This is a genomic window from Rothia mucilaginosa (assembly GCF_901875305.1).
Lineage (GTDB): Bacteria > Actinomycetota > Actinomycetes > Actinomycetales > Micrococcaceae > Rothia.
In genome coordinates this window covers 115,343-346,028 of sequence record NZ_CABFLY010000002.1, presented here as the reverse complement: position 1 = coordinate 346,028, position 230,686 = coordinate 115,343, and the positions used below count along the sequence as shown (strand labels likewise).

Here is a 230,686-nt window from a genome sequence, read left to right as displayed (position 1 = left end):
GGACGCGGCCGTCGTCGGTGACGACGCCGTCCTTCAGAGGTACGTTCAGGTCGGAGCGAACGAGGACGTGGCGGCCTGCGACGCCTTCTTCGAGCAGTTCGGACAGTGCCTTAGCCATGGGATTTCCTCCTGGTTAGGTGGGTTTATATACCGCTTCAATCATACCGAAGAATAGGGATTTTGACAGCCTAAAAAATAAGCTTTTATAAGGTGTTTCTCCGCGGAATGTCGCGGATATTCACACCTTCCATCCCCTATTCTCTTACGGTATTTTTGACTCAAAATGAGCGGTAGAAAATAGTATGTTTATACGTTATTAAGAGTTTTATTCAAGACCTATAAAGGAGTCTTGGTACAGCAAACCCCGACTCCCCCGCTTAATGCGGTGGTGCCGGGGTTCACTATGCGTGTTAGTTACGCTTATGACGCTTAGCTAAGCGCCAAAGCCTGTAAGGCTTAGAGAGAAGCCACAACCTTGTTGGTGAACTTCACGAGGCGTGCAACGTAGCCGTACTCGTTGTCGTACCAAGCGACAACCTTCACCTGGTCGCCGATAACCTTGGTCAGCGGTGCGTCGAAAACGGTGGAGATGGGCTCGCCCTCGATGTCCTTAGACACGATGGGATCCTCGTTGTACTTGATGATGCCCTTCATGGGGCCCTCAGCTGCTGCCTTGACTGCTGCATTGACTTCCTCAACGGTGACCTCGCGCTCAGCGGTGAAGGTCAGGTCGGTGATGGAGCCGGTGATGGTGGGAACGCGGACTGCGAAGCCATCCAGCTTACCCTTCAGCTCGGGCAGAACCAGGCCAACAGCTGCTGCTGCACCGGTGGAGGTGGGGACCATGTTCACGGCTGCTGCGCGTGCACGGCGCAGGTCGCGGTGGGGTGCATCCTGCAGACGCTGGTCAGCAGTGTATGCGTGAATGGTGGTCATCAGACCACGCTTGATGCCGAAAGCGTCGTTCAGAACCTTAGCCATCGGAGCGAGGCAGTTGGTGGTGCAGGAAGCGTTGGAGACGATGTGGTGGTTAGCTGCATCGTACTGGTCGTCGTTCACGCCCATGACGAAGGTGCCGTCGATGTTCTTACCGGGAGCGGAGAGGATAACCTTCTTAGCACCAGCCTCGAGGTGTGCCTTTGCCTTGCTACCTTCGGTGAAGAAACCGGTGGACTCGAGGACTACGTCAACGCCCAGTTCCTTCCAGGGGAGGTTCTGGGGGTCACGCTCGGCGAGAATCTTGATTTCCTTGCCGCCAACAACCAGTGCGCCTTCCTTGACCTCTACCTCTTCGCCAAAACGACCCATGATGGAGTCGTACTTGAGCAGGTGTGCCAGGGTTGCAACATCGGTAAGATCGTTGATTGCGACGATCTCGAAGCCGACGCCCTCGGTCTGAGCTGCGCGGAAGAAGGTGCGGCCGATGCGGCCGAAGCCGTTGATTGCTACGCGTACAGTCACTGAAGTATCTCCTTGTCAGTGCGTTTGGGCGGGGTGCATGATCCGATACTCGCGGTTTGTGGCCTGACCGGATGCATCCGTGCTCTGTAGTGCCCGGTGCGTTCCGCCGTTGTTGGTAACAATCCTACCTTAGTTCGTGTGTGTTTTGGTGTGTTCCATCGAGAAATTTTCGTGAGTTATGCCATAAAAACCGGCAAAAACCCGTTGTTTTCTGTTGGTTTGCGTTGTGTTCGCCCCCAGAAAATGTTGCGATACGGTCACGGCAACATAAACACACACGAAACGCACATTTGTCGAAAACTGTGCCATATCAAGGCAAAATCTGAGGGTAAAAAACACCCTTTCGCCTGCGAATGGCCTTCAAAGAGGCTCCCCGAAGTATCTCGCAGTGCAAATTCTCACGCGAAAACAGACGACCCCAACGTAAGACACACCACAGCCCTAAAACGGATTAAATATGTTCCCGGCATACAGCGTTTGTGTCGTACTTCGTATCGCCCGCGGCGCATCATGCGCGAACACAGCACAGGGTCAACACGGGCACACCGGATAGGCGGCTAGTACACGATGCCTAATAAACAACCAGCGCCACCGCCCCCAAACCCGAATGAGCCGATAACACCGGCGGAAGCGCACTCACCAAAAACTCCGGCGCTGAAGAATCGGTAGCATCATGAACCAGGGAGCTCTCCCCCAGCATCTGCTGAACCTGCTCATACAGCTGCACAGCCTGCGACGCGTTACCCACATGATGCACCGCAACCACCTCACCGCGCGGAGCGGCGACCAGGCTTACAAGGTCGGTGGCAGTAGAGCTTGCAGAGGCAGAGCTGAGCGCCGCCGCATGCTGATGCTCACGGCAGGTCTGCACGGTCACCTCCACCAGACGCTCCAGAGCGCGCGCCGCAGTGCGGGGGCGCTCCACATACGCCAACTTGCCCTCGACGATCGTACCAATCGGCTTGATCTGGAACATCTGACCCACCATCGCCAACGCCGGGGAAACACGGCCACCGCGGCGCAACGCATCCAGGGTCGGGATATAAAAGTAGAGCGTGGACTGCTCGCAGACGGCGTGAATGTAGTCCACCAGCTGCGCGGGGCTGGGATAGTCATGGCTCGGGTACTCAACGCTCGGATTCTCAACGCTCGCGCCTGCAGATGCAGAGTTCAGCGCCTCCAAGGCACGCACCACCGCGTGTCCGTAAGCACCCGCGACCGTGCGGCTATCCACCACGCTCACGCCCGTAGAACCCAGGCGACTCAGGCGCGCACCGGTGCGTGCCGCCTCCACCGTGCCCGAAAGCTCGCCGGAGAGGTGCACAGACACCACGTGCGTAAAGCCGCGCGAGGCCAGCTCGTCATACACATCGGCAAATACGCCAGGAGCCGGGCCGGAAGTGCTCACCGTCTGACCCATCACGTGTGCGAGCATGATGGCTTCGTCCACCTCGGCGGCCCCGAGGCCCTGCAAGCTACGGTCCTCCGCACCGGGCGTGCGAATCGTAACGGGCATGGGCACCACGACAAAGTTCCCGCGAGCGCTCAGCCGCTCCACCAGTTCGGGATGGATGGCGGCGGCACTATCGGTGACCACGGCAATGCGGTTCTCCGTGTTGTTTTCTCGCTCCATATTCCGACCCTTCTTTCGATTCGTTAGTGAATAATTCAACGACGAAGTCTCTCCTAGCGTTTCCTGAACATTATGGCACTCACCACTACAGCAGTACGGCAAAACCCCGCCGCACCTCCGGGTTCGTTCCACAGAACGAACCGAAGCCACAGCGGGGCTTGTACTTTATCTAAGAAGCTTAGATCACGATGTTCACGAGCTTAGGCGCACGCACAATCACCTTGCGGATCTCGCCGTCACCCAGCGCACGCTGCACAGCGGCATCGGCCAGGGCCAGCTCCTGAAGCTCCTGCTCGGAGATGTCCTTAGCAACCTCCAAGCGAGCCTTCACCTTGCCCTTAATCTGGATGATGGCGGTGACGGTGTCGTCCACCAGCAAGGCCGGGTCAACCTCGGGGAAGCCCGCGGTCAGAACCGGGGTGTCGTGACCGAGCACGTGCCACATGTCCTCGGCGGTGTACGGTGCGTACAGCGAGAGCAGGATAGCGATGGTCTCGGCAGCCTTGCGGACGGCCGGGTCAGCCGCGCCGGCACCGGAGTCGATGGCCTTGCGAGTAGCGTTGACAAGCTCCATGGTCTTCGCGACGACCACGTTGAACTTGCCGCCCTCAATCAGGCCCTGCACCTCGTGCACGGTGCGCGCAATCAGCTTCTGCAGCGCTAGGTCGCCGGCGGTTGCATCCACATCGGGTTCGCTGGTGACGTCCTGAGCCACGCGCCAGGCGCGAGCCAGGAACTTCTGCGAGCCGGCGGGAGAAACGTCGGCCCAGTCCACGTCATCCTCGGGCGGGGAAGCGAAAATCATGGTGGTGCGGATAGCGTCCACACCGAACTTGTCGAGCTGCTCACCCAAGTTCACGCCGTTACCCAGCGACTTGGACATTGCCTTGCCGCCGTTGAGCACCTGACCCTGGTTCATGAGGGCCTTGAACGGCTCATCGTGCTGAATCAGACCCAGGTCGCGAACAACCTTGGTGAAGAAGCGTGCGTACAGCAGGTGCAGAATAGCGTGCTCCACACCGCCAACGTACATGTCGACGGCACCCCACTCGCTCATGGCCTGCGGGTCGAAAGGAGCCTGATCGAAGTTCGGGGAAACGTAGCGCAGGAAGTACCAGGAGGAGTCCACGAAGGTGTCCATGGTGTCCGAGTCACGGCGAGCCTGCTTGCCACACTTCGGGCAGGGCACGATAGCCCAGTCATCAGCGGCGGCCAGAGGCGACTGGCCCTTAGGAGCCAGCTGCTCACCGCGCAGGTTATCAGGTAGCAGAACCGGCAGCTGGTCCTCGGGCACGAGCACCTCGCCGCAGTCCTCACAGTGAATCACGGGGATAGGGGTACCCCAGAAACGCTGGCGGGACAGCAACCAGTCACGCAGACGGTAAATGACCTTACCCTCACCGGTGCCAGCAGCCTCAACCAGCTCAATAGCCTTAGCAATCGCCTCAGCCTTCGGCAGACCAGTCAGCTCACCAGAGTTGGCAAGCACACCATCGCCAGCTGCGGCAACACCGCTGGTAGACGGATCCTCAGCACCCTCAACGTCCAGAACCTTCACGATGGGCAGGTCGAACTTCAGAGCGAACTCGAGGTCGCGCTGGTCGTGCGCGGGCACAGCCATAATCGCGCCGGTACCGTAGTCGGCCAGAACGTAGTCGGAGGCCCAGACGGGCAGCTTCGCGCCGGTCAGCGGGTTAATCGCATAGCGGCCGGTGAACACGCCGGTCTTCTCGCGGTCGGAGGACTGGCGGTCAATATCGCTCAGTGCCTTAATGTCTTCACGGTACTGCTCCAGGGCGGCCTTCTGCTCGGGGGCCACAATCTGCTCGGCAAACGCCGCATCCGCAGCAACCACGATGAAGGTTGCACCGTACAGGGTGTCCGGGCGGGTGGTGAACACGGTGAAGGACTCAGCGGCCTGGTCCTCGGTCGCCTCAATCTCGAAGCGCACCTCAGCACCCTCAGAGCGGCCAATCCAGTTGCGCTGCATGAGCAGCACGCGGTCAGGCCACTTGCCCTCCAGCTGCTCCATGTCATCCAGAAGCTGCTGCGCGTAATCGGTGATCTTGAAGTACCACTGGTTCAGCGACTTCTTAGTCACGGTAGTACCGCAACGCTCACACGCACCGTTCACAACCTGCTCGTTCGCGAGCACAGTCTGGTCCCTGGGGCACCAGTTAACCATGGAGTCCTTACGGTACGCCAGGCCCTTCTTGTAGAACTGCTCAAACAGCCACTGAGTCCACTTGTAGTACTCGGGGTCCGAGGTGTGCAGGCGGCGGCTCCAGTCAGCGGCAATAGCGTAACGCTTGAAAGACTCAGCCTGAGTCTCAATGTTCTTGTACGTCCACTCCTTCGGGTGAGTGTCGTTCTTAATAGCTGCGTTCTCAGCGGGCAGGCCGAAGGAGTCCCAGCCAATCGGGTGCAGAACATCGTAGCCGCACTGCTTGAAATAGCGGGCGTTCATGTCACCAATAGCGAATGCCTCCGCGTGACCCATGTGAAGGTCACCGGAGGGGTACGGGAACATATCCAGCACATACTTGCGGCCCTTGGGGGCGTCACCGGTGGGCTGGAAAACCTTCGTTTCGTCCCAGTAGGGGCGCCACTTGGCTTCCATAGCGCGGAAGTCGTACGCATTTTCGTTGCGTTCGGTCTCTACCTGAGCAGACACAGCGATTCCTTAAAGACGGTTGATCAAAACTTAACCCTCCAAGTGTAACGCGAAAGCAGCAACAGGATGGATCCAGGCCCACACTGATTAGTCCGTGGACGAACCGAGGATGCACAAGGGGCCCGGAGTGCACCTCCCTCCAGAGGCTTTTCAGGCTTCTCCCCTAAAATTGGGAGTGGGACTCTGCCCTCCCCGCATCCGACCCGCGAAAGGTACCCATGACCTCCACCGTTACCCCGGACTCCCCCAGCACCTCAGTTCTCGAGGGCGTACCCGGCCCGCTCATCCCCGGCACCGGTCACGAAGCGCGCATCGGCGCGGATGCGCAGGCGGTCACGACCCGCTACTGGCAGTATGGCGAGGGCATGGGCTCCGGTACCTTCCCCGAGGGGTGCTACCCCGTGCTACTCGTGCACGGCTTCCGCGGTGACCACCACGGCCTCGAAATCATTGCGAACTACCTGCTGAAGCTCATCCCGAACGTCAGCATTATCAGCCCCGACCTGCCCGGTTTCGGCCGCTCCGGTGACCTGCCCGAAAGCGCCCCGAGCGAGGACAGCATCGACGCGTACGTGGCGTGGCTGAACGACTTCGTGAAACACGTCAATCCCGCCCGCAAGGATGCACACCCCCTACCGCTGCACCTGGTCGGCCACTCCTTCGGCTCCATCGTCACCAGCGCCTTCGCCGCCGCACACCCGAACTCGCTCGCGCTGCTCTCGCTTATCAACCCGATTAGCGAGCCCGCCCTCGAAGGCAGCCAGCGCGTCGCCTCCCGCCTCGCCTCCCTCTACTACCGCGCCGGCGCGGCGCTACCCGAGAAGATCGGCTACCCACTGCTGCGCTCGCAACTGATTACCCGCCTCTCCAGCGAGGTCATGATGCGTACCAAGGATAGGGCGATGCGCCGCTTCATCAACGGCCAGCACGCCGCCTACTTCGGCTCCTTCGGCTCGCGCCGCGGGGTGCTCAGCGCCTACGAAGCGTCCATTACGCACACCGCCGCCGAATACGCCGCCGCCATCCGAGTGCCGGTGCAGATGCTCGTCGCCGAAGACGACGACCTGGGCACCCCCGAAACGGCCCGTGCCATGTACGCGACGCTCACCTCCCGCAATCTACCCGTCTCTTCGTCCGGCGCCCGTGAGCGCCTGGACATGATCCCCGAAGTCGGGCACCTCATCCACTACGAAACCCCGCACCTGGCCGCGGAACTCATCGCCGATTTCGCCGCCGAACGCTAAGGGAACGAGAAGTAAGGAACCAACATGAAACTCATGGTTGACGCCCGATACACCCGTATCGGCTTCCACGACGGCATCAGCCGCTACACCGCCTCCCTACTGGGCGCGCTCAAAACCCTCATCGACACCGGTGACGAAGCCGCCGCCGACCTCGACCTGACCATGATTATTAGCGACGATCGCCAGCTAGACATGCTGCCCGACCTGCCGCACGTGAAAATCTGCTCGCCCACCGGCCCGCTCGAGCCGACCGCCTCGCTACAGCTGAACAAGTATGCGCCGGACGTGGTGTTCTCCCCCATGCAGACCATCGGCTCCACCGGACGCAAGTTCAAGCTGATCCTCACCCTGCACGATCTGATCTACTACTCGCACCCGACCCCGCCAGGGTTCCTGCCCGCGCCGGTGCGCGTGGGCTGGCGGCTCTTCCACAAGACCTACACCCCGCAGCGCTTCCTGCTCAACCACGGCGACGCGGTCGTGACGGTCTCCGAGTCGACCGCCTCGCTGATTCGTGAGCACGAGCTGACCACCAAGCCGCTGTTCGTGGTGCCCAACGCCCCGCAGCCCGGTAGCGTCGTCTCCCGCCAGACCGCCCTGGAGCGCGCCACCACCCGCGAAGAGCAGCCCGTCAAGCACCTGGTGTACATGGGTTCGTTCATGCCGTACAAGAACGTTGAAACCCTGCTGCTGGCGATGCGTTCCCTTCCGGATTACCGCCTGCACCTGCTGTCGAAGATGCCGCCGCAACGCCTGGTGCAGCTAACCGACGAACGCCTCATCGGTGAGAACGTGGAGGTGCACAACGGCGTGAGCGACGAGGAGTACCAGCAGCTGCTCCGTCGGGCGCACGCCCTGGTGACTGCCTCCCGCGAGGAGGGTTACGGGCTGCCCGTGGTCGAGGCGCAGGCTGCCGGTTGCCCCGCGGTGATTAGTGACATCCCGATTTTCCGTGAGATTGCGCCGCACGCCGTGTTCGCGCCGGTTGACGGTGCCCCGGAGGCACACACCGCCGACTGGGTCAAGGCAATCCGTTCCCTGGAGGACCCCGCCGTTCGCGAGCGCGTGATTATTGACGGCCTGTCGGATGTGCGCCGCTATTCCTGGCGCGACTCGGCACTCAAACTGCTGGAAGTCGTGCGCGGGCTCTAATGCGTGCGCGGTCCCTTGGGCCTGCGAGGCTTATACAACGCGGCGCTAAATGACGGCGTTAGGCACAGGAATGCCGCCGCACTCCCCCGGTTCTTGGGAGGGTGCGGCGGCATTCTCGTATTTGGTTTGTGGTTGCCAAGTGGCGTATGCGGCGTACAGCAAACGATGCACAGCGGCGGTTCGCTACACACTTCCTCCGCGCCGACGCAGGGAACCCGCCCTCGCAGAGCTCGGGCACCCTGAGGGCGCATCCGGAAGGTGCAGCCTCACCGCCCCCAGATGCAGAAACCCGCTATACCGCAGTGAAGCAGCCGGTGCGGGCCTCTTCCCTTGCCACCAGATCGTTAACGTGGGTGTAGGCGTAGAGAATCTTCGCGTCATCCAGCTCAGCAAAACGCGCCAGGTAGCGGCACACCGCACCACGCTGCGCCATCGTCATAGCCGAAAGCAACTCAGGGTCAGGATGGGTGATACCGTTACTACGCGCAGTGACCGATTCACCAAATCCAGGTTCGTAATCATAAGTGGGGCTCATCGTCGAAGGCCTTTCATCAGGGCGCCGCTACAGCGCAAACGCCACGCCGGGCAACACAGCGAATAGGCTCACAGATATAACCGAAAGCCTCTTCACAGTGGTGGTTGTGTACCTCTAAAGTACCCAAGAACTGACCAATGTTCAAGGGTTATCCAAGGTACTTCCCATAACGGACCCATAATGAACACCCCAAGACGTAAACCATGGATAACAAAAATGCTGCCGCACTCGCAAAGAGTGCGACAGCATTCCTAAAAGCTCATTGTGGAGGCTACACCAGGCTTGCACAGATGCCACGCTCGGCATCCCTACGGGCCAGCTCATACGCGTGGCCGTACGCATAGAAAATCTTTGCGTCATCCAGCTCAGCAAAACGCGCCAGGTAGCGGTAAACGGCTCCTCGCTCAGCAACAGTCATATCGGCAAGCAATACGGGGTCCGGGTGCGTGACGCCGTAATTGTGTACAGAAGCAGACCCGCCGCATGCAGGTTCGTATGCGGGGGTGATCATAGTCTGAGTCACCAGTATTCATCTTTCGTTGGTGCGCACGGTTGTGAAGCGTGCGCGAAGTTGAGTGATAGATACCGTCAATATCCTCTCGGTTAGCACCGAAAAAGTATCCACGGTGATGAATATAATACCGTGAATACGGCGACTAAACCAGTTGAAAATACAAAGATTCCACTAGAACCTACCAGGCAAATAATATGCACAATGATGCATTAATTTCTGTGGGTGCGCACCCCCATCCGACACTGTCCTAACCCGCATCGGGCCGAGACGCGCTCAGCTCATCATCAACTCCCCCGACGGCATTCTCCCGCGCCAGAGCGCGATCAATCTTCGCCACCATAAACCGCTGGAACCAACGCTGCGTCACCGGAGACAGCACCACCACAAGTAGCACCTCCACCGCAAACAGAACCGCCAACACAACGAGACCACCCCCGGGCGAATCCACGCGCTCACTCAGGTACCGAGCATCGGCCGCCGCCCGCTCAAACCCTGCAGACTCCAGACCCGACACATCCAAACCAACCTGCTCCGAAACATGCAGAAGCGACGCCGCATTCAACAGCACCACAAATAGCGCAGTCAGCCCCGCATACAGGCTATAGTGCACCGCACGCGCAATCTTCTTAGCACGAGCAAAAGCGCAATTGAACTCCGCCCCAATATCCCTCACGCCCTCCAGCAGGTGCGTGTCAGCCGGTAGAACATGCGGCAATAAACGGTGCGACAGCATGAGAGGAACCGGTGAGCTGGCATCAAAATACTGCATGTGACTACTCACCGAAGGCCCCGGCAGGGTCACGAAGGTAACCTGCACGTCAGTCGGCTGTGTGATATTCGAACGCCCGATGCTATCACCGCGCGCCGCAATCTCACAGTGATCCGCCACGTTCATCTCCTGCAACGAAGGCGCATAGGCGCGCACGAACAGGTGACAGCAGCTACGCACTGACCCGGCAATCACCAGCATCACGACACACCAGAACGCCACACCCAAGGCGGTGGATGCAGGGCCCCTCACCTCACCACTCAGGTAGGCAAGCACCAGCATGAGGGAGGTAAACATCATGAACACCCCGTGCACAAAGAGCGTCGGAATCAGCCATTTAACCAGGGAACGGGTGCCGTAGGCATTCCAAACAGCAGAGCCCGCCCCCGCACCCTGCGCAATGCGACCCCGCCCCTTCACCGCCGAGAGTACAGCGAAAACAACCGTGACCGCACTCAGCGTCAACGGAATCAACATCATATGGCGCAACAGGGAAGCATAGGGGCCGACCAGGAGCAGAGCCTCCTGAACCCAAGCGAACCCAGCTACCACGCCCAAGGTCAGCAGGGTCAGGCGGTTACGGAACCCTCCGGAGCTATCAAGCGGGACGGGAATGTCGTTGCGGTCACTAGCAATGATGCTAATCGGCACCACAGCGTTACCCAGCCCATAGAAGAAACGCAGGGGTTTCTTCCCAGCCTTCGCGCGGCGACGCAACAGCTCATACCCAAGGTACCCACCCTGCGAATGAGCGATAATACCCGGGGCATCGCTACGGGCCGCCAGCAGGTCCAACTGACGATCCAAACGCGCGTAGATGCGCTCCAAATCACGAGACTCGGGGCTGGTCGCCGTCTGAATCAGCTGCGTGGGAATCGCCTTCACCAGCGCCCACAGCTCGCGGGCACGACGAACCAAAACCCAACCCAAAATACCCAGACTGAGCACGGCCACCAGGGCCGTCAACAAACCATAACTCGTGCCCAGGGAGGTGACGAAAGCGTCACGCATCGTCACAACCGTCACCACAGCCAACACCAGCCACCCGGCCACGTTCACAAAACGCACTATCGACCGAAGCAACTGCCCGACACGATCGGTCCAGCAGCGGCCGGGACGCTCATAGTAGAGGCAGAACATGAGGAAAAGCGGCAGCACAGACACCAGCCAGGGCAGGTGATCCTTCAGGGGACGATAGTGCTTCGGGCGCCAAAAACCCTCCTGAAGGAGGATGCTACGACGCACCACCGAACGCTCCGGGCGTTCCGGACGGCTCGAACGCGAAGCGTTGAAGCGCTCCTGCAGGCGTCGCTCCTGAGCACGCAGCCCTTCCGAGATGCGCGCCTGCAACGACGGAGCGCTCGGCTCATCGGCGGTCTCCGGGTCCTCCGGAGTTTCGGAAGCCTTGGGAGATTCGGGCACTCCGAAGGTCTCGGGAGCCTCCGGGATCCGCACATACTCCAGCGTGAGCGCGTAGCTCAGCTCGCGGTGCTCACTACGCGAGGTCACCTCCGCCGAGGGCGGCTGGGTATCACCGTCGGGAATGAGCGTAACGCTCCCCCGGGCCGCCGCCTCAGAATCGCCCACAGTATCAGATCCGGCATCAGCCCCGGTATCGGGTGCGGTCGCGCTCGCCATCGTGGCCAGCGTTTTCAGGCTGTGCGCCATCGGCTTACCGAAGTAGTCCAGGGTCTCACCAAAATTCTGGTATCCGATGCCGTGAATCAGCAGGACCGCAACATCGTGCCGGCGGCCCGTACTGTGCAGGGTGCTCTCAGGGTGCCGGGAGGCATACTCCAACAGGGCCCGCTGCTCATCCGAGGGTAGGGAACTGCCCTTCACTAACTGGCGATCCACGGTGCCCCCTTTCTGCACTGTACCTCTGCGTTTTCTGCATTGCGTCGAGTCGATAAAACTGCAAGATTGCGGGTTTTAAAGCACGTCCAGGCCGTCGCAACGCACCTGAACAGGCCGCTCCCCCACGGTTTTCTTGAGGGCGGCCATTGTGGCGCGCGTGGCGCGCAGCTCGTGCGTCACCTTCTGCGCAATACCGTAGGAGAAGAAGAGCAGAGCACGCCAATCCCCGTGCACCGGGGCTTCCTCCGGATCATTCTCCAGGGTCTCTGACCAGGCGAGATAGCCGTGGTCCAGCGGAACCGGGCCCACCACCCGCAATTGCTCACGCACGGACTCGGGCAGGGCCGAAGAACCCATGAAGATTTCCATAAAGGAGCGCACATTGGCCTCAGCACCAGTCACCGCAGCCGTGCGCACCGCCGGAGGCAGACCCGTCTGGGAACGCTCCTCCAGCTCCTCACGGGCAAACCAGGCCGGATCCCAGCGGATGAGGGCCTGCTCCACGGGCGAGGGCGAGGCGGTCGTCACCACGGCCCCCTCCAACGCGGCCGGACGCACAAGGGCCGCCGCGTTAAGCCAACGACGTAGGGCGGCCTCGGGAGCACGCAGGGAATCGAAGGAGAGCATCTTATCGGCATCCAGAAGCAGAGCCGCCGCGTAACCGCCAAAAGCCACGGGCTCCGCCCCGGGAGTCGCCACGACCAGAGCCGGTTCCGGGCCAACCGTCGCGCGTACATGGTCGCCCGAAGAGGAAATCACCGGAACGTTCGGGAAGGCGCGGCCCAGCTCCTCAGCCGTGCGCACCGCGCCTACCGTCGAGGAACGCCAACGATTAAAACCACATTCGGGGCACCGCCACTGCTGGGCCAGGTGGCCGCACCACCCGCAAGAGGGCACCGAGGAACCGGAAGCCAGCGAAAGCGGGCCGCTGCACACGGTGCATCGGGCGGGCATGCGGCATCGAGCGCACGAGAACGAGGGCACGTAACCGCTGCGAGCTACCTGCACGAGCACCGGGCCGCGAGACAGGGCACGGCGAGCCTGTTCGAAGGCCAGGTGCGGGATGCGCGCCACGGCGGCCAGCGGATCGCGGGCCAGCTCGTACTCCGAGCCGGTCGAGAAGATGCGCGGCGAGTACTCGCGCACGAGTGCGCGAGGGGCCCGCAGGTAGGTGGCCCAGCGTGTGCGTACCAGTCGGGCCGCCTCGCTACTCATCGTGAACCCGGCGAAGAGCGCCGCGGCGTTCTCCGCGGAGGCGCGCAAGAGCAGCACGTCGCGGGCGTGGCAGTAGGGGGCGCGCTGTTCGAGCAGCGACGAGTCGCCGTCGTCCCAGCAGACGACCAGGCCCAGGTTCGCGACCGGGGCGTAGGCGGCTGCGCGGGTTCCGATGACGACGGGCACGCGGCCCAGACGGGCCTTGAGGAATCCGTGGTAGCGCGCGTGCGGGCCCGAGTCGGCGCTCAGGCGCGTGTAGGAGTCGGCGGGGAGCACCCGTGCGAGGGCGCTCTCCAGCAGGTCGAGGCTCTTGGCGGTGGGGACCACGGCGATGGCACCCCGCCCGGAGGTTGCCGCGGTGGCCAGTGCCGCGGCGAGCACATCGGCCCAGGTGTGTTCCAGGTGGCCGGGAAGCATGGTCATGACGGCGCGGCTCGCGACGCCGGCGGCCACGTCCTCGATGAATTCGGGGCCGTTTTCGTAATTGGAGAAGACCGCGGCGGCCTCGGGGGCGCCCTCCAGCGGGGCGGGAGGCTCAAGGGTGAAGGGCGCGGGTGCGCCGGGGGTGGCGAGCCAGACGTAGGAGTCGATCTCAGCACCATTTCCACTGGTCAGAGAGTTTTTAACTGATTCACCCTCAGCCTGAACCTGAGATTCACCACTCTCACCTTCAACCGGAGAGTTACCGACAGATTCCCCCTCACCCGAGGCTTGAGGGCCCATCCCGGCCAGCTCGTAACCCGGCAGGAACGGCGCATACTTCTTATCCAAGGCGGCCACGCGCGGAGGAACCGCCAGACGCAACACGTTCGCCACCGTGGAGGCGTACCGGTCGGCCAGCGCCTCCGCCACGCTGAAAATCTCGGGCGCCACCACCGGCACGCGCGAAAGCACCCCCTTGAGCGGTGCAAGCGAAGACCGCGTCCAATCAGTCGTGGCCGCGCGCTCCTCAATGTAACCGCTCATCTCGTGCCCATTAAACATGACGCGCACGCGGGCACCGGGCACCGCATCCTCGCTCATCTCGGCGGGCACGCGATAGTCAAAGGTGCGATCCACCTGCGGCAGAGTGCTGTCCACGCGCACGCGCGCCACGGGGTTCACCACACCGCTAGCCTGCAACTCGGCGGCCACGCTGACCGGTTCGGCCGTTGCGGGAATCAGGGCATCACGAAGAGCAGGAAATCCCTGCAACAGGTCAAGCTGTTGCAGGGATTCCTGCTGGGTACCCGCGGGTACCGTCGGTTCATCAGAGCGGTTCTGACTCACGCGCTATCGTAATCTCGTTCGCGAAACGTGCCTTAGGAGGAGGACACTGCCGAGCGCAACGCATCCACGCGGTTGAGGCGTTCCCAGGTGAACTCCGGCTCGGTGCGGCCGAAGTGGCCGTGAGCCGCGGTCTTGCGGTAGATGGGGCGGCGCAGGTCCAGCTCGTTAATGATGGCCAGCGGGCGCAGGTCAAAGACCTCGCGCACAGCGCGCTCAATCTTCAGCGGGTCAACCTGCTCAGTGCCGAAGGTCTCGATATACAGGCCAACAGGTGCTGCCTGACCGATAGCGTACGCCACCTGAACCTCAGCGCGGTCGGCAAGACCGGCGCCCACGATGTTCTTGGCGACCCAGCGCATGGCGTAGGCTGCGGAACGGTCCACCTTCGAGGGATCCTTACCGGAGAACGCACCACCACCGTGACGTGCGGAACCACCGTAGGTGTCCACGATAATCTTACGGCCGGTCAGGCCGGCGTCACCGACGGGACCACCCTGCACGAAGCGACCGGCGGGGTTAACGATGAACTTGGTGTTGGAGGAGTCCAGATCCACAGAGCTGAGCACGGGGGTAATCACGTGCTTCTCAATATCAGCGCGCAAATCGGCCAAATCGTAGCTGGCGGTGTGCTGGCTCGAAACAACCACGGTGTCCACGGAGACGGGGTTGTTGTTTGCGTCGTAGCCGAGGGTCACCTGGGTCTTGCCGTCGGGGCGCAGGTCGGTCAGCAGGCCTTCCTTACGCACCTTGGTCAGACGCTCGGAGAGGCGGTGTGCCAGCCAGATGGGAGCGGGCATCAGCACGTTGGTCTCGTTCGATGCGTAGCCGAACATGATGCCCTGGTCACCCGCACCCTGGCGGTCGTAGTCGTCGGCGGCGATGCCCTGACGAACCTCGAGGGACTCATACACGCCGGCGTTAATGTCCGGGGACTGCTCGCCAATAGAGACGGAGACACCGCAGAACTCGCCGTCGAAACCGCGGGTCGAAGAATCGTAGCCGATGTCAAGAATGGTCTCACGGACGATGGAGGGAATCTCGACGTAGCTGGAGGTGGTCACCTCACCGGCGACGTGCACCTGGCCGGTAGTCACCATGGTCTCCACAGCAACGTTCGCTGCGGGATCTTGGGCAATAATGCCGTCCAGGATTGCGTCGGAAATCTGGTCACAAATTTTGTCAGGATGGCCTTCGGTCACCGATTCGCTGGTGAACAGGCGTAGATGGTTAGTACTCACGGTTTCCACTCTACTGGTTGAGGGCGCGCAAAGGTAGCGCGCCCGTAATGATGACGGTTTCCTTCAATTATGACACGTTTATGACAACCGGTTACGGGCCGAATTCGCGGATTCACGCACCGGTCACGTGTAGCCTGCCCCGATGCACAGCCGGTGGGGCTCACCCAATCCACGCACTACGCCAGCGCCGCCAGGATCTTCTGTGCAAGCGCCGGACCAATGCCGGGCACCTGCGTCAGCTCCTCCTCGGTGGCCTGCTTAATCTGCGCCACCGAGCCGAAATGCTTCACGAGTGCGGCGCGCTTCACCTCACCCAGGCCGGGTATCTCGTCCAAGGCGGAGGCGACCATCGCCTTACCTCGCTTGGAGCGGTGGAAGGTGATGGCGAAGCGGTGCGCCTCATCGCGGATGCGTTGCACCAGATACAGCGCCTCCGAGGTGCGCGGGAGCACGACCGGGTAGTCGTCGTCCGGTAGCCACAGTTCCTCCAGACGTTTGGCGATTCCGGCCACGTACACATCGGTAATACCCAAATCGCTCAGGGCGGCGGATGCGGCGGCCACCTGGGGCGGGCCGCCGTCCACGAGCACAAGGTTCGGCGGGTAGGCGAAGGTCTGCGGTTCGGGGGTGGAGGCGTCAATTTCCCCGGAGCGTGTGGGGGCCTCGGCGCGCTCGGCCTGCTGGGCCAGGTGCCTCTTGAAGCGGCGGGTGATGACGTCGTACATGCTGGCGGTATCGTCGCGCGCGGCATCCCCGGTGATGCTGTAGGTGCGGTAGGCCTTCTTGGCGGGCATGCCGTCCTCAAAGACCACCATGGAGGCGACCACGTTCGTGCCCTGCACGTGCGAAATGTCGTAACATTCGATGCGCAGCAGCGGGTCGGGAAGCTCAAGGGCCGTCTGCAACTCCACGAGGGAGGCGCTACGGGTGGTCAAATCACCGGCACGGCGACTCTTGTGCAGGGTGAGGGCCTGGCGGGCATTCTCGGTGACGGTCTTCATGAGTTCGGCCTTGTCGCCGCGTTGCGGAACGGTGATGTCCACGGGCCCGCCGCGCACCTCCGCCAGCCAGGACGCCAGCTGCTCCTTATTCTCGGGCTCCACCGGCACGAGTACGGAGCGCGGAATATCGTAGCTGTTCAGGCTTTCGGCGCCGCTCCCCTTCTGAGCAGCCAGGCTGGCCGCAATATCGCTGTACACGCGGGTGAGTAGCTGCTCGATGAGCTGCGCGTCGGTACTGTCGTCCACCTTTTCCACGATCCAGCCGCGCTGACCTCGGATTCGGCCGCCGCGCACGAAGAACACCTGAACGGATGCCTCGAGGTCGTCCTCGACGTAGGCGAAGAGGTCGGCATCCACGGTCGGACCGAGCACCACGGCGTTCCGTTCGAAGGCCTTGGTGAGGGCCGCAATGTCGTCGCGAAGCACCGCGGCGCGTTCAAAGTCCATCTGGGCGGCGGCTTCCTTCATCTCCTTCGTCAGCCGCTCGATGTATTTCTCGGCACCCCCGCCCATGAAGCGAGTCAGGCCGCGGGCCAGTTCGCGGTGGTCCTCGGCGCTGATTTTGTCCACGCAGGGGGCCGAGCACTTGTCGATGTAGCCGAGCAGGCAGGGGCGTCCGCTGTTCTTGGCGCGCTGGAACACGCCATTCGTACAGGTGCGCACCGGGAAGACGGTCAGCAGGGCATCCAGCGTCTCGCGGATGGCCCACACCTGCGAGTACGGGCCGAAGTAGCGCACGCCCTTACGGCGCTCACCGCGGGTGACCATGGCGCGCGGGTACACGTCGTTGACGGTCACGGCCAGGTACGGGTAGGACTTATCGTCGCGGAAGGCGATGTTGAAGCGCGGCGCATACTCCTTGATCCAGGTGTATTCGAGCTGCAGCGATTCCATCTCGCTGGCTACCACGGTCCATTCGACGCTGGCGGCGGTGTGCACCATCGCGTAGGTCTTGGGTCGCAGCGTCTCGGGCGAGGCGAAGTAGCTGTTGAGGCGGTTGCGCAGGTTCTTGGCCTTGCCCACGTAGATGACGCGCCCGTCAGCGTCACGGAACCGGTAGACGCCCGGGTCGGTGGGAATTTCTCCGGGGGCCGGACGGTAGCTGGAGGGCTCTGCCATGGGTGCTTTCTCCTCGGGCGCGGGCGGATAGACGACAAACCGCGCATCCTGCACCGGCCCCGTGCGTGGGGCTCATGCGTGGATGCGCGGTTAAAGTCTACGCGTAGCTCGCGGGATGAAGGCCTAGCCTGCGTCGCGTGCGGCTGAGGGCGAAACGTTGTATTCGTTCTTTCGCGCCTGGCCGGACAGCTGGGCAATCTCATCCATAATCGTGTCGGTGGTGACTCGGCGCTGCTTGCCGGTCATCTTCTCGCCGGTCTTTTCAAAGTAGAGCGGCTTGCCCACGCGAATCGTAAAGCGGCGCGGGTAAATCATGTTCGAGCCGGGCTTCTGCAGGCGGTCAGTACCAATCAGGCCGACGGGTACGACGGGTGCGCCGGTCATGTGTGCCAGCCAGGCCACGCCAATCTTGCCGCGGTACAGGTAGCCATCGCGGGAGCGGGTGCCTTCGGGGTAAATGCCGAAGACCTTGCCCTCCTGCAGCTTCTCCAGGGCGATATCGAGTGCCTTGAGCGATTCGGAGCGGTCGGCACGGTTGACGGGGATGATGTCCACGGCTTCGAAGAAGGCCTTCATCATCTTGCCGCGGGGGCCGGGGGTGTTCACGTATTCGGCCTTGGCGAGGAATGCCACGCGGCGGGGCATCATAGCGGAAATAATGATGGAGTCCAGGAAGGAGAGATGGTTGGAGGCGACAATCACCGGGCCGGTGGCGGGGAAGTTCTCGAGACCGGTCACACGAGCGCGGAAAACGGTGCGCAGAATTCCGGTGACGGCTTTCTGGGATGCCTGATAAATCTTCATGTGAACTCCTGGAGGCTGTACCGGCGGTGGGCGGGCCGGCGGTGAAATATGTGATGCGGAAGAGCTTCTCCCCCGCGACGCATACCGTATGTACCGTGTTAGGGATGAGGGGACGTTGGCGTCCGTTATCGTTTTCATTATTCCATACCCCGGACCACTGGCACCTCTGTTCTTCCTTGGTTCTTCCAGGGCCAGTCGAACGGGGTTCAAGAGGATTTATGCAACGGGGATTTGTGGTAGGTATATTGGGTATTTCGCGGTTGTGACTCATTTATCCTTATTTAATATATAAACCATAATTTATAAGCTATATCTTCATCTTTACTATGAAATGAGCGTTGATAATGTTTGATTATGGTAAATAACCTACAATAGACGCATTACTGCCTTCCAGAACATGGTCTTTAAACACCCTCAGTGTCATATTGAGACACCTCGTCACCAAAGTTTTATAAATACGCATTTGATATGCAAAAATAGGGTAAGGGTGAGTTGTCGCACCTCCCCTTCCGGACGATTCGCTACCCAGTGAGCCGCCCTCCAGCGGATGTGCGTCGATCCCATCCAAACCGCAAATCCACGCACACTGGAGACATATCACTATGGCTACAAAACCCGTCTCGCGTGCTGAGGCAGCTAAAATTGCCCGCCGCACAGACATGGTCGGTGCCTACGCCGGTAAAGGCTGGGTACAGGCTGTTGCGTTTGTGATGCTCCTGGGCTTCACCATCATGGCAGTCCTCGCGATGCGCACTTACGCACTCTCCATGCCGCTACCCGACAAGATTGTCGGCAACGACGGCAAAACCATCGCAACCCAGGAACAGATCCTGCGCGGTCAGGAACTCTTCCAGGCACGCGGCCTGCAGCAGTACGGTTCCGTCCTCGGCCACGGCGCCTACCTCGGCCCCGACTACACTGCAGAATACCTGCGCCTGACCACCGATGCCGCCGTCAAGGAGTATCGTGAGCAGGGCAAGCAGGATCCCCGCGAACTCGTGAAGAACGAGTGGCGCAAGGAGAACAAGTACAACGAGCAGACCAAGACCCTAACCTGGTCCGCTGGTGAGACCAAGGGCTACCAGCTCATGCTCAAACACTACCGCGACACCCTGATGAAGGGTGACACTTCGCAGGGCTTGTTCCCGAACGCCATCAAGAACGACGAAGAGCTGCACGACCTCGTCGCCTTCTTCGGTTGGACCGCATGGGCCTCGGCAGCAGATCGCCCCGATCAGCCCTACTCCTACACCAACAACTGGCCCTCCGAGCCGAACGTTGACAACAAGCCCACCGCAGACCTCATGGTCTGGTCGGCTCTGTCCCTGATCACCCTCATCGGTGGTACCGGTCTGATGTTCGCCATCTACGGTCGCTGGTCCCGCTCCATCGGTTGGCACGCTGAAGAGGCGCCCGTCCTCGACTTCCGCCAGCCCGATGAAGTGAAGCTGACCCCCTCGCAGAAGGCCGCCGGCCTGCTACTGGCAACCATCCTGGTGCTCTTCCTCCTGCAGGCTCTGGTGGGTGCGCTCACAGAGCACTATCGAGAGGAAATTTCAGGCTTCTTCGGTATCGACATGGGCCAGCTGATGCCCTACACGATTTCGCGAACCTGGCACCTGCAGCTCTCCCTCTTCTGGACCGCAGGCGCGTTCCTGGCGGGCGGTATCTTCATCGCCCCGCTGATTACCCGCCGCGAGCCGAAGAAGCAGGGTCTGCTGACCTACATCCTCATCGGTGCCGTGGTCTTCGTGGTGCTCGGCTCGCTGCTGAACGAATGGTTCTCGCAGAAGGGTCTGGTCCCCACCAACTCCATCTTCTCGCAGCAGTGGGAGTTCCTGGATTTGCCGCGATTCTTCCAGATTCTGCTCACCGCGGGCATGTTCATCTGGATTGTGATCGTCTGGCGAACCCTCTCCTCGCGCCTGAAGGGCTCGAAGAAGACCTCCCTCCCCTGGCTGTTCCTGTTCTCGGGTCTGGCCATCCCCATGTTCTACGCAGTGGGCCTGCTCGCCGGCCAGCGCACTCACGTGTCGGTCGCCGAGTTCTGGCGCTTCTGGGTGGTTCACCTCTGGGTGGAGGACTTCCTCGAACTGTTCACCACCGTGATGGTGGCGTACATCTTCGTGCTGCTCGGCGTGGTCCGCGAGCGCATCGCTATCTCCATCATCATGATGGATGCCGTGCTCTACTCCGTCGGTGGCGTGGTCGGTACCCTGCACCACACCTACTTCGTCGGTACCCCCTCCGAGCAGATGGCATTCGGTGCGTTCTTCTCCGCAGCTGAGGTTATCCCGCTGACCTTCCTGACCGTTGAGGCATGGGGCTTCATGCAGCTGGGTGCTCGCCAGTACTCCAACCGCACCAAGCCCTTCCCGCACCGCTGGGCCGTGATGTTCCTGATCGCCGTGGGCTTCTGGAACTTCCTCGGTGCAGGTGTCTTCGGCTTCCTCATCAACCTGCCGATCGTGTCCTACTTCGAAATCGGTACCGCGCTGACCGCAAACCACGCACACGCCTCCATGATGGGTGTGTACGGTATGCTCGCCATCGCGTTCGCGGTCTTCGGTCTGCGCTACCTGATTCCCGAGAACAAGTGGCCTGAGAAGGGTCTGAAGTTCTCCTTCTGGACCCTGAATATCGGTCTGCTGTGGATGTCCTTCATCTCGCTGCTGCCGCTGGGTATCGCTCAGCTGTACAAGTCCGTTGGTGAAGGCTACTACGAGGCTCGTTCCTTCGCGTTCATCCACGACGGCGCTTCCGCCGTGATGGGTTGGATGCGTATGCCCGGTGACGTCATCTTCCTAATCGGCATCTTCCCGCTGATCAAGCTGGCATGGCTGGGTATCAAGGAGATCTTCTCCAAGAACTCCAAGGAGACCGTCCTCGAGCTGCCCGAGCCCCCGCTGTACGAGGTGGTTGACGACGCTCGCATCGCCGAGTTCGCCGGCGCCAAGGCTGCTGAGGAACTGCCCGAGCAGACCAGCCCCTACCGTAGCGATCGTCGAGGCTAACCATGCCTGAGCAGATTGCTGGAGTATCTATCTTCGTGTGGCTAGCCTGCGTGTACGCACTCGGTCTAGTCGCCGTAGGGTGGTGCTTCGATATTCTCGCTAAGCGCACCAGCCAGCGTGTCGTGGCGGCGCGCACCTTCGGGTTCACCTACCACGAAGAGAACGACGCGTGGCTCTGCCCCGAAGACCAGTGGCTGTGGGCCACGGCCTTCGACTCAGACAACCGCGTCATGCGCTACCGCGCTAAGCCCAGCGTATGCAACACCTGCCCGATCAAGGACAGTTGCACCGTCTCGGCAAACGGCCGCGAGCTCACCCGCGAGGTGGACGAGTGGCCCTACTCCGAGTCGGGACGATTCCACCGCGGCCTGGCCGTGGCGGTCTCCCTGCTGGGCGTAGTGGTCATGATTGGTGCGGCCATCGTGTGGCACTCTCCCCTGGAGCTTCTGGTGGAGGCAGCCGCAGTGGTGGTCACCCTATCGCTGACCTACCCGCTGGCGATTAAGCTCATGCACTCCCCCGCCAACTTCGAGGGCGACCCGAAGCATATTCACGCATCCACCGCCGAAGAGTCGATGAGCGTGAAGATGGATCGCTTCGCAGCGAAGTGGGGTGGCGTCTCGAATGAGCGCAAGCGCCGTACCGAGCAGGCCCGCAAGCAGATGATTGCGGATGCATCCCTGCCGGTTCGCACCTCGGTCATCGACCCGGATCGCCCCGCCTGGAGCGGTACCGGCGCCTCGGTTAAGCGACTGCACAAGACCACGAACGAGGTCCTACAGGAGCAGAACCTGGCCGAAGTTGAGGCCGCCGAGAACTTGGCGAAGAAGTAGCAATGCTGATGGTCCCTCCGTCCCGGCGTTCCCCTGCCGGGGCGGAGGCCCATTGCGCATTACCCCCTGAAGCTTCCCCGCCGGAAGGACCGTCGTAAGCACCCCGCGGTGCCGCTGGCGGACTTTCCGGACACACCCTCCCGTCGAGTCTGTACGAGGCGCAGTCGACGGGTGCACATACCGCCCTCCCGAATGAACCATCCCGAATAGATGTGAAGGAAACCCATGGATCCCGTCACCTTGGCAACAATCCTCATCCCAGTTGCCGTCATTATTCTTTTTATTCTGATTCGTATGTTCCGCGTCATCCCCGAATATGAACGCGGTATCTCCTTCCGCTTCGGTCACTTGCGTTCCGAGCTGAAGCCCGGCCTGAACCTCGTCTTCCCCCTCGTCGACTCCCTGCAGCGCGTTGACATGCGTGTCATCACCCTGACCATTCCCCCGCAGGAAGTCATCACCAAGGACAACGTTCCCGCCCGTGTGAACGCCGTGGTCCTCTTCCGCGTGACCAACGCCAAGAACGCCGTGCTTGAGGTCGAGAACTACCCGATTGCCACCAGCCAGATTGCCCAGACCACCCTGCGTTCCCTGCTGGGTCGCGTTGACCTGGACACCCTGCTCGCACACCGTGAGGATCTGAACGAGGACCTGCGCTCCATCATTGGTTCCCGCACGGAGCACTGGGGTATCCAGGTTGAGCTCGTTGAAATTAAGGACGTTGAGATTCCCGAGGCCATGCAGCGCGCTATGGCTCGTGAGGCTGAGGCCGAGCGTGAGCGCCGCGCAAAGATCATTTCGGCACGCGGTGAGCTTGAGGCTTCGAGCGAGCTGAAGGAAGCATCCGACATTCTGAGCCAGTCCCCCGCCTCCCTGCAGCTGCGTTACCTGCAGACCCTGCTGGAGCTGGGTGCCGACCAGAACTCGACCGTGGTCTTCCCGTTGCCCATGGACGTTATCGGCCCCCTCGTGGGTGCACTCAAGGGTGAGAGCAAGTAAGCCCTCATTCCCCCTTGAGCTGTTCGCGACAGCTCATCGGTAGTACACCCGCTGTATACCGCATAGATATATCCCGTGCAGATGACCGTATCTGCACGGGATATATCTATATAGAGTGTTTGCCGATAGAATCCAACGAGGAAAGCGCCCAGCCCACCACAGGGAAGGCAGATGGGGGTGGTTGCGGCGAACCACACTTTCGGCACATCAGCCACACGTTCTAAAGATGCGGGTGCGGCAGGTGCATCACGCCGGTTCCTACCCGCTAACGTAGCGCTCGGTGAGCCTGATCAAAGAATTCACGCTCATACACGCACGCCGACAGGTACGCCTGCGCCGCACGCACACGCTGGGCCGGTGAGGCCACCTCAAAGGCATGCTCCACCTCCGCGAGGCTACGGGCCACATCCGAGGCGAACTCCTCGCCACCGTAGAGGCTCAGCCAGTCCGCATAGGGGTGACCCTCATGATTCTGCGAGGAGAGCACGGCGCCGACTTCTTCGTAGAGCCAGTAGCAGGGCAAGATAGCGGCGGCACCGACCACATAGTCTTCACCGGCCGTGAAGGCACGCAGAAAATTCGTGTACCCCATCGTGATCGGCGAGGGGCCGCCCAGGCGGGCACGGTTTGCCAACCAGCCCTCGTGAAGCTGTGATTCGGCGGCAATCGCCTCATGCGCACCGGCAGCCCAATGCACCTGCCCCTTAGCGGTATCAGCACGTGCCGAGAGGGTTGCGAGCGCTCGCGAATAGTCGCGCAGGTAGAGGGCGTCCTGGTCCAGGTAGAAGGAGAACAGGTCCTCGTCGAGGGTGCCGTCACCGAGGGCACGTACGAAGGGCAGGTCCAGGATCTGCCGCCAGGTTTCACCACCCGCAGCCCAGAGCGCGGCAGTCCACGGACCGGCGGGCTTTACGACGGCTTCACCGGCGGGGACGGGGCTGGCCGGTAGCAGGCGCTGCGGGCTGGTGCCATCGAGAGTGTTGCCCTCAGAGTCGGTGGTGGCGAGCAGGTGACGCCACGGGTAGGCGGAGGCGGCTGCCTCCAGGCGGCGAGCGCGGGCGGCGTGGTCTACCGGACCGTGTCCCTCTCCGGAGCCGACATGCAACCGGGCACCTGCGGCAATGGATTCGTGGAGCCAGCGGGTGCTCCACTGCAGGGCGCGGTAGGTGTCTTCACTGGTCAGCTGCGGGTCTGCGGCGGGCTCGGCAGTCTTTGCGCGCTTCAGCAGTTCCACGCCCAGACGGGTTGCCAGCGAGGAGGACAGGGAGCATCCGGTACCGTGCGTGTTACGGCTGTCCAGGCGCGGGGTGCGCACGTGCGCGCAGGTGCCGTCCGGGAAGACCGCAGTGTTACCGGCATCATCACCGTGCAGATGGCCGCCCTTGACAATGACGGTGGTTCCGGTTGCCGCCGCCAGGTTCGTTGCCTGCTCGTGCGCCTCCTCAAAGGTCTGGGCAGGCTCCTTTTCGCAGAGCACGGCAAGCTCCGGAATATTCGGGGTAATCACATCCACAAGCGGCACGAGGTCACGCAGCGCCTGCTCAGCTTCTGCACGAAGTAGTCGGTCACCGCTAGAAGCAATCATGACCGGGTCAAGCACGACCACGGGCACGGGGTGTTCACTCAACCAAGTACGAACCGTGCGGATTGTGTCTGCATCCCCGAGCATACCGATTTTCACGGCGTCTACCGTGACGTCATCGAAAACAGCGGCGAGCTGCGCGGTCAGAAATTCCAGAGGCGGGGTGAACACTTCACGAACCCCACAGGTGTTCTGGGCGACCAGTGAGGTGGTCACGCACATACCGTAACCACCGGAAGCGGTAATGGACTTGAGGTCCGCTTGGATGCCAGCACCGCCGGAGGGGTCGGTTCCCGCAATGGAAAGGACCCTCGGCACGTTGGGGGTTCCAGCGGCGGTGTTAGTGGCGGGTGCGCAGGTGTGCGCGGTAGGCTGCTCTGCCTTCATCGATAATCCCTTCGCTAGTTCGAACTAGAGCAGGTTCAATGGGTGATTCTCAGCCTTGAGAAGCATGTACTTCACCGAGTGCGCCTTTCAGAAAATTCTGAGCAGACGCTGGTGAAGGGGCATAGTGTCAAGGCACCCCATATCGCTCTGTCAGCCTATCATGTAGATTCCTGAGTGGGCTGGGTTCTGGCGCACCATACACGCAATCTCTGCGAATTTTTCGTTTTTACTGCGTTTTTACTGCGCTTTATAGCACCCGCCCCAACGCATTATCTCAACACCCATCAGCGCCCCGAAACGCCTTTAAACGAGTAGTGCCCGGCACCGCTTTAGACGGTACCGGGCACTATCTACAGAGCTGCATGCACACGGCATATACACCGGGCGTATTGCCTGGCTTAGGTCAGGGCAAAAATCTCTGCCGGTGAACCCTCCGCAATGATCCTACCCTCGTGCAGCAGGACCGCACGGTCAGCCAGGGAGGCGATACGCGCATCGTGCGAAATAATCAGCACCGCGCGGTTCGCCAGCACGGCACGCAGAGACTCGGTGGCGTCCGCGAGTTCCAGCTGGGTGGTGGACTCGTCCAGAATCACGGCGTGCGGGTCAGCCAGCACGATACGTGCCAGCGCCAGCTGCTGAACCTGGTCGCGGGTCAGAGGCGAATCCGCACCACTGATGACGGTATCCATGCCCTGCGGCAGGTCGCGCCACCAGCGAGCGCCGATAGCGTCCAGTGCCCCGCCCATCTGCTCGACGGTTGCATCCGGCATGACCACCGTAAAGTTATCGGCGAGGGTGCCGAAGAAGACGTGTGCTTCCTGGGTGCAGACCAGCAGGCGCGGGCGTCCATCGGCGGCGGCATCGGTCGGGAAGTCACCGTGACCGACGGGACGACCCATCACGGTGATGGTGCCTTCCAGGGCGGTCAGCGAACCACCAATCAGACGAGCCATGGTGGTCTTACCCGAACCGGAACGGCCCACCAGGGCGAGCGCCTCGCCGCGGCGAATCTTCAGGTTGATGCCTTCCAGAACGAGGGCGTCCGGCGAATAGCCGTAGGAAACGTCGGTGCAGTCAATGGCGTACTCCGGGTTCTTCACGGCCTCGTCCGATACTGCGGCGAATGCTTCGGCGCGGTGCTGTGCACGCGCCTCACGCTGCTTCTTCGCCAAGGAGACCACGCCGAACACACGACCCATGTTCACGAGCATGATGCGCAGGCTGCTGACGTGGTGGTTCAGCATGTCGGCGAGGGTTCGCAGACTGAACACCATGACCGAGGCGGTCGCCACGGCACCCCAGCTGGCCCAGCCGAGAGCCACGCAGGCGGCACCCCAGAGCATGCACAGAATCGTGGGCATCCATGCGTTGATGGCGTCCACAGTGAAGTACAGCTGGCGGATGCGCACCATACCCAGCTGCGCGGCGAACTGGCGCTTGTTTTCACCGGCGAAGGCGTCTTCGCGGGCAGTATGAACGCCCAGCTCACGGATCGTGGAGGTGCCGCGGATGTTCTCGGTCAGCACGCTGTTGAGGTCGCTCACGCGCTCCTGGGCGGTCTGGTTGCGTGCCGCCATGAGCGGCAGCATCTTCGACATGATAAGGGCAAGACCAGCAATCATGGGTAGCATAATCAGGCCCATTGCCGGGCTCACAACCGCTAGCGAGATGGTGGAGATTAGGAAGTACAGCACCACGTAGATTGCACCGAGCAGGTCCTCACTGACGGATTTCGCCGCCGAGGACAGGTCGTCGGTCACACGGGTGAGCAGGTCGCCGCTGCCGGCTTCTTCCACGGTGCGTGCGTCCAGGTCGAGGGTGCCGTCGAGGGTGTCCTGGTTGGCGTCACGGGTGACAAGCGCACCCAGTCGGGCCGCACTGTACGAGGAGACCATGAGGGTTATCGCCTGCACGATGAACGCCGCCAGGATAATCAGAATCGGCTGCCACGGGTAGCTGGAGAACTTGCCCGCCACCACGTCGTCCACGGTGGCACCAATCTGCAGGGGCACCACCGCACCCATGAGGGTGCTGACCATGTAGATGACGAAGGTGTAGAGGGCTCGCCCCTTATGCGCTGCGAGGTAGTTCCACATGCGGCGTGCCACGTAGGCGGGGGTTTCGATGGGGAGCTGCTTTGCCATGCTAGTTCACCTCCTGATTCCGAGTGGTTTCGGTCTGAGCAGTTTCAGACTGAGCGGTTTCCGGGTAGCCGTCGCGTTCCATGCGGCGGGTCGTCTCCGCGGTCGTGGAGACAATGTAGACCTGCTCCAAATCCTGTAGCAGGCCGGGGTAGCCGACGGGCAGGCGGTCGCTACCGACCTGGGTTTCCATCGCATCGTAGATGTAACGCTGGCTGGGTTCGTCCACGGAGTTTAGCGGCTCGGTCAGAATCAGCACCTGCGCGTCCTGTGCGAGTGCGCGGGCGAGCGCCAGACGCTGACGCTGACCACCGGAGAGGTTCGCGCCTTCGCTGGTGATGCGGGCGGCGAAGTAGTCTTCGGGGTTGCGTCCGCCCAGGCGGTAGGCGATTTCGCGGGAGTCGGTAATCTTCAGCAGTTCCTCATCCTTTGCCTGTGCCAGCTCCTCGTCGGGGTTCGGCACGGTGCCCAGGCGCAGGTGCTCCTGCAGGGTTCCGGCGAAAATCATGGGGTTGGGTTCGCTCAGCAGCACGCGGCGGCCGGTTGCGTCCTTGAGGTCCTCTCCCCCGCGTCGCAGGGCGCGGGCGAGTGCCTCGGCGTAGTCTTGCGCGGTGAGGTTGTAGTCGCGCGGGTTGACGTACACGATGCGCGGGTTGCTTGCACCGGCGGGAGCGACGGGTACGGGCACCTCGAGGCTGCTCGCCTCGACTGCCTGTTCGGCGCGTGCCAGCTGCGCCATTTCTTCGTCGGTGCGCGGGCTCTTCAGCACGCCCTGGCGTACACCCGCGTGGCCTTCGAGGCGGGCGACCTTAGCGAGCGCAATCTTGGCGTATCGCCATGCGGTGAGGAAGTTCTGGGTGATCCAGATGGGGCCGCCCATCATCGCAATAATGGAGGCGACGGTCACCAGGGACGCGGCGGGCGTGTCGGAGACCCAGCGGCCGTTTTCGACGTGGCCGGTGAGGGCGAAGCCGATGCCGAGCAGGGTCACGGTACCGCCGAGTAGCGCGCGGATAAGGAACATCCAGCGGTGTGTCTTTTCGTAGCGCATGTAGCTGTCAAAGACTTCGTCGGTGCCGCGGTGGTAGCGTTCACGCATCTGCTTTTCGGCGCCGAGGCCGGCGATAGTGCGCAGACCGGTGGCGATGTCGGAGGCGCGTGAGGAGGCTTCGCCGTCCTTTTCGCGGTATTCGCCGATTTTGGATTCGAGGAAGGTCGAGTACCAGGCGATCACGCTAACCACGATAATCGTGCCGATGAGGGTGACAACCGCGGTGACGGGGTTGATCAGCCAGAGCTGCACGGCACCGAGGGTCGCGACAATCATGGCGTTGACGAATAGCGGCAGTGAGAAGTAGACGTCCGTAATGCGGCGTACGTCTTTGTTCATGACGGTGACCGCTTCGCCGGAGTCTACGCCAGCGCGGGTGCGCCCCATAAGCCGGTTGATGTAGATGCGCCAGTCGCGGCCAAGTTCCGCGCTGAGGGTCATGGAGGTGCCCCAGCCGAAGAACTCATTGATCACGATGAAGGTGATGGCTGCGATGACCACCCAGAACATGGGCCAGGCGTCGGGGGCTTTGCCAGCGATGTGCTGGTTGATGAATTGACCCACCATGACGGGGATAAGAATCGCACCGGTACCCGCGGTGGTTTCACCCACGATGGGGATTGCCCAGCGGTGCCAGGGGTATTTATGTCCTGGTGCGGTGACGCGCAGGGCGAGGCGCTTTTTGAGGGCTTCCTCTTCCGCTTTGCGCTGTTCGCTACTATTCGGTTCCTCGCTGGTGAGGGTATTGTTCTCATCCGGTTTTTCGGTTGTGTAGTCTACTAAATCGAAGTGCGCCTGACTGGTTGAGACGTTGGTGGTGTAGCCGTCTGGGGTGGTCTCCGGGCCGGTGGTATTCTGTGGCACTGCGCGGTCCCTCCTTCTTCTGTGCGAGCCTCGACCGCCAGCAGTAAGCCCTGTGATGGTGCGGACGGGAGGCCCTCTGTGCATGTTTTAGCGCGGTATAGCGTGGGTGTTCAATGTGTGTTTCCCGGAAGCGAGTGCCGGGTGGATGTCGTGCTGCTACATTGCGTTTGTGACGGGCGCGCCAGTTGTTACCGTACTATTCGTTACATCGAGCCTATCAAAGACGGGCCACATTCGTGGGATTTTCGAGCATATGTACGAAAATGTTTTCGAGTATGGTATTCTTATTCTAACATTCGCGGGTTGTTTCAAGGATAAGAGGTTCGAGACCACACCAATATCGAGCCCGTCCAAGGCATAATTGCTCTGACGCAACGCCGCGCTGGGCCACTTCATTCCCGATACACTGGAGTTCCGATGAGTATTTTGAATTTTCTTTCTCCCTCGCTGGGCGAGAACCCCGGTGATTATAATCGACGCGATTTCAAGGGCAATCCCCTCACCCCCGAAGAGATTTACGAGTCCTTCACCGAGTGGATTTCTACCCGCGGCATGACCCTCTACCCCGCCCAGGACGAGGCCGTTCTGAGCATTGCCGCCGGACATAACGTGGTGCTGGCAACCCCGACCGGTTCGGGTAAGTCCACGGTGGCTGTTGCCGCGCATTTTACGGGCCTGGCGACCGGTCAGCGTTCCTATTACACTGCCCCCATTAAGGCGCTGGTATCCGAGAAGTTCTTCGACCTCATCAATATTTTTGGTGCCGAGAACGTGGGCATGATTACCGGCGACTCCGCCATTAATACGGAGGCGCCGATTATCTGCTGTACTGCAGAGATTCTTGCCAACATTGCCCTGCGTGAGGGCAAGGAGGCGGACCTCCGCCAGGTCATCATGGACGAGTTTCACTTCTACTCCGACCCACAACGCGGCTGGGCGTGGCAGCTTCCCCTGTTGGAGCTTCCGCAGGCGCAGTTCCTGCTGATGAGTGCGACCCTGGGCGATACGACTCGCTTCCAGGAGGAGATGACGGCGCTGACCGGCCGCGAGAGCGACCTGGTGGCGCATTCTGAGCGCCCCATTCCACTGCATTTCTACTACTCCACCACCCCGGTTCAGGAGACCGTGCAGGAGCTCGTGCAGACCAAGCAGACCCCGGTCTACATTGTGCACTTCTCGCAGAAGGCGGCGCTGGAGCAGGCGAATGCACTGCTTTCGGTCGCTATCGCCTCCAAGGAAGATAAGGAACGCATCTCCGAGCTCATCGCGAAGTTCCGCTTCGGTCCGGGCTTCGGTAAGGCGCTGAATAAGCTGGTGCGTGCCGGTATCGGTATTCACCACGCGGGCATGCTGCCCAAGTACCGCCGCCTGGTCGAGCAGCTGGCTCAGGAGGGTCTGCTCAAAGTCATTTGCGGTACCGACACCCTGGGTGTGGGCATTAACGTGCCGATTCGTACCGTGCTCATTACGGCGCTGTCGAAGTTCGATGGTGCACGTAGCCGTCGTCTGCGTGCCCGCGAGTTCCACCAGATTGCTGGACGCGCAGGCCGCGCGGGCTTCGATACCGCCGGCACCGTGGTGGTTCAGGCACCCGAGCACGATATTGAGAACGCGCGTCTGCTTGCTAAGGCTCAGGCGAAGTTCGGTGACGACACTAAGCGCATTAACCAGTCGCTGTCCTCCAAGCGCAAGAAGGCACCGGAAGGCTTCGTTGGCTGGTCCGAGAAGACGTTTGACCAGTTGGTGGCCGCCGCACCGGAGCCGCTGACCTCCTCGTTCGACATCACTCACGCGATGCTGCTGAACCTGATGCACCGCCCGGAAAATCCGGTCGTTGCCGCCTACCGCATCATTCAGGAAAACCACGAGAGCCCCGCGCGCCGCCGCGAGCTGCTACGCAAGGCGATTGGCATCTACAAGGAGCTGCTGACCGGCGGCGTGATTGAGCGCACCGAAACCCCCGATGAGCACGGCTCCTACCTGCGCCTGACCGAGGACCTGCAAGATAACTTTGCTCTGAACCAGCCGCTGTCCGCTTTTGCGGTCGCCGCGTTGGAGCTTCTGGACCCCGAATCGCCCAGCTACGCCCTGGATGCGCTCTCCCTCATCGAGGCAACCCTGGATTCGCCGAACCAAGTGCTGTACGCGCAGGAGCGCAAGGCAAAGAACGAGCTATCGGCCCAGCTGAAGGCAGACGGCGTGGAGTACACCGAACGCATGAACGAGCTGGACAAGGTCACCTACCCGCAGCCGCTGGCAGAGCTGATTGAGCAGGCGTACACGACCTACAAGCAGTCCGCCCCGTGGGTGGCCCGTTTTGAGCCGCGCCCCAAGTCGATTGTGCGTGACATGTACGAACGCGCGATGGGCTTCAATGATTTTGTGCAGTTCTACTCGCTGGAACGTGCCGAGGGCGTGCTTCTGCGTTACCTTTCCGACGCGTACAAGGCGATGCGCCACACCATCCCCGATTCTGCCGTGACCGACGAGCTGGACGACATTATCGAGTGGCTCGGCGAGCTGGTACGCCAGACCGACTCCTCCCTGGTGGACGAGTGGGAGAAGCTGGCTGCCGGCGAAGACACCGCCACCATTACCGCCGAGCACGCCTCCTCCATCGAGGAGGAAGAGCCTCCCGCCGTGACGAAGAACCTGCGCGCCTTCCGCGTGATGGTGCGTAACGCCCTCTTCCGCCGCGTGGAGCTCTTCGCCGACGAACGCGACCGCGCCCTGGGTGTCCTGGACGAGTGGTGCGGGTGGGATGCCGACCGCTGGGCGGACGCCATGGACGACTACTTCGACGTCTACGACGATATCTACACGGACGCCGATGCGCGCTCGCCGCGTCTGGTCAGCATGGATGAGGACACCGCCGCACACCCGGGCGTGTGGAAGGTTCAGCAAAGCTTCGCCGACCCCGAAGATCACTTTGACTTCGGTATTCGTGCCGAGGTTGATCTGGCGGCCTCTGATGAGGCGGGGTACCCGGTGCTGAAGATTCTGAGCGTTGGTGAGTTCTAGAAACACACCCGTCAAACCCCTAGAAGTGGGCTAGAATACAAGGTAACTGCCCACACACATCTATTGATTGAAAGAAGGTTCACCGTTGACCGTTTCTTCGCTTCCCAAGGTTGAGTACCGCAAGGGTTCAGTCGTCAAGCACGACGGCTACGAGATTACTGACCACTGGTTCCAGGTTCCCCTGACCCACGGTCTGATTTTCTCCAAGGGCAAGGATGCCGCTCTCTCTTCCCGTTTTGCGGACCAGACCATCACCGTGTTCGTCCGCGAGGTTGTGAGCACTAATGAAACTCTGACCGTTCCGGCAGATAAGCGCCCCTACATTGTGTACCTGCAGGGCGGTCCCGGTTTCGGTTCGCCGAAGACCGGTTCTATTAGCGGCTGGATTGCTGAGCTGGCCAAGACCCACCGCGTGATTCTGCTGGATCAGCGCGGTACGGGCCTGTCTTCCCCGCTGTCTGCTCGCAACATCACCGCTGTGGGTGACCCGCAGGTTCAGGCTGAGTACACTGAGCTGTTCCGTGCGGACTCCATCATCGCTGACGCTGAGGCTGTCCGCGAGGTGCTACTGGCGGACCGTGCCGATAAGCGCTGGTCCACCATCGGCCAGTCCTTCGGTGGCTTCCTGACCCTGTCCTACCTGTCGTTCGCACCTCAGTCCCTGCGCGACTGCCGCATCACTGCGGGTCTGGCACCGATTCGTACCTCCGTGGACAATGTCTACCAGCACACCTTCGACCGCATGAAGGAGCGCGTCGAGGAGTATTACAGCTGGTTCCCTGAGGATGCCGAGCTGGCAACCCGCATCGCTGAGCACCTACGCACTCATAAGGAGTACCTGCCTACCGGTGAGCGCCTGACCGACCACCGTTTCCAGATGGCCGGTCATTTCCTGGGTGGCCGCTGGCGTGAACGTAATCTGCACTACTTCCTGGAGAGTGCTTTTGCTGAGGGTAACGACCACCTGTCCGATCAGTTCCTGACCGCTATGGGTGCTGAGGTGACCTTCCAGGCGAACCCGCTGTACGCCCTGATGCACGAGACTATTTACGCTGACGGCCCCGCTGACGGCGTTCTGCCCGGCATCCCCGGCTACGAGCTGTCTCCCTCCCCTGCACCGACCAACTGGTCTGCTGCTCGCGTGGCGGCGTCCCGCCCCGAGTTCGCACCGGATGCGGAGAAGCTGCTCTTCACCGGCGAGCACATCTTCCCCTGGTACTACGAGGAGGATCCCGCCCTGCGTCCGCTGGCCGAGGTTGCTAACCTGCTGGCCGAGAAGAAGGACTGGGGTCGCCTGTACGACCACGCACAGCTGCACAAGAATGAGGTTCCCGTGGTGGCTGCGGCGTATAACCCGGACGTGTACGTCGACTTTGAGCACTCTATGGAGACCGCCCGCTGGGTCGGCAACACCCACGTGTGGACTTCGAAGACCCACCACCACGACGGCTTCGGTTCTGACTCGATGACCATTCTGGGTCACCTGAAGAACATGCTGGCTGAGGTTCACAACCAGTAAAACTTTCAATATAGCGAAAGCCCCTCACTCCGGTTGATCCGGTGTGAGGGGCTTTAGCGTGGGCGCTTGAGCTGGACCGCGAGCGTCTCGGCGGCTCAGGCGTTACGGCCGCTTGGCGCTACTTCGAGGAGGCATGCGCATCCTGGGCGGTGCGGGCACGCAGCACGAGGGCGTGGTACTCGTCTTCCTTCTCGATCAGCTCAGCACGCAACTTGGCGGGAATGGCGTTGAGCTTCTTGGTTTCCTGCTGCCAGCGGGCGGTGATGTCCGCGCGCTGGGCGACGGGTGCATCCTCGGGCAGTGCCAGGTACTTCTCGGAGAGCGCCTGGACACGCTGGATGGTCTGCAATGCGCGGCCCTTGGGGCTGAGCAGCGAGGCAAGCACGGTGATGACCAGAACGCCCACGATCACCAACAGGGACATCTCGGTGGTAATCTCAACCACGTGCACGGACTCGCCGTGGTTGATGAACGGCAGGTTGTTCTCGTGCATTGCGTGCAGGATGAGCTTCACACCGATGAACGCGAGGATGGTTGCCAGGCCGTAGGATAGGTAGACGAGGCGGTCCAGCAGGCCGTCAATCAGGAAGTACAGTTGGCGCAGACCCATGAGGGAGAACGCGGTCGCCACGAACACGATGTAGACGGACTGGGTGAGGCCGAAAATCGCGGGAATCGAGTCAAGCGCGAAGAGCAGGTCAGAACCGGCGATAGCGACCATGACGAGCATCATGGGGGTCATGACGCGTTTACCGTTTTCGAGGGTGAAGAGCTTGTCGCCGTCGAAGTGGTCGCTGGTCTTCAGGTACTTTTTGGCGAGGCGAACCATGATGTTATCGGCCTCATCGTCGCCGTCGCCTTCAGTGAGTTCGTCCTTGAGCAGGTTACCCGCGGTCATGAGCAGGACCAGACCGAAAATGTAGAACACCCAGGCGAAGGAGTTGATGATGGCGGCGCCAGCGAAGATAAACGCTCCACGGGCGAAGATGGCGAAGATGATGCCGAAGAGCAGGACCTTCTGCTGATTTTCACGGGCAACGCGAAAGGTGCCCATGATGATCATGAAGACGAAGAGGTTATCGACCGAGAGCGCTTCTTCGGTGATGTAACCCGCGTAGAATTCCGTGGCGGCGGAGGGGCCGTTCGTCACGAAAATGTACAGGCCGAACAGCACGGCGATGCTGATGTAAATCGCCGACCAGATGGCGGCTTCCTTGACGGTGGGTTCGTGCGCCTTACGGACGTGGAACACGAAGTCGAAGGCCAGCAGGCCTGCGATGATGAGAATAGTAACCAACCATTGCAACCCGGTAACTTCCATGGGGAGCCTTTCTTGTGGTGTGCGTACAGGACCACAAGTCTCTCCCGCCGTCCTGAATGGAGGTTGGCTCGACTCCCCGGTTAGGCGCCTTCGGCTAACGTGCTGACGATGAGTCGATTGATGGGATACTCCCTTGCTCGGTGAACGATTATACAGCAGGTTAGGGTTTTCACCCAGGAGCCCCCGGAGGGTTTTCCAAGAGCAGCGGGCACGCAAACGCCGCATCCGGTGGGGTGAATCCGTCAGATGCGGCGTTCTGGGCAACGAATACACGCTATCTAGCTGGCGCTGCTATGAGTTGGCCACAGTGAAGCGGCGGCCCACGTGCTTGGGCTCTTCAGCCTCGTCAATCAGGGCGACAGCAAAGTCCTCGGCGCTAATGAACTCACCTGCGGGGGTGTCCAGTGCGGTGTTGTAGGTGCCGGTGCGCTCACCCGGTGCAATTTCGAACGCCGGGGAGAGCATGGTCCAGTTCAGACCCTCGGAGGCGCGGTACTCGTCGAGAATCTGGGCGAATGCGCTCGCCTCGGGCTTGTACTCTTCGGGAAAGCCTTCGCCGTCAACAAAGCGGTTGCCGTTGCCATCCTCGAGGGAGCCAGCGCCGCCAACGACCAGCAGGCGACCGGCAGGTGCTGCCGCGATCAGTGCGCGGTGTGCGTCGATGACGGGCTGTGCGGAGGTGCCGCGACCTGCAGAGACGGCGACGATGGTGACGTCGTGGTTGTTGACGATGTCGACCAGGGCTGCGGTGTCTGCAATGTCGATGCTGTGGGCGGTGGTGCCTTCGGGTGCCTTGCCGGAGCGGGTGTAGGCGTCAACCTGGTGGCCGCGGGAGATTGCTTCTGCTGCGGTGCGTGCGCCGACCATGCCGGTTGCGCCGATGATTGCGATGTTCATGAGGGGTTCCTTTCGGATGGGTTTCTGACGTTTTTTCTTGCGGTTTTTTCTTGCGGCGTTCCGCGTGATAGTTTTATAGTATCTATTAGAAACCGGATACCTCAAGGTAACTATTGGGGGTTTGAGAAAATATTTAAAAATATTTTTCGCACCCCTCACCACCCCCATAAACAGCCCCTCAGCAGATTGAAAAGACAGCAGCTATGACCATCACGCTCACCTCCCCCGCACGCGAAACCGCAACCACGCACGAAACCGCAGCAACCACCCGCACCCCGCAGGACGACCTGCCCGCCAATATTCTCGCCAGCGCCTGCCCCTCCCGCACCGTGATGCGCCACCTCACCGACCGGTGGACCCCGCTCATTGTTGCGGCACTCTCCGAACAGCCGGTCGCCCGCTTCGGCGAACTCAAGGCGATGATTCAGGGTGTCTCCCCCAAGGTCCTCACCCAGACCCTGCGTTCCATGGAACGCGACGGACTGATAGAACGCCGGGTCACCGCATCCGTTCCGCCACGTGTGGACTACGAACTGACCGCACTCGGAACGACCCTCATTGAGCCGATGACCGCCCTGCGCCACTGGGCGCAGGACAATATGCAAGCGGTACTTGAAGCCCGCGAGCGCTACGACGCCGCGCTAGAAAACGGCGACATGTAAAAAGGCACCGCACAGCAAGCCCACATAAAGGTAACCCTCCCCCGTGAACTATTTACGGGGAGGGCTACCTTTATATTTCATTCAGTTAGGAGACCGTGTTGAACTTAGGAGACCATGTAGAAGGTCGGCGGGGTGAAAGCAATCGCGTTCACCTGCTTGTTCGTATCCAACGTACCGTTCTCCCGAATCGTCGGGACGGTAATAACCACCTCGAACTGGTACATGCCTTCCATGAGCTTATTGCCACGCAACGCAAAACGCGCGGAGATGCCGGTCGCCTGATCGTTCACGCTCGACGCAAACGGAATGACCTGGCCCTGAACGGTCTGAGTCTTGCCACTGCGGGTCATGACGGTTGCCTTGCCGGTCGGGTCAGTGGTGAAGATCTGACGGTCAATGATTTCACCCTCGGGCGAGAAGAAGTAAATGTCCATGGACGGGTGCAGGTGCATGGTGCCGGTCGTCGCCTCCAGAGCGGAGACGTTGTAAGTCATCACGAACTCACCGCAGTTCAGGTTGAGGTCACCTTCGGGGCCGTGAGTCGCCTCGTACACGGACATGAGGCGGATCGTTGCGGGGTTCGGGGAGGTTGCGCTCTCCATGGACCACCACGCCTGACCGGTGACCGGCGCAGTCACGGGCTTGTTCTTGGTGCGCGACCGCAGGGCACCGCTGGCGGGGTTGGTAATCATCCAGCCGCCGACCTGGGTGAAGTCCGGGCCGTGTACCGTCTTGCAATCATCAGCCGAAGCAGCGAATGCGGGCACTGTCGTGGAGGCGACAATAGTGGGCACAGCCCAAAGCGCGCCGCGGGTGAGGTTGCGGCGGGTAACAGAACGAGCTCCCGTGGCGTGTGCGTCTGGAGATTGATTCACAGTAGTCACAGATTTTTCTTTATCATTCGGATGCATCACGGTTTTATTTGACACGTAAAACACTTTGCTAGTGTACAGCATGTATCTGCACCCTTAAGAAAACCAATGGTAATGAATTATCTCATCTGAAAAACCGCAGGTCAACGCCCAAAAAGGCAAGTTTAGGCGTGCCCCGCCTCCTTCATCAAACGCAGCTCTTTCTTCAAATCGGCAAGCTCATCACGCAGACGCGCCGCCAACTCAAACTGCAGGTTCTCCGCAGCCAGGCGCATCTGCTCGTTCATCTCCTCGATGAGGTCCAACAGGTCCTCGGCGGGGGCTGCGGCCAGGCCGTCGGCACGAACGCGCGCCTCCGCACGGGCGAGCAGCTCCTCCGACTCGGGGGTGCTCGTGGCAATCTTCGAAGCCGTCGAAGAGCCCGTCTTCGCGCCCGCCTTCACGGTGCGAGCACCCTTCTTACCGCTCTTACGCTGTTGCAGAAGCTCGCGGGTGTCTTCTTCTTCACGGGCGAGCACATCCGTAATATCGGCAATCTTCTTGCGTAGCGGCTGCGGGTCAATGCCGTGCTCACGGTTGTACGCCTGCTGAATTTCGCGGCGGCGGTTCGTCTCATCAATCGCCACGCGCATAGAATCCGTTATCTTATCGGCGTACATGTGCACCTGACCGGACACGTTACGGGCCGCGCGGCCAATCGTCTGAATCAGCGAGGTGGTCGAGCGCAGGAAGCCTTCCTTATCGGCATCCAGAATCGCAACCAGGGACACTTCGGGCAGGTCCAGGCCCTCACGCAACAGGTTAATGCCGACCAGCACGTCGAAGGTGCCCAGGCGTAGCTCACGCAGGAGTTCCACGCGGCGCAGGGTGTCCACGTCGGAGTGCAGGTACTGCACCTTCACGCCGTGCTGCAGCAGGTACTCGGTCAAATCCTCCGCCATGCGCTTGGTGAGGGTCGTGACCAGCACGCGCTCGTCACGTTCCACGCGCACGCGAATCTCCTCAAGCAGATCATCAATCTGACCCTTGGTCGGCTTGACCACAATCTCCGGGTCGACCAGGCCGGTGGGGCGGATAATCTGCTCCACATAACCGTCAGCCTGCGACAGCTCATACTTACCGGGGGTCGCCGAAAGGTAAATCGTCTGACCGATACGCTCCAGGAACTCTTCCCACTTCAGCGGGCGGTTATCCATCGCCGACGGCAGGCGGAAACCGTGCTCCACGAGGGTGCGCTTGCGGGACATATCACCCTCGTACATGGCGCCAATCTGCGGAACCGTCACGTGCGACTCGTCAATAATCAGCAGGAAATCATCCGGGAAATAATCCAGCAGACAGTTCGGGGCGCTACCGGGGGCACGACCGTCAATGTGGCGCGAGTAGTTCTCGATGCCGTTGCAGAAGCCCATCTGCTCCATCATTTCCAGGTCGTAGGTGGTGCGCATGCGCAGACGCTGCGCCTCCAGCAGCTTGCCCTGGGATTCGAGGGTCTGCAGGCGCTCACGCAGCTCATCCTCAATGGAGGTAATAGCCTTCGCCATGCGCTCCGGGCCGGCAACGTAGTGGCTTGCGGGGAAGACGTACATTTCTTCTTCCTCGCGAATTACCTCGCCGGTCAGCGGGTGCAGGGTGTAAATCGCCTCAATCTCATCACCGAAGAACTCAATGCGGATCGCGTTCTCCTCGTACATGGGGATGATTTCGACGGTATCGCCGCGCACACGGAACGTGCCGCGGTGAAAGTCCATGTCGTTACGCGCGTACTGCATCGCCACGAACTGGCGTAGCAGCTCGTCGCGGTCAATCTCCTCACCGCGACGCAGAGTCACCATCTGTTTAATGTACTCCTCGGGCGTGCCCAGGCCGTAAATGCAGGACACGGTCGCGACCACCACCACGTCACGGCGAGTCAGCAGGGAGTTCGTCGCCGAGTGGCGCAGACGCTCCACCTCCTCATTGATGGAGGAGTCCTTCTCAATGAACGTATCGGTCTGCGGCACGTACGCCTCAGGCTGGTAGTAGTCGTAGTACGAGACGAAATACTCCACCGCATTATTCGGCAGCAGCTCGCGCAGCTCATTCGCCAGCTGCGCCGCCAGCGTCTTATTCTGTACAAGCACCAGGGTCGGACGCTGCACCGCCTCAATCAGCCAGGCTGCGGTCGCCGACTTACCGGTACCGGTAGCACCCATCAGCACAATATCCTTCTCACCGTTCTGAACACGCTCGGTGAGCTCGGCGATAGCCTTCGGCTGGTCGCCGGCGGGCTGGAAGGGGCTGACCACCTCAAAGGGGGCGACAATGCGGTTAATTTCGGGTGCGTAACTCATGTATCCATCCTAGGGGAAAGCCGCCCGATGCGCCCTAGGATTGGTCACCCTTTTCTGCTGGCGCAATAGCTCCAGACACGACAGGTAACAAGCCATCACCATGAAAGTGTTCAATCTCATAAAAGACAGATTGCGTAAGCTAAGAGATTCGCAAGCACGTCATATGCACCCTCACGCAAAAAATATTTTCTGCGCAATAATCCTCTAAATCAACGCCTCGTGACGGAAGCTCCCCGCCCCTGCATACATCACTGCGTATAAGCATCCACATCGCTGAAGATAAGCAACTGCGTATAACAACTTATGACGGGCGCTCCGCACCCACACCCTTTGCCTCTTTGATGTGGCTCACATATGTTAAGAGCGCATACACGCGCAACACGGGACCGCAAGAGCACACGGAAGGACTCCATGAGCACGACTACGGAGGTGACCTCCACCAGCGCACCAACCACCAAGAACGAACACCGTCGTTCCTTCTTCGCTTCCTCCTACCCGCTCGTAATACTTATCGCCCTCATCATTCTGCTGGGCGTCGCCTACCTCTCCCTGGTCACCGGCAGGTACCCGCTCGAATTGGACGAGCTCTTCCGCATTCTCGGCAAGAACTGGTTCGGCATGGACCTGAAAGTCTACAAGCCCGCAGAAAACATGCTACTGACCGTACGCATTCCGCGTCTGCTCGCCGCCGGGCTCATCGGTGCCGCCCTCGCCATTGCGGGCGCTACCTTCCAGGCGGTATTCCGTAACCCGTTGGTTTCCCCGTACCTGCTGGGCGTTTCTCAGGGTGCGTCGGTGGGTGCCGCCTCCGCCATTCTGCTGGGTGTGGGCACGAGCATCGCCATACAGGGTTCCGCCCTCGCCGGCGGCCTCGCGGCAGTACTGCTGACCGTGAGCATTCCGCGTCTGTTGAAGAATCAGTCCACGCTCATGCTGGTGCTCTCCGGTGTGATTGTGGGCGGTTTTGGCACCGCCGCGCTGGGTGCGTTGAAGTTCATTGCAAACCCTGAAACTCAGCTGGCGCAGATCGTGTTCTGGCAGATGGGCTCCCTGCAGGACGTACGCGCGGAGGCACTCACCCAGTTTGCGTTGGTGGCGGTGCCCTGCATCCTGCTGCTCTTGGCGATGCGTTGGCGCATCAATATCCTCTCGCTCGGCGACGATGAGGCGCGCACCCTCGGCATTAACCTGACCCGCACCCGCGGTATCACCATTCTGCTGGCAACCCTGGTGACCGCGACCAGCGTGTGTATTGGCGGCCCGATTTCTTGGGTGGGTTTGGTCATTCCGCACCTGTGCCGCCTGCTGGTCGGTAGTGACACGACCAAGCTCATGCCGCTGTCCGTTCTGATGGGTGCTTCGTTCATGATGTTCGTCGATACCCTGGCCCGTAGCCTCACCAGTGCGGAGGTGCCTCTGAGCGTGCTGACCGGCTTCATTGGCACCCCCCTGTACGTGGTACTGCTGCTGTTTGGAAAGGTTCGGGTGAAGTAATGTCGTCTTCCATTCCTGATACTCAGCACAGCCCCGATATTCAGCACAGCGCGGATGCGAACGCAGAGGTTCTGCTGCGCCTGGACGATGCGGGCTTCCGTTACGGTCACCGGGGCGGGCGCATCAATCGCCGCAGCGCCGGTCTGCACCGTTCCGGGAACCGCTCCAGCCGCTGGATTTTCCGCAACGTGAACCTGCAGGTGCGACGCGGTGAGGTCCTCGCCATTCTGGGCCGCAACGGTGTGGGTAAGTCCACCCTGTTGAACTGCCTGATTGGTTTGCATTCGCTCACCGAGGGCACCGTCCGCCTGGGCGGTGAGCCGCTGGATTCTTTGACCGCGACTGAGCGTGCCCGCCGCATCGCCTACCTTCCGCAGATGGAGGGGCGCGGCATCTCCTACACCGTGACCGAGTACCTGCTGATGGGTCGCGCACCCTATATCGGGTTGTTCTCTTCACCCTCGCGCCGTGACCGTGAGCAGGTGCACACCGTGATGGAGGAGCTGGGTCTACTCGACCTGGCGCGCTCCCCGTTGGATCAGTTGTCCGGCGGTCAGCGTCAGCAGGTGGGTATTGCCCGAACCCTGGTGCAAGACGCCCCGCTCATCGTTTTGGACGAGCCGACGAGCGCCCTCGATGTGGCGAATCAGGCGAAGGCTCTGCGGAAGATTCGGCAGCTGCGCGATGCCGGGTACGGGGTCATCTTCACGACCCACAACCCGGATCACGCCCTCATTCTGGATGCGACCGTCGCCCTGCTTAGCGCACACGATATACCCGATACCGCGCCAGACACCGCGCCAGACGCAGCGCCGCAGGTATCTGCGCATGCGCCGGCTCAGCTGTTGACGGGCCGCGCATCCGAGGTACTCACGAGCGATGTTCTTTCTCGCACCTTCGCCACAGATTTGTCGGTGGTGTATTCACCGGAGCTGGGGCGTTCCAGCGTGCACATTACCACTCTCGATTCATAGGTTCCCTCTCACACATTCATAGGAGTTCTCATGGCTTCTTCCCGCCTCACCTCGGCTCTTGCCCTTTCCTCAGCTGCGTTGATGCTGGTGCTCTCCGGTTGCGGCGCAACGAATACCACCTCGTCTTCGTCTGCTTCGGCTTCTTCGTCAGTTAGCGCGTCGGCTTCTTCATCTGCGAGCGCTCAGAACGGCTACAACGGGGCTGCGGCTACCGACCACACCAGCTTCTTCGTGAAGGATAACGGCGACGGCACTAAGGTCATTAAGGATGTTGACGGTCAGGAAGTGACGATTCCTGTCACTCCGGAGCGTGTGGCAAACCTGTGGCATGCGAATAACCAGGTGATTCTTACCCTCGGCGGCGCCCCGAAGCTTAGTGCAACTACTCACTACGTGACGACGATTCCGTGGTTCCGTCAGGTATACCCGGATATTACGAAGGTTCCGGCCCCGATTGCCGCCAATAACGACCTCAATATGGAGGCTCTGCTGGCCACTAAGCCCGATGTGGTGCTGGTGTCGAGCGAGAAGCAGGCTGAGGCTGTGCGCCAGGCGGGACTGACCGCCGTACGTGTGGGTTTTAGCGATATGAACGGCCTGATGCAGACGGTGAATCTGACGGCGGAAGTTCTAGGTACTCAGGGCGCCTATGAGCGTGCCCAGAAGTACAACGCGTACATGCAGAAGAACCTGAAGCTGATTGAGGAACGTCTGAAGGACCTGCCCGATAGCGAGCGCCCGAAGGTGATGCATATCGGTAGCGGCACGAAGGTTCAGAATGTCTCTGGTAGCGGCATCGTGATTGATGAGTGGATTAAGATTGCTGGCGGTCAGAATGTTGCTGCTGATCAGAAAGGCATGAAGGACGTGTCTATGGAGCAGATTACCGCGTACGCTCCTGAAGTGATCATTATTGGCGGTGACGCATCCGCGAAGGGTGTTCAGACGATTAAGTCTGATGCGGCATGGAAGGACATCCCGGCGGTGAAGAACGACAAGGTGATCCGTAACCCGTACGGCACGTTCAACTGGGATCGCTATTCCACTGAGGAAGCCTTGCAGGTGCTGTGGGCTGCGAAGACTCTGCATCCTCAGAAGTTCACCGATATTGACATGGTGAAGGAAACCCAGGAGTTCTACTCCACTTTCTTTGGCTATTCCTTAAGCGCTGATGATGCACAGCGCATCCTCGCCGGTGAGGCTCCCGAAGGCTACACCGCTTAGACCTTGTTCTGGGCGCTTCTCCCCTGCCGGTGGGGACCCTACCGGTGGGGAGATTCTCCTCAGAGTTTCACACATATTTGAAAGATATACGATGACTACTTTTCGTTCTGGTATTGCGCTGACGGCAGCTTTGATGCTGGCGGCGCTGACAGGTTGCGGTGCGGCGAATACCGCTTCCTCCTCTCCGAGTACTTCTGTGTCCTCGAGCGTATCTGCGGCGTCCTCGTCTGTAGCATCCTCTCAGGCGTGGAAGGATCTAGTCTCCGCCACCGGTGTTGAGATTACCTACAATGCGGACGGTTCGCGTGTGCTGACCGATAACAGCGGCCAGAAAGTTGAGCTACCCGCTACCGTTGATCGCATCGCAAACCTGTGGGATGCGAACAACCAGGTGATGCTGTTGCTTGGCTCCTCCGATCATATTGTGGCGACTACCCAGCAGATTTCGAAGATGCCCTGGTTTAAGAAGGTTCAACCGAAGATTACTCAAGCATCCACTCCTGTCTCCGGCACCGATTTGAACGTTGAGGAGTTGCTGAAGGCTAAGCCGGACGTCGTGGTATCCATTGACAAAACTCAGGTTGAAAAGGCGCGAGCTGCGGGCCTGACCACTGTGCAGCTGGGCTTCCAGGATTTCGCGGGTCTGAAGAAGAACGTGGTCATGACCGCGGAGGTGCTCGGTACCGACCAGGCGCGCTCGCAGGCTATCAAGTACATTACCTACCTTGAGAAGAACCTGAAGTTCGTGAGCGAACGCACCGCTTCCTTGAGCGATGACCAGCGTCCGAAGGTGTTGCACATTGCTGGCGGCTCCGACGTGACGAAGGTCGACGGTTCCAATTCAATCATCGGTGAGTGGATGAAGGCTGCCGGCGCGAAGAACTCGATTGACGGCGTGGCCAACTATAAGAACATCTCGCTGGAGCAGATTATCGCCTCTGCGCCGGATGCCATTATCGTCGGCAATTCTGACGCGCAGCAGGGCATTGACGCCATTAAGGCTGACGCTGCGTGGAAGGACGTTCCCGCCGTCAAGAATGACAAGCTGTACCGCAACCCGGTAGGCACTTTCAAGTGGGACCGATACTCCACCGAGGAAGCCCTGCAGCTGCTGTGGGCTGGCAAGACCCTGCATCCCGAGCTGTTTACCGATGTTGACCTGGTCAAGGAGACCCGCGAGTTCTACTCGACCTTCTACGGCTACCAGCTCACCGAAGATGACGCCCAGCGCATCCTAGCTGGGCAGAACCCGGCGTCCTAATCCCCCGGGCTCGTTTTAGATTTCCGGCGGTGGTTTGGGTGGCACGCAAGAGATGCGGTAGAGGTGCCCTATCTCTTGTGAAGGGCGTATCCCTAGCACGCCTACCCCACCCAGGCCGCCACCGGGTTATTCAACTATCCGTTGTACACCACAGAAAGACACACCATGAAGATTACGAAGCTCCACACCGGCATTGCCCTGACCACGTCCCTGCTGTTGGCTGCGCTGACCGGTTGCGGTGCCGCTAACACCGCGTCTTCGTCCTCCTCCGCAGCTGCTTCCTCCTCGGTCTCAGCACCGGCATCGAGCAACTCAGCGCAGAAGCACACCAGCTTCTTCGTGAAGGACAACGGTGACGGCACCAAGGTCATTAAGGACATTGATGGCAAGGAGGTCACCGTCCCGACTCACCCCGAGCGCATCGCTGACCTGTGGCACGCTAACAACCAGATCGTTCTGCTGCTGGGCGGTGCCGACAAGCTGTCCGCTACCACCACCGCTGTGAAGTCCCTCGAGTGGTTTAAGCAGGTTCACCCCGGTATTGACAAGGTCGACGCCCCGGTGAAGGGCACCGACGTGAACATGGAGCAGCTGCTGGCTGACAAGCCTGACGTTGTGCTGGCTTCTTCGAAGGACCAGATTTCCAAGACCTCCGCTGCCGGCATCCCCTCCGTGCACGTTGAGTTCCAGAACTTCGCTGACCTGAAGCGCACCGTTGAGCTGACCGCTGAGGTCATCGGCACCAACGACGCTATCGACCGCGCGAACAAGTACCTGGCTTACCTGGAGAAGAACGAGAACCTGATCAAGGAACGTCTGAAGGACGTCAAGGGGAACCCGAAGGTTCTGCACATCTCCGGCGGTTCCGACCTGACCAAGGTGGATGGCTCCAAGTCCCTGATTGGTGAGTGGATGAAGCTGGCAGGCGCCACCAACTCCCTCGACGGTGTGGAGAACCTGAAGAACGTCTCGGTTGAGCAGATTATTGCCTCGCAGCCGGAGTACATCATCATTGGCGGCGCGGACGCTCAGAAGGGCGTTGACGCGATTAAGGCTGACGCCGCGTGGGCTGACGTTCCCGCAGTAAAGAATGGCAAGATCATTAAGAACCCGGTCGGCACCTTCAACTGGGACCGCTACTCCGCTGAGGAAGCTCTGCAGATTCTGTGGGCCGCTAAGCAGTTCCACCCCGAGCAGTTCAAGGATGTTGATCTGGTCAAGGAGACCCGCGAGTTCTACTCGACCTTCTACGGCTACAACCTGACCGATGATGAGGCGCAGCGCATCATCAACGGCCAGGGCCCCGCAAAGTAGCCCTGCAGCTCGCTAGTTCGCTAGTTTTGTAGCTATCCCCGCCGGCTTTGCCAAGATTCTTCTACCGAGGCTCTTCGTCTAGAGCTCTTGTGGAGCCTCTGGAACCTCAGTCAAGCCGGCGGGGCCTCAAGATTTTCTCTCTTCTTCTCTCTATTAATTCCTGTGTGCGAATACCGCCCGGTATCGCGGCTACGGCCGTGACACCGGGCGGTATTTTGCGCTCTTCAGGTCAGGGGCTGATATGAGGAACCGAGTGGTTAACGAATCTCGACGGTGGCGCCAGCGAGGCTCATCATCGCCCTATTCGTCAGCGGCAGGTAGCCATTCAGAGCGCTCAAAATCAGCTGCATCGTGCGTTCCTCGTCTTCTGCACTCAGGCCCGCGGGAATACCCACTCCCGGAGTGTTGATGCGCTGTTTGTACAGGTCAATCACCGCGCACACGGTGCGGCCGGGGGCGCGCACAACCGGAAGCATGCCGCTGTGGGTGCGGGTCCGCAGACCTCCGGTGGAGGTGACCTCCGCTGCGCGCACATCCGGCAAGATAAAGCGCCCGTCCACGAAGGGGCTCAGGGAATCCATGCCCCAAGGCTCGGGAACATCCAGCGAGGTTGGGAGGGGTTCTCCCGTTTTCGCGGTTACGGCCACGTAGCGTACCTGCCGGTCCATGGCGTTCAGGTAGTCCAGCTCAGCGAACTCCTCGATACGGTAGTTCTCTGAGATTCCGGAAGCATCCACGGTGCGGCTCGTCATCTCCTCGTCATGGAAGCTGGCCACGCACACGCGCGGGGCGCCACGCTCCACTCGAGCCCGGCACCTGTAGTCGTCGTCGAGGAGCCAGAGGGACAGCTCGTAGCCGTCGGGGATATCGCGCACACCGGAAGCAAGTAGAACTTCGCTGCCATTCAGGGAGAAAGGTTCCCACCCGATTGGTTCGAAGGCGTTGAGGGCACCGTTCAGGGCGGGGTTGCAGGAGCCGAGGCTCGGGGACTGTTCGGCGGGGGCAAACGCCTCGGTGGAGGGCATGGAAACGGTCAGGCCGTGCAGGCGACCGGCCATGCAGAGTTCGATGGCCATGAGCAGGTGCCCGGCCCCCTCACGGCTGAGCGCCGGAGCCTGGATGAGGTGAAGCATCCGTGAGTTGTCGAGGCTGAGCTTCTCCCCCACACCGCGGGCGGCATTGGAGTAGCGGTTGTGCAGGCGCACGAGCTCGTCAAGAGGTAGCGTTCGACCCACGGATGCGAAGGCCTCAGCGATAGCCGCCACGTGCTGGGGGAAGAGGCGGCTGAGGCGGCCTAGCTGGCGGGCGAACTCGCCGGGGCGGCGGGTAAGTACGCCCAGGAGGGTGCCAAGGTTCTGCTTGCGGTAAGCGTCGAGGAGTTGCGCGACGGTCGCCGGTTCAAGCTGGGTGGGAGCTCCCGCGGTCTTCTGCTGACGGGTGAGGGTTGCCGCCCTTCCCGTTGCGTTGGCGGGTTCCTCTGGTCCATGGGGGATGATGCCCTGTTGCGCCACACTATCACGACCTCAGATCTTGGATGAGTCTATTAGCACTCCTTTCACCCTATCAACAACGACGGGCAATTACTAGGGTTAGAGTAACTATTAACTAAGGTTAAGCTTTCTTTTGGGTTGCGGTGGCTTATGCGGGTGACTTAGCGGCTAGATTTTTAGAAACAGCCAGATCCTTAGGCCGGAAGGTCCACCCAGCGAGTCTCACCCCAGGTCACGCTCGCCGCGCCCGAGCTGAGGCTCACCACCAGCTCCTCCGCACGCGCCAGCTCCTCCACACGGTCAAACACGCCCACCGAGATGTCCGCGCCCTCCGCGCCGTACTCGGTGCCCAGCACATTCAGACCCGCGGTGCGCATATCGTTCTCCAGGCGACCCGCCTCCGCGTGCGAGCTGGGTACCTGACCCACGCGCAGACGCTCATGCGAGTCGAACTGCGCCGAGTCCAGGGTCTGCACCACCGCATCCGTGTAGGCACGCACCAGGCCACCCGCCCCCAGCTTAATGCCGCCGAAGTAGCGCACGACCACGGCAACCACATCAGACAGGTCAGCGGTGCCGTCCTCACGGGTCTGACGCGCCAGCAACGCCTGCATCATCGGCACACCGGCGGTACCGGCGGGCTCACCGTCATCCGAGGAACGCTGAATATCGCGGTCGGCGCCAATCACGAACGCCGAACACACGTGGCGGGCATCGTGGTAGGTCTTGCGCACCGATTCGATGTAGGCGCGGGCCTCCTCAACGGTGTTCACGCGCTTGATGTGACCGATAAATTCGCTACGCTTAATTTCGAGGAGGCTCTCATAGGGCTCATCGCCGCGCGGCACAAGGTAGCGGTTAGCGCGGGTTTCTTCCTGCATGTATCCTCCTCTAATCAGTACCTATCTATTGTGGCACAGCCCGTCAGGAGCCCCGTCCCATGTCCAAGCAATCCTCACCCGCCTCTTCGGCTAAGCCCGTGCGCCGTTACGCCCTCACCGGCGGTATCGGCAGCGGCAAGAGCACCATCGCCTCCCTTTTCGTGGAGCAGGGTGCGTTCCTGGTGGATGCGGACGCTATCTCCCGCTCCCTCATGGAACCCGGCGAGGAGGTGCTCGCCCGCACGGTCGCCGTGTTCGGTGAGCATCTGCTCGATGAGGACGGCCGCCTCAACCGCCCCGCCCTGGCGCGTATCGTGTTCAATGATGAGCAGGCACGCCTGCGCCTGAACGCGATTGTGCACCCCGCTATTCGTGAGCGTGCCGCGCAACTGGTGGAGCAGGCGCAGTCCGACCCCAGTTTCAGCGGCGTGGTGCTGGAGGATATTCCGCTACTCGTGGAGACCGGTGACCCGTCCGCTTTTGAGGGCGTGGTCGTGGTGCACACTCCCCTGGCGACTCGCCTGCAGCGCCTGGTCTCTTCGCGCGGCATGAGTGAGGAGGATGCGCGCGCCCGCATCGCCGCGCAGGCCACCGACGAGCAGCGTGAGGCGGTCGCCACCTGGATTATCGATAATGGCGGCTCGCTGGAGGAGACCGCCCAGCAGGTGCGCACCGTGTGGCAGCAAATGACCACCGCCTAAAAATCCCTCAACACCCGGCACCCAAAACCTATCCCGGAGCCCAACCTCCCGATAACGCAAAGAACCCCCTCACCTCCCAAACGGGAGATGAGGGGGTTCCCCTGCTCTAGGCACCCCACGCGGGGGTTACCTATCGGCTATTACGCCTGATGAGTGCTCATCTGAGCGGCAGATTAGTTGCCGGTCAGCTTCTTGCGGAGCTCAGCCAGTGCCTCATCCGATGCGAGGGTACCTGCAGATGCGGGCTCCTCGGAGGAGTAGGAGGTCGGTGCGGGCTCAGCTGCTGCGGGAGCTGCTGCTGCAGCCTCTGCGTCAGCCTCGAGAGCCTTAGCAACCTGAACCTTGTGAGCCTCGAAGCGAGCCTGTGCCTCTGCGTACTGTGCTTCCCAAGCCTCGCGCTGTGCGTCGAAGCCTTCCAGCCACTCGTTAGCCTCGGGGTCGAAGCCCTCGGGGTACTTGTAGTTGCCAGCCTCGTCGTACTCTGCGGCCATGCCGTACAGAGCGGGGTCAAACTCGGTAGCGTTGGGGTCAACGCCCTCGTTTGCCTGCTTGAGGGACAGGGAGATGCGGCGGCGGTCCATGTCGATGTCGATGATCTTGACGAAGACCTCTTCACCAACGGAGACGACCTGCTCAGCCAGGTCAACGTGGCGGGTTGCCAGCTCGGAGATGTGGACGAGGCCCTCAATGCCGTCCTCAACGCGCACGAATGCACCGAAGGGAACGAGCTTGGTGACCTTGCCGGGAACAATCTGGCCCAGAGCGTGGGTGCGGGCGAATGCCTGCCACGGGTCTTCCTGGGTTGCCTTGAGCGACAGGGAGACGCGCTCGCGGTCCAGGTCCACCTCGAGAACCTCGACGGTGACGGGCTGGCCAACCTCGACAACCTCGGAGGGGTGGTCGATGTGCTTCCAGGACAGCTCGGAAACGTGAACCAGACCGTCCACGCCACCCAGGTCCACGAATGCACCGAAGTTGACGATGGAGGAGACAACGCCCTCGCGGACCTGACCCTTCTCCAGCTCGTTGAGGAAGGAGGAGCGGACTGCAGACTGGGTCTCTTCCAGGTATGCACGGCGAGACAGAACAACGTTGTTGCGGTTCTTGTCCAGCTCGATAATCTTAGCTTCGAGCTGCTGGCCGATGTAGGGAGCGAGGTCGCGGACACGGCGCATCTCGACGAGGGATGCGGGCAGGAAGCCGCGCAGACCGATGTCGAGGATGAGGCCGCCCTTGACAACCTCGATAACGGTGCCGGTGACGACGCCGTCGTTTTCCTTGATCTTCTCGATGTCGCCCCATGCACGCTCGTACTGTGCGCGCTTCTTGGAGAGGATCAGGCGACCTTCCTTGTCCTCCTTGGTGAGGACGAGTGCCTCAACCTCGGAGCCGAGCTCGACAACCTCGGAGGGGTCAATGTCGTGCTTGATGGACAGCTCGCGGGAGGGGATGACGCCTTCGGTCTTGTAACCGATGTCGAGCAGAACCTCATCGTGGTCGATCTTGACGACCTGGCCGGAGACGAGATCGCCGTCGTTGAAGACCTTGATGGTCTTGTCGACAGCCTCGAGGAATGCCTGCTCGTCGCCGATGTCGTTAATTGCGACCTGAGGGATGTTGGTGCTCATGTAGTGAGGGCTCCAATTGGATTTCTAATAGGTCGACGCCGCCGGTTCGCCGTTCGACTCCCCCGTGCGGAGGCGCCGGCCGGCTCACTTTTTCACTCCGGTACGCACGGCATAGGGCCGCGAACACCATGACTTGGGATGAGGAAACGTCGAGCTGACGGATACTTACAATGTGTACCGCCACCGAAGCGAAGACGCTTCAGCAGGTGCACGGAAGATATAACTCGTTTTTCTGGAAGGTTATTCCCGTAAAACGGGTGCAAAAACCCGTACATTGGTACACGCGATTAACAGTCTACGGGAATCCCGGGCGTGTCGTCAATGGATGCGCGCCCGAGATTACCCACTTATTTGGGGCTTTTGAGATGGGGGTTGCGGGACGGCGTTCGTCCTCGTTCCTCTCAACACGGGAGGGGCGGGGCGCCGCATATTTCCTCCGCGCCTACGCAGGGGCACCCGTCACCCGGACGCTCCGCTTCCTCCTTGCTTCGCTGCGGAGAGCGTCCGGGCTGACACCCTGAGGGCGCATCCGGAAAACGCGGCCGCACCCGCACTGTGCCCCAGCGCGGAAAGGCGGTATCGTCCGAAAGTGACATCAGGGTGCCCGAAGCGAAGCGAGGGCGGGTCCCCTGTAGGAACGAGGACGATAACCGTCTTTCCATGCGGAGCAAAGCTGAGCACCGTCTCTCCAAGCAGAGCCGCGCATCCCGTGCGGAAACCCCGAAGAGGCAGTGAGCCTAGTGGCCCGCCTCCTGCCAGGACTTACCCCAGCCGACCTGCACATCCAGAGGAACGCGCAGGCTGGCGGCACCGCTCATCTCCTCGACGAGCACGCGTTCAGCGGCTTCACGCTCGCCGGCGGCAACCTCAAGGATGATTTCGTCGTGCACCTGCAGCAGCATGCGGGTCTTCAAACCCTCCTCGCGCAGGCGGCGGTGAATGTTGATCATGGCGATCTTGATGATGTCCGCGGCGGTGCCTTGAATCGGGGCGTTGAGAGCGGCACGCTCGGCGGCTTCGCGGCGGGTACGGTTCGGCGAATCCAGGTCGGGCAGCACGCGGCGGCGGCCGAAAATGGTTTCGGTGTAGCCGTCCTGGTGCGCCTGCTTGAGCACGCCGCGCAGGAAGCGACCCACGCGTCCGAAGCGCTTGAAGTAGTTGGTGCGCAGCTCGCCCGCCTCGTCGGAGCTGATGTTCAGCTGCTTGGCCAGGCCGAAGCGGGACAGACCGTACGCCAGGCCGTAGGACATGGCCTTCACTTTGGAGCGCTGCTCGGGGGTGACATCCTCGGGGGCGACGCCGAAGACTTCGGAGCCGACGTAACGGTGCAGGTCCTCCCCCGCTTCGTAGGCCGCGATGAGCTTCTCGTCGGCAGCCAGGTGCACCATGATGCGCATTTCAATCTGCGAGTAGTCGGCGGTGAGCAGACCCTCATACTCCACGCCGTCGATGGGCTCGGGAGCCACGATGAAGGCACCGCGGATGCGGCGGCCCTCCTCTGTACGAATCGGAATATTCTGCAGGTTCGGCGCGGTAGAGGAGAGTCGGCCGGTGGATGCGACACCCTGCTGGAAGGTGGTGTGCACGCGTCCGTCCTCGGTGGCGGCCTTCTGCAGGCCCTCGACGGTCTGGGCGAGCTTGATGTTGTCGCGGTAGGCGATGAGCGCACCCAGGAACGCGGCGCCGTCGGATTCGGGCGAAATCTTGGAGAGCAGCTCGGTGACGGATTCGGCGTCGGTAGAGTAGCCGGACTTAATCTTGCGGGTGTGCGGCAGGGCGAGCTTGTCGAAGAGCACGGTCTGCAGCTGTTTGATGGAGGCGAGGTTCAGCGGCTCCTCGCCATCCTCGGTGACGACCTCCTCGCCAATGATGGCGCGTGCGGCGTCCTGCGCCTGGTTGGCTCGTGCAGAGAAGGTGTCGTGTAGCTCGGTCAGGAGCGCATCGGAGACGGCGATGCCGGCCTGCTCCATGTCGGCAAGCACGTACAGTAGCGGCAGCTCAATCTCTTCGTAGACCTTCAGCTGGCCGTGCTCTTCCATTTCGTAGTGCAGCAGGCGGGCAAGTTCGTGAATAATGCGGCTGACCTGGGTGAAGTAGCGCAGGTTCTCGACCGGTTCGGTTTCGCCGGGCAGGCTGAAGAGGGAGGGTTCTGCCTCGTCTTCTTCGGGCTGGAAGACCAGCTGCGCGTAGGGGTCCTTGGGGATCCACAGGTAGCGTTCGGCGAGGTCTTCCATGCGTTCGGAGAAGAGCTTGCGAGTTGCGGTGGGGATGAAGCCGCACATGTAGGAGGACAGAGCAGGGTCTTCGACGGCGCCGGCGAGTTCGTAACCGTAGGCGCGCAGGAGTTTGCGCTGAACCTTGAGGTCCATGACGATTTTTCGGGCGGCTTCGTCGGAGAGCCAGGCGGCGAGGGCGGCGTCGAGTTCCGGGTCGATACTGCGGGTGTCAATCCAGAGGCTGGTGCTCTTGCTGGTGAGGAGCACGCCGAGCAGTTCGGGGTTTTCTTCGGCGGCGCGGATCTTGGTTTTGGTGACCTTGACGGCGGGTGCGTCGCCGATGGCGGGGCGTGCTACGGGCAGGTTGGTGACCGGGTAGAGGGTCACGGCGCCTTCGAGGCGTTCGGGCACGGGGACGAGTGCACCTTCGGGGGTTTCACCGTAGTTCTCTTCGGCCGCGGCGGCGCAGAAGGCACGGAAGGCGACCGCATCCGTGGCCTCCTGCGGTGCCTCGACGGGGATGGGTGCGTAAACCGGGCCGGCGGGGACCTTCTTGGCAGGGCCCTCCTCCCCCGCCTCTGCGGCGGAACTGGTAGCACCTGCGGAACCGGCGGCGCGCACGATGGGGCCGAGGGTGTCGGCGGCACGCTTGCGGATGGTGCGGAACTCCACCTCGTCGAAGAAGGTGTTGAGTGCATCCAGGTCGGGGGTGAAGGCGGTGTCTTCGAGGGTGACGTCCAGGTCGAGGTCGTTGACGAGCTGGTTGAGGCGACGGTTGCGCACCACGTTATCCACGTTTTCGCGCAGCGCCTCGCCCTTCTTGCCACCAATCTTGTCACGGTTGTCGAGCACGCCCTGCAGGGAGCCGTACTCGCCGAGCCACTTGGCGGCGAAGCCGGGGCCCACACCGGGCACACCGGGCAGGTTATCGGCCTGCTCGCCGGTGAGGGCGGCCAGGTCGGGGTACATGTGCGGGGGCACCTTGGCCTTCTTTTCGATGGCGGCGGGGTCCATGCGCTGAATACCCTTGGAGGGGCCGGTGGTGACCGGGTAGAGCAGGGTGACCTCGTCGGTGACGAGCTGGAAGATATCGCGGTCACCCGAGAGGATAAGGATCTTGTAGCCGGCTTCGGTGCCGCGGCGGGTCAGGGTGGCGACGATGTCGTCGGCCTCGTAGTTTTCGTAGGTGAGCGCGGGGATGTTCAGCGCGCCGAGCATCTTCTTGATGAGGTCAATCTGGCCGTTGAAGGCTTCAGGAATGGCGTTGCGGCCGCCCTTGTATTCGCCGTATTCGGCAGTGCGGAAGGTGCCGCCGGGCAGGTCGAAGGCAACGGCGATGTGGCTGGGCTGGTTGTCTTTGATGATACTCAGCAGGGTGGAGAGGAAGGCGTGCACGGCCTCGGTGTGCTGGCCGTCGCTGCGCACGAAGATGTGCTGGCCGGTCTTTTCGGCCATGGTGTAGATGCCGAAGAAGGAGCGCAGGGCCAGGGAGTGTCCGTCAATGAGCAGGAGGGTGTTATTCGCAGTAGTCACCCCTCTAGTGTATCGATTCCGGTCCCGCGGGTTTCGGCGCGGGTCACCCCCGCCGCACGAGGTGCCGGCGTTGTACCGTATGGCGGACTGCCCGTGTGAGTGGGAAGAGTTTTACCTCATATATAAGTACCGGTGGGGTGTGTTTAGTGAGTTTTTCTCACAAATATTGTGCCCCAAGACACTATGTGAGGTGGATAGTAATACAGTTTCCGGATAATATATAACCTTAATTATCGCCTCCAGCGTAGGAAACCCCCACACCCCGTGCATTCACAGGCAAAACCCTGCCCAGAATTCACACGCACACACGGTGAGGGCACCCTGCGCTCCACACACAACAAACCCTCATTTAGGAACCCATGAAGGTACTCAAAAAAATCCCCTTGATCCTGTGGATTGCAATCGCAATCGGCACGGGTGTGCTCATCGGTCTCTTCACCCCTGGAATGGTTAGCGGCATCAATGACGCCACCGGTGCAGCCATCCCCACCGACCTCATTGTGCAGCTCTTCGTCTCCTTCTCTACCGTGTTCAGCGCCTTCCTGAGCTTCGCGATTCCGCTGATTATTATCGGCTTCATCGTGCCCGGCATCGGTTCCCTCGCGCAGGGTGCTGGCAAGATGCTCGGCATCACCGTGGGCCTGTCGTACCTCTCCAGCATCCTTGCTGGTTTCCTGGCGCTGGCCAGCGCACTGCTGCTCTACCCCATCATCCTGAAGGGCCAGCAGCTCGCCTCCTTCGATAACCCCGAGAATGCACTCTCCAAGGGTTACGTCTCCTTCGAGCTGACCCCGATTATGGGCGTGCTCAGCGCACTAATTCTCTCCTTCATCCTGGGCCTGGGCATCACCGCACTGAAGACCCGTGCGATGCTGAACCTCTTTGAGGACTTCCAGGTCATCGTTGAGAAGATGCTCAGCTACGTGATTATCCCCCTGTTGCCCGTGCACATTTTGGGTGTGTTCGCGAACATGACCCTCGCCGGTCAGGTGGCAAAGATTCTCACGGTCTTCATCTTCGTCTTCCTCATGATTTTTGCTCTGCACTGGATTACCTTGACCCTGCAGTACTCGGTGGCTGGCGCAGTCTCTCACCGCAACCCCTTCAAGATGCTCAAGACCATGCTCCCGGCATACTTCACCGCAATCGGTACCCAGTCTTCGGCTGCGACCATCCCGGTGACCGTGCGTTCGGCAAAGAAGGCTGGCATCTCCCCTCGCGTGGTGGACTTCGCCATCCCGCTGTGCGCGACCATTCACCTCTCCGGCTCCATGATTACCATTACCTCCTGCTCGGTGGCAGTGCTGTTCATGACCGGTCAGCACCCCGACTTTGGCTCACTGATTCCCATGATTCTGGTACTCGGCGTGATGATGGTTGCCGCTCCCGGCGTTCCCGGTGGTGGCGTGATGACCGCAATTGGCCTACTGCAGTCCATGCTCGGTTTTGATGAATCCATGATTGCCCTGATGATTGCTCTGTACCTGGCTCAGGATTCCTTGGGCACCGCGACCAACGTGACCGGTGACGCGACCATCGCAACCCTGACCGAGCACATTTCCAAGGCAAGCGGTACGAACCCCGATAAGGAAATCCGCGACGAGGACATCGAAAAGGCAGAAGCCATCTCCGCCTAATCCTCCCCGCCCATACAGCGTTTTTGGCCCCGTCTCCCCCGTTCGGGAGGCGGGGCTGACGCGTACCCGGAACCTCCCCCGCAGATCAACACACCAAAAACCGAGGAGTACACTGGAAGTCATGACTGAAAACAACACGCAGCACGCACCCGTCCGCGCGGCGGCACCCACCACACTCACCCCCGAGCAAATCAAAGCCCAGCTAATTGAGACCGGCGTTCCCGAGCATCTACACTCTTACTTCCCCCGCGGCATGGGCGAGCTGATCCCCGCCATGGGCATCAAGTTCAAAGAGCTAACCGCCGAACGCGCCGTCGCCACCATGCCGGTTGCCGGCAACACCCAGCCCATTGGGTTGATGCACGGCGGCGCTAATGTAGTCCTGGCAGAGACCCTCGGTTCGCTAGCATCCGGCGTGCACGGCGGCGAAGACCTCGTAGCAGTCGGCGTGGATATCAACGCCACCCACGTGCGCCCGGCAGTCTCCGGCCTGGTCACCGCAACCTGCACCGCAGTTAAGCTGGGACGTACGCTGTGCATCCACTCCATCGACATTGTGGACGAGCGCGGCCGCACCACCTGCACCGCACGCATCACCAACATGCTCATCCCCCGCCCCAAAGCCTAAGCTAAGGTAGAGGGAACTCCCCCAACGAAAGGACGACCATGGCCCGCGAGCGCACCCCCTATTTCAAGCGCTACCCCAAGATTGTGCGTGCCAAGCGCATTATTCTGCCCATCGCCATCGGCGTGATGCTGGTGTGCTTGGTGACCGCCATGAATAACCCGGGATCCTTCTGGTGGCTCGGCGTCATGCTGGGCACAGTTGGTATGCTCTGGGCTGGTTCGCCCACCGCGCGTCCGCTCAACGGCCCGCAGGACTCCGACGACGAACTCAACCGTTACCTGCGCTAAACGGCTTAACCCGCCGCGACGCGCAAACGCAATCCATCATATATAGCGCAAGCGCCCCGACCTCCAGCTTCATTGTGGGGGTCGGGGCGCTTGTTAACGCCTTGCGTGTGTGCCGGCAAATCTTAGTGTTTGCCTCGTCTCTTTAGCCTGTCGTGCGTGTGCTTTCAATCGGGTTTCTCGTCACTTGAGAAGTGCGCAAAAGCACGGGTCAAAGGGGATAACACCCGAGGATATTGACGCGTATTCGTCCTTGGTCGTCTTGCGCGTTGCCATGGCAGTGCACCGAATCGCGTTGTTTTGAGTGGCGAGATGGGAGCCGTTTATGCGGAAAGCTGCTTGATGATGGTATCAGACACCTCGCGCATGGACAGTCGGCGGTCCATGGAGGTCTTCTGAATCCAGCGGAATGCCTCCGGTTCGGTCAGGTTCATCTTGGTGATGAGCAGGGACTTAGCGCGGTCCACCAGCTTGCGGGTTTCGAACTGGTCACGGATGGTGCCCACTTCCTTCTCGAGCGCGCGAATCTGCTCGTAACGGCTCATGGCCACCTCGATGGCCGGAATCAGGTCATTAGGGGTGAAGGGCTTGACGACGTATGCCATGGCACCCGCATCCACTGCGCGGTCCACAAGTTCTTTCTGGCTAAAGGCAGTCAGAAGAACCACGGGGGCTATCTGTTCCCTGGTGATTTCCTCCGCAGCGGTGATGCCGTCCATAATTGGCATCTTAACGTCCATGAGAACCAGGTCGGGGCGGTGCTTCTGAGCGAGCTCAACGGCGGTCTTACCGTTATCAGTCTCGGCAACAACGTCGAAACCCTGGTCCTTCAAAATTTCGACAATGTCGAGGCGAATCAATGCCTCATCCTCTGCCACGACGACGGTGCGAGCCGGAGCCTGCTCCTCCGCCTGGTTCTGAGTGGTCAGCTCTGACATTACTCTATCTCCTTTATTAAATTTCAATCATTTCAAGTCTACAGGAGTAGGCAAAAGTTCATCTACTATCCCACGAGTTCCGTTACATGTTCTGTATGTGCGTAACACAACGCATACATTTTGCACTGAACTGCATATTTTGTTTTATACTTCCAATAGAACCCTCAAGAGACAATCCGCGATTACCCATCCGAAGCCCAAAAGAGCAAGGCCGGAACCTACAACAGTAACCGGCATAAACACCCACTCAAACACCACATGCGGCTCATTTCACGGTGTTCGCAGACCCTCTCATAAGGCCTCGACCTGCAACAATACCCGTCTTTGACAGGTACGCATGTAATAAACCAAATATTTGTCCAGAAAGTCCCTCACCTGCCCCCGGAGGTCGATACACTGGAATGGATATTCTCTTCGACTTCTCCGGCACCCGCATTTGACCGACCATACCCGCATACCCGGAGGGGACACATGTCAATCACCCGACAAACACGAACCCTGTACTCCGACTTCGTCGAATACAAGGAACTCGATCGCGCCACCCTATCATCGATTCACCCCGGAATCCTCGTCATCTTTGACTCCACCGCATTGGCTAGCCTCTACCAATACCCCGCTCGCCTCAGCAACGAAATCATCCGTGCCTTCTCACAGCTACGCGGCCATGCTTTCCTCCCCCACCAGGCACTTAAGGAATTCTGGGCGGCCCTCGACGGTACCTCCCCCGTACCGGCAGCCGCAGATCGTGTGCGCTCCGCCCTCGCATCCTTCAAAGAGACCCTCCCCGAAGAAAACAGCTCCCCCTGGAGTGCTCTACGTTCCGTCACCCACCAGCTGGACCACTCCATCGCCCAGATCATGAGGATTCTCGAACCCACCACCGATACCGGTTCCATTAACGTGGCCCGCCGCGAAGATGACACAATCCTCCCCCGCCTCAACCGCCTCTTCACCGGGCATGTGGGGGCGGCCCCCAGCCCGGAACGTTACAATCAGCAGCTCGCCGAGGCTGTAAAGCAGGGCCACCCGCTTCTGCCCAGCACCAGCTTTGACGCCGATTTTGCGTTGTGGACCCAGTGCCTTGCCGAGGCATCGACCCGCATGAAGGGTACCGACTGCGTTTTCGTGACCGCCGGGGTGCGCGACCTGTGGCTACGCAATAGCGCGGAGGTGCGTGCCGCCTCTGCCAGCGGCACACCGGTGCGTCAGCTCGCTAACCGCCAGCTACTACGCGAGTACGCGCAGGTCACCGACGGCGGTGTGTTCCGTATTTACACGATGGAAGAAATCCTCAAGCTCGCTTCGCACCAGTACGGTGTGACGGTCAGCGACGCCACCTACCATGCGATACGCACCGAAGAACCCGTCGCGGTGTAATCCCCCCCCCCCAACTCTTAACCTCGAGAAGCCACATGTGTTTCGAAAAGCCACATTTTTAGTGGCTTCTCGAAACACATGTGGCTTCTGAGCGTCTACCAGCGGGAGCACCCGGCAGGGTATCTGCCGGGTCAGGCTGTCTGCAAATTCGGGGTGCTTGCAGGGTGTGAAAACCTAGCTCTACTCCCCGCGGTTGGCGCGGTAGAGCTCCGCTGCACGCTCCTCCGAGGATTCGTCATCACCGAGCATCAGGTAGCACAGGTACAGGGTGAAGGCGGCACGGCGGTCATCAGCGAGCGCATCGATTCCTTCGCCGGGCAGGGCGCTAAAGGCGATAACGTCGTGCGCCTGCGGCAGGGCGGCAATCAGGTGCGCGGCGGTTTCGTAGCCGTCCTGGTTGCCGGGCAGGACGACGCTGTGCGGCTCCGAGTTAGCCTCGGTAGCGCTGGCACCTCCTGTTCGACCGGCGGAAAAGTCAGCCTTGAGGACCTCTTCAACACGGCGAACCAGGTCGGCATCGGGCAGGGCGTCACTCTGCGCTGCCGCGGCAAACGCAACGTGGATGCTGTGCAACGTCTCGTGCGGGTGCTCGCCCGCGTAACGTCCGGCGGCGAGAGCATAGCCGGTCAGCAGCTGCGCCTCCGGGGCGGTGAAGGTACCGCGCGCCTTACGCAGAGCGGGTAGCAGAAGCTCAGTGAGGAGCGGGTGCAACGACTCGGGAGCAGTTTCAATAGCCTCCTGCAGGTACTCTTCTGCATCCGCAGTAGGCTCAGCGTTGAGCAGGGTTAGGAATGCTTCTTCGGGGGCATCCCAGAAGCGGGCGATGAGCACGAGGGTTGCAGCGAGCGCGAGGAGCTCGCGATAGTCGCCGGAACGGTCGGCGCCGAAGGTGTCAGCAACAACGCTGGCGAGCATACGTGCGGCGATGTTCTCGAGAACGAACTCGTCGTAGGCGTTGGTGACGGGCCAGTTGGCGGGGTCGGGCAGGTAGGTTTCGTCCAGGTAGCGCAGCACGGGTTCGAGGGGCACGGGCACATCTGCGGCAAGGCCGGGGCAGCACTGCTCAACCCAGCTGTTCACAGTAGCCTCATCGGCGATACCGGTAGCTTCAGCGAGCTGGGCACGCGAGAGACTGTACGGTGCAACGAGTGCGGCGAGGTCGTCGCAGGCGCCGTTGGAACGGTAGGTGGGCTGGTAGTTAGCAGTGGGGAGGGTTCCGGGGAGGGTGGCTGCCATGGTGGCTCCTTCGCTGATTTGTGGGGTGAATTGGGTTGTACGGTGTGCGATGCCCGGGACCGTTTGACGGGTTGGCGCATCTTCTAATTTCAGAATATCCCAGAGCTTCACATCGTGTGCTGCCTGTCGTCATTACCCACCTGCTAACCGCGCATTAACCGCGAGAAGCCACATGTGTTCGCAACACATGTGGCTTCTCGGCGTAAGAGGGAGGAGTTAGAGGCTCAAATCCTCCAGGTGGGCGAATACCTCCCCCACTAGACCCTCAAACTCTTCAGAAGAGTAGCCAAGCTGCGGGCGGAACTTAAGGAGCTTACTGCGGATCTGCACCTTCAACGTAGCCTTGCCGGTGTTATCCGCCGTATCCAGAGACGCAGCTCCAATGACAGAGTCCTTCAGCTGGTGAGCCAACATTACCAGCTCATCTTCCTCCAGATTCTGGCTCAGAACATCAACGGCGCACAGCTCGTCAAAGACCCGTACTTCCTGGGCAGACAGGCCCAGACGAGAGCCACGTTCCCCATCATGCTCCGCCTCAAACGCCAGTGCACGGATAGCCTGCAGTAAATCCTTCAGGTCCTGAGTGCTCTTCTGCTCCAGGGAGTTATAGTGCTTCAGCAGCTCCTCAAGACGCTTCATGAAATACACAACGCGCACCTGCTGCCCCTTCAGGGAGCTCCGAATCTGCATGGTCACCACATCAGCCACGTTCTGCGCCACCAGGGAGGCAACCTCCAAGTCAGAAAGACGCTCGATGGCGTCATCAGTCAGCATGCGCAGGTCGATGATGGTCTCACCTTCGTCATCCGCCGCGATGATGCTGGTTCCGTTGCTTTCCACGGATTCGTTGAAGAGCCGTGCCATCTGACGCTTAATCTCTTCAGGGTTTGCAACGTGGCCGTAAGCGCGGTCCGTCAGGCGGCGGTTCTTCACGCCCTTGTGCACTTCGCGCAGGAATTCGAGTCGCGCAATCATGGCCTGGGTCAGCACCTTAGCGATGTCGGGCGTCTCCCGGACGGGAACGAGCTGACGGTACAGGTCAATCACAGCGCCCAGATTCTTAGAAATCTGAGTCCCTCCGCCCTGGGCTGAGCGTTCTGCATCCTGCTCGTAACCGAGGACCTTATTCTGCAGTCGAATCAATGCATGGGTGTATTCCTGCGGGTGGTCATCGCCGTTGGCGTGGGCTTCAGCCACGGCGTACCAGTCGGTCCCCAGGTATTCGGTGAGCTGAGCGTAGGTATTCTGAAGGGCTTCCAGGAGCTTCAGCGCGCGGGTGGTCGGGTCGAAGTTGACTTCTCCTCGGCCAGTTGCGTACTGACTCAGCGCCTTATGCAGGTTGGTGTGCATGGGCATGAAGCTAACAATCAGGCCGGACTGCTTGTTCTTGTAGGTGCGGTTAATGCGGGCGATGGTCTGCATCAGGTTGTGTTCCTTCTGTACGCGGTCCATGTACATGGTGTGCAGTACAGGCGCGTCGAAGCCGGTGAGCAGGCGGTCGGCCACGATAATGATTTCCAGCGAATCTTTGGGGTCCTTGATGCGGCGCTCCACCTCGCTGGATGTTGCCCTGCTACGGCGGAAGGGGGCGAGTTCTTCAGGGTCGCCGGTGGTACCAGAGATCAGCACCTGCATGCGGCCGGTCTTGATGTCCTGTGCGCCGCCTTCGGGGGCCCAATCGGGGCGCAGCTCCGCAATCTTGTGGTAGAGTCGCACGGCGTGCTCACGGCAGGAGGTGACGACCATAGCCTTGCCGGTCTGGCAGTTCATCTCGTCACGCATGTACTCGCGGCGTTCTTCCCAGTGCTCCACGATGTTCTTGGCGACTTCGCTGAGACGCTCTTCGGAAACCAGCATCTTCATGACCGTGGTCTGTTCGAGCGTGGTCTGTGCGGCGATTTCTGCTTCGAGCAGGTCATAGAGTTCGTCGAAGGACTTGCCTGCCACTTCAGCTTCTTCAGACTTGCTCATCTTGACGTGGCGCAGCTGGTAGAGCAGCGGCACCGTTGCCCCCTCTTCGACGGCGCGGTCGAAGCTGTAGGTGTGGATGTAGTCACCAAAGATGGCTCGGGTGCTCCGGTTTTCCTTGTCGATGGGGGTTCCGGTGAACGCAATGTACTTGGCGTGGGGCAACGCAATGTTGAGGTTGTGCGCGTAACCTTCGAGGGTTTCGAAGTGGGAGCGGTGCGCCTCATCAACCATGACGATAATGTTTGAGCGGTCGGAGAGCTGCGGGAACTTCTCGTCGTTTTCTTCCAGGCCGAACTTCTGCAGGGTCGTGAAGAAGATACCGCCGGCCTGAATGTCGTTGAGGCGGTTCTTGAGTTCGCGGCGCGATTCGAACTGGATGGGCTTCTCGGGGAGCACGCTTTCGGCGCTCTTGAAGGTGGTGTAGAGCTGGCTGTCCAGGTCGGTGCGGTCGGTGACCACGACGATGGTGGGGTTGTGCAGTGCCTTCTCGCGCATGGCGGCGCGGGCGAAGAAGAGCATGGAGTAGGACTTGCCGGATCCCTGGGTGTGCCAGACGACGCCTACCTGTCCCCTGCCGGTGTGGGTCTTCACGGCGCGGTCGAGTGCTTCACGTACGGCGTAAAACTGGTGGGCCTTGGCCAGGATCTTGGCATGGGGCTGGTTGTTGTTGTCCGTGCCGGTACTCACGAAGAGGGTGAAGCGTCGCATCATATCGAGCAGGATGTCGGGGGTTCCAAAGGCCTGTACGATGCGGCTGAGCTGGGTGCTGAAGTGGCCGTGTTCGTCGTCGTAGGTGCCGTTGGGGGTCTCTGCGCCATCGGCGTCGTAGTTCCACTGTGCGGTGTGTGAGAGCGGGGTGCCGATGGTGCCGTAGCGTGCTTCGTCGGGCTGGCCCATGATGGTGACGATGTTGTAGGTAAAGGCCTGCGGGATTTCGCTCTGGTAGGTGACCATCTGGTTGTAGGCTTCGCTGAGCTTCTTGCCCTGGTCCTTGAGCTCAATAATGCCTACGGGCAGGCCGTTGCAGTACATGACGACGTCTAGGCGGTAGGTGCGGCCGTTGAAGATGACGGTCACCTGCTGCGCGGCCAGGTAGGTGTTCTGGTCGGTGTTTTCGGAGATGATCTGCAGGTTGCGGGTGCGCAGGGTGCCGTCGGGGGCCTTCGTTTCGACGGGGATGCCGGCGCGCATCTGGTCGAGCGCATCCTTGTTGTCCTGTACGAGGTTGCCGTTACGGCGACGGGTCAGGGTGGTGTAGGCCTTCTGCAGCTGGTCTTCGGTGGCATCGGGGTTGAGGCGGCGCAGGGCGTCCTTGATCTCACCGGGGATAAGTAGTGATTCGTTGGATTCGCGGCCGTGGCGGAAGGCGCTGTAGGTGGGCAGGATTGAGTTCGGCTTGCGGGTTGCGCGTTCGCGCTCGGTGTAGCTGGTGCCGGGCTGAATGCCGGTGCCGTTGGTCAGTTCCCAGCCGAGGTCGTTGAGCTGGGAGAGGACGGTCAGTTCCCAATCCTTTTCGGCCATTGTTTGTTCCTTTCGGTCTGTGGATGCTCTCTGCGCGCGGCATCCTATGGTGCTTGGGGTGCCGGGCTCCTTCGCGTGGTGAGTTAGTGGTTCGCGGTGTTGCGGTGGGGTGCTCGGCGGTGATGTTTCTAGAATGCCTGATTTTTTGGGTGTGGTGTGTGCGGGGTACTTTACCCCGGGGTAAGCGAAACTTCGTGGTTTGGGTGGTCTGGTTTCGATACCCCGAGGTGGCCTTGTTGGGGTGGGTGAGCGGGGATGGGTTAGTCGGGTAGTTCCATCGGGTAGCCGAGCGGGGTTTCGATCTCGGGTTCCCCGGTGACGGCTAGTCCCAGTGCTTCGGCCTTTACTGCTCGCAGGATCCGGGCTAGTTCTTCTGCTTCTATGTTCTTTCGGGTGACCGCAACGTGCTGGGTGGAGCGGATGTCGAGGCGGTTGTCCATGAGGTCGCGTTCGTAGCGGCTGCGGACGGCCCGTATCTGGTGTAGGGCTTCGGCGAGGGCAGCTTCGGCTGTGTCGAAGGCGTTGAGCTGGTTGGCCAGATAGCGTGCGACCGGGTGGGTGGTGGGCGCATCCCCGTTCCCCTCGGCGGTCGTTTCTTCGGCGGCGGTATTTGCCGCGCCTCGGGGTTCCTCGATGGGTTCGCTGAACCATTCGAGGTCGTTGGTGCGACCGGCGAGCGCGTCGATGTAGGGTAGCGGCTTCTTTTCCCAGCCTTTGAGGTTTGCGGCGGTTTTGCGTTTTTCGGGGGCCATGTGGGTGCTGATGCCGAACGCGGTTCCTTCGGTAAGGCCGCGTAGTAGCGCTTGCAGAAGGTGCGCGAGTAGCTGGGCGCGTTGGCGGTATTCGCGGGTCGTGTGGGCGTTGGATTCGCCGGGTGTGTAGCGGCTGAAGCGCAGTACGGTTAGGCCTTTGTCGATGGCTTCTCCTCCGTGTTCGCTGAGGTAGACGGCGGGGCCTCCGTGGGTCTGGTCGTAGGAGGGGTAGACCACGATGTCGTTGGCCTGGGTGAGGTGAATGGTGTCATTCAGGTTGAAGGAGCGCAGGTAGTGGCCTTCAGCGGGTAGCACTCCGTAGCGGGAGTAGTGGCCGAGGGTGTGGGTGTCGAGAACGCGAATGCGCTGTAGGTTGCCTTCTAGGTCGCCGTAGTGTGCGTCGTGTATCTGACGGCCGGTGATTTTGGTGAGCACTTTTTCGGTGTTTACGAGGTGGGCGATGGTGATGTCGTGTTCTTCGCCGCGCGGGATGGATTGCCGGTCTTCGGGGGTGCGCAGGTGCGGTACGTCTACGTTGAGGGTTCCGGGTAGGGTTTCGAGCAGTGCGGGTAGTTTTCGGGTGAGGCTGGTGAGTAGGCTCAGGCTTTCTACGGGGGTGTTGGTGGAGGCGGGGTTTGTGAATAGTTCGTCGAAGGAGGCGTTTTTGAGTGCGTTGGAGGCTACGATGACGCCGCTGCTGATGTCTTCGGAGGTGATTTCGCCGCGGGTGAGGTAGCCGCAGGCGGTTTCTTGGATTTGTGCGGCTGCGGTGGTGAGTCCGGGCGTTCCGGTGTGTTCGGTCTGCTGGTAGAGCGGCATGTCGTCGAGGGAGCCGAGGTAGACGGATCCTTGGGGTTTTTCACCGGTGTTGAATACGTGTAGGAGGCCTAGGCCGAGGCGGGTTCTGGTGTTGACTTTGAGGTGTTCGGGGCCGAGGTCGATGACGGCGCGCAGGCGCATGCCGTGGTTGAGGGCTTGTATCTCGGAGTTTTCGAGGAAGTTGTCGTGTTGGCTGTTGTTGCGCTGGTCGGCTTTGAGGTGCCGGCCGAAGCCTGCGAGTACGTCTAGGGGTGCGAGGACGGCGAGGTGTTCGCCGGGGCGTAGGGGGTAGCTGATGGTGCCGGTGAGGCTGATGTTTTCGTCGACGGTCATGGCGAGGTTTTCGATGGCGTCCCAGGCGTCGTTTTGTTGTGCGGCGAGGTCGTCGGGGCCGCCAGCGGGGGTGTCGAGGGGCAGGATGAGCAGGTGGTTAGCGGGGGCGTCCGGCAGGGTGGCTTCGGGTTCGGGGATGGCGGTTTCGGGGGTTTCGGCGTGTGCTACGCGGTTGGTGGTGTGGGTCTGTTGTGTGGCCCAGTGTTCGGCGCGGTAGAGGTCGGCGGCTTGCTTTTCGGTGGAGTCTTCGTCGTCTAGGAGTAGGTAGCAGAGGTAGAGGGTGAACGCGTCGCGGCGTTCTGGTGCTAGGGCGCTGGTGGTGCCTTCGGGGGCGCTGAAGGCGATGGCGTGGTGGGCGTGGGGCAGATGGGCGATGAGCTGTGCGGCGGTTTCGTAGCTGCCGTAGCTTCCGTGCAGGATGAGGTTGCGTTGGCTGGGGTGGGTCCATCCGAGGGCGTCGTCGTCGTGGGTGGCGTAGGAGCCGGCGTTGAGAAAGTCTGCGACGTAGCGGGTGAGTTCGGCGTCGGGTAGGGCGTTGGTGCGGTCTGCTGCGGCGAGTGAGGTGTGGATGCTGTTGAGGGTTTCGTGGGGGTGGTTGCCGGCGTAGTATCCGGCGGCGAGGGCGTAGCTGGTGAGGAGGTGTGCCTGGTGGGTGGGGTAGGTTCCGCGGGCGGTGTGCAGGGTGGGCAGGAGCAGGTCGTTGAGGATGTCTCGCATGACGTTGGAGGTTTTCTTGATGGCCTGCTGTAGGTGTTCTTCGGTTTCGTGGCTGGGTTGGGGGTCGAGTAGGGTGAGGAAGGTTTCGTTGGGTCCGTCCCAGTAGCGGGTGAGGAGTATGAGGGTTGCGGTGAGGGTGACGAGTTTGCGGTAGTTGGCTCCGCTGAAGGTGGTGGCGACGGCGCGGGCGAGCATGCGTGCGGTGATGTTTTCGAGGATGTACTGGTCGTAGGGGTGGTTGCCGGGCCATTTTTTGGGGTTGGGCAGGTGCGTTTCGTGTAGGTAGCGCAGGATGGGTTCGAGGGGTACGGGGGTGCCTTGCGGGAGGTTGGGGCAGCACTGTTTGACCCAGGTGTTGATGGTGGGTTTGGTGGCGATGCCGATGGCTTCGGCGAGTTGGATGCGTGAGAGGCTGTAGGGGGCGACGAGCTGGGTGAGGGCCTCGTAGGTGGTGTCGTTGGGCTGGTATGTGGGGTGGTTGGCGGGTGCCATGGTGCTAGCTCCTTTGCTGAGGCGGGGCGTGACATGGGTGATTGTGAGGTAACGGGGTGGGGTGCCCTGCCCGGTGGGTGTGGACCGGCCGGGCAGGGCGGATGCGGTGCTCCCTTAGCGTCTAGCCGATGAGGCGCTTAATGAGAGCGTCGCGGGTTTCAGCGAGCTGAAGGTTCTCTTTTCGGAGAGCTTCAATATATGAAGTAATACTGCGAATCTCGCTCTGATTACTCAGGTCAAGAATCTTCGAATTAAGAATATCTGTGGGGCGAACTCGCTGATGACTGGTGGAGGTTCCAGAAGCCATATCTGCTAGGTTTTGAGATATTCTCTCTTCGCTACAGGCAGCCCAAAGATTCGCGATATCAACATTTTCTTTCGGAGTCAGAACGATGAATTCCGTCGAGGCATAACTCTTGACACCTTCTTCTGGATTAACAAGCCAAATTCTGGGAGTTCCAGGGTTCAATTTAGAAAACAGAACACACGGTTTGTCAATTATAAATTTGTTGCTCTTAATGGAGTTAGCTTCTTCTAATCCAGGAGTTTTCCCTGAGTCATAAGCAGGCAAACTATAGTGGTGAATTACGCCATCCACGTGTTCACGCGGCAACTCTTGATTTTTCTCATGAACCGCTAAATCTTTAATTGCTACTCGCTTTATAGAATCAAATTTCGATATTTTTTTAATCATTGTATGAACATAATCTTCCATGGTCTGAATGAGTCGGGTGTTTGCTTCGATTTTGTCGTCGAGCGAGCCCAAAATCCTGGCAATCCGTTCCTGCTCTTCCAGAGAGGGAAGCACAGCTTCTTGAGACTCAAATGTCACCCTATTTAATCCGGGAACAGCAGAATCTGTGTTCATTTCCGAGAACTTATAAGTTTTAAGCAGGTAATACAAATACTTAATATTTGTCTTATCTGTACCGGCCGTATAGAAAGTTGTATCAATGGGATATGCGGGGCCTTCACTCCACGTAATCGAACCAATAGTCCCCTTGCGGCCAATAATAATATTTTGCCCATCAATAATAGCTTCATTATGGCTATCGATAAGACCAGCGGAACTATATACAGGAATATCACCCGGAATACGTTTAGAAGCCACTAAACTTTTCCCATAAGTCAACGGAGCTATATCCCCCAGCTTGACGATAGTCCACCCAGCCTCACGCTGAGCGTCCGACAGTACAGCCACTACAGTTCACCGCCCTCAAGGTCCAGCGAGGCCAGATGCTCGCGCACCACCGCACCCAAACGCTCCGACTCAGCGAACTGCTCCAACAGCTGCTCACGCAAATCGGCAATACGCGCATCCAGCTCCTGAGCGCTCTCAACCTCAGACACTGCACTGCCCACATAACGGCCCGGAGTCAACACATAATCCTGCCCCCGCACATCCTCAAGCGACGCCGAGAAGCAGAAACCCGCCTCATCCTCATACACGCCAACTGTCGGCTCCTCGCCAGCCTTCACCAGCGAACCGTCCGCATGATACATCGACGGCATACCACGCCACGCACACCACGTATTCGCAATCTTCGCGATATCCTCCTCAGAGAACACACGCTCAGTACGAGACACCATATGACCCATCGAACGAGCATCCATAAACAGAACCTGACCCGAACGGTCCACCGAACCATTCACACCGGCAAACTTATCCTTCGACAGCAACCACACGCACGCCGGGGAACTCGTCGTCGTAAACATATTTGGCGGTAGCACCAGCACCGCAGCCACAGCATCGCCCTCAACCATGGCGCGACGAATACCGCCCTGACCGCCAGTATCAGCAGTCAACGAACCATTCGCCATCACCACAGCAGCCGAACCCTTCACGTCCAGCTTCGACCACACATGCTGCAACCACGCAAAATTAGCGTTATTCTTCGGCGGAGTACCAAACACCCAACGCGGGTCATCCTCAACCCGGTGCCACTCCTTAATATTGAACGGCGGATTCGTCAACACATAATCAAAAAACTTACCGGGGTGCGAATCCTCCACAAACGTATCACCCCAACGGTCACCCACCGAACCATCAATACCGTGAATCGCCAAATTCAGACGCGCCAAACGCCACGTCGCCTGATTACGCTCCTGACCATACGCCAAAACACGCTGCTCGCCCTTACTGCGGCTCTCAAACACACCACCGGCACGATGCACAAAATTATTCGACTGCACAAACATGCCACCCGAACCACAGCACGGATCATACACACAGCCGCTCATCGGCTGAATCATACCCACCAGAGTATTCACCACAGTCGTCGGCGTGTAAAACTCGCCACCCTTCTGACCCTGCGCACGAGCAAACTTACCCAAGAAGTACTCGTACACGAAGCCCAGAACATCCTTCGACGAAGAATGTTCGCCGTCACGCACCGCCGCAAAATTCGCGTTCGACAGCAAGTCAATCACCTGCGCCAAGGTACGCTGCTCCACCTTCTCGCTCGCATACATAGGTTCCAAGGCACCGCGCAACTGCGGGTTCTCCTCCATGATCCTATCCATAGCGTCATCAACCAGCTCACCCACACGGTCACCCTTCGCCTGACGCACCAGGTCAGACCAGCGAGCACCAACCGGCACATAGAACGCATGCTCAGAGTGGTAACGGTAAGGAACCTCCATCTCCTCAGCCAGGATCTCACCCTCCAGGTGCTCATCCTCAACCAGCTTGTGCTTCACCTTCTCCCGCGCCGCCTCAAAAGTGTCACCAATATACTTCAGAAAGATGAGGCCCAGCATGAAGTCACGGTAGCCGCCAGACTCCATAGAACCGCGCAGAATATCCGCAGACTTCCACAGCATCTCCGCCAACTCAGCCGGAGTAGTCGGGGTTTCCGCCCCCTTAGACGCGGGCTTTTTCGCCATATTCGTACCTTTCAATGACACCGGGGGCAACCCCCGAATGTCCTCAATGAGAGTGTCTAACCTTTTCTATTATCCCTGCTGGCCAAAGATGAGACCGCCCGGCCGGTTACATGCCCCCTCCTTTCCCCCTCTACCGCGAAAAGCCACATGTGTTTCGAAAAGCAACATGTTTGGTAGCTTTTCGAAACACATGTGGCTTCTGGAGGCAGCTAAGAAGTGCCCGCCCGCAGGAATTCAAAGAATATATTCCCCCAACCCCGCACCCAGTCCGACAACTTTTCGCTTACCCCGGGGTAAACCAAAAAATCTCAGCAGCCCTAAACCCTCACCCTATCGTGGAGGCATAAGGTCACTGCACGACACCGCACCACCTGCCCCGGTGCAGGCCCACACGGGCCGGGGCAGATTCTTCCAGATAGGAGAAAAATCATGGAGTTTATCACCAAGTACGCACCGATCATCATCCCCCTGCTCACCGCAATCGCAGGATTGGCAACCGCATTGTTCAAGACCCGGGCTGCCCGGGCTGAAGCCAAGAAGGCTGAGGCGGGCACCAGCACCGGGGGTACCACGCAGAAGCTCAGCGTCGGCACCATCAACGGCAATGGCAATCGCGTGCACAATACCCACCAGCAGGTAGGAAACGGTTCCGCGGCCATTAGCGGCGACGGAAACCGCACTACCATCGATAACAGCCAGCACACGCACAACCACGCACCTTCCAAGGATGCGCAGGAAAGCGATGAAGATACCTGGGGCAACATCGCATTTGCTGCTTTTGGTGGTCTTCTTATCGCTGGTGCTTTCATCGTCAGCTGGCCCACCATCAGCTGGACCCTCGCAGCCTGCTGGGTCACCTGTCTCGTACTCGTCGGTTGGCAGGTAAAGTTGCTTAGCGCCAAGAGCACTAACTCCTCCGCACATGCCATTCTGAATGTGCTCTACCCTGCATCCCTGCTGGCGATTGTTGGTAGCACCTGGCTTGCTCTCCTCGGGGCGGGTAAGTACAACATGGCCACCATCTACACCTCCGTCAGCGGACACTACGAGTCTCACCCTCAGGGTGGCATAGTTGTACGTTTCATTGAGGCAGTTACTGCGTCATATGGCGCTGCAGGCTTCACCCTGATTGCGCTTAACCTGCTTACTGTCGTCTTCATGGCTGTGGCTTTGTTCCAGTGCTTCAAGTACTCGGCTAAGGCTCTGAGTGCACTCTACCGCGACATTCTTATTCGCCCCTCTATTCAGGAGGCAAGCATGAGCTTCTTCCTGGCTATTGTGAGCCTGGTAGCATGCCAGCCCGCGCTTGCTGAGCTGATTGTTTCACAGTTCAACAAGTAGCATCCAGTAATTAGATGCCGAACCGTATTCGCTCAACTTATCCACACCCCTCTCGCTGAGAAGCCACATGTGTTCGCAACACATGTGGCTTCTCGGCGGAAAGATAAGGGAATTTAGTCCAGCAGCGCGTCCACGAAAGCTTCCGGGTCAAACGGCGCCAAATCGTCCGGGCCTTCGCCCAGGCCAATGAGCTTGACGGGAACGCCCAGCTCCTCCTGGATGGCCACGACGATACCGCCCTTTGCAGTGCCGTCCAGCTTAGTCAGCACAATACCGGTCACGTCCACGATCTCGCCAAAGACCTTCGCCTGAATCATGCCGTTCTGGCCGGTCGTCGCGTCAATCACCAGAAGCACCTCAGTCACCGGGGCTTCCTTCTCAATCACACGCTTAATCTTGCCGAGCTGATCCATCAGGCCGGCCTTATTCTGCAGGCGACCCGCGGTATCTACCAGCACGGTGTCGACGCCCTCATCCTTACCAGTCTTCACGGCATCAAAGGCAACCGAAGCAGGGTCGGCCCCCTCCTTCTCAGAACGCACGGTTTTCACACCCACGCGGTCACCCCAGGTGGTCAGCTGCTCCGAAGCGGCGGCGCGGAAGGTATCGGCGGCGCCCAGAATCAGGGACTGACCGTCCGCAACCATCACGCGGGCAATCTTACCGACGGTCGTGGTCTTACCCACGCCGTTCACGCCAACGACCAGCACCACGCCGGGGTTGCCGTCGCTACCGGAGGTCTTCAGCTCGCGGTCCATGTCGGGGCCGACAATCTTCACAAGCTCCTCACGGAGCATCTTCTTCACAGCGGCAGGGTTATTCGTACCCTCAATACGCACACGCTTCTGCAGAGCCTCAACCAAACGAGTGGTCGGCTCAGAACCCAGGTCGGCCAGAAGCAGAGTCTCCTCCACCTCATCCCACACATCCTGATCGATGCGGTCACGAGACAGCAGAGAAAGCAGACCCTTACCGAGCATGTTGTTCGAGCGGGCCAGGCGGGCACGCAGACGAACCAGACGACCCGCGGAGGGGTCGGGCATCTCAATTTCAATGGAGCGAGGTGCCGAGCTGTCAGCCTCCGGCACCGACTCGCCGGAGGCAGCGGCCGCCTCCCGACGCAAAGACTGCAGGTTCGCGGTCTTCTTGGGTCGGCGCAGAACCGCGAAGAGCACACCGGCAATCACCAGCACGCCCAGCACAATCGCCCAGATTATCATCATCGTTTCATTCACACTACTAGCTTACCGGCTTGGGAGGTTTCACCGGTCAAGTTGACGCGCATGCCCAGCCCGGCCCGGAGTAGACTGGACACTATTGAAGTTTTCCAGCTGAACGCAACCGGCACCCAGGGGCGGGGCCCCGCGGCTGCATCAGCTCACACACACGAGGATGCGCATGAGGAACCCTGCCACAACACCCCCTGCCTTTGACCCTCGCACGATTAACCCAAACCGCGTGCCGACCGGTCTGAAGGTTCTCATCGTTGCCTCATTCATGATTGCGGTGGGTTTCGGCCTGGTCGCGCCGGTACTACCGAATTACGCGCAGAATTTTAACGCAACAGTCACCATGGCGACGATGGTGGTATCCGCCCTAGCTATTACGCGTCTGCTATTTGCACCGACAGCCGGCCGGATTATTACCCGTTTCGGTGAGCGCCCGGTATACACCATTGGCATGCTGATCGTGTCCCTGACCTCGTTCATGATTGCCTTCGCATGGGATTACTGGGTGCTGCTGACCGCCCGCGCGGTAGCCGGCATTGGTTCGGTCATGTTCACGGTCTCCGCAATGGGTCTGCTGGTGCGCCTCTCCCCTCCCCACATGCGCGGTCGTATTTCCGGCTATTACGCGACAGCGTTCCTGCTGGGTAACCTGCTGGGCCCGGTGATTGCGAGCGCCCTAGCTCCGTTTGGCCTGCGCGCACCGTTCATCGTGTACGGTTTCTCGCTGCTGGCTGCGGGCCTCATCGTGTGGTTCATGATGCCTTCGCAGGCAACCCTGGAGGCCGAGCGTGACGCTATCGCCGAGGCAGCGAGGCTGGCTGAGGGTAAGACCGATGCGGTGCCGTCTGTAGCTACGGGTTCTCCCGCATCCGACTCGGCCGACTCCCCGGTAGACTCCCCCGACTCCCCCGCCGAGGCTGGCACCTCCAACGATGCCGCCCAGCCCGCCTCGTCCGGGGATTCTTCGGGCAAAAGTAACCTGCCGGCGATGGCTGTTCGTGACGCCTGGAAGTTCACGAATTACCGCTCCGCCCTGGTTTCGAACTGGGCGATTGGCTGGTCAGTGTTTGGTGTTCAGTCCTCGATTATCCCCCTGGCCGCGGCGTATTTGGCAACCGGCGGTGACATGTCGAACGCCGTAGCGGGTACCCTGCTGGCCTCGTTGGCGATGGCGACGAACTCGCTGGGTAACGCGCTGACGCAGACGTTCTCGGGCCGCTTCTCGGATCGCTTTGGCCGCCGCGTCATGGCGTTCTCCGGTCTGCTATTGGCTGGTTCGGCAGTGACTTTTATGGGCTTCGCACCGGTAGCCTGGGTGTTTGTCTCGTTGACGGCGTGCCTGGGTATTGGTGCGGCGTTTATGGGCCCGTCGATTCAGGCTGCGGTGTCTGACGTGATTGGTACTCGCCGCAGCGGCGGCCAGGTGTTGGCGGTGTATCAGATGGCTAGCGATTTCGGTATGATTCTGGGCCCGCTGGTGGCCGGCCTCATCGCGGATGCGTGGGGCTTCGTCCCGGCGTTCATGTTGAGCGGTTTGCTGCTGGTGGCGGCAGCCTTCACGTGGGCGCCGTTCCGTAAGGCGCGCTGGCCGAAGGATATCGCGGACGCCGACTATACGGGCCGCTAAAGCTCCCTCTGACACATGAAAAGCCGGTGCCCGGTTCCTGCTATTGACAGGACCGGGCACCGGCTTTTTAGCATTTGATATTTAGGGGACGAGCACAATATGCCTAGTAATGAGCATATTACCCCACAGCACAATCACCCATCCTGCAGACATCAGAACGCTCAGAACCACCAGGGCTGGGCGGTACCATCGGCTCTTCGGCAGGTAGGAAGCAACCAATAGAGAGAGCGGGAACAGCGGCAGCAGAATACGCACGGTGGATGCGATTGGGAGCCAGAAGACGAAGAGGTACCCGGCGTAGCTAGCCGTCCACAACCACATCGCCGGGTGGATGAGAGTTCGGCTCAACTTACTGGAAATCCACCAGTAGAAACCCACTATCAACGCGGCAAAGAGTAGCGCAAGAACAACCTTAGGGACCGCACCCGAGAGATCTCGATAGATTTGGTTTACCCATTGAATGAAGTATTGGTGTCCATCACTAGGCTTACGGTTACTCCATCCCAGCTCCGTTGCGAGATACGCATCGTGACGTCCCGTATAAAGGGCTGCATACAAAGGATGCGCAAATGCGAAAGAGCATACCAACAAGGCACCAAGGAGATGACCGAAGCGTCCACGGAATGCTGCCCAGGCATCGGATAGTGCAGAGTGCGATGCATCCTCGATACGACGGCGACGGTAGTCGTTCACCGTACACCACAGCCACCACAGACCCACGAACGCACCCAGCGGTACACCAACCGGGCGGGAAAGCGCCGCTAGAAGTGCCACAGGCAGAAGCAATACATACCGACCCCGGAGTACACACCATACGCTCAAAGCAAGTAGCAGAGTCGAAAGAGCCTCCGCATAACCGGTTACAAAGATTGGGCTAGCCGGGCTCAACGCGTATACAGCCAAACCCCACAATGCGAGCCGGCTGCGGGATTCATCCCCCACCAACGCACGAGTATCAAAAACACCGCGAGCACGCCAGTTCAGCGAACCAATAAAGAGACGATAAAGCACCACAGCCAGCACAAATCCAGCCAGAAGGCTCACAACCAAGGAAGCGATAGGGAACCTAATGCCGAATATGTTTGATATTCCACCGCCAAGAAGAGGCTGCAGAGGGTAAAAGGCCCAGTTGTTAAAATCGACCGAACCATTGGCACGAATGGGCAACTCATGCGGATACCAGTTGGCGTAGATACGACTGTAGAAGGTGGCATCCCAAACATTCAGATACCCCGGGAAATCTATATCCAGAGGTGTCTCAGGCGTGGGATGACGCCTATGCTGGGCATAAGCTAATGCAAAAAATCCCAAGTGGAAGATACAAGCCACAGCCCAGATGAGCAGGGCAGCAATCCAGGTGCGGCGAGCGGGCAGTAGCTCAGGTCGGTTGGCGCCGGCCTCAGAGGAGGGAGAGTCTCCGCTTCCACTCTTTGTGGAGGTTCGGAGTGCTTCTAGAGTCGGTACAGGACCGGAGAGGAAGCCATAAAAAAAGTTACGTAAGTTGAAGGACGGCACGACCCGTCCATGATGTTCAGCCATGGTGTTCCGTATGTATGAATGAGTGAAATAGTTGGTGTGTTTCGGCACTACTCCCAGACTTTTTAGAGCATGTCATGGGTCACGGACCGGGGGTATGCACTGTACTTTAGGGAAATGTCCCCCATAGAATACCAGCCACTAACCCACCAGGCACGTATAACAAACTCTCCACCTGTAATCTACCCATAGATTTATGTCACAGGGCACCTGGTGGCTTGTTAAAAGACCGCAGAAAAGCCGGTGCCTGCGAGGGAGCAGACACCGGCTTCACAACCAGAGAAAACCTTTATCGGGTCACAGGCACCTTGGAGAATTCGCGCACGGTACCCTCCGGATCGCCGGAGCGAACCAGCGCTTCACCGATGAGAATCGCATCGGCGCCGGCACCCGCGTAGGCGCGCACGTCCTCGATGCCGGCAACACCGGACTCGGCGACCTTGATGACCGAGTTGGGCAGGTGCGCTGCGAGGGATGCGTAGTGTTCGTTGTTGACTTCGAGGGTCTTGAGGTTGCGCACGTTGATGCCGACGATTTTGGCGCCGATGCGCTGGGCGACCTCGATTTCTTCGGGGGTGTGGGTCTCGACGAGGGCGTTCATGCCAAGCGACTCGGTGAGCTCCAGGAACTCGCGCAGGGTCTTCTCGTCGAGGGCCGCAACGATGAGTAGCACCAGGTCAGCGCCGTGTGCGCGGGCCTCCCAAATCTGGTACTCGTCGACGGTGAAGTCCTTGCGCAGCACGGGGATGTTCACCGCGGCGCGCACAGCATCGAGGTCGGCGAGGGAGCCCTTGAAGCGGCGCTGCTCAGTAAGCACAGAGACAGCCGCCGCGCCACCTGCCTCGTAGCGCGTGGCGAGGGTTGCGGGGTCAGGAATCTCACCGAGGGCACCCTTGGAGGGCGATGCACGCTTCACCTCGGAGATAATACGCACGGTCGAGCCGTTGCCTCCGCCGGGCACCTCACCGCGCAGAGCGGCAATCGCGTCGCGGGCGGGTGCGGCGGCGAGGGCGCGCTTCTTCATCTCCTCGAGGGGAACCTGCTGTACGCGGGCGGCAAGGTCTTCGCGGACGCCGACAATGATCTCGTCGAGAACGGTGCTCATGGTGTCTCCTTGGGTTACTGGGCGGCGTTGACGGCTGCGTCTGCGTCCAGGGGTGCCAGGCCGGAGGCGGTCAGCACGGCACGCAGCGGGGCGGCGGACTTGTTGACGGTTTCAAGAGTTTCGGAGTCCGGGTTGGAGTCCATGACGAGGCCCGCACCGGCCTGAACGTAGGCGGTGCCCTCCTTGAGAACGGCGGTGCGGATGGCGATGGCCATGTCCATATTGCCGGCGAAGTCGAAGTAGCCGCACACGCCGCCGTAGACGCCTCGGCGGGTGGGTTCGTATTCGTCGATGAGCTGCATCGCGCGAGGCTTGGGTGCGCCGGAGAGAGTACCGGCGGGGAACGCGACGCGCAGCACGTCGTAGGCGCTGAACTGCGGGTCGAGTTCGGCGCTGACGGCGGAGGAAATGTGCATGATATGGCTGAAACGCTCAATGATCATGAACTGGTCAACCGAGACAGTGCCGGGCTTGGCGATGCGGGAGAGGTCGTTGCGGGCCAGGTCGACGAGCATAAGGTGCTCGGAGCGTTCCTTCTGGTCGGCGAGCAGTTCCTCGGCCAGGGCCACGTCTTCCTCGCGGGTTGCGCCGCGCGGGCGAGAACCGGCAATGGGGTGGGTGTTGGCAATGCCGTTCTTGAGGGTGACGAGCGCCTCCGGGGAAGAACCAACGATGTGGAAGGGCGTGCCGTTGCTGTCTTCGAAGTTGAAGAGGTACATGTACGGCGAGGGGTTGGACTGGCGCAACACACGGTACACGTCGAGGGGGCGGGCGTCGGTCTGCGCCTCGAAGCGGCGGGAAAGCACGAGCTGGAAAACGTCACCGTCGATGATGTTCTTCTTGGAGCGGGCGATGATGTCCTTGAAATCCTGGTCGCTCCAGGTGAGGGTGACATCCTCGCGGACCTTGCGGTTGACCTCGTCCACACCCGAGAGAATGGAGGTGGTGGCCGCGGCGCCGCGCTGCAGTCGCCGGAGCATGCTGTGCAGACGCGCAACGGCATCGTCGTAGGCGCCGTCGACGTTTTCGCTGGTGCCGTTGAAGTTAATGGCGTTGGCGACGAGCAGGACCGTGCCGTCCTGGTTGTCGTGAATGGCCATGTCAGAGACCATGTTGAGCGCGAACTCGGGCAGCTTAACGTCATCGGCGGGCGGGTTGGGCAGGTTCTCCCAGTGGCGGACAACATCCCAGCCGAGGTAGCCGACGAGACCGGAGGTGAGCGGCGGCAGGGTGGGGTCGGGCTCGGTGTAGAGCATCTGCAGGGTCTTGGCGATGGCCTCCACGGGGTCACCGTCGACGGGTGCGCCGGCGGGGGTGCGACCCTGCCAGTGAACAGCACCGTCAACGGTGGTGAGGGTTGAGCGGGAGGACGCACCGATGAATGAGTAGCGTGCCCACGAGGCAGACTCGCCCTCGGAAGAAATCGTGGCTGATTCGAGCAGGAAGGTGCCGTGGGCCGCCTCGACGGGCGCGCCCTGGTCGTCCTGGAGTACGAGGGATCGGTAGATGCCAATGGGGGTGAGCGAGTCGGCGAGGATTTTAATGTGGACGGGAATGACGCGGGTTCCGGCTGCGCGGGCGCGGAATTCTTCGCGCGAGGGGGTGATGGTACCCAAGTCCTGCATTACTGTACTCCTTTGGGGTGGGGTGACGCCGGTGGTGCCGCGATGCGTCGGGGTGGGTGGCGGGTTCTGTGTTCAGTCTACCCGCGGAGGTGTTGATTCGTGTTGGCCCGTGGCGTTGGGGGCCTGTAGCCGGACGGCGGGCGCGGCCCTCGTTGGGCCTGCCGGCTGCGGCAGGGATGATGCGGGCCGGCGCCTCCAAGCCTCAAGGGGCCGGAGGCGCCAATCCGCGAACGCCCTCAAGCCGCCGAGGGCGGCCCCACTACGGGGCGGGTGTGCCGTTAGGCGAGGTTCTTGAGGGTTGCCGCGGTCTGCAGTGCGGCGGCCGTTGCCTCATAGCCCTTGTCCTCGGTGGAGTTCTCCAGGCCAGCACGGTCCAGAGCCTGCTCCTCGTTATCGCAAGTGAGCACGCCGAAGCCGACGGGACGGCCGGTGAGCACGGAAACATCGGTCAGGCCGCTGGTTGCGCCCTGGCAGACGTACTCGAAGTGCGGGGTGCCGCCGCGGATCACGACGCCGAGCGCAACGATGGCATCGAACTTATCGGCGAGGCGGGTTGCGGCGACGGGCAACTCAAAGGTGCCCGGAACGCGCACGAGAGTGGGCTCAAGGCCGGCGTCGCGGGCGGCACGCTGCGCGCCATCAATCAGGCCGTCCATGACTCGGGTGTGCCAGCTGGCCGCAATGATAGCGAGCTTGAAGCCCTTGTAATCTTCGGGGTTGAGGGAGGTGTCTGCTGCGCCGACGCCGCTCATGGTGTTCTCCTTTGGTAGGTTGACTTGAAATAGTGGGGTGTCTGTTTTCCGGGATTCGCCGGGTTGTTAGTCTGCCGAGTTACCGACCGACCGGGTTGCTGGCCCGCTGGCCTGCCGCGTTAGGCACGCTCAAGCAGGTGATGCATTCGCTCACGCTTGGTGTGCAGGTAGTGGGCGTTCTCGACTCGGGCGGGAATCTCATCCGGAATCAGCTCGGTAACGCGCAGACCGAGGCCTTCGAGGGCCTCCTGCTTGGCGGGATTATTGGTGACCAGACGCATTTCGTGCACGCCGAGCTCCTGCAGAATCAGCGCCGCCTGCGAGTAGTCACGCATGTCGCCGTCCAGGCCGAGCGCGAGGTTCGCGTCGAGGGTGTCGAGTCCGGCATCCTGCAGCGCGTAGGCGCGGAGCTTGTTCACCAGGCCGATGCCGCGCCCCTCATGGTTACGCACGTAGACAAGGTACCCGCCGGTGCGGCCAATGATGCGCAGGCCGTTCTCCAGCTGGGGGCCGCAATCACAGCGGAAGGAGCCGAAAATATCGCCAGTCGCACACTCGGAATGGATGCGCACGGCGGGCACTCCCCCGCCCTCGTAGGGCACGGGGTTGCCATCGCGGTCGAGCGCACGGGCGCTGAGGTGCTCGGCGCCATCCGCGAAACGCCAGGCGCGCAGGCCGAACAGGCCGTTCGGGGTCGGTACGGCAACCTCCTCGGTGCTTTCAACCAGTAACGGGCTGGGGTTGGGCACCATGTCGAGGGGGCTGACGCGGTAGTTCTCGGCAAGATGCGCGGCCGTAGCGCGAGACTCAGCGCTCAGGCTCTCGGTGCCCGTCACCTGCGCGGTCACATGCTCGGCCGCGTTCATCGCGCCGCTCATGCGTTCTCCCCGGTCGAGGCATTCTGCGCCACGTACTTGATGAGGTCTTCGATAGAAATCATGGGCAGACCGTGCTCGGTGGCGAAAGCTCGCAGGGCGTCGAAACGCATCATGGAGCCATCGTCATGAACGACCTCGGCAATGACGCCCACGCCGGACAGCCCAGCTGCACGGGAAAGCTCCACAGCGGCTTCGGTGTGGCCGGGACGCTGAGCCACGCCGCCATCCACAGCACGCAACGGGAAGATGTGGCCCGGGCGGGTAATGTCCGCCGGGTTGGAGGAAGCATCGGCAAGAATCTGCACGGTGCGTGCGCGGTCCGCGGCGGAGATACCGGTGCTCACGCCGGAGGCCGCATCGCACGAGACGGTGTAGGCGGTGCCCTTGGGGTCCTCGTTGTTGGTGACCATGGGCGGCAGCTTCATCTCGTCGGCACGCTTGTTGCTCATGGGTGCGCACACCACGCCGGAGGTGTAGCGAATCATGAAGCCCATCAGTTCGGCGGTGGCGTGCTCGGCAGCGAAGATGATGTCACCCTCGTTCTCGCGGTCCTCGTCATCCACTACGACCACGGCGCGGCCGGCAGCGATAGCGTCCACCGCAGTCTGCACGCTGTCCAGAACGCTTGCGGCATCGGCGCGACGCGGCGCAACCTCCTCGGAGGAAGAAGCCTGGGGCGCGCCAGCGAAGGCGGTCAGGCGCTGCACGTATTTGGCGAGCGCATCGGTCTCAAGGTTCACACTGTCGCCAACCTTGAGCGCGCCGAGGTTGGTTGCCTTCAGAGTTTCGGGAATCAGGCCGACCTCGAACCATGCAGGGCTCTCGCCGGGAGCGGAAACCGCGGTGACGGTCAGGGACACACCAGAAACAGCGATGGAGCCCTTCTCTGCGAGCAGGGGTGCCAGCTCGGCGGGCAGGTAGAAACGCAGGGTGCTCCACGCCTCGTGGGGCGTGACGGAGGCGAGGGCGCCGACCGCATCCACGTGACCCTGCACGACGTGTCCGTCGAAGCGGCCGCCGGCGGGCAGGCAACGCTCCAGGTTGACGGTGTCTCCGGGGGTCAGGTCGCCGAGGTTGGTGCGGCGCAGGGTCTCGCCCATGGCGTAGGCGCGGAACTGACCGGGCTGCAGCTGGTCAAGGTCGATGGCGGTCAGGCAGACACCGTTGACGGCGAGCGAGCCGCCGTGCTCGAGGTCGGTGACGATATCGCCGGCGGTGAGGGTCAGGTAGGCTGCGTCGCTGCCCTCGATGGGGGTGATAGATTCTACGGTGCCGAGGGCGCCAATAATTCCGGTAAACATGTGGTTTCCTTTTCTCGCCGTCCGCCGGTTGTCGTCATTGAGGGCGACGGACGGCGATGGTTTGCTCTACGTATAACTATACGTATTTTTCGAATATTCTCAGTAGTCGGATGCGGGACGTGCCAGCATGCGAACCCGGTAGCGTTCGGTGAAGCTACCGAGCCCGCATCGCGGTGCAACAGATGACGGGTCTAAATCCAGTCTCAGCTAGTGCAACCTTGGCTAACCCAGCCGCGGTTCCGGCGCATGGCAGGCATCCAGCTTCGGCAGGGTACGCCGCTCCCCCGGTTCCTGTGCCGTTCCACGAGGTGCCGGCACCAGGTGGGTTGCGGTGTCATTGCCGAGCACGCGCACCGCCGGGAACATGCCCAGGTCGTCCAGTTGCAAGCGCGGCGCCTGAGCGAGAGTGTCCACAAGCAGACGGTACACGGCGCTCTTGCCCTGCCCCATGATCATGGGCGCACGGTACCAGACCATCTCGTCGATGAGGTCTTCACCGGCGAAGAGGCCGACCATGCCGGGGCCGCCCTCAATCATGAGGTGCCGCACCCCGCGGGTGTACAGCTCATCGAGCAGCTCGCGCGGGTCGTGGGTGAAGATCTGCAGGAAGTTCTGCGGGTCTGCCTCCACACCTTCGGGCGGGTTGAGGCCGCGAATCCTGTAGTTCTCGGGAATCTCGGTCTTGCCCATGACCACGCGCAGCGGCTGCTTCTCGAAGCGTTCCCCGTTGGCGTCGCGCGCGTCCAGGGTCGGGTCGTCCATGAGAGTGGTTCGGGTGCCAATCATGACGGCATCGGCGCGGTGGCGAATCAGGTGCCCATCAATGCGCGCGGCAGGACCGGTAATCCACTTGCTCGTGCCGTCAGCCGCCGCAATAAACCCGTCGAGCGTGGAGGCGCTCTTGGCGGTCACGAAGGGTCGGCATTCGGCGGCGGCGATGAACCAGCGCTCATTCAGCAGGTAGGATGCGTTCGCGAACTCCTCCATCGCATGCACGGTGACGCCCCGCGAGCGCAGGTAGGCGGCGCCTCCGGCGGCGTTTTCGGTGTCGTCGCTGTAGGCGTAGTAGAGTTCACTGATGCCCGCCTCGGCGACGGCGTGGGAGCAGGGGCCGGTGCGTCCGGTGTGATTGCAGGGTTCTAGGCTCACGTACATGCGGGCGCCGGTGAGGTCGGTTCCGGCGGCACGGGCGGCGGCGAGCGCGTCTGCTTCGGCGTGCGGGGTGCCTGCGCCTCGGTGGTAGCCCACGTGCAACAGGTGCCCGTGCGCATCGGTGATGACGGCTCCGACGAGCGGGTTCGCCCCGCGGATACCCTGGCGGGCGGCATCGAGGGCCAGGCTCATCGCCTCATCGTGGCTGAGTACCTGATCCGGACCCGGCAGGCTCAGGGTACGGGCGACGGGCACGCCGGCGAGGTGCCCGTACTCGGCGGCGGAGTAGTCCGCATCGTTGTGCGGCAGGTGCATGCTGGGGGCAAGCGTTGCAGGCAGGTAGCCCGTATCTTCGGGAATGTAACGCTCGTGCACGGCGCCGATGCGCTCGGGCAGGGTACCCGCCGGCCCCTGGGCTTCGTGCTGGCGGTTGATGGGGATCATAGCGTTTAGCCTTCCTTCTGCGATGCTACATTCTGCAAAACTACATTCTGCGCAGTGTTGCTCTTGGTTGCGACCTCGCATTCCGCCACGGAGTCCGCGGAGGCTAGGTCCGCCACATCCACGGTCACGTCTGGGAACTGGGTCTGCACGCGAGCCTTCTGCACCTCCAGGTTGCGGGTGCGCCACCAGACGAAGAAGCCGATCAGGGTGAAGCATCCGTAGAACACGTACATGAGGGAGGTCGCGTAATAGCCGGCGCTCCACAGTAGCGGCACACCAACCAGGTCAACGGCCACCCAGATGAGCCAAAATTCAACCCAGCCGCGCGCCATGCCGTAGGTGGCCAGCAGGGAGCCGGTGAAGATCCAGGCGTCGGACCAAACCGGCTCGTAAGAGCCGAGGGCACGAAAGACGGGGGTGAGTAGCAGGGTCCCAGCGACCATCGCGACGACGAGGCCTGCGCGTTCGGTGTTCGTTGCCCACTGCGGAATAACGGCGGCGCCCGCACTTGCGTTACCGCCGGAGGCGCGGGTTGCGCGCCAGCGGTACCAGCCCCAGATGGACACGGCGATGAACATGACCTGGCGGCCGGCCTGGCCGAGCATGGTCACGGGGTGGGGGCTACCGACGAGGGTGCCCAAAAAGACGGTGAGGAGTAGCAGATTGCCGAGGATTCCGACGGGCCATGCCCATACTTTGCGTCGCATGCCGCCCAGCGCCGATGCCAGGCCGAACGCGTTGCCGAGGACTTCGCGCACGAGGAGGGATTGGTCCCCCACGTGGATTTGTGCGTCGAAGAGCCACCGCAGAATGTCCATGATTCTTTCCTCTCGTGTGTGGACGTATTCCGGATGCGCGGGCGCGCATCTGCGGCGGCTCCGGGGAGAGGAACAGAACTCATCGGTTCCGGGCGCATCACGGGGTGGATGCGCCGGTTCCGGTGTGCGGGCAAGGTCTGCGAATCCTTCGGGATGCCACGATGGAACGCCGAATATAGCCTCCACTCGTTGTACCGCCGTGGGACACCGTTGGCGATTCCGCGAGGGGTGGGACTTGCCGTTTTCTGCTCGTGCTACCTTCCATCCAGACTGTACTGTCGGCACCGGATTTTCACCGGTTCGGCCGTCTGCCTGCTCGGGTGCTCGGTGGTTCGCTGCCGTATAAGCCGTATAAATAGCTGGACAGTGAACGCGAGTCGCTCAATGCGGGCGAAACGGTTCGCGGGCTGTGACCGCCGGTTCGGAATTTCACCGACCCCGGAGCACGATGACGCTTTTGATTATGCCACAGCGCGGACGGGGCACATATTTTCTCGCCGCCGGAATAAATTCCGTGACAAAATGACGTTTTTTGACGCTCCGTGACGGTTGACCACGCGTGATTCTGGGCTCATGGGGGAATCGGTGGCGCGGAATTTATCACGATTTAATAACGGCGGAGAGTGTCAAACAGACCAAAGTTTTGGGAGGCTATTTATGCAACCTCTACAGGGTGTTGAACGACTATCAATAACGCAATGACAAGGATTTATAACAATAAGGTTAAATTATTAGTTGAAGGTTTACTTTATGCCTGCTTTAAGGTTATTCTATCTACAGGAGCTCCCATCACCGATCATCCGGTTCCATGCGAGCATAGATTATTTTCGGACTCCTCCGAGCATTTCCTGCAAATCGCTGGCTCCTGCCATTGCGGCCCGCGCTCCGCAGGGGAATGCTTCACCATCGGAGGAGCGACCACTCCGATTCCTATCCGATGGAACCGGTATGGGAGCTTCCTTAAATCTTCCGGACGGGCATCTCGCCCCGAAGGGCATATACTCCCGTTTCTCTGCCAACGCCTACCGTGGTGCGAGACAGGGAACGCGGGAACCTTGCGGGATGGTTAATTCCCGCGCGCTCTGCATTGTCTTGTGGAGTGTGGTGTGTTTGGGTGGCGTATCTGCAGTGCCGGAGCGGATACGCCACCCGTTTTTAACCTGTAAAACCCTGCCCACCCCAAACTCAGGCGAGCTACACACGAATCCCAGCCCCATACCAATCCCATACACCCCAGGCCGAGGCGAGCTAGCCCGAGAAGGTAAACACGTAACAAGCATCTATCTCAACTAATCCGAGGGATAGGCGACCTAGAGGGCGTACCGGACACGCAAAGCGGGGGCTCCGTCCTCAAGGCGCCCCAGCGCCGCAGAGGGGGCACTCCCCCGCGAGCGGCGTCCGGTATGCACTCTCCCCAAACAACTACCCCACGGAACCCAAACCCCGCGAGCGGCGTCCGGTGTACCCTCTTAAACAACTAACCCGCAGAGGGGGGCACTCCCCCCGAGGGCATGAACCGGTATGCTCTCCTCTCACAAACGTATCCAAAACATAACGCTCCCCCATCTACAGACAGTAGATTGAGGGAGCGTTATGTCTATTTGAGGCTAGAACCTGAGGTATTAGTCCTCTACGGAGCGGAATGCTACGACCGCGTTGTGGCCGCCGAAACCGAAGGAGTTCGAGATGGCAACAATCTCACCGGCGGGCAGTTCGCGAGCCTCGGTGACAATATTCAGGTCAATCTGCGGGTCCTTGTTATCAAGGTTGATAGTGCAGGGTGCGATGCGGTGGTGCAGCGCCAGAACGGTCAGCACAGCCTCCAGGGCACCAGCACCACCGAGCAGGTGACCGGTCATCGACTTGGTTGCGGAGACAGCGATGTCCTTGGTGTGCTCACCGAAGGTTTCGTGGATTGCGGTTGCTTCGGGGAGGTCACCGGCGGGAGTGCTGGTCGCGTGGGCATTAATGTGCACCACGGTCTTGGGGTCAATGTTGCCGTCTTCAAGGGCTTCGCGCAGTGCGCGGGTTGCGCCGAGTGCAGCGGGATCGGGCGCAGTGATGTGGTAGGAGTCTGCCGAGACGCCGGTACCGGCGAGCTCTGCGTAGACGCGTGCGCCGCGAGCCTTAGCGTGCTCTTCAGACTCCAGGATGAGGGCAGCCGCACCTTCACCCATGACGAAGCCGTCGCGGTCGACGTCGTAGGGACGGGAAGCCTTCTCGGGCTCGTCGTTGCGAGAGGAGAGCGCCTGCATCTTAGCGAATGCCGCCATGGGCAGCGGGTGAATAGCCGCTTCGGAACCACCGACGATAACTACGTCGGCCTTACCGCTACGAATCATTTCGGCACCAAGCTGCATGGCTTCGGTAGAGGATGCGCATGCAGAAACAACAGTCTGAGCTGCCGCGCGTGCCTTAAGGTTCATGGAAACCGCGGCTGCATTACCGTTGGGCATGAGCATCGGCACGGTCATGGGCAGGACGCGGCGGGGACCCTTTTCACGGAGGGTATCCCAGGCGTCGAGGAGGGTCCACACACCGCCAATGCCGGTACCGAAGGCGACACCGGTACGGAGGGGATCGACTTCTTCAGCAGATTCGGCATCGGGGCCGGAGAAACCTGCATCTTCCCATGCCTCGCGGGCTGCAATGAGGGCAAGCTGTCCCGAGGGGTCGAGGCGCTTAGCTTCGACCTTGGTGAGGCGGCCGGATTCAAGGGGCTCAACGGCAAGCTGGCCGGCGATGTAGACCGGCAGGTCGTATTCCTGAACCCAGGGCTGATCAATCGTGGAGACACCGGAAACGCCCTTGGTGGCGTTTGCCCAGGTGGTGGGGACGTCGCCACCGATGGGGGTGGTTGCGCCGAGGCCGGTCACCAGCACTTTTCGAGACATTGTGGCACTTTCTCTTGGGTGGTTTTGTGGGTGGTTTATCCGGTGGTGTGTGGATAAAAACCTGTGGTCCCCGGGACGCTACGGTGCGCAGGCGCATTCGTAAGAGCCGGGGTATGCAACGGGGGGGGGGTACGATGATGCGGCGCGGACCGGTGAGAGCCCGCGCCGCGTCGGTCGCGTTACAGCTTAGGCTGCGTTTGCGATGAAGTCGACTGCGTCGCCAACGGTCTTGAGGTTCTTAACCTCTTCGTCGGGGATGGTAACTTCGAACTTCTCCTCGGCGTTCACGACGATGGTCATCATCGAGATGGAGTCGATGTCCAGGTCCTCGGTGAAGGACTTGTCCAGCTGAACGTCCTCAACCTCAACGCCGGTCTCTTCGTTAACGATCTCTGCCAGACCTGCGAGGATCTCTTCCTTGTTAGCCATTCAGGGGCTCCTTTTGTTATTTCGATGGTCGTCGCACCCACCAGGTGGGGGTACGCGTGCATTACCGAGTTTATCGTGTATACGCGGTGAACGCATGTGACAACTCGGAGTGTGTGGGGATCCGTGGGGATCCGGCTCGGGGCCGTTACGGAAGAACGACGACCTGAGCTGCGAAGGCAAGACCCGCGCCGAAGCCGATCTGCAGGGCGAATTTGCCGGAAAGTTCCGGGTTCTCCTTGAGCAGTCGGTGGGCTGCCAGCGGCACGGATGCGGCGGAAGTATTGCCGGCATCGACGATGTCGCGCGCAACGGCGACGGTATCGGGAAGCTTGAGGGTCTTGACCATCTGGTCGATGATGCGGGCGTTAGCCTGGTGCGGAATGAGAGCACCGAGCTCGTCGGGAGTGATGCCAGCTTCTTCCAGGGCCTTCTTGGCGACCTTAGCCATCTCCCAGACGGCCCAGCGGAAAACGGAGGGGCCATCCTGACGCAGGGTGGGCCAAATCTTCTCGCCTTCCTGGACGGGGTTGGCAACGAAGTCGCGGTTGCGAATATCGAGAAGGGAGTGGGTCATGCCGACGGTGCCCCAGCGGGATCCATCCGAACCCCAGACGGTGGGGGCAATACCGGGCTCGTCGGAGACGCCGACCACTGCGGCACCCGCGCCGTCGCCGAGCAGGAAGGAGATGGAGCGCTCGGTGTTATCGATGAAGTTCGACAGCTTTTCAACGCCAATCACGAGGACGTTCTTGGCGGTACCGGCACGCACGAGAGCATCCGCCTGGGCGATGCCATAGCAGAAGCCCGCGCAGGCTGCGGAAATATCGTAAGCGGGGCACTTAGAGCCAATAGCATCGGCGACGATGGTAGCCAGGGAGGGAGTTGCGTAAGGGTGCGAAATGGTCGAGATGATGACCGCTTCAATGTCTTCGCCAGCTACACCGGAGGACTGCAACGCGTCCTTTGCAGCACCAATGGCAAGGTCGGTAACGGACTGGTTCTCGCTAGCGCGGTGGCGAGTAATGATGCCGGTGCGCTGGCGAATCCACTCATCGGAAGAGTCAATGGCCTCGACAATGTCATCATTGCGGACGATGACCTCACCGCGGGCGGCACCATAGCCGAGGATGCGGGAGTAACGGTTGATTTCGTACTGCTTGAGGGTAGTCACGTATTCAATCCTTTATACTGTTGCGGCTCGCAGGCTGCGGGCTGCTGTCTATGGGGGTGAAGCTGGGTCGATGCCCGTACTTAGGCTTTGAGGGCGTCGAGGTCCTCGGGAGTGTTGATGGCGGTGCCGGGGACGCCGCGCATGGCACGCTTAGCCAGGCCGACGAGGGTACCGGCGGGGGCCACCTCAATAATGCCAGAGACTTCACGTTCAAGCAGGGTTGCCATGCACAAGTCCCAGCGCACCGGGCTGGTGACCTGCGAGACCAGAGTCTGAACAAACTCTTCACCCGAGGTAACAACGGAGCCGTCACGGTTGGTCAGAAGCAGCGAGCTCGGGTCGGAGACCTTAAGAGAGTCCGCAAATTCCTTAAGCGCGGGAACGGCGGGGGCCATAGCTTCGGTGTGGAATGCACCGGCAACCTTCAGAGGAATTACTCGGGTGCGGGCCGGCGGGTTGGCGGCAAATTCCTCAATGGCGGGGATGGGGCCTGCGGCAACAATCTGCCCGCCGCCATTGGAGTTCGCGGCAACCAGGCCTGCGGCAGCGATGGCTTCTCGAACCGTGTCCTCGACACCGCCGAGGACTGCGGCCATACCGGTCGGAGAGGCGGCGGCAGCCTCCGCCATGCCGTTGGCACGCACGCGCACGAAGCGCATGGCGTCTTCTTCACTAAACACACCAGCGAGGGCGGCAGCAGTGATTTCACCGACGGAGTGTCCGGCGAAGACGAGCTCTTCACCCTCGAGATCCTTGAGGGCAAGGCGACCGGTCACGATACCCGCTGCCACAATGAGGGGCTGAGCGATGGCGGTGTCCTTAATGGTTTCTTCCTCGGCTTCGGTGCCGTAGTGAATCAGGTCGATACCTGCTGCCTCAGAGAGTCGTTCCAGGTGCTCGCGCACCCCTTCAATCTCAAGCCAGGGGCTCAGGAAGCCCTTCTTCTGGGATCCCTGACCGGGGCAAACGAGTGCGCGCATGCGGTGCGACCTTTCTGGTTTTAGTACTCGTACGCGGCGCCGCAACGGGGGCGGCACCCTCAGATAATCTGTTACCTATGCTACCGCGTTCCATCGCTGTGCATAAAGTTTCAGCGTAAGTTGAACGGTGTATAGCTTAGAGCGAACGCAACCCGCCCATATATAGAGACAGCCACGTGCTACTCGACAACGCGCTATTTGGAGCATCCCTCCCCCGCCGATTAAGCCCGCGGGTGCGCGCGGGCGTAGGTTTCGGCCAGGCGTCGCATCGACACGTGCGTATAAATCTGCGTTGTCGCAAGCGATGAGTGCCCCAGTAGCTCCTGCACCGAGCGGATATCGGCCCCACCATCAACCAGGTGGGTCGCTGCAGAATGACGCAGAACGTGCGCGCCAGAGGCCTGTACGTTCTCCACGGTGCGCATCAGACGTGTCAGGTCCTCACGAATCTGACGGCTATTGGCCCGCCCACCGCGAGGCCCAATGAACAGAGCCGTCACCCCGTTCGCACCCTCAGGAATCCACTGCGGGCGCCCCTTCGAAACCCAACGGTTGAGGGCTTTGAGAGCCGGCGTTCCCAGCGGAACCACTCGCTCCTTGTTACCCTTGCCCAGCACACGCACCGTCTTATTCACGCGGTCGATGCTCTGCAGGTCCAGGCCGGTGAGTTCGGAGATACGCATTCCGGAGGCGTAAAGAACCTCAACAACAGCCTCCAGGCGCAGCAGACGAGGGTTCAGGGGATCCTCAGCCCGCTGCCGCTGAACGTTTTCGATGAGCTGGCTCATCTGGTCCCGGCTGAGCACGGGCGGCAGGTGGCTCTCACGCTTGGGGGTGCGCATACCGCGCATAGGGTTGGCCTGCACGAGCTCTTCCTCCTGTGCCCAGGAAAAAAAGGTTCGCAGGGTCGAACCCCGACGGGCCACGGTTGAGCGGGCCGCACGGCGCAGGTGAAGCGAGCCGAACCATTCGCGAATGAGGGAGGCATCGATACTGTCCACATGCCGCACGCCGCGACGAGCCGCATAACCGAAGAACCCCTCCAAGTCGGAGACATAGGATCGGATAGTTTCTTCAGAACGATGCTTCTCGTAACGCAAGTAGCGTTCGAAGCGTTCGATAACCGGGCGGAAAACCTCACCGGAGACGCCCAGGGCCGACTCACTGTTTGCCAATTCACCTGAGGCCTGACCCTCCGGCTCCTCCAGGGGGCGGGTGTAGACAACGGGAAGCGTGGTCGAGGAAGCGTCCCCGCCCGTGCCAGGCTGCACAGGATGCGGTAACTGGTCCATAGCTTCTCCTCTCGACCTTTCGGGCAACTACAGTAATCACCGGTGGACGGGTACCACCGCATGCCTACCAGCGGATTGCGTGGTGTAGCGGATGGCCCTGTGTGCCGGGGCACAACGGCGGAACAAACCGGTTCTCCCCATTCTAAGCGTTGACGTACTCTACAGGCCTACCCGAACCTACACCGCAGGTGGGCAACGTAAGACGCAAACCACAGCATCGAGATGAAGTCCGGGACGGGAGAGCCCCCTCCCTCCGACCATCTTCTCAGGCTCCCATCTTCGGGCGAATCTTACGCCAGCTAGTGCCGCTGCTCTCGGCCAAGCCCAGTCGTTCCAGCTGAGCGAGGTCCATCATGACCTCTCGAGCACCCATCCCCAGAGCACTGGCGATATCGTCCACCCCGCGGTATGAACGCAAACCCAGGTTATCCCACACCCTTCCCTGCCGTTCCGTGAGCTCGTCAAGAACAGTGGAGGCTGCCGACACCTCGGCGTCCCAGTCTCCTGAATGTTCCGCACCAAGCTCGTATCCCGCAGCGGCATCGTACTCCAGCAGGTCGGCGGCTTCCGTCAAAATCTGAGCGAGGCCGTCACGTAGCAGACGGTTCGTACCCACCGAATTGGGTGAGTTAATCTGCCCTGGCACAGCCCAGAGGGGACGACCGATTTCGAGAGCATGGCGTGCGGTGTTCAGCGCCCCGGAGCGCCAACGAGCTTCAACCACAACCGTGTGCCTGGCCAGACCCGCAATGAGCCGATTACGTTCCAAGAACCGCCAACGGGTCGGAGTGTTACCGATACTCACCTCACTCATAATGAGCCCCCGCTCAACAATGCTTCTGAGCGTATCGCCGTTCTGAGCCGGGTAAAGACGATCCAGGCCGCCAGCCATGAACGCAACGGTGGGTAGCTCAGCAATGCTGTGGGTGAGGGCCGCACGGTGTGCCGCAATATCGATACCCATCGCGCCTCCAGAAATCACGAGGTAACCTCGGCGGGCGAGCTCGGCGGTCAAGTGAGTGGTCGCCTCACTACCGTAAATGCTGGGATCTCGCGAACCCACCAGGGCCACACTCGGCAGATTCGCAAGGTTAAGCAGGTGCCTCGAATCCCCCAGACACCACAGACCGTAGGGTTGCGCAGGGCCCAGGTCCCGGAGCTGCCCGGGCCAAAGCGAGTCTGCCGGGGTCACGAGCCAGGCACCGAAGGTAGCAGCCATATGGGCTTCAGAAGCCAAGGTTCGTTCCATACGACGGTTCCAACGCAGGCGGCGAGTTGCGAGTTCAGCGCGGAAGGTATCGCGGTCCATCTGGTGTTCCCCGGGACGATAGTAGTCACACGCGTTCGTCATGGACCGGTTGCTCTTCCGGTCAACGATACCGGTGACCCCTCGCAGAAAATCACCAATCTGAGGGTCTGGTTCACCACACTCCCAAATCTCCGACGGCACCCTTTCGCCGGTGAGCAGGTAATACACCGCGAGGGGCGTTCCCAGGGAAGCGAGCGCCTCAACCACCAGCTCATCAGCAGGCTCTGCGTAGCGCATCAGCTGGGCGGTGCAGCAACGCACGTATTCGCGGCATGCGGCATCAAGCTCTTCGGGGCTGAGGTCAGGATTGAACAGCGGAGGCGGCCCATCGGATTCTTCGTTCGCGGAAACTCCAGCGGGATTCTCAGTCTCAGATTCCTCTTCCCCGGCCTCAGTCTTCTGAGGGTCACCTGTAGCTTCCTCTGCGCTGTGCTCCCCCACGACCGCCGAAGACTCTGTGGCTGTCGAAGGCTCAGTATCCATCGAAGGCTCAGCGTTCATCAAAAGTCCTGTAGCCATCGGCGCGCCGGGGCCTGCTGGTTCTTCTTGCCCGTCCTGCGGATTAGGGAGGTATGCCGGGTTGAGACACGCTGCAAGATACCCCGGCTCGCGCGCGGCACTGTAGGGACTCGGCGAGGGCTCATTCCCGAGGGAAAGAATATGCTGGGATCGCCAGCTAGTTAGGACGCGCAGGTCAAAGTCCGCTTCCAGAGCAAGTTCCCCCTGAACGTATTCCCGTCCCTCCGGCTTCGTTCCGGCCACGGCGTGTGATGCCGCCTCCCGGACGCTATTTCGTTTCGTGCCGCGATGCGCGGCGGCAGAGTATCGATTTGTGGTTGAGGTCATTATCTTTCTCCCCTATCATCATTGATTTCTGCATCTTGGTTTGTGTACATCATGGGTCAGTGCAGCTGCCCCTGTTGGCGCAGGAACAGGGCCACGTCCAGGTGCTCCCGGCTCGGGTAGGCGGCCCCATCCAGGTCGGCCAACGTCCAGGCGATGCGTAGCACCCGGTCGTAGCCGCGCGCCGTCAGGCTCCCCCGGTCAACTGCGGCGTTGAGCTCACCGGTGAGTTTTGCATCCAGACGGAGCGGCCCGCGCAGAATCTTGCCGTTCATCTCTGCGTTTGTCTTCAGACCGTAGGGTTCCAAACGCTCGCGCTGAGCCCCGCGGGCAGCCATCACGCGCTCACGAATCTGTGCCGAGCTCTCATTTACCTGACCTCCTGCAAGCTCCGTGGACGAAACCTTCGGGACCGTCACATTGACATCGATACGATCCACGAGCGGCCCGGAAAGACGCCCGAAGTAGGCGCGCCGTTCCCGGGGTGCACAGGTGCACTCGGTGCCAAGCCCCACGTTCATGCCGCAGGGGCAGGGATTAGCGGCGAGGATGAGCTGAAAGCGCGCCGGGTATGTGGCTGATGCGGTAGAACGGTCCAGGGTTACGACCCCGGATTCGAGGGGTTGGCGCAGGGAGTCAAGGACTGTGCGTTTGAATTCGGGAGCCTCATCGAGGAAGAGCACGCCGCGGTGTGCTTTAGACACGCATCCGGGTCGAGGAATACCGCTACCTCCTCCCAGAATTGCCGGCGCTGAGGCGCTGTGATGCGGGGCCTCAAAGGGAGGCTCACGCACCAGTTCGTTGAGGGCCTCCCCCGCCGAGCAGAGGGAACGGATAGCGGTCACTTCCATTGCCGCATCGTCATCCAGGGGCGGCAGGATGCTCGGCAACCGCTCGGCCAGCATGGTTTTGCCCGAACCGGGAGGGCCGGTGAGGAGCATGTGGTGCCCGCCGGCCGCAGCGATTTCCAGGGCGAAGCGGCCCTGCGCTTGGCCGGCTACGTCGCTCATGTCCGAGGGAATTCCCGCGTTTTTCTTGGGGAGGGCCTTCTCCTCGGGGTTCGGGGCGGGCGGGTAGGTCAGCTTCTGCGTCTGTGCGCCCAAGGCCGCGAACACCTCGGCCAGGCAGCGGAATCCGCTCACCTGCGCACCGGGGATGAGGGCCGCCTCTTCTGCGTTTTCAGCGGGGACGATGACCCGGTGGTGCCCGGCAGCAACCGCGGCTTTCACGGCGGGCAAGATACCCGGAACCGGGCGAATCGCCCCGTCGAGGCCCAGCTCTCCCAGAAACACGCTGTCTCCGCTCGGATGCAGCTTCTTCTCGGCCTGCAGTGCGGCCACCACAATGGCCAAGTCGAAGGCCGATCCGCGCTTAGGCAGGGTCGCCGGAGTCAGGTTGACGGTGAGTCGATGCTGGGTCAGGGTAATTCCGGTGTTCTTGGCGGCAGAACGAACACGTTCTTTGGACTCGTTGAGAGCGGTATCAGGAAGTCCCAGCAGCACGAAACCGGGAAGGCCCTGCGAGATATCGGCCTCAACGTCCACAACGTGTCCACTCAGACCCACGAGAGCTACGGAGTAGGTGCGTGAGAAGCCCATTACGCCACCCCCTTCAGGTGTTCGAAGGTCAAGGTTTCGCAGGTTCCGGTTACCGCAATCGCGTCGATGCGAAAGCGCGCGAAGTCCAGGCTCTCGCGCAGGCGACACCAGAGAATCGCCAGGGCGCGGGTACGGCGTGCCTTGTCGCGGCTGATGGCGGCAAAGGGATGCCCAAAGTCCTCGGTGCTTCGGGTTTTGACTTCGATAAAGACGAGCTCGTCGTCGGGGTCAATCGCGACAATATCGATTTCGCCGCGAATCTGTTCGTGCTCCAGCCCGGCGGGCGGTCGCCAATTACGGTCGACAATGCGGTAGCCGTTCACCTCCAGGATGCGACTGACCACTTCTTCGCCCCAACGGCCGACACTGTGGGCCCGGGGCAGTGCCCGCGGGGCTGCGGCGGGGTTCGTCCGGGCGCGTGCGCCTCGCGCACGTCTGCGGGGCGCATCCGCAGATTCGTTTGTTCGGGGCATCTGTGGCGTGATGCTCTGAGGTTCGGGGGTCACGATTCCCTCCCACGGTAGATGGCTTGGTTGTGCTTCTACTGTGCCCGGGCGAAACGGGCCGAGGGCTCGGAGAGAAAAAACTGTGGATAACCTCGGCCGCATCGCGGTAAGAGAGGTTATCCACAGCTTCTTATTTGAAATTTTAGGGGTATTTTTTCAAAAACCGGTCGACGGGAACGTCATATACACGCCGAATGCCGGAATGCTAGGCGTTAAAATCCGGCATCTCGGGGACCGTAAACTCCTGATTGGGCAGACGCTCCTCCACGTTCACATCACGCACCGAGTAGGCGTGCACTTTCTTCACAAAGCGGTTGGAACGGAACACATCCCACACCCAGACATCGCTCATGAGCACCTCAAAGTAGAGGGTGCCCTCCTGCACGTGCGGGGTCACGTCCACCTGATTTGCCAGGTAGAAGCGTCGGTCGGTTTCCACCGCGTAGCTAAAGAGCGACATGACGTCCTTGTACTCGCGGTACAGCGCCATCTGGGCGTCTGTCTCGTAGTTTTCGAGGTCTTCTGCGCTCATGTTCCTCCTACAGTCGTTCAAGGCTGTGTGTACAGTTCAGGTCTCCCCAGCGGGTATCTCACCAGCATTGCGGGGCACCCCAATCAATACTCGGACCCCTCAGCGGTGCTCCCTCCTCCTAGCGTTCGGGGCTCTTCTCCCCGGATGCACGGGCCCGCTGCGCGGCCGCTATCTGCTCGGCGGTGGCCGGCAGTGACCAGGACAGGCGGTGCATCGGGCTGGGGCCCTGCGCGCTGATTGCCTCGCGGTGGGCGGCCGAGCCGTAGCCCTTGTTCTTTGCCCAGCCATACCCCGGGTGAACCCTATCGAGGGCCACCATCAGCTCGTCTCGCTCAACCTTCGCGACCACCGAGGCCGCTGCGATTGAGGCGCACTTGTAGTCACCCTTGATGACCATGGTCACGGGCATAGCCGCGGGTTCCCCTACCCCTTCCCAGGCTTCGGCCAGCAGGGTATCGTAACGCGCCTGTGCCGGGTCCGGTGCCAGCGCACTGAACAGGTCCTCCTGCGGAGGGGTGATCCAGTCGTGCTTACCATCCAGCAGGGCGGCGTCGGCGCGGTAGCCTCGACGAGCCAGGGAAGCCAGGGCTCGCTGGGCGGCGAGCCGCAGCGATAGGGTCATGCCCAGCGCATCCACGTCCTGCGGGTTCACGTGGCCTACCTCGACGGCACACCAGCGGCGGATCTCGGGGACCATGGATTCGCGGCGCGCGGGCGAGAGGGCCTTGGAGTCAATCAACCCGCCCACTTCGAGAGTGGCATCCGGGGTGAGGATTGCGACGCCTACAGTGACCGGGCCGGCCATGGAGCCGCGGCCCACCTCGTCGATGCCTGCCACCGCGCGTGCCCCTGCTTCGAAGAGCTGCTTCTCATGTTCCAGGTCGGCAGCGGGCTTTGGTGCCCGAGGCTTCGCGGGTTTGGGTTTCTCCGCTTTTGCGGGTTCCTCTGCCTTTGCGCTCACCGTCACGGTGCCTCTCCTACTTTTCGGGGGTCGAGGTCGGGGAAGGAACCGAGGAGAACACGGAGCTCTCGTCGGTGAGCAGACCAAAATGGTTCAGCGGCCAGGCCACCACGAAGACGTTACCCTGAACGTCGTCCTTCGAGATGAAGGCAGTGCCGTCAGAGATGTGGTAGCGAGAATCCGCGGAATTGCTACGGTGGTCACCCATCACGAAGTACTTGCCCTTAGGCACGGTTACCTTAAAGGCCAGCTCGGAGGGCTGGTTACCCGGGTACAGGTACGGCTCGTTAATCTCCACGCCGTTGACCTTGATCTTGCCGTTGCCGTCGCTCTCCACCACGTCACCGGGGGTACCAATAACGCGCTTGACCAGGAAGTTCGAAGAGGTATCGGGCAGAATACCTACGAAGGAGAGGCCTTCCTTAATGGGGTTGGCGCTCTTCTGGGTGGAGGGAATCCAGCCCTGAGAATCCTTGAACACGATGACGTCACCGCGCTTGGGTTCATTGAAGTAGGAACCCGCTACGTTAATGAATACGCGGTCGTTAACCTGCAGGGTCTGCTCCATCGAGCCGGAGGGAATGTAAAAACCACGCAGCAGAAAGGTCTTAATCAGGAACGCAATAATCAGGGCGTAGAGAACCACGGTACCGCCCTCGCGCACCTGAACCCAGGCCCATTCACCCAGGCGGTCCTCTTCACGAGCCTTAGCGAAGGTTAGCTCGGCCTGTTCGGCACGCTTGGCCTTGCGACGCTCCTTGGCGGTCATGGTCGAGGGGTCTTTAGGCTTCTCCTCGCTCTTTTCCTCAGCCTTCTCGGCGGTCTTGTCAGCAGTCTTATCCGCGGTGGATGCTGCACCCTCCGCTTCTTCCTTCGAATCCTCGCTATCCGTTGCTTCAGGCTGAGCGGATGCGCTCGCCGCCTCAACATCGGCGGGTCGAGCTTCGTCTACACGGGGGTTCTCAACCTCTTCGGAGGAGGCCAGCTCGACCTGTTCACGCTTCTTCTCTTCGGCCAGACGTGCGGCGTACTCCTCCATCTCGCGGCGCTCGCGGCGGGATTGGGGCTTATATCCCTCAGGATAGGGGCTGTTGTTCGCAGTCGTCTTATCATCTGCCATGCTGAAGAGCCTTTCGTTTGAGAGATATATAGGCCAACCTGAGTGAGGCGGTACCTAGCTATTGTAACGAGAGCACCAGCACTGCCGCCTCTTTGACTCGTCAAGTGATGTTTCGTTGGGTTCTACAGCACGTCAGCAGAAGGGCAGAGAGTGTGCTCCACAGCTCGTATCTTGCCCGGGGCTTAGGCACCGCATCACTGCATCCCGGGTGCTCACCCGGATACGCAAAAACCGCCCCACATTCCGCACGGGTGCGGATGGGAGCGGCTTGCAGCAGAATTCTGAACCGATAAAGATTAGAACTCGCGCTTCTCGCGGATACGAGCAGCCTTACCGTGGCGGTCGCGCATGTAGTACAGCTTTGCACGACGGACGTCACCGCGGGTCACAACCTCAATCTTCTCGATGGAGGGAGAGTGAACGGGGAAGGTACGCTCAACACCAACGCCGAAGGAAACCTTACGGACGGTGAAGGTCTCGCGAACGCCTGCACCCTGGCGGCCAACGACGAAGCCCTTGAAGACCTGGATACGGTGGGTCTTACCTTCAACGATCTTAACGTGAACGTTCAGGGTGTCACCGGGGCCGAAGGCGGGGACGTCGTCACGGAGGGACTTCTTGTCGAGGAAGTCAAGAGTCTGCATAGTGTAGATCTCCAGAGCCATCTGCCGCAGGTCAAATAGACTCAGATTGCTCTGCCCCACAGCGGGGCAGAAAACCTCATGCTTCGAACAGGATTGGTGCCCGAAGGTGTGCCTCGTTGGTCGCTCTCCCCCCTGCGGCAGGGGCGTGCCCGACGGCAACACAGTTTTTCATTATCCCAAGGCTCTCGCCTTTATGCAAGCATGGGCGACAACTGTTAGAAGGGAACCTCGTCACTTTGGGATAGGCCACCTTGAGGCGGAGGAGCAGTCTGTACTCCCGCAATCTGCAGGCCAGCGCTCTGAGCCGCCGTATTCGGAGTCTCGACATTCTGCGGCACATTCGATACCGCACCCAGCGGCATATTCTGCGGCGTGTCCAGCGGGGTTCCCTCGTGGAACGTGCGCTTCTCCACAGTGCGAGCAAATGAGCTAGTACCGTAACTCAAGTCGTGACCGATACCCTGCGCATCAATCTCCACCGTGGTTCCCTGGGTGCCATCCTCACGATTCCAACGGTTGATGCGCTGGCGCCCGCTGACGACGAGAGGCTGTCCCTTCTGCACCGAGGCAGCAATGTTCTGTGCCAGGCGGCGATAGGCTTTGATGGTGTACCAGTTGGTTGTTCCCTCCTTCCAGGTTCCGGTGGAATCCTGCCAGCGAGGGGTGCTGGCCAGGCGGAAGTTCACGACAGGCACGCCGTTCGGCAGGGCCGCCAAAGTCGGGTTGGACGCGGTAAATCCGCGGATTACGATAGTGTCGCTCACGATATCTCCTATGATTTCTCGGGGCTAAAGCTCGGAGTTAAAGCCCTTGTGTCAGCTCAGCTGAACCGATTGAGGCGCCGCTACTACTCAAGCTTCCGCCTAGTGTTCTGCCCTACCGAGCCGGGCCGGCAGGTTAATCCGGTCGGCTCTTCGGGTAGGTTTTCTTCTACTGTGCCGCGTGCATTGCCTCCGGGTTCCGCCCCTCGCGCATCTGTGGATAATTCGCCGTCGTATCGCGTTACCGTTCTACCTGTGGATGGGATATTTGAATGTTTAGGGTGATTTTTTCAAAAACCGGCGAGAGGAATCGTGATTGGAACGAATTATGACACCGCCACTGCCCCTCGCTCCCCACCCCTCAGAGGCGAACTAATTCACGACAAACGAGTTACCTTTTGTGTCGCAAGCCCTCTATCCTTGATGGAGCGGCGCCCCGCCGCATTGACCGACATTTGACCGACACACCGTGCTACCCCTGGAGTTTCCGTGAGCAAAAAGCCCATGAACAGCAACGACCTGCCCTCGCTGCAGGATCTTCAGCGGATTCAACGCAACCTGCCCAAGCTCCCGGAGTCCATGGACCCGCGGAAGAAGCGCCTCATCTACGGCATGCTGGCCCTGCTGGCCGTCATTCTGCTGGTTGTCGGCATGATCTACGTAAGCAAGCACGGCACGGGTGGTCTCTTTGGGTCGGAGTCTTCGACCTCCACCACCGACGATGATGACGCCAACGTAGCAACCGAGACGCTCTCCGAAGTCAAAAACCCGTACAAGGCTGTTGACCCCGCCACCGCGCTCGCACCGGATCTAGCCACCGCGAAGAGCGAGCTGGCCTCGCTACAGGTGAAGGACCGCGCTTCCAAGACCGGATACTCTCGTGAACAGTTCGGCCCCGCCTGGGATGACGTGGACGGCAACAAGTGCAACACCCGTGACGACATCCTGCGCCGCGACCTGACCAATGTTCGTTTCAAGGTCAAGACTCACGCATGCACCGTCATTACCGGCACCCTGGCAGACCCGTACACCGGTAAGACCATCGAGTTCAAGCGCGGCAAAAAGACCTCTTCGGCTGTGCAGATTGACCATGTGGTGGCTCTTTCGAACGCGTGGCAGACCGGTGCACAGGATCTGACCGCGGAGCAGCGCCGTCAGCTGGCAAATGACCCGGAGAACCTGCTTGCCGCGGATGGCCCGGCCAACCAGCAGAAGTCGGATGCGGACGCCTCCGAATGGTTGCCGAGCAACGCCTCCTACCGCTGCACCTACGTGGCTCGCCAGGTGCATGTGAAGGCCAAGTACAAGCTGTGGGTAACCGCCGACGAGAAGAAGGTTATGGAACGCACACTCAACTCGTGCAAGGAAACGAACCCCGCCAAGAAGTAGCGCAGAGAACCCCGTAGCTTTGCGGTAATAGAAAACCGCCCCGCACCCCCGTTGAAGGGTGCGGGGCGGTTTTCTTGTACGGCGCCCCAGGAGGGAATCGAACCCCCGACCAAGAGATTAGAAGGCTCCTGCTCTATCCTCTGAGCTACTGGGGCCTTCCTCTAGGGTACACGAGTCTGGGCGGTTCCCTGCACGTTTAGATGCATACGGGGACCGTCGGGGCCGGAATGCGCGGGGGAGGTTAGCTCCGCGCGGAGCCGGTCAGCGCCTCGCGCTCTTGCTTCTTTGCCTCGCGGCGGCGAGCGCGGCGGCTCGATGCACCTGGGAACAGCTGCCACCACAGGCGAATCGCGGTGCGGCGCACCTGCGTGGGGCGGAAGCTCACGTACACCATACGGCGGGTTGCCGGGTCAAGGACCATAAGGTACACGATGTAGCCCAGGCAGACCACCGTCGCGATGAGCCGGCCCATGTCCTGGTTGAAATCACGCAGATAGGGCGAAACGTTCAGCTGGTCGCTCACGCCGTACGCCATGAAGAACAGCGTGGTGATGAAGTACCACATGAGCTGGAAGTGCGAGCGCAGGCCGGTCGCGGCAAGCATCGGGATGGCCCAGAGCAGGTACCAGGGCTGAATCATGGGGCTACACAGGAGCATGAACAGGATGGCCAAGCTGGCGTGGCGCACAATGTTGCGGTCGCGTCCAACGAATGCCATCGAGAGTGCGCCAAGCATACCGATACCTTTACTGAGGGTTTCGAGAAGCTGGCGGATAACCTCGAATGCGTCGCCCTGTATGAAGAGGGATGCGGCGCCGATTATCAGGCCGAAGGGGGTGTACCAGATGTACTGGCCGCCGGTCGTGGACAGCGCCTTAATCCAGCCGAATTCGAGGCCGGTAGCCCAGCCCATGACAGCCATCTCGGCAAGTAGGAGCACGCCAGAGAAGGCCCAGAATACGAACTTACGCGGCCAGGAGGCGTTCTTGCCAGCCCAGAGCAGACCTACGAAGGGTAGTACCACGAGAGCAAGGGGCTTGACCGCCACGCCAAGGGCTACAAAGGTCACGCCGAGCGGGCCGCCCCATCGGGTGTTGCGGTAGCGTTTGGCGTAGTAGAGACCGCCAATCATGAACATGGTCATGAGCGAGTCGTTGTGGCCGCTGGCGATGAATGATGCGATAAACAGCGGGTTTGGGCCGATCTGCCAGAGGGCACGAGCCTGGTTAAAACCGTGTGCCTTGGCGAGCTTTGCTACGTAGAAGAGGATGCCGATGACCGCGAGCACGGAGAGCAGGCGGAAGTAGAAGAGGGAGAGGTCGATGTTCTCCCCCGCCAGGCGCACAACCCACTCTTCGAGGGTGAGAGAGACCGGACCGTACGGCGGCGGCGACTCGGCCCACATGGGATCCGCACCGTTCTGCATGAAGTTCGAGATTTCGGAGACTCCGTGCTTGTACGGGTTCAGGCCGTGCGCCATGACCATGCCCTGCCCGTAGTAAGAGAACATGTCACGGCTGTAGATGGTGAGGGCAAAAATCTGCGGAAGAGACCAGCTGATGGTGACGGCAATCATCCACCGCAGGGCGTTGGGTTCATTCCAGTCGCCCATTTTCTGGTAGATGCGTAGCCATTCACGGCACATAATCATGGCGCCGAGGGCCAGCAGAATGATGCCGGTGATGACCCATGTGGCGTCGAATCTGATGGCGCGAATCAGGTCGTAGCGCCAAAAGTTGGAGCTGTCCGAGAGCCAACCGACAGTGTAGGACCCCAGAGTGACCATGATCGAGCCGATGGTGCCAATGACGAGCGTTCGCAGACGGTGGTTATTGACGTAGTCCAGCAGCCGAGGTGAGAGGGGCGCGTCGTGTGCTCTGGCGGAGGCGAGCCGGTGTGTGGGCTCTTTACGTGAGCGCATTACTCCCTTTCTGTATGCGTCGTCTCTTTGGCTCTTATCATACCCGAGCGCCCTGTCGAAGCCCTGCGGATTCGGGTATCAGAGCACGACGTGGACGGCCCTTCGACACGTTCCGCTACGCTTCAAAACGTTCCGACATGCGAAGGAGCAGGCGGGCGCGAATGGGGGTAGAGTTGGAGTGTGAGTATTTCTAGTGAACGTATTGTTTGGATTGACTGCGAGATGACCGGCCTTGACGTGGCTAATGACGCCCTGATTGAGGTGGGTGTTCTGGTCACCGATGCCGACCTCAATGTTTTGGGTTCGGGCGTGGAGTTCGTCATTAAGCCCGGCGACGAGTCCCCCGCGGGTGCGGTGGAGAACATGAATGACTTTGTGCGTTCGATGCACGAGTCCTCGGGTCTGATGGATGACCTCGAGAACGGCGTGTCGATGGATTACGCCCAGGAGCAGGTGCTCCGCTACGTGAAGAAGTATGTCCCCGTGGCGGGCAAGGCGCAGCTGGGCGGCAACTCGGTGGGTATGGATAAGCGCTTCCTGGAGCGTTACATGCCAAAGGTGATGGACCACCTGCACTACCGTGTGATTGATGTGTCCACGATTAAGGAGTTGGCTTCGCGCTGGTATCCCGCCGCTCGCCACAGCGCCCCGGTGAAGACCGGCCACCACCGCGCGCTGGGCGATATTAAGGATTCTATTGACGAGCTGAAGTACTACCGTCGCGCAATTTTTGTGGAGCAGGGCCCGGATTCCGTGGCCGCCGCTAAGATTGCCCGCGAGGTTGAGGCTGAGCGCGCCGAGCTGGAGGCGAAGGCCGCCGAAGCTGCCGAGTCCGAGTAGGAACGGCACCTGATTCGGTGTAGCCGTGCACTGAGGATGCGCATCCTGCGGGCCCGTGAGGATGTCTCGGGGGTGCGCATCCGGTGTGTTTCGAACCCGAATTTGAATTGTAACGAGCATCACTCTATCTCAGCTTGGCAGGGTTCGCGAACTCATGTAAAGTAGTACCCGTTGCACATCGCAAGGGAAACCAAGCGAAGCACATGGTGGTCGTAGCTCAGTTGGCAGAGCGCCTGGTTGTGGTCCAGGAGGTCGCGGGTTCAACCCCCGTCGATCACCCCGATGGAAAGGGTCGTTATGGTTATCCGTAACGACCCTTTCGCTTTGCCCTCGGCTCGTCAGGCCATATGTTGCCTCAGCTATTCCGCATAGAAGCTACTTATTACGCCGACGAACCCTCACACCAAACCTCTAAACCAGTGAGCAGGAACAAGAGCATACTCCGCACCTTCACGCGAAAGGTGCACCCGGCACGTTCCCACTCCACAGTTCCCGTTCAACACAAGCAAAGGATGATTTCCGTGGCTATTCGCCCCATCGTTATTCACGGCAACCCCGTTCTGCACCGCCCCGCGGCACCCGTCACCGAGTTTAATGATGAGCTCAAGGAGCTCGTGGCTGACATGTACGAGACCATGGACGCATCCAACGGTGTGGGCCTGGCGGCACCGCAGATTGGTGTGGGCCTGCGCATCTTCACCTACAAGATGGAGAACGAGGACGGCGTTCCCCCGCGCGGCTGCATCATTAACCCGGTGCTGACCCTGGGTAAGATTTCCACCGCCGACCCGGACCCGTACGAGGAAGAAGAGGGTTGCCTGTCCTTCCCCGGTTACGGCTTCCCCCTCAAGCGCGCCGCGTGGGTCACCGTGAACGGCCTTGACGAGCACGGCAACCCCGTCCACTTCGAGGCGACCGGCTGGTTCGCCCGTTGCATGCAGCACGAAACCGACCACCTGGACGGCAAGCTGTACGTGAACCGTCTGAACAAGAAGTGGGCCGGCAAGATGAAGAAGGTCGTGAAGAAGGAAGGCTGGACCGTCGACGGTAACTCGTGGATGCCGGGCGTGGATCCGGACCCCTTCGGCCACTAATCACGGGCTCTCCCAAAGGCCAGGCAGGCCTCCCGCAAAGCTTTAAAGCGAAGACCGCGAACGCGTTAGAAAATGCGTTCGCGGTCTTCGCTTACCATCTGCGGATGGTGACGTGAAAACGGGTCATCCTATGAGCCGGGTTCTGTCTAAAACGCCGTCCGAAGGGGCGTTTCGAGGCAATCATCTATCTAGAACGTACGTTGCCGCACGTCTCAAGCAGCCTACCCGAATACGCACCCTGAGAATCAGGGTTCGGGCGCACTACCCTACCATGGCGTATTCTGTTTGACCTTGCTCCGAATGGGGTTTACCTAGCCGGGCACGTCACCGCGCCCGCTGGTGGTCTCTTACACCACCCTTTCACCCTTACCGCGGCGAACCGTGGCGGTTTACTTTCTGTGGCACTGGCCTGCGGGTTACCCCGAGTGGATGTTATCCACCATCCCGTGCTGTGGAGCCCGGACTTTCCTCGAAGCATCCGAGTGCCTCGCGATTGCCTAGACGGCCCGTTTCACCCAACCCATTATACGCACACCCCTGGCGGTGGCTATTTTCCGGGTTCGTCTCGCGGGTGTATTAGAAGCTCGCGGGCACGCTAACAGCCTGCCGGGTACACTGGGTAGATGCTAATTCTTCTTCCCCCGTCCGAAGGTAAAACCCCCGCCCCCGCTGGCAATGCGCCGGTTTCTTTTGCCGACCTCTCGTTCCCTGAGCTGACTGCCGAGCGTGAGAGCGTTCTGGAGGAACTGACCGCGGTCAGTTCCGGCCCCGATGCCCTAGCGGAGCTCAAGGTGGGTGCCTCCCTTGAAGCCGAGGTGGAGCGCAACACGCGCCTGCTGACCGAGCCGGCTCAGCCCGCGATTCGCACCTACACGGGCGTGCTGTTTGAGGCGCTGGATTATGCGAGCTTCTCCCCCGCCGAACGCGATGCCGCGCACTGGTCGCTGCTGATTTCTTCGGCGCTGTGGGGTATTCTGCGCCCCGAGGATGCAATCCCCGCCTACCGCCTGTCGATGGGCGTGAAGCTGGGTTCGATTGGTGCATTGGCGAACTTTTGGAAGGGGGCGTTGGGCACCGCACTGGAGGCTACCGCGAAGGACCAGCTGATTCTAGATTGCCGTTCTGCCGCCTACGCGAAGTCGTGGGTGACTCCCCCGTCGCAGACCCTGGCGGTGCGCGTGGAGCGTGTGGCGGCTGACGGCTCCCGCAAGGTGGTCTCGCATATGGCGAAGCATTACCGCGGCCTCTTTGCGCGTTACTTGATTCAGTCGGGTCTGACGGCGCGTCCGTTGGATGGTTCGACGGCCGGTATTGCCGAGTTTCTGGAGGCGGTCAGCGAGGACTGGTCGGTGGAGTGCACTCTACCTACGGCCCGTAAGGCGGGCGTCCTGACTCTCCTCGTGCACGAGGAGCAGTAAATCTCTGTGGGCTTCACATCGTGATTTTCAGCCGGGTGGTGACTTCTTGCCGCTCGGCTGAAAATTTTAATATTAAGAAATTTTTGACCGCAAAAGAGCCGCTCGCTATTACGTTCTTTCCTAATATTCTAGTATTTCCTATCATCGGTACTTTACTAATGCACATTTACGGTGCGCTCATCATCGGATGCGCTACTTTCTTTATGCATTCAATGTGTTTATAGTATTAACTACCCCTCCTGCTGGGGGTCATATTCACTTCGTTTTCTCTCGACTCAGCACTCTCGAGGCCCAGCGCGTCCTGCCCGCCGGTAAGTCTCTTTCAGGCTATATGACCTGATTATGGATTTATCAGCGGTTCTCAATTGTTCAGAAACACATCGATTGGACACGACATGTCTACCTCGTCATCTCGCCGCCTCTTTTTGAAGGGCGCTGCTGCCATTGGTATCGCAGGGGCGCTAGGTACCGGTCAGCTTGCGATGCAGGGTGCACAGGCTGCAACCTTGGATATTCAGAACATCCCCCTGGATTTGCGGGTCAATCAGGCCACGATTGATATTAGTGGTTTTACCCTCTCTTATGAGGTTTCCGGTTTGTCACCGATTTTTGAAAACGGGCTGTACACTCCCTATTTCGAAATCGGTAACTACACCAGGGATAAGGGATTTAAAGTATTTTATTTTATTTCCCTTGAGAAGAATCGTATGGATACCGATAATGTGTACCGCCAGACGGTCATTCTTCCGACGGATATGACAACCGGCCCGGAGGGAAAGTTTGGCATTCGTCTTACTCTGCGTCCTTACAATAAGCAATACACTATTCTGCGCACGATGGTTTCTGACGTTACCGTCAATACCGATTATGCACAGACGCCTTTTATCATTGATTTGAATGATGAAGATCCATATGCATATGACGTGTATACCGTGTGTCAGCAGAAGATGATGCTCATCGATAAGGACCGCCGCATCTACCCCTATCACCTGGCCACGCGCGGCGACCTCATGGATACGCTATACCGCACGGTGGGTTCGCCCAAGGTGTCTCTCCCGGCAGTTTCTCCGTACCCGGATGTTTCGCCACACGATCCCCGCTACTCTGCCTACATCTGGGCTGTGCAGAAGGGCCTGACGAGCGGCTGGTCCGACGGTAAGATGCATCCGGAGGCGGTGGCTCACCGCACGACGATGGCCGCTTTCTTGTATCGTTTCAACGAGGTGTACCCGGTTCATGTTGGAGGGACTCCCCCCACTCCTGTGGTGCCGGCGGATATGCATCCCGGGTCTCCGTTCTTTAGGGAGTCTGTATGGTTGCATACTCGCGCGAACATCGATCCGAATTTTGCGTATAAGAGCGCGAATTTCTTCCCTGATCACGAGGTTACTCGTGCAGAATGGGCGCGCGCACTGATTATGCTGCGTCTGGATATCATGTGCATCAATATGCGCGATTAGGGATGGATTGATTCGGTCCACCATTTTTCTTCGCTAGGTACCGCATATTGCGCGGGTTAACCGCTGAGAACAACAGCTGAAGATAGTGACCTGCAGAAGGGGCGGTGAGAGTTTTTCTTTCACCGCCCCTTTTGTGTGCCTGTTTTCTAGTGCAGGAGCTACTGAGTACCGTTTTTAGTGCTGGTTATGTTTCCAGTTTTGTTTCTCTGTTGTGCAGTCTTTTTGGGGTTTGGGCTTTATATAAAACCGGGGCATAATTTTTGAATTTTTGTCTTATAACTATCATCGGCATGTTTTTTCGTGTTTTCGTTGAATGTCTATGACGCGGGTTGGTAGGCTGAAATTGCACTTCAGCATGCCGCCGCTACGGGTCCTCTGCACTGCGGATTCGGCGCGGGTTCGGTACGGTGGACTGTCACTCATTTATCCTCTCAACTTCTTTTCTCATTCGCCCTCTTTCATGCAGAAAATTCAGATTGGATGATGATGTCCTCCTTCTTTAAGCCTGCTCGTGGCACGCGCCGAAAAGTTGCGGGTGTTTCCCTGTCGTTGGGTTTGTCTCCGTTGCTGGCTTTGACGCCGGTGGCGGCTCAGCCGGCGCCCGCCTCCCCCGCCCAAAACACCCCCGCACAGAACGCTCCCGTGCAGAACAAACCTGCGCAGGGTGATCAGCAGGATGCTTCCCTGCCGGCCCTGCACGTATCCAGCGGCTCCCTCGATATTCTTCACGGTGGTACCGTTCATGTGGAGGGTACCGGGCTGAGCCCCGAGTTCTTGGCGCATCATGAGCTGCGTAGCCTCACGATTGCCCCGAAGGGCTCTTCGACCTACGCTAACCCCTACCAGAAGGTCGATCACCGCGGCCTTATCTTTGACGCCCCGAAACCGGCTGCTGACGGCAGTTTCAGTGCTGACCTGACGGTTCCGGCGAATAGCCTGCCGGCTAACCTGGAGTACGAGGTCATTCTGACCTACCGCCCCGTAGATGAGGCGCACCCCTATGCGTGGAACACTGAGGATCGCGTCCGTACAGCACTGCCGGTGGAGCATAACCTCCCGGAGGCTGTGCTCCCCTCCATCACCTATGATGTTTCGGCTATTTCTGAGGAGCAGATTGCCTCCGGTCAGCCGATTGAGGTGACGCTAACGGGTACCGGTTTTCAGGATGTCAGCTCCATGAGTTTCACCCTGTCCGAGCATGATGAGCAGGGAAAGGTCACGAACTCTAATGTGGCTTCGCTTGGTGAACTGAAGGCACCGGATACGGAAGAGAATCAGCGCATTTTCAAGGGTCTGATTCCTAACGGCTATTTCCAGAAGAAGGTCACTATCCCTGCGGGAGTCCTGAAGTCCGGTAAGGGGTATTCCCTAGGTGTTTCCGGTGTAGAAACCCACGGATGGAATAAGCTGTCGCGTAAGTTCCCCTTCGTTCCTGTGGGCAATCACCCTGCACGCATGGCGTATCAGAATAATTCGTTCAGGAACACCCTGCCGAAGGTTTCTGTTTCTGCACAGGATTTTGATCCCGGTCAGGACCGGGTTTATAAGGTGACTATTTCTAATATTTCCCCCGAGGTGGACCTGGGGTACTACCTTGAGTCTGTGGCGATTTATAACGCCACCTCTGGTGAGATGGCGCCTTTTGCGATGAATAATGTAGCGGACCAATACTATAAGCGTGATGAGCTGGTAACCCGCAATGCTGACGGTACTCTGACCGTGGATGTTGAGTATAAGGTTCACGGCGATTCCAGCGATAGGCCTTCTTCTCGCGGTTCAATGGCTGAAGTGCGTGTGGTGTTCTCAGACTCTGAGTATTCGTACGGTAGCCATAAGTTCACGGTGAGCACTCAGCTTCCGATGGCGCCTCTTGCCGCTGATGCTGTTGATTGGGAGAACCCAGCAAATGTTCAGTTGAAGGTTGATTCGGGGACCCTCAATATTTCTCAAGGCGGCACGGTGTCGGTGACGACTTCCCCGTTGAGCGCCGAGTTCCGTAAGAAGTACACTTTCCACGAGCTGGCTCTGGTGCAGCGCGGATCGGTGTACGTGTATTCGGAGCACAATGTTTATGCACCTCTCGACGAGTACGGCGGGATGCTCAAGGACTTGGAGCCTCAGGTGCGGGAGAACCCGGACGGTAGCCTCACCTACACGTTTGAGGTTCCCCCGCAGTACGTTGAGGCTGCCGACGGTGAGCTCTTCGATGTGGTGATGACGTACTACCCGTCTGATGAAGCTGAGCCGGAACCTTCGAGTAGCTCGAACCGTTTGTATGCCCGCGCCCATATTGATGTGGTTCAGGACGCGCAGCCGACCCGTGGGACTTACACCTTCAGTCGATCCGCTATCGATGACCCGTGGAAGGATACGACGCTGCGGGTTGAGGGACGCCATATCTTCTCGGGGGCTAGGGAGCAGTTTTCTGGAGATTCGGCGGTCATTGCTATCTATGAGGCTGACCCTGCAACGGGAAAGATGGTGGGTAAGCCTGTGTTCACTCAGCAGGTGGACTACACGTACTACGGGGTTAACTACAGGTGGTTCCGCAATAACTATTTCAGCACGGAGCTGAAGATTCCTGCGGGTACGTTGAAGCCGGGCAAGCTCTACTTTATTGGCATGTACGGGAGCGGGTTGCCTTACCCTGATATGGAAGATTCTCCGGGCTCTATGCTAAATGATGTTGTGGAGTTCCTTCCGGTGCATTCTCCTGAGCAGGACTCTGCGGGGCCCACATTGCATCTTGGCTCGGTGAACCTGAGCCCGTACGCGAAGACGAACTCGTTTACGGCGCGCGCTACCGGGCTCTCTGCACCGGGTGAAGGGTCATACCGCCTCTCGGTGCAGCATGTTGATGAGCAGGGGCGTTTGACCGGTCAGACGGTGTTCCAGCAGGCGATCCCGGCTAAGCTCATCAAGGACGGCAGGGTGGAGCTGAACCTGACGATTGCTCAGCAGCTGAGCTATTCGGGTGCGTATCGTCTGGTCTTGGAAAAGGTCACCCCCGGTAAGGATGGTGCCGGCGAGTCGGTGGAGCAGCTTGCTGTCGAGGATATTCCTCTGAAGCTGACTCACAAGGATGAGTTGCAGGCTGCTGAACGCTGGTTTGCTGAGCGTCAGATTCTGCCTGATCCTTCGCCGCAGTCCAGGAATAGCGGTATGACACGCCGCGATGTGACGGTGGCGCTGTACCACCTGGCGGGTTCCCCGAAGGTTAAGCTGCCTGCTTTTAGCCCGTACGCGGATGTGGCAACGAACGACCCGGACTACGCCGCGTACATTTGGGCTCGTCAGAAGGGCATTACGTTCGGCTGGGCGGACGGCAAGTTCCACCCGGAGGCGAAGCTTTCGGCCCCGTCGACGGTGGCGTTTATGTACAGGTACCAGAAGGCGATGAGTCAGGTCACACCGAAGGCACCAACCTCTGCCTCGTTGCCCGGTAACTCGTCACTGCCTGGTAACCAGGATGCGCCCCGGAGTGCTGGCGGCTGGCAACATAAGGTTCGTCAGGGTAGCGCTTTCTGGCGTGAGGCTCAGTGGGCTGTTGATCACCGCATGTGGGGTTACCGCGTTGACGGGGAATACGCCTATGAGGACTTTGATAGTTCTTTCGTTTCCTCGCATGATTTAGCGTTGATGCTGTACCGCTTGGAGCACGGCGGCAGCCACCTCAAGTAGCTCCCGGTCGTGGTGTTAGCCATTTTGGTTGGCTTTCGTCAAATAGGCGACTTTATGACTTGTTTTATTTGCCATTTTTCTCTTGAGTGACTTTGATGTTGCTTTGCCCACCGCATGACGATATTCATCAACTTTACATAGTTGATGTTTTGGTTTTCGTCGATCATGCGGTGGGTTTTTCTCCTCTGTAGAAAATAAAACCCCGCCCACAGCTTAGTTTTTATGCTTATCAGTGCAGGATTTAGGCATATTTTCCACTGCGTGCATATAGTTTTTAAAGTTATACTTTAGCTTAAGGCCAACCCCTTGGCGTGAGACTTTTTCCGAGTCCCCACCCATTCCAATTACGGCAGGTCTTATCTATTTGCTACGGTGTTGATACGCACTTCCATACAATGCGTCACACCGATAAAACTGATTGGATACCTATGTCCTCACTTCCGAGCCACCCGCGTTTCGTGTTCCCCAAAAACATGGTGAAGGGCGGTTGCGCCCTCACTCTTGCCGGCGCGGTACTCTTGCCTCTCTCCCCCGCCATGGCAGCTCCCGCCGCGAATACCCCGGTAGCAACCGGTGCTGTGCAGCAGGGAGAAGCACAGAACACGCAACGTCTGCAGGTTACCTCCGGCACCTTCGATATCCTCAAGGGCGGCACTATCACCATTAACGGATCCGGGTTCTCCCGCAAGTTCGTACACGATAAGTCTTTCCGCCTTTACATCGTGCCCAAGGGCGAGAGCATCGCTTTCCCGCCGCATCACCCGCGTGACTACCCCTACTATACTCAGGACGTGCCGTCTTCTGCTTTTGCTGCGGACGGCACCGTGAAGCTCACTGCGTCGGTGGGCGCCAACTTCTTTGAGGCAACCGGCTCTTCCTTCGATGTGGTGCTTGGTTACCGTGACTCCAACCAGGACGGTTGGATTCCGGCGGGCGAGACTCGCACCGAGCTGAAGGTTGCTTCCGTTCCCACGGTCTCCTCCCCGACTCTGAGCTACAGTGCTTCGACTGTGGATGCCTCAGCAAACACTTCAATCACCGTGAACGGAGCGGGATTCCAGGACATTCCCTATAACGGTAACGAGTCGCTGATTCTAGCCGTGCGCGCCGTTGACCCGGCCACCGGCAAGCCGACCGGCCCCGCTCTGGCTCAGTCCGAGGCAAAGTTCACCTCCTACTCGGCGTTCTTCAGCCAGTACATGGGCTACGTTAACGGCCGCTTCAGCACGAACCTGAACATTCCCGCAGGCACGCTGAAGGCTGGCACCTCTTACGTTGTGCAAACCTTCGAATACACCGTCCCGGAGGATAACGATCAGGCGAATGAGCAGGCTCTGAGCACCCAGGCATTCGTGCCGGTAACTGGCGTAAACGCCGTCCACGCTGATCCCTCGGTTACCTTGAGTACCGATTCGGTGGATCTGGGATCTTCCACTACGGTTCGCGTGAAGGGTTCTCATCTCAACGTTCCGGCAGGTTCTTCGGTTCAGGTTCTCTTCTGCGCAGCAGAGGCTGATGGCAAGCCTACCGGTGAAGCCATCCAGAAGGTTGTGCTCCCCGCCGACCGCGTGTCTCAGGGTGCTTTTGAGGCTGCCCTGTCGATTGACGGAACCCAGCTTGAGTCCGACGGCCACTACGCAATTTTCGTGAACGTGGTATCGGCTAAGGGCGAGAGCGAGCGCATCTCGGCTACCTACCTGAACCTGACCGGCACCTCGCCGCAACAGAAGAACAGTTTTGCCGATGCTCCTTCCACCTATTCCCTACACAAGGCTGTGCAGTGGGCCAATGAGAAGAAGCTCCTGGATCCGCGTGAGAAGACCTGGTTCGGCGCGAACGATAACGCAACCCGCAGTGACCTGGCCGTTGCACTGTACCGTCTGGCGGGTTCGCCGAAGGTTAATCTGCCTGCAACCAGCCCCTACCCGGATGTGAAGACCACTGACCCTAACTACTCCGCCTACATTTGGGCTCGTCAGAAGGGCATTACCTACGGTTGGTCCGATGGTAAGTTCCACGCCGAGGCTGGTGTTTCGAACGCTACCGTGGCCGCTTTCCTGTACCGTTACGACGGCAGGAAGCACGTGACCGTCACTGAGACTCCGTACACGGATGTCGCGGTGGGTTCGGCGTTCTACCGTGAGATTACCTGGGCCAAGCAGCACAAGCTTCAGGTGTTCCCGGGTAGCCAGTACTACCCCTCGACTCTGATGAGTCGCGGTGAGCTGGCTGGATTCTTGATGAACTACGCGGGCCGCTAAGGGTTAGCGCAGGAGCTTTCTTCCGCCGGGCGGATGCGGACGCTACCGAAAGGTGCGTCGCGCATCCGCCCGGCGAGCGTTTACGGAGGCGTTCTGGTTGCCCTGTGTTTCTTCGCTGTTTTATGTGCAAACCGTTCGGGGATAGAGCAACAATATTCCCCCTTGTCCACAGCCTTTTAGCGGGGTGAATTCGCATTTTGGGTTCTGTGGTTTATGCTTAGGTTTAAGCATATTCGTACGTATATTCTCCTTTTCCGGCGCGGAATATACGATAGCGTGCTACAAGAAACACACCGACACACCAACCACATCGAGGATTTATGTCCCGCAACGCGAAGCGTTCCGTCACGTCTCATTCTTCAACGAATCACCATCACTCCGCGCAGATTCCTAGCCCCGTTGCTTCTGCTGAGGCCTCGGTTGAACCGCGGAAAGAGTCCACTTCCCGACGCCGACGCGTCGAGTTGGGTGTGGGTGCGGTAATCCTGGCGGGTGTGCTGTATCTACCTTTCTCTCCTCTTCTCTCGATGGCCGATCCCTCGCAGGCGAATACGCCGGCTGCTGATGCGGCCGCTTCGGTATCGGCTAGCCTTCGTGCGTCTGCGGACAGCAGTCCCTCGCAGAGTGTCTCTTCTCCCGCAACGAAGTTGCACCGCCCGGTCGTTGCTTCTCCCGATTACCAGCCTGTCTTCGAGGATGTTCCGGAGGGCTCAGCCTACTACGATGGCGTGCGCTGGGCCGTACGCGCCAAAGTGATGGATCCCGACTCCGAAACTCTCTTTGGAGCGGATGCCGTGGTAACGCGAGGTGAGTTGATTCGTATCTTCTACCGTCTTGCAGGATCGCCGTCTGTGATTCGTCCGGAGCACTCCCCCTACGAGGATGTGAGCGAATCCGACCCGAACTACGACGCCTACCTGTGGGCGCGCGATCAGCAGATTACGAGCGGTTGGAAGGACGGTAAGTTCCACCCGGAGGCGCCCCTGTCAAATGCCTCGACCGTTGCCCTGCTACACCGTGCTGATGGCTCTTCGAAGATTCAGCTGACGGGCACTTCACCGTTTAGCGATGTGACTTCCTTGACCCCTTTCTATCGCCAGATTGTGTGGGCATCTCGCCGCGGCGTGTCGACGGTATCTGAGGGGGAGGCTTTCGCTCCGACGGAGCACACGTCAAAGGCACGCGTGGCGATGGTGCTGTACCTGTACTTCCGCACGCTGTAACCGGCGGCTCCCGGGGTCTTAGAGATTAAAATAATGGGAAACATTCAACCTAACATTGAGCGGGTCTGAGATTTCCAGTTGAGGGTTTGATAGGGTGAAGTTATTCCCGAAACCGACGGGGATAACCAACCAACCCATCGCACCCGTGCCCCTGGACGCGGGGGTGCCTCACCGTTTTCGGTGCGGTGTTCCGCGATGTTGCGCGCCGCCTCCAGCGGTACCGCATACCGCGGTGCGAGACACGACAGAACCGATAGGGATAATGATGTCTTCTCTTCCGAACTCTAAGACCCCCTCTTCTTTTGCCCGCGCAGCACAAGGATGCGGTGCGCTGGTTCTTGCCGGTGCCATGGTGCTTCCTATGAGTCCGGCACTAGCTCATAACGTGGTTGCGGATGCCCCCGCCGCCGTTGCTTCCGGCTCCCTGCCAGCTGACCCCGCTCCGAAGGTCAAGGGTCATCAGAAGGCCGAGCCGAAGCCGGATCCCAAGCCGGTGGAGCAGACCACCACTTTTGAGGTATCCGTTCCTAACGGTTACAAGTACGATGGCGTGAATACTTTCCTCGTCACGACCGAGGGCGGTACCGTTCACGTGAAGGGTTCGGGCTACACCAAGGAGTGGCGTGCCCAGCACGGCACCGTGGCGTTGTACATTGCACCCGCAAACTATGCACCCTCCGGCTACAGGATTCCGACCTCGGATATGCTGCGTTTTGTAGAGGGTAAGGACTTCACCATTGCCGATGACGGCACTTTTGAGGCTGATCTGAAGGTTAAGGCGTACAAGCTTGCCGCCTACTACTTCATTGACGACGACATTTTCCACGACCCGACCGGCGGCACGAAGTACGACGTCCGCTACGAGATTCATGTGGTTGCTGAGCAGAAGGGTCAGAAACCGCTGACAGCTGAGGAACTGTGGACCAGCAAGAACGTGGTTCACACTCAGGTGCTGAACACTCTGGGCGAGAAGCCGGAGCCGTTCGCACCGCGCCTGAGATACGACGCTGTGGCTGATTCTGCAAAGGCACAGGTGTTGGACGTTGGCGCTCAGGGGTTCAACGGCAATATCGATTCTGTCAAGGGCGTTCAGTTCGTGGTTCGTGAGAAGGGCTCGAACACCCCGGTTCTGGCCACCAGCGACATTATCGAGTTTAATCACCCCACCCAGGCTTGGGCCTACCGTGACGGCAACCTGAACGGTACCGTGAATCTTCCGGCAAACACCCTGAATGCTTCGAAGAAGTACGTGATTGAGGTCTGGGCTAACGACGGCTACAGCGAGAACGGCGAGCTGCTCGCGCCAGTCGTGGGCAAGTCCACCGAGGGTCGCGGCACCCTGCTCGCATGGCAGGACCTAGATCTGAACGGCACTAACGGCTACAAGGATGCAAACCTGCCCACGGCTCAGGACAACGACAAGAAGCCTGACCCGGCACCTCAGCCGACCCCCAAGCCCGAGCCGAAGCCGCAGCCGACCCCCAAGCCCGATCAGAGCCAGCTTCAGCAGGCCACCCGAGGTGAGCTTACGGCCGCCCTGTACGTGCAGGCGGGCACCCCCGAGGTGAAGCTCCCCAAGACCTCCCCGTGGCCGGATGTGAAGACCACCGACCCGAACTTCCCGGCCTACGTGTGGGCTCGCCAGAAGGGCATCACTTTCGGCTGGTCGGACGGCAAGTTCCACGCCGAGGCTGGCGTTTCGAACGCAACCGTTGCGGCCTTCACCTACCGCGCGGCGGGTTCGCCTGCGGTAACGGGCACCTCCTCCTACAAGGATGTGACCCCCGGTTCGGCGTTCTACCGTGAGATTCTGTGGGCTCAGCAGAACAAGGTGGTGTTGAACGCCAGCGGCGTTTTCGATGCTCAGCATATGGTGACCCGCGCTGAACTAGCCACCCTGATTGCGGCTTACCAGGCTCGCTAATCTGGATTCGTTGACCGGGATTATCGAAGCAAATCGGATAGGTTAGTCTCTCTTCCCCCCCCCCGTTTGCTCCGGTCAGCCCCGGCCATCGTAAGCCCTATCCCAGGGAGCCCTACTCCAAGAGCCCGGCCCGCGCCCCATTCAAAGTGATGGGGTGCGGGCCGGGCTTTGGCATACTGTGAGAATCCGCGCGGATTCTTATAAAGTTCCCGTCCTAAAAAGTTCTCGTCCTAAAGCTCCCACGCAGGGGCCGCGGCGGTGCTTGCCGAGCGCGCATCCTGCCCGGGTTGCACGCCGGTGGGAACCGTAAAGTCCCACGGGTCGGTGTTGAGCGCGGACAGCTTCGTTTCAATACTGTAGCCGCGTTCGGCCAGTAGCTTGCGCAGGCGATCTGCGGCCGAACGCAACCACAGCGATTCGCTGGCCGGGTGGGAGCAATCAATCAGCGCGATGTTGCTGCCGTCAACGCGAGCGGTCTCACGGAACTCGCTAGCCGGATGATGGCGCAGGTCGGCGGTAATGTACACCTGCGCGTCGGTGGCGCGTACCGCATCGAAGAGGGAGTCACCGGCACCGCCGCAGAGGGCAACCCGGCGAATCGGCTGGTCAGCACGGCCCGCGATGCGCAGCCCACCGGCGGTGGGAGGCAGAGCCGTAGCGAGGCGCTCGGCAAGCTCCTTCAGGGTCAGTTCTTCGGGCAGAGTGCCGATGCGGCCGGTGCCCACCGTATGTTCCTGCCCGTCGAGCACCTGGGTCTGCACCTCGGTGAGCGGTTCGCGGTCAATGAGGCCGATGGCGTCGCAGAGCGCCTCGTTCACGCCTTCAACGGCGGCATCGGCGTTAGTGTGGGCGCCGAGCAGGCCGCATCCGCCCTCGATGAGGGTGTGCAGAACGTTGCCCTTGTAGGTGCTGTCGGGGATAAATTTTGCGCCGCGTAGCAGCAGCGGGTGGTGGGTGATGAGTAGCTGCGCGCCTTCGGCTACGGCTTCTTCAGCGGTGGCGGTGAGGGCGTCTACTGCGAAGAGGACGGTGCGCACGGGGGCGGTAGCGCGGCCCGCAACGAGACCGGAGGCGTCCCAGCCGGCGGCAAGCTGGGGTGGGAAGAGCGTGTGGAAGGCGTCGACGACATCTGCGAGGGTAGGGGTTGCGAGTTTTTCAGTCATGCTTCCATTGTGACAGGTGGCGCGGCAGGGCAGGTGGCGGTTTACGCCAAAGCCTGCGGTAGCGCAGGAATATTGTGCGGCCCTGCGGTGTTCTTTAGGTAGTGTGGTTTTCGAAGTGTTAGTTCGAGGCCCAATATTCGAGGAGGAATCATGACTGATGTTGTTCTTGCCGGCGGCTGTTTCTGGTGTTTGGACGCCGTCTACCGCCAGTTCCGCGGCATTGAGGCCAGCGTGTGTGGCTACACGGGCGGCGATACTCCCGACCCCGATTATCGTTCGGTGTGTTCGGGTGCGACCGGGCATCAGGAGGCGCTGAAGCTCAGCTTTGACCCGCAGGTCATTGACCTGGATACGGTGCTGGATATTTTCTTCACGAGCCATGACCCGACCAGCTGGGATCGTCAGGGTGCGGATACCGGTTCGCAGTACCGTTCGGTGCTTTTCTACGCGGATGAGCAGCAGCGTGAGGCGTTTGAGCATGCGGTGGCGCGTGCTCAGCAGCTGTACTCCTCCCCCATTGTTACGCAGATTAAGCCCCTGGGTGTGTTCTATGAGGCTGAGGAGTATCACCAGAACTACTACGCATTGAATCCGGCGCAGGGTTATTGTGCGTTTGTGGTGAGCCCCAAGGTGGCCAAGGCTCGCCGCGCGTTCTCGCATCTGCTCCGTTAGATTAATTTTGTGACGGGTGATGGATAGGATGAGCGCGTAGCCCGGGTATGATGTTTGTAGTAGCTCACTCAGCTCTGATGAACTCTACCGAAAGGCTATGATGAACAGCCCTTCCCCTATTTCTTCCGTTGTAACCCGCCGTGCCGCTCTTCTGGCTGCCGGCGCTGGTGCCGCTGTGACCCTGAGCGCCTGTGCTCAGTCCGTGCATCCGTTGTCGAAGTCTTCCGATTCGGCTTCCGAATCCGCTTCGGCAAGTGCTTCCGCTTCTTCCAGTGCCTCGGCTTCTTCCAGCGCTTCTGCTTCGGCCTCTTCAGATAAGTCCTACAAGGGTCCCCTGAAGTTCGACAACTACGAGAAGAACGGCACCTACGTTCCCGCTACCGAGACCGAGAAGGCTAAGAACGTTCCGAAGCCGCTTCCCCCGGCGCATATGAATGATCGGAGTCCGGAGGGAATCTACGAGTTTACGGGCTTCTGGTTGGCTTCTATCAACTACCTGATGCTCACCGGTGATCCTGAGCCGCTGAAGAAGGCTGATTCTGCCGATGTGTACGTGAAGCAGTTTGATGAGTACGTTCAGCTATACCAGGACTACGATGGTTGGACTTACGGTGCCGATACTCTGATGGAGATGAGCATCCTGGAGGATTTGCCCCGTCAGGACTCTAAGAATCCCAACCAGTATACGTGGAAGGCGAACCTCACCTTCAGCCAGGATTTGAAGGCTCACGTAGACGGTAGTGCCCCTCACCAGGTCGCTAAGAGCAAGGGTGGCCGGACGTATATTGGTGTGGAGTATAAGAATGGCGTCTGGGTGATGCTCACCGGCGACGAGAACGACGCTTCCCCATCGGCTTCTTCGGTATCGGCCTAGTATTCTTTTTCCCCTCCCGCGCACTATTGATAGCGTGCGGGAGGGGTTTTATGTTTTCAGGCTAACGTCTTTAAGTACTCGCCCGAGAGTGTATTCGATTCATGACGTGCGGTGAAGGGGCCGTTAGGGAGGGCGGGTATGATTGGAGCGGTGACTCACTCAACTTCCGATAATCCACGAATTTGAAAGGCTACGATGACCGGCCCTTCTTCCGCCTCCGTCACCCGACGCACCGCGCTGTTTATCACCGGAGCCGCGGCTCCCGTCGCGCTGAGCGCCTGCGCTCCGAAGGTGCGTCCCCTCGCTGATTCCTCTGCTTCCGCCTCGGGCTCATCTTCTTCGTCTAGCTCGTCCGTTTCTTCGAAGGCCTCCACTTCTGCTTCGGCCTCTTCGGGTATGTCCTATAAGGGTCCCCTGAAGTTCGACAACTACGAGAAGAATGGCACCTACGTTCCCGCTACCGAGACCAAGAAGGCTAAGAACGTTCCGAAGCCGCTTCCCCCAACTCATATGAATGATCGGTCGATCGATGGTATCTATTCGTTCCTCGGTTACTGGATTTCGTCGATTAATTACGTGCTACTCACCGGTGATTCCGAACCGCTGAGCAAGTCCGATCAAGATTACGTGGAGATTTTCAAGCGTTTCTCCGACATGTACGAGGACAAGTCCGGCTGGATGTACGGTTCTGATGCCCCAATGAGTATCTCGCTTTATACCGATGCTCCTACCCAAACGTCTTCGAGTTCTAGTTCTAGGCCGCGGTATCGTTGGAATGGCCGCCTAAATCTTGATCAGAATCTGAAAATTTATGTGGAGGGCAAGGGCTCCGCTTCTGCCTTTACCGCGAAGAGCCATGACATCTACATTGATATGACCTACAAGGACGGCGGTTGGACCGTTATCACCAAAGATACGAGCGACGACGACAGCGGAAGTTCCGGTGCTTCCCCCTCCCCTAGTTCTAAGAGCCCGAAGAGCGATAGCGGGAAGAGCGGCGGCCTTAGCGTCTAGCAGAGAGCCCCTAGGCTGAACAGTCGTATGCGGCGAATACTTCGCACCTAGTGTGTGAGCATTCGCCGCATTTTTGCGCTTGTGGACGGCTTTATATTGGGATGAGTAGAAGCCTGCGATATTCTGGTTTTAACTGTTCATGCACGTACATTACTCAGAAAGATTCTTATGTCTACTCTGTACACCCGTCGTACCGCGCTGACTGCGCTGGGTATGGGCGCCGCTACCCTGCTGGCTTCTTGTTCGTCTCACTCCTCTGAGTCGTCGTCCTCGCCGAGTGCGACGGCTGCTTCTTCGAACGCAAGCACGACTCCTTCTGCTTCCGCCACCCCTACTCCGGAGGCGACGACCACCGTTGAGGCCGGCCCTAGCCTGAAGGGCGAGGTCGTTCTGGGTGATTACTCCTCGACCGGTACTTTTGAGGCCGGTACGAAGGACCACAAGGCCCAGAACGTTCCGGTTCCTCTGGAGCCTGCGAAGTTGCGTGAGAACAGCGTTGAGGGTCTGCATGCCTTTATTGCTTACTGGCAGGCCACCCTGAACTACCTGTTGCTCACCGGTGAGGGTGCACGCTTCACCAACATTGATCACACGGGTGATTACACCACGGTGGCTGAGCTGTTCCAGAGCATGTACGCTTCTGATAGCGGCTGGGTGGTTGGTTCTGAGCGTCCGTTGGTCTTCTCGCTGACCGCGGATCGTCCCACGAAGGATACCCGCACCGGTTACTACACCTGGGCTACCGAGATGACGGTTGATACCGCTGAGGGTGCTGGCGTGTACAGCAAGACCAACGACCGTACCCAGCCTTTGGCTGATGTGTTCAAGTATCAGGGCAAGCCGGTGATTGGTCAGGTGGTGGCTCACTACCAGGATGGTACTTGGCGTATGGTGCGCCGTACCCCCGGTACCGCTTCGCCTTCGCCGGTTGCGTCGGTGAGCTCCGCTGCTAGTAACGCAGCTTCGGAGTCGCCGACGGCTGAGGCTAAGTAGCCTCGTCTTTTGGTTTGGGAAGCCACATGTTTGTCGAGATGTTGCCGTTGGCGGCTGATTGATGAGCATGTGGCTTTTTGCTGTGCTCAGCACATCTGTACTGGGCATAAACAAAGAAGCTCCCCAGCCTTTCGACTGGAGAGCTTCTTTCCTAGTGGTGACCCCAACCGGATTTGAACCGGTGTTGCCGCCGTGAGAGGGCGGAGTACTAGGCCGCTATACGATGGGGCCGTGAGATTTACATCTCTTTCATCAGGTCTCCCTGACAACACATACTACTATACAGAGATTCTACGAAACGGCCAAATTCAAATCCAGTGAAACGGAACACATTATCTAGTACTGGTTTCGGCGGTCACAGAAACCCCCATCAGACACTCTCCCACAACGCAGATGCGCCCCGCACACTCGGTACGGGGCGCATCCGAAAGGATCAGCTAGAACCAACCAAATACTGTTACATGCTAGGACTGACGGCGACGCAACACCATCAGAGTGGCGCCAGCAATCAGGACGAAGGCGCCCACGGCCGCCAGGCTCAGAACGCTCTGCGCACCGGTCTTAGCCAGCGAACCGCTCCGAGTCGAAGACTTTGTGGCCGAAGCATCTGCATGAGCCTTAGAACCCTTCGACTGAGAGTCAGAGGAAGAACCAGAAGCAGGCTTCGAAGAAGAGCTCTTCTTCGCCGGGGTCTTCACAGTGGAACCCTTCTGCTCCTGAGCGACAGAAGCGTTCGAGTCGGCAGTCTTAGACTGAACACTACCCTGATGCTGGGTAGCCGAGGATTCAGCAGGCTGGCCCGGCAGGCTCGAGTCATTCGAAGCGGCGCGGTTGTCAGCCTTATCGGCGTCTTCTTGAACATCATTAACAATCAGCGGGCGAGCCGAATCGTAGTCGCGGTTCAACGCGACATCAGGACCAGCGGTCACGGTGCCGAGCAGGTAACCCTGGCCGTACGTCATGGTATTTGCCGGTACACGCAGGGTACCATGGAAGGAATACTTACCCGTCTGCTCGTTGTACACGAAGGCGCTGGCCGGAATAATCGTAGAGACCTTCTGAATGTTCTGCATCTCGCTGTCGGTCAGCTTGTCATTACCAGGAGCCCACTCGCCGTCCTTAACCGGGAAGAGGCGAATACCCTCAGCCGGGGGCTTATCGAAATCATCACCGGAGACGTGGAAGGTGTAGGGGCGAGTAATATCAACCGTACCCTCAGCAAAGTTCAGAACAGGACCGATAATCACAGGCAACGCTTCCTTCGGGTAACCCTGGAACGCCACCTTAGAAGGAACAATCGTTGCGGGCGAGGTGAACTCACCATCGGCAAGCTCAACATGGAACTTCATGATGGAGTTCGGCTTCAGAGTCTCACGCGTGGAGGGGATGGTCTTACCGTCGCGACCAACCCTGGCCTTAGACATGTAGTTGTCGGTAGTCGAACCGTCACCGGTCTTCGGGTCGAGAACGTAAGGTACAGAGGCGGTTGCACCCTCAATATCCTGCTTATCCACGGCCACAACGGAGCCATCATCAGCAAGAGTCAGGTCATTAGCCTTGCCGCCGTTCATCTGAACCTCACCAATCACACGATCGGTCTTGGCATCAAAAACAGCAATCTTACCGGTACCGAAATCGGAGACGTACACGAGGTCACGCTCTTCATCATTAACCATGGCCAGCGCCTGGGTACCGAACTTCACGAACTTCTTGAAGGCACCGGTCTTCAGGTCATACACCGAAATACCGGAGTTAACACCCTTCACACCCTGAGACGACACGTAAATCTCGTTCTGAGAGTGGTCAATAGATACGTCGGAGGGGCGAACCTCAACCGAGGAATCCTCACCACGGGTCTGGATGACCTGCTCAGTCTTCAGGGTCTTAGTGTTAATCACGAAGAGCTTGCCGCTGGTACGCTCGGGCACGTACAGCTTATCGCCATCGATGGCCATGTTCATGCCGATGTAGCGGGTACCACCGTCGGGCGCACCCTGCAGCTGAATCTTGGTGACATTGAAGGTATTCATGTCGATGGCCGAAATATAGTAGCGGCCGGTCACGAACACCTTGCCAGATGCGTTATCCACGCGGACTTCGCGGGGGTGCTCAATCCAGTTCGGGTCAGTCTGAGCCATGCCGTGGCTGGTCCAAATCTGCTCCATGGTCTCCTGATCAAACACGGAGAGGGAGTTGTCCGTCGTGTTAGTGACCCACACGGTGCCGTTGGCATCATCAACGGTAATACCGTACGCGGAGACATAGCCGAACTGGCCGTTCGCGTCATATTCGAAGGGAAGGACCGCCACTTCTTCAATCTTCATGGTGTCTGCATCGACACGCGCGATAGTGGAGGCCAAGTCGCTACTGCCACCCACGCCGACCATCCAAATCTTGTGGTGCGCCTGCGAATAGGCCACCTGGTACTGACCGGGCAGGCCCTGGGTAATCTGCGCACTGGATGCAGAGACATCCACAACACGGCTTTCAGTGCTTTCCGAAGCAAAGGAGGAAGCGGGGTGCGCATTGCTGGACTGGGTTGTGGTCGGTTGGGCAGTGCTCGGCGCCGCAAAGGAAGCCGGGATCATAGCTGCGCCAGAAATGGCGAGCGCGAGGGAGCCAGCAGCGATACCCTTCAGCGCCTTACCCGAAGAAGGAGTGAGATTCAATGTGTGTCCTTGGAGAGATGTAACGGAAGTACTCCCCTGCCTCATCGACGTGCTAACGAAACACTCCGTGAACGTGCGGTGACACGCTCAACAGCAGAGGGAGTAGAAGCGCAAGTAATGCATAAATTTACCTACCCCTTTATCCTCATCGTTTTCCCAGGAAAATACAAGCTACCTCGAGGGTGTGTTCAATGTTTTTGGACGTATTCCGCGAATTTACCTTGAGCATCACGTGAATGTTGAACCTTCTTACGGGAGATTTACATTCCTTAAAAGGCAAAAACCCTGGTCAATCCAAGTATTCACTCCATCTTATATTTACACACCAATGTAAAAATTTACTTCACGTGGTATATCATGACTCCCCCGGCACCACCAATTTTCCGCTCACACAAATACCCCAATGCTACACAAAAAGCGGGCCCGTCCCCCGAGGCAATCCAACGATTGCATCGGGAGCCGAGCCCGCCTCACACAGCGACTTAGCGCGGCTACTCACCGCAACTATTCATCGCTCCCGCACGACAAATAGTCGACGGTTGTTTACCTTAGGCCTTGCGGCGGCGAACCAGGATAGCCGCACCACCGAGCAGGGCAATCGAACCCACAACCAGCAGGCCAGCCACACCGGTCGCACCGGTGTTAGCCAGGGCGCCCTTCGAAGAACCACTCTCACGGTGAGCCTGCGAAGAGCCGGAGGAATCAGCCTTCACGCCGTCCTTGGAGGGGTTGTCCTTGGAGGGGTTCACCCCATCTCGAGAATCACTCTTACCCTCGGTCTTTACGTCAGACTTTGCGTCGGTCTTCGCGTCAGACTTTGCGTCGGTCTTCGCGTCAGACTTTGCGTCCGACTTTGCGTCGGTCTTCGCATCCGACTTTGCGTCAGGTGCCGGTGCAGACGGCTGCGAGGGCGCAGGAATCGAAGAATTATCCTTCTTCACATCCTCCGACTTCGGCTCCTCAGCCTTCACACCGGTCACCTCAGGGTAACCCGCGAACTGCAGGGCAGTCGGGGTGAGGGTCACCGGAGCTGCGCTCGCGTCGGTGTCCTTCAGGCCAACCTTGAACTTCAGAATCGAGTTAGCCTTCAGCGGCTGCACCGATGCAGGAACATCGTTGCCCTGGCGGTCCTTGGTGGGCAGGGTGGTGTACTCGCTAGCGGTGCTAATCTCGCCGGTGGTGCCGTTGAGCACGTAGGGCAGGGTAACCTTTTCGTCGCGGTCCTTCTTATCGAGAACCAGCACAGAGCCGTCCTTGAGCAGGGTCACGTCGTTCGCTGCGGCACCGTTCATCTCGACCTCACCAATCACCTCGTCAGCGCGGCCGTCAAAGACAGCCACCTTACCGGTGCCGAAGTCGGTCACGTACACCAGGTCACTGTCCTCATCGTGCTCGAGTGCGAGCGCCTGGGTGCCGTACTTGACGAACTTCTTGAACGCACCGGTCTGCAGGTCATACACCGAAATACCGGAGTTAACGCCCTTCACACCCTGGGAAGAAACGTAAATCTCATTCAGCGAGTGATCAACAGCCACGTCGGAGGGGCGAACCTCAACGGTAGAGTCCTCGCCCTGAGTCTGGATAGTCTTCTCAACCTTGAAGGTCTTGGTATCCACAACAAAAATCTTGCCGCCGGTACGCTCGGGCACGTACAGCTTATCGCCATCGATGGCCATGTTCATACCGATGTAGCGGGTACCACCGTCGGGCGCACCCTCAAGCTGAATCTTCTCAACCTGCTTAGTCTTCAGGTCAATAGCAGAGACAAAGTAACGGCCGGTCACAAACGCCTTACCGGACTCGTGGTCAACCAGAACGGAGCGAGGATGCTCAATCCAGTTCGGGTCGCCTTTCTTCAGGCCCTCGTTGGTCCAGACGAGCTTAAGAGTAGCCTGGTCGTACACTGCGATGGAGTTATCGATGGTGTTGGTCACCCAGACGGTACCGTCCACGTCATCAACAGTCACACCGTATGCAGAGGTGTAGCCATACTGGCCCTTGTCGTTCTTCTTGACGGGCAGCTGAGCAAATGCCTCAGTCTTGAGGGTGTCAGCGTCCAGACGTGCCAGGGAAGAAGCCAAGTCGCCTCGCGCACCCACGGTGGGCACAAAGAGCTTGTGGGTCTTCGCAGAGTAGCCAACCTGGTACTGGCCGGGCAGGCCCTGAATAATGTTTGCCACGCTGTTAGAAGCGTCCACGGTGCGGTGTGCCTGAGCGACGGGGGTAGTAGCGTTGTTGTCGCTCGCCTTGGTCTTGGTAGCGGTTGCCGGGTAGCCCTGGAATTCGCGGGTTTCGGGGGTGACCTGCTTGACCTGGGAGTTGTCGCCCGCAGTTGCGGTGACCTTGAACTTCAGGATGGAGTTCGCCTGAATTTCAGTGGTCTTTGCGGGTACATCGTTGCCCTGGCGGTCCTTACTGGGCTTGCTGGTGACCTTGTCCGAGGTGCTGACGGTGCCGGTGGTGCCATCGAGCACGTAGGGTACGGTTGCGGTTGCGCCAGCCTGCTTGTCCACAGCAATAACGGAGCCGTTGGGCAGCACGACCAGGTCGTTTGCCTTGCCGCCGTTCATTGCAACCTCGGCGATCAGCTTGTCTGCTGCGCCGCCGTCAATCACGCCAACCTTGCCGGTGCCGAAGTCAGAAACGTATACCAGGTCGTTTGCTTCATCATTGTCCAGGGAGAGTGCCTGAGTGCCGACCGGGATGAACTTCTTGAACTCGTGGGTGGTCGCATCATAGATGGACACGCCGGAGTTCACACCGTTCACGCCCTGGGAGGAGACGTAAATTTCGTTCTGAGAGTGGTCAATCGCAATGTCAGAGGGGCGCACCTCGCCCTCAGCGTTGCCCTTGGTGTCGAAGCTGCTCTCCACCTTGAAGGTCTTGGTGTCGATGACGAAAATCTTGCCGCCGGTACGCTCGGGCACATACAGCTTGCCGCCATCGACCAGGATATTCATGCTGATGTAGCGGGTGCCGCCGTCGGGCGCACCCTCAAGCTGAATCTTCTGAACCTGCTTAGTCTTCAGGTCAATAGCGGAGACAAAGTAACGGCCGGTCACAAACGCCTTACCGGACTCGTGGTCAACCAAAACAGAGCGAGGGTGCTCAATCCAGTTCGGATCAGTCTTTGCGATACCTGCAGTGGTCCAGACCTGCTGCATCGTTGCCTGATCATACACGGCCAGGGAGTTGTCAGTCGTGTTAGTGACCCAGACGGTGCCGTCTACGTCATCAACGGTGATGCCGTAGGCTGCATCGTACTGGTAGCCCTTGTCATTCTTGATGATGGGCAGTTCAGCCACTGCCTCAATCTTCAGGGAGTTGGCGTCAATACGTGCAATGGTAGAGACCTGCTTGTCGCGGTCAGCAGTACCCGCAATCCAAATCTTGTTGGTTTTCTTGGAGTAGGCGACCTGGAACTGGCCGGGCAAACCCTGGGTAATCTTTGCCATCGCCTTGTCCGTGATGGTGCGAGCGTCACTGCTCTGGCTTGCTGCCGGGGTGGGGTCCGCAGCGAACGATGCGGGGATGGTGGTAACACCCGAGATTGCCAGTGCAAGCGAGCCAACGGCGAGGCCCTTGAATACCTTGCTCGATGCGAGGTTCATGTGTATGTCCTATCGTGTGGGTGGTGTGTGAACGGAGTGTCTCTCCCCCATCGTGGGGAAGAGCTCCCTGCTCGAGCTCTCGGTGATTGCGAGTTGACCAGCTTCAAGGCTGCTTGCGGGCCGGCCGCTCTCCTTGCAAGATGCGATGAACAGTGCTCACACATTATTAAGTAAGGTAACCATTAATTTACCTACTAGGCAATACTTACTTACTAACAAATTTTTTTCAAGACGAGGCACGTATATGACAAAAATATTTCGCCCCTTCTCTTCTCTCTCCCCCCCCCAACACCCGAACCCGAACATCAAACCCCGAACACAAGAAACCCCCGCCCTGGTCTGAAACCAGAGGCGAGGGTTTCTTATGCTCCCCACCCCAACCAGCAAAAACGCCAATCAGAGCACCGTCACCCACGTAGGCAACGGTAAAAGCAGTCCCAATATTAGGAAATATATGAGAAGTCAGTGAACAGCAAGTTCTGCAACTTGTAACGGCGAATAAAGCGAGCCAGCTCCGCGCGGGTCGTCGGGGCAGCCGGCTTGAACTCTCCTGAAGAATCCAGCACGATATCGTTCGCACCAGCCCACGCAACATAGCGATGCAACGGACCCGCACCCAGCACGTCACGGAAACGAGAGCCCACCCCCTCCTCCAGCTCGGAGAGCTGCACCTCAGCATTGTACTGATACAGCACCGCCATCAACTCTTCATGCGAAATCGGGGCGGTCGGGTCGATGCGCTCACCACTGGCAATCGGCTCGGTAATCTTGCGGTCGCGCGCCCAGTGCAGGGCGTTCGCGGCGGGGCGGCCAACTGCATCCGCATAGGGTGCAACCTCTGAGTTTTCGCTTACGCCGGGGCGACCAGCAGCGCGGTTAAGCAGGGCGATGGCCTCTTCGCGGGTGACTGCACGGTTCGGCTCGAAGGTGCCGGTCTGCGGGTTGGGGAACAGCCACTTCTTCTGGTTGGCCACACGGATATCGTCGGCGTAGGGGTAGTTACCGGGCACGTCTTCGAAAGAGGTCTTCAGAATCTTCGTTTCAACCACGGGAATACGAGCCGCAACCTGGTGCGCAATCTCCTGGCCCCAGGGGTCGGTGCAGATATCCAGCTGCAGGGCGTGGTCCACGCCTTCGGGCTGAATGAGTTCGATAGGGAACAGGTCGGTTCCACTGAAGGTGTCTTCGTCACCGTTGAATTCGGGAGTGAGCGGCCAGGAGCGCAGGGTTTCGAAGGAATTATCGCGCACGTAGCCGTGGCGCACGGTCAGGGTGGTACCTTCGGTGAGGAGTTCACGCAGGCCGTGTGCGGTGTAGCTGACGGTCATTCCGTCTTCAGTGATGATGGCGCGCTGGATGGTGAGGCGCGGTCCCCTGGTCTCCTCGACGGGGGCCGGGGACTCAGTGGTTTTGGGGGTTTCATCTGCATTAGCGACCTGCGCCTGCAGAGTGAGGGCACCTGCTGCGGTGGCAGCGGAGGCACCCTTCAGGAAAAATCGTCGTGAGAGTCGATGGTTAAGGAAGGGCATGGTTGTCCTATTCACTTGTCGTTTGAGTTGAGTGATACCCGAATGCAGGAGGCGTGGCGATTGCGTGTGCGGTGAGTGAGGCCGATACGCGGTTCCCCGGCGAGCGTGAGTGAGGCGCTGTGGGGTGAGTGCCGAGTGGATGCGCGGTGAGTGAGACCGGCATGGCTCCTAATTCAGCTATCAAGAATACCTTAAGGTTCGGGTTTGTTCGAGGGTCTGATGGGTTATGTGACGTTATGAGAAGAGGATGAGGTCCAGTATGTGAACTTCATAGTGTCTAGCGCTACAAATAACACAGGGTGGGTGTGTCTCCTATGTATCTTCAGATTTAGGAGTTATTGTTATTACAACCTTATCACCGTTGTGCTGATGCTCAACGGCGAGCTAACAACCCCACATCAAAGGAGCTTTTGTGGATAAGGCACTTATCTTTTTTGCCAAGTCGCGCTACGCTGACCTCTTCGGTGTTGCGCTGGTCGTTGCCATCGCAATCGGGTCCGGCTATCTAAGCACGAACCTCGCCAAGTACGTCGATTGGGGCCCCTGGACAAGCATTATTCCGCTCGGCCTCATCTCCGTCATCAACGTGGGTATCTCCATGATGTCCACCCGCCTCACCGGCCGCCTCTCAAACGTCGGTAATGTACTGGGCATCATCAACACGGCGCTATCCGGCACCATCGACTATATTCTGGGCAACAAGGCCGCAATCATCACCTACCCGGTAACTTTCATCGTGTACACCTTCGCAATTCGTAGGTGGCAGAACTCCGAACGCGGCAAAGCCATAGAACCGCCGACCGGCGCGAAAGGCCGGGCAATCATCGCCGGCATCGTGGTGGGATCATTCGCGTTCTCCCTCATCGCAAACTACATCGGCTACGGCGGCAAGACAACGTTCCTGTTCTGGATTACGACCGTGGTGTTCGGCCTCTCCCTGTCAGCGAACATTCTGAACGCACTGAAGCTGTCGATGCAGTGGCAGTTCTGGCTGTTCTACAACCTGGTGCAGTGCGTGAAGGCGCTAACCCAGGGCAACTTCGCGAACGTCGGCAAGTACGTCTTCTACATCATCAACAGCGTGGCAGCACTCCTACTGTGGACCCGCAGCGGCACCTCCGCTAAGGAGGCGGTGGTGGCGTAGGGAGTTCCCTAGCTTTCGGGCGTTGCCCTTTCTACTCGCTAACGCGTGAGGAGGCCCCTCGACCTGCAGCTTATTGTTGCGGGCCGAGGGGCCTTACCCATGCCCCGCGAGTGCGGGGAATACGTTGAGTTTCTTTCATTATTGCCCTTAATATAGGGCTCATCCCCGCTCGCGCGGGGAACACTCGTCCCCAAGACCCCAAGCAATAGAGACACTCGGCTCATCCCCGCTCGCGCGGGGAACACGCGACCTCAAGAGGATTCTAAGGAATGCCAGCGGGCTCATCCCCGCTCGCGCGGGGAACACGCATTTTTCGCGGCTGAGGGTCCAGCCGGTCGCGGCTCACCCCCACCCACGCAGGGAACACAAGCTGGCTCCGGCTTCTTCCTTGGCGCAGCGCGGCTCATCCCCGCTCACGCGGGGAACACAGGACAAAGACAACGGCACTAATCAAGAGAACCGGCCCATCCCCGCTCGCGCGGGGAACACTGGTGCTGTTCCTTTGCAGTGCGGCGGGCCTCGGGCTCATCCCCGCTCGCGCGGGGAACACTATTTAGCCGAAAATTTTTCTAAAATTTCTTGGGGCTCATCCCCGCTCGCGCGGGGAACACCCGCCGTCCATGAGATAATCACGGAGCCATTCGGGCTCATCCCCGCTCGCGCGGGGAACACCATCTTCACGGTCGGAAACATCCATGTCCCGCGGGCTCATCCCCGCTCGCGCGGGGAACACCCGCAAAAACGAGGAATGGCAGTCAACCCACTGGGCTCATCCCCGCTCGCGCGGGGAACACGAAGCCACGATATACTCAACGCGATATTTAGGGGGCTCATCCCCGCTCGCGCGGGGAACACAGACTGAAGAAGAATCGGTTGAGGCTTCTGACGGGCTCATCCCCGCTCGCGCGGGGAACACAACCAGACCCACCCGCACCGGGTGGGTTTTTCGGGCTCATCCCCGCTCGCGCGGGGAACACATTGGAGGTGTTACGGGCGTGCAGGTCTAGGTGGGCTCATCCCCGCTCGCGCGGGGAACACGTCTGGGGCTCAGCATAATCACCCAGCAGCGCGGGCTCATCCCCGCTCGCGCGGGGAACACGGGCACGCGGGCGAACACCTCGCGTTCGTAGCGGGCTCATCCCCGCTCGCGCGGGGAACACCCGTACAGCTGAATCCTTAGCATGTTCAAACAGGGCTCATCCCCGCTCGCGCGGGGAACACGTATCAACCGGCGGTGTAGAGATTGAAGATGGGGGCTCATCCCCGCTCGCGCGGGGAACACTGAATATAGGCGCGGTCACGCACCTTCCAAGCGGGCTCATCCCCGCTCGCGCGGGGAACACACGTCTTCTCCTCCTCCGTCCCCGACTTCCCTGGGCTCATCCCCGCTCGCGCGGGGAACACTTGAAGACCCTCGCCCCGGCACTGAAGGACCAGGGCTCATCCCCGCTCGCGCGGGGAACACCTAACGACACTGGTAAGCGCACTCTCTGGGTTGGGCTCATCCCCGCTCGCGCGGGGAACACGAGTTCGGCACTCTGGAGGATATTCTGCACTGGGGCTCATCCCCGCTCGCGCGGGGAACACTCTGAAACGCCCTGGCTGCTTGCCGTCGATGAGGGCTCATCCCCGCTCGCGCGGGGAACACCATTGCCCCGTAGCGTTTTGCTTTCACTCATGGGGCTCATCCCCGCTCGCGCGGGGAACACTGATGCAAGCTTTCCCTACAATTGCTTGACTCAGGCTCATCCCCGCTCGCGCGGGGAACACGCAAACATCCTTGAACCGCAAGGTTTTAATTCGGGCTCATCCCCGCTCGCGCGGGGAACACAGGACCAAAGTTATGGCTGCGTAGGCAGACATAGGGCTCATCCCCGCTCGCGCGGGGAACACCATCTCATACGACGGGGGGGGATGTGTTGTGGGGCTCATCCCCGCTCGCGCGGGGAACACGCACCAGGCCGAGCCGGGCAGCCTCCTGCACGGGGCTCATCCCCGCTCGCGCGGGGAACACCTCGCGCCGGTAGCCGGTGGGCATCTGGGTGTGGGCTCATCCCCGCTCGCGCGGGGAACACTGCGGATTCGTTAGGGCGCAAGTCCATTATAGGGGCTCATCCCCGCTCGCGCGGGGAACACGCTTTCGCAGACTTCCGCACCGACGTGCGGTGGGGCTCATCCCCGCTCGCGCGGGGAACACACCGGCGGCACTGTGCTCGGTGTGTGGCGTGCGGGCTCATCCCCGCTCGCGCGGGGAACACGCTCTCATGATGACTATTCCATATCTAAGGCAGGGCTCATCCCCGCTCGCGCGGGGAACACGGAGAGTTCCATGATTCTTTTTCCTTTCGTGGGGGCTCATCCCCGCTCGCGCGGGGAACACGTTTCAGCGATATCCCAGAGGGTTTCGTAGCCGGGCTCATCCCCGCTCGCGCGGGGAACACAGTTCGACCGGGCATCCCAGGCCGTTGAAAAGGGGCTCATCCCCGCTCGCGCGGGGAACACGCAGCCTGGCAAGTAGAGAGCGTGGAGCGCCTGGGCTCATCCCCGCTCGCGCGGGGAACACCAGCGCATCGACGTGAAGGTCTCCTCCGAATGGGGCTCATCCCCGCTCGCGCGGGGAACACTATACTGACTTCCTGCCGGGTCTGTGCACCCTGGGCTCATCCCCGCTCGCGCGGGGAACACCAGGAGCCTACACCATTGAAACGCTCATCTATGGGCTCATCCCCGCTCGCGCGGGGAACACTGAAACCGGTGAGATGAAGTTAGAAGAAGAGGGGGCTCATCCCCGCTCGCGCGGGGAACACTGTCTTTCTTCCGTTCGACAGCGTTGTGGCTGGGGCTCATCCCCGCTCGCGCGGGGAACACCAGGTGAGGCCCGCTCAACCCGATTCGTGGATGGGCTCATCCCCGCTCGCGCGGGGAACACCCGCGCAAAGAGGCCGCGCGGATATTGCCGGTGGGCTCATCCCCGCTCGCGCGGGGAACACTCAAGAGATTAAGGACCAGATTCCGGCCTACCGGGCTCATCCCCGCTCGCGCGGGGAACACGGAACCTATATTGACGGTTCCGGCACCCCTCAGGGCTCATCCCCGCTCGCGCGGGGAACACCTTCCCCCGCCTTCGCCTGGGGAACCGGCATTGGGCTCATCCCCGCTCGCGCGGGGAACACTGAGACCAATAGCACGGGATACCTGCGCCGTCGGGCTCATCCCCGCTCGCGCGGGGAACACTTTCCGTTCTGTCGAGACACAAGCAAGACCACGGGCTCATCCCCGCTCGCGCGGGGAACACAGACGGCGATATTACGAGCGCCGGTTTTCCTGGGGCTCATCCCCGCTCGCGCGGGGAACACACTTGGAGACGCTACCGGGCGTGTTGCTGGCCGGGCTCATCCCCGCTCGCGCGGGGAACACCTCCGATCAAGAACATTTTTACCGGCGCGGTTTGGCTCATCCCCGCTCGCGCGGGGAACACCGCGCGAGTCGTCTCTCCACACTCCCGCGTCTGGGCTCATCCCCGCTCGCGCGGGGAACACGGTCTCATTGGACGGGAAGCACTTTACGGACTGGGCTCATCCCCGCTCGCGCGGGGAACACGCCTCCATGTAAAAGCGGGCACAATCATGCTTGGGCTCATCCCCGCTCGCGCGGGGAACACCTAATGTCAATGGTCACGCGCCCACGTCGGAGGGGCTCATCCCCGCTCGCGCGGGGAACACAGTTAATGTCTTCTCGCTCACACTCGGTTACGGGGCTCATCCCCGCTCGCGCGGGGAACACCAGGACGAGGAATACCGTAACATTTGCGCATGGGGCTCATCCCCGCTCGCGCGGGGAACACCGCCGCCGCGAAGAAGACATCACGCGGCTCTAGGGCTCATCCCCGCTCGCGCGGGGAACACCGTCTACGGGCGCACTGTACAGCACGGCGTTAGGGCTCATCCCCGCTCGCGCGGGGAACACGTGGTGTTCACGGTTTCCCATTCCCCGGCGGCGGGCTCATCCCCGCTCGCGCGGGGAACACGTGAATCAACGGTTATTTTTGCTGATGTGGCAGGGCTCATCCCCGCTCGCGCGGGGAACACTCCAAGATCGCCGCGGTGGTATGTAAATCCCCGGGCTCATCCCCGCTCGCGCGGGGAACACTTAAATGCTATGGTTGATAGCACCTTGCCCGCGGGCTCATCCCCGCTCGCGCGGGGAACACTTAAATGCTATGGTTGATAGCACCTTGCCCGCGGGCTCATCCCCGCTCGCGCGGGGAACACGGCTCGAAATGCTGTGGGACCCGCGGAAGCAGGGGCTCATCCCCGCTCGCGCGGGGAACACTTGGTGCGCTTGTGCCGATGGTGACGACCATTGGGCTCATCCCCGCTCGCGCGGGGAACACACTTGCTGACATGGGGTTTTACCCCCTACATCAGCAAAATAGAATCACTTTGAAGCCAGAGCCCACATCCAGAATACACGATAAATAGTTACCTCTAGCCCCGACGAGCACGACGATATCTACTCGCCTTACTCCACCCAGATTTCGGCACAACCTTACGAACCACCGGACGATAAATCAGCTTCACACCCTCAAAATCGACAGGCTCCCAATCCGCATTATTCACCCGAAACTCAAGCCGCTGCTCATTGTCCGCCGGAAACACCATCGTCGCACGACCAGTACCACCCGACTCCAGCACACGCGCCCACAACTTCTCACGAATCCTAGCGCTCACACGACCCACAAAAACCCCAGGATTAATCTCCAAAAGCCATTTCGTCAAATCACCACGAAGACTCACCGGACAAGCAGACAAAACAATAACAATCATCAGTCCGCCCCTCCGTCACCATAATTCATGCCACCGCGCTGAGCCTCACCCTGCTCATTCCACAAACCCACAACATCCAACTCAAGCATCTCCTCAGGAACCTCCTCAGACAGCAGAAGCCGCTGAATATCCCGCACGACCCGCTCCATCACCTTCTCAGAACGAATACGGTCACGCACCGCCCTACGCGTCACAGACCCAATATCCATCCCCTCCGTATAGCCAGCAACCACCTCAAACGCAGCAGGAATCGTAATCTCAGCCTTATACAAATCAGCAACGTCATACACAAAAGACCAAGAATTCCCGGTATGCACAAAACCCAGCCCAGGCGCACATCCCAAAGACACAATCGCCGCATGAACAATCCCATAAAGCGCAGCATGAGCAGCCGACAACGCCTGATTAATCGGTGACCCATCACCAAAATTATTCGGATCATACTCACGGCGCTCCCACGGAACACCAGTCCGCTCAGACCACTGCCTATACACAGAACGCACCCTCGCGCCCTCCCTACCACGCAGTTGCTGCATCGTCAGCTCGCTCGTATCCTCACCAGGAAAACGCCACTGATACATCATGCGCGCCACAGCCAAACGGCTCCGCGTATTCGACACCAGCTTCGCCTGAGCAATCAACAGACGCGAAGAACGTGCCACAGACTTACCGCTCGCATAATAACGGACACCCTGCTCGCCAACCCACACCACCGTAGTACCGCACTCCCCCAACAAAGCCATCGCCTGATGAGTAATACGAGTACCCGGCCCCAACAGCAAAGCGCTCAAACTCGCAGCAGGGCAATGAACCACGCCCTCTTCCTTCACAAACGTCACCGCACTATCAGCACGGGAAATCGTCGCATGCTCGACATACACAAAACTCAAACGGTCAGAACTACGAAACAGCTCAGACGAGCTCGGAGGAATAGCCCCCTGCATGATCTTCTCCTATGAACATCAACGTACCAGCATCGGCACAAAGTATGAGTGAATAAAGAAAGGGCGGGGCACCATCACGCAGAACAGTCCCCCGCCCTTCACCCGCATTACCTAGCGGGACAGAGGCACCAACGTCAGAAGGCCCATGCCGTACGCCTTGCCCCTGCCCATACCGGAGAGCAGAGACTTACGGAACAGCTCAACATCAGTGATACGAAGAACACCGTCAAACTGAGCCTTACGGTGAGTCACCTTACCGACCTTACCCTCAGCGTTACGGCGGGCAAACGCAAGGTCCTGACGAGAAGAAACCATCGGGCACTCCTCAATATCCTGACCTTCAACCGCGGGAATTACCTCAAACCCCCACTGCGGAGCACGCTCACGAATCCACGCCCGCTGCTGCTCAGCCGTTACGTGCGGGAACACCTCACGCTTACCCGTCTGCTTATTCGTGTGACGCTTCACCGGGTTTGCGGCAAGACGGAAAGCCCACTCCTGACCGTTCTCCAGCTTCGCCAGCAAACGACCATAGTGAGCGCTCTCACCAGGGCGAATCTGCCAACCGGCCTGCTCTACAAGAGCCGAAAAATCAGGCTTCTCAGGGCTCAACATGTACAAAACCGGAGCATGCTGAGACTCATCCAAACGCCACAGGATGCGGCCCTCAGAAAAATCCGTATCCGGCGGCAAAGTCGCCATCACGGCTGCATGCATCGCCTGCGGGCTACGCAACAACTTCCACGCACCACGACGTTGCGGATTAATCATGAAACGAGAAAAATACGTCACGCTTCCACCACCACATTCAAGAAATCAGGTTCGGCAGGATTCTCGGAAGAATCCTCGTCCGCGGAGGATTCTGTAACACGAAGTTTTCGTCCCTGAGGGTTCTCCAATACCAGAGGCTCCGCAGTAACCACCTCACGCGAAGCATACTGACGATGCTCCGAGCTAAAACTCACCGGAATATCCTGAACCAAATCACCACGCTCGCCAGGCAACGCATCACGCAGGATGCGCAACGCTACCGGACTCGGAAAATCCTTACGGCGATACTCAAGAACCTGCCACTCCAACGAACGCAGAGCCTCCTCAGCGGGCTCCTCACGGATACCCAGGACAAGGTCGTAACCAGCCGGGCATGCGCGCCGTCCAAGGTACAGAGGATACACGGGCTTCTTCAGTGCAAATTCGATAGTCTCCAGCTGTTCACGTTCACCTTCCAGAGCCACCACGAAAACAGCATCTGAAAGGTACATACGGGTCGAAAGGGAAACGTCGCCTTTGGGATTTTTAGCCCAGTTCTTAGCGGTCTGATAGTCACGAATCAGGGTGCCCGAGGCATCCGTACGCACCGCGAACCTCAACGAAACCAAATCGTCAACCGGCTCGTTACGCGAGCGCCCCAAGGCTGCAGCAACCATTCCGATCACGCCAGATTTGCTCGGCTCATGCCCGGCATCACGGCGACGGAAACGACTCTGAGTACCCCATGACTGCAACGGCCCGCTCATCTTCAAGAGCAGGGTAGGCATTAGGACTCCTGAGAGGTGAGAGCAGTCAGCTGAGCTTCCAGGGACTCCAGCAGACCCTTCAGAGAAACAGACTCGCCAAGACCAGCTAGTTCTTCCTTGAGGTCCCCCAAAGCCAGAACATACGAAGCGACCGGCTCGTAACCGTATGCTTCTTCAATGTTCTTCGCTTCAAATGCAAGCGCACGAGCTGCAGCCACGCGGCGTCCATCAACCTCGGTAATGGCCTTCTCGAAGGCGTTCACATAGGAGATGGGGCGGTCGTTGCGAACGGTGACGATAACCGCGTCAGGCAGGGTGCGTGCGGCGAAAGAGTTCTGCTTACCGGTAGGCATGGAATTGATGAAGGAACGGACAAACGCCAGGGTTGCTTCAACGCTTGCAGAAGCATCACCCAGGTTAGCGTTCAACGCGTCCAGGTTGATGTTGGCGTAGCGGTAGAAGGTGCTTGCCGCCATCTCAACGGTGCCGATCATGCCCGCACCGGTAGAGTCATCAGAAGAACGAACAACGTCATCCACGGCGGTGTAGTAGTCGAAATCGGGTTCGGAACCGTGAACACTCAGGGCGTGTGCTACCTGGCAAGCGGCGTCAACGTTGAAATCGGCAGCTTCTGCCAACATACGACCGAAGAGAGCAATATCAACGCTGTGGTTGGTGTCGAGGATTTCCTTAACATCCTTCGCGGGAAGCTTCTCACCATTAGCTTCGATGATTGCCTGTGCCAGCTTGTCGATCTGCTGGTTGCTCAGCAGAATCAGGTAGCCAGAAACAGCACGGCCTGTTTCTTTGTCTTCCTTCTTCTTCGGCTTCTCCAGCTTAATCTTTGCCGCCTTGAACGCTTCCACGACAGCCTTTTCAGCCTGGTCAGCATCGAAATCGGGTGCAAGATTCAGGATGCGCGCCACTACCTTGTCAGCGACCAGGCGGGTACGTACACCCAGCTTCGAGCGGTCGAGATGCGATTCAAAATCACGGCGAATAACGGACTTCCAAGCCTGGCTGGAAACACGCTGACGCTGAACGCCGCCAAAGAAAGCGGACTTGGGGCTGCCGGTGTCGTCACGGTTAATGTTCGACGGGGGCAGGGTCTGCAGGGCGTGGATATCGACGAAAGTAGTCATGATGTTTTCCTTCTTTCAGGAGTGATAGTTACTTAGCAGTTTTGCTCGCATCATCGCGAGCAGGGATGAGTCCGTAGGAGAAGTCGCGGTTCCAGCGGTACAGCACCTTTTGACGCGTCATAGGATTCAGAAGACGCATGTAATCCACCGCAAATCGACCGTAATCAAAGGCAATACCTTCGGAACGGAGCAGAGTAATCAGGCTACGCAGATAATGCTGGCGCGCGTTCTCCGTCTGAGCGGTCAGCAGAGAATCAAAACGCTTCTTCGTTGAAGAAGTGGTCTGACTGACCAAGCGACCGACTGCCTGACCGAAAGAAACACCCGCAACATGCATAGGCTGGTTCTGTGACTGCTCATGCAGGGCAAAAAGAGTCAGCGCAGTGTATGCGGCGCTCTCCGCATTACTCGGCTGGTCGCCCTTGCCGCGGTACTCTTCAGGGATGCCTTCAGTACCATCTTCCTTTTCCAGGATGATTCCTAAGAGTTCCGGGTACTGAAGGGGTGATGCACCCACACCTCGGCGAAGCTGCGCCAGCTGGGCAGCGGCCGATGATACCCCGTTACTTTTCTGGTGGTACAGGCGCATCACTTTTGCCACGACAAAACGTTGCAGCTCATCTTGCGCGGTGTAATCACTCATTGGTTTCCTCCTTGTCAGAGTTAGATGTAGAGTCCCGGTAAGCGAGGGGGATAATCTTACGCAGACGACTTTCAAGCTGCCGCCTAGCAGTAGCTGCACTGTAGAAAGATTCATTCCCCAAACGATCTTTCACAAACGTTCCCATCATCGCTTTAGGACCAGCGCTATTTATCAAGAGCTCAGTTTCTTGGATAGCTGCGAGGCGCACTGTTTTCTGCCATTCTTTTTTCTGAAGAACAATATCTTCAGAAGAGTGCTGGAGAACAACCCACTGACGAAAAGAATCTTCCATGCGGTGGAGCAGGGCTTCTGTAACATCAGAGCAGAACTTATATTCCTTACCTGCGGCTTTCAATAGGTTGCCTGCGAACTGCCCCAGTGCATCCGCCGCATGCATAGTGGCTTGAATGTTCTCGCATACCATCTGGGACACCGATGCCCCTTCAACAGTTAGCAGGGAAAGTTCCATAGGGACATATTCAGAGATAACCTGGCTAACAAATGAACCATAAACGTCCCCATATTGAACACCAACTAATTGCACATTAACTACAGTATCTACAGGAAAGTATCGGCCTAATCCAAGCTGACGAATTACCGGAGCTGGCTTGTTCTGCTCATCTGACTCCGGATTTAGCCAAGCTAGCAAAGAGCTAGCCCCGTACCACAGCGAGTGCTCAGCCGTATGAAGTCTAGGAACCCATTCCAGCTTCTTATTACGGCGATATCCTGTTAGGTGGTCAACATAAGTATCCTTGTTATACCATTTGTCTCCATTAGCGATAAAAACCCCAACAATACAGTGCCCGTCATGTTGCAGACGAATACGACGTGACTGCCAGGTCAGAATCTCGCACATACCTTTCGCAGGGATTGCTACGTCTTTATATTGGGAAGCAGAGCCTCCGGTGTAGGCACGCGGTGCTGCGGTATCAGGCTCAGCGCGCTCCCAAACCGGCAAATCATGTTCAAACGATTCGGCGGTCAGTTGCTCATAGTCGAGGTTATACAGCAAGGTCTCCATCAGGTTAGCTCCGTGAACAATTACCTTGCCAGTTGCTCCGTACCAACCTGTTGATACACCGTATACTTTCCCAGCTTTTTCTCTAGGGTCTCCAGCAGCGGCTCCACGAGGCACATAGATGTCATAAGCTTGCAAAGTTATAAGACGCCTAGCTGCCTCAGCATACGTCAGAGTTTTCAAGGCAGCATCTGCAACCATTGTAAATTGTGGTCGTTTTGTTGTACTGACACGTGACTCAAGAAACAAATCAGTCAATTTCACCTTTGAAACACCACCTCCTCGAGGCCCCAATTCAGATACCTGCATAAAGGGACGGTCGCTTCCAGTCAGCCAGAAACGATTCCTGAAGTACTCAAGGTACCCAAGTACAGCAGCCAGATTGTCAGCATCGGACTCTCGCATCTGGCGAATCCAGGGAGCCACGCCACCGAAGGTCTTAACGCCTTCGCTAAGAAAAGTGGCACGCGCAAAGACAGCAAGAGCAACGCCCAAAATAGCCGTATCTTGCAACGGGTCACCAGTGTCTATCCGTCGAATCTTATAGGAATGAACAAACAAGTCTTTCAGAGAAACCTCAACATTTCTTCCGTCCACCCGTAATACAGGTATCCAACATTCGTCAAGCAGGTTGAATTGAGGTTCTTCCATGACAACCATTCCCACTCCTTTCTTCTTTGAGATCAGCTCCCTGTCGAATGACGAACAAGCGAGCAGAATATCGGACTCTGGTCCACAATGAGAGTAGACCAGGTAATTAAGCCTTGTCAGGAGGTTCTTTGAAGAGCCTTCATTGGCTTGTTGAGTTCATCATAGGACCATCAAGAAGGTTAAGTCAAGGGAATCTGCAATCTAATAATCGCATGTTTAATATTTTTGGCATACAATCGAAACAAGCACAGAATCCCCGCTCACGCAGGGAGCACATCAGCCATAAATAATCGCATTGGCTCATCCCCGTCTGCTTCGGGGAACATACGCCTCGCACCGCAGCGAGGTACGCATTAGTCTACCGTCTAAGGAGAATCATGGCACCCGCCCCTGAGCATCTTTCAACACCTGAAACAGCATCATTCTGGGCAAAAACAGGAGACAAGGAATCCCCCACTCGCGGCCTCTCCCTCGTTCAGCACATGTTCGATGCAGGTTCTGTAGCCGCCCAACTCTGGGACACATGGCTCGCGCCCGGTCTACAGAAACGATTCAGTGAGCATCTCCATCTCTCTATGGAAGATACACGCGCGCTGGTATGCTGGCTCACCGCTACTCACGACATGGGTAAGGCAACCCCAGAATTCTCAGGCCAACTGGACAAACGAGGTGACGAAAACCTTGCCGTGTACCGTCACCGTATCGAACAACAGGACTTTGAGTTCCCCGAAGACCTCGTCACTCCCACTAGCGGTTTGCGATGCCCCCACAGTAAATATAGCCAGAGCATCCTCATTCACCTGCTCACCAGCAATATTGAGAACATGCCGCGTGAAGTTGCTGTAACTCTCGCGAGCATATCTGGCGCACACCATGGCACACCCGCAGACTATCTCCCTGCCTCCACAGATTTGAGCAATGTCATTTTGGAGCGCCTCTCCCCCAAATGGCATGCAACCTGGCAGGAACTCTACGACATCACCCTGGAACGCTTCGGCGCGTCCTCGGCGTTGCAACAGCTAGCACAGCATGGACAGACTATCCCCGTCTCCGTGCAGTTCTGTATTACCGGTTTCGTCATCATGTCAGACTGGATTGCTTCAAACCCCGATTTCTTCCCCATGGGAACCTTCGGTTCAGCCAAACAGGAACAGCGAGCGCGCATCGGCTGGCAGGCTCTCGGACTCGAACAGCGTTGGATTGCCGCACTAGATACCAACCCCGACACCCCCGCTGCTGACCTCTACGCATCCCGTTTTGGGTGGAAGAATCCCACCCTACGACCCATGCAGGAAGTCGTAGTCGAAGCGGCACGCTCCATGCAAAGCGGCGGCATGATGTGCATCGAAGCACCCATGGGTCAAGGTAAAACCGAAGCCGGCCTCATCGCGGCCGAATTCCTTGCGCAGGCGACCGGTCGTACCGGCGTTGCCTTCGCGGCACCGACCCAGGCAACCTCGAATGCTCTCTTTGACCGTGTTATCGAATGGGTGAAATACCAGACAAACATTGTGGCACAAGAACACGGCGAACCTATTGAGCCGCACTCCATGTTCCTGGGACACTCCAAGAACCGGTTCAACAAGTCCTACGAAGCACTCTCCAAAGCAGATATTTTTGATGAGCCCTCTGCCTCTGCGCGAGACAACAACCGAAAAACCCTGCGCCCCGGAACGTCTCTCGCACGACACAGCTGGCTCAGCGGCACCAAGAGAGGGCTACTCTCCAGCTTTGTTGTGTGCACCATCGACCAGGTTCTTATGACCGCTCTGCAAGCACGGCATGTGATGCTCCGATACCTTGGCCTTGCATCCAAGGTCATCATCATTGATGAGGTGCACGCCTACGACGCATATATGAGCAAGTACCTTTCCGCTGCGCTCTACTGGCTAGGTCAGATGAATGCGCCGGTCATACTCATGTCGGCAACCCTACCATCAGCTATTCGTGATGATCTCATGGAGAGCTATGCCAATGGTCTGAAAATTGGGGCGGAGCCGCAGCACAACGCACCTGCGTCTTCATCGGCGCCCCAGAATGACATGATGGCGCGAATGATGGCGAATATTGCGAAAAATCAAGCACCTTCAACACCTGCCGTAACTGAAATTTCTCCTCTTGATTTGGATTACCCCGTCATTCACACGCTCACCGCCGAAGACAACGGAACTCCCAAGAAATGGAAGGTTGAACAGCCTGTAGAGCAAACCGAAATCGAGCTGAAACTCATTGACGACAGCCCCGAAAGCGTCCTGAACGTGCTCGAACCGCTCGCTAATGACCACGGATGTGCCGCAGTCATCTGCAACACTGTTGGACGGGCCCAGGAGATACACGCATTCCTGAGCGAACAGTTCGGTGAAGAGCACGTAATCCTCACTCACTCTCGCTTTACCGCTACGCACCGCACCGAGCAAGAAGAACTCCTTGTCTCGAAGCTCGGCAAGAAGGCGCACTATAGCGAAGTATACGAGGAGGATTCCTCGCGCCCACACCGCCTCATTGTGGTGGGTACCCAGGTCATCGAGCAGTCGCTTGACCTAGATTTTGACGTGATGATTACCGACTTCGCGCCGGTCGACCTGGTGCTTCAACGCATGGGACGCCTGCACCGTCACGATAGCCGTAGCAACTCAGAACGCACCTCCGCATACCGTAAGCCAGTGTGCTACGTGCGAGGAATTGAAACTTTCGGATCACACGATGAGGCACCCGACTTCCCGCGTGGATCCAAGGCAGTCTACGAGCCGATGATCCTGCTCAGCAGCTACGCGCAGCTACTCCCCCACTTCGACGGTGAACCTATTCGAATTCCTGCGGACATCAGTCCACTGGTGCAGAAGACCTACCAGGAAAATGCCCCTGCTGAGATTCCTAGTGCCTGGTCAGAAGTCTTTGAAAGTGCCAAGCAGGAGTGCGATAAGGGTAAGGATCTAGCCAATGTCCGCGCTAAAGGCTATCTGCTCTGCGCGCCTCATGGTGAACAGCGCACCATGGCTGACTGCATGAAGCGCCTCCTCAAGGCTGACGATCAACGATTCTCTGACGAGCAAATCGGCGAGGCAAAGGTTCGCGATACCGACTCCTCCTTGGAGGTTATTGCAATCGTAGTAGAGCGAAACAACCCGGGCAATCTCAAGAGTGCTATTAAAAGCTACCGACTCTTGCCTTCCGTCAGCAGTACAGACGAGGGCGATTCTCTCCGTTTTGATGCTTCAGCCGACGAGCCTCCGACTTACTGGCAGAGCATGCAGCTTGCGGCTTCGTCAATTCGACTCCCCTATCAGTACTCAGATGCACCCAAGAACCGGGTTAAGGGTGGAAAACTCCGCTTCGATGCCGCACTCGACCAACTGGAAAAGGAACGCATCGAAAACTGGCAGAAATCATTCATTCTAGAGGGGCAACTCATCCTGCCCTTCGAAGAGGTCGAAGCAGGCGTGTACTCGTACAGGCTCTGCGATTACGAACTGGTGTACACCACCCAGCTAGGCTTGCAAAGCTTCAAGCTGGATAACAAAGACTAGCCAAGACAAACAAAGACCCCCGCCGGGTGCTTTCAAAGGCAACCCGGTGGGGGTCTTCATATACGACATGTAGCGCGGTTCAGGTAAACCAGGCAAACCGGGCGGGCCTCGAGACTCGGAGGCTCTGCACAAACAGCGCGCCAAAACCCGAGCCGGCTAAAGCTCAGCCCAGGCGAACAGCGGAACTAGCGCTCCGCATCCTCACCCAGCAGGCCCTCACGAGCCAGCGCAGTCAAACGAGACACCGCACGGAAATACTTCTTCTGGTAACCACCAGCCAGCATCTCCGGGGTAAATACCTTGTCAAAAGGCACACCCGAAGACACAATCGGCAAATCCTTGTCATACAGGCGGTCAGCCAGTACCACAAAACGCAACGCCACCGACTGCTCCGTAATCGGCTGCACATCACGCCACGCAACACCCTGCAGGCCGTCAATCAGCTGACGGTAACGCGAGGGATGCACCTTCGCCAGGTGATCCACCAGGTCCGCGAAGTTATCGACGCCCACCGTCTTACCGGCGAACACCTCCTCAACTTTCGCGTCAAACTCGGCGTCAGACACCGGCTCGGGAGCATCGGGCAGACCACGGTGACGGAAGTCCTCACCGTCCACACGGTGCACCTCAAATTGCGAAGCAAGCACCTGAATCTCACGCTTAAAATCCTCCGCCGCGAAACGGCCCTCACCCAGGGCACCCGGCAACGTGTTCGAGGTTGCCACAAGCTTCACGCCGGCATCGGCCAGCTCACGCATCAGGCGGGACATGAGCACCGTATCGCCCGGATCGTCCAGCTCAAACTCGTCAATACACACCAGCTTGTAGCCGCTCAGCGCCTCAACCGTCTTGCGGAACGTCAGCGCGCCCACCAGGTTCGTGTACTCCACGAACGTGCCGAACGCCTTCGGACCGTCCACGTAATGCCACAGCGAAGCCAGCAGGTGGGTCTTACCCACACCGAAACCGCCATCAAGGTACAGGCCGGCCTTCGAGGTGTCTTTCTTCTTGCCGCCAAAGAGTCGTCCGAAAAAGCCGCCGCCGGAACCGCCGCCGTTAATCTTGTCGCCAAAATCCTTGAGCTTCTGCACCGCTTCAGCCTGCGAAGGCTGGTTCGGGTCGGGGATATAGGTGTCGAACGAAACCTCTCCAAAACGCTCTGACGGGCGGAAACCCGCCAGCAACTCATCAGCAGACACGCGCGGGATGCGGTCGGTCAAGTGTACGGTCGTGGTGGGCACAAAAACTCTTTTCTTCAGTGACGGCGATGTTACTACTCGCCTTAAGTGTAGTACTGTCAGCGCACGCGCGTGAGGGTGGTGAGTTGCCCGCCACATTACGGGCATGGGGAGGGGGTAGGGTGGGATATGCGGGAGGGGCTGCTGGGCTGGGACGCGGAGGGCGGGAATGCCAGGGCATGGGCGTTCGGGTGCGGAGGCTGAGGTGGTGCGCTCCTCGGGCTGGGTCTGTATCCCTACTTTCTATTTTACTTTTCTGACAAATAAGATTATAGTGAGGACTGTTTATTTTCGGAGGTTTTTATGTCATTTCTATCAAAAAATTGGGCAGGACTGTTAGTCTGTCTGATCATTTCTATCATCTCTTGGGTTTTAGGAGGATTTCTGCCTGTTGTGGGAGCACCTGTTTTCGCCATTTTTATCGGAATGATTCTCCATCCCTTTCTCACTTCCTATACACAACTGGATGCCGGTTTGACTTATAGCTCCAAAAAACTGCTTCAGTATGCTGTTATTTTGCTTGGGTTTGGACTAAATATCTCACAAGTTTTCGCAGTTGGAAAATCTTCCCTTCCTGTTATCCTTTCAACTATTTCAATTGCTTTGATTATAGCTTTCTTTTTCCAACACTTTTTTAACCTTGATACAAAGCTAGCTACCTTGATTGGAGTTGGATCTTCTATCTGTGGCGGTTCTGCCATTGCAGCGACTGCTCCTGTTATTCACGCCAAGGAAAAAGAAGTAGCCCAAGCCATTTCTGTTATCTTTTTCTTCAATGTCTTGGCAGCTCTTATCTTTCCAACTCTAGGTTCTTGGCTCCATCTTTCCAACGAAGGTTTTGCTCTCTTTGCGGGTACTGCGGTCAACGATACTTCCTCTGTGACAGCTACTGCTAGTGCCTGGGATAGTCTTTACAATGTAAACACTCTTGAGCCTGCAACTATTGTCAAGCTGACACGTACTCTAGCTATTATCCCTATCGTTCTCTTCCTCTCCTATTGGCAAAACCGTCAACAAGGCAACAACCAAGGAGTGAAGCTTAAAAAAATCTTCCCCGTTTTCATTCTCTACTTTATCCTAGCTTCTCTGCTAACTACTCTTCTCACATCTTTCGGTGTCAGCAATAGCTTCTTTTCATCTCTCAAACAACTCTCCATATTCCTCATCATCATGGCTATGAGTGCTATTGGTCTCAAAACCAACCTCATTGCTATGATCAAATCCAGTGGAAAATCCATTCTTCTTGGAGCCCTTTGCTGGATTGCTATCATCCTGACTAGTCTTGGCATGCAATTACTCATCGGTATTTACTAAGAAAAAGGGAGCCTAAAGGCTACCTCAGAACGTAGACAAATCAGATGGATTTTGGACTGTCGTTGGCTCGCTTTCTCAAGAGCAGCTGAAGGAAAAAGGGCTACTGAAATAACCCCATAACCATTGAGAAGCCACATGTGTTTCGAGAAGCCACGATAATGGTGGCTTTTCGAAACACATGTGGCTTCTCGGCGCATAGGTATCAGCGCATAGGTAACGGCGCATGGTGACTTCCGTAAAATGGTTGTATGGCTAAGAAAACTAAAGGTAAGAAGAGCGGCGCAGCAACCGCCGCCGTAGCACTGCTGACCGAGACGAACACCCCCTTCCAGATGCGCGAATACGAACACACCGAGGGCGTGACCTCCTTCGGCGAAGAGGCCGCGAAGAACCTCGGCGCTTCCGAGGAGCAGGTGTTCAAGACCCTGCTCATCGTGCACGAAAAGGAATTTGCCGTCGCGATCGTGCCGGTGTCTGGCAAGCTGAACATTAAGGCTGCTGCCGCTGCGCTGGGTTGGAAGAACGCCTCCATGTGCGACCCGAAGGTCGCCGAACGCCGCACCGGCTACGTGGTGGGCGGTATTTCTCCGCTGGGCCAGAAGACCCCCTCCCCCACCCTCCTGGACGAAAGCGCCCAGCTCTTCGATACCATCATGGTGTCCGGAGGCAAGCGTGGACTGGACGTCGAGCTCGCCCCCGACGACCTGCTGAAGCTCACCAACGGAAAGTACGCCGATATCCGCGCCTAACAGCCTCGTGCTGCCCCACGACAGAATATATCGGCACAGGCTGCGCACCGCGGCGGTTGAGGAAATATATTCCTCCGCCGCCGCGTTATGCATGTGTACAGATCAACGATTTAAAGGAGAATCCCATGGGTAACTCGTTGCCGGGTGTCGGCACCATCGCAAAGAATTGGCGTGAAGTCCTCCGCCCCGAAGAATATGCGGTGCTGCGCGAGGGCGGCACGGAGCGTCCCTTCACGGGCGAGTACTGGAACACACACACCGAAGGCATCTACTCCTGCCGGGCCTGCGGCACGGAGCTGTTCCGCTCGGACCAGAAGTTCGACTCGCACTGCGGCTGGCCGTCGTTCTTCGCTCCCCTGGCCGAGGACCGCGTGCGCTACCTGGAAGACACGACGTTCGGCATGCGCCGCGTCGAGGTGCGATGCGCCGCCTGCGACTCGCACCTGGGCCACGTATTCGAGGGTGAGGGCTACCCCACCCCCACCGACCTGCGCTACTGCATTAACTCGGTGTGCCTGACCCTCACCCCGGCCGAGAACGAAAAGGCCGAAGAGGAATAGCATCCAGAAGCGGCCCCGGGGCCACCCAAATTCCCCTAATTCGAGCCTCTCAGCTGGGGCGGGTAGAATGGCTTAGTGCCTTTGGGGGCCGCCGGTATGGTGTGCCCGGGGCGATTCCGTGCACAAACCTGAGCGTCAGAAGAGGATGGTTCCATGAGTAGCGCAGCTAAAGCGAACGATTCGCTGGCCCTTCAGGAGATTGAGGTTCCCAAGGTTGTTCCGCTGGACACCCCCTCAACGCCGATTCCCACGCTGGTTAACACCGAAAGCGGGTTGCGCCGTGCGGCCGAATCGCTGGCGGCGGCCTCAGGCCCGGTGGCGGTTGATACCGAGCGTGCGCAGGGCATCCGTTACGGTTCGCGTGCATTCCTGGTGCAGCTCAAACGTGAGGACAAGCTGTACCTCATTGATCCGGAGGCTTTCTCTAACCTGCGAATCATTAATGATGCGCTGGCCGACGCCGAATGGGTGATTCACGCGGCGATTCAGGACTTCCCAAGCCTCGACATGCTGGGCATGCGCCCCAAGCGCCTATTCGATACCGAGCTGGGCGCGCGTCTGGCTGGCCTGAAGCGCGTGAATCTGGGCGCGACGGTTGAGGAGCTTCTGGGCTACAGGCTGGAGAAGAAACACTCGAAGGAAGACTGGTCGCGCCGTCCCCTGCCGGAATCGTGGCTGAACTACGCACTGTTGGACGTTGACGTGCTCATTGACCTGCGCGACGCCCTGGAGGAGCTACTCCGCAAACAGGGCAAGCTGCAGTACGCGCAGGAAGAGTTTGCGTACCTGTGTGCGTCACCGGTAAAGAATCCCACGGATCAGCCGGAGCGTTGGCGCAAGACGAAGGGTCGCACGACCCTGCGGTCGGTCAAGCAGCTGACGGCACTACGTAACCTGTGGGTTGAACGTGATTCGCTGGCCCGCAAGAAGGACATCGATTCGAAGCGCCTGCTGCCCGATTCCGCGTTAATTGAGGCGGCCCGCACCATGCCCCGCAACGTGCCGGCCGTGATGGCCATCCCCGGTTTTCAGACGCGCGGTCTGCGCCGTGAGGGTCCCCGCTGGGTGCGCGCTATCGCATCCGCGGCCCGCGGTGAGAACGCGGTTCCCTACACCCTGCCCTCGACCGCTCCTCCCCCGTTGAAGGCGTGGGAGTCGAAGCGCCCCGAGAATCTTGCGCTGTTCACCGAGGTTCGCCAGGTGATTGACGACCTCTCCGAGCGTCTGACGATTCCGGCGCAGAACCTGATAACGACCGATTATGTGCGCCGATTGTGCTGGGAACCTCCGGCCCGTCACGACGAACAGTCCCTGAGGGATGCGCTGGCCGCTTACGGCGCACGCGCCTGGCAGACCGGCCTGGTCGCCCCCGCAATCGCACCGGTATTCGCAAAGCATTTGGGTTAGCTTTTGCTCAACGAAAGAGGATTTATGTCTACTTCTCAGAATTGTTCCTGCTGTCGGCAGGCGAGCGTTCAGGAGCAATCCGCTTCGGTCAAGCCCGCGGCAGCTGCCGAAACCGGCCTTGCGTCGGATGCAAAGTCGGCCTCGTCCCGTCTGTTTTCACGCCGAACGACCCTGGTGACCGGGGCCCTGGCCTCCACCGCGGCGCTGGCTTCCTGTGCTGAGGGTGGCGGCACGAAGGTCACCGTGCCCGACGGGACCGTGGATATGGCCGCCGCATCTTCGGTGGGCGTGGGTAAGGCTGCTAAGCTGACTCACGGTACCACAACCGTGATTGTGGCTCAGCCGTCCGAGGGTCAGTACAAGGCGTACAGCCCCGTGTGCACGCATCAGGGATGCCAGCTGCAGGTACAGGATTCGACTCGCATCGTATGCCCCTGCCACGGTTCGGAGTTCGCACCCGCCGACGGTTCGGTGGTGCACGGCCCGGCGAAAACCCCGTTGAAGACTTACCAGGTGCAGGTGAAGGACGGCCGTATTTTTGTGGGAAGTGACGGATAGGTTCCGCTTCCGCCTCGTTTTCATGCCGTGCATCGTTGAAAAGCACAGAAAATGAAGAACGCAGAAAGCCCAGCTACCCGGTCGGGGTAGCTGGGCTTTCGTGTCTCTAGCCTTTATGCGGTACGGCTACGCGGTGTGGCGGGGCTTCTGCCCCTCTTCGCGGGCGAAGGGCACCTTGTCGCCGGCCAGCTGGGCACGCACATCCGCGGCGATTCGCTCAGGGGTCAAGCCAACCTCTTCCAGAATCTGCTCGCGCGATGCGTGCGGGATGAACTCAGCAGGCAGACCCAGCTCGCTCAGAGCCGTATCAACGCCTGCTGCGCGCATCTCCTGTCGGATGCGCGCACCTACACCACCGGCACGCACGCCGTCCTCAATAGTCACTACGATGCGATGGTCGCGGGCCAGCTCCACAACGGAGGAGGGAACGGGAATGATCCAGCGCGGGTCAATCACAGTGGATTGGATACCCTCGGCAGCCAGGATCTTGGAAACTTCCAGGGCCACACGGGCCATAGCACCCACGGCAACGAAGAGAACGTCGCGCTGGCCGGTCTCCGGATGCGGTTCACCGGTACGGGCCAGAACGTCCACGCCGTCAGCGCGGCGTTCAATGGAAGGGATGTCCTCACCCACGGACCCCTTGGGGTAGCGAATCACGGTGGGGGCGTCGTTGATGGCTACGGCTTCGCGCAGCTCCTCGCGCAGAGTTGCACCGTCACGCGGAGCGGCCAGATGCAGGCCGGGGATGAACTGTAGCATCGCCAAGTCCCACATGCCGTGGTGGCTTGCGCCGTCGGGACCGGTAATGCCGGAGCGGTCCAGGACCACGGTCACACCGGCCTTGTGCAGGGCCACATCCATGAGTAGCTGGTCGAAGCCGCGGTTCAGGAAGGTCGCATAGAGGGCGACGACCGGGTGCATGCCGCCGTAGGCGAGGCCGGCACTCATGGCGACGGCATGCTGTTCGGCGATGCCTACGTCAATCACACGGTCGGGGTGGCGCTTCTGGAATTCGCGCAGGCCCACGGGAATTAGCATCGCGCCGGTGATACCGACGACGTTGCTCTGCTCGTCGGCAATATCGGCAATCTCACGGCCGAAGACACTGGTCCAGGACTCAGCGGTGCTCTTAGAAACAGCCTGACCGGTCAGCGGATCAATCGGGCCGACCGCGTGGAACTGGTCGTCCTTGTTGGCGCGAGCGGGTGCGTAACCGTGACCCTTCTCGGTGATGGCATGCACGATGACCGGGCCGGCGTAGTTCTTTGCGGCGGTCAGGGCGTTCTCCACAGCCTGCTGATCGTGACCATCGATGGGGCCCACATACTTCATGCCAAGGTCCTCAAAAATGCCCTTGGGTACCACCACGTCCTTAATGCCAGCCTTCATGCCGTGCAGGCCGCGGTAAATCATCTGGCCCACGGGGCCGCCTCGCTGCAGGCCCACACGCACCGCATCGAGAGCACGGTCATAACGGTGATCCAAACGAACGCGGTCCACCTGCTGCTGCACACCGTGCTTGAGCTCGGAAAGCTGGTTAGCGAAACCACCGATGGTAGGCGCGTAGGAGCGGCCGTTATCATTCACGACAATCACGACCTTGCGGCTACGATCAGCAGCGATATTATTCACAGCCTCCCAGGCCATGCCACCGGTAAGCGCACCATCACCAATGAGCACAACGGTGTAACGGTCATCCTCACCGTTGATGCGGTTAGCACGCGAAATACCGTCAGCCCAGGAGATAGAGCTAGAGGCGTGCGAAGAGGCGATAATGTCATGCTTAGACTCATTGCGGTCGGGGTATCCGGAGAGGCCCCCCTTCTGCCGCAGAGTCTTAAACGCATGACGGCCGGTCACGAGCTTATGCACGTAAGACTGGTGGCCAGTGTCAAAGAGGATGTTGTCCTTCGGGGAATCAAAAATGCGGTGAATGCCAAGAGTTAGCTCCACGACGCCCAGGTTCGGGCCCAGGTGGCCACCGGTTGCCGACACGTTCGTCACGATGAACTGGCGAATCTCATTGGAGAGCTCCTCCAGCTGCTCATAGCTCAGGTTGCGCAGATCAGAGGGATCCTTGATACCGGGTAGCAGACGGGCCGTGTGACCATCGCCGAGGCTGTAATCTACGGTGGGTGCTTCGGGGGTGGTGGCCTTCGGGTCATTCTCCTGCGGCGACGCATTTTCAGCGGACATACACCCACACTCCTCAAGGGTTCAGGGCACGGCTCATCCCGTGCGTTGGCTCTCCAATGATTTTACCTTTTAAGGAGCTAAAAAGCAGGTTCGTGTCACCGTCATGTGAGACGAATCTTCCCCTCTTTCGGTGGGGTCCCAGGACCAATCAGCCACCATCTCAACGTCGGTCCGCGGCCCATCCACCTTCTACCGATGAACGAGCCGCAACCAACTAAATACCTATTTGCGACGACGACGAGGGCGCGGCTTGGCCGGCGCACGCTCAAAGAGCGCCACGCTCTCAACATGGTGCGTATTCGGGTACATATCGAAGGCCCGCAACTGCACCATATCCCAGCCGAGCTCACGCAGAATACCGGTGTCGCGTCCCAAAGCCGCCGGGTCACAGGCCACATACAGGATGCGGCCAGGATCCAGAGCATTCAGACGCTCCAAGGTGGTGCGGTTCGCGCCCTCACGCGAGGGATCCAGAACCACGGCATCAATCGGCGGAATCTGCTCGAAATCGCGGGCGGTCTTCAAATCAACGAGGTGGCGCGCCACGTCACCGCGAATCACCTCGATACGGGTCTGCGCCGAGTTATCGGTGCGGGAGCATCCGTCGGGCGCAAAGTTAGAGCGGGCGTCCTTGTGGGTCACGGGGGAACCCTCAATACTAATGACCGTTCCAGTGGCGCCCACAGCATCGGCTAAGGCCGCTGTGAACAGGCCCGCGCCGGCGTACAGGTCGAGAGCACATTCACCCTCCTGCGGACGCAACATGGTCAGCATCGCCGCAATCATGGTCGAAGGAGCCGAACGGTGAATCTGCCAGAATCCGCCAGCCGAAACCTGATAGCTGAAGCGACGGGGGCCGAAGGTCACCTCCTCGGTCACCGAACGCAGACCGGCACCAAGCAGACGGTCGCTTTCCTCCACCCGACGGTAAGGGGTATGGGATGCGCCGGGGCGGCGACGCTTAGGTTTACCGTTCGAGGTTGACTGCGGCGTGAAGTAGAGGGACACCCTACGCTTAGCAAGCTGTCCCCACGCTTCAGTGGCCTGCTCCTCTACCGCACGCGCAATCTCGTCAATTGAGAAGCGCGGGTCCACAATAAATTGCAATAGTACCCTGCCGCGGGAGGAGACGGTCGCCTCCACCTCGCGCACACCGCGCAGGTTCAGCTGCTCCAGGTGCAGGTTGCGTAGCTCCCTGGCCGCGAGCGGAAAATCAACGACCGGGGCCGGTGAGGAGGCATGGTAGGGGTGCATAGCAACACGCCAGGTCACGATGGGACGGCCCTCAGCGTTTTCCTCACGCACGCGGGCCACGGCGTAGCGCACGCGGGTTCGCCAGGACAGCCCCTCGGAGTTATCGCGCAGGGGCAACTCCTCAACGGTGAGGTTTGTCAGCAGCGGAGAGGTCAGCGGCAGACCACCCAGACGGTGAATCTGGGTGCGCACAATCTCGGTCTTGTAGCGGCGCTGCTCGTCCAGCGCAAGGTGGCCATACTCCATGCCACCCAGTAGCTCCGGCACACCGGTGGCAGCGGCGCGCTCCTCGGCGCTAGCGAGCGCATCGGCCTGTATCCAGGGGTGGGGGCGGCGGGCAAGGGAAGGCACGGGAACGTCGATGACGTCCGCGAAGTAGTAGCGGCGCTTGGGACCGATGGAGGTGATACGTACGAGAGCCTGCTCACCGACTACGCCGTGGCGAACGAAAATAACGCCCTCTGCGGTGCGGGCGACGAAGGAGCCTCCATGGGCGGGTGCTTCACAGGTGACGGTGAGGATTTGGCCAACGCTGTAACCGCCTGCTTCTGCGGAGGCGACTACGGGGCCAGTGGTGTGTTGAGTCACGACATTGTCTCCTAATCATCACTTAATGTGAACTATTTTACACTGAAATATTCTGGCTCTCGGGTTTCGACGCTCCCCCGCAGTGAAGCGCGGCGAAGCCCTCACCATGCCGGGCAAGAATGCGTAGAGCGTGGTAAGTAGGATGAGCCTTTCAGCACGTGCTCATTCGAGACTGCCTCCTTCTCAGGAAGCCCCGCGAGTTTACGACGCGGAATCCTCATGCAACCGGCCACGGTACACCGCGTGACGGTTGCTCTGGGTGAGCTCTCGACCGCCACCCGCAGGCCGGGTAACATTCGGGGCCAGGGTGGGGTTCTCCCCCGTGGTGTTTCCCTCTTCAGAGGCATCTTCGGTCTGCAGACGCTGATCGAAGATTTCATCGTACACTTCATCCTCATGCATGGCCCACGGCACGGTCGCAGTCATCACGCCCGGCTCGTGCAATAGAGCCTTCTTGAGGCGGCGTACCGTACGGCGATGCAGAATACGCTGCCACCAGTGATCCACCACGAACTCGGGCAGATACACAACCAGGATGTCGCGCGGCGACTTCTTGCGGCGTCGACGAATATACGAAACCACAGCCTGCACGGTATCACGGTAGGGCGAATTGATAACCGACAGCGGCACGGGAATGTTGAGGGCATACCAGCGGTTCTTCACAGCGTCGAGAGCCACACGGTCGTTATTGACGGTGAGCGCCTCAATCGTTGATGGGCGCGAGGCACGTGCGTACGAGAGGGCACGCACAGCGGGCCTGCGCACACGTTCCACGTACACGATGGCGTGCACGCGCGAGGGCAAGGCCGCCACATCCGCCACGGACTCGGCGTTCAGCGGTATGTCCATGGCTTCGTCAACCGTGGCGTAGTGGCGGTGAGTGAGCATCATACCTCCAACCATGAGGGCAATCATTCCAAGGGAGAGCCAGGCACCGGCACCGAGCTTCGTGGCAATCACCACGACGAGCACGGCAGCGGTGACGGTCATACCCAGGGCGGAAACCGCGATGTCGCGCAGGAGGGCGCGGCGAGGCATCTGGGCCAGGGTTACGCGCAACAGGCGCGTGCGGTAACGCACCACGGCCAGCTGCACCATGACCATGGAGATACACATACCCACGATGTACAGCTGAATCAAAGAGTAGACGTCCGATCCGAAGAGCATGGTAAGCACGGTCGAGAAGCCCGCGAGGGTCAGCACGCCGTTGGTGTACAAGCCACGCGAATCCACGCTTCGGAAAAAGACAGGCACGTACTGATAGTCCGCCAGAGACGAGGCAATCATAGGAAAGCCGGTAAACGCGGTAATCGAAGCGATAATCAGCACACCCACGGTCGCAAATACCAGTAGCTGAGCGTAAATCGGGGTGTCACGATACACCGCGAGAGCCACCTGGTAGAGAGCCGGCTTCTGGTGGAAGTACTCCCCCGGCGTGTGCCCATCAATGAAGAGGAACTGAGTCGTGTCATGCACCATGTGCACGTGCGTGAGGTAAGCCAGGCTCAGCAGACCCACCAACAAAACGGAGGTGATGACACCCATCATCATCATGGTCAGGGCCGCGTTGTACTTCTTAGGCGGGCGGAAGTAGCGGACCGAATTGGAAATCGTCGATACGCCGGAGAAAGCGACCGCACCACCAGAGAAAGAACGAGCCAGCAACAGTGTGAGCGCCACACCCTCCGTGGGGTTATTACCCTGCTCCGGCACAATAGCGTAACCGGCGGATTCAGCCACGGGTAGGGCCCCCATGGAGGCACGCACCCATCCAATGATCAGGGTAATCCCCAGTAATGCCAAGAAGATGTACAAAGGCCAGTGAGCAATCTTGCCCATGAGCTGCAGGCCGCGCAGAGCCGCAAGAGTCAGGCCCAGAATGAGCAATACCGCAATCGTTGTGCGCCAATCCTGAATCTCAGGGTACAGCGCCACAAGGAATGTAGCCGCCGAAGACATAGACACCGATACCGTCAGCATGTAGTCCATGAGCGAGGAAGCGCCCATCATAACCGCCGGCAAAGCACCCAGCTTCTTATGCACCAGCTGAATATCGCCTTCAGCAGCAATCTGGCTGATGTTGTAGCGGTACGTGCCGATAACCACCAGCCCCACCAGGGCGACCGCCAAGCCGACCCACGGGGAGAATGCGAGCGCCGAAGCGCCCGCCGCAGCCAGAGTCAAAATCGTCTGGTCGGCAGCGTAAGCCACCGAGGAGATACCGTCGGCACCAAAAAGGGGCAGGGCGTACCGCTTCGGCAGGGTCACTGCCGAAAAGTTCCGCGTGCTGACCGGCCGACCGATCAGGGCGATGCGCATCCTGTCCCAACGATTTCTCACCCATTAAGGCTATCTTCCCGGGCCCCAAAGCTCAATTCAATGAGCGGTTCAATTACACTGGAAGAGTATGCGTTCAAGCGCGTTATCAACATTTGGAGAGAAGCATGCCTCACTTTGTCATCATGGGCGCCGGACGCGTGGGCGTCATGCTGGCCCGCACGCTGGAGGCTTCCGGGCATACGGTGGCCGTCATCGATCAGGATGAGCGCGCCTTCCAGCCGCTACGTAAGGGCTTTAGCGGTCGGCTAGTGACCGGTGTGGGTTTCGACCAGGAAACCCTCAAACGTGCCGGAATTACCGAGGCCTACGCCTTCGCAGCTGTCTCATCGGGTGATAACTCGAATATCATTGCCGCACGTGTGGCCCGCGAGCTGTTCAAAGTAAAGAACGTGGTAGCTCGCGTGTACGACCCCAACCGCGCCGAGTTTTTCCAGCGCATGGGCATCCCGACGGTGGCCTCGGTGCGTTGGTCCACCGACCAGGTGTTGCGTCGCCTGCTACCCGAACAGGCTCTAAAAGGTGATTTTCGTGAGCCTTCGGGCCGCCTCATGCTCACCGAGATTCCGCTGGACGACGGATGGGCCGGTCACGCGCTCGTCGACATTGAACGCGCCGCCGGGGTGCGCATCGCCTACATTACCCGCTTTGGTGAAGGCATGCTCCCCCGCCCCGATAGCGCCTACCAACAAGGCGATAGCGTGCACATCATGATGCGCACCGATGACGTTGCTGACGTGACGCGTATTCTCTCACGCCCGCCGCGCACCGAAGACGACGAAGTGGAGTACCGCGCTGACGCAAGCATGGACTGGTTGCGTTCCACCCCCTCCACTAGGGCCCCCCGTGAATCCGGGACCCCCTCCTCCCTGCCCAGTCCTCGCCAGCTTTTCGGCCACCCACGCCAGACCCCTAAGGAGAAGTAATGAAGGTACTTATCGTAGGTGCTGGTTCCGTGGGTGCCTCAATCGCCAAGGAGCTCATGATGAACGGCCACGACGTGACCATCATCGATTCCAAGCCCGAGGCGAAGAAGCGCGCCGACCTGCCGGGTGTACGCTGGCACATCGGCGATGCGTGCGAGCTGTCCGTACTGCGTCAGATTCACCCCAATAAGGCGGATGTGGTGGTCGCCGCAACCGGCGACGACAAGGCTAACGTCATGGTATCGCTCCTGGTCCGTAGCGAGTTCGGTGTGCCGCGCACCGTAGCCCGCGTGAACAACCCCCGCAACGAGTGGCTCTTCGACGATTCGTGGGGTGTGGACGTGGCCGTGTCGACCCCGCGCCTGATGACCGCGCTGGTCGAGGAGGCCGTGGAGGTTGGCGACGTCGTGCGTCTGCTGACATTGCAGGCCGGTGGCGCGACCCTGGCTGAGTACACGGTGCCTGATGGCCACCCCGTCATCGGTTACCGTGTGGATCACGTGCAGTGGCCGGCAGATACGGTACTCACCGCAATTCTGCGCGATGGCGCCCCGATTCCGCCGAGCCCCGACGTCGCGCTCGAGGGCGGCGATGAGCTATTCTTCATCACAACGATTGCCGGTGAGGATCAGATTCGAGCTCTCTTCGCGTAAATCTCTTCAGTCTTCAGGCCGGAGGTTTTGCCCGGGAAACTGGCTCGTATGCCAGGTACCGTAGCCCTCCCCCGATTGTGAGACAGTGAAAGCCCCGGAACCCTATTGAACTGCCTCCCGTTTCTTGGACAACGAAAATAAAGTCCAAGAAACGGGAGGCTTTTCATGTCTATCAACCTGGGATTAAGACATGATCGTCTGCTTCGGGAGCAAGCAGCGCAAATGTTTGAGAGAGGATGTGGCTATCGTCTGACCGCCAGGAAGCTTGGTGTGTCTGCCGCGACTGTGAGAGAGTGGCAGAAGATGTACCGCGTAATCGGGAGGGACGGGTTTCTTGCCATGGGAGTAAAGCAGGCCAGATACGACTATGAGACCAAGGTCGCCGCAGCGAAGGCCGTGGTTGATGGTGGGATGAGTAAGCCTGAGGCGACGGTGCGATTCGGTATTGCAAGTGCGACACCGTTGAAGCAGTGGTGCAGGCTGTACCGCCAGGGCGGCGCGCAGGCGCTTAAGCCTAAGCCCAAAGGCAGGCCGAAGGGGTCGGTGCGGGCGGTGCCACCAACGCGTGAGGAGGAACTTGCCGAGCGTGTGCGCAAGCTTGAGGCGCAGGTGGCGTACCTAAAAAAATCGATTGCCCTGAAGGCGCACAGGCGCTCCCAAACCGGGACAAAGCCCTAGTGGTCGCTGAGCTTTCAGGGCGCGGTCACAAGCTGTACGACCTCCTTGAGGCTGCTGGCCTTGCCAGGTCGAGCTACTACTACGCGCTGGCTCACCCCCAGCAGCCAACTAGAGTGCAGCTACGTCCCAAGGTCGCCCAGATCTTTTCGCGAACCCCCAACGGGTGCGGTCATAGGCAGGTGGCCATGTGCCTGCGCGCTGAGGAAGGGGTGCGTATCGCTGATAAGACGGTTTTGAAGATGATGCGTCAGATGGGGCTGTGCTGCGGTATACGCCGTGAGAGGGCTTACCGCAGGTACAACTCCTACAAGGGGGAGGTGGGGCGAAGGTTCGCTAACGTCATCGGTCGCGACTTCACGGCGACTGGTCCTTGGCAGAAGTTGGGTACCGATGTTACCGAGTTCAAGCTTTCCTTCGGTAAGGCCTATCTCGCTCCGGTTTATGACTTTGCCAGCAAGGAGATTGTTGCCCACTCCATCTCGATGTGTCCTAATCTTGCCCAGCAGCAAGAGATGCTTCAGATGCTCATGGATGCTAAACCTGCAGGGGTCGAGCCGATTTTGCACTCGGATATGGGGTGGCAGTATCAGCACGAGATTTACGTCAGTATGCTCGCTGAGAACGGTTTTATCCAGAGTATGTCACGTAAAGGCAACTGTATCGATAATGGTGCCACTGAGCAGGTCTTTGGACATATTAAGGACGAGTTTTTTCGTGGCCAGGATTGGCCAACTTTTGAGAGTTTCAAGGTCGACCTTGATGCCTACATTACGCACTGGAATACAGTAAGGCGTCAGGTGAAGCTTAGGGGCCTGACCCCGGTAGAGTACCGGGATCAGGCCCTGCGGGAAGCCGTGTAACGGTTACTATTTAATGCGTCCAAGTTTCGGGGCGCAGTTCATATTGCGGGTTCCGGGGCTTTCACCTGTTTCTAAAAGTTTCACCTCGTGCATGTTTGTGGGCGGGGTGCACATACTTCGAGGTTTTAGCAGTCGGCGCTACGGCCTTCCTCGGCAGTCTCGGGTGATTCAGATTCTTCAGCATCACAAGCATCACAAGCATCAGAAGCCTCGCCCGACTGCACCTCGCCGGGGGCCGAAACACGCCAGGCCAACCACACACCCAAAGCGTACAGTGGCAGGCCCATAATCAGACGGGTGGCGCCCAGCGCCTCCACCGCGTTGGCGAAGTACAGGGGCATCTGCACCACCAGGCGAAGAAGCATCAGAATCGTAATAATCCAGGTAGCCAGCATGTACTGGCGTACGCGCACCGGATTCTGCCGCCACGCCAGGCCCTCTCCGCGGATAAAACCGAAAATCAGGCCCGTAATCGGCCAACGCACCGCCATAGACACCAGGTAAGCCAGCGAGTACAAGCCGTTCGTCCAGAAACCCACCACAAAGTAATCGCTCGCATTACCCGTACGGTAGGCCGCGAAGGCGCAAATTGCCACGCCCACCAGGCCGGTCAGGGCACTCACCAGTTTGGAACCCTGCACCAGACGAATCAGAGTGAAGGCTGCGGCCGCAACCAGCGCGGCAATCAGCGCAAGGTTCAGTTCCTTGGTCACGGTAAACAGCACCAGGAACGCCACCGCGGGCAGGGAGGATTCTACGAGGCCGCGCCAACCGCCGATAGCGTGCAGAACATCCACATCACCGTTGGCGGTGCGACGCATATTTGCGCCCATGGATGCACTCACCGCCTGCGCGAACTGATGCGACGACACGGACGACTCGTTCCGCTCGCTCACCTGACTCGGTTGCGCGGCGGAGGCGTCGGCCACACTCTCGTGCGCGGCCGTCTCAGCCTTCCGGTCGGGGGTGTTCGGCTCGGAGCTCATGTTATCCCTTCTCCACAAAGAATTGCGGCACAATCTCGTAGCGCGGATTGTAAATAATCGGCTGGTTCGCACGAATCGACACCACGCCCGAACAGCGCAGAAGCGCACCAGCAAGGATTCCCGGCACCACCTGCTGGCCCTGCCATTTGAGCATCACCCGGTCGCCGTAGTTGAACGGCGGGTAGGCGGGAAAAGCCACATCCACGGTTTCCAGCTGCGACGTGACCGTGGCCAGCGATGCCGTGTTCAAATGCTGCCCGGTGTCTGCGTGGGCCTCCGCCTCTTCGTCAAAATCTTCGCCCGGCGGCTCCACAATGGGCATGCCGATGAGCGCACGCGGGTTCGCCCACTGCAGCGGCTTCGACTTGGCAACCAGCAGCTCAGCGCGGTACATCGGCTTGCTATCGGCCGTCGGCAACCACACCTGCTCCACGCGACCGGCGAGGCGCACGCGAAAGCGCTCGGGGTAGCCGGGAGCAATCGGGTGTTCCTCGGGAACCACGAGCGCGCTCGGATGACGTGTAAAGCCAGACATTAGCCGATCTCGGTAATCTCAGGGCCTCGACGAGGCATCGGGCGGAGCTCCTGGTGGTCTTCCTTCGGCTCTTCAACCTCAGCGTCGTCTTCGGAGATGGTTAGGTCGGCCGGTAGGGTCATGGGCAGTAGCTCGCGGGGCGGGCGAGGGTCGTCGCCACGGTCCACCACAACGTCGCGGAAGACTTCTTCCACGGAGGCGGCGGCCGCCTCATCACCCAGCACCGCGGCACCGGAGATGACGCCGCGCAGGAACCAGCGGGGGCCGTCCACACCCACAAAGCGGGCAATGCGCTCGCCACGCTTGCCATCCGGGGTGACGGCGGGTATACGGGTCAGCATCTCAGCACCGAACACGCCGGCATACACCTCGACCTTGCCGCCCTGGGAGGCAACGGATTCGGTCAGGTCGTGGCGGATATCATCCCAAATGCCGGTGGTACGAGGAGCGGCGAAAGCCTGCACCTGCAGGGTTGCGCCGTCGCGGGTGATGGTGGCGGCAATCACCGAACCGGTCGCGTCATCGGTCTCGATGCGCAGGTTCATACCTTCATGCATCTTGATGCGCAGGGCCCCCAGGTTGACGTAATCTTCGAGGTCCTCTTCGCTGACCTCCTCAATGTCGTGGGGGCCGTTTACGCGATCGTACTGGATGACTTCGGCAGAATTTTCTTCCTCCTTCAGCTCCTCGACCTCGACGCTGGTTTCCTCAATTTCTTCGTTGATAGCCTTGTCGATGGCGGCCTTCTCGGCCTCCTCGGCTTTCTTCTTCTTACCAAATCCGAACATGGTGTTCCACCTTTCGCCGCACCCCGGGTGCGGGTTGTGTTCTCTCCGCCCGGGAATCCGTCAGAATCCGTTGAGGGGAGGTACGTTTCTGCGCGCGAGCCGCAACGCAACGGGCCCGTGCGGGCCCTAGTGCACGCCGCTGGAGCCGAAGCCGCTGGAGCCGCGCTCCGTCTCGTCCAGTTCCTCCACGACGGTAAAAGTCGCGTGCTCGTACTTCTGAATCACCAGCTGAGCAATGCGATCGCCGCGGCTCACGTGGAAGGTCTTCGTCTTATCGGTGTTGAGCAGGGTGACCATCAGCTCACCGCGGTAGCCGGAGTCAACGGTTCCGGGCGCATTAACAATGGTAATACCGTGCTTAGTGGCCAGGCCCGAACGCGGATGCACCAGACCCACGTAGCCCTCGGGTAGGGCGATGGCCACGCCGGTGGGAACCAGTGCGCGTTCGCCCGGCTCCAGCTCAAATTCGATGCGCGAGCGCAGGTCTGCGCCGGCGTCACCGGGCTTGGCGTAGGAGGGGGCGGGTAGCTCAGGGTCGAGCAGCTTGATGTGAACGTTGAGGGGGTTCATCGGGGTCCTTTCGGGATGTGTGTGCTCGTCTCCGCATAGCGAGTGCGGAGGCATACTCAACGGGGCGGTGCCGTGTGGCACTCGCCCCGTTCAGGTGTCTATGGGGTGGGGGTTACCCATCCTTGAAATATTAGCCTTCGCACTCGACGCAGTAGTACAGGCCGCCGTCCTCGCGTGCAATCTGCGAGCGGTGGCGAACCAAGAAGCAGGATGCGCAGGTGAACTCGTCGTCCTGAGCAGGCAGAACCACGACGTTCAGCTCCTCGTTGGAGAGGTCAGCACCGGGAAGCTCGAAGCTTTCGGCGGCGCTGTTTTCGTCCTCATCTACCGCGCCGGACTGCATGTCGGAACGGCGCGCGTTAAGCTCCTCATAGGACTCTTCGCCCTGCTCTTCGTCCTGCTTGCGAGGTGCATCGTAATCAGTTGCCAAACTTTCACGCTCCGTTGAATCTATTGATTTTGTGGCTACGGTCGTCGCGCCACGCTGGTTTTCACGTTCTCCATGCCGCCGCTACGCCCGTGACGACATGCCAGGTATTGTTCACCATTGAACACCCTTTTGTCTAATCCAACACGAGCTTTGGGCATATACGATGTCATATTCTGTGCATTAAAGATGGTACGAAGCATATTTTTTGGCTCAAACAAGCCCCCGCACTACTGATTTTGCGCGCTTTCACTGTACCCTGGAAGGTAGTTTGCGTTCCGTGCACCACATTTCACGGAAGGCGCCCGGTTCACCTATGGAGGTTCTCATGCTTGAGCTACGTCTAATTGGCGTGCACGATGACGGCGAAAATCTGGTGCTTGAGTCTGCCGACGGCACCCGCTTCTTGCTGCCCATTGACGCTAACCTGCGCACGAGCATCACCAAGGCTCGCCGTATTCAGCCTGCCCGCGGTCTGGGTGCTAAGGGCACGTACGGTCCGCGCGATATTCAGACCCGCTTCCGTCAGGGTGCCTCTGTTGAGGAAATCGCGGAGGAGTCCGGCTGGGAGCCGGAGCGCGTGCGCCGCTACGAGTGGCCGATTGTGGCCGAGCGCGCCCACATTATTCGTGCCGCTCAGAGCGTGAAGATTGGTCGCCGCAATTCGGCTTCGGGTAGCGCACAGATTCCGGTGACGCTCAGCGCCCGCATCGAGGAGGTTTCGGAGCGTTACGGTTTCGAGGAGGCCACCCAGGATTGGACGACCCGCCAACAGGAGAACGGCCAGTGGCGCGTTGAGGTGGACATTGCGCTGAAGGATTCGGTACGTCAGAACCTGCCTTCGCAGGTGATGTTCCCCGCCCGCTGGGTGTACAACCCCGCGAACCAGGGCCTGTACGCCTCGAACGAGGCCGCGTACTTCCTGATGGGCAATAGTGAGGACGCTGTGGCCGCCGCCGCGAAGAAGGCCCCTGTGGAGGTTCCGCAGGCCCGCCTGCCGAAGGCTCCGGAGCCCGCACCGGTACCCGTTTCGTCCTCTGAGAGCGCCGATGAGCGCAAGCTTAAGGAGCTTTTGGAGCGCGCCCGTTCGGTGCGCCCCGCCCAGGTTGAGGAGCCCGAGGTGTTTGTGCACCGCGAGTCTGCTGAGGCTCCGCAGGCAGAAGCCCCGAAGGCTGAAGCACCCGCTGAGGCGGCCACCCACGCGGATGAGGAACAGCCCGCGCAGACTGCCCAAACCGCAACCGATGATCGAGGCCCGCTGACCGGCGCACCCGCCGCGCACACCCCCGCCGCGCATCCGGCACCGGAGGAGTACGGCAAGCACTCCCTCGCCGCTGAGTCTGCTGAAGCCGCTGAGGTACCCGAAGCACAGGTTGAGCCCGCAGAAACTGCAGGTGCGGCCGTGGCTCCCGCAGAGACTCCCGCAGCAGAGAAGCCCAAGTCTTCCTCGAAGAAGCAGCGCGTGAGCGTTCCGGCATGGGACGACATCATCTTTGGCGGCCGCAAGTAAGCGACCGCTCTCGCGCCGCCCAATAAAGGCTTCTAGGCAAGGGCATTTAGACATACAAAAGCCGTCGGTTATTCGCGTGAATAACCGACGGCTTTTTCTATCTTCTTAGCCTGTGTCCTCTGAGCGTGGCTCGTGCGAGTCTAGAAAGTCTTGAGCATGCGCAAGGGCACCAGACGCTCAGCATCCGTGAGCGAACCGTGCTGACCGACCATATGCAGGGCACGCTCCTTGTAGTGGCGCATATCGTACAGCGCCCAGTCATCACGAGCGCACACCATCAAGTCTCCGATACGCGAACGCGCGGCATCGGTCACGATTGGGCCGAAGTAGCCGGCGCGCATCAGCTCACGAGAGTCAATCACCCAGGCGCGCTCACCCCAGTACTGCGCCCAGCGCTGGGCGGTGGCGGTACGTGCCGCATCCGAGGTGTCTTCCAGGTACAGGTGCACGGCACGCGGTTCACCGGCGGTCATTGCGATGTTGCGGGTCAGCTCCTCCACGCCGGAGTAGTCGATGCGCTGATGCTCGGGCACGTTCACCATGCCGTGATCGGCGGTCACGAAGAGTGCCGCCCACGCCGGAGCGCGCCCCGCCAGACGCTTCAGCGCCGAGTTCAGTTCCTCCAGTTGCTGCAACCATTCGTCACTGCCCACGCCGTAGCGGTGGCCCGCCGCATCAATCTCGCCCCAGTACAGGTACACGGTGGTCGGGGTACGGCTGGAGAGCGCCTCCAGGGCGTAGGTGACGCGGGCGCTGAAGCCGGTTGCATCTACAAAATCACCGCCGCGCAGAGCCGCCTCCGTCAGGCCCGTGCCGCGGTACTTACCCAGCGAAATGGTGAGCACGCGGCGGTTCGTATGGTGGCGTTCCAACACGGTCGGCAACGGCTGCCAGGCGTGCGGATCCACCGACTGATCCCAGCCGGATAGGTGGTTCATGACCGAGCCCGCTCCCCCGTTGCCGTCCGGGTTGCGCACCTCGTAGCCGGCAATGCCGTGCGCGCCGGGTGCCGTGCCGGTACCCAACGAGGTCAGAGAGGCGGCAGTCGTGGTGGGGAACGCGGCATCCAGCGGGCCCAGGTTCAAGCTCTTGCGCAGGGCGGGTGCGTAGCCGCCGTAGTTGTTGATGAGCTGCTCGCCCAGGCCGTCCACCATGATCACGCAGGCGTGGCGGAAGGATGCCGGGTCAACGTCATGCTCCGTCAGGCGGGTCGCAAGGTTCAGCAGGTCGGCAACGGAGTTGAACGCCGGGTCGGAATCCAGGGCGTGTGCGGGGCGTGCCAGGCTTCGCTGAGCCACCAGAGAGGAGGCGGACTCCAGCACGTCGGCGATGCTATTGCTGCCGTAGGCGGGCGCCGGGGGCAGCGGCGCACCCAGAACATCGTGCAGGGTGGTCTGTACCATCATAAGGTCCTCTCAGGGGTGTGGCGGGTGCGTGAAAGTACGGGGCACCGCGCGGGCTGTTATTGTGCGGCGAGCGCTAGCACCGGTGCTTATCGGCGCGTTACGTACAGACGCGCACGGTGCAGGGCACGCGCAAAATCGTGGGCACGCTGAACCGATTCCGGGCCGTCAGCAGTCGCGGAAACACGCACCGCAATGTCTTCGCGGCGTGCATCGCCGGTGAAGCCGTGGTCGGCATTGCACTGCGGATCCTGGCAACCGGCCGGGGCGAGCTCCATGTGCAGGGAGCCGGTCCACGCAATCTGGAAGGAAATCTCGGTCGGGGCCGTGTTACCGGCGTTGTAGGCCTGCGGCTGGCTAAAACCATAGCTGATAGTGACTGCGTTCAACGCACTCAGATGTACCGCCTCCACGCTCACATGCGCCACGGTACCCTGCGCGTCACCCTCAAGGTGCTGGTCGTCCAAGTGCGCAAAAATCACATGCTCACCGCACAGAACCATGACCGTAATATGGCGGTGGAAATCGTCACGGGAGAAGTGGGTTTCGTGCTGTACAAAGTGGGCGTCCGGGTTCATGCCCGCGAGCGCGTCATCCACCACTTCCAGCACGAGGTCGGGGTAGAAGCCGGCATGCTTGATATCTGCGACCAGTTGCTCGCGTTCGGGGGTGGTGGCGTACATCGTACCTCTTTCGTGCGGTGCCCTCATGAGGCGACGTCGGTCGGCACACACGATGAAGGCGGTTAGGTATTACTACCTTCTACCTTAGAGGGTTCCAGCCGGGCTGTGCTACTTAACCACGCGTACGGGCGCGCACATGACGAGACACTGAATGAGGCGACCCCCTGCCCCGGGCCGTCGTGCCCCTCCTGACGCGCCCTTGGGTGCGCATGCGCATCCCCATGAATAACGCTCATCGACGAGCCCGGTTCACCCGCGTGCACCCGCTAGAATAGAAGTACGAAAAACACACCGACACGAGGAGATATATGGCTCGCCGATCCAAATCCGCCGCCAGTGACTACCCGGTGGATGTGGTAGAGAATATCGTCGACATCGACGTATCCGCCGAGATGGAATCCAGCTTCCTGGAATACTCCTACTCGGTGATTTATTCGCGTGCCCTCCCCGATGCCCGCGACGGCCTCAAGCCCGTGCAACGCCGCATCCTCTACATGATGCAGCAGATGGGTCTGCGCCCCGATAAGGGACACGTCAAGAGCGCCCGTGTGACCGGCGAGGTCATGGGTAAGCTCCACCCGCACGGCGACGCCGCCATCTACGACGCCATGGTGCGCCTCGCCCAGCCCTTCGCGCTGCGTCTGCCCCTCGTTGACGGCCACGGTAACTTCGGCTCCCTCGACGACGGCCCCGCGGCCGCCCGCTACACCGAGGCGCGCATGGCACCGGCCGCGCAAGCGCTGACCGCCGATCTCGACGAAGACGTCGTCGACTTCGTGCCCAACTACGACAACCAGTTCATGCAGCCCGCCGTGCTGCCCGCCGCGTTCCCGAACCTGCTCGTCAACGGCACCACCGGCATCGCGGTCGGCATGGCCACCAACATGGCGCCGCACAACCTGCGCGAGGTCATCGCCGGTACCCGTCACCTCATCGCGCACCCCGAGGCAAGCCTCAAAGACATCATGAAGTTCATCCCCGGCCCCGATTTGCCCACCGGCGGCACTATCGTGGGCTTGAACGGAATCCGTGACGCCTACGAAACCGGCCGCGGCACCTTCAAAACCCGCGCGAAGGTCTCCATCGAGCAGGTCAGCCCCCGCAAGCAGGGCATCGTCGTCACCGAACTGCCGTACATGGTCGGCCCCGAAAAGGTCATCGAAAAGATTAAGGACGGCGTCAACTCCAAGAAGCTCACCGGCATCTCGGACGTGGTCGACCTGACCGACCGCACCCACGGCCTGCGCCTCATCATCGAGGTCAAGAACGGCTTCAACCCCGAGGCGGTGCTCGCCGCGCTCTACAAACACACCCCGCTTGAGGACTCCTTCGGCATCAACAACGTGGCGCTCGTGGACGGTCAGCCGCAGACCCTCGGCCTGCTCGACCTGATGCGCGTGTACATCGACCACCGCCTGAACGTGGTCCGCCGCCGCACCGAATTCCGTCTGGGCAAACGCACCGACCGCCTGCACCTGGTGGAGGGTCTGCTCGTGGCCATCCTCGACATTGACGAAGTCATTCAGATTATTCGCGAGTCCGACGAGACCGCCCAGGCACGCGAGAAGCTGAAGGCGGTCTTCGATCTGACCGACACCCAGGCGAACCACATCCTGGAGTTGCGCCTGCGCCAGCTCACCAAGTACTCCCGCCTGGAGCTCGAGGCCGAACGCGACACCCTGCAGCAGGAAATCGCGGAACTGCAGCGTATCCTGAGCTCTGATGCGGCGCTGCGCGAACTGGTTTCTGACGAGCTTGCCGAGGTCGCCGAACGTTACGGTACCGACCGTCGCACCCAGCTTAAGACCAAGGACGACATGCAGGTCGCTATCGAGGCGGTCACCGCGCAGTCCAAGGCGAAGAAGAGCCTGGGCCTGGCCCTCGAGATTGCTGACGAGCCGTGCTGGGTGCTGCTCTCCGCCTCCGGCGTGATGGGACGCACCCCCGGCAAGCCCATCCGTGAAGCCCTCGTGGATCCCGGCAAGCGTTTCAAGCACGACGTGTTCACCTCGATTGTGCCCACCACCGCACGCGGTGAGATTGGTGCCGTGACCTCCGCAGGACGCATGGTGCGCCTGTCCGTTATGGACATTGCGGTACTGGACGAGAACGGCGGCACCCCCTCCATGGCATCGGCGGTGAAGGCAACCGAGCTGGTTCAGCTCGCCAAAGGTGAGAAGCTGGTCGCGCTCGTGCCACTCAACACGGTACTGGCGATGGCCACCGCGGGCGGCGTCATCAAGCGCGTGAACCCCGACTACCCGCTGAATCAAACCGAGTGGGACATTATGAAGCTCAAGGACGGCGACGAAATCGTGGCCGCCACCCCCTGCCCCGCCGACGATGCGGTACTCACCTTCGTGACCCGCGACGCGAAGCTGTTGACCTTCGACGCTGCGAAGGTCCGCCCGCAGGGACGCACCGGCGGCGGTATCGCCGGCATTAAGCTCGCCGAGGGCGACCGCGTGATTGCCCTGGGCGTGACCGCCCCCGGCGATGCGGCGGAGGTCGTGACCGTCACCAACGGCAAGGACGGCCTGGCGAGCGCCAAGGTGACCGCCCTGGCCGAGTACCCGCAGAAGGGCCGCGCGACCGGCGGCGTGCGTGCGCACCGCTTCCTCACCGGTGAGAGCCAGCTGGCTCTGGCGTGGGTGGGCGTGGGCCCGGCGAAGGCGGCATCCTCCGGCGGTGTAGCTCGTTCCCTGCCGACCGAGCACGGTGCCCGCGACGGTTCCGGCGTGATGCTCACTCAGAGCATCGGCGTGATTGGCCCGAACTACGCGGCGGTTTCTGCTGCGATGGCGGTCAGCCCGGAGGGTGAAAAGCTCTTCTAGGTGCTTCTAAAACCCGCCGTTCCCAGAGGCGGCGTCAGAAGACCCGCGGTTCTCTTTTCAACGATTCAACATATTGCCTATAGCAGCTTATAGGTACCGTCCAGGGGTGAAGACACTACACCGGTGTCTTCACCCCTGACTTTAACCCGGTGTACGGTAAATAGAGAAGTAGGACACTCTAATACGCTCTTGATGAGAGGATTTCCTTGCATGTTTGATTCTCTCTCCGCCACCCCGGGACTACTCGTTGTGCTCCTGTTGGCCGCATTCTGCGCCGGATGTATCGACTCAGTCGTCGGTGGAGGCGGGATGATTCAGCTCCCAGCCCTGCTCATGGCACCCGGTTTTTCACCCATTGCCGCGTTAAGTACGAACAAAGTCGCAAGTTGCATGGGAACCCTCGCCGGTACCGTCACATATATTCGTTCAGTGGCGCTTCAATGGAAAATTATTATTCCGGCAACGGGTATCGCTTTTTGTGCCTCCGCTTTAGGGGCGCACTGCGCCACCCTGCTGCCGGCGCATATTTTTCGCCCCGTTATTGTTGTTGTTCTCGTCGCTATCCTCATCTTTACCGCGTTTGAGTCACGCATCCCCCGCAAAGCGTCTCGGGTACCCTCAACCTTGTCGCTTCTAGGGCGGGCGCTCGCCATCGGCATGATTCTAGGCGGCTACGACGGTGTTCTTGGAGTTGGTGTTGGTTCCATGATGCTCGTCGCTTTTCAAGTATTGCTGGGTTATAACTTTCTGCATGCTACCGCCGCCGCAAAAGTACTAAATTCCGCGACGAACCTCGGGGCGCTCATATATTTCATTCCCCTCGGATCTATTCACTGGCTCTTGGGAATACTCATGGGATGCGCCAATATGGCCGGCAACTGGGTTGGTGCTCGAACAGCTATTCACCTCGGCGAACAATTCATTCGTAGACTGCTCATCATTATTGTGACGCTGATACTACTGCGACTCACCGCACAGATACTCGGTTGGGTCTAAAGGTTGGGTCTAAATCCCCGAACCTATTCGCGCGGAGATATAAACGCGCAGAAAGGCCCCGGTACATGATGTACCGGGGCCTTTCTGCGCAGTTTCTTGCGTTCAGTCTCGCAAACGGTGCCTGTACTCAGGCACGTTTAGAGGCGAACCACCTCATCACAGTGGGCCACGTCCTCGGGACGGTGCGACACCAGAACCGTAGCCACCGAGCTGGCGCGGGTTGCCGCATCCAGGTCGGCCATGAGCGCGCGGGCGGACTCGACGTCCAGATGCGCGGTCGGCTCGTCCAGCAGCAGCACCGGCGAGTTCACCAGCAGGGCACGAGCCACCGCCAGGCGCTGACGCTGACCACCCGACAGGAAGGAACCGCCGGCGCCCACGGGGGTGCGCAGGCCCTTCGGCAGGGCGTCAAACCACTCGCCCAGACCCACGCGGCGCAGAACCTCGATGAGCTCCTCCTCGCTGGGTCGGTCGGAGCGGTCACGGGCCAGCAGCAGGTTACCCTCGAGGGTCGACTCAAAGATGTGCGCCGCCTGCGGACACCAGGCCGCGTAGCCGCGCAACTCTTCGGGGTCCAGCGCCTCGCCGGCGGCCTCGATGCGGCCCGACTCCAGGGGCAGGAAGCCCAGCAGAGTGGCCAAAACGGTGGACTTGCCGGATCCAGAGGGGCCGGTCACCGCAGTCCAGGAGCCCTCGCGGGCCGTCAGATTCAGGCGCGCAAAGACCGGATGGTCCATGCCGGGCCAGCGGGCGGAACCATCCTGCATGGTGAGGGCGGGAGCCGCATCGGTGACCTTCACACCGAGCTGCTGCGGGGTGCCGCATCCGACCAGCTTGGGCTCGCCGGACTTAGGCGGGCGCGGGGATTCAGCCGCAGAGTCGGGGCGTGCGAAGCGGCGGGCACGCTGGCGGTCAGCCTCCAGCAGCTCCTCCATCTCGGCTTCCGCGCGGGCACGCAGACGCTCAGCACGGCGCGGCAGAACGTGGGTGTCCACCTCAGCCTCGGTAGGCACGGAACGCTTCAGGGTCGAGGTGGCGACAACACCCTCCAGGGATACGTCACGAACGCTCGGGGCAATCGAGGCGAGTAGGCGAGCGAACTCGGGCCAGGAGCGAACCGCCTCGATGTGACCCAGGGAGCTCTCCAGCATGCCGGTGCACAGTAGCACCACGATCGCCGACTCGGGGGCGCCCACGGTGCCGTTCACAGCCAGCGGGTAGGCAATCACGGCGCTCGCCAGCGCGGCACCAAACCAGCTCAGCGCCACGAGGGTTCGGCCCAGACCCTGGGCGGTCGAGCCCTTCTGCAGGGCGGAGAGGTTCTGCGCGTCCAGATCGTTGTTGGCGCGTTCGGCGGTGTTCGCCACACCGTTGGCGCGCAGATCCTCAGCGGCGGAAAGCATACCGGTGCCCAGGCGTAGCATGTACGCGGTGGACTGGCGGGCCAGCGCCTCCGCACGGGCGTCGGCACGAAGCACGGCCCAGGGGGCCACAAAGGTGCTCACCAGCACCGCCGCCAGCACGGGAATCAGGGCCTGCGGCAGGATGCACGCGGTTGTCACCAGCGCGGCAATCATGACCAGCAGGTGCGCAGCCGGCGGAATAATCACGCGCGGAATACCGTCTCGAAGCTCGTCAATACCTCCCACGAGGCGCTCCAGCAGGGCGTCACCGCGCAGCAGGGCACGCACGCTGCTCACGCTCTGCCAGGCGCCCACCCAGGCGCGCAGACGCAGGATATTCGCGGCGGCCAGCACCTTCGAGTGGGTCATCAGACGCTCGGCATAGCGGGCGCACGCGCGGCCCAGGCCGAAGAATCGCACGCCCACGATGGCGACCATCAGGTACATCATGGCGGGGCCCTCGCCCGCGCGCACGATAAGCCAGCCGGACAGCGCGGTCAGGGCCGCGGCCATCAGGGAGGTGGTCGCCGCCATCAGCACGGGGCCGGAGAAGGCGCTCGCACCGATTCCGGTCAGCTCCTTGAGGGTGCGCAGGGTGGCGAACAGGCCCGCGGGCTTTTCCTCCTGCAGGTTCTCATCTGCGGCGGGGGCGGCCTCCACGAGGGCGCGGATTTCGGCCTCGTGCTCGGTCTTCAGCTCCAGCAGGTGCGCGGGGGCTTCGGCGGGCACGGGCACGCGGGTCGCGTTGAGCGAGGTGCTCCAGGTGTAACCGGATGCGCTCTGCTCGGCTCGCACGAGGTGGTCGCAGTGCGCGGCCAGCTCGCCCTCGTGAGTCACAATCAGCACGGTGGCGCCCAGCTCCGCCAGGCGGTGCAGGGCGCGGGTGACCAGGTATGCCGAGTAGGCGTCCAGATGCGCGGTGGGCTCGTCCACCAGCACGGTCAGCACGGTCTGCTCGCCGCCGGCGCGGTAGATGGCCTCAGCACGGGCCAGGGTGCGGGCCACGGCCAGGCGGCGGGCCTGACCGGCGCTCAGGGCACCCGGTTCCAGTACGTTCACGCTTTCAAGGCCCAGCTGCGCCAGCGGGCGCATCGTCAGATCGTTATCGGCGGGGCTCACGGCGAACTCGCCGCGCTCCAGCACGCCGGTCACCAGGGCCGCGGCACGCTCGCGTTCGGAGTCGTCGGCACTCAGGGCATACAGCGCCATTTCGGCACGCACGGTGGGTGCGGTGAAGACCGGCGACTGCGGAATCATCAGGGTCGTACCCAGGCCGGTGACGCTACCGGTGACCCGCATCGGTTCCTGCGAGCCGGTGGGTACCAGACCGTTGCGGACCGCGCCGGAGAACACGTTCAGCAGGGTGGACTTGCCGCAACCGGAGGGACCCATAACGCCGATAACGGTGCCGCGTTCCGGACCGGGCTCCGCCGCCCGCGCCACGCGGCGAGGCAGGCTCAGGAACAGGTCGGTCAGCACCTCGGGGCGATCGGGGTAGTTCACATCCAGGCTGCGCACCTCAATCGCTGCGGGATTAGCCGAGTCGTCCTCGACCGTTTCCTCAGGCAAGGGCGCATCGATAATCTTCTGGGCGCTACGCAGGGCGGCCACGCCGTCCTCGGACTGGTGGAAGGCGGCGCCCACATCGCGCAGCGGCTGGTAGCACTCGGGGGCGAGCAACAGCACGAGAATGGCGGTGTCCAGGCCCAGGGTGCCGTTGACCAGGCGCACACCAATCAGCACGGCAATCAGCGCCACGGAGATGGTGGTAATCAGCTCGAGGGCCAGCGAAGACATAAAGGCGCTGCGCAGGGTCTGCATGGTGCGCTCGCGGTAGCGCTGACCCAGGGAGTTCATGGCGCGGGTCTGCGCGCGTTCACGGCCCAGGCCGATGATGACGGGCAGGCCGCGTACGAGCTCCAGGATGTGGTCCGAGAGGCGGTGCAGCTCGGCCTGCGCCTCCGCGGTTTCGGTGCGGGTGTTCTTGCCGATCAGCACCATGAACACGGGAATGAGCGGCAGGGTGCAGAGCAGCACGAGGGCGCTCATCATGTCCAGGGAGGCGACCACAATCCACAGCAAGACCGGCACAACCGCGGTGGAAACAAACGCGGTCAGGGTCTTGGTGTAGTAGTCGTCCAGGGCGTTCAGACCGCGCGAAAGCAACACCGCGGTCGCGCCGGTACCTTCGGGGGTGTCCGTGCCACCGGTGGCGAGCACTCGGCGTAGCAGGCTGCGGCGAATCTGAGACTTCGCGCCGGAGGCGGCACGCTGCGCGCTCACCGCCAGCAGGTAGTCCGCACCCGAACGCACCGCGAGGGCCAAGACCGCCACGATGAGCAGGCCGGGAGTGATGGCGTCGCCGTCACCGAAGATGCCGCCGAGTCCGAGCAGCCAGCCGCCGTGCGCCTCCAGGTGCGCCTGGGCGGAACCGGCGAACTCGATGTAGGCGCGGTACACGTCCGGTGCGCTCGTCTCCCTGAGACGTTCGTGTTCGGTAGCGACTGCGGCAAACCCCGCGTGGGCCGCGCGGGCAATAATGACCGCGAGCGCCGCGCTAAAAAGCACGGTTGCCAGGGTGTGCACGGCGGTAATAATGCCGAAGGTGCTCAGATTTTTGCGGGCGTTGGGGCCCAGCGGCGGACGGCGGTCAGCGCGGTCGGTGCGCTTGCCCTCCGGCGTTGTTTCTGGGGTCGCCTCGGTGTTTTGATGTTTGTCAGCGTGACGCGGTGTGTGCGTTCGGCTCACGGCGTTGTCCTTAGTCTTCTGCTATTTTTACCTCCCATTATTTTAAGGTTTGGGGTATCTATTACCTATTTGACCGGTCATACTTCGGAGATTTGGCAGGTCTGCGCTCCCCTGGGGCGGGCTCTAGCCGCGCATCGCATCGGCTGGGTTCTTGCGTGAAGCCACCCACGCCGGGTACGCCGAGGACACCAGGCCGGTGAGGGCGCCGACCCCCACGCCGAGCACTACGAATCCCGGCGAGAGAATCGCTTGCCAGCCCTGCACGAGCGAAAGGACGATGGTCGCAATCATGCCGGCACAGGCGCCGATGGATCCGCCGAGCACGCCGAGTATGACGCCCTCCATGAGGAAGATTCGGGCGATCAGCCATTTGCTGGATCCAATGGCGCGTCGTAGCGCAATTTCTGCGGTGCGCGATTGCACGGACAGGTACATGGCGGTTGCCGCCGAGAGGGAGGCGAGCACCAGCAGAATCCCGGAGAGCACACCCACATACAGGCCCAGATCCGAGGCGATGGACGCGCGTAGGCTCTGCAGGTCGGAGGGGGTTTCCACATTGATCTGGCTGGGTTCAGCGGGCTTGAGGGTCAGTGGAATAGCCTTGGCGACCGCCTTGCCGTAGCCCCGCTCGGTTTCGGCTATGTAGGTCACCTGGCCGCGTCCGGTGCGCTGTAGTTTGCCCGGCGAGACGATGACCGTGTTCCTGAATTCGTAGCCGCTGTTGCCGGGGTCGAAGAGGCCGATGACCGGCATCAGCTGACCGTCCACCCAGATGCTCACGCCGGGTGCCACCTGCGGCAGCCCACCGAGTTTAATACCGTAGTCGACGACCGGTATCTCGCCGGGTCTGGGCTCGGTTGTGGCGTTATCTGCCGCCTTATCTTCGGGGATAATGCCGAGGGCGCGGGCAGCGGAAACCGAGACGATAGCGCCGGAGAGTTGCTCGGCGCGTTCACGGTCGGCGACGTTCTCCTGGGTGAGGGTCGCGTTCATCTGTTCGAGCGCACGCAGGGTTTCGGGGTTCATGCGGGCGCCGATTTGCTCAAGCCTGGTCTTTGAGGCCGAGCTGAGGCCAATCGCCGTTTTGGGTTCGTCCTCGTAGGGGCTGAAACGGGTGATTCGCACGTCGGCGGGCGCCACGCTACTGACGAACCCGGTGTTCTTAACGTAGTCCAGCGCGCTAATGCGGTCGGCAACGTTCTGCGCGGATTCGCCCTGCCGGTAGGTTCCGAGCATGTTTTGGTCATTGTCCCTGTCGCTGATGTAGAGCGTGGATTGTTCGGATCCGAGCAGGCGCTGGTTCACCTGGTAGCTGGCGGATTCGCTCATGCCGGAGGCGCTGATGAGTCCGCCCACGCCCAGGGCGAAGGACAGGCCCAGTAGCAGGGTGCGTAGTGGTCGTGAGGTGAGCGCCGAGATTGCCTCGATGCTGTCGTCGGTGAGGAAGCTTCCGCGGCGGTGCGCGGCGGGTCTCTCCCCCGGCGCGGGGCTGGCGGGGGCATTAACAGGGGCATCTACCGTGGTTTCCGCTGGGGCATCCGTTGTAGCCGGCGCCACCTCAGCCAGAGACACCGCAGCCAAGTCGGCGCGGCTCTGCTCGTGCAGCCGCCCATCCTCAATGCGGATCACGCGGCGGGCGGCGGCGGCAACCTCCGGGTCGTGGGTAATCACCAGCACTGTACAGCCGGTCGCGTTAATGCGTTGCAGAATCTCAATGACCTTCGCGCTATTGTGGCTGTCCAGGTTGCCGGTGGGCTCGTCGGCAAGAATCAGCGGCGGGCGCGTGGCGAGAGCACGGGCAATGGCACAACGCTGCTTTTCGCCGCCGGAGAGGTACCGGGTGCGGATGCTGGCGCGGTCGCTCAACCCCAGAAATTCTAGGGTTTCTTCGGTGCGTTGCAGGCGCTCGCCGTAGGGTACGCCCTGCACGCGCAGGCCCATGGAGGCGTTGGTCGTGCTGGTTTCGTCCAGTAGCATGTTTGAGGATTGGAAGATGAAGCCGAGGTGGTCTCGGCGCATTTCGTCGCGTTCTCTGTCGCTGAGTCCTTCCGTATTTTTGCCGAAGAGGCTGTAGGTTCCGCTGGTGGGTGTGTCGAGCAGGCCGATGGCGTTGAGCAGGGTGGATTTACCGGAGCCCGACGGACCAATAATGGCGAGGAATTCGCCGCGTTCCACCACCAGGTCGAGGTGGTCGAGGACAGGCCGTTCGCTCCCCTCGAAAACACGGGTAATGCCATGCATTTCGATAGCGGGCGCGGTGTCAGGCCCAACGTCGAGCCCGGCGGCTTCTCCCCTGATGCGCGGGGTCGTCACACCGTCGGGGGCTCGCTCGGAGATTCTATTTCGGCGGCTCATGAGACAAGCACCTTCTGTCCCGCGCTGAGGTTCGCGTTGATCGCGGCGTACCCGCCGGCGGTGCGCAGAACCTCAACGTTGACTCGTTCGGTGGCGGGTGCATCCTTACTGGTCGAGGTGGAGCTTCCACCCTTTTCAACCAGCACGTAGGTGCCCTGGGAATCCTGGCGTACCGCGGTGGTCGGCACGGCGAGGGTGGTTGAGGTGTTGCCCTTGCTGGTGATGGAGGCGCTCTGCCCCGGAGTGAGCTTGCTCGGGTCGTCGGCGCTGAATCGCACGCTCTTCGCCGCGCCCTTGGAGGGGTCATTCTGCAGCTCACCAATGCTGGTGATGGTGCCTTCCACGCTGCCGGTGGAGGTGCGCAGGCTGATGCGGTCGCCGACCTTGAGCTTGTTGGCGACGGCGAGCTCAACGCTGGATTCCACGTAGGGTTCGCTGGTTTCTACGCTCGCGATGGGGTTGCCGTCACTGATGAGCTGGCCGACCGCGGCAACGGCGGTGACCGTGTGGCTGCCGCCGGGCAGAATCGCGTAGTTACTGCGGGCAATGGTGGTGACCCCCTCGCTGGGCACGCCGGTCAGGTGCGTACGGTGCAGGCGCGTGACAGCCTCAAGGGTGTCTTCAGTGACGGTGCCGCTCTGTGCGGTGGCGTACCCGGCGGAGTTCAGAGCCTTCTGGAAGGCAAGCACGTCGTCGCCGTTATCGCCCAGATTGAGGTCGCGGTACAGCGGTAGCGGCCCATCCAGCACGAAGACCGGGTCGGCGCCAATAATGCCGATGAAGTCACCGGATTTGAGCACGTTGCCGGGCTTCTGGTTCTGGTAGACGAGCACCGGCTCGCCATTGGTACGCGCGCTAATCGGGGCGGCCTCTCCAGCCTTAGTGGTTCCGGCGATGGCGAGCCCCTCGCTGACGGTGCGTTCTTCGACCTTCGCCCAGACCGGAATCACGGTTTTCGCTTGCACAGTCGGGTCGGGTCCGGTGGCTGCGTAGCGGGTGCCCAGGTAGAAGGACAGCATGAGCGAGCCGACGGCGAGGATCGCGAGAAGGAGGAGCACACGGGGTCGGGCGATGCGCTCGATGAAGCGGTGCCCGCTACGTTGCTGGCTGGTGTGTGAGTGATCGGTCATGGCGGTGTCTTTCTGAGTGTGTACGGGGGCGGGCCGCCCGCTGAGCTCTGCCTCTCGGGCGGCCCGCACCATTACCGGTCTTTCCCCGGTATCAAAACCTAGTGTCAAAACCCGGTCGTGGACGCTCGGGTTACTGGTGCTCCAGAACGTACTGCTTGAACTTCTCGTCGCGGTCACGGTCAGCTTGGCGTTCCTGTTCAAGCTGCGACTGGTACTTGCGGATGAGCGGCATCTGGTACTGAGCTTCCAGGTCGTAGAGCTGCTTGCTCATGCCGACCTGCTGGTTACATTCGGCCTGGATGGTGGCGATGCGAATCTCTTCTTCGGAGGCGGGCTCGTTGAAACCGCCGTTCTTGCTCAGCTGCTCAGCCAGCGGGGTTTCCTCGGCGACGGAGCCGGCCGAGCGCGGGGTGAGCCCGCGATCCGAGACGCACTGCTTCCACTTCTCTTCGAGCTCGCGGTGCACTTTGCTGCCGTAAACGGCGTTACCAGCTTCGGTGGAGATACGAATGTACGTGGCCTGCTCTTCCTTTTCGGGCCTCTTACCTTCGGGCACCGCGGCATCCAGGGTCTCGCGGGCCTTGTCATGACATTCGATACTGAGCCTCTCCTCGGGGCTCATGCTCTCCCCCGAGTTAAAGGAGATGGGGGCGGCGTTGGGGTCTCGCTTCTGAAAACCGTACTTCTGGGCGTACTCGACGTTCCAGGGACCGTACTTTCGCCCCATCTCGCCGCGCGGTGCGCTCTCAGAGTAGGGAGCTTGGTCGGTGTAGTTCTGCCCGTGTTCGGCGTAGCACTGCTTCATGGCAATCTGAAAGGCCGTGTATTCATAGTGAGTGCGCTCGTAGTAGAGGTAATCGTCCAGGGGCATCTTCACGATGTCCTGTTCCGCGTCGAAGATGGCGTGGACGCTTTCGTCGCGTTCCAGCGGCGGGTTGAAGAGCGAGCAGGCGCTCAGCGGGAGCACGCCGATGGCCAGCAGGGCGCCCGTGGCGAGCAGGCGGCGGCTCGTGCCGGTGCGAGGGGCGGTGGTGCGGCAGGTGAGGGATTTCATCGTTGAACACCTTTCGTAGGAGTGAGTTGCTCACCACATTACACTTTTTGCGCCTTGTCGCGCTCAAAATCTGGGGGGGTGTGCACCAAAAATTTTTATGACTCCTCTTCTCAGCTACCCGGAGCCGCCCCCTCCCCACAGGCGTCCCCACAGACGCAAGAATCCCCCGAACTTCTCAGAAGAGAAATCCGGGGGATTCTTAGAATGGCCCGTTAGCTACAGGCTACTTGGTCGGCAGTTTAGCCAACTCGGTAGCGTCGTGTGCATCGGGGATGTGGTCCACGTGCAGACGCTTACGGAAGACCCAGTAGGTCCATGCCTGGTAGACGAACACGACGGGCAGACCAAGGCAGGTCACGAAGGTCATCACGCCCAGGGTGTACTCAGAGCTGGAGGCGTTCGCAATGGTGAGCGAGTATGCCGGATCCAGGGTAGAGGGCAAAACGTTCGGGAACATTGCGGTGAAGATTGCCAGTGCGCCGAATGCGACAAACACGGACAGACCCGCGAAGGCACGACCCTCGCGACCGCCCTTGGCGGAAGCCCATGCAATCACAACGGCAACAACAGCCAGGATGGTGCACAGCCAGGAGATGCCGTTACCGGTGGTGAAGTCCAGGGTCAGAACCCAGGCAACAATCGGCAGCAGCAGCAGCGGCGACCAACGCACCAGCAGGGTGCGAGCGCGGTCACGAATTTCGCCATCGGTCTTCAGAGCGACGAAGGCCAGGCCCTGAACCAGGGCAAAGCCCACGAAGCCCAGGCCGCCCAGCAGGACGGGCAGGGAGATCCAGGCGAAGGCACCGCCAACGCGGTCACCATTTGCGTTGATGGGCAGACCCAAGGAGGTCAGGCCCAGCAGTGCGCCCACGAGCAGAGCGATGAAGAAGGAGGAGAGAGACAGAGCAATGTTCCAGTTACGGATCCACTTCTCGTCGTTCTTCTTACCGCGGTACTCGATTGCAACCACGCGCAGAATCAGGAAGACCAGTGCGAGAGTCAGGGGGATGTACAGGGCCGAGAAGAGGGCTGCGTACCAGATGGGGAATGCTGCGAACAGGGCAGCACCACCGGACACAATCCACACCTCGTTACCGTCCCAGACGGGGCCGATGATGTTCAGCAGCAGACGGCGTTCCTTCTCGTTCTTGGTGAACTTGGAACCCATCAGCATACCGACACCCAGGTCGAAACCGTCCAGAATCAGGTACATGATGAAGAAGACGCCAATGGCGACAAACCAGATGGTCGGCAGAGTGGGCTGACCGGCAAAGATATTGAAATCAAAGTTCATGATGAATCAATCCTTACCCGCCTAGTAGGCGAACTCCAGCACGTCGCGCTTGGACTTGTCAGCGGACTCGTCCTCGTGGTGCGACTGAACCAGCTCGGGCATAGCAGCGACCACGCCGGCCTTGACGTACTTAATGAGCAGGTAGACCTCGACGACCATCAGCACGCCGTAGAGCAGGCCCAGGGTCAGCAACGAGAAGAGAATCTCTTCGCCGCTCACACCCGGGGAGACAGCTGCCGCGGTGTACAGGCGGATGGCGGGGTCACCTTCAAGGTTGGGAACAACCACGAAGGGCTGACGGCCCATTTCGGTGAAAATCCAGCCCAGTGCGATGGCGAAGAAGGGAGCCAGGATGGACCATACGGCGACCTGCTTCAGCAGCTTGGACTCGGGAACGGTTCCCACGCCCTTCTTGCGGGTAACCCACAGTGCGTAGAGGTAGAAGGGAACCACGATGAGACCCAGACCAATCATGCCGCGGAAGCCCCAGTAGGAGACCTCGAGGGAGGGCAGGTAATCAATCTTCTGACCTGCACGCTCACCGTAGAGCGGGTTGTTGGGCAGATGGGTGCCGTACTTAGCTTCGTACTCGGGAACCAGGGTCTTAATGCCCTTCACCGGGGTGGTGAAGTTGTCGTGTGCAAGGAAGGACAGCACGCCAGGAACCTCGATGACGGTGTTGATCTTGTCGCAGCTCTGAGCGCCAAGCTCACCGACGGTCAGCACAGAGAAGGAGGTGCCGTCGTGGCAGGCTGCCTCGGCGGCAGCCATCTTCAGGGGCTGCTCGTGAATCATCATCTGTGCCTGCATGTGGCCGGTTGCACCAACGGCTGCGAAACCGATGAGGCCCACCACTGCGCCCAGGCGCAGGGACTTGAGCCAGACCTGGAAGTCCTTCTTGTCGCGTGCGCCCTTGTCAGACTCACCAACGACGACCTTGCCGTCAACGATGGTGTCAATACCATCCTTGCGGCGGCGCCACAGCTTGTACCAGGCGATACCGACCAGGAAGCCACCGGCAACCTGGATGGATGCGGTGATAACGTGCGGGAAGGTAACCCACGCGGTGGGGTTCATCAGCACGGCGCCGATGTCGTTCATGCGGGGACGGCCGTCGACCATCTCAACGCCGACGGGGTGCTGCATCCAGGAGTTTGCCACCAGAATGAAGAAGGCGGAAATCCAGGAGCCGAGAACAGCCATGAACAGGCAGAATGCGTGGATGGCAGGCTTGAGACGATCCCAACCGAAAATCCACAGACCCAGGAAGGTCGACTCAACGAAGAAGGCGAAAAGGCCTTCCATTGCCAGCGGCGCGCCGAAGACGTCGCCCACGAAGCGGGAGTATTCGCTCCACGCCATGCCGAACTGGAATTCCTGAACCAGACCGGTGGCCACACCCATGGCGAAGTTGATGAGGTACAGCTTGCCCCAGAACTTCGTCATTCGCTTGTATTCGTCCTTCTTGGTACGAACGTAGCAAATGTACAGGTAGGTCACTACAAGGCCCAGACCCAGAGTCAGCGGAACCATGAAGAAGTGGTAGACGGTGGTGATACCGAACTGCCACCTACCAAAATCAAGGGGATCCATTGATAGGTCCTTACTATGTGTGTACTTGATGTGCGCGTGCGCCAGACTCGTGTACTCCCCCGTCAGTGAAGGAGGCTCACGAGTTACTGACACAGTGTCTCTCACTCATCTAAGGTACAGGCTTTTCATTGGATGCTGTGAGGTACCTGTATGCTGGCTGGGCGTTAAATGTTTGACGTTTGGATAAAGGTTTATTGCACGTTATCGACAAATACGAAGGCAAGATGCCCTGTCATTATTCGGGGTACTGAGTCCCCTTCTCACCCCTCCCTAAAACCTTGCAGTAACACCATATAACTGCAATATTTTAGTGACGGATTCCATGAAACTGACACAATAGCCACTCAGGGCCAATTTATTAAATTCGCATCAAAAATACCGATTTTTTGCGCCGTGGTGAAACTGACTGTGACAATTCTCATAGGAAATTCTCACTTTATGACAAATCGTCAGCATATTTTCCACAAATCTCAAGAGAAGATACACACGCAAACCCACACGGGGGCAGAACCACTACATATCGATATTCTCAGCATCGAGCTGATGCGCACCAGCAATAATGAAGTCCTTACGCGGAGCCACCTCAGAACCCATCAGCAACGAGAAAGCGCGCTCAGCAGCCTCAGCATCCTCAATACGGACACGACGCAACATGCGGTGACGCGGATCCATCGTAGTCTCAGCCAGCTGATCGGCGTCCATCTCGCCTAGACCCTTATAACGCTGAATCGGTTCCTTATAAGACACACCCTGCTCCCGCAGAGAACCCAGCAGCTCATGCAGCTGCTTCTCCGAGTAGGTGTACACCATCTCGTTCGGCTTGCCGCGGCGCACCACCTCCACGCGGTGCAACGGCGGAACCGCCGCGTACACGCGACCGGCCTCAATCAGCGGACGCATGTAACGGTAGAACAGAGTCAGTAGCAGGGTGCGGATGTGGGCGCCGTCCACGTCCGCATCGGTCATCATAATAACCTTGCCGTAGCGGGCGGATTCCAGATCGAATGTGCGACCCGAACCGGCGCCAATCACCTGAATCAGCGCCGCACACTCAGCATTCGCGAGCACATCGGTCACCGAGGCACGCTGAGTGTTCAGGATCTTACCGCGAATCGGCAGCAGAGCCTGGTACGAGGAGGAACGAGCCAGACGCGCCGTACCCAGCGCCGAGTCACCCTCCACGATGAACAGCTCGGAGTGTTCGACGTTCGTCGAGCGGCAATCCACCAGCTTGGTGGGCATCGACGAAGACTCCAGCGCGGTCTTGCGGCGCTGAGTCTCCTTGTGAATACGTGCAGAGACGCGGGTCTTCATCTCAGAGACAACCTTCTCACACAGAGCGGTCGCCTGAGCCTTCTCAGCGCGGGCGGTCGACTCCAGGCGAGCCTTCAGGGCATCACCCACCACCTTGGAAACAATCTGGCGAACCGCCGGGGTACCCAGAATCTCCTTGGTCTGACCCTCAAACTGCGGCTCGGCCAGGCGCACGGTCAGAACCGCGGTCAGACCGGCGAGAACGTCGTCCTTCTCAATCTTGTCGTTACCCACCTTGTACTTGCGGGCGTTGTCTGCCAGGTGCTTGCGCATCACTCGTAGCAGACCCTGTTCAAAGCCCGCGGTGTGGGTGCCGCCCTTGGGGGTCGAAATAATGTTCACAAAGCTGCGAATCGTGGTCTCGTAGCCGATGCCCCAGCGCAGGGCAACGTCCACCTCGCAATCGCGTTCCACATCGGTCAGCTGCGAGCGGCCGTCCTCCCCCAGCACGGGCACGGTCTCGGTGAAGGTTCCGCTACCGCTGAAACGCCAGATATCGGTGACGCGCTCGTCGTGCGCCAGGAACTCCACGAACTCGCTGATGCCGCCGTCGTACTGGAAGACTTCTTCGTGCGCCTCCAGCTCGCCGGGGGTGCCGGGCAGTCGGCGCTCATCGCGAATGCAGATGCGCAGACCCGGAATGAGGAACGCGGTCTGGCGGGCGCGCGCCACCAGGTCCTCGTAGCTGAACTTGGCGTCGGGGGTAAAAATCTGCGGGTCAGCCCAGTAGCGCACGCGGGTGCCGGTCACGCCGCGCTTTGCCTTACCCACAATCTGCAGGGCGTCGGTACCCTCGGATGCGGGGGCGAACGGGTCGTCCGGCTTGGGGGTGCGGCCCGATTCGAAGTGGCCGGGAATGCCGTGACGGAACGACATCTGGTAGGTCTTGGAACCGCGATCTACCTGCACGTCCAGGCGCGAAGACAGCGCATTCACCACAGAGGCACCCACACCGTGCAGACCGCCGGAGGCGGTGTAGGAACCGCCGCCGAACTTACCGCCGGCGTGAAGCTTAGTGAAGACGACCTCCACACCGGATAAGCCGGTACGCGGCTCAATATCCGTGGGGATACCTCGGCCATCGTCGCGAACCTCCACCGAACCATCGCGGTAGAGAATCACCTGAATAGACTGGCCGAATCCGGCGAGCGCCTCATCCACCGAGTTGTCGATAATCTCCCAGAGGCAGTGCATGAGGCCGCGGGAATCGGTGGAGCCGATGTACATGCCCGGGCGTTTGCGGACTGCTTCAAGACCTTCCAGAACGGAGAGGTTGCGAGCGGTGTAGTTCGAGGACGCCACGGGATTCCTTTCGGATGAATATGTCTGCGGTGGTGAAGCGTGCCACCGGCCGGGCGGAGCGTGAGCCCGGCTCGGGTGTTACGGGGGCAGAACGGATGCGGGGCACGACGCGTGTCGTGCCCCGCAGAGCGTTCAACGTTCGGAACTCTATTCTAGCGTGGCTTGGGAGAAAGGGCGGTCAGGTCGGTTGCCGACAGCGCTGCTTCTCGCTCCTCAGAAGGTCTCCAGACCGCTCTCACTAGTGAGCTTCACCCGTGGCCTTCGAGGAGCTTTCGTGGCGGTTCGTGACCATGATATTGGATTTGAAGTAGAAGGCTTCAGGCAGCTCGTTAATGACCGGGCCGTGGGGGAACTCGCTGAGCTTCGGCACGAAGTACCAGTCCATCAGCTCGCCGCTACTCTGCTTGAGTAAGCGACGCTCGCGCATTGCGCGGTGAATCTTGCGGCGCAGACGGGGGCTGTCGTCCAGGGTGCTCGTGAAGACCCAGGGGGTTTCGTACCCTTCAGTGGCGGTACCGAAGGTGATGCGTAGCTTGCCCTGTTCGTTGGCCTCGATGACGAAGTCGCCGGGCGTGATGTCGGTGAAAGCCAGCATCCAGCTGTGGCGGCGTTCGTAACTTTCGCGGGTGGTCTGCAGCGCCGCAATGATGCGGTGATCCACGAGAAGCTCGACCTTGCGCTCGGTAATTTCTCCCAGACGGGCGTAGGAGCCGAAGGCGCGGTTCGCACCACTGCGGCGGGGCCACTTGGTGATGGCGCCGTGCGGAACCTCACCGGCAAAGGTGAAGGGGCCGGTGATGGTGCCGGGCAGGCGTAGACGCTCGAATGGGGCAGTAGGGAGGAAAGTAGTCAGTAGCGTATCGGAGCTTACCGATTTGCCCCAGCGGGCCACCTCAAAGATTGTCGGTTCGGGGCCGACCGGGTAGATGCGCGGCATCTTGCGGCCATACTCGTCGAAGCCATCGGTGTACTCGCCGTCGGGGCGGTAGCCGGGCATGGTCGCGCCGACGGGTCGGGTCCAGGAACCGGAGTAGGGCTTGGTCAGGTGCGGGTGCTCCACGGGCAGGATGCTCGTGCGGCCACCCAGGTATGCAGGCATGCGGGAAAGGTTACGCCACGCGAACTTAGCTGCGACGGCCTCACGCCACCACATGGGGCGCTTGCCCGGGGTTTGACCACCCAGGCAGTGCATGAGTAGCCAGAAGCCGGCCCAGCCAAGGGTGCCGGCAACAATCACCCAGAGAATGATGGTCAGCACCGTGTGAAGAACACCTGTCGCCCACATGTTCGTGGCGATAACGCCCATCAGCCCCACCCAGGCCACCATGGCGTACGGGCCGAGCGTAATCATGGGGTCGACCACCTTGACGGCGGCGATAACACGGCGGTTGAGGCCGCGCCACACGTATGAGTAGGACCAGAGGGCGACGGCAAGAATTAGAGCCATCAGCAGGAGAAGTATAAGCATCGGTGCGTCTCTTTCGCTGCAGGTTTTTCTACCGCGGTCGGTGACAGCAGGCATCGGGAAGATGCTCTGAAATGCTCTTCAACGGCAAAACTCGTCTGCCGAAGGTACCTTCAGCAGACGAGTTTCTTTGGTGCCACTAACCTTGAGGTAAAGCTTCTCACACTATTGTGCCTTTAATTGGCATCTAGGTGGGGGATTTTTAGCGGCGGTGTACGAATAAATCGCGCGCTCCCCTCACCAGGCAGGCGCCCTGCACAGTGAGGAAGCGGTAGCTCCCCCTAACGACGGTTTTAGGAAGCCAGCGCCGCAGCAATCTGCGGAATCAGCGCCTCAAAAGCACGCGCACGGTGGCTAATTGAGTTCTTAATCTCGGCGGGAATCTGTGCGCAGGACTGGCCGGCGTACTGACCGTCATAGAGGGCATTCTCGCCGTTGAGCTCCACGGGGCGCAGAATCGGATCGTAACCGAACCCGCCCTCCCCCGCCGGAGCGGTCAGCAGCTCACCTGGCAGTTCGCCGTACTCAACCGCTTCGAAGCCGTCCGGGGAGGCCACCGATGCGGCGCAGCAGAACTTCGCGCCGCGGTGCTCGGGGGCAATATCGCTCAGCTGAGCCAGTAGCAGGTTCAGGTTTGCGGTGTCGTCGCCGTGGCGGCCGGCCCAGCGGGCCGAGAAGATGCCGGGGGCGCCTCCGAGCACATCCACGGACAGGCCCGAGTCGTCAGCAATAGCAATCAGACCGGTTGCCTGGGCGACCGCGCGAGCCTTGAGCAGGGAGTTTTCGGCGAAGGTCACGCCGGTCTCGGGAACGTCGGGCGCGTTCACACTGGAAGCATCAACCACCTGGGTGTCAACGTCTAGGTCGTCAATGCGGCCACGCAGAATTTCGCGCAGTTCCTTGAGCTTGCCTGCGTTGTGGCTGGCCAGAACGATCTTTGCTTCTGCCATGGTTTCTCCTTTGCTGGTGCGCACCCGTCGGAATGCGCGCTACGGGGATACGGTATGGGGGCAGGCCGCAAACGAGCGGCCCTATCCTACTAGTCGTTCTTCAGGGCCTCGCGCTGAATCTGGGCCAGCGCTGCGGTGCCTTCCAGGGCCAGGTCGAGCAGGCTGTTGAGCTCTTCGCGGTCGAAGGGGGCGCCCTCGGCGGTGCCCTGAACCTCCACGAACTTGCCGCTACCGGTGACGACCACGTTCATGTCGGTTTCGGCGCGCACGTCCTCGGTGTAGGGCAGGTCAAGCATGGGGGTACCGTCAATAATGCCCACCGAAATCGCGGACACCGAATCGATTAGCGGGTTCGCCTTAGCGGAGATAATCTTCTGTTCCTTCGCCCAGGTGATGGCATCGGCCAGGGCCACGTACGCGCCGGTAATCGAGGCGGTGCGGGTGCCGCCGTCGGCCTGCAACACATCGCAGTCGAGCACGATGGTGTTCTCGCCCAGCTCATCCATGTTGATGATAGCGCGCAGGGAGCGACCAATCAGGCGAGAAATCTCGTGGGTGCGGCCGCCCACGCGGCCCTTCAGCGACTCACGAGAAGAACGGGTGTTCGTGGCGCGCGGCAGCATCGCGTACTCAGCGGTCACCCAGCCCTTACCTTCGCCCTTGAGCCAGCGCGGCACGCCCTCGGTGAAGGATGCGGTGCACAGCACGCGGGTGTTGCCGAACTCGATGAGGGCGGACCCCTCGGCGTTGCGGGACCAGCCGCGGGTGATGGTGATGGGGCGCAGTTCGTTGAGGGCGCGGCCGTCGTCGCGGGTTACAGTCATGGGTTCTCCTTGGGTTGGTCTATTGGGCTTATAACACGGTTGGGATGAATATAGGTGCTAGTCCAGCTCGGGTTTGGGCAAAGGGGCCGCGGCCAGCGGCGGGTCCAGTACCTCCACCACATTCAGCGTGGAGGTCACCGGGTGAGCCGGCGTGGGGCGCGGGTAGATGCGGTAGCTTGCGGCCATCTCGGCAACACCCACGGGGCCGGAGAAGGCGCTGCGAGCCTCGGCCCGGGCGATGTCCGGGTCGTTCCACACGGGAAGGTGGGTTAAGAGTAGGTTACGCACGCCCGCCTCCTGCGCTGCTTCACCGGCACGCTTGCCGGTCAGGTGGATGCCGCGTAGGGCGTCGTCGCGGCCTTCTTGGTAGGCGGCTTCGCACAGGAACAGGTCGGCACCACGCGCGGCCTTAACCAGGCCGTCGCACAGGTCGGTATCGCCCGAGTAGGCAAAGATGGTGTGGCCTTCGCGGTCGTTGCAGATAATGCGTAGGGCGTACGGGTCCTTTGAGGGGTGCACTACACGGAAGGGTTCCACGCGGAACGGGCCGATCTGTACCGGCTCGTCTTCGGTCCAGGTGTGGTACTCGAACTCGGTACTCATGCCCGGGTCGGGGTCCAGGCCGTGCGTGGCTGAAAGGTACTCGTTGATGGCGGCCGGGCCGTAGAGCGGAATACGTCCCTTGGGCCAGCCGCGCGGGTCCCATTTGACGGCCACGTGCAGACCGGACAGGTCGATGCAGTGGTCCGGGTGCAGGTGCGAAATCAGAATTGCGTCGATATCACTCAGGTCGATATGGCGTTGGAGCATGCCAAGGGAGCCGTTGCCCATATCCATGATGATGCGCCAGGTGCGACCGGCGAAGTCCATGGCGGTGAGCATGTAGCAACTGGCCGGCGAGACGGGGCCGGGGAAGGAACCGGTACAGCCGATAATCGTTAGGCGCATGCGGGTCCTCCCTTCGGCGCCGCGGCTTCTTCGGCTTCGGCGGCGTTGTCGTCCAGGGTGATGCTACGGTGTGCGGCCAGCATTTCGGGGGTGATGGCCGCGAAGGAGCCGGTTGGGAAGCGTTCGGCCACGGAGCTGGTGTGGCGTACGTTCGTGACTTCGGGGCCGAGGAAGCGGCGCGCGAGGTTTTCGAAGGTTTCAGATTCGCCGGTGGCGAGGAATTCGTGGTGCGGGTGTTCCTCGGGGTTGGGGCTCTCGATGGCGTGGTTGAGCAGTTCGCGGTATACGTCTTTGGCGGTCTCGTCCGCGGAGGAGACGAGGGTGACGCCCTCGCCCATGATGTAGGAAATCACGCCGGCCAGGAGCGGGTAGTGGGTGCATCCGAGCACGAGCGTATCGACCCCGGCATCTTTGAGGGGTTGCAGGTACTCGCGGGCGGTCTCGAGCAGCTCGGGGCCGGAGGTGATGCCTTTCTCTACGAACTCCACGAAGCGCGGGCAGGCCACCGAGTATACCTGAAGGTTGGGGGTAATCGCGAAGGTGTCTTCGTAGGCGCGGGAGGTGACGGTCGCTTCCGTTGCAATCACGCCGATTTTGCGGTTGCGGGTTGCTGCGAGCGCGCGGCGGGCGGCGGGTTGGATTACCTCAATGACGGGGATGCCGTACTGGCGGGTGTAGCGTTCGCGGGCGTCGCGTAGCACGGCGGCGGATGCGGTGTTGCAGGCGATAACGAGCATCTTCACGCCGGAGTCGACGAGTTCGTCCATGATGCGCAGGGCGTTGGCGCGCACCTCGGCAATTTTGAGGGGGCCGTAGGGGCCGTGTGCGGTGTCGCCAACGTAGATGATGCGTTCGTGGGGCAACTGGTCCATGATGGCGCGGGCTACGGTGAGGCCGCCCACGCCGGAGTCGAAGACGCCGATGGGTGCCGTGGCGGTGGGGGCTACGGGTGCGGGGCTTCCCCAGGGGGTGCGTGCACGGTAGGGGTTGGTTGCGTCAATGCTGTCACTCATGGGTCACTTACACTTCGTTATCGGTCGTTTCCTCGTTCTATGCTAACCCGCGTTTGGGGTGGTGTCTGCCCGGTATGGGGTTAGATGAGTCTAGAACCACCATTATGAGACGGTCTGTGACGACGAAGCGAGGAGTCAAACGAAAAATCCGTTCACTGGGCGGTGTTCTGTTGCACGTCGACGGGCCATGTTATTGCGCGTGCGGGCACCTTACGGGTCGCGAAACTCCCCTACTCTTCTTCGTCCAGGCCCTCAATCATCGCGAGCATAAGCGAATCTTGTACCCACGAGATGAAGTTGTACACCATGGCCATGTATTCCTCCTGGTTGGTGACCTGCGATGCATCGGTGATGGTGCCAATCTCGTCGGCGCGCTCCTCATCGGTAATGTGCAGGCGGTCGGCGAGTACCAGGCGGATATCACCGAGGGCGGCAGCCCAGGCGCGGGCGTGCTCTTCGTTCAGGCGCAGGTCGCTGGCCTCAATATCGAAGGCGAGCATCGCCAGGTTGGCGCGCTTGGTTTCGCGCAGGTCGCGCTCGGTGTAGCGACGGTATTCGGCAGCGCTTTCCTCGTCGCTGCTGGCGACGGGGAGCAGGCGAGCCACGGCGCTGTCTTCGGGAATCGTGGGGTTTTCGGTGATGCCGACCAGCGCCTCGAGCGGGTCGACGGTGCCGCCGTCGGCGGTGGTGTCTGCGGGGCGTAGAAGTGCGCGTACGTCTTCTGCGAGTTCTCGGATGAGCTCGCGTTCGGGCTGTTCAAAGCGTGCGGTGTAGCCGCCGGGGGTGCGGCGGAATGGGCGTGCCATTAGTTCTCCACTTTCTCGAAGGTGGCTAGAAGCCCCCAGGCGTGCATTGCCTGGGTGTGCTTTTCGGCGTCCTCGCGGGTCCCGGTGAAGACGATGGCCTTGCCGTTGTGGTGCACCTGGAGCATGAGTTCCTCGGCGCGGGCGCGGGAGTAGCCGAAGTGGCTGCGGAAGACGTAGGCCACGTAAGTCATGAGGTTGACGGGGTCGTTCCAGACAATGACGTTCCAGGGGGTGTCTGCGGCGAGGATATTATCTAGCGCGGCGTCGAGGTCGGTATCTTCGAGGGTTCCGGCTGAGAGGGTTCCGGTAGGGAGGGTCACGGCTACGTTGTTCATGGGGGGGGTCCTTTGGGGTCCGGATTGATGGATTCCGGAGTTTGTGGGGCCGGGCTACGGGGGTGCTGAGCCTCGCCGTTTTGTGTAGCGTGGCGGCGGCTTGCGGGTGGTGTGTGCGGGGTCCGGGCCCTTTTTGATTATACGGCCGGGTATGCCGTGCGGCGGGCAGAGCACCTGTACTTTTCCATACTACACCACTTATAGTCAATAGTACTTTATGTAGTAATTGACACGCCGCCACAACAGGAAAAACGCCCCCTTTCCCCTCTACAATTGGACACATGACTACTACTTCGCTTCTCACCGATCACTACGAGCTGACCATGCTCCAGGCAGCTCTCGCTTCCGGAGCCGCCCAGCGCAAGTGCACTTTCGAGGTCTTCACCCGCCGCCTGCCCGCAGGCCGCCGCTACGGCGTCCTTGCAGGCACCGGCCGCTTCCTCGAGGGACTCTCCGAATTCCGATTCACCGACGAAGAACTCTCGTTCCTCTCCTCCCGCAACGTCGTCAACAAGGAGACCCTCTCCTTCTTGGAATCCTTCCGCTTCAGCGGTAACATCCGCGGCTACGCCGAGGGTGAGGCCTTCTTCCCCCACTCCCCCGTTCTGCAGGTTGAGTCCACTTTTGCCGAGGCGTGCATCCTCGAAACCTACCTGCTGTCCATCCTGAACTTTGACTCCGCTGTGGCCAGCGCCGCCTCGCGCATGACCGCCGCCGCCGGTAACCGCCCGTGCCTTGAGATGGGTTCGCGTCGCGCCCACGAGCGCGCCGCTGTCTCCGCTGCCCGCGCCGCCGTGATTGCTGGCTTCGCAGGCACCTCCAACCTGGAGGCGGGCCGCTCCTACGGCCTGCACACCATCGGTACCAGCGCCCACGCCTTCACCCTGCTGCACGACAATGAGCGTGAGGCCTTCGAGGCGCAGCTGCGTTCCCTCGGTGCCCGCACGACCCTGCTGGTCGACACCTACGACGTGGACAACGCCGTGCGCCTGGGCGTGGAACTGGCCGGTGAGGAGCTCGGCGGCGTTCGCCTGGACTCGGGTGACCTGGTCACCACCGCCGCCCACGTGCGCGAGCTGCTCGATTCGCTGGGTAACACCAACACGAAGATTACCGTGACCAGTGACCTGGACGAGTACGCCATCGCATCGCTGGCCGCCGCTCCCGTGGACTCCTACGGCGTGGGAACCCGCCTGGTGACCGGTTCGGGTGCGCCGACCTCCTCCATGGTGTACAAGGTCGTGGCTCGCGAGAACTCCGCGGGCGAGATTCAGCCGGTCGCCAAGGCTTCGGCCGGTAAGGTCTCGGTGGGCGGCGCCAAGCTCGCGGCCCGCCGCCTGAACAGCATGGGCATCGCGACGGCCGAGGTTCTGGGAACCCATGAAGACCCGGCTCTGCACGAGGACACCCGCCCCCTGATCGTGGACTTCGTCCGCGAGGGTGAGCTGCTGCCCGGCTTCACCGGCGAGGAGGGCGTGCGCCGCGCGACCGCCCGCCACGCCGCTTCCCTGGCCGAGCTGCCCGAGGCCGCTCGCCGCTTTTCCGAGGGCGAGCCGGTTATTCCGACCGAATTCATCTAAAACTCCCTACGGTGCCCGCCCCGCGAGCCGCCGCGATACCCTTTCTTTGAGGAAGGGGTGTATCCGGCGCAATCACGCGGGGCGGTGTGCCATACTTCTACCCGTGACCGTATAGGAACGGCTTGATAAGGACGGCTATGTCTAAGGCATTGATTATTGTGGACGTGCAGAACGACTTCTGCGAGGGCGGTTCCCTGGCGACCGCACGCGGCGCTGAGGTGGCTTCGCTGATTAGTGAGTTCGTGGAGAACAACCACCACCGCTATGACGCTATTGTGGCTACTCAGGATTGGCACATCGATCCGGGTTCGCATTTCTCCGACACTCCGGATTTTGTGGACTCCTGGCCGGTGCACTGCGTGGCCAAGAGCAAGGGTGCGCAGATTCACGAGAACCTGGACACCGACTACATTGAGGCGTACTTCCGTAAGGGCCGCTACGAGGCCGCATACTCGGGCTTCGAGGGTCTGCTGGCTCCTGAGGATGAGGTGGCCACGGGCGAGCACGAGCCGGGCGTGGATGCTTCTGAGGATGGCCCGCAGACTCCCCTGTCGGAGTGGCTGGATGAGCGCGGTATCGAGTACGTTGACATTGTCGGTATCGCTACCGATTACTGTGTGGCGGCTACCGCGCGCGATGCGGTCGATGCTGGCTACGAGACCCGCGTTCTGATTGATCTGACCGCGCCCGTGCACGAGGACAAGCTTAACGAAACCACTGAGGCACTGGAAGCCGACGGCGTGGAGGTCGTGGAGGTCCTGTAACCTCCGCTATCGCTTGAGGCAGCTCGGTAGCTCGCCTTTTCAGGCGGGCACTGAAATGCACAGAGGCGTTGAATATACAGAGACGCTGAATAGCAGAGGCGGGGAGCCTGGGACGTACTATCCCGGGCTCCCCACCTTTTTGTATGTGCTGACCGATTGGGGTATGTTCTGGTAGCCCGGGGCCGTGATGAAGGTGTTTTGGGTGTAGTGAGGGCCCGCAGTCACCGAAGTGTCTGCGGGCCCTCAGGTTGGCGCACTACTGCCAACCTTTTCCTCAAAGCCATTGGTTTCACCGTTGAGACTCAACGAGACATCACTCAATGGCGTTCTCTGAGAGTGGCTAAATACACCAAGAGACCACTCGTCAGAGAAGCATGCAGTCCTCACGCCAAATGCACACGAATGCGCCTCTGGAGGGACTAAAACTTAGGGGCCGGTTCTCCCGCCCCTGATGAGATTTCAGGAGCGGGAGAGCCGGAGGGGTTAGTATCTAACCCACCGAGTAACCCAAGAGGGGGACTCGGATACGCACACTATTAGACGCGCTCGCAAAGGGTAATCTTCACGTAACCGGGGTTACGAACGCCAGATTCATGGGCACCGTTGTTAGCGGAGGTAATAGCACCACCAGACACAGCGGGAGCAATGTAGGAGCCACCTGCACCACCGGAGCCAGCCTGAAGTAGCGCACCAACATTCTGGCGGACACCACCCTTAGCAGCGGTGTTACCGTTCCACTTCTCGCCGGTCAGAATCGAGGAGAGTGCACGAACAGCACCGGAGCCGCCGCCACCGTAGCCTGCGCCACCACCTGCGGAGACAACGCCCTGGTAACCGTTAAAGCTCTTCTTTGCAGAATCAACCTCAAGGCCGCCCCTCTCATCGCCCTTAACCACGCCTGCATCGATAGCCTTCTGGTTAGTAACGGGGATAGACTCCTTCGGCAGATCGGGGTGGTTATCCAGCTGGTAGGAATATGCGGAGACACCGTCAGCACCCTTACCATCGAAGCCGTTACCACCGGTGTCACCAGCGGTGGAGGAGCTGAAGATTTCCTGGTTGTTCTGGCTCGTGAAGCCCATAACACCAAAGACATTAGCCAGAGCGTACAGGCGAGGCTTCTCACCACCGGTACCACCGGTGCCGTTGCCGCCACCGCCACCACCGGCAACAGTCATTGCGGAGGTGGGGGTACGCTTACCGGATGCATCCTTCAGGTGGGTGTACCAGGAGACGGAGGTCTCTGCAGTGTCACCGACAGCAGCGGATGCGCTTGCACCTGCAGGCAGAACAGAAACATTCGAAGGGTCTTCCAGCCTAATAGTGCCGGTGTCCTTCGCCTTGGAGTTGAAGTAAGGGTTAGGCTCAGTACCAATAACACGACCCGCAGAATCCTTCTTCTCACGGGTTTCATTCAGAACATTGTTAGTAGCCGGCTGAGTACGAATACCCGCGCCGCCACCGCCGCCTGCAACAGCAATCGGAGTGCCGTCGATGATTAGAGCGGAAGAACCACCACCGGAGCCACCGTGGACGTAACGCTTCATGTCGGAGCCACCAGGCCACTTAGCGTCAACGCGAGCCTGCACGTCAGACGGAACGGTGAAGACATTCACGTCACCGCCGTTACCGTAACCCTGACCACCGGTTGCCGGACGGGTGCCCCAAATCTTGTAACGCTTTTCTGCCGGAGTCTTAGGATCGTTCTCCGCACCATCCACGCGCTCCAGGTATGCCACACCACCGGCAGCAGCAATAAGCTGAACAGTCTGACCTGCCTTAACAGCAATTTCACCGGTCAGAGATGCGCCGGAGCCACCAGCGATAGACGCAGAACCACCACCGGCACCGCCAACAACCTCAAAGCGAATCTTGTCGACCTTCGGGGGAACAACGAAGCTCTGAGTGTTCTTAGCACCGGAAGGCTGGCCAGAGATGTTGTAGCTAGGAGCAGTCTTGTACTCACACACAGTGGAGGAAGCGAAAGCGGGAACCGCAGCAGATGCCGCGACAACCGGAGCAGCCCATGCTGCACCAGCAACAACCTTGCGGCGAGAAATATTAGTAGACATGTATGTCCTTCGAGAGTGATATCTTGGGCATTCACTCTCACCAAGAACGCGGCTGATAAATCCACGCAGGGCAGACGCACACAAAAGTGAAGATAGCGTGCAGAAGAGAGCGAATGCATAATGTTTCTATACAAGCGTCAGTTCCTGAACCGCCCAGAAGAATCAAAACGCAAAGCGTATCTTCAAAAGCGCAGGAAAACCCAACACCTGCAGAAAGCATACCCCCCCCCGTATTAATTTTTCAAGCGAAAAACACACATAATCTTCCACAAACCCACTCCTGACCTGCGGTATTCAACCCCTGCTTGAACTTTTAATCACACACCCCCCAACCCCAAACCCCTCCAGCACGCACCCCATAAACAACCTCCGGACGATGTTTTTCTCCAATAGATGCACAGAAAAACAATATTCAGGCTTCAAGAACCACACAAACCCACGACCCAACCCGCACAATTTTTCACCGCTGTGCTCTTAAACACCTGAGAAAACCCTCAGGCGAAACTCACCCAACACGCCGCCTCTCTCCCTCCCTCTCTCTTCCCTCTCCCCCTCCCCCCCCCCCGAAAACACGCAAAAGCCCCGCGAGCGCATACACTCGCGGGGCTTTTCTCTATGTTCTAACGTCGACCTACAAACCAGTCCGATAGCTTATCGATACGCGCCTGAATCTGCTCCGCAGAAGCCTGCGCCACCGCAGGGCCACCACAAATCTTACGCAGCTCATTATGAATCACGCCGTGCGGCTTACCCGAGCGAATCGACCACGCCGCCACGTTCTTCGCCAGCTTATTGCGCAGCGCCTTCAGCTGGCGGTGATCCACCACCGAAGGTGCCGCCGTCGCCGGACGACGTGCTGCATGCTCACGCTGATGCGCACGCAGAAGCGTGCCGACCTGTTCAGCGTCCAGCAGGCCCGGAATGCCCAGGAAGTCCTGTTCCTCCTCGCTACCGACCGCCAAATCGCCAGATGCGAACTCCGCACCGTCAAAAAGCACGCCGTGGAAGGACGCCTCCGAACCGAGCGCCTCAAACTTACCGCGGGCCAGTTGCTCGGAGGCACGCTCCTCACGGTTTGCCTCCTCAATCAGGTGGTCGTCCAGGCCCTCAACCATAGGGTCAATTTCCTGGGGCGCACCGCGGTCGAGGGCATGGTCGCGCTCGACCTCCATATCGTTGGCCAGCATCATCAACTGCGGCACCGACGGCAGGAACACGGAGGCGGTTTCGCCGCGCTTGCGGGCACGCACGAAACGGCCAATCGCCTGCGCGAAGAACAGCGGCGTGCTGGTGCTGGTGGCGTACACGCCCACGGCGAGGCGGGGCACGTCAACGCCTTCGGACACCATGCGCACGGCGACCATCCAGCGCTGCATGCCTTCACGGAACTCGTCGATTTTCGCGGATGCTTCACGATCATCAGAGAGGATTACGGCGGGACGTTCACCGGTAATCTTCTGCAGCTGCTCGGCGTATGCCTTGGCGTCCGCGTGGTCGGTGGCGATGACGAGCGCGCCGGCATCGGGCACGGTGCGGCGCACCTCGGTCAGGCGCTTATCGGCCGCCGCGAGCACGGTCGGGATCCATTCGCCGTTGGGGTCCAGTGCAGTACGCCACGCCTGGGAGGTGATGTCCTTGGTGAAGCCTTCGCCGAGGTTTGCCGCCATTTCCTCACCGGCGGAGGTGCGCCAACGCATCTGGCCCGAGTACGCCATGAAGATGACCGGGCGCACCACGTGGTCCTTCAGCGCGGGGCCGTAACCGTAGGAGTAATCCGCTTTGGAGCGGCGGATACCGTCGTTGTCCACCTCGTAGGTGACGAACGGAATCGGTGAGGTATCGGATCGGAACGGGGTACCAGTCAGCGCCACGCGGCGGGTGGCCTCGTCGAAGGCTTCGCGCAGGCCGTCACCCCAGGAGAGAGAGTCGCCGGCGTGGTGAATCTCGTCAAAAATCACGAGGGTTTTCGTCGCCTCGGTGTTGCGGGCGTGCAGCTGCGGCTTATTTGCCACCTGCGCGTAGGTGAGCGCCACACCCTTGTAGTGGCGGCTGATGGTCACGTCCGCGTTCTTGAAGTTCGGGTCAATAGGAATACCGACCTTTGCGGCGGCGTCTGCCCACTGCTTTTTCAGGTGGTCGGTCGGAGCCACAACAATCAGCTGGCGTACCGTACCGCGGTTGAAGAGCTCCTTGGCGAGGGTGAGCGCGAAGGTGGTTTTACCCGCGCCGGGGGTTGCCACGGCCATGAAGTCGCGGGGGTTCGTCTCGAAGTACTTCTGCATGGCCTCGGCCTGCCAGGCTCGCAGGTGCACCGAGGTGCCCCAGGGGGCGCGGTCGGGGTAGGCCGGGGAGAGCTTCGGCTTCACCAGGCTGTCAAATAGCGTGGGTTCCTCTGGTGCTGCGCTCATTCTCTCCTTCTTCCTCGTCTGCCTCTGCCGACCCGTTCGGAGCCAGTTATAAAACCGGGCCCCGGGCACAGCGAGGTTAAATTCTAGCACCACATCCGCGGGTTGGGCCGGGCTGTGGTGCAAGAATTTGATGCTCGTCAGCAAAGTCTCATGGGGTGTTTTGCCGCTTAACTTTACTGCTGAGGCGTGTTATTCAGATGTATTCACTCGGGTTTGCTCAGGCGCATTGTCTGAGTCGTACTATTCCCCGGAGCCGTTATCACCCTCATTACCCGGTGCAAGGCCCTCGTAAATCTCCTTGCACTGCGGGCACACCGGGAACTTCTGCGGGTCGCGACCCGGAACCCACATCTTGCCGCACAGCGCGCGCACCGGCTCACCGGTCAACGCCGACTCCAGAATCTTCTCCTTGCGCACGTAATGGGAGAAACGCTCGTGATCACCCGGCTCAGACAGCTGGGTTTCCTCACGCTCCAGCAGTGCCGTACCGCCAGCCGTTCCGGGGCCAAACGGATCTTCAATACCTTCAATCGAGCTCATTCTTCTCTCCTTGGTGTTTTAAATTCTTGCGAGCACGGTCAAACCGCCGCTCCTCGCTCGTGCATGCCTCCCTCCATTCTAGTAGCTCATCGCAAACCAGCGGCCCATGAGCTGTTACACCCACGGGCCGCAGAACCCAAAACGAGTTACGCGATAGGCTAGTTCACCTTAAACCGAGCCACACGCTCCAGCATGCGGGGGCTCAACCGGTCGAAACGGCGGCCGCCCCAGACGACGCCTCCAACCAGCAAACCCGCACCAATCATCAGCTGCACTACGCCTCCGATGACCAGAGTCAGCAGATTCTGCGTCAGGAGAACATACACAATCACGGAGATACCACCGGGCAGGGCGCTGAGCATCACCACGACCATTGAAAGCATGAGGAGCAGCTGCTTGCCCATGCCCTCGTTATTCTTCGGGTTCTTGAACGGGTTAGCGCCGGGAGGCGCCACGGGCGGGGTGATGAAGGTATCCAGCACACAACCCATGCCTGCCGCCGCCGCGAACACGCCCAGCTGGTGCATCAGCACGATGGGGAAAAGTTCCAGGTGTCCGTTCACCGCAGAGGCCACCAACAGCATCACCACCACAATCGGAGCAACGAGAATACTGTAGCCCCACAGGCGACCGATTCGGTCGTCGATACCTCGCAGCGGGGAGAGCACGTGCAGGCTAAAGGCCGTGTTGTCGTATGAAACGAGGAAGCACATGTAGTAGCCGGTGAAGACGGTGCAGAAGTAGATCCAGAATCCGAAGAGCTGCATCACGCCGCTGTTAATAATGCGGTTAGCGCTCTCGGGGTCGGGGCCGAACCCCACCTCACCGGTCACGCTTCCCCCGGCCACAGACATAATCAACGGAAAACCGACCGTCATCATCAGGTAGAGCATCACGGTGCTGACCGTCAGTAGCTGCAGGCGGTTATCTTTCAACAGCGAATGCAAAGTACGAGCCGCCACCGCACCGCGCGGGGTTGCGGGGAACCGGGCAAACAGGCCCAGGTCGCCCGCGGCGACTTCGGCTGCGCTCGCGTGATGGGCGCTACCGCCAACGTTCGCCATGGAGCGCGCGAGGTTCTTACCCCACAGCCACCAGCCGCCGGCCAAGTAGCCGAGGGTCAGCACCAGGCATCCGAGGGCCGCGGGAACGTTACCCGCCGCGAGCCAGTAGGGTACGGCGTAGGCCGAACCGAAGGGAGTCACGCCCAGCCAGGGCAGGAACGGGAGCATCGCATCCCAGTGCCTGCTCAGGTAGGTTGCGGTACCACCGAAGATAAAGCCCAAGCTCATCATGAGCACCGCAGCCACAATCATCAGCACGTTAGCGACGCGCGGGTTTGCGCTCAGCGCCATGCCCACGCGGTTCGCCAGGCGCGCCCACACCATGAGCGTGGCCAGACCCAGCACCGCACAGACCAGGTACACGATCAGCAGGAGCGGCTGGGAACCGTAGGCGATGAGGCCCAGGAGCACGGCTAGCACGGAGGCAACGCCGGGGATGCCCACGAAACCGCCAAGGAACTGCCCCTTCTGCAGGGTGGCGGGCTCGATGGGGAAGAGCACGAAGCGACTCTCGTCGAGGGTGCCGTCCAGGCCGCTGAAGAAAATGGGGACAACCGCCCAGCCGATAGCGAGCACAGAGCCGGCAACAAGCGCAATGAGCGGGCCGGTTTCGGGAGTATTGAGGGCGGTACCCACGTACCCGAGGGCGAGGCCAGCCAGCAGGATGACCGCGTAGACGGCAGCGATGACCAGGCCGATAACCGCCCAGATGCTCCGGCGGAAGGAGGCCTGCACGTACTTCCACTTTAGTGAGACGAGATGCCCAACCATGACAATCCTTCCGAGGAGGTGCGGCCACCAACCAGCTGCACGAATCGTTCTTCAAGGCTCGTGCCGGCGCATACCTCGTCCACGGTACCGGCGGCAAGGATTCGACCCGAGTCCATAATCGCCACATGATCGCACAGACGCTGCACAAGGTCCATGACGTGTGAAGAAAGAATCACGGTGCCGCCAGAGGCGACAAATCCTCGCAGGATGTCCTGAATATTGGCGGCAGAAACCGGGTCGACCGCCTCGAAGGGCTCGTCCAGAATCAGCACGGAGGGTGCGTGGATGAGCGCCGCGGCGAGCGCGATTTTCTTGGTCATACCGGCGGAATAGTCGGCGACAGCACGGCCCGCCGCATCGGTCAGATCCATGGCGGCCAGCAGGTCCTTGACGCGGGAGGCGACGGTTTCCTTATCGATTCCGTGCAGGTAGCCGGAGTAGGTAATGAGTTGCTCGCCGGTGAGCTTATCGAAGAGATGCACGCCGTCGGGTAGCACGCCCAGGTGCGCCTTAGCCTTGAGCGGTTCGGCCCACATGTCGATGCCGCGGATCAGCGCGGTGCCCTCGGTGGGTTGAAGCATACCGGTGACCATGGAAATGGTGGTGGTCTTACCCGCACCGTTGCGGCCGACCAGCCCGTAGAACGAGCCGGAGGGAATTGCCAGGTTGATGCGGTCCACCGCGACCTTGTCGTCAAAGAGCTTGGTGAGGCCCCGAATCTCGACGGCGGCCCCAGCCTGCGGCGGCACCCGAGGAGGCGCCACGGGAAGTTGCGCGGGGGCCGGCTGGAACTGCGGGGGTTGCTGGCCCGGCTGGGCGTAGGCGGGCCGGTTGGGCTGCGGGGCTACCGGGTTTTCGGGCTGAGCAGGGCTCTGTTGGGCAGGAGTCTGCGCTGCCCCGTTCTGCAATATTCCGTGCTGCGGATTGTGGGGTGGATTGTTTACCGGATCCTGGGGCATTGTTTGCTCCTTATGCATGAGGGTAACGGGTCACGCTCTCACCCTATCACCCCCCCCCATCAGCCAAAATACCTTTTCCTGAAAGATGCTCAAAAATGTCATTTGTTCACAGTCCGGGCGTTCAAGACCATTCACAGAGAAGCCGTTCGTAGGGGCCCCACAGTGAAGACGCCGCCCCCTACCCTGCCGGCGCGCTACGCACGCAAACGGGCCGCCACCCCGTCGGCCCTATGGGTCGAACGAGGCAGCGGCCCGCCCGTGACACATCATCCCGGATATACCGGAGCGAATCTTCCGGAGGGTATCTCTCGTGGAAGTTTCCCCGGCCACACCGGGGAGCGTCTTTAGAACAGAGCCATGGTCAGGGCGGCACGCGCCTTCACCGTGCGCGGATCCGAGGCGCCCACGACGTCGAAGAGCTGCACGAGGCGCTCACGCACGCGCTTCTTATCGTCGGCACCCACCGCGCTGAACAGGCGTAGCAGACGGTTGTAGGCGTCCTCCACGTGGCCGCCCACCAGATCCAGGTCAGCCACGTTGAAAGCCGCCTCAATATTCATCGGATCGGATGCGGCGGCGGCGCGTTCGGTGGCCAGATCCAGGTCCTTCACGCGGGCCAGTAGCTCCACCTGTTCGAGGCCGAGCTTCGCCTCCTTATCGCCGGGATTCTCGGCGATGGCCTTGCGGTAGGCCTCACGGGCGGCGGGCAGGTCGCCGCGATCCAGGGCGGCCACGGCCTCAGCGTGCAGGGGCGGCAGGGGCTTCTCATCCTCAGGCACGGCGGGGTCAAAACCACCGGGCAGCTGGTACTGGGCCGCGAGCTGCAAAACCTGCGAGAGCACGTCGGCCAGGTCCTCGGCGCTAACAGGGCCGGTGTAAATCGGGGCGGGTCGGCCGCCCAGCACGGCCACGCCGGCGGGTACGCCGCTCACGCCGAAGGCCTGCGCGGCCTCGGGCAGCTTGGTGATATCCACGGCGGCGCAGATCATACTACCTGCGGCGGAGTCGACGAGCTTCTGTACGCCCTCGAGCATCTGCAGGGAAGACGGCGAATGCGGCGCATAGAGCGCAAAAATCACAGCGCCCTGGCTGGAAAGCTGCACAAACTTCTGGAACTCTTCAGGAGTATTAACGTCATAGCGCCAAGTGGGGGCAGCTGGCGCATCGGGCTGAGCGCTCGAGGATGCAGCGGACCCCTGCGTGCCGGAGGCGGGGTTAAGCTCCACGGCGTTGCGCACCGAGGCGGGGATATTCGCCTCGGCCTGCGCCGCCTGCGCCCCACCCCGCGCGGCGTTGTTCTGCGCGCCTGCGTTCTGCCCGCGGTCTGCCGGGTCAAAGATAATGCTCATCCTGCGTTCCTTCCGTTCTCACTGTTCGGCGTTTCCCGCCATTCAACCTCTCGTGCCGCGCGCACCATTCACTATCGACGGTTTTGAGCCCCGGAGCTCCCGCGCGGTAGCCCAACCTATTGCGGCTCTCCCCTCCATTATCCCCGTTTCACCTCACGGGGAGGCACTAACTCCCGCCCCTTAGCTCTCAGCACATCCAAGCGAGTGGGGGCGCGATTGGTACAGCCATGCCGCCCGCACGGCACTCCTGTCACGGCAGACGCGCCCATCGCGACTACGAGCCGGTAAAATGGCACAGTAGAGAAGCGCCGCAGACATACGCGACGTCGCAACGCACAACGCATCAATCTCCGATTCCCTCGAAAAGGATTCGTATGAGCAATCAGAAGCACCCCTCCGGTGATGGCGGGGAACAACATTCCGAGGAACACCACAAGAAGGAATCCCTCGCCGATCAGCTGACGGGCACCCTCACCGATTTGACCGAGAGCATCAGCCAGGTGCGGTCCAACCGTCGACGCGCGTCTATGCCCCCGACCGATACCCTACCCGTGGTGCCTACTGCCGACCCTGATACTCCTCCCCCACCGAAGGTTGTTGGCAACGGTAAAACCTCCATGATGCACAACCCCGTCGCATTCGGTTTCCTCATGGCTGTTGGCGTGGGTCTGGCGTTGTTGGCCTATTACATCTTCAATAACGTGGGCGCCCTGGTGGGCTGGGTAACCGGCGCTATTTTCATTGCATTGGGTCTGGACCCGATTGTGCGTCGCCTGGAGTCCTGGGGTATTAAGCGCAACATCGGCGTGATTGCTGTGCTCGCCGGATTTGCCGGCGCTGTCACAGGCTTGGTCATGACTATCGGCCCGGTTATCAATGAGCAGGCCACCAAGTTTGTGCAGTACGCCCCGAATATTTACCAGAACGTTCTCAATTCGGATTGGTACCACGAGCTTGACCAGCAGTTCAACATCAGCACCTGGGTGAATGAGAACGTTCCCAAGTTCCTGGAGTCGACTTTCTCGTCTTCACAGGTCAATGGCTTTATGTCGAGCCTGCTGTCAGCCGGTTCTACCCTGGCGCAGAGCGTGACCGGTGTGATTATTGTTCTGTTCCTGTCCCTGTATTTCCTCTCCTCGATGGACACCATCAAGGCCTGGGGTGTACGTCTGGCGCCGGGGTCCAAGCGCACCCGCGTCAAGTACATCACCGACAAGATCACCGACTCGGTGGGCAACTACGTGATGGGTCAGGCTCTGGTAGCCGTATTCAACGCCCTTTTCGCCTTCTTCACCATGCTCTTCTTGGGGTTCAATTTCCCGCAGTTGATGGCCATCGTCATTCTGATTCTGGCCTTCATCCCGCTCGTTGGAGGCGTGGCGGCACTAATTCTGACCTCGCTGGTCCTACTGACCCAGGGCTGGAGCATGGCGCTGTGGTTCGCTATCGTGTACTTCCTGTACCTGCAGGTTGAGTCGTACCTCATCTCCCCGCGCATTATGGCCCGCGCGGTGTCGGTGCCTGCTGGTGTGGCCATTATTTCGGTAGCTGCCGGTGGCGCTCTCTGGGGCGTGTTGGGTGCACTCATCGCAATCCCCGTGGCAGCTTCGATGCTGATTTTGATTCGTGAGGTGTTTATCCCCCGCCAGGATCAGCTCTAAAGATTCACTCTCCCCGCCGAGGGGTCTCGAGTCTGTGAAAGGGCGGCGGCTTTGGTTTCGTCCAAAGCCGCCGCCCTTTCGCTACTGCGTTCACGTTTAGAGTTCGGTAATTTCTTCTGCCACAGGGCCGTTGTATTCGGTCGGCAGTTCAGTTTCAGTACCGGTCACGATGCTCACCACGGTGTTGAGCACCTGCTGCACCGACTTCTCGCCCACCCACAGGTGCTTGCATCCTTCGAACGGAATCACGTGGGTGCGGGGCACAGCGGCGAAGCGTTCGCGGGCTGCGGGCGGCTGCAGGTAGTCGTCGTGCTCGGGGACCAACGCATACAGCGGGTTAGAGATCTTGTTCCACTCGTCCAGCTCAGCCGGGTGCACGCGGTGCAACGGCGGGGAGAGCAGAATCGCGCCGGTGAACTCGCCGGCGTATTCGGGGCCGTACTTGAGCACCAGTTCGGTACCGAAAGACCAGCCGACCAGCCACGGGTTCGGCAGGGCGCGCTCGCATACGAACTTCAGGATTGCGTCGAAGTCCTTCTTCTCGGCGAAGCCGCCGTCAAAGACGCCCTCGCTGGTGCCGCGAATAGAGGAGGTGCCGCGCGTATTGAAGCGCAGCACCGCGATATTCGCCAAAGCCGGCAGGCGGAAGGACGCCTTCTTGTACACGTGAGAGTCCATGTAGCCGCCGTGGGTGGGCAGCGGGTGGAAGGTCACCAGGGTTGCCTTAATCTCGCCCTCGGGCAGGGCCAGCTCACCGACCAGGCGCTTGCCGTCGGCGGTAGTCACAACGAAATTCTCGCGGCGTGCAGGCAAGACGGTGCGAGCCTTAATGGGGGTGGGTTCTGCGGGGGTGTTGAAGACGTAGCGGGCGGGGTCGAATTCCTGCTCGCAGGTAACCTCTGCGGTGCTCATGGGGGGGGGTTCCTTCACTCTTGAGATGCAGGCGCGTGCGCGTCTGTCAATCTTCTAACGTTGGGGTTTCTAGCAGTGGGGCGCCGAATCATCCGACACGATACTCGGCCGGAATATACGGCTATTTGCGGCGGGTCCTCCAGCAGTGCTGATGCCAGTGCCGACGCTCATCAATGGCATGGCTACGGCCCAGCGTATGGCTCTCCTGCCACACCACCAGGTGCGCCACTCCCGGCGGAATCGGGCGGTAACATTCGGGGCACGTGTAGGTTTTACGGGCATTCACCGCGGGAATGTGCTGCACCAGCCAATCACCGTATCGGTCGCTCTCCAAGCGGGGCGCGGGGTCAAGAATCCTACTGATATCCCGTCCCGCGGGTGCGCTACGGTGCCACTTATCGCTGGTGGTACCGGACGCTCGCTTACCGGGGTGATTCTTACGTGCCATGAGCCCTATTCTACCGCGCCCGCCCCTACCCTCTCCCCCGAGGCTGGCGGATACCTGCTAGAGTGGACGGATGCGTATTGTCATTGCTGAATGTTCCGTTGATTACGAGGGCCGCCTCCGCGCCCACCTCCCCCGCGCCACCCGCCTACTCATGGTGAAGAACGACGGCTCAGTGCTCATTCACTCCGACGGAGGCTCCTATAAGCCCCTGAACTGGATGAGCCCGCCCTGCTCCCTGCTGGTAGCCGAACGTGAGGACGTACCGCAGAGCATCCGTGAGGACCTGGAGCCCGACGTTCAGCAGCTCTGGACGGTGCAGGCCGCCAAGAGCGACGACCGCCTACTCATCCGAATCTACGGTATCGAGCACGAGTACTCCACCGACCTGGGCGTAGACCCGGGCCTCATCAAGGACGGCGTCGAGGCCGACCTGCAGCGCCTGCTCGCCGAGCAGATTCATACGCTTGGCGAAGGCTACTCCCTCGTGCGCCGCGAATTTCCCACCCCAATCGGCCCGGTCGACATCATGGCTAAGGATGCGCACGGCGTCTCCGTGGCGGTGGAGCTCAAGCGTGTAGGCGACATCGACGGCGTTGAGCAGCTAACCCGTTACCTGGACCTGCTCAACCGAGACCCCCTACTCGCACCGGTGCAGGGCGTATTTGCTGCGCAGACCATCAAACCGCAGGCCCGCACCCTAGCTGAGGACCGTGGCATCCGCTGCGTGAGCCTGGACTACGATGCCATGCGCGGCGTGGATGACAGCGCAGATCGACTCTTCTAAGCCACACTAGGCTAAGCAGCGACACATCGAGTGCGAGGAGGGGCACCTCCCATACTTTGGGAGGTGCCCCTTTTCTGCCCACAAAAATTTAGCCCAGATACAACAATCGCCGGTACCCCACCTTTCAGTGGAGCATCGGCGATTGCTATATCATCGAGTCTAGACGAGACCTAGATCTGTGCGTGCTTTGCGGCGATGGTCACGTGGTCGTTCGAGACAGTCAAAAAACCAGCGTTGAGAATGGTCTTAATAGGCTCACCCTCAACAGGTTCAATGAGCAACTCGCCGTCCTGTGCCAGCAGTGCGCAGGTGGGAATCATGCCCGGCAGAATACCGAGCTCACCGTCGACGGAGCGTGCGCGAACGTAGTTCGCCTCACCGGTCCACACCGTGCGCTCGCGGGAAACAACTTCAACCTTCAGAGCCATGATTACTTAGCTCCAGTCTGTGCCTTGATTTCCTCGTAGCGGCGCATAACGTCGTCCATACCACCAATGTTGTAGAAGGCCTGCTCGGGGATGTGGTCCACATCGCCGTTGCAAATCATCTGGAAGGACTCGATGGTGTCCTTCAGCGGAACGGTCGAACCCTCGACACCGGTGAACTGCTTTGCAGTGTAGGTGTTCTGGGAGAGGAACTGCTCGATACGACGTGCACGTGCCACGACGATCTTCTGCTCCTCGGAGAGCTCGTCCACACCCAGAATTGCGATGATGTCCTGCAGTTCCTTGTTTTCCTGCAGAATAGCCTTCACACGAATTGCGGTGTCGTAGTGCTCCTGACCGATGTACTGGGGGTCCAGAATTCGGGAGGTGGAGGACAGCGGGTCGATTGCCGGGTACAGACCGCGCGACGCGATTTCACGAGAGAGCTCGGTGGTCGCATCCAGGTGCGCGAAGGTGGTTGCCGGCGCCGGGTCGGTGTAGTCATCCGCAGGCACGTAAATTGCCTGCATGGAGGTGATGGAGTGACCGCGGGTGGAGGTAATACGCTCCTGCAGCAGACCCATTTCGTCGGCCAGGTTCGGCTGGTAACCCACGGCGGAGGGCATGCGGCCCAGCAGGGTGGAAACCTCAGAACCTGCCTGAGTGAAACGGAAGATATTGTCGATGAACAGCAGCACGTCCTGGTTCTTCACATCACGGAAGTACTCCGCCATGGTCAAACCGGTCAGTGCCACGCGCAGACGGGTTCCCGGGGGCTCATCCATCTGGCCGAACACAAGAGCGGTGTCCTTCAGAACGCCGGCCTCTTCCATTTCGACCCACAGGTCGTTACCCTCACGGGTACGCTCGCCCACACCGGTGAACACGGAGGTACCACCGAAGTTACGAGCCACACGGGTAATCATTTCCTGGATCAGCACGGTCTTACCCACGCCTGCACCACCGAACAGACCAATCTTACCGCCCTTGATGTAGGGGGTCAGAAGGTCGATGGACTTAATGCCGGTTTCCAGCATTTCGGTGGAGCCTTCCAGCTCCGCAAAGCCGGGGGCTGCGCGGTGAATCGGCCAGTAGGTGTCAGCCTTAATCTCGGAGTTCGGCACGTCGAGGGCGTCACCGAGCACGTTGAAAAGGTGACCCTTCACGCCGTCACCGACGGGAACAGAAATCGGTGCGCCGGTGTCAACCACAGCCTGACCGCGGACCAGGCCGTCGGTCTGCTGCAGGGAGATAGCGCGAACAATCGAGTCACCCAGGTGCTGAGCGGTCTCGAAAGTGATGGTGCGGGTGCGGCCGTCGAGGGTCAGCTCGGTGGTCAGAGCGTTGTAAATCTCGGGGACCTGACCGGAGGGGAACTCGACGTCGACCACGGGGCCGATGACGCGGGCAATACGACCCGTTGCGCCCTGAGTCGGTGCGGAGACCGATTCGTTGTAGGTGGCAGTCATATTTCTCACTTACTTAGAAAGTTTGGACAGTTGATGGCTTCGTTAGCGTACCGATACTAGGAGCTGAGGGCGTCTGCGCCGCCCACAATTTCCGAGAGCTCCTGAGTAATTTCCGCCTGACGTGCGTTGTTCATCAAACGGGTGTACTTGGTAATCAGCGTCTCGGCGTTGTCACCCGCGGTCTTCATAGCGCGCTGGCGGGAAGCCAACTCACTTGCCGCTGCCTGCAACAGGCACGAGAAGATGCGGGAGGCAACGTAACGCGGCAACAACTCGTTGAGCACTTCCTCAGCGGAGGGCTCAAATTCGAAGCTCGCGTTCTGCTGATACTCGTCTTCGCCCAGTTCCTGGTCGGGGACGATTTCCTCGCCCAGTTCCTTTGCTTCACTCACGTGAATGGGCAGCAGACGCAGAATCTTCGGTTCCTGAACAACCATCGACTTGAACTCGGTGTACACGATGTGCAGCTCATCCACGCCACCCTTCTCGAAGGGCAGGTCGTAGGCCTCAAGCAACGCGTCACGAATCTCGACGGCGGTCTCGACGCTGGGTGCATCGGTGTGGCCCTCCCACGCACGAGCGTAGGGGCGTTCACGGAACTCGAAGTACGACTTAGCCTTACGGCCCACCAGATACAGCTGAACTTCCTGATCGTTCAAACGCAACTTCTCAATCAGAGATTCGGTGCGGCGCAGAATAGCGGAGGAGTACGAGCCGGCCAAACCACGGTCGCTGGTAACAACCAGGATTGCGGAGCGGCGGTGTTTGTAGGTACCAAACTCGTGCGGCTTGTGAATCAGCGGGTGCTGAATACCCTTCTGGGTCGCAACCGCAGTCACCACGCGGGTCAGAGCGTTTGCGTACGGGCCGGCTGCCTGAGCGGCGTTACGAGCCTTGTTAATACGGGAGGTCGCGATCATCTCCATCGCCTTGAAGATCTTCTTCATGGACGACGTCGAAGCAATCTTCTGTCGGTAAACCCTAATCTGGGCTCCCATAGAGCTTCCTTTCTCCTGCTCATCTGCCCCGCCCCGACCCTAGAGCCGGGGCAGGCAGGGAGCGAGGACTAATCGCTAACCGATGGTTTCCTGGGTGATGTCGCTATCGCGAGCTGCCTCGTACTCCTCGTGACCTGTGTCGACGAGGTGGCTGCTACCCTCAGACTGGAAACCCTGCTTGAACTCAGCCACCGCGGTCTTCAGAGCGGCAACGGTGTCGTCTTCAAGCTTGCCGGAGGAGGCAATGTCGGTCAGGACCGAGGTCTTGTGACGCAGGTACTCGATGAAGCCTTCCTCGAAACGCAACACGTCAGAAACCTCGATGTCGTCGAGGTAGCCGTTGGTGCCGGCCCAGATGGAGACAACCTGCTCTTCAACTGCGTACGGGGTGTACTGCGGCTGACGCAGCAGCTCGGTCAGGCGAGAACCGCGGGTCAGCTGTGCCTTAGTAGCGTCGTCCAGGTCGGATGCGAACATTGCGAACGCTTCCATTGCACGGTACTGTGCCAGCTCCAGCTTCAGGGTACCGGAGACCTTCTTCATAGCCTTGGTCTGTGCGGCACCACCAACACGGGAGACGGAGATACCGACGTCGACTGCCGGACGCTGGTTAGCGTTGAACAGGTCGGACTGCAGGAAGATCTGGCCGTCAGTAATGGAGATGACGTTGGTCGGGATGAAGGCGGAAACGTCGTTTGCCTTGGTCTCAATGATCGGGAAGCCGGTCATCGAGCCTGCACCGAGGTCGTCGGAGAGCTTAGCGCAACGCTCCAGCAGGCGGGAGTGCAGGTAGAAGACGTCACCGGGGTATGCTTCACGTCCCGGCGGGCGGCGCAGCAGCAGGGACACAGCGCGGTATGCTTCTGCCTGCTTCGACAGGTCGTCAAAGATGATGAGGACGTGCTTGCCACCGTACATCCAGTGCTGGCCGATAGCCGAACCGGTGTAGGGTGCAAGGTACTTGAAGCCTGCTGCGTCGGATGCCGGAGAAGCCACGATAGTGGTGTACTCCAGGGCGCCACGAGTCTCCAGGGTGTGGCGAACAGCTGCGATGGTGGATGCCTTCTGACCGACGGCCACGTAGATGCATCGAACCTGCTTGTTGGGGTCGCCCGAAGCCCAGTTGTCCTTCTGGTTCAGAATGGTGTCAATCGCAATAGCGGTCTTACCGGTCTGACGGTCACCAATAATCAGCTGACGCTGACCGCGACCAATCGGAATCATCGAGTCGATTGCCTTCAGACCGGTCTGCAACGGCTCGTGCACCGACTTACGCTGGGTCACGCCGGGAGCCTGCAGCTCCAGTGCGCGGCGACCTTCAGACTCAATGGGGCCCAGGTCATCAATCGGGTTACCGAGGGGGTCAACAACGCGACCGAGGTACGCGTCACCCACGGGCACCGAGAGAACCTCACCGGTGCGGTGTACAACCTGGCCCTCTTCAATACCGGTGAAGTCACCCAGGACAATCACACCAATATTGCGGGTATCCAGGTTCTGTGCGAGGCCGAGGGTGCCGTCTTCAAAACGAAGCAGCTCATTCGCCATCACCGAGGGCAGACCCTCGACGCGAGCGATACCGTCGGAGGCCGATACAACTCGACCCACCTCAACACGTTCTGCATTGCCGGGCTCGTAAGACGCTGCAAACTCGTTCAGCGCATTACGGACATCGTCGGCATTGATGGTCAGTTCGGCCATCTTGTGTCCCTGCTCTCTCATTGTGGTTACGTTCCATCAACGGAACTAACCGAAACTTGCAATCCGGGTTCAACGGGCGGGCTATGCCACCTCCACGTTGGAGGAGGCATACGCCGCGCACCCGCCTACCCGAGGTATCTTCTAAATCACCGTTGCGACGAACGGTTCAGCGTTGCTAGCTTGAGCTGCTAGCCGATGGAACGAGCCAGGTCAGACATACGGGTCTCGACGGTACCGTCGATCACCTCGTCGCCCACCTGAACACGCAGACCGCCCAGAACGGCGGGATCCACCGAAACGTCGAGCTTCAGCTCACGGCCGTACACGGCGTTGAGCACACGACCGAGACGTTCAAGCTGTGCCTGCGACAGGGTAATTGCGCTAATAACGCGCGCAATAAAACGGTTCTGTCGCGTGACGATGATTTCCGCGAACTCATCGGCCACACGTGCAGCGTGACGGCCGCGGGTGTTAGCGCCGATGCGTTCGAGCAGAAGCACGCCCTCGGCGGTGGCGGCGGGGCCACCAAGCGCCACGGCGAGCTTCTCTTTTGCTTCTTTGCTTGCCAGATAGTCGGACAGCGCTTCCTGTGCTTGGGCGTTGGAGTCAACAGTACGCACAAAAGTGAGTAGCTCGTTGAGCACCTCGTCCAGGGCATCCACGCCACCTCGAGACTGAGCCGATGCGGTCACGGCGAGCACTGCCGCATGTTCCAGGGCATCCGCCAAATCGGAATCCTCAGACCAGCGCTGCGCCACCGCATTGGTGAGCACAGCCATCGCCTGAGAAGAGATCTTACCGCCAAAGACGGAATTGACGATTCCTTGGCGGGCCGCTGCATCACGCGAAGAATCGGTGACAGCGCGGCGCAGGGTGCCGTTGTGGTCGAGCACGTCGACCAGTGCGAAAAGCTCGCCCGCAAGCTTCAGAGGCTGCAGGGAGGCGTGCGCCTCCAGAACCTCTTCCACCTTGCTCAGTGATTCAGTAGATACTCCTGCCATTACCGAGCCGCACCTGCGTTCTGCTTCTCGGATTCAAGGTCAGCAAGAAAACGATCTACCACACGGGCCGATCGCTCATCATCGTTGAGGGCTTCGCCCACAATCTTGCCGGCAAGGGTGGTAGCAAGAGTGCCGACCTCGGAACGGAGGGACACTGCTGCTGCCGCACGCTCTGCCTCGATAGCCTTCAGCGCGTTATCGCTAATGCGCTGTGCTTCAGCGGTTGCACGCTCGCGAGCGTCGGCAATGATTGCCTCGCCCTCTGCGCGTGCCTCTTCACGAATCTTCTGAGCCTCCAGTCGAGCGCTTTCGAGCTGCTGGGTGTACTCATCGCGAGCCGCTGCAGCCTCTGCCTGTGCCTTCTCGGCCTTGGCAAGGCCACCTTCGATTGCTTCCTTACGGTCCTGGTAAATCTTCTCAAACGCCGGGACAACGTACTTAGCAACGATGTAGTAGAGGATCAGGAATCCGATGAGGGTAATGACAATTTCCCCGACGTCGGGAATCAGGGGGTTCGAAGTTGCCTCCGCTCCCCCTTCGCTTGCCAGATAAATCATGGAGGGAATCCTGTTCTATGGGATGGGTCGTTTAGGATGTGGCAGAGCCGGTTACTTGATGAAGACGAGAACCAGGCCCAGAATTGCCAGTGCCTCGACCACTGCGAAGCCCAGGAACAGCATGGGCTGCAGGGTCTTCTGGGACTCAGGCTGACGAGCAACGCTGGTCATGTATGCCGCGAAGATCAGACCCACGCCGATGCCGCCGCCAATAGCTGCCAGACCGTAGCCAACCGCAGTGATGGAACCAACCATTATTTTTCCTTTCAACAGTGTTCGACCGGGAACATACCCGGACCGAACAGAGTTTGATTTGAGTTAATAACCCGCACAGTGAACGTGTGGGTTGCTTCATTCTTGTCCAGAGCCGGTACCCCAGCCCCGAACACGAAAACCTAATAAAAAATTTAGAGTGTCGGCAAACTGACTAGTGACCCTCAGAAACCGAGCCCTGCAGGTACACAGCCAGCAGCAGAGCGAACACATAAGCCTGGATGCACTGAATCATGAATTCCAGGAAGTACAGGAACATGCCCAGGGCGCCGGGAGCGATGGCAGCCAGGTAGCCGATGCCACCCAGAGCCTCAACCATGTAGGTCACCATGCTGGATGCAACCATCAGCGCCACGTGACCACCGAACATGGTGGCGAACAGACGCAGTGCGTGGGTTGCGGGGCGAATCAGCATGTTCGAGAAGAACTCGATCGGGATCAGAAGGGGGTAAATCCACGCCGGCAGGCCCGCAGGCATGGTGATGTCCTTGAAGAAGCCGCCCAGGCCCTTGCGCTTGATGCCCACGCCGACCCAGGTCAGGTATGCCACGCCAGCCAGCGCGTAGGCGCTACCGGGGTGGGAGAAGGAGGGCAGCTGGATGAACGGAATCGCGCCGTAAAGGTTGTTCACCAGAACAAAGAAGAAGGAGGCGAACAGAATCGGAACGAAAGGCTTGTAGTGCTGAACGCCCAGAGTTTCCTTGCCCAGAGAGTTGCGAGCAAACAGGTAGCCGGATTCAGCGATGAACTGAGTCTTTCCGGGAACCATGGCACGCTTGCGCGCTGCGGTGAGGAAGAAGACCGCAATAATCACCACGGAGAGTAGCACCAGCGCGTTCTGCTTACCAAAGGCGAAATCACCAATGGTGAAGAAGGGGGGAAGATGCATGTCTTCGGGGTTCGGCGGAACATAGGCCCCGGCTTCCGCGAGGATCAACCCGTTCTCGATCAAAGCAAGTCCTTTCTTGCTGCTTGTGGCTATCAAGAGCCCATGCCAGCTCTTGCGTGACTGACATGCTAACTACATGGATGAATGTGTGACCTAACGGTCCGCGTTCAATGACCTAACGGTCCGTATTCTGCCTGGTCATATAGGTGAAAACGAGAGTTAAACCCCCAATGGCACCAATTAAGACGCCAACCCATACCATCCAGGTGGTGGAGAAGAGCAGGTCACCGAGATAACCGATGCCTCCCCACACCGCAATGCCGATAAGCAGATAAAGAATTGACATCACGGCACCAGACAACCCTCCGCCAGACACCAATTCTCCGGTGGTGCGGAGCTTTTTATCTCCGTCCCACCATTTCTTCTCTTCGGCCAAACGTTTTCCTTTCAAACACCTATCGTGTTACCGACCATGGTCTTCCGAGTCGGTGTCGAAGTACAAAATCCTCAGTCGTGCGATGCTAACTGTCTCAATAACAATCCACAGAATCACGCCGGTACATGCGCCTGCGAGAGTCCAACCGTGCCTCATGTTCTCTGGGAACGGCACAAACATCAATACCAGACCGAGTAGAGCAATCTTCACCAGGTAGCTGACCACTAACGATTTGGGTACGCCCCAGCCGAACATGGGAGCAACCAGCATAACTAATACGCCCAGAGTGAAGCATATATAGATTATCAGAAAGCCCAATGTTATTCCTAGCGCGCCCACAGGGCCCGCAAACAGGCACGCACCCATCATACCGCCGAACCAGGCCAGCAGAGTGCAGACCGAGACCCTATAGAACAAAATTTTCCAAGAAAGCTCTTGACTCACACTCGCTGAAGAGCTAGATGTACCTGCGTTCAGGCGAGCACGGATACGGCGACGTTCCGAACGCGGGTACCATAACACATCCACAGCTCGACGCCCCAACGTTTCAGAGAATTGAGCACCAGCTCGCTGGCCTCCCACCAACGACTTACCATCCCCCACAGCCACTAGCGGTGATCCTTCTGAGTGCAATCAGAGGAGTCAGTGCGGAGCGGTTCAGCATCCCCCGAATGTTGCTTCACCGAGCCCGGAATAATGGGTGCGGGATGCAGAGAAGTGGGCTCTACACGCTCCGGAGTTGCAGGCACACCGGTCGCAGACGAAGACGAGGTACCCTGCCCCGCCTTCTTTGGAGAGGCCGACTGCTCAGCCGGAGAAACCGACGGAGAAGTACTAGCCTCAGTAGAGGATCCACCGTTCGCCGCCTTCGTCAGGTCAATTGTCGAGCTGGGAGCCTCACCACCAAAAAGCTGAGGCATACGCAGATACACGGCCAAAACAGCAAGCGCCACAAGCACCACACCAAGCGCCGCAAAAGCGGCACCCGAGGTATACAGGTCAGAAGCGAAAGCCAACAGGACCCACACCAGAATCGTCACACCCGTAACCACGGCGGTCGAGCCCAGGTGGCTGAAGCCCACGTCCGTCAGACGCTGATACACGTGGGTGCGGTGCGGCTTATACCACTGCTCCCCCGCCATGAAGCGACGGAAGAGAGTCGAACCGGCATCGGCCAGGTAGGTGACAAGAGGAGCAAAAGCCAGCAACACCGGAACATCCGCAAACCAGGCACCCACAGCCAGAGTGCCCAGGGCCGTACCCAGCACATAGGACCCAGCATCCCCCAGGAAAACGTTCTTACCCGGGCGCACATTCCATGGCAGAAATGCCAGGTACGCGCCGGCCACCGCCACACCCGCCATCGCCAACCATGGCAGGTTAACCATCCAACCGGTCAACGCATACGCCAAACCGGCCACAAGACCGTGAGCACCCGAGATGCCATTAATGCCGTCCATAAAGTTGGCCACATTAATATAGCCCGCGATGAACACAGCACCAACCACCACCAACAGCGGATTCGTGCCCTGAACCATCGCAAAACTAACACTCACCAGCACACCAATCACTAGCTGCAAGGATGCGCGACGAACAATACTCACACCGCGAATATCTTCAAGCCAGCCCAAAGCCAAAGAGCAAAGCATAGCAGCGGCAATCGTAATGGCCAGCTGCAGAGACTCGGCAGACCGGTAGGTCCACCCCAGCAGGGTCGCACCGCAGAAAGCCAACAGGGTCGCCGCAGCCGTCGCCAGCCCCATACCACGATAGGTAGGCGTGGTGTGCGAGGATCGCTCATTAGGGATATCCACCATGTTGTTGCGGTGCAGAATCGGACGCACCGCAAAGGGCAGGAGGGCGCCGGCAATCACCGCAAGGATGAATATGCTCGCTAGCTCGGGAATGGAAGTCATGATGGTTCCTGGTTGTACTGTCTCGTGAATGTGTTTATCGTATGGCTCCGCCGGCCCCAGTGCACCAGAAAGACGCTCCCGTGAGGGCGACTGGGGCGAAGAACCGAGGTAGGCTAGAAGGTCTGCGCGTTCTCCAAAGTGCGCGGATCGGGTGCACGTTCCAAACCGTGGCGCTCGTAGCCGCTGTGCTCGCGGTAGTTCCGAATCCACAGCTCGTAATCAAGCTGGTCCGGGTTCAGTGCCGGTGCGCTCGAGCGTGAAATGTAGCGGTTCTCCTCACTGGGCACAAGCTTCTCAGCATCGCCGAAGAGCGTCTCGTCCAGCTTCTCACCCTTGCGCAGGCCAATCTCCTTAATCTCAACGTCGTAACGTTCGTAGGCCTGACGCATCGCCTTAGCCACATCCAGAATCTTGACCGGCTGTCCCATATCCAGCACCATGACCTCACCCGGACGGCCAATCGCCCCAGCCAGCATCACGAGCAGACAGGCATCCGCAATGAGCATGAAATAGCGGGTCGCGCGCTTATCAGTCAGGGTAATCGGGCCGCCCGAAAGAATCTGCTTGGTGAAGAGCGGCTTAATCGAGCCGCGCGAACCAAACACGTTACCGAATCGCACCGACACGTAGGTGTTGCCGGTCTTCTCGCCAAAGTATGCGGTCAGGCGCTCCGCCACGCGCTTAGACTGGCCCAAGGCCGTCTTCGGGTCCGCCGCCTTATCGGTCGAAACATTCACGAAGGTCTTCACACCCACCGCCTCGGCGGCACGCAACACATTCAGGGTTCCCAGAGAGTTCGTCTTCCACGCCTCCTGCGGGTAGGCCTCCAGCGCCGACACATGCTTCAGCGCCGCAGCGTGGAACACCACCTCGGGGCGGCGCTCCCGGAAAACCTCCAGCAGGTTATCGCCCTCACGAATATCCGCAAGAATGATGCGGTCATCGTCCAGGCTCGACTCGTGCGTAATCGACACCTTGGTGTCCATCAGCAGGGTCTCGTCGTGGTCGAGCATCATCAGGGTCTCAGGCTCAAATTCACTAATCTGACGGCACAGCTCCGAACCAATCGAACCGCCCGCACCCGTCACCAAAACGCGCTTACCGTGCAGGTACGAGCGGAGGATATCGCGGTCAATATCGTAGTTAATCTCGCCACGAATCACACGCATCAGGTCGTTATCGCTCGCGTTCACCAGGCGCTCACCCATCAGACGGGCGTTCGCGCTGCTGATGCGCTGCACCTCAACCTTCAGACGGCGCATGCGGTCGCAGAAGGCCTCGAAGTGCGCCTCCGGCATGTCGGAAATCGTGACAATCACCTTACGGGTGCCCGATTCGCGAATCGCGCGCTCCAGCTCACGGTAGGTCGTAATCACCTGGATACCGTGGAACTTAGTTCCAGCCTTCAGCGGGTCATCATCGAAAACCGCCACGGGGCGCAACTTCGCCTCCTCATCGTGCAGCATGGAATCCATCACCATGCCGCCGATAAAACCGGCACCATACACGATGACCGGTTCACCCGTCAGCTCACGCACCGCACCACGCTCAGTATAGACACGCTTAGCCATGCGGGCACCCGCCATCATAATCAGGCTGAACGCCGCGGCAATCGCCGGCACACTGTGCGGGATATGCGGCAAACCAACAAGCTCATCAACAAAAGAGAAACCGGTCAGCACCACACCCGTGCTCAACGCCGCCGCCGCGGCACGCCACGACTCGTCAAAGGACCCGTAAGAGTACACACCGTTATAAATCTTGGCAGCCGCCAAACCAAAAATTAGCTGCAACAGAACCGCTCCGATCGCCGTAATCGTGAACGAAACGGGGTGAATAATGTCAAACACCGAGCTATGGTTCAGCAGCACACTATAGCGCAACATGTACGCAAACAGCGCCGCAAGGACCCAAGCACTCGAGTCAATCAGCACCTGTACGATAAGCCACCACGGCTTACGCTCATATAGACGATTCACCAGAACAGCCCCGGAATCGCCCTCCGTCATCAGCGTGCCGCGCTGAGCAGCACGTCGTACCGCCTCGTGGGCGTCAGATTTCAGCTGGGCCATTAAAAGCCTCCTTCAGATGCGGCACCGGTAGAACGGTCCGAAGATGAGCGAGTAAAGGACGCGCGGGCGGCCACAGTAGACAGCGCGCGGAAAGCAGAGCGGCGCAGGGACTCAGGCACAAAGCGGTACACGCTACGCACCGCCATATTCTGCACCCAACGGGTCTTCGAGATGGCGTGGCCCGTGTACAGCCGACGTTGAATAGCCCAGTCCTGCTTCCAGGCATCCACTCCGCCGCGCTTCGTGTAGGCGCCAGCGCCCACGCGGTAGCGCACAAGGGGTGCGGGCAGATTGCCCAGGCGGTACCCGGCGTCTCGCAGGCGCATCCACAGCCACCAGTCTTCGGCACCGGGCACGTACTCGTAACCGCCGAGGGTCAGCACGGCACTCTTACGGAATGCTACAGAGGGGTGGTATATCGGGTTGCGCAACTCCATAGCACGGAGCAATCGTTCAGAATCGACGATGGCCTCGCGGACCGACTCGACCTCCGAGTTACTCTCGTTGACCTCGAGCATAGCCGAGCCGAGTAGAGTGTAACCGCCCTCGACCAGGGCCGGAATCAACTCAGCAAAGCGGGTGGGTTCGGAAAGATCGTCAGAATCGGCGCGCGCCACCAGTTCGTAGCTACAGGCCTGCAAGCCCGCGTTCAGAGCCTCGGCCAACCCAATGTTCTGCGGCAACTCCACAAGCTGAATCGGCGGGCAATCCAGGCTCTCGGCGCGGGCAACCCAGCGGTCCACCACCGCACGCAACTCGGGGGTAAGGGGACCGTCCAGGACCAGCACAAGTTCCGAAGGACGCAGAGTCTGGTTCAGCAGATTCGATTCCAGAGCCTGATCCAGGTACGCGGGATTCTCCTTCGCATACACACTCATGAGCACCGAGAAATCGGGGGCGGAGCTCACGCATCCGGCGTTCCCGGTCGCGGCCGGCTCGGGGTTCGAAGCCGGTACGCCGTAACGTCCCGGGAAAGTCAGCGGGTAGATGCCCTCCAACACACGACGGTTCGGGACAGGCGGGCGCAGACCGTCACGCAGACCGTTCAAGAAATACCCCAGGTAGGTGCGGCGGTCATCGGTACGGAGCAGAGTGGAGACCCATAGGCGGGCCGAGGAGCCGCCGTACAACAACTTCTCCAGCGGGTTCAAGGTACGCGAGCGCGTAAATACCCACAACTTATTGCGCACGTCATTGTAAAAGCGCGGGCCGGGCTTGGCGTTCGTCGTACCGAAGGTCTTGGTGTGGTGCTTAGCCACCGAAGAAGGCACCGCAATACCGTTACGGTGGTGAATCAGACGGGTTGAGAATTCAAAATCATCATTCCAGATGAAGAACTCGGCAATCGGCAGGCCACCGTTGCGACGAATGGCCTGCGCGTCCATCAGAATCGAAACGAAGGAGGCGCTACGAATCGGGCGGGCCCCCACCGCGCGGGCGCGGGCGTGACGCTGCTCCCCCGCCGCAAACATCGTGCGGGGAGTGTTCATCGGGTGGTCCTCACCGTTCGTCCACACCACGCGAGACGCCACCACCGCGGGGCGCTTCGAGGGAACCTCGGAGTAGCCGAGCCACGCCTCCACGGCCTCGGCCAGGGTGTTCTCGGTCGGCTCGGTATCATCATCCATGACCCACACGAGGTCAGGGTTGTGACGTTCCAGGGCGCGGTCGATACCCACCGCAAAACCGCCGGCGCCACCCATATTCTGCCGCAGGGTAATGCGGTCCACCGGCAACTCGTACTCTAGTGAGTCCAGGTACGCTGCAGTGTCATCAGTAGAGGCATTATCGACAATAACCACGGCGACCGGACGCATCCGACCGGAGGCGATACCCGCCAGGGTTTTGGGCAACAAATCGCGGCGGTTGTAGGTCACGACCACCGCAACGGTGCGGGGCTCAGGCTGACCGTCATGTTTCGCGGGGTGCTGGGCAGGGGCAGGTCGGTCGCTGTGCTGTTCTGCCATAGTGTTCTCCCTCCGCGGCGCCGAGGCACCTTATCCGTTCGATGTCGAGGTATATCCACGTTCTCCGCGCGAGGACCGGGTGTTTCGGCGGTACCCGCAGCGTTCATGCCGCGAGGATATAGCTCTCCAAAGTGACTATTTTACCGGGGTCTTCATCTCGAGGTGAATCTTCCCATCTAACGCACCCCATTATGACGCATATTCAACCTCAAACGGTTGTTTTTCTACATGTCGAATAGCGCAGAATCCACCATAACTCACTCTCAACCAGAAGATAAATTATCGCTAGATATGAGCCAGAGATTCAGAGGCACGGGTAATGGACTGGGCTCCAATGGACTGGGCTCCATAGCCTGTAACAGGGAGCAAGCCGTTCCGCGGGTACTTTCGACGACTCCCCTGTGCCCAAGCTGTCCCTGCCATACGAAAAAGCGACCAAAAACCGGTCACCGCCCCAACAATTCACCATAACCGGTGCAAATATGCGAAAGTTGAAATGACCCTGTTTTTCCCCGCACCGACCGCGGGCTTCAGAGAGGTAAAGACATGTCCGAATCCAGGTGGAAAGTCATTGGCGCCAGCGGCTTTGTTGGCTCCGCCATCGTTGCGCGCCTCAACGCAGAGGGTATCAGCGTCGATCCCATTGAAGCGCCCCGCCTCGCCACCCGATCCCTTGACGTAGACAGCATCATCGACGAGGCAGAACAGTTGGAGGGTATCATCGATTCCCTCGCCGAAGCCTTCGCCGGCGCTCAGGTCGTGGTGAACGCCGCCGGCCTCGCCGCCCCGAACATGCAGGATCTACCCCCGCTCATGGGTGCGAACGCCCTGCTACCGGCCGTCATCGCAATTGCCGCCCAGCGTACCGGTGTGCGCCGCGTCATTCATCTCTCCTCCGCCGCTGTGCAGGGCCCCCGCCCCGTGCTCGACGCATCTGAAGAGACCGCCCCCTTCAGCGCCTACTCGTTCTCCAAGACCCTGGGCGAAGAAGCACTCCTCGACCTGCAGGACTACTTCCTGGACGAGCATCCCGAGAGCGCACCCGAACTGTGCATCCTGCGCGCAACCAGCGTTCAGGGCCGCGGCCGCCGCACCACTGAGCTCTTCGCCAAGATGGCCTCCTCCCCCTTTGCCTCGGTAGCCGGCGCGGGCCAGGGCAAGTCCCCCGTCTCCAGCGTGTACGCTCTGGCCGAGTTCGTGGTGATGCTCGGAACCTTCCCCGGCGAGCTGCCCGCCATCGTGCTGCAGCCCTGGGAAGGCGCAACCGTCGCCTCCGCATCGCTGGATGCAGGCCGCCGTAAGCCCCACCGCCTGCCCGAATGGCTCTGCCGCACGGCCATCAAGGCAGGTTACAAGGTATCGGAGCTCATGAATGACAAGTTCTCCGGTTCGGTGCGCAAGGTCGAGGTCATGTGGTTTGGCCAGGGCATTGACGATTCTTGGGCCCGCGAGAATAACCTGCTGCCCACCCCGCGCGTGCGAGAGGTACTGCGCACCGCCCACACGGCCCTGGGCAAGAAGAAGGACCGCCGCTTCGCATAGGAGCCGAGGCCACTCTCTAACCGGAAAGCAACCCGCCAAAAGCCATAACACTATGGAATAGCATGAGGGAACGCCCGATATATCAACTGATATATCGGGCGTTCCCTTGAGTTTTAACCGTGGCCGGGTCTACAGGTGATCTCCAGCGGCTTCCGGAGCCTCGGTCTTAGGTTCAGCCTCGGCCACAGGTTCGGTTTTCTGCTGCTCGGGCTCTGCCTCCAATCCAGCCTTTGGGGCGGCGGGCGCCTCACCGAAAACCAATGCGCGAGCCGTATCAGCAGAGACAGGCTGAACCTGCGGCTCATCCGCACGAATCGGCTTGGGGGTATTGTCTCGGTAACCGCGCGAACGCTCCTGATCCACCGAGCTGATGCCGAAGCCCGAACCCAACGTGCCCGTAGAACCCAGCAGGGAGGCGGCAATCGAACCGACCGCCGGTACCTCAGCACGACGAGCGGGCTCACCGCTCACCGTGTGGGTGCTATCCCACTGTTCGTAGGCTTCGTCCAGGCCATCCTGCTCATCCAGCGCCTTCTGGGAGGCAACCGAGATGCTCGACTCACTCTGCGAGGAGGTCTGCGCCTCCTGCACCTTGCGGGCCGCCTGTTCGTCGGCCTCGGCGCGAGTCAGAATCGAGGGAACCACCTCGCGGAGCTCCTCGACGGGAATCGCACCCTCACGCACCACCACGTAGGGGAATGAGGTGCAGTCCAAGATGGTCGAGGGAGCCGGCTCGCGTTCAGTCACCACCGTGACCCCGTCCTCGTTGGGCTCGGACTCGTGCGGCTTCGGGCGGGAACCACCGTCGATAATCACAGCGACGTCCTCACCCAGGGAGTCCATTGCGGACTGCGCGGTCGCAGCAGCCTCGTGGCCGGTCTTGTTCGCGCTCGAGACAGCCAGCGGGCCGTACTCAGTCAGCAATTTCAGGGCGAACTCGTCATCAGGGACACGCACCGCGACGGTGCCTCGGGTCTCACCCAGGTCCCAGCTCAGTGACGGGTATGCGTGAAGAATGATGGTCAGCGCGCCGGGCCAGAAGCGGTAGCCCAGGTCATAGATATCGTCCGGAACATCGTCCACCACACCGGCGAGCGCCGCGATATCAAAGATGAGTACGGGCGGCGGCATAGTGCGGTCGCGGCCCTTATCTGCCAGCAGCTTGGCGACACCCTGATGCGAGAAAGCATCGGCGGCAATACCGTAGACGGTATCGGTGGGCATCACAATCGTGTCGTGTGCCTTGAGGGCTTCGCGGGCGGCGTCCAGCGCCTCGCGGGTCTCGGTTTCAGTCGTTACGGGATACAGCTTTGCAGTCACGGGTTATATTGTCTCACGTTTTATGGATTGCGGCGATACGCCGGGGAGGGCGCACGTCACGGGGTTGGGGCATCACGCCTCGTCGGCGGCTGATGCGGCTGACGCGACGGCTGAGAGGCACGGCGGCTCCCCCACCCCGGAGGCTAGGAGTCGGCCCTGATGCTAGGAGCCCGCGGCGGCGGGTTTGTAGCCCGCGCTGTGCCGGGGCCTGCCGTTCAGGTCCCGTACCGGGTAACACCGCTCAAAGCCCACGCGCGCCAACAGCTCAGCGACGGCCTCCTCCTGGGTGTCATCATGCTCCATCATGAAGAAGCCTCCGGGGGTCAGTAGCTCGTAGGCGCGGGCGGCGATGGCGGCCGGCATCTGCATGCCGTCCGCTCCCCCGCCGTACAGCGCCATGTCCGGGTCGTGCAGGGCAGCCTCCGGGTTAGTAGGCACGTTCGCCGGCGGAATGTACGGCGGGTTGGAGAGCACCGCGTCGAAGGTGCCGACCAGCTCGGTAAGTGCAGTGAGGGCATCCCCCTGCACCAGGTGCACACCCAGCGGCTCCAGGTTCTTACGGGCGTAGGGGATGGCGTCTTCGGAGAGCTCCACCGCGAACACCTGGGCGGCCGGCAGTTCGCTCTTGATAGCCGCCGCGATGGCGCCGGAACCCGTGCACAGGTCGACGACGCGCGACCCGCCGGGTACAGTGTCAGCACGCACGCTCAGCACTTTGAGAGCTTCTTCGACGAGTAACTCCGTTTCGGGTCGGGGCACGAATACGCCCGGCCCGACCGACAGCTCTAGCCGGTAGAAGGGAGCGCGTCCCGTGATGTACTGCAGCGGCTCGCGGCGGGCGCGGCGGGCGACCAGCACCTCGTACTCAGCGACCTGCGCAGGGGTGAGTCGCTCCCCCATAAGCAGGGCCCGCTGCAGCTCGGCCCGAGAACCACCGTGGAGCAGGTGCGCTGCGAGTAGCTCGGCGTCCACGCGGGGGCTGGGCACCTGCGCCAGGGCCGCGGTGGCGCGCGTCAGCACCTGCGCGAGCTCTTCCCCGCGCGGGTCGTGCACATTCACCTTCATAAGTTCCCCTTCTTCTGCATGTTCCCCGTCAAGGACGGACATAAGGCTCGGGCTGCTACGCCGCATACACGCGAAGGGGGCCATCGCGTGACACGATGACCCCCTCTTGCATTCAGACAGCCCACCCGCCTGCGAGCTGGACCTGCGAAACGCCTACATCTGTGCGGAACTACTTCTGTTCCTGACCCACCTGAGCGAGGCGGTGCGCCTCATCCATCTCAATAGCGGACTGAATCACCGGCTCCAGGTCACCGTTCAGCACGGCGTCCAGGTTGTACGCCTTATAGCCGGTACGGTGATCAGCGATGCGGTTCTCCGGGAAATTATAGGTGCGGATACGCTCCGAACGGTCCATGGTACGCACCTGCGAAGCACGGTGTGCCGCGTTCTCGGCGTCAATCTGCTCCTGCTGGTGAGCCAGCAGTCGTGCACGCAGCACGCGCATTGCGGCTTCACGGTTCTGCAACTGAGACTTCTCGTTCTGCATCGCCACGACAATGCCGGTCGGAAGGTGAGTAATACGCACCGCCGAGTCGGTGGTGTTCACCGACTGACCGCCGGGGCCCGACGAACGGTACACGTCAATCTTCAGGTCGTTCTGGTTAATCTCGATTTCCTCAGGCTCATCCACCTCGGGGAACACCAGCACACCCGCGGCGGAGGTGTGAATACGGCCCTGAGACTCGGTCGCCGGAACACGCTGCACACGGTGCACGCCACCCTCGTACTTCAGGTGCGCCCACACACCCTCAGCCGGCTCGTTCGAGGAACCCTTAATAGCAATCTGGGCGTCCTTGTAACCACCCACGTCGGTGCTGGTCGAAGAGATAATCTCGGTCTTCCAGCCCTTGTGCTCAGCGTAACGCATGTACATGCGCAGCAGGTCACCCGCGAACAGGGCGGCCTCGTCACCGCCGGCACCGGCCTTCACCTCAAGAATGACGTTACGGCCATCATCCGGGTCACGCGGAATCAGCAGGCGGCGCAACTTCTCCTGAGCAGCCTCCAGCTCCTCCTCCAGGCCGGGGATCTCCGCCGCGAAATCCGGATCCTCAGCAGCCATCTCACGGGCGGCCTCAAGGTCATCCTTGAGCGAGGTGTACTTGTTGTAGGCGGTCACGATACCGGTCAGCTCCGCGTAGCGGCGGCCCACTCGGCGTGCCTTACCCTGGTTCGACTGCACGGCGGGATCGGCCAGCTGATTCTGCAGGTCAGCGTGCTCGTCCAGCAGAACCTGAATAGATTCAAACATTCTGTTCTCTCTTCCATCTCCCGCACTTTACGCCGCACGGGCGGGCACTAGAATTCGTCACTCCCCTGATGGGGCGCCTCGCTGGGAGGCACAGGTGAACGCCTCACGCGCCCCACCGTCATACCGGGGTGGGGCGCGTGAAACACAGGTCTTAGTCGACCAGGCGCAGGCCGTTCTTCTGCACCGTAAGCAGGAACTCCACGTTACTTTCGGTCTTGCGCAACTGGTTGGTCAGAACGCCCAGAGCCTGCTCGGGCTCCATGCCGGCCAGGGCACGACGCAGACCCCACATAATCTTGATTTCGTCCGGGGAGAGCAGGTTCTCTTCGCGGCGGGTACCGGAGGCGTTGATGTCCACGGCCGGGAAGATACGCTTGTCAGCCAGCTGGCGGGACAGACGCAGCTCCATGTTACCGGTGCCCTTGAATTCTTCGAAGATCACTTCGTCCATCTTCGAACCGGTCTCAACCAGGGCGGTAGCCAGAATGGTCAGCGAGCCACCCTCTTCGATGTTGCGGGCGGCACCGAAGAACTTCTTCGGCGGGTACAGCGCAGCAGAATCCACACCACCGGACAGGATACGACCAGATGCCGGAGCAGCCAGGTTGTAGGCGCGGCCCAGGCGAGTCATGGAGTCCAGCAGCACGACCACATCGTAGCCCAGCTCCACCATGCGCTTCGCGCGCTCAATGGCCAGCTCGGCAACCGTGGTGTGATCCTCAGCCGGGCGGTCGAAGGTCGAGGCAATAACCTCGCCCTTGACGGTGCGCTGCATGTCGGTCACTTCTTCAGGACGCTCATCCACCAGAACCATCATCAGGTACACATCGGGGTTGTTCACGGTAATCGCGTTCGCGATGGACTGCAGCATGAGGGTCTTACCCGCCTTCGGCGGCGAAACAATCAGACCACGCTGACCCTTACCAATCGGGGACACCAGGTCAACCACGCGAGTACCCAGCTTCTTGGGAGTGGTCTCCAGGCGCAGACGCTCCTTGGGGTACAGCGGAGTCAGCTTGGAGAACACGCGGCGGTTAGCGGCCTCTTCAACGCTCTGACCGTTGATAGCCTCCACCTGAACCAGGGCGTTGAAACGCTGGCGGTTGTTCGACTCGCCCTCACGCGGCACGCGAATCGCACCGATCACGTGGTCGCCCTTACGCAGGTTGTACTTCTTCACCTGAGCCAGGGAGACGTACACGTCATTGGTACCCGGCAGATAGCCGGTGGTACGCACAAACGCGTAATTGTCGAGGATGTCCAGCACACCCGAAATCGGTGCCAACACATCGTCTTCGCTCAGGCGAGGCTCGTGTTCCTCGCGGCGGCGTGCCTGCTTCTCGGCGCGCTCAGCCTGACGGTCACGCTTGGAACGACGCTCGGTGCGCTCGGAGTTCTTACGCTCGGCACGCTCTGCGCGCTCAGCCTGGCGGTCACGCTTGGAACGGCGCTCGGTCCGCTCTGCACGCTCAGTACGCTCGGTGCGCTCGCCATCCTGATCACGGCGACGCTCGCGGGTGCGGGTACGCTTAGAGCTCTTCTCACCATCAACGGCGCCGAAGGTCATATCCAGGGCAGCATTCAGACTATCCAAGCTTGCGGTACCGTCTGCAGTGGAAGCCTTCAGCTCAGAGGAGTTCGGAGCCGACTCGCCCGGCTCGGAACGCTCAGAGATGCGCTCCGCGGCCAGCTCGGCGCGCACATCCAGAGGAGGAAGCTCTGCCGGCTTCTCGTCCTTGCGGCTACGGCGGGTACGCTTCTCAGATTTCTCGCTCTTCTCCACCTTCTCAGAAGCTTCGGGGGTGTCCTGGCCCTCAGCGGCGCGGCGAGCGCGAGCACGCTTCTGGGCAGGGGTCTCGTAACGCGAAGAGCGGGTACGCTTCTCGGACTTTTCGGAACCCTCGGACTCGCTCTTCTCTGCCTTCTCGGCTTTTGCCTCGGCCTCCTTCTGAGCGCGGGTGCGGCGAGTACGGCGGGTCTTCTGAACGGGCTCGGAGCCCTTCTCGCCCTCAGCAGGAGCCTCGACTGCCTTCTCCTCGGTCTTCACGGTGGACTTTTCGGTGGACTTTTCAGAATTCTTCTCGGCGAGAGTCTGAGTATTCGGAGCGGCCGGGGCAGCTACGGCGCCACCACGCTGGTGCTCCTCCAGAGCCTGAACCAGCTCCGCCTTCTTCAGTTTCAGGTAGCCACGAATGCCCAGCTGCTGAGCCAGGACGCGCAACTGCGCGACCTTCAAATTTGCCAGTTCCGGCGCGGCCGATGCCGTGCCGAACTCATCGGTGACAACAATGTTCTTTGCCAACTACAATTCCTTTGGTTGTAAGCCCTGAAAATCTTCAGAATAAAGATCGGGCGGGCGCTATAGCGCGGTCAAAGGTTCCTGCACCGCCGCAGAACGCGGCGACCTGCACCTTCGACTCCCTCGAACCGCGCTAGAGGCGGTTCGCATCTCTTACCGTACCCACCGATTCAGACACGGCGGGTACACACGGAAGATAAGGCGCTCTATCATCATGTGTGCACCCCTCATTCATCGGACCCGCACCTGCGGCCTGGGGCCAGCGGGTCAAGAATGAACGGTTGGGAGGGTTCAATCGCCGTGACCGAAACCGCCCCCTTCACATCGACACCCTGCGGGTGAGGCATTACAGAAGGTAAGCTCCCCTCCGAAACCCAACCAGGCACAAAGTCCGGAACGGGGTGAAACGGGGTGAGGTACGAAACGTACCTGCCAGGAAGCATTAATTACGGTCATCGTCGAACGGCGGGCAAAACCCACAATAGGACGTTACACGTCCTACTGAGTAACTATAACACCTTCAGTATCAATTTCAAGGGGGAGCACACGCCAGTTCAGGCGGCGGCCATCCACCTCGCTCGCGGGGCTCTGCGCCTCAAACTCAGCAATAGCCTCAGCAGTCTGCTGCACCTGCTCTTCATCGCGGGCGAAGGTCAGAACGGTCGGGCCAGCACCCGAAATCACGGTAGCCAGGCCACGCTCACGCAGGAAAGCAACCAGGGCAGCCGAAGGCTCCATGGCGGGAACACGGTAGCCCTGATGCAGGTAGTCCACCGTCGCATCCATGAGGTACTCGGGAGCATCCGAAAGCGAACGCACCAGTAGCGCGGCTCGCGCCGAATTGGCGGCTGCCCGAGCGTGAGGAATCTCCGCGGGAATCAGGGAGCGGGCCAACTTCGTGGACACCTCGTAATCAGGCACAGCCACGACAGGACGCACCTGCGGGTGCACCGGAATAATCAGAGAGTGCCACTCCCCCTGCTGACCCCACGACACCGAGAGATTACCGTAAATCGCCGGAGCCACATTATCCGGGTGACCCTCCATATCAGACGCAACCTGCAACATGCACTCGCGGTCCAGGCGGTGCTCCTCAGGCAGTAGCGCGCTGGCGGCAGCCACACCCGCAACAATTGCGGAGGCCGAAGAACCCATACCGCGCGAATGCGGAATCTTGTTATCCGCAATCAGCTTCAGCGGAGGCAGCTCCTCCAGACCGGCCGCCTCAAAAGCCGCCTTCATAGCGCGAACCACCAGGTGGTTTTCGTTGCGCGGAACCTCGGCACTTCCCTCACCTGTCAGCTCAAACTCCAAGCCAGACTCAATGCGCTCAACCCTCAGCTCATCATAAAATCCCAGGCCCAGGCCCAGGCTGTCGTAGCCGGGGCCCAGATTGGCGCTCGTGGCAGGCACGCGCACGGTGACGGATGCGCCCACGGGAATATCAGAAAGGTTCAGGGAAGACATGTGAAGAGGTACCTCGCGATCGGTGACGGAGTGAACGAGCAGGATGCTGAAAATCCGCACATCCGCCTTAACAAATAGGTGGTGACGGGGTACTGAGACCCGCCATCATGCAGGTGCACCCCGCCCCGAAAACCGGGACGGAGTGCACATCGTAGTACGAATAGGCTAGTGCAAATCGAGAATATTTGCCACAGCCACCACGTCGAAGGGGGCCTTAGTCGGCTCGACCTTCACGCCGTTCACAGCCTCCAGAGCCCACTGCGGGTCCTTCAGGCCGTGACCGGTCACGGTGATAACGATGGTCTTACCCTTGGGTGCCTCACCCGCGCGGTGCTTCTTCAGCAGACCCGCCACACCAGCAGCCGAAGCAGGCTCCACGAACACGCCCTCACGAGCAGACAGCCAGCGGTGCGCCTCCAGAATTTCCTCGTCGGTTACAGCCTCAATCACACCACCGGACTCGTCGCGAGCGGCCTCAGCCTTCTCCCACGAAGCGGGGTTACCGATGCGGATTGCGGTTGCGATGGTCTCAGGGTTCTCGATGGGGTGACCCGCCACGATCGGGGCGGCACCGGCGGCCTGGAAGCCCCACATAATCGGGCGCTTGGTAGCCACGGGCTCCAGAACCTCACCATCACGGTTGGTGTAGGGCTCGGAGTACTCCTTGTAGCCCTTCCAGTACGCGGTGATGTTACCGGCGTTGCCGACCGGCAACAGGTGGTAATCAGGGGCATCGCCCAGGGTGTCAACAACCTCGAAGGAACCGGTCTTCTGGCCCTCAATACGGTAGGGGTTCACCGAGTTCACCAGGAACACAGGGTAGTTCTCGCTGAGCTTGCGAGCAACCTCAAGGCAGTTGTCAAAGTTGCCGTCGATCTGGATGATATCGGCACCGTGGGCAATCGCCTGAGAGAGCTTACCCATAGAAATCTTGCCGTCCGGAACCAGCACAGCGCAACGCAAGCCAGCCTGCAACGCGTAAGCTGCGGCGGAAGCGGAAGTGTTACCCGTCGAAGCGCACACCACAGCCTTCGCACCATCGCGCTTAGCAGCGGTCATGGCGCTGGTCATGCCGCGGTCCTTGAAGGAACCGGTCGGGTTCATACCCTCAAACTTCAGGTAAACAGTGTTGCCGGTCTCGGCGGACAGCGCTGGGGCGTGAATCAGCGGGGTACCGCCCTCGCCCAGAGTCACGACCTGAACGTCCTCACCGAAGGGCAGACGGTCACGGTATTCCTTGATAACGCCCTGCCACACGTGTGCCATTGGCATCTCCTTTAATCTTGAGGCGCACCGCCCGCCAGGGTCCTGTAACCCCGGTAGCGGGTACGCGGGTTCGTCAGTGCGCGAGGGGCCTCCCCGGCCGCTCTCGCAAGTCTATTGCGGCGACATCACACCGCGAGATTGGGTAGTGTCTCTCGACAGGGGCCTAGTGCTTCTCGGACTCCACGCGAATCACGGAGTTCACCTCACGCACCGTATCAAGCGCGTCAATCACGGCGATGGCACGGCGCAGGTCGGAGTCCTTCGCAGAGTGGGTCACCAGGCGAATCTGGGCCGCGCCCTCGTGCGGAGTGGACTGGCGCAACGAATCCACCGAAATGCCGTGCTCGGCCAGGATTCGAGTAATGTTCGCCAGAACGCCCAGGCGGTCCTCCACCAGAACGCCCACCGAGTAGCGAGAAATCACGTTATCCAGGCTGGTCGCGTGCAACTGCGCATGAGAGGTCTCAGGAACACCGGGGCCACCCAGCACCAGACGACGAGCCAAAGACACGAAGTCGCCCAGAACAGCCGAAGCAGTCGGGGCACCGCCAGCACCGGGACCGTAGAACATCAACTCACCGG

Annotated in this window: 166 protein-coding genes, 3 tRNA genes, 1 other RNA gene, 1 CRISPR repeat array and 1 riboswitch (2 of these 172 cut by a window edge); of the genes, 53 read left to right on the top strand and 117 right to left on the bottom strand. The window is 60.3% G+C overall.

Translation table 11 applies throughout. The features are described from left to right. From JX292_RS03535 to leuS, 4 genes are all read right to left on the bottom strand, one after another. Window positions 1–118, bottom strand: partial view of a phosphoglycerate kinase gene (locus JX292_RS03535; RefSeq protein WP_204861507.1) — the beginning only. It extends 1,106 nt beyond the left edge of the window; only the first 118 of its 1,224 coding nucleotides appear in the window; it begins with the start codon at window positions 116–118; its stop codon lies beyond the left edge, outside the window. A gap of 338 nt (window positions 119–456) precedes the next feature. After that, entirely contained in the window at window positions 457–1,461 is a 1,005-nt protein-coding gene (gap, locus tag JX292_RS03530; RefSeq protein ID WP_204861505.1) for a type I glyceraldehyde-3-phosphate dehydrogenase, read from the bottom strand. Window positions 1,462–2,032: 571 nt separating this feature from the next. Then, window positions 2,033–3,094, bottom strand: coding sequence for a DegV family protein (locus JX292_RS03525; RefSeq protein ID WP_204861498.1), 1,062 nt, complete (start codon window positions 3,092–3,094; stop codon window positions 2,033–2,035). A 178-nt stretch (window positions 3,095–3,272) separates the two neighbouring features. Beyond that, the gene (gene leuS, locus JX292_RS03520; protein WP_204861497.1) at window positions 3,273–5,768 is read right to left on the bottom strand and encodes a leucine--tRNA ligase; all 2,496 of its coding nucleotides are present in this window, start codon (window positions 5,766–5,768) and stop codon (window positions 3,273–3,275) included. A 218-nt stretch (window positions 5,769–5,986) separates the two neighbouring features. Here leuS and JX292_RS03515 point away from each other — a divergent pair, with 218 nt between their 5' ends. Both JX292_RS03515 and JX292_RS03510 read left to right on the top strand, forming a co-directional pair. After that, window positions 5,987–7,012, top strand: coding sequence for an alpha/beta fold hydrolase (locus JX292_RS03515; RefSeq protein WP_204861494.1), 1,026 nt, complete (start codon window positions 5,987–5,989; stop codon window positions 7,010–7,012). Between the two features lie 24 nt (window positions 7,013–7,036). Next, on the top strand, window positions 7,037–8,164 hold the full coding sequence (locus JX292_RS03510; RefSeq protein ID WP_204861493.1) for a glycosyltransferase family 4 protein: 1,128 nt from the start codon (window positions 7,037–7,039) through the stop codon (window positions 8,162–8,164). Between the two features lie 292 nt (window positions 8,165–8,456). Here the strand turns inward: JX292_RS03510 and JX292_RS03505 are convergent, their stop codons facing one another. The 7 genes from JX292_RS03505 to JX292_RS03475 all read right to left on the bottom strand — a co-directional run bounded on the left by JX292_RS03505 (window position 8,457) and on the right by JX292_RS03475 (window position 18,485). Further along, window positions 8,457–8,699: a DNA mismatch repair protein gene (locus JX292_RS03505; RefSeq protein ID WP_204861492.1), complete on the bottom strand. Its 243-nt coding sequence runs from the start codon at window positions 8,697–8,699 to the stop codon at window positions 8,457–8,459. A gap of 271 nt (window positions 8,700–8,970) precedes the next feature. Further along, a complete protein-coding gene (locus JX292_RS03500; RefSeq protein ID WP_239653620.1) occupies window positions 8,971–9,222 on the bottom strand; it encodes a DNA mismatch repair protein in 252 nt (83 codons plus the stop codon). A 238-nt stretch (window positions 9,223–9,460) separates the two neighbouring features. Further along, window positions 9,461–11,839: an aconitase gene (locus tag JX292_RS03495; RefSeq protein ID WP_204861490.1), complete on the bottom strand. Its 2,379-nt coding sequence runs from the start codon at window positions 11,837–11,839 to the stop codon at window positions 9,461–9,463. A 75-nt stretch (window positions 11,840–11,914) separates the two neighbouring features. Continuing rightward, window positions 11,915–14,323 (bottom strand): primosomal protein N', encoded by a 2,409-nt coding sequence (locus tag JX292_RS03490; protein WP_204861488.1) that lies wholly within the window; start codon window positions 14,321–14,323, stop codon window positions 11,915–11,917. 32 nt (window positions 14,324–14,355) lie between these two features. Next, window positions 14,356–15,561, bottom strand: coding sequence for a methionine adenosyltransferase (gene metK, locus JX292_RS03485; RefSeq protein WP_204861486.1), 1,206 nt, complete (start codon window positions 15,559–15,561; stop codon window positions 14,356–14,358). A 176-nt stretch (window positions 15,562–15,737) separates the two neighbouring features. Beyond that, on the bottom strand, window positions 15,738–17,681 hold the full coding sequence (gene uvrC / locus JX292_RS03480) for an excinuclease ABC subunit UvrC (RefSeq protein ID WP_204861479.1): 1,944 nt from the start codon (window positions 17,679–17,681) through the stop codon (window positions 15,738–15,740). Between the two features lie 123 nt (window positions 17,682–17,804). Then, the gene (locus JX292_RS03475; protein WP_204861477.1) at window positions 17,805–18,485 is read right to left on the bottom strand and encodes a lysophospholipid acyltransferase family protein; all 681 of its coding nucleotides are present in this window, start codon (window positions 18,483–18,485) and stop codon (window positions 17,805–17,807) included. A 602-nt stretch (window positions 18,486–19,087) separates the two neighbouring features. Here JX292_RS03475 and JX292_RS03470 point away from each other — a divergent pair. The 3 genes from JX292_RS03470 (at window position 19,088) to JX292_RS03460 (ending at window position 23,331) form a co-directional block, all read left to right on the top strand. Next, entirely contained in the window at window positions 19,088–21,499 is a 2,412-nt protein-coding gene (locus JX292_RS03470; protein ID WP_204861476.1) for a nitric-oxide reductase large subunit, read from the top strand. Window positions 21,500–21,501: 2 nt separating this feature from the next. After that, window positions 21,502–22,332, top strand: coding sequence for a transposase (locus tag JX292_RS03465; RefSeq protein ID WP_204861473.1), 831 nt, complete (start codon window positions 21,502–21,504; stop codon window positions 22,330–22,332). A 225-nt stretch (window positions 22,333–22,557) separates the two neighbouring features. Beyond that, the gene (locus JX292_RS03460) at window positions 22,558–23,331 is read left to right on the top strand and encodes a slipin family protein (RefSeq protein ID WP_204861471.1); all 774 of its coding nucleotides are present in this window, start codon (window positions 22,558–22,560) and stop codon (window positions 23,329–23,331) included. 265 nt (window positions 23,332–23,596) lie between these two features. Here JX292_RS03460 and JX292_RS03455 read toward each other — a convergent pair whose 3' ends face one another. From JX292_RS03455 to JX292_RS03445, 3 genes are all read right to left on the bottom strand, one after another. Further along, window positions 23,597–25,300, bottom strand: coding sequence for a bifunctional hydroxymethylpyrimidine kinase/phosphomethylpyrimidine kinase (locus JX292_RS03455; RefSeq protein ID WP_204861470.1), 1,704 nt, complete (start codon window positions 25,298–25,300; stop codon window positions 23,597–23,599). 398 nt (window positions 25,301–25,698) lie between these two features. After that, window positions 25,699–27,447, bottom strand: a complete 1,749-nt coding sequence (locus JX292_RS03450; protein ID WP_204861467.1) for an ABC transporter ATP-binding protein — start codon at window positions 27,445–27,447, stop codon at window positions 25,699–25,701. Window position 27,448: 1 nt separating this feature from the next. After that, complete coding sequence (locus JX292_RS03445; RefSeq protein ID WP_239653619.1) at window positions 27,449–29,359, bottom strand: ABC transporter transmembrane domain-containing protein; 1,911 nt, start codon at window positions 29,357–29,359, stop codon at window positions 27,449–27,451. Window positions 29,360–29,776: 417 nt separating this feature from the next. On the opposite strand from JX292_RS03445, the gene JX292_RS03440 reads away from it, so the two are divergent. Together JX292_RS03440 and JX292_RS03435 are read left to right on the top strand one after the other, a co-directional pair. Continuing rightward, window positions 29,777–32,380 carry a DEAD/DEAH box helicase gene (locus tag JX292_RS03440; protein ID WP_204861465.1) on the top strand — a complete coding sequence of 868 codons (2,604 nt, stop codon included), beginning with the start codon at window positions 29,777–29,779 and terminating at the stop codon, window positions 32,378–32,380. Window positions 32,381–32,465: 85 nt separating this feature from the next. Further along, window positions 32,466–33,899, top strand: a complete 1,434-nt coding sequence (locus tag JX292_RS03435; protein ID WP_239653618.1) for an alpha/beta fold hydrolase — start codon at window positions 32,466–32,468, stop codon at window positions 33,897–33,899. A 118-nt stretch (window positions 33,900–34,017) separates the two neighbouring features. On the opposite strand, the gene JX292_RS03430 is transcribed toward JX292_RS03435, so the two are convergent. Both JX292_RS03430 and JX292_RS03425 read right to left on the bottom strand, forming a co-directional pair. Beyond that, entirely contained in the window at window positions 34,018–35,220 is a 1,203-nt protein-coding gene (locus JX292_RS03430) for a TerC family protein (RefSeq protein WP_204861461.1), read from the bottom strand. 291 nt (window positions 35,221–35,511) lie between these two features. Beyond that, entirely contained in the window at window positions 35,512–36,117 is a 606-nt protein-coding gene (locus JX292_RS03425; RefSeq protein WP_204861459.1) for an NAD(P)-dependent oxidoreductase, read from the bottom strand. 203 nt (window positions 36,118–36,320) lie between these two features. On the opposite strand from JX292_RS03425, the gene JX292_RS03420 reads away from it, so the two are divergent. Further along, a complete protein-coding gene (locus JX292_RS03420; RefSeq protein ID WP_430538700.1) occupies window positions 36,321–36,779 on the top strand; it encodes a winged helix-turn-helix transcriptional regulator in 459 nt (152 codons plus the stop codon). A 104-nt stretch (window positions 36,780–36,883) separates the two neighbouring features. On the opposite strand, the gene JX292_RS03415 is transcribed toward JX292_RS03420, so the two are convergent. Both JX292_RS03415 and uvrB read right to left on the bottom strand, forming a co-directional pair. Next, window positions 36,884–37,663, bottom strand: a complete 780-nt coding sequence (locus JX292_RS03415; RefSeq protein ID WP_239653617.1) for an ornithinee aminotransferase — start codon at window positions 37,661–37,663, stop codon at window positions 36,884–36,886. A 152-nt stretch (window positions 37,664–37,815) separates the two neighbouring features. After that, window positions 37,816–39,984, bottom strand: a complete 2,169-nt coding sequence (uvrB, locus tag JX292_RS03410; protein WP_204861454.1) for an excinuclease ABC subunit UvrB — start codon at window positions 39,982–39,984, stop codon at window positions 37,816–37,818. 411 nt (window positions 39,985–40,395) lie between these two features. Here uvrB and JX292_RS03405 point away from each other — a divergent pair, with 411 nt between their 5' ends. From JX292_RS03405 to JX292_RS03385, 5 genes are all read left to right on the top strand, one after another. After that, the gene (locus tag JX292_RS03405; RefSeq protein ID WP_239653616.1) at window positions 40,396–41,478 is read left to right on the top strand and encodes a FecCD family ABC transporter permease; all 1,083 of its coding nucleotides are present in this window, start codon (window positions 40,396–40,398) and stop codon (window positions 41,476–41,478) included. Further along, window positions 41,478–42,452 carry an ABC transporter ATP-binding protein gene (locus JX292_RS03400; protein ID WP_204861452.1) on the top strand — a complete coding sequence of 325 codons (975 nt, stop codon included), beginning with the start codon at window positions 41,478–41,480 and terminating at the stop codon, window positions 42,450–42,452. Before JX292_RS03405 ends, JX292_RS03400 begins: the two co-directional genes overlap by 1 nt. 30 nt (window positions 42,453–42,482) lie before the next feature. After that, window positions 42,483–43,676 carry an ABC transporter substrate-binding protein gene (locus JX292_RS03395; protein WP_204861450.1) on the top strand — a complete coding sequence of 398 codons (1,194 nt, stop codon included), beginning with the start codon at window positions 42,483–42,485 and terminating at the stop codon, window positions 43,674–43,676. A 91-nt stretch (window positions 43,677–43,767) separates the two neighbouring features. Then, complete coding sequence (locus JX292_RS03390; RefSeq protein ID WP_239653615.1) at window positions 43,768–44,937, top strand: ABC transporter substrate-binding protein; 1,170 nt, start codon at window positions 43,768–43,770, stop codon at window positions 44,935–44,937. A gap of 165 nt (window positions 44,938–45,102) precedes the next feature. Then, window positions 45,103–46,251, top strand: a complete 1,149-nt coding sequence (locus tag JX292_RS03385; RefSeq protein ID WP_239653614.1) for an ABC transporter substrate-binding protein — start codon at window positions 45,103–45,105, stop codon at window positions 46,249–46,251. Between the two features lie 257 nt (window positions 46,252–46,508). Here JX292_RS03385 and JX292_RS03380 read toward each other — a convergent pair whose 3' ends face one another. Together JX292_RS03380 and JX292_RS03375 are read right to left on the bottom strand one after the other, a co-directional pair. Continuing rightward, on the bottom strand, window positions 46,509–47,762 hold the full coding sequence (locus tag JX292_RS03380) for a 2-oxoglutarate dehydrogenase (RefSeq protein WP_204861448.1): 1,254 nt from the start codon (window positions 47,760–47,762) through the stop codon (window positions 46,509–46,511). A gap of 173 nt (window positions 47,763–47,935) precedes the next feature. Continuing rightward, window positions 47,936–48,622, bottom strand: coding sequence for an IMPACT family protein (locus tag JX292_RS03375; protein WP_204861447.1), 687 nt, complete (start codon window positions 48,620–48,622; stop codon window positions 47,936–47,938). 59 nt (window positions 48,623–48,681) lie between these two features. Here JX292_RS03375 and coaE point away from each other — a divergent pair, with 59 nt between their 5' ends. Further along, window positions 48,682–49,323 (top strand): dephospho-CoA kinase, encoded by a 642-nt coding sequence (gene coaE / locus JX292_RS03370; protein ID WP_204861446.1) that lies wholly within the window; start codon window positions 48,682–48,684, stop codon window positions 49,321–49,323. 173 nt (window positions 49,324–49,496) lie between these two features. On the opposite strand, the gene rpsA is transcribed toward coaE, so the two are convergent. After that, window positions 49,497–50,951: a 30S ribosomal protein S1 gene (gene rpsA, locus JX292_RS03365; protein WP_049334100.1), complete on the bottom strand. Its 1,455-nt coding sequence runs from the start codon at window positions 50,949–50,951 to the stop codon at window positions 49,497–49,499. A 737-nt stretch (window positions 50,952–51,688) separates the two neighbouring features. Next, window positions 51,689–54,700 (bottom strand): DNA polymerase I, encoded by a 3,012-nt coding sequence (polA, locus tag JX292_RS03360; RefSeq protein ID WP_204861441.1) that lies wholly within the window; start codon window positions 54,698–54,700, stop codon window positions 51,689–51,691. Window positions 54,701–55,059: 359 nt separating this feature from the next. Between polA and JX292_RS03355 the strand changes: the two genes are divergently transcribed. The 3 genes from JX292_RS03355 (at window position 55,060) to JX292_RS03345 (ending at window position 57,252) form a co-directional block, all read left to right on the top strand. Then, window positions 55,060–56,337 carry a dicarboxylate/amino acid:cation symporter gene (locus JX292_RS03355; RefSeq protein ID WP_204861440.1) on the top strand — a complete coding sequence of 426 codons (1,278 nt, stop codon included), beginning with the start codon at window positions 55,060–55,062 and terminating at the stop codon, window positions 56,335–56,337. Window positions 56,338–56,458: 121 nt separating this feature from the next. Next, window positions 56,459–56,965, top strand: coding sequence for a PaaI family thioesterase (locus JX292_RS03350; protein ID WP_204861439.1), 507 nt, complete (start codon window positions 56,459–56,461; stop codon window positions 56,963–56,965). A gap of 38 nt (window positions 56,966–57,003) precedes the next feature. Continuing rightward, the gene (locus JX292_RS03345) at window positions 57,004–57,252 is read left to right on the top strand and encodes a hypothetical protein (protein WP_204861437.1); all 249 of its coding nucleotides are present in this window, start codon (window positions 57,004–57,006) and stop codon (window positions 57,250–57,252) included. 320 nt (window positions 57,253–57,572) lie between these two features. Here JX292_RS03345 and JX292_RS03340 read toward each other — a convergent pair whose 3' ends face one another. Then, window positions 57,573–58,187, bottom strand: coding sequence for an ANTAR domain-containing response regulator (locus JX292_RS03340; RefSeq protein ID WP_204861436.1), 615 nt, complete (start codon window positions 58,185–58,187; stop codon window positions 57,573–57,575). Between the two features lie 471 nt (window positions 58,188–58,658). Between JX292_RS03340 and JX292_RS03335 the strand changes: the two genes are divergently transcribed. Then, on the top strand, window positions 58,659–59,564 hold the full coding sequence (locus JX292_RS03335; RefSeq protein WP_204861435.1) for a PIN-like domain-containing protein: 906 nt from the start codon (window positions 58,659–58,661) through the stop codon (window positions 59,562–59,564). Between the two features lie 180 nt (window positions 59,565–59,744). On the opposite strand, the gene JX292_RS03330 is transcribed toward JX292_RS03335, so the two are convergent. The 5 genes from JX292_RS03330 to JX292_RS03310 form a co-directional block, all read right to left on the bottom strand. Beyond that, window positions 59,745–60,800, bottom strand: coding sequence for a glycosyltransferase (locus JX292_RS03330; protein ID WP_204861434.1), 1,056 nt, complete (start codon window positions 60,798–60,800; stop codon window positions 59,745–59,747). 216 nt (window positions 60,801–61,016) lie between these two features. Further along, entirely contained in the window at window positions 61,017–64,292 is a 3,276-nt protein-coding gene (locus JX292_RS03325) for a type I restriction endonuclease subunit R (RefSeq protein ID WP_204861433.1), read from the bottom strand. Between the two features lie 260 nt (window positions 64,293–64,552). Then, window positions 64,553–67,405 (bottom strand): hypothetical protein, encoded by a 2,853-nt coding sequence (locus JX292_RS03320; protein ID WP_204861431.1) that lies wholly within the window; start codon window positions 67,403–67,405, stop codon window positions 64,553–64,555. A 121-nt stretch (window positions 67,406–67,526) separates the two neighbouring features. Then, window positions 67,527–68,606, bottom strand: a complete 1,080-nt coding sequence (locus JX292_RS03315; RefSeq protein WP_204861430.1) for a restriction endonuclease subunit S — start codon at window positions 68,604–68,606, stop codon at window positions 67,527–67,529. Next, the gene (locus tag JX292_RS03310; RefSeq protein WP_204861429.1) at window positions 68,606–70,291 is read right to left on the bottom strand and encodes a type I restriction-modification system subunit M; all 1,686 of its coding nucleotides are present in this window, start codon (window positions 70,289–70,291) and stop codon (window positions 68,606–68,608) included. Before JX292_RS03310 ends, JX292_RS03315 begins: the two co-directional genes overlap by 1 nt. Window positions 70,292–70,720: 429 nt before the next feature. Here JX292_RS03310 and JX292_RS03305 point away from each other — a divergent pair, with 429 nt between their 5' ends. Further along, window positions 70,721–71,632, top strand: coding sequence for a hypothetical protein (locus JX292_RS03305; protein WP_204861428.1), 912 nt, complete (start codon window positions 70,721–70,723; stop codon window positions 71,630–71,632). 113 nt (window positions 71,633–71,745) lie between these two features. Here the strand turns inward: JX292_RS03305 and ftsY are convergent, their stop codons facing one another. After that, window positions 71,746–72,855 carry a signal recognition particle-docking protein FtsY gene (ftsY, locus tag JX292_RS03300; protein WP_204861427.1) on the bottom strand — a complete coding sequence of 370 codons (1,110 nt, stop codon included), beginning with the start codon at window positions 72,853–72,855 and terminating at the stop codon, window positions 71,746–71,748. A 175-nt stretch (window positions 72,856–73,030) separates the two neighbouring features. Here ftsY and JX292_RS03295 point away from each other — a divergent pair, with 175 nt between their 5' ends. Further along, window positions 73,031–74,488, top strand: coding sequence for an MFS transporter (locus JX292_RS03295; protein WP_204861426.1), 1,458 nt, complete (start codon window positions 73,031–73,033; stop codon window positions 74,486–74,488). An 81-nt stretch (window positions 74,489–74,569) separates the two neighbouring features. Here the strand turns inward: JX292_RS03295 and JX292_RS03290 are convergent, their stop codons facing one another. From JX292_RS03290 to JX292_RS03190, 21 genes are all read right to left on the bottom strand, one after another. Next, window positions 74,570–76,027 carry a hypothetical protein gene (locus JX292_RS03290; RefSeq protein WP_204861424.1) on the bottom strand — a complete coding sequence of 486 codons (1,458 nt, stop codon included), beginning with the start codon at window positions 76,025–76,027 and terminating at the stop codon, window positions 74,570–74,572. Between the two features lie 286 nt (window positions 76,028–76,313). Further along, entirely contained in the window at window positions 76,314–77,129 is an 816-nt protein-coding gene (trpC, locus tag JX292_RS03285; RefSeq protein WP_204861415.1) for an indole-3-glycerol phosphate synthase TrpC, read from the bottom strand. Between the two features lie 14 nt (window positions 77,130–77,143). Continuing rightward, a complete protein-coding gene (locus tag JX292_RS03280) occupies window positions 77,144–78,754 on the bottom strand; it encodes an anthranilate synthase component I (protein WP_204861414.1) in 1,611 nt (536 codons plus the stop codon). 278 nt (window positions 78,755–79,032) lie between these two features. Then, window positions 79,033–79,506: a 6,7-dimethyl-8-ribityllumazine synthase gene (gene ribH / locus JX292_RS03275; protein WP_204861412.1), complete on the bottom strand. Its 474-nt coding sequence runs from the start codon at window positions 79,504–79,506 to the stop codon at window positions 79,033–79,035. A 119-nt stretch (window positions 79,507–79,625) separates the two neighbouring features. After that, window positions 79,626–80,384, bottom strand: coding sequence for a GTP cyclohydrolase II (locus tag JX292_RS03270; protein WP_239653613.1), 759 nt, complete (start codon window positions 80,382–80,384; stop codon window positions 79,626–79,628). Beyond that, a complete protein-coding gene (gene ribB, locus JX292_RS03265; protein ID WP_204861411.1) occupies window positions 80,381–81,685 on the bottom strand; it encodes a 3,4-dihydroxy-2-butanone-4-phosphate synthase in 1,305 nt (434 codons plus the stop codon). The genes JX292_RS03270 and ribB overlap by 4 nt, the downstream gene beginning before the upstream one ends. A gap of 222 nt (window positions 81,686–81,907) precedes the next feature. Continuing rightward, on the bottom strand, window positions 81,908–83,152 hold the full coding sequence (gene ribD, locus JX292_RS03260; RefSeq protein ID WP_239653632.1) for a bifunctional diaminohydroxyphosphoribosylaminopyrimidine deaminase/5-amino-6-(5-phosphoribosylamino)uracil reductase RibD: 1,245 nt from the start codon (window positions 83,150–83,152) through the stop codon (window positions 81,908–81,910). 134 nt (window positions 83,153–83,286) lie between these two features. Beyond that, a complete protein-coding gene (gene pnuC / locus JX292_RS03255; protein WP_239653612.1) occupies window positions 83,287–84,099 on the bottom strand; it encodes a nicotinamide riboside transporter PnuC in 813 nt (270 codons plus the stop codon). 247 nt (window positions 84,100–84,346) lie between these two features. Beyond that, window positions 84,347–84,550, bottom strand: a riboswitch (FMN riboswitch). A 1,171-nt stretch (window positions 84,551–85,721) separates the two neighbouring features. Next, window positions 85,722–86,993 (bottom strand): beta-ketoacyl-ACP synthase II, encoded by a 1,272-nt coding sequence (gene fabF, locus JX292_RS03250; RefSeq protein WP_204861410.1) that lies wholly within the window; start codon window positions 86,991–86,993, stop codon window positions 85,722–85,724. A 186-nt stretch (window positions 86,994–87,179) separates the two neighbouring features. After that, on the bottom strand, window positions 87,180–87,422 hold the full coding sequence (locus JX292_RS03245; protein ID WP_049334085.1) for an acyl carrier protein: 243 nt from the start codon (window positions 87,420–87,422) through the stop codon (window positions 87,180–87,182). 145 nt (window positions 87,423–87,567) lie between these two features. Continuing rightward, window positions 87,568–88,593, bottom strand: coding sequence for a beta-ketoacyl-ACP synthase III (locus JX292_RS03240; protein ID WP_204861408.1), 1,026 nt, complete (start codon window positions 88,591–88,593; stop codon window positions 87,568–87,570). An 80-nt stretch (window positions 88,594–88,673) separates the two neighbouring features. Beyond that, window positions 88,674–89,573, bottom strand: coding sequence for an ACP S-malonyltransferase (locus JX292_RS03235; protein ID WP_204861406.1), 900 nt, complete (start codon window positions 89,571–89,573; stop codon window positions 88,674–88,676). Window positions 89,574–89,794: 221 nt separating this feature from the next. Further along, the gene (locus tag JX292_RS03230) at window positions 89,795–90,865 is read right to left on the bottom strand and encodes a tyrosine recombinase XerC (RefSeq protein WP_204861404.1); all 1,071 of its coding nucleotides are present in this window, start codon (window positions 90,863–90,865) and stop codon (window positions 89,795–89,797) included. A 265-nt stretch (window positions 90,866–91,130) separates the two neighbouring features. Beyond that, window positions 91,131–93,020, bottom strand: coding sequence for a DNA-processing protein DprA (gene dprA / locus JX292_RS03225; RefSeq protein ID WP_430538699.1), 1,890 nt, complete (start codon window positions 93,018–93,020; stop codon window positions 91,131–91,133). Window positions 93,021–93,076: 56 nt separating this feature from the next. Beyond that, the gene (locus JX292_RS03220; RefSeq protein ID WP_204861392.1) at window positions 93,077–94,615 is read right to left on the bottom strand and encodes a YifB family Mg chelatase-like AAA ATPase; all 1,539 of its coding nucleotides are present in this window, start codon (window positions 94,613–94,615) and stop codon (window positions 93,077–93,079) included. Continuing rightward, a complete protein-coding gene (locus JX292_RS03215; RefSeq protein ID WP_204861391.1) occupies window positions 94,615–95,088 on the bottom strand; it encodes a YraN family protein in 474 nt (157 codons plus the stop codon). Before JX292_RS03215 ends, JX292_RS03220 begins: the two co-directional genes overlap by 1 nt. Window positions 95,089–95,326: 238 nt before the next feature. Continuing rightward, window positions 95,327–95,653 (bottom strand): DUF2469 domain-containing protein, encoded by a 327-nt coding sequence (locus JX292_RS03210; protein ID WP_204861390.1) that lies wholly within the window; start codon window positions 95,651–95,653, stop codon window positions 95,327–95,329. A 118-nt stretch (window positions 95,654–95,771) separates the two neighbouring features. Beyond that, on the bottom strand, window positions 95,772–96,614 hold the full coding sequence (locus tag JX292_RS03205; RefSeq protein WP_204861388.1) for a ribonuclease HII: 843 nt from the start codon (window positions 96,612–96,614) through the stop codon (window positions 95,772–95,774). 16 nt (window positions 96,615–96,630) lie between these two features. After that, window positions 96,631–97,734, bottom strand: coding sequence for a signal peptidase I (lepB, locus tag JX292_RS03200; RefSeq protein ID WP_204861386.1), 1,104 nt, complete (start codon window positions 97,732–97,734; stop codon window positions 96,631–96,633). A gap of 296 nt (window positions 97,735–98,030) precedes the next feature. Then, window positions 98,031–98,378: a 50S ribosomal protein L19 gene (gene rplS / locus JX292_RS03195; RefSeq protein ID WP_204861383.1), complete on the bottom strand. Its 348-nt coding sequence runs from the start codon at window positions 98,376–98,378 to the stop codon at window positions 98,031–98,033. A 215-nt stretch (window positions 98,379–98,593) separates the two neighbouring features. Further along, complete coding sequence (locus JX292_RS03190) at window positions 98,594–99,142, bottom strand: single-stranded DNA-binding protein (RefSeq protein WP_204861381.1); 549 nt, start codon at window positions 99,140–99,142, stop codon at window positions 98,594–98,596. A gap of 486 nt (window positions 99,143–99,628) precedes the next feature. On the opposite strand from JX292_RS03190, the gene JX292_RS03185 reads away from it, so the two are divergent. After that, window positions 99,629–100,528, top strand: coding sequence for an HNH endonuclease family protein (locus JX292_RS03185; RefSeq protein ID WP_204861378.1), 900 nt, complete (start codon window positions 99,629–99,631; stop codon window positions 100,526–100,528). Between the two features lie 82 nt (window positions 100,529–100,610). Here JX292_RS03185 and JX292_RS03180 read toward each other — a convergent pair. Together JX292_RS03180 and mptB are read right to left on the bottom strand one after the other, a co-directional pair. After that, window positions 100,611–100,683 (bottom strand) — tRNA-Arg (locus tag JX292_RS03180). A gap of 86 nt (window positions 100,684–100,769) precedes the next feature. Beyond that, entirely contained in the window at window positions 100,770–102,449 is a 1,680-nt protein-coding gene (gene mptB / locus JX292_RS03175; RefSeq protein WP_204861376.1) for a polyprenol phosphomannose-dependent alpha 1,6 mannosyltransferase MptB, read from the bottom strand. Between the two features lie 180 nt (window positions 102,450–102,629). On the opposite strand from mptB, the gene orn reads away from it, so the two are divergent. The 3 genes from orn (at window position 102,630) to def (ending at window position 104,383) form a co-directional block, all read left to right on the top strand. Then, complete coding sequence (gene orn, locus JX292_RS03170) at window positions 102,630–103,289, top strand: oligoribonuclease (RefSeq protein WP_204861373.1); 660 nt, start codon at window positions 102,630–102,632, stop codon at window positions 103,287–103,289. A gap of 206 nt (window positions 103,290–103,495) precedes the next feature. Next, window positions 103,496–103,568: transfer RNA gene (locus JX292_RS03165), tRNA-His, on the top strand. Between the two features lie 242 nt (window positions 103,569–103,810). Beyond that, entirely contained in the window at window positions 103,811–104,383 is a 573-nt protein-coding gene (gene def, locus JX292_RS03160; RefSeq protein WP_204861370.1) for a peptide deformylase, read from the top strand. A gap of 115 nt (window positions 104,384–104,498) precedes the next feature. Here def and rnpB read toward each other — a convergent pair. Further along, window positions 104,499–104,892: RNase P RNA component class A (gene rnpB, locus JX292_RS03155), an RNA gene on the bottom strand. 114 nt (window positions 104,893–105,006) lie between these two features. Between rnpB and JX292_RS03150 the strand changes: the two genes are divergently transcribed. From JX292_RS03150 to JX292_RS03125, 6 genes are all read left to right on the top strand, one after another. Further along, entirely contained in the window at window positions 105,007–105,801 is a 795-nt protein-coding gene (locus tag JX292_RS03150) for a YaaA family protein (protein ID WP_204861368.1), read from the top strand. Between the two features lie 395 nt (window positions 105,802–106,196). Next, complete coding sequence (locus JX292_RS03145; protein WP_204861366.1) at window positions 106,197–107,261, top strand: S-layer homology domain-containing protein; 1,065 nt, start codon at window positions 106,197–106,199, stop codon at window positions 107,259–107,261. A gap of 480 nt (window positions 107,262–107,741) precedes the next feature. Further along, a complete protein-coding gene (locus JX292_RS03140) occupies window positions 107,742–110,942 on the top strand; it encodes a siroheme synthase (protein WP_239653607.1) in 3,201 nt (1,066 codons plus the stop codon). Between the two features lie 428 nt (window positions 110,943–111,370). Continuing rightward, window positions 111,371–113,203, top strand: coding sequence for an S-layer homology domain-containing protein (locus JX292_RS03135; RefSeq protein WP_204861364.1), 1,833 nt, complete (start codon window positions 111,371–111,373; stop codon window positions 113,201–113,203). Window positions 113,204–113,523: 320 nt separating this feature from the next. Then, window positions 113,524–114,426 (top strand): S-layer homology domain-containing protein, encoded by a 903-nt coding sequence (locus JX292_RS03130; RefSeq protein ID WP_204861362.1) that lies wholly within the window; start codon window positions 113,524–113,526, stop codon window positions 114,424–114,426. Between the two features lie 265 nt (window positions 114,427–114,691). Then, window positions 114,692–116,350, top strand: a complete 1,659-nt coding sequence (locus tag JX292_RS03125) for an S-layer homology domain-containing protein (RefSeq protein WP_204861780.1) — start codon at window positions 114,692–114,694, stop codon at window positions 116,348–116,350. Between the two features lie 230 nt (window positions 116,351–116,580). Here JX292_RS03125 and JX292_RS03120 read toward each other — a convergent pair whose 3' ends face one another. Beyond that, window positions 116,581–117,513 carry a Nif3-like dinuclear metal center hexameric protein gene (locus JX292_RS03120; RefSeq protein ID WP_204861360.1) on the bottom strand — a complete coding sequence of 311 codons (933 nt, stop codon included), beginning with the start codon at window positions 117,511–117,513 and terminating at the stop codon, window positions 116,581–116,583. A gap of 150 nt (window positions 117,514–117,663) precedes the next feature. Here JX292_RS03120 and msrA point away from each other — a divergent pair, with 150 nt between their 5' ends. The 4 genes from msrA to JX292_RS03100 all read left to right on the top strand — a co-directional run bounded on the left by msrA (window position 117,664) and on the right by JX292_RS03100 (window position 121,066). Continuing rightward, window positions 117,664–118,185: a peptide-methionine (S)-S-oxide reductase MsrA gene (gene msrA / locus JX292_RS03115; protein ID WP_204861358.1), complete on the top strand. Its 522-nt coding sequence runs from the start codon at window positions 117,664–117,666 to the stop codon at window positions 118,183–118,185. 97 nt (window positions 118,186–118,282) lie between these two features. Then, window positions 118,283–119,059 carry a DUF6318 family protein gene (locus JX292_RS03110; protein WP_239653606.1) on the top strand — a complete coding sequence of 259 codons (777 nt, stop codon included), beginning with the start codon at window positions 118,283–118,285 and terminating at the stop codon, window positions 119,057–119,059. A gap of 195 nt (window positions 119,060–119,254) precedes the next feature. Beyond that, window positions 119,255–120,073: a DUF6318 family protein gene (locus tag JX292_RS03105; RefSeq protein WP_204861356.1), complete on the top strand. Its 819-nt coding sequence runs from the start codon at window positions 119,255–119,257 to the stop codon at window positions 120,071–120,073. A 168-nt stretch (window positions 120,074–120,241) separates the two neighbouring features. Beyond that, complete coding sequence (locus tag JX292_RS03100) at window positions 120,242–121,066, top strand: DUF6318 family protein (protein ID WP_204861349.1); 825 nt, start codon at window positions 120,242–120,244, stop codon at window positions 121,064–121,066. 155 nt (window positions 121,067–121,221) lie between these two features. Here JX292_RS03100 and JX292_RS03095 read toward each other — a convergent pair. From JX292_RS03095 to JX292_RS03080, 4 genes are all read right to left on the bottom strand, one after another. After that, a tRNA-Glu gene (locus tag JX292_RS03095) sits at window positions 121,222–121,297 on the bottom strand. A gap of 233 nt (window positions 121,298–121,530) precedes the next feature. Then, the gene (locus JX292_RS03090; RefSeq protein ID WP_204861348.1) at window positions 121,531–123,735 is read right to left on the bottom strand and encodes an LPXTG cell wall anchor domain-containing protein; all 2,205 of its coding nucleotides are present in this window, start codon (window positions 123,733–123,735) and stop codon (window positions 121,531–121,533) included. A gap of 548 nt (window positions 123,736–124,283) precedes the next feature. After that, the gene (locus JX292_RS03085; protein ID WP_204861347.1) at window positions 124,284–127,346 is read right to left on the bottom strand and encodes an LPXTG cell wall anchor domain-containing protein; all 3,063 of its coding nucleotides are present in this window, start codon (window positions 127,344–127,346) and stop codon (window positions 124,284–124,286) included. A gap of 443 nt (window positions 127,347–127,789) precedes the next feature. Next, window positions 127,790–128,875 carry an S-layer homology domain-containing protein gene (locus JX292_RS03080; protein ID WP_204861346.1) on the bottom strand — a complete coding sequence of 362 codons (1,086 nt, stop codon included), beginning with the start codon at window positions 128,873–128,875 and terminating at the stop codon, window positions 127,790–127,792. Between the two features lie 412 nt (window positions 128,876–129,287). On the opposite strand from JX292_RS03080, the gene JX292_RS03075 reads away from it, so the two are divergent. Next, on the top strand, window positions 129,288–130,019 hold the full coding sequence (locus JX292_RS03075; RefSeq protein WP_239653605.1) for a nicotinamide mononucleotide transporter: 732 nt from the start codon (window positions 129,288–129,290) through the stop codon (window positions 130,017–130,019). A gap of 398 nt (window positions 130,020–130,417) precedes the next feature. Further along, window positions 130,418–134,412: direct repeats of the CRISPR family, unit length 29 nt; unit sequence GGGCTCATCCCCGCTCGCGCGGGGAACAC. Window positions 134,413–134,506: 94 nt separating this feature from the next. On the opposite strand, the gene cas2e is transcribed toward JX292_RS03075, so the two are convergent. The 7 genes from cas2e to casA form a co-directional block, all read right to left on the bottom strand. Beyond that, window positions 134,507–134,845: a type I-E CRISPR-associated endoribonuclease Cas2e gene (gene cas2e / locus JX292_RS03070; RefSeq protein ID WP_083309163.1), complete on the bottom strand. Its 339-nt coding sequence runs from the start codon at window positions 134,843–134,845 to the stop codon at window positions 134,507–134,509. After that, entirely contained in the window at window positions 134,845–135,789 is a 945-nt protein-coding gene (gene cas1e, locus JX292_RS03065) for a type I-E CRISPR-associated endonuclease Cas1e (RefSeq protein WP_204861345.1), read from the bottom strand. The genes cas2e and cas1e overlap by 1 nt, the downstream gene beginning before the upstream one ends. Before the next feature lie 111 nt (window positions 135,790–135,900). Next, window positions 135,901–136,581 carry a type I-E CRISPR-associated protein Cas6/Cse3/CasE gene (gene cas6e / locus JX292_RS03060; RefSeq protein WP_204861344.1) on the bottom strand — a complete coding sequence of 227 codons (681 nt, stop codon included), beginning with the start codon at window positions 136,579–136,581 and terminating at the stop codon, window positions 135,901–135,903. Next, entirely contained in the window at window positions 136,578–137,327 is a 750-nt protein-coding gene (cas5e, locus tag JX292_RS03055; RefSeq protein WP_204861342.1) for a type I-E CRISPR-associated protein Cas5/CasD, read from the bottom strand. The genes cas6e and cas5e overlap by 4 nt, the downstream gene beginning before the upstream one ends. Then, window positions 137,327–138,448, bottom strand: a complete 1,122-nt coding sequence (cas7e, locus tag JX292_RS03050; RefSeq protein WP_204861341.1) for a type I-E CRISPR-associated protein Cas7/Cse4/CasC — start codon at window positions 138,446–138,448, stop codon at window positions 137,327–137,329. Before cas7e ends, cas5e begins: the two co-directional genes overlap by 1 nt. 28 nt (window positions 138,449–138,476) lie before the next feature. Further along, window positions 138,477–139,091, bottom strand: coding sequence for a type I-E CRISPR-associated protein Cse2/CasB (gene casB, locus JX292_RS03045; protein ID WP_204861337.1), 615 nt, complete (start codon window positions 139,089–139,091; stop codon window positions 138,477–138,479). Next, a complete protein-coding gene (casA, locus tag JX292_RS03040) occupies window positions 139,084–140,772 on the bottom strand; it encodes a type I-E CRISPR-associated protein Cse1/CasA (protein WP_204861328.1) in 1,689 nt (562 codons plus the stop codon). Before casA ends, casB begins: the two co-directional genes overlap by 8 nt. Window positions 140,773–141,140: 368 nt before the next feature. On the opposite strand from casA, the gene cas3 reads away from it, so the two are divergent. Beyond that, window positions 141,141–144,290, top strand: a complete 3,150-nt coding sequence (cas3, locus tag JX292_RS03035; protein ID WP_204861320.1) for a CRISPR-associated helicase Cas3' — start codon at window positions 141,141–141,143, stop codon at window positions 144,288–144,290. A gap of 185 nt (window positions 144,291–144,475) precedes the next feature. Here cas3 and zapE read toward each other — a convergent pair whose 3' ends face one another. Then, complete coding sequence (gene zapE, locus JX292_RS03030) at window positions 144,476–145,531, bottom strand: cell division protein ZapE (protein ID WP_204861312.1); 1,056 nt, start codon at window positions 145,529–145,531, stop codon at window positions 144,476–144,478. Between the two features lie 300 nt (window positions 145,532–145,831). Here zapE and JX292_RS03025 point away from each other — a divergent pair, with 300 nt between their 5' ends. The 5 genes from JX292_RS03025 (at window position 145,832) to JX292_RS03005 (ending at window position 150,116) form a co-directional block, all read left to right on the top strand. Beyond that, the gene (locus tag JX292_RS03025; RefSeq protein WP_204861303.1) at window positions 145,832–146,842 is read left to right on the top strand and encodes a YeiH family protein; all 1,011 of its coding nucleotides are present in this window, start codon (window positions 145,832–145,834) and stop codon (window positions 146,840–146,842) included. Window positions 146,843–147,090: 248 nt separating this feature from the next. Next, window positions 147,091–147,591: a Cys-tRNA(Pro) deacylase gene (gene ybaK, locus JX292_RS03020; RefSeq protein WP_204861300.1), complete on the top strand. Its 501-nt coding sequence runs from the start codon at window positions 147,091–147,093 to the stop codon at window positions 147,589–147,591. A 125-nt stretch (window positions 147,592–147,716) separates the two neighbouring features. Then, window positions 147,717–148,151, top strand: coding sequence for a peptide-methionine (R)-S-oxide reductase MsrB (msrB, locus tag JX292_RS03015; protein WP_049347611.1), 435 nt, complete (start codon window positions 147,717–147,719; stop codon window positions 148,149–148,151). A gap of 153 nt (window positions 148,152–148,304) precedes the next feature. Beyond that, window positions 148,305–149,558: an HRDC domain-containing protein gene (locus tag JX292_RS03010; RefSeq protein ID WP_204861296.1), complete on the top strand. Its 1,254-nt coding sequence runs from the start codon at window positions 148,305–148,307 to the stop codon at window positions 149,556–149,558. A 24-nt stretch (window positions 149,559–149,582) separates the two neighbouring features. Then, window positions 149,583–150,116 carry a Rieske (2Fe-2S) protein gene (locus tag JX292_RS03005; protein ID WP_204861295.1) on the top strand — a complete coding sequence of 178 codons (534 nt, stop codon included), beginning with the start codon at window positions 149,583–149,585 and terminating at the stop codon, window positions 150,114–150,116. 126 nt (window positions 150,117–150,242) lie between these two features. Here the strand turns inward: JX292_RS03005 and dxs are convergent, their stop codons facing one another. From dxs to JX292_RS02990, 3 genes are all read right to left on the bottom strand, one after another. After that, a complete protein-coding gene (gene dxs / locus JX292_RS03000; protein WP_239653604.1) occupies window positions 150,243–152,315 on the bottom strand; it encodes a 1-deoxy-D-xylulose-5-phosphate synthase in 2,073 nt (690 codons plus the stop codon). Between the two features lie 222 nt (window positions 152,316–152,537). Then, a complete protein-coding gene (locus tag JX292_RS02995; protein ID WP_204861294.1) occupies window positions 152,538–154,157 on the bottom strand; it encodes a class I SAM-dependent RNA methyltransferase in 1,620 nt (539 codons plus the stop codon). 201 nt (window positions 154,158–154,358) lie between these two features. Further along, entirely contained in the window at window positions 154,359–156,476 is a 2,118-nt protein-coding gene (locus JX292_RS02990) for an APC family permease (RefSeq protein WP_204861293.1), read from the bottom strand. 125 nt (window positions 156,477–156,601) lie between these two features. On the opposite strand from JX292_RS02990, the gene JX292_RS02985 reads away from it, so the two are divergent. From JX292_RS02985 to JX292_RS02970, 4 genes are all read left to right on the top strand, one after another. Beyond that, entirely contained in the window at window positions 156,602–157,420 is an 819-nt protein-coding gene (locus tag JX292_RS02985; protein ID WP_204861292.1) for a potassium channel family protein, read from the top strand. Then, entirely contained in the window at window positions 157,420–158,073 is a 654-nt protein-coding gene (locus JX292_RS02980) for a potassium channel family protein (RefSeq protein WP_204861291.1), read from the top strand. The genes JX292_RS02985 and JX292_RS02980 overlap by 1 nt, the downstream gene beginning before the upstream one ends. A gap of 270 nt (window positions 158,074–158,343) precedes the next feature. Next, window positions 158,344–158,751, top strand: coding sequence for a helix-turn-helix domain-containing protein (locus JX292_RS02975; RefSeq protein ID WP_239653600.1), 408 nt, complete (start codon window positions 158,344–158,346; stop codon window positions 158,749–158,751). Continuing rightward, entirely contained in the window at window positions 158,751–159,611 is an 861-nt protein-coding gene (locus JX292_RS02970) for an IS3 family transposase (RefSeq protein WP_204861289.1), read from the top strand. The genes JX292_RS02975 and JX292_RS02970 overlap by 1 nt, the downstream gene beginning before the upstream one ends. Before the next feature lie 125 nt (window positions 159,612–159,736). On the opposite strand, the gene JX292_RS02965 is transcribed toward JX292_RS02970, so the two are convergent. From JX292_RS02965 to JX292_RS02945, 5 genes are all read right to left on the bottom strand, one after another. Then, window positions 159,737–160,597: a DUF3159 domain-containing protein gene (locus JX292_RS02965; protein WP_204861288.1), complete on the bottom strand. Its 861-nt coding sequence runs from the start codon at window positions 160,595–160,597 to the stop codon at window positions 159,737–159,739. Window position 160,598: 1 nt separating this feature from the next. Continuing rightward, window positions 160,599–161,132 carry an asparaginase gene (locus JX292_RS02960; RefSeq protein ID WP_204861287.1) on the bottom strand — a complete coding sequence of 178 codons (534 nt, stop codon included), beginning with the start codon at window positions 161,130–161,132 and terminating at the stop codon, window positions 160,599–160,601. Continuing rightward, on the bottom strand, window positions 161,132–161,920 hold the full coding sequence (locus JX292_RS02955; RefSeq protein WP_204861284.1) for a DUF3710 domain-containing protein: 789 nt from the start codon (window positions 161,918–161,920) through the stop codon (window positions 161,132–161,134). The genes JX292_RS02960 and JX292_RS02955 overlap by 1 nt, the downstream gene beginning before the upstream one ends. Before the next feature lie 126 nt (window positions 161,921–162,046). Next, window positions 162,047–162,490, bottom strand: coding sequence for a dUTP diphosphatase (gene dut, locus JX292_RS02950; protein ID WP_204861281.1), 444 nt, complete (start codon window positions 162,488–162,490; stop codon window positions 162,047–162,049). A 130-nt stretch (window positions 162,491–162,620) separates the two neighbouring features. After that, window positions 162,621–162,920, bottom strand: coding sequence for a DUF4193 domain-containing protein (locus tag JX292_RS02945; protein ID WP_204861279.1), 300 nt, complete (start codon window positions 162,918–162,920; stop codon window positions 162,621–162,623). 325 nt (window positions 162,921–163,245) lie between these two features. Here JX292_RS02945 and sepH point away from each other — a divergent pair, with 325 nt between their 5' ends. Then, window positions 163,246–164,427 (top strand): septation protein SepH, encoded by a 1,182-nt coding sequence (gene sepH / locus JX292_RS02940; protein WP_204861277.1) that lies wholly within the window; start codon window positions 163,246–163,248, stop codon window positions 164,425–164,427. Window positions 164,428–164,567: 140 nt separating this feature from the next. Here sepH and JX292_RS02935 read toward each other — a convergent pair whose 3' ends face one another. Together JX292_RS02935 and JX292_RS02930 are read right to left on the bottom strand one after the other, a co-directional pair. Next, window positions 164,568–165,833: an alkaline phosphatase family protein gene (locus tag JX292_RS02935; protein ID WP_204861274.1), complete on the bottom strand. Its 1,266-nt coding sequence runs from the start codon at window positions 165,831–165,833 to the stop codon at window positions 164,568–164,570. Window positions 165,834–165,919: 86 nt separating this feature from the next. Further along, window positions 165,920–166,513, bottom strand: coding sequence for a DUF5998 family protein (locus JX292_RS02930; protein ID WP_204861272.1), 594 nt, complete (start codon window positions 166,511–166,513; stop codon window positions 165,920–165,922). Between the two features lie 308 nt (window positions 166,514–166,821). On the opposite strand from JX292_RS02930, the gene JX292_RS02925 reads away from it, so the two are divergent. Together JX292_RS02925 and JX292_RS02920 are read left to right on the top strand one after the other, a co-directional pair. After that, a complete protein-coding gene (locus JX292_RS02925; protein ID WP_204861270.1) occupies window positions 166,822–169,347 on the top strand; it encodes a DNA gyrase/topoisomerase IV subunit A in 2,526 nt (841 codons plus the stop codon). A 210-nt stretch (window positions 169,348–169,557) separates the two neighbouring features. After that, window positions 169,558–170,343, top strand: a complete 786-nt coding sequence (locus tag JX292_RS02920) for a sulfite exporter TauE/SafE family protein (protein WP_204861269.1) — start codon at window positions 169,558–169,560, stop codon at window positions 170,341–170,343. Window positions 170,344–170,480: 137 nt separating this feature from the next. On the opposite strand, the gene JX292_RS02915 is transcribed toward JX292_RS02920, so the two are convergent. The 14 genes from JX292_RS02915 to clpS all read right to left on the bottom strand — a co-directional run bounded on the left by JX292_RS02915 (window position 170,481) and on the right by clpS (window position 190,877). Further along, a complete protein-coding gene (locus JX292_RS02915) occupies window positions 170,481–174,494 on the bottom strand; it encodes an ATP-binding cassette domain-containing protein (RefSeq protein ID WP_204861259.1) in 4,014 nt (1,337 codons plus the stop codon). 123 nt (window positions 174,495–174,617) lie between these two features. Further along, a complete protein-coding gene (locus JX292_RS02910; RefSeq protein WP_239653597.1) occupies window positions 174,618–176,849 on the bottom strand; it encodes an ATP-binding cassette domain-containing protein in 2,232 nt (743 codons plus the stop codon). Next, complete coding sequence (locus JX292_RS02905; RefSeq protein ID WP_204861247.1) at window positions 176,846–177,979, bottom strand: efflux RND transporter periplasmic adaptor subunit; 1,134 nt, start codon at window positions 177,977–177,979, stop codon at window positions 176,846–176,848. The genes JX292_RS02910 and JX292_RS02905 overlap by 4 nt, the downstream gene beginning before the upstream one ends. Before the next feature lie 130 nt (window positions 177,980–178,109). Then, complete coding sequence (locus JX292_RS02900; protein ID WP_204861245.1) at window positions 178,110–179,033, bottom strand: multidrug transporter; 924 nt, start codon at window positions 179,031–179,033, stop codon at window positions 178,110–178,112. Between the two features lie 223 nt (window positions 179,034–179,256). Then, window positions 179,257–180,327 (bottom strand): cytochrome d ubiquinol oxidase subunit II, encoded by a 1,071-nt coding sequence (gene cydB, locus JX292_RS02895; protein ID WP_204861242.1) that lies wholly within the window; start codon window positions 180,325–180,327, stop codon window positions 179,257–179,259. 21 nt (window positions 180,328–180,348) lie between these two features. Next, entirely contained in the window at window positions 180,349–181,920 is a 1,572-nt protein-coding gene (locus tag JX292_RS02890; protein ID WP_204861240.1) for a cytochrome ubiquinol oxidase subunit I, read from the bottom strand. 513 nt (window positions 181,921–182,433) lie between these two features. Next, entirely contained in the window at window positions 182,434–184,536 is a 2,103-nt protein-coding gene (locus JX292_RS02885) for a DNA gyrase/topoisomerase IV subunit B (protein WP_204861237.1), read from the bottom strand. Between the two features lie 238 nt (window positions 184,537–184,774). After that, window positions 184,775–186,004: a peptidase E gene (locus JX292_RS02880; protein WP_204861235.1), complete on the bottom strand. Its 1,230-nt coding sequence runs from the start codon at window positions 186,002–186,004 to the stop codon at window positions 184,775–184,777. 290 nt (window positions 186,005–186,294) lie between these two features. Continuing rightward, window positions 186,295–186,951, bottom strand: coding sequence for a non-canonical purine NTP pyrophosphatase (locus JX292_RS02875; protein ID WP_204861232.1), 657 nt, complete (start codon window positions 186,949–186,951; stop codon window positions 186,295–186,297). A gap of 89 nt (window positions 186,952–187,040) precedes the next feature. Beyond that, the gene (rph, locus tag JX292_RS02870; RefSeq protein ID WP_204861230.1) at window positions 187,041–187,775 is read right to left on the bottom strand and encodes a ribonuclease PH; all 735 of its coding nucleotides are present in this window, start codon (window positions 187,773–187,775) and stop codon (window positions 187,041–187,043) included. Between the two features lie 57 nt (window positions 187,776–187,832). Then, a complete protein-coding gene (locus JX292_RS02865) occupies window positions 187,833–188,723 on the bottom strand; it encodes an MBL fold metallo-hydrolase (RefSeq protein WP_204861228.1) in 891 nt (296 codons plus the stop codon). Beyond that, window positions 188,714–189,736 (bottom strand): glutamate racemase, encoded by a 1,023-nt coding sequence (murI, locus tag JX292_RS02860; protein WP_204861226.1) that lies wholly within the window; start codon window positions 189,734–189,736, stop codon window positions 188,714–188,716. The genes JX292_RS02865 and murI overlap by 10 nt, the downstream gene beginning before the upstream one ends. Window positions 189,737–189,966: 230 nt before the next feature. After that, the gene (locus JX292_RS02855) at window positions 189,967–190,542 is read right to left on the bottom strand and encodes a DUF2017 domain-containing protein (protein ID WP_204861223.1); all 576 of its coding nucleotides are present in this window, start codon (window positions 190,540–190,542) and stop codon (window positions 189,967–189,969) included. Continuing rightward, window positions 190,542–190,877 (bottom strand): ATP-dependent Clp protease adapter ClpS, encoded by a 336-nt coding sequence (gene clpS / locus JX292_RS02850; RefSeq protein ID WP_204861221.1) that lies wholly within the window; start codon window positions 190,875–190,877, stop codon window positions 190,542–190,544. Before clpS ends, JX292_RS02855 begins: the two co-directional genes overlap by 1 nt. Window positions 190,878–191,158: 281 nt before the next feature. Between clpS and JX292_RS02845 the strand changes: the two genes are divergently transcribed. Together JX292_RS02845 and JX292_RS02840 are read left to right on the top strand one after the other, a co-directional pair. Continuing rightward, window positions 191,159–192,457, top strand: coding sequence for a nicotinate phosphoribosyltransferase (locus JX292_RS02845; protein WP_204861219.1), 1,299 nt, complete (start codon window positions 191,159–191,161; stop codon window positions 192,455–192,457). 137 nt (window positions 192,458–192,594) lie between these two features. Beyond that, window positions 192,595–193,221 (top strand): isochorismatase family protein, encoded by a 627-nt coding sequence (locus tag JX292_RS02840; RefSeq protein ID WP_204861210.1) that lies wholly within the window; start codon window positions 192,595–192,597, stop codon window positions 193,219–193,221. 536 nt (window positions 193,222–193,757) lie between these two features. Here JX292_RS02840 and JX292_RS02835 read toward each other — a convergent pair. From JX292_RS02835 to JX292_RS02810, 6 genes are all read right to left on the bottom strand, one after another. Next, window positions 193,758–195,293, bottom strand: a complete 1,536-nt coding sequence (locus tag JX292_RS02835; RefSeq protein ID WP_204861207.1) for a transcriptional initiation protein Tat — start codon at window positions 195,291–195,293, stop codon at window positions 193,758–193,760. Between the two features lie 620 nt (window positions 195,294–195,913). After that, on the bottom strand, window positions 195,914–197,701 hold the full coding sequence (locus JX292_RS02830) for a DEAD/DEAH box helicase (RefSeq protein ID WP_204861205.1): 1,788 nt from the start codon (window positions 197,699–197,701) through the stop codon (window positions 195,914–195,916). A gap of 240 nt (window positions 197,702–197,941) precedes the next feature. Then, on the bottom strand, window positions 197,942–198,241 hold the full coding sequence (locus JX292_RS02825) for a DUF3039 domain-containing protein (RefSeq protein WP_204861202.1): 300 nt from the start codon (window positions 198,239–198,241) through the stop codon (window positions 197,942–197,944). A 158-nt stretch (window positions 198,242–198,399) separates the two neighbouring features. Continuing rightward, entirely contained in the window at window positions 198,400–200,076 is a 1,677-nt protein-coding gene (locus tag JX292_RS02820) for a transporter (RefSeq protein WP_204861200.1), read from the bottom strand. Further along, complete coding sequence (locus JX292_RS02815) at window positions 200,052–201,035, bottom strand: ABC transporter ATP-binding protein (RefSeq protein WP_204861198.1); 984 nt, start codon at window positions 201,033–201,035, stop codon at window positions 200,052–200,054. Before JX292_RS02815 ends, JX292_RS02820 begins: the two co-directional genes overlap by 25 nt. A 344-nt stretch (window positions 201,036–201,379) precedes the next feature. Next, window positions 201,380–202,384, bottom strand: coding sequence for a co-chaperone YbbN (locus JX292_RS02810; RefSeq protein ID WP_204861196.1), 1,005 nt, complete (start codon window positions 202,382–202,384; stop codon window positions 201,380–201,382). Between the two features lie 374 nt (window positions 202,385–202,758). On the opposite strand from JX292_RS02810, the gene JX292_RS02805 reads away from it, so the two are divergent. Beyond that, window positions 202,759–204,045 (top strand): AI-2E family transporter, encoded by a 1,287-nt coding sequence (locus JX292_RS02805; RefSeq protein WP_204861194.1) that lies wholly within the window; start codon window positions 202,759–202,761, stop codon window positions 204,043–204,045. A gap of 96 nt (window positions 204,046–204,141) precedes the next feature. Here JX292_RS02805 and JX292_RS02800 read toward each other — a convergent pair whose 3' ends face one another. Both JX292_RS02800 and JX292_RS02795 read right to left on the bottom strand, forming a co-directional pair. After that, entirely contained in the window at window positions 204,142–204,957 is an 816-nt protein-coding gene (locus JX292_RS02800; protein WP_204861193.1) for an alpha/beta hydrolase, read from the bottom strand. Between the two features lie 121 nt (window positions 204,958–205,078). After that, window positions 205,079–205,405: an ATP/GTP-binding protein gene (locus JX292_RS02795; protein WP_204861192.1), complete on the bottom strand. Its 327-nt coding sequence runs from the start codon at window positions 205,403–205,405 to the stop codon at window positions 205,079–205,081. Between the two features lie 70 nt (window positions 205,406–205,475). Between JX292_RS02795 and nucS the strand changes: the two genes are divergently transcribed. Next, on the top strand, window positions 205,476–206,189 hold the full coding sequence (gene nucS / locus JX292_RS02790; RefSeq protein WP_204861191.1) for an endonuclease NucS: 714 nt from the start codon (window positions 205,476–205,478) through the stop codon (window positions 206,187–206,189). 170 nt (window positions 206,190–206,359) lie between these two features. Here the strand turns inward: nucS and JX292_RS02785 are convergent, their stop codons facing one another. The 12 genes from JX292_RS02785 to JX292_RS02730 all read right to left on the bottom strand — a co-directional run bounded on the left by JX292_RS02785 (window position 206,360) and on the right by JX292_RS02730 (window position 219,893). After that, complete coding sequence (locus JX292_RS02785) at window positions 206,360–206,617, bottom strand: F0F1 ATP synthase subunit epsilon (RefSeq protein ID WP_204861190.1); 258 nt, start codon at window positions 206,615–206,617, stop codon at window positions 206,360–206,362. Window positions 206,618–206,619: 2 nt separating this feature from the next. Continuing rightward, the gene (atpD, locus tag JX292_RS02780) at window positions 206,620–208,083 is read right to left on the bottom strand and encodes a F0F1 ATP synthase subunit beta (protein ID WP_204861189.1); all 1,464 of its coding nucleotides are present in this window, start codon (window positions 208,081–208,083) and stop codon (window positions 206,620–206,622) included. A gap of 56 nt (window positions 208,084–208,139) precedes the next feature. Then, entirely contained in the window at window positions 208,140–209,081 is a 942-nt protein-coding gene (locus JX292_RS02775) for a F0F1 ATP synthase subunit gamma (RefSeq protein WP_204861188.1), read from the bottom strand. Between the two features lie 75 nt (window positions 209,082–209,156). Further along, a complete protein-coding gene (gene atpA, locus JX292_RS02770) occupies window positions 209,157–210,782 on the bottom strand; it encodes a F0F1 ATP synthase subunit alpha (protein WP_204861187.1) in 1,626 nt (541 codons plus the stop codon). 188 nt (window positions 210,783–210,970) lie between these two features. Beyond that, the gene (locus tag JX292_RS02765) at window positions 210,971–211,783 is read right to left on the bottom strand and encodes a F0F1 ATP synthase subunit delta (protein ID WP_204861185.1); all 813 of its coding nucleotides are present in this window, start codon (window positions 211,781–211,783) and stop codon (window positions 210,971–210,973) included. Then, a complete protein-coding gene (locus tag JX292_RS02760) occupies window positions 211,783–212,340 on the bottom strand; it encodes a F0F1 ATP synthase subunit B (RefSeq protein ID WP_204861183.1) in 558 nt (185 codons plus the stop codon). Before JX292_RS02760 ends, JX292_RS02765 begins: the two co-directional genes overlap by 1 nt. Before the next feature lie 51 nt (window positions 212,341–212,391). Further along, window positions 212,392–212,595, bottom strand: a complete 204-nt coding sequence (gene atpE / locus JX292_RS02755) for an ATP synthase F0 subunit C (RefSeq protein WP_049347173.1) — start codon at window positions 212,593–212,595, stop codon at window positions 212,392–212,394. A gap of 172 nt (window positions 212,596–212,767) precedes the next feature. Beyond that, the gene (gene atpB / locus JX292_RS02750) at window positions 212,768–213,565 is read right to left on the bottom strand and encodes a F0F1 ATP synthase subunit A (protein WP_204861180.1); all 798 of its coding nucleotides are present in this window, start codon (window positions 213,563–213,565) and stop codon (window positions 212,768–212,770) included. 112 nt (window positions 213,566–213,677) lie between these two features. Continuing rightward, window positions 213,678–213,938, bottom strand: a complete 261-nt coding sequence (locus JX292_RS02745; RefSeq protein WP_204861178.1) for a hypothetical protein — start codon at window positions 213,936–213,938, stop codon at window positions 213,678–213,680. A 608-nt stretch (window positions 213,939–214,546) separates the two neighbouring features. After that, entirely contained in the window at window positions 214,547–215,854 is a 1,308-nt protein-coding gene (locus tag JX292_RS02740) for an MraY family glycosyltransferase (RefSeq protein ID WP_204861176.1), read from the bottom strand. A 113-nt stretch (window positions 215,855–215,967) separates the two neighbouring features. Next, window positions 215,968–217,926, bottom strand: a complete 1,959-nt coding sequence (locus JX292_RS02735; RefSeq protein ID WP_204861174.1) for a polysaccharide biosynthesis protein — start codon at window positions 217,924–217,926, stop codon at window positions 215,968–215,970. After that, entirely contained in the window at window positions 217,926–219,893 is a 1,968-nt protein-coding gene (locus tag JX292_RS02730) for a glycosyltransferase (RefSeq protein ID WP_204861173.1), read from the bottom strand. Before JX292_RS02730 ends, JX292_RS02735 begins: the two co-directional genes overlap by 1 nt. A gap of 546 nt (window positions 219,894–220,439) precedes the next feature. Between JX292_RS02730 and JX292_RS02725 the strand changes: the two genes are divergently transcribed. Beyond that, entirely contained in the window at window positions 220,440–221,435 is a 996-nt protein-coding gene (locus JX292_RS02725; RefSeq protein WP_204861172.1) for an NAD-dependent epimerase/dehydratase family protein, read from the top strand. A gap of 129 nt (window positions 221,436–221,564) precedes the next feature. Here the strand turns inward: JX292_RS02725 and JX292_RS02720 are convergent, their stop codons facing one another. From JX292_RS02720 to JX292_RS02690, 7 genes are all read right to left on the bottom strand, one after another. Then, a complete protein-coding gene (locus JX292_RS02720; RefSeq protein ID WP_204861171.1) occupies window positions 221,565–222,755 on the bottom strand; it encodes an L-threonylcarbamoyladenylate synthase in 1,191 nt (396 codons plus the stop codon). A gap of 162 nt (window positions 222,756–222,917) precedes the next feature. Further along, window positions 222,918–223,820 carry a peptide chain release factor N(5)-glutamine methyltransferase gene (prmC, locus tag JX292_RS02715; RefSeq protein ID WP_204861164.1) on the bottom strand — a complete coding sequence of 301 codons (903 nt, stop codon included), beginning with the start codon at window positions 223,818–223,820 and terminating at the stop codon, window positions 222,918–222,920. Window positions 223,821–223,989: 169 nt separating this feature from the next. Continuing rightward, entirely contained in the window at window positions 223,990–225,072 is a 1,083-nt protein-coding gene (gene prfA / locus JX292_RS02710; RefSeq protein ID WP_204861162.1) for a peptide chain release factor 1, read from the bottom strand. A 151-nt stretch (window positions 225,073–225,223) separates the two neighbouring features. Next, entirely contained in the window at window positions 225,224–227,374 is a 2,151-nt protein-coding gene (rho, locus tag JX292_RS02705) for a transcription termination factor Rho (RefSeq protein ID WP_204861160.1), read from the bottom strand. A 495-nt stretch (window positions 227,375–227,869) separates the two neighbouring features. Further along, a complete protein-coding gene (gene thrB, locus JX292_RS02700; RefSeq protein WP_204861157.1) occupies window positions 227,870–228,838 on the bottom strand; it encodes a homoserine kinase in 969 nt (322 codons plus the stop codon). Window positions 228,839–229,003: 165 nt separating this feature from the next. Further along, on the bottom strand, window positions 229,004–230,104 hold the full coding sequence (thrC, locus tag JX292_RS02695; protein WP_204861155.1) for a threonine synthase: 1,101 nt from the start codon (window positions 230,102–230,104) through the stop codon (window positions 229,004–229,006). A gap of 163 nt (window positions 230,105–230,267) precedes the next feature. Continuing rightward, on the bottom strand, window positions 230,268–230,686 hold the 3' end of the coding sequence (locus tag JX292_RS02690; RefSeq protein WP_204861152.1) for a homoserine dehydrogenase. 871 nt of this gene lie beyond the right edge of the window; only the last 419 of its 1,290 coding nucleotides appear in the window; the start codon falls outside the window, past its right edge — the gene reads right to left on this strand; its stop codon occupies window positions 230,268–230,270.

Bases quoted from the DNA above. Each gene is read 5' to 3' on its own strand.
- JX292_RS03525 (WP_204861498.1), bottom strand. From the start codon at position 3,094: ATGGAGCGAGAAAACAACACGGAGAACCGCATTGCCGTGGTCACCGAT.
- JX292_RS03515 (WP_204861494.1), top strand. From the start codon at position 5,987: ATGACCTCCACCGTTACCCCGGACTCCCCCAGCACCTCAGTTCTCGAG.
- JX292_RS03510 (WP_204861493.1), top strand. From the start codon at position 7,037: ATGAAACTCATGGTTGACGCCCGATACACCCGTATCGGCTTCCACGAC.
- JX292_RS03505 (WP_204861492.1), bottom strand. From the start codon at position 8,699: ATGAGCCCCACTTATGATTACGAACCTGGATTTGGTGAATCGGTCACT.
- uvrC (WP_204861479.1), bottom strand. From the start codon at position 17,681: ATGGCAGAGCCCTCCAGCTACCGTCCGGCCCCCGGAGAAATTCCCACC.
- JX292_RS03475 (WP_204861477.1), bottom strand. From the start codon at position 18,485: ATGAAGATTTATCAGGCATCCCAGAAAGCCGTCACCGGAATTCTGCGC.
- JX292_RS03470 (WP_204861476.1), top strand. From the start codon at position 19,088: ATGGCTACAAAACCCGTCTCGCGTGCTGAGGCAGCTAAAATTGCCCGC.
- JX292_RS03465 (WP_204861473.1), top strand. From the start codon at position 21,502: ATGCCTGAGCAGATTGCTGGAGTATCTATCTTCGTGTGGCTAGCCTGC.
- JX292_RS03460 (WP_204861471.1), top strand. From the start codon at position 22,558: ATGGATCCCGTCACCTTGGCAACAATCCTCATCCCAGTTGCCGTCATT.
- JX292_RS03455 (WP_204861470.1), bottom strand. From the start codon at position 25,300: ATGAAGGCAGAGCAGCCTACCGCGCACACCTGCGCACCCGCCACTAAC.
- JX292_RS03450 (WP_204861467.1), bottom strand. From the start codon at position 27,447: ATGGCAAAGCAGCTCCCCATCGAAACCCCCGCCTACGTGGCACGCCGC.
- JX292_RS03440 (WP_204861465.1), top strand. From the start codon at position 29,777: ATGAGTATTTTGAATTTTCTTTCTCCCTCGCTGGGCGAGAACCCCGGT.
- JX292_RS03430 (WP_204861461.1), bottom strand. From the start codon at position 35,220: ATGGAAGTTACCGGGTTGCAATGGTTGGTTACTATTCTCATCATCGCA.
- JX292_RS03425 (WP_204861459.1), bottom strand. From the start codon at position 36,117: ATGAACATCGCAATCATCGGCGCAACCGGCATGGTCGGCGCACGCACC.
- JX292_RS03420 (WP_430538700.1), top strand. From the start codon at position 36,321: ATGACCATCACGCTCACCTCCCCCGCACGCGAAACCGCAACCACGCAC.
- uvrB (WP_204861454.1), bottom strand. From the start codon at position 39,984: ATGAGTTACGCACCCGAAATTAACCGCATTGTCGCCCCCTTTGAGGTG.
- JX292_RS03405 (WP_239653616.1), top strand. From the start codon at position 40,396: ATGAGCACGACTACGGAGGTGACCTCCACCAGCGCACCAACCACCAAG.
- JX292_RS03400 (WP_204861452.1), top strand. From the start codon at position 41,478: ATGTCGTCTTCCATTCCTGATACTCAGCACAGCCCCGATATTCAGCAC.
- JX292_RS03395 (WP_204861450.1), top strand. From the start codon at position 42,483: ATGGCTTCTTCCCGCCTCACCTCGGCTCTTGCCCTTTCCTCAGCTGCG.
- JX292_RS03390 (WP_239653615.1), top strand. From the start codon at position 43,768: ATGACTACTTTTCGTTCTGGTATTGCGCTGACGGCAGCTTTGATGCTG.
- JX292_RS03385 (WP_239653614.1), top strand. From the start codon at position 45,103: ATGAAGATTACGAAGCTCCACACCGGCATTGCCCTGACCACGTCCCTG.
- JX292_RS03375 (WP_204861447.1), bottom strand. From the start codon at position 48,622: ATGCAGGAAGAAACCCGCGCTAACCGCTACCTTGTGCCGCGCGGCGAT.
- coaE (WP_204861446.1), top strand. From the start codon at position 48,682: ATGTCCAAGCAATCCTCACCCGCCTCTTCGGCTAAGCCCGTGCGCCGT.
- rpsA (WP_049334100.1), bottom strand. From the start codon at position 50,951: ATGAGCACCAACATCCCTCAGGTCGCAATTAACGACATCGGCGACGAG.
- JX292_RS03355 (WP_204861440.1), top strand. From the start codon at position 55,060: ATGAAGGTACTCAAAAAAATCCCCTTGATCCTGTGGATTGCAATCGCA.
- JX292_RS03350 (WP_204861439.1), top strand. From the start codon at position 56,459: ATGACTGAAAACAACACGCAGCACGCACCCGTCCGCGCGGCGGCACCC.
- JX292_RS03345 (WP_204861437.1), top strand. From the start codon at position 57,004: ATGGCCCGCGAGCGCACCCCCTATTTCAAGCGCTACCCCAAGATTGTG.
- JX292_RS03340 (WP_204861436.1), bottom strand. From the start codon at position 58,187: ATGTCAGAGCTGACCACTCAGAACCAGGCGGAGGAGCAGGCTCCGGCT.
- JX292_RS03335 (WP_204861435.1), top strand. From the start codon at position 58,659: ATGTCAATCACCCGACAAACACGAACCCTGTACTCCGACTTCGTCGAA.
- JX292_RS03330 (WP_204861434.1), bottom strand. From the start codon at position 60,800: ATGGCAGCCACCCTCCCCGGAACCCTCCCCACTGCTAACTACCAGCCC.
- JX292_RS03325 (WP_204861433.1), bottom strand. From the start codon at position 64,292: ATGGCCGAAAAGGATTGGGAACTGACCGTCCTCTCCCAGCTCAACGAC.
- JX292_RS03320 (WP_204861431.1), bottom strand. From the start codon at position 67,405: ATGGCACCCGCCAACCACCCCACATACCAGCCCAACGACACCACCTAC.
- JX292_RS03310 (WP_204861429.1), bottom strand. From the start codon at position 70,291: ATGGCGAAAAAGCCCGCGTCTAAGGGGGCGGAAACCCCGACTACTCCG.
- JX292_RS03305 (WP_204861428.1), top strand. From the start codon at position 70,721: ATGGAGTTTATCACCAAGTACGCACCGATCATCATCCCCCTGCTCACC.
- ftsY (WP_204861427.1), bottom strand. From the start codon at position 72,855: ATGATGATAATCTGGGCGATTGTGCTGGGCGTGCTGGTGATTGCCGGT.
- JX292_RS03295 (WP_204861426.1), top strand. From the start codon at position 73,031: ATGAGGAACCCTGCCACAACACCCCCTGCCTTTGACCCTCGCACGATT.
- JX292_RS03290 (WP_204861424.1), bottom strand. From the start codon at position 76,027: ATGGCTGAACATCATGGACGGGTCGTGCCGTCCTTCAACTTACGTAAC.
- trpC (WP_204861415.1), bottom strand. From the start codon at position 77,129: ATGAGCACCGTTCTCGACGAGATCATTGTCGGCGTCCGCGAAGACCTT.
- JX292_RS03280 (WP_204861414.1), bottom strand. From the start codon at position 78,754: ATGCAGGACTTGGGTACCATCACCCCCTCGCGCGAAGAATTCCGCGCC.
- ribH (WP_204861412.1), bottom strand. From the start codon at position 79,506: ATGAGCGGCGTCGGCGCAGCAGACACCTCCCTCAACCCCGAAGATTAC.
- JX292_RS03270 (WP_239653613.1), bottom strand. From the start codon at position 80,384: ATGAGCGGCGCGATGAACGCGGCCGAGCATGTGACCGCGCAGGTGACG.
- ribB (WP_204861411.1), bottom strand. From the start codon at position 81,685: ATGTTTACCGGAATTATTGGCGCCCTCGGCACCGTAGAATCTATCACC.
- ribD (WP_239653632.1), bottom strand. From the start codon at position 83,152: ATGCACCTGCCGCACAACGATGCGGACTACTCCGCCGCCGAGTACGGG.
- pnuC (WP_239653612.1), bottom strand. From the start codon at position 84,099: ATGGACATTCTGCGGTGGCTCTTCGACGCACAAATCCACGTGGGGGAC.
- fabF (WP_204861410.1), bottom strand. From the start codon at position 86,993: ATGTCTCGAAAAGTGCTGGTGACCGGCCTCGGCGCAACCACCCCCATC.
- JX292_RS03245 (WP_049334085.1), bottom strand. From the start codon at position 87,422: ATGGCTAACAAGGAAGAGATCCTCGCAGGTCTGGCAGAGATCGTTAAC.
- JX292_RS03235 (WP_204861406.1), bottom strand. From the start codon at position 89,573: ATGCGCGCACTCGTTTGCCCCGGTCAGGGATCCCAGAAGAAGGGCTTC.
- JX292_RS03230 (WP_204861404.1), bottom strand. From the start codon at position 90,865: ATGGACCAGTTACCGCATCCTGTGCAGCCTGGCACGGGCGGGGACGCT.
- dprA (WP_430538699.1), bottom strand. From the start codon at position 93,020: ATGACCTCAACCACAAATCGATACTCTGCCGCCGCGCATCGCGGCACG.
- JX292_RS03220 (WP_204861392.1), bottom strand. From the start codon at position 94,615: ATGGGCTTCTCACGCACCTACTCCGTAGCTCTCGTGGGTCTGAGTGGA.
- JX292_RS03215 (WP_204861391.1), bottom strand. From the start codon at position 95,088: ATGCCCCGAACAAACGAATCTGCGGATGCGCCCCGCAGACGTGCGCGA.
- JX292_RS03210 (WP_204861390.1), bottom strand. From the start codon at position 95,653: ATGAGCGCAGAAGACCTCGAAAACTACGAGACAGACGCCCAGATGGCG.
- lepB (WP_204861386.1), bottom strand. From the start codon at position 97,734: ATGGCAGATGATAAGACGACTGCGAACAACAGCCCCTATCCTGAGGGA.
- rplS (WP_204861383.1), bottom strand. From the start codon at position 98,378: ATGCAGACTCTTGACTTCCTCGACAAGAAGTCCCTCCGTGACGACGTC.
- mptB (WP_204861376.1), bottom strand. From the start codon at position 102,449: ATGCGCTCACGTAAAGAGCCCACACACCGGCTCGCCTCCGCCAGAGCA.
- JX292_RS03150 (WP_204861368.1), top strand. From the start codon at position 105,007: ATGCTAATTCTTCTTCCCCCGTCCGAAGGTAAAACCCCCGCCCCCGCT.
- JX292_RS03145 (WP_204861366.1), top strand. From the start codon at position 106,197: ATGTCTACCTCGTCATCTCGCCGCCTCTTTTTGAAGGGCGCTGCTGCC.
- JX292_RS03140 (WP_239653607.1), top strand. From the start codon at position 107,742: ATGATGATGTCCTCCTTCTTTAAGCCTGCTCGTGGCACGCGCCGAAAA.
- JX292_RS03135 (WP_204861364.1), top strand. From the start codon at position 111,371: ATGTCCTCACTTCCGAGCCACCCGCGTTTCGTGTTCCCCAAAAACATG.
- JX292_RS03130 (WP_204861362.1), top strand. From the start codon at position 113,524: ATGTCCCGCAACGCGAAGCGTTCCGTCACGTCTCATTCTTCAACGAAT.
- JX292_RS03125 (WP_204861780.1), top strand. From the start codon at position 114,692: ATGTCTTCTCTTCCGAACTCTAAGACCCCCTCTTCTTTTGCCCGCGCA.
- JX292_RS03120 (WP_204861360.1), bottom strand. From the start codon at position 117,513: ATGACTGAAAAACTCGCAACCCCTACCCTCGCAGATGTCGTCGACGCC.
- msrA (WP_204861358.1), top strand. From the start codon at position 117,664: ATGACTGATGTTGTTCTTGCCGGCGGCTGTTTCTGGTGTTTGGACGCC.
- JX292_RS03110 (WP_239653606.1), top strand. From the start codon at position 118,283: ATGATGAACAGCCCTTCCCCTATTTCTTCCGTTGTAACCCGCCGTGCC.
- JX292_RS03105 (WP_204861356.1), top strand. From the start codon at position 119,255: ATGACCGGCCCTTCTTCCGCCTCCGTCACCCGACGCACCGCGCTGTTT.
- JX292_RS03100 (WP_204861349.1), top strand. From the start codon at position 120,242: ATGTCTACTCTGTACACCCGTCGTACCGCGCTGACTGCGCTGGGTATG.
- JX292_RS03085 (WP_204861347.1), bottom strand. From the start codon at position 127,346: ATGAACCTCGCATCGAGCAAGGTATTCAAGGGCCTCGCCGTTGGCTCG.
- JX292_RS03080 (WP_204861346.1), bottom strand. From the start codon at position 128,875: ATGCCCTTCCTTAACCATCGACTCTCACGACGATTTTTCCTGAAGGGT.
- cas2e (WP_083309163.1), bottom strand. From the start codon at position 134,845: ATGATTGTTATTGTTTTGTCTGCTTGTCCGGTGAGTCTTCGTGGTGAT.
- cas1e (WP_204861345.1), bottom strand. From the start codon at position 135,789: ATGCAGGGGGCTATTCCTCCGAGCTCGTCTGAGCTGTTTCGTAGTTCT.
- cas5e (WP_204861342.1), bottom strand. From the start codon at position 137,327: ATGCCTACCCTGCTCTTGAAGATGAGCGGGCCGTTGCAGTCATGGGGT.
- cas7e (WP_204861341.1), bottom strand. From the start codon at position 138,448: ATGACTACTTTCGTCGATATCCACGCCCTGCAGACCCTGCCCCCGTCG.
- casB (WP_204861337.1), bottom strand. From the start codon at position 139,091: ATGAGTGATTACACCGCGCAAGATGAGCTGCAACGTTTTGTCGTGGCA.
- casA (WP_204861328.1), bottom strand. From the start codon at position 140,772: ATGGTTGTCATGGAAGAACCTCAATTCAACCTGCTTGACGAATGTTGG.
- cas3 (WP_204861320.1), top strand. From the start codon at position 141,141: ATGGCACCCGCCCCTGAGCATCTTTCAACACCTGAAACAGCATCATTC.
- JX292_RS03025 (WP_204861303.1), top strand. From the start codon at position 145,832: ATGTCATTTCTATCAAAAAATTGGGCAGGACTGTTAGTCTGTCTGATC.
- ybaK (WP_204861300.1), top strand. From the start codon at position 147,091: ATGGCTAAGAAAACTAAAGGTAAGAAGAGCGGCGCAGCAACCGCCGCC.
- msrB (WP_049347611.1), top strand. From the start codon at position 147,717: ATGGGTAACTCGTTGCCGGGTGTCGGCACCATCGCAAAGAATTGGCGT.
- JX292_RS03010 (WP_204861296.1), top strand. From the start codon at position 148,305: ATGAGTAGCGCAGCTAAAGCGAACGATTCGCTGGCCCTTCAGGAGATT.
- JX292_RS03005 (WP_204861295.1), top strand. From the start codon at position 149,583: ATGTCTACTTCTCAGAATTGTTCCTGCTGTCGGCAGGCGAGCGTTCAG.
- dxs (WP_239653604.1), bottom strand. From the start codon at position 152,315: ATGTCCGCTGAAAATGCGTCGCCGCAGGAGAATGACCCGAAGGCCACC.
- JX292_RS02990 (WP_204861293.1), bottom strand. From the start codon at position 156,476: ATGCGCATCGCCCTGATCGGTCGGCCGGTCAGCACGCGGAACTTTTCG.
- JX292_RS02985 (WP_204861292.1), top strand. From the start codon at position 156,602: ATGCCTCACTTTGTCATCATGGGCGCCGGACGCGTGGGCGTCATGCTG.
- JX292_RS02980 (WP_204861291.1), top strand. From the start codon at position 157,420: ATGAAGGTACTTATCGTAGGTGCTGGTTCCGTGGGTGCCTCAATCGCC.
- JX292_RS02965 (WP_204861288.1), bottom strand. From the start codon at position 160,597: ATGAGCTCCGAGCCGAACACCCCCGACCGGAAGGCTGAGACGGCCGCG.
- JX292_RS02960 (WP_204861287.1), bottom strand. From the start codon at position 161,132: ATGTCTGGCTTTACACGTCATCCGAGCGCGCTCGTGGTTCCCGAGGAA.
- JX292_RS02955 (WP_204861284.1), bottom strand. From the start codon at position 161,920: ATGTTCGGATTTGGTAAGAAGAAGAAAGCCGAGGAGGCCGAGAAGGCC.
- dut (WP_204861281.1), bottom strand. From the start codon at position 162,490: ATGAACCCCCTCAACGTTCACATCAAGCTGCTCGACCCTGAGCTACCC.
- sepH (WP_204861277.1), top strand. From the start codon at position 163,246: ATGCTTGAGCTACGTCTAATTGGCGTGCACGATGACGGCGAAAATCTG.
- JX292_RS02935 (WP_204861274.1), bottom strand. From the start codon at position 165,833: ATGATGGTACAGACCACCCTGCACGATGTTCTGGGTGCGCCGCTGCCC.
- JX292_RS02930 (WP_204861272.1), bottom strand. From the start codon at position 166,513: ATGTACGCCACCACCCCCGAACGCGAGCAACTGGTCGCAGATATCAAG.
- JX292_RS02925 (WP_204861270.1), top strand. From the start codon at position 166,822: ATGGCTCGCCGATCCAAATCCGCCGCCAGTGACTACCCGGTGGATGTG.
- JX292_RS02920 (WP_204861269.1), top strand. From the start codon at position 169,558: ATGTTTGATTCTCTCTCCGCCACCCCGGGACTACTCGTTGTGCTCCTG.
- JX292_RS02910 (WP_239653597.1), bottom strand. From the start codon at position 176,849: ATGAGCCGCCGAAATAGAATCTCCGAGCGAGCCCCCGACGGTGTGACG.
- JX292_RS02905 (WP_204861247.1), bottom strand. From the start codon at position 177,979: ATGACCGATCACTCACACACCAGCCAGCAACGTAGCGGGCACCGCTTC.
- JX292_RS02900 (WP_204861245.1), bottom strand. From the start codon at position 179,033: ATGAAATCCCTCACCTGCCGCACCACCGCCCCTCGCACCGGCACGAGC.
- cydB (WP_204861242.1), bottom strand. From the start codon at position 180,327: ATGAACTTTGATTTCAATATCTTTGCCGGTCAGCCCACTCTGCCGACC.
- JX292_RS02890 (WP_204861240.1), bottom strand. From the start codon at position 181,920: ATGGATCCCCTTGATTTTGGTAGGTGGCAGTTCGGTATCACCACCGTC.
- JX292_RS02880 (WP_204861235.1), bottom strand. From the start codon at position 186,004: ATGCTTATACTTCTCCTGCTGATGGCTCTAATTCTTGCCGTCGCCCTC.
- JX292_RS02875 (WP_204861232.1), bottom strand. From the start codon at position 186,951: ATGGCAGAAGCAAAGATCGTTCTGGCCAGCCACAACGCAGGCAAGCTC.
- rph (WP_204861230.1), bottom strand. From the start codon at position 187,775: ATGACTGTAACCCGCGACGACGGCCGCGCCCTCAACGAACTGCGCCCC.
- JX292_RS02865 (WP_204861228.1), bottom strand. From the start codon at position 188,723: ATGCGCCTAACGATTATCGGCTGTACCGGTTCCTTCCCCGGCCCCGTC.
- murI (WP_204861226.1), bottom strand. From the start codon at position 189,736: ATGAGTGACAGCATTGACGCAACCAACCCCTACCGTGCACGCACCCCC.
- JX292_RS02855 (WP_204861223.1), bottom strand. From the start codon at position 190,542: ATGGCACGCCCATTCCGCCGCACCCCCGGCGGCTACACCGCACGCTTT.
- clpS (WP_204861221.1), bottom strand. From the start codon at position 190,877: ATGAACAACGTAGCCGTGACCCTCCCTACCGGAACCCTCTCAGCCGGA.
- JX292_RS02845 (WP_204861219.1), top strand. From the start codon at position 191,159: ATGACTACTACTTCGCTTCTCACCGATCACTACGAGCTGACCATGCTC.
- JX292_RS02840 (WP_204861210.1), top strand. From the start codon at position 192,595: ATGTCTAAGGCATTGATTATTGTGGACGTGCAGAACGACTTCTGCGAG.
- JX292_RS02835 (WP_204861207.1), bottom strand. From the start codon at position 195,293: ATGTCTACTAATATTTCTCGCCGCAAGGTTGTTGCTGGTGCAGCATGG.
- JX292_RS02830 (WP_204861205.1), bottom strand. From the start codon at position 197,701: ATGAGCGCAGCACCAGAGGAACCCACGCTATTTGACAGCCTGGTGAAG.
- JX292_RS02825 (WP_204861202.1), bottom strand. From the start codon at position 198,241: ATGAGCTCGATTGAAGGTATTGAAGATCCGTTTGGCCCCGGAACGGCT.
- JX292_RS02820 (WP_204861200.1), bottom strand. From the start codon at position 200,076: ATGGTTGGGCATCTCGTCTCACTAAAGTGGAAGTACGTGCAGGCCTCC.
- JX292_RS02815 (WP_204861198.1), bottom strand. From the start codon at position 201,035: ATGCCCCAGGATCCGGTAAACAATCCACCCCACAATCCGCAGCACGGA.
- JX292_RS02810 (WP_204861196.1), bottom strand. From the start codon at position 202,384: ATGAGCATTATCTTTGACCCGGCAGACCGCGGGCAGAACGCAGGCGCG.
- JX292_RS02805 (WP_204861194.1), top strand. From the start codon at position 202,759: ATGAGCAATCAGAAGCACCCCTCCGGTGATGGCGGGGAACAACATTCC.
- JX292_RS02800 (WP_204861193.1), bottom strand. From the start codon at position 204,957: ATGAGCACCGCAGAGGTTACCTGCGAGCAGGAATTCGACCCCGCCCGC.
- JX292_RS02795 (WP_204861192.1), bottom strand. From the start codon at position 205,405: ATGGCACGTAAGAATCACCCCGGTAAGCGAGCGTCCGGTACCACCAGC.
- nucS (WP_204861191.1), top strand. From the start codon at position 205,476: ATGCGTATTGTCATTGCTGAATGTTCCGTTGATTACGAGGGCCGCCTC.
- JX292_RS02785 (WP_204861190.1), bottom strand. From the start codon at position 206,617: ATGGCTCTGAAGGTTGAAGTTGTTTCCCGCGAGCGCACGGTGTGGACC.
- atpD (WP_204861189.1), bottom strand. From the start codon at position 208,083: ATGACTGCCACCTACAACGAATCGGTCTCCGCACCGACTCAGGGCGCA.
- JX292_RS02775 (WP_204861188.1), bottom strand. From the start codon at position 209,081: ATGGGAGCCCAGATTAGGGTTTACCGACAGAAGATTGCTTCGACGTCG.
- atpA (WP_204861187.1), bottom strand. From the start codon at position 210,782: ATGGCCGAACTGACCATCAATGCCGACGATGTCCGTAATGCGCTGAAC.
- JX292_RS02765 (WP_204861185.1), bottom strand. From the start codon at position 211,783: ATGGCAGGAGTATCTACTGAATCACTGAGCAAGGTGGAAGAGGTTCTG.
- JX292_RS02760 (WP_204861183.1), bottom strand. From the start codon at position 212,340: ATGATTTATCTGGCAAGCGAAGGGGGAGCGGAGGCAACTTCGAACCCC.
- atpE (WP_049347173.1), bottom strand. From the start codon at position 212,595: ATGGTTGGTTCCATCACTGCGGTTGGCTACGGTCTGGCAGCTATTGGC.
- JX292_RS02740 (WP_204861176.1), bottom strand. From the start codon at position 215,854: ATGACTTCCATTCCCGAGCTAGCGAGCATATTCATCCTTGCGGTGATT.
- JX292_RS02735 (WP_204861174.1), bottom strand. From the start codon at position 217,926: ATGGCCCAGCTGAAATCTGACGCCCACGAGGCGGTACGACGTGCTGCT.
- JX292_RS02730 (WP_204861173.1), bottom strand. From the start codon at position 219,893: ATGGCAGAACAGCACAGCGACCGACCTGCCCCTGCCCAGCACCCCGCG.
- JX292_RS02725 (WP_204861172.1), top strand. From the start codon at position 220,440: ATGTCCGAATCCAGGTGGAAAGTCATTGGCGCCAGCGGCTTTGTTGGC.
- prmC (WP_204861164.1), bottom strand. From the start codon at position 223,820: ATGAAGGTGAATGTGCACGACCCGCGCGGGGAAGAGCTCGCGCAGGTG.
- prfA (WP_204861162.1), bottom strand. From the start codon at position 225,072: ATGTTTGAATCTATTCAGGTTCTGCTGGACGAGCACGCTGACCTGCAG.
- thrB (WP_204861157.1), bottom strand. From the start codon at position 228,838: ATGTCTTCCCTGAACCTTTCTGATATTCCCGTGGGCGCATCCGTCACC.
- thrC (WP_204861155.1), bottom strand. From the start codon at position 230,104: ATGGCACACGTGTGGCAGGGCGTTATCAAGGAATACCGTGACCGTCTG.